Annotated in this window: 217 protein-coding genes, 4 tRNA genes and 5 pseudogenes (2 of these 226 running past the window's edge); 86 read left to right on the plus strand and 140 right to left on the minus strand. The window is 65.4% G+C overall.

Features of this window, described 5'->3' with window-relative positions; genetic code table 11:
• From treY to QFZ33_RS18780, 6 genes are all read right to left on the minus strand, one after another.
• On the minus strand, window positions 1-416 hold the beginning of the coding sequence (treY, locus tag QFZ33_RS18755) for a malto-oligosyltrehalose synthase (RefSeq protein ID WP_307029914.1). The gene continues 1,912 nt to the left of window position 1, outside the view; only the first 416 of its 2,328 coding nucleotides appear in the window; its start codon is at window positions 414-416; its stop codon lies off the left edge, out of view.
• Window positions 413-2,815 carry a glycogen debranching protein GlgX gene (gene glgX / locus QFZ33_RS18760; RefSeq protein WP_307029916.1) on the minus strand — a complete coding sequence of 801 codons (2,403 nt, stop codon included), beginning with the start codon at window positions 2,813-2,815 and terminating at the stop codon, window positions 413-415. The genes treY and glgX overlap by 4 nt, the downstream gene beginning before the upstream one ends.
• A 111-nt stretch (window positions 2,816-2,926) precedes the next feature.
• A complete protein-coding gene (locus tag QFZ33_RS18765) occupies window positions 2,927-4,456 on the minus strand; it encodes an NAD(P)H-hydrate epimerase (RefSeq protein WP_307029918.1) in 1,530 nt (509 codons plus the stop codon).
• 20 nt (window positions 4,457-4,476) lie between these two features.
• A complete protein-coding gene (locus QFZ33_RS18770) occupies window positions 4,477-4,824 on the minus strand; it encodes a holo-ACP synthase (protein ID WP_066277757.1) in 348 nt (115 codons plus the stop codon).
• Between the two features lie 4 nt (window positions 4,825-4,828).
• Entirely contained in the window at window positions 4,829-6,721 is a 1,893-nt protein-coding gene (glmS, locus tag QFZ33_RS18775; RefSeq protein WP_307029920.1) for a glutamine--fructose-6-phosphate transaminase (isomerizing), read from the minus strand.
• Between the two features lie 159 nt (window positions 6,722-6,880).
• Window positions 6,881-7,522 (minus strand): signal peptidase I, encoded by a 642-nt coding sequence (locus QFZ33_RS18780; RefSeq protein ID WP_307029922.1) that lies wholly within the window; start codon window positions 7,520-7,522, stop codon window positions 6,881-6,883.
• 146 nt (window positions 7,523-7,668) lie between these two features.
• On the opposite strand from QFZ33_RS18780, the gene coaA reads away from it, so the two are divergent.
• The 3 genes from coaA (at window position 7,669) to mscL (ending at window position 10,110) form a co-directional block, all read left to right on the plus strand.
• The gene (gene coaA / locus QFZ33_RS18785; protein ID WP_214852239.1) at window positions 7,669-8,634 is read left to right on the plus strand and encodes a type I pantothenate kinase; all 966 of its coding nucleotides are present in this window, start codon (window positions 7,669-7,671) and stop codon (window positions 8,632-8,634) included.
• A 5-nt stretch (window positions 8,635-8,639) separates the two neighbouring features.
• Complete coding sequence (locus QFZ33_RS18790) at window positions 8,640-9,635, plus strand: M15 family metallopeptidase (RefSeq protein WP_307029924.1); 996 nt, start codon at window positions 8,640-8,642, stop codon at window positions 9,633-9,635.
• A 73-nt stretch (window positions 9,636-9,708) separates the two neighbouring features.
• Complete coding sequence (gene mscL / locus QFZ33_RS18795; RefSeq protein ID WP_307029926.1) at window positions 9,709-10,110, plus strand: large conductance mechanosensitive channel protein MscL; 402 nt, start codon at window positions 9,709-9,711, stop codon at window positions 10,108-10,110.
• 92 nt (window positions 10,111-10,202) lie between these two features.
• On the opposite strand, the gene glmM is transcribed toward mscL, so the two are convergent.
• The 3 genes from glmM to rplM form a co-directional block, all read right to left on the minus strand.
• Complete coding sequence (gene glmM / locus QFZ33_RS18800; protein WP_307029928.1) at window positions 10,203-11,564, minus strand: phosphoglucosamine mutase; 1,362 nt, start codon at window positions 11,562-11,564, stop codon at window positions 10,203-10,205.
• Window positions 11,565-11,787: 223 nt separating this feature from the next.
• The gene (rpsI, locus tag QFZ33_RS18805; protein WP_214852247.1) at window positions 11,788-12,294 is read right to left on the minus strand and encodes a 30S ribosomal protein S9; all 507 of its coding nucleotides are present in this window, start codon (window positions 12,292-12,294) and stop codon (window positions 11,788-11,790) included.
• Window positions 12,295-12,332: 38 nt separating this feature from the next.
• Window positions 12,333-12,776, minus strand: a complete 444-nt coding sequence (rplM, locus tag QFZ33_RS18810; protein WP_011692756.1) for a 50S ribosomal protein L13 — start codon at window positions 12,774-12,776, stop codon at window positions 12,333-12,335.
• Between the two features lie 307 nt (window positions 12,777-13,083).
• Between rplM and QFZ33_RS18815 the strand changes: the two genes are divergently transcribed.
• The 18 genes from QFZ33_RS18815 to QFZ33_RS18900 all read left to right on the plus strand — a co-directional run bounded on the left by QFZ33_RS18815 (window position 13,084) and on the right by QFZ33_RS18900 (window position 29,139).
• Entirely contained in the window at window positions 13,084-13,749 is a 666-nt protein-coding gene (locus QFZ33_RS18815; RefSeq protein WP_307029930.1) for a prepilin peptidase, read from the plus strand.
• A gap of 269 nt (window positions 13,750-14,018) precedes the next feature.
• The gene (locus QFZ33_RS18820) at window positions 14,019-14,231 is read left to right on the plus strand and encodes a Flp family type IVb pilin (protein ID WP_307029932.1); all 213 of its coding nucleotides are present in this window, start codon (window positions 14,019-14,021) and stop codon (window positions 14,229-14,231) included.
• An 88-nt stretch (window positions 14,232-14,319) separates the two neighbouring features.
• The gene (locus QFZ33_RS18825; RefSeq protein ID WP_307029934.1) at window positions 14,320-14,709 is read left to right on the plus strand and encodes a TadE family protein; all 390 of its coding nucleotides are present in this window, start codon (window positions 14,320-14,322) and stop codon (window positions 14,707-14,709) included.
• Window positions 14,697-15,713, plus strand: coding sequence for a pilus assembly protein TadG-related protein (locus QFZ33_RS18830; protein WP_307029936.1), 1,017 nt, complete (start codon window positions 14,697-14,699; stop codon window positions 15,711-15,713). The genes QFZ33_RS18825 and QFZ33_RS18830 overlap by 13 nt, the downstream gene beginning before the upstream one ends.
• A gap of 21 nt (window positions 15,714-15,734) precedes the next feature.
• On the plus strand, window positions 15,735-16,502 hold the full coding sequence (cpaB, locus tag QFZ33_RS18835) for a Flp pilus assembly protein CpaB (protein ID WP_307029938.1): 768 nt from the start codon (window positions 15,735-15,737) through the stop codon (window positions 16,500-16,502).
• On the plus strand, window positions 16,499-17,704 hold the full coding sequence (locus tag QFZ33_RS18840) for an AAA family ATPase (RefSeq protein WP_307029940.1): 1,206 nt from the start codon (window positions 16,499-16,501) through the stop codon (window positions 17,702-17,704). The genes cpaB (QFZ33_RS18835) and QFZ33_RS18840 overlap by 4 nt, the downstream gene beginning before the upstream one ends.
• A complete protein-coding gene (locus tag QFZ33_RS18845; RefSeq protein ID WP_307029942.1) occupies window positions 17,701-19,191 on the plus strand; it encodes a CpaF family protein in 1,491 nt (496 codons plus the stop codon). Before QFZ33_RS18840 ends, QFZ33_RS18845 begins: the two co-directional genes overlap by 4 nt.
• On the plus strand, window positions 19,188-20,138 hold the full coding sequence (locus QFZ33_RS18850; RefSeq protein WP_307029944.1) for a type II secretion system F family protein: 951 nt from the start codon (window positions 19,188-19,190) through the stop codon (window positions 20,136-20,138). Before QFZ33_RS18845 ends, QFZ33_RS18850 begins: the two co-directional genes overlap by 4 nt.
• A gap of 16 nt (window positions 20,139-20,154) precedes the next feature.
• The gene (locus tag QFZ33_RS18855) at window positions 20,155-21,033 is read left to right on the plus strand and encodes a type II secretion system F family protein (RefSeq protein ID WP_307029946.1); all 879 of its coding nucleotides are present in this window, start codon (window positions 20,155-20,157) and stop codon (window positions 21,031-21,033) included.
• Between the two features lie 246 nt (window positions 21,034-21,279).
• The gene (locus QFZ33_RS18860; protein WP_307029948.1) at window positions 21,280-21,519 is read left to right on the plus strand and encodes a Flp family type IVb pilin; all 240 of its coding nucleotides are present in this window, start codon (window positions 21,280-21,282) and stop codon (window positions 21,517-21,519) included.
• Window positions 21,520-21,674: 155 nt separating this feature from the next.
• Entirely contained in the window at window positions 21,675-22,028 is a 354-nt protein-coding gene (locus QFZ33_RS18865; protein ID WP_307029950.1) for a TadE/TadG family type IV pilus assembly protein, read from the plus strand.
• A gap of 59 nt (window positions 22,029-22,087) precedes the next feature.
• Window positions 22,088-22,900 (plus strand): Tad domain-containing protein, encoded by an 813-nt coding sequence (locus QFZ33_RS18870; protein ID WP_307029952.1) that lies wholly within the window; start codon window positions 22,088-22,090, stop codon window positions 22,898-22,900.
• A gap of 117 nt (window positions 22,901-23,017) precedes the next feature.
• Complete coding sequence (cpaB, locus tag QFZ33_RS18875; protein WP_307029953.1) at window positions 23,018-23,794, plus strand: Flp pilus assembly protein CpaB; 777 nt, start codon at window positions 23,018-23,020, stop codon at window positions 23,792-23,794.
• Window positions 23,791-24,984: an AAA family ATPase gene (locus QFZ33_RS18880; RefSeq protein ID WP_307029955.1), complete on the plus strand. Its 1,194-nt coding sequence runs from the start codon at window positions 23,791-23,793 to the stop codon at window positions 24,982-24,984. Before cpaB (QFZ33_RS18875) ends, QFZ33_RS18880 begins: the two co-directional genes overlap by 4 nt.
• A 363-nt stretch (window positions 24,985-25,347) precedes the next feature.
• A complete protein-coding gene (locus QFZ33_RS18885) occupies window positions 25,348-26,742 on the plus strand; it encodes a CpaF family protein (RefSeq protein WP_307029957.1) in 1,395 nt (464 codons plus the stop codon).
• 3 nt (window positions 26,743-26,745) lie between these two features.
• Window positions 26,746-27,678: a type II secretion system F family protein gene (locus QFZ33_RS18890; protein ID WP_307029959.1), complete on the plus strand. Its 933-nt coding sequence runs from the start codon at window positions 26,746-26,748 to the stop codon at window positions 27,676-27,678.
• Window positions 27,679-27,685: 7 nt separating this feature from the next.
• On the plus strand, window positions 27,686-28,570 hold the full coding sequence (locus tag QFZ33_RS18895; protein ID WP_307029961.1) for a type II secretion system F family protein: 885 nt from the start codon (window positions 27,686-27,688) through the stop codon (window positions 28,568-28,570).
• A gap of 107 nt (window positions 28,571-28,677) precedes the next feature.
• Entirely contained in the window at window positions 28,678-29,139 is a 462-nt protein-coding gene (locus QFZ33_RS18900) for an Hpt domain-containing protein (RefSeq protein WP_307029963.1), read from the plus strand.
• A 3-nt stretch (window positions 29,140-29,142) separates the two neighbouring features.
• Here QFZ33_RS18900 and QFZ33_RS18905 read toward each other — a convergent pair whose 3' ends face one another.
• On the minus strand, window positions 29,143-29,925 hold the full coding sequence (locus tag QFZ33_RS18905) for a response regulator transcription factor (protein ID WP_307029965.1): 783 nt from the start codon (window positions 29,923-29,925) through the stop codon (window positions 29,143-29,145).
• A 250-nt stretch (window positions 29,926-30,175) separates the two neighbouring features.
• On the opposite strand from QFZ33_RS18905, the gene QFZ33_RS18910 reads away from it, so the two are divergent.
• On the plus strand, window positions 30,176-31,843 hold the full coding sequence (locus tag QFZ33_RS18910; RefSeq protein ID WP_307029968.1) for a sensor histidine kinase: 1,668 nt from the start codon (window positions 30,176-30,178) through the stop codon (window positions 31,841-31,843).
• Window positions 31,844-31,926: 83 nt separating this feature from the next.
• Window positions 31,927-33,726 (plus strand): HNH endonuclease signature motif containing protein, encoded by a 1,800-nt coding sequence (locus QFZ33_RS18915; protein ID WP_307029969.1) that lies wholly within the window; start codon window positions 31,927-31,929, stop codon window positions 33,724-33,726.
• A 42-nt stretch (window positions 33,727-33,768) separates the two neighbouring features.
• Here QFZ33_RS18915 and QFZ33_RS18920 read toward each other — a convergent pair whose 3' ends face one another.
• The 41 genes from QFZ33_RS18920 to rpoB all read right to left on the minus strand — a co-directional run bounded on the left by QFZ33_RS18920 (window position 33,769) and on the right by rpoB (window position 68,296).
• The gene (locus QFZ33_RS18920) at window positions 33,769-34,254 is read right to left on the minus strand and encodes a sensor histidine kinase (protein WP_307029972.1); all 486 of its coding nucleotides are present in this window, start codon (window positions 34,252-34,254) and stop codon (window positions 33,769-33,771) included.
• Window positions 34,255-34,395: 141 nt separating this feature from the next.
• Window positions 34,396-35,256 (minus strand): response regulator transcription factor, encoded by an 861-nt coding sequence (locus tag QFZ33_RS18925; RefSeq protein ID WP_307029975.1) that lies wholly within the window; start codon window positions 35,254-35,256, stop codon window positions 34,396-34,398.
• Window positions 35,257-35,337: 81 nt separating this feature from the next.
• Entirely contained in the window at window positions 35,338-36,228 is an 891-nt protein-coding gene (gene truA, locus QFZ33_RS18930) for a tRNA pseudouridine(38-40) synthase TruA (RefSeq protein ID WP_307029977.1), read from the minus strand.
• 31 nt (window positions 36,229-36,259) lie between these two features.
• On the minus strand, window positions 36,260-36,844 hold the full coding sequence (gene rplQ / locus QFZ33_RS18935; protein ID WP_307029978.1) for a 50S ribosomal protein L17: 585 nt from the start codon (window positions 36,842-36,844) through the stop codon (window positions 36,260-36,262).
• 78 nt (window positions 36,845-36,922) lie between these two features.
• Window positions 36,923-37,933 carry a DNA-directed RNA polymerase subunit alpha gene (locus tag QFZ33_RS18940; RefSeq protein ID WP_190608220.1) on the minus strand — a complete coding sequence of 337 codons (1,011 nt, stop codon included), beginning with the start codon at window positions 37,931-37,933 and terminating at the stop codon, window positions 36,923-36,925.
• A 131-nt stretch (window positions 37,934-38,064) separates the two neighbouring features.
• Window positions 38,065-38,466: a 30S ribosomal protein S11 gene (gene rpsK / locus QFZ33_RS18945; RefSeq protein WP_011692779.1), complete on the minus strand. Its 402-nt coding sequence runs from the start codon at window positions 38,464-38,466 to the stop codon at window positions 38,065-38,067.
• 72 nt (window positions 38,467-38,538) lie between these two features.
• Window positions 38,539-38,913: a 30S ribosomal protein S13 gene (gene rpsM / locus QFZ33_RS18950; protein ID WP_003803743.1), complete on the minus strand. Its 375-nt coding sequence runs from the start codon at window positions 38,911-38,913 to the stop codon at window positions 38,539-38,541.
• Between the two features lie 171 nt (window positions 38,914-39,084).
• Window positions 39,085-39,198 carry a 50S ribosomal protein L36 gene (rpmJ, locus tag QFZ33_RS18955; protein ID WP_009358722.1) on the minus strand — a complete coding sequence of 38 codons (114 nt, stop codon included), beginning with the start codon at window positions 39,196-39,198 and terminating at the stop codon, window positions 39,085-39,087.
• Between the two features lie 68 nt (window positions 39,199-39,266).
• The gene (gene infA, locus QFZ33_RS18960; RefSeq protein ID WP_011775571.1) at window positions 39,267-39,488 is read right to left on the minus strand and encodes a translation initiation factor IF-1; all 222 of its coding nucleotides are present in this window, start codon (window positions 39,486-39,488) and stop codon (window positions 39,267-39,269) included.
• Window positions 39,489-39,659: 171 nt separating this feature from the next.
• The gene (locus QFZ33_RS18965; protein ID WP_307029981.1) at window positions 39,660-40,715 is read right to left on the minus strand and encodes a P1 family peptidase; all 1,056 of its coding nucleotides are present in this window, start codon (window positions 40,713-40,715) and stop codon (window positions 39,660-39,662) included.
• Between the two features lie 121 nt (window positions 40,716-40,836).
• The gene (locus QFZ33_RS18970) at window positions 40,837-41,745 is read right to left on the minus strand and encodes a DDE-type integrase/transposase/recombinase (RefSeq protein ID WP_307029983.1); all 909 of its coding nucleotides are present in this window, start codon (window positions 41,743-41,745) and stop codon (window positions 40,837-40,839) included.
• Between the two features lie 469 nt (window positions 41,746-42,214).
• Window positions 42,215-43,057 carry a type I methionyl aminopeptidase gene (gene map, locus QFZ33_RS18975; RefSeq protein ID WP_307029984.1) on the minus strand — a complete coding sequence of 281 codons (843 nt, stop codon included), beginning with the start codon at window positions 43,055-43,057 and terminating at the stop codon, window positions 42,215-42,217.
• Between the two features lie 126 nt (window positions 43,058-43,183).
• Window positions 43,184-43,753 carry an adenylate kinase gene (locus QFZ33_RS18980; RefSeq protein WP_307031903.1) on the minus strand — a complete coding sequence of 190 codons (570 nt, stop codon included), beginning with the start codon at window positions 43,751-43,753 and terminating at the stop codon, window positions 43,184-43,186.
• 5 nt (window positions 43,754-43,758) lie between these two features.
• On the minus strand, window positions 43,759-45,069 hold the full coding sequence (gene secY / locus QFZ33_RS18985) for a preprotein translocase subunit SecY (RefSeq protein WP_307029986.1): 1,311 nt from the start codon (window positions 45,067-45,069) through the stop codon (window positions 43,759-43,761).
• A 196-nt stretch (window positions 45,070-45,265) separates the two neighbouring features.
• The gene (rplO, locus tag QFZ33_RS18990) at window positions 45,266-45,760 is read right to left on the minus strand and encodes a 50S ribosomal protein L15 (RefSeq protein WP_214852273.1); all 495 of its coding nucleotides are present in this window, start codon (window positions 45,758-45,760) and stop codon (window positions 45,266-45,268) included.
• Window positions 45,760-45,966, minus strand: a complete 207-nt coding sequence (rpmD, locus tag QFZ33_RS18995) for a 50S ribosomal protein L30 (RefSeq protein ID WP_003803757.1) — start codon at window positions 45,964-45,966, stop codon at window positions 45,760-45,762. The genes rplO and rpmD overlap by 1 nt, the downstream gene beginning before the upstream one ends.
• A 3-nt stretch (window positions 45,967-45,969) precedes the next feature.
• Window positions 45,970-46,686, minus strand: a complete 717-nt coding sequence (rpsE, locus tag QFZ33_RS19000) for a 30S ribosomal protein S5 (protein WP_307029989.1) — start codon at window positions 46,684-46,686, stop codon at window positions 45,970-45,972.
• Window positions 46,683-47,066: a 50S ribosomal protein L18 gene (gene rplR / locus QFZ33_RS19005; protein WP_003803763.1), complete on the minus strand. Its 384-nt coding sequence runs from the start codon at window positions 47,064-47,066 to the stop codon at window positions 46,683-46,685. Before rplR ends, rpsE begins: the two co-directional genes overlap by 4 nt.
• Window positions 47,067-47,068: 2 nt before the next feature.
• A complete protein-coding gene (rplF, locus tag QFZ33_RS19010; RefSeq protein WP_214852275.1) occupies window positions 47,069-47,605 on the minus strand; it encodes a 50S ribosomal protein L6 in 537 nt (178 codons plus the stop codon).
• An 18-nt stretch (window positions 47,606-47,623) separates the two neighbouring features.
• Window positions 47,624-48,022 (minus strand): 30S ribosomal protein S8, encoded by a 399-nt coding sequence (gene rpsH, locus QFZ33_RS19015; protein WP_015937843.1) that lies wholly within the window; start codon window positions 48,020-48,022, stop codon window positions 47,624-47,626.
• A gap of 82 nt (window positions 48,023-48,104) precedes the next feature.
• The gene (rplE, locus tag QFZ33_RS19020) at window positions 48,105-48,686 is read right to left on the minus strand and encodes a 50S ribosomal protein L5 (protein ID WP_307029991.1); all 582 of its coding nucleotides are present in this window, start codon (window positions 48,684-48,686) and stop codon (window positions 48,105-48,107) included.
• A complete protein-coding gene (gene rplX / locus QFZ33_RS19025) occupies window positions 48,686-49,045 on the minus strand; it encodes a 50S ribosomal protein L24 (protein WP_102973687.1) in 360 nt (119 codons plus the stop codon). The genes rplE and rplX overlap by 1 nt, the downstream gene beginning before the upstream one ends.
• Before the next feature lie 3 nt (window positions 49,046-49,048).
• Entirely contained in the window at window positions 49,049-49,417 is a 369-nt protein-coding gene (gene rplN, locus QFZ33_RS19030; RefSeq protein ID WP_003803789.1) for a 50S ribosomal protein L14, read from the minus strand.
• A gap of 408 nt (window positions 49,418-49,825) precedes the next feature.
• Window positions 49,826-50,131, minus strand: coding sequence for a 30S ribosomal protein S17 (gene rpsQ / locus QFZ33_RS19035; protein WP_076801234.1), 306 nt, complete (start codon window positions 50,129-50,131; stop codon window positions 49,826-49,828).
• Window positions 50,128-50,457 (minus strand): 50S ribosomal protein L29, encoded by a 330-nt coding sequence (rpmC, locus tag QFZ33_RS19040; protein WP_307029993.1) that lies wholly within the window; start codon window positions 50,455-50,457, stop codon window positions 50,128-50,130. The genes rpsQ and rpmC overlap by 4 nt, the downstream gene beginning before the upstream one ends.
• Before the next feature lie 2 nt (window positions 50,458-50,459).
• Window positions 50,460-50,876, minus strand: a complete 417-nt coding sequence (gene rplP / locus QFZ33_RS19045) for a 50S ribosomal protein L16 (RefSeq protein WP_102973688.1) — start codon at window positions 50,874-50,876, stop codon at window positions 50,460-50,462.
• The gene (gene rpsC, locus QFZ33_RS19050) at window positions 50,877-51,713 is read right to left on the minus strand and encodes a 30S ribosomal protein S3 (protein ID WP_214852276.1); all 837 of its coding nucleotides are present in this window, start codon (window positions 51,711-51,713) and stop codon (window positions 50,877-50,879) included. It lies immediately after the preceding gene.
• Complete coding sequence (gene rplV / locus QFZ33_RS19055; protein WP_003803798.1) at window positions 51,714-52,079, minus strand: 50S ribosomal protein L22; 366 nt, start codon at window positions 52,077-52,079, stop codon at window positions 51,714-51,716.
• Window positions 52,080-52,117: 38 nt separating this feature from the next.
• Complete coding sequence (gene rpsS, locus QFZ33_RS19060; protein ID WP_018773666.1) at window positions 52,118-52,399, minus strand: 30S ribosomal protein S19; 282 nt, start codon at window positions 52,397-52,399, stop codon at window positions 52,118-52,120.
• 12 nt (window positions 52,400-52,411) lie between these two features.
• Window positions 52,412-53,251 (minus strand): 50S ribosomal protein L2, encoded by an 840-nt coding sequence (rplB, locus tag QFZ33_RS19065; protein WP_078027238.1) that lies wholly within the window; start codon window positions 53,249-53,251, stop codon window positions 52,412-52,414.
• A 29-nt stretch (window positions 53,252-53,280) separates the two neighbouring features.
• Complete coding sequence (gene rplW, locus QFZ33_RS19070) at window positions 53,281-53,586, minus strand: 50S ribosomal protein L23 (protein ID WP_011692807.1); 306 nt, start codon at window positions 53,584-53,586, stop codon at window positions 53,281-53,283.
• Window positions 53,583-54,203 (minus strand): 50S ribosomal protein L4, encoded by a 621-nt coding sequence (rplD, locus tag QFZ33_RS19075; protein WP_111905193.1) that lies wholly within the window; start codon window positions 54,201-54,203, stop codon window positions 53,583-53,585. Before rplD ends, rplW begins: the two co-directional genes overlap by 4 nt.
• 4 nt (window positions 54,204-54,207) lie before the next feature.
• Complete coding sequence (rplC, locus tag QFZ33_RS19080; protein WP_102973689.1) at window positions 54,208-54,858, minus strand: 50S ribosomal protein L3; 651 nt, start codon at window positions 54,856-54,858, stop codon at window positions 54,208-54,210.
• A gap of 17 nt (window positions 54,859-54,875) precedes the next feature.
• On the minus strand, window positions 54,876-55,184 hold the full coding sequence (gene rpsJ, locus QFZ33_RS19085) for a 30S ribosomal protein S10 (protein WP_003803825.1): 309 nt from the start codon (window positions 55,182-55,184) through the stop codon (window positions 54,876-54,878).
• 419 nt (window positions 55,185-55,603) lie between these two features.
• The gene (locus QFZ33_RS19090) at window positions 55,604-55,729 is read right to left on the minus strand and encodes a hypothetical protein (RefSeq protein WP_307029998.1); all 126 of its coding nucleotides are present in this window, start codon (window positions 55,727-55,729) and stop codon (window positions 55,604-55,606) included.
• 174 nt (window positions 55,730-55,903) lie between these two features.
• Window positions 55,904-57,094, minus strand: a complete 1,191-nt coding sequence (gene tuf, locus QFZ33_RS19095; protein ID WP_102973690.1) for an elongation factor Tu — start codon at window positions 57,092-57,094, stop codon at window positions 55,904-55,906.
• A gap of 256 nt (window positions 57,095-57,350) precedes the next feature.
• Entirely contained in the window at window positions 57,351-59,465 is a 2,115-nt protein-coding gene (gene fusA / locus QFZ33_RS19100; RefSeq protein WP_307030000.1) for an elongation factor G, read from the minus strand.
• A gap of 69 nt (window positions 59,466-59,534) precedes the next feature.
• Complete coding sequence (rpsG, locus tag QFZ33_RS19105; RefSeq protein WP_003803829.1) at window positions 59,535-60,005, minus strand: 30S ribosomal protein S7; 471 nt, start codon at window positions 60,003-60,005, stop codon at window positions 59,535-59,537.
• 1 nt (window position 60,006) lies between these two features.
• Window positions 60,007-60,381, minus strand: coding sequence for a 30S ribosomal protein S12 (gene rpsL, locus QFZ33_RS19110; protein WP_018773658.1), 375 nt, complete (start codon window positions 60,379-60,381; stop codon window positions 60,007-60,009).
• Between the two features lie 406 nt (window positions 60,382-60,787).
• Entirely contained in the window at window positions 60,788-64,687 is a 3,900-nt protein-coding gene (locus QFZ33_RS19115; protein ID WP_307030002.1) for a DNA-directed RNA polymerase subunit beta', read from the minus strand.
• A gap of 102 nt (window positions 64,688-64,789) precedes the next feature.
• Entirely contained in the window at window positions 64,790-68,296 is a 3,507-nt protein-coding gene (rpoB, locus tag QFZ33_RS19120) for a DNA-directed RNA polymerase subunit beta (protein ID WP_307030003.1), read from the minus strand.
• 390 nt (window positions 68,297-68,686) lie between these two features.
• Here rpoB and QFZ33_RS19125 point away from each other — a divergent pair, with 390 nt between their 5' ends.
• Window positions 68,687-69,886, plus strand: a complete 1,200-nt coding sequence (locus tag QFZ33_RS19125) for an acetyl-CoA C-acetyltransferase (RefSeq protein ID WP_307030005.1) — start codon at window positions 68,687-68,689, stop codon at window positions 69,884-69,886.
• Entirely contained in the window at window positions 69,886-70,449 is a 564-nt protein-coding gene (locus tag QFZ33_RS19130) for an aminoacyl-tRNA deacylase (protein ID WP_307030007.1), read from the plus strand. The genes QFZ33_RS19125 and QFZ33_RS19130 overlap by 1 nt, the downstream gene beginning before the upstream one ends.
• Window positions 70,450-70,562: 113 nt before the next feature.
• Here QFZ33_RS19130 and rplL read toward each other — a convergent pair whose 3' ends face one another.
• The 9 genes from rplL to QFZ33_RS19175 form a co-directional block, all read right to left on the minus strand.
• Window positions 70,563-70,940 (minus strand): 50S ribosomal protein L7/L12, encoded by a 378-nt coding sequence (gene rplL / locus QFZ33_RS19135; RefSeq protein ID WP_307030009.1) that lies wholly within the window; start codon window positions 70,938-70,940, stop codon window positions 70,563-70,565.
• A 76-nt stretch (window positions 70,941-71,016) separates the two neighbouring features.
• A complete protein-coding gene (gene rplJ, locus QFZ33_RS19140; protein ID WP_307030011.1) occupies window positions 71,017-71,610 on the minus strand; it encodes a 50S ribosomal protein L10 in 594 nt (197 codons plus the stop codon).
• A gap of 314 nt (window positions 71,611-71,924) precedes the next feature.
• Window positions 71,925-73,034: a GNAT family N-acetyltransferase gene (locus tag QFZ33_RS19145; RefSeq protein WP_214858582.1), complete on the minus strand. Its 1,110-nt coding sequence runs from the start codon at window positions 73,032-73,034 to the stop codon at window positions 71,925-71,927.
• An 80-nt stretch (window positions 73,035-73,114) separates the two neighbouring features.
• Window positions 73,115-74,206, minus strand: coding sequence for a GNAT family N-acetyltransferase (locus tag QFZ33_RS19150; RefSeq protein WP_307030013.1), 1,092 nt, complete (start codon window positions 74,204-74,206; stop codon window positions 73,115-73,117).
• Window positions 74,207-74,393: 187 nt separating this feature from the next.
• Window positions 74,394-75,101: a 50S ribosomal protein L1 gene (rplA, locus tag QFZ33_RS19155; protein ID WP_111905184.1), complete on the minus strand. Its 708-nt coding sequence runs from the start codon at window positions 75,099-75,101 to the stop codon at window positions 74,394-74,396.
• A gap of 177 nt (window positions 75,102-75,278) precedes the next feature.
• On the minus strand, window positions 75,279-75,710 hold the full coding sequence (rplK, locus tag QFZ33_RS19160) for a 50S ribosomal protein L11 (RefSeq protein WP_018773647.1): 432 nt from the start codon (window positions 75,708-75,710) through the stop codon (window positions 75,279-75,281).
• A gap of 133 nt (window positions 75,711-75,843) precedes the next feature.
• Complete coding sequence (nusG, locus tag QFZ33_RS19165; RefSeq protein WP_307030016.1) at window positions 75,844-76,776, minus strand: transcription termination/antitermination protein NusG; 933 nt, start codon at window positions 76,774-76,776, stop codon at window positions 75,844-75,846.
• Between the two features lie 113 nt (window positions 76,777-76,889).
• Window positions 76,890-77,174 (minus strand): preprotein translocase subunit SecE, encoded by a 285-nt coding sequence (secE, locus tag QFZ33_RS19170; protein ID WP_307030018.1) that lies wholly within the window; start codon window positions 77,172-77,174, stop codon window positions 76,890-76,892.
• Between the two features lie 81 nt (window positions 77,175-77,255).
• Window positions 77,256-77,328 (minus strand) — tRNA-Trp (locus tag QFZ33_RS19175).
• A gap of 273 nt (window positions 77,329-77,601) precedes the next feature.
• Here QFZ33_RS19175 and QFZ33_RS19180 point away from each other — a divergent pair.
• Window positions 77,602-78,819 carry a pyridoxal phosphate-dependent aminotransferase gene (locus tag QFZ33_RS19180; RefSeq protein WP_307030020.1) on the plus strand — a complete coding sequence of 406 codons (1,218 nt, stop codon included), beginning with the start codon at window positions 77,602-77,604 and terminating at the stop codon, window positions 78,817-78,819.
• Between the two features lie 172 nt (window positions 78,820-78,991).
• On the opposite strand, the gene QFZ33_RS19185 is transcribed toward QFZ33_RS19180, so the two are convergent.
• Together QFZ33_RS19185 and QFZ33_RS19190 are read right to left on the minus strand one after the other, a co-directional pair.
• On the minus strand, window positions 78,992-79,669 hold the full coding sequence (locus tag QFZ33_RS19185; protein ID WP_307030023.1) for a LuxR C-terminal-related transcriptional regulator: 678 nt from the start codon (window positions 79,667-79,669) through the stop codon (window positions 78,992-78,994).
• A complete protein-coding gene (locus tag QFZ33_RS19190; protein ID WP_307030025.1) occupies window positions 79,666-81,042 on the minus strand; it encodes an ATP-binding protein in 1,377 nt (458 codons plus the stop codon). Before QFZ33_RS19190 ends, QFZ33_RS19185 begins: the two co-directional genes overlap by 4 nt.
• Before the next feature lie 125 nt (window positions 81,043-81,167).
• On the opposite strand from QFZ33_RS19190, the gene QFZ33_RS19195 reads away from it, so the two are divergent.
• The 5 genes from QFZ33_RS19195 (at window position 81,168) to QFZ33_RS19215 (ending at window position 85,574) form a co-directional block, all read left to right on the plus strand.
• The gene (locus tag QFZ33_RS19195) at window positions 81,168-82,853 is read left to right on the plus strand and encodes a PspC domain-containing protein (RefSeq protein WP_307030027.1); all 1,686 of its coding nucleotides are present in this window, start codon (window positions 81,168-81,170) and stop codon (window positions 82,851-82,853) included.
• Window position 82,854: 1 nt separating this feature from the next.
• Window positions 82,855-83,139 carry a hypothetical protein gene (locus QFZ33_RS19200; protein WP_307030029.1) on the plus strand — a complete coding sequence of 95 codons (285 nt, stop codon included), beginning with the start codon at window positions 82,855-82,857 and terminating at the stop codon, window positions 83,137-83,139.
• 3 nt (window positions 83,140-83,142) lie between these two features.
• The gene (locus QFZ33_RS19205) at window positions 83,143-83,397 is read left to right on the plus strand and encodes a PspC domain-containing protein (RefSeq protein ID WP_214858550.1); all 255 of its coding nucleotides are present in this window, start codon (window positions 83,143-83,145) and stop codon (window positions 83,395-83,397) included.
• A 256-nt stretch (window positions 83,398-83,653) separates the two neighbouring features.
• Entirely contained in the window at window positions 83,654-84,679 is a 1,026-nt protein-coding gene (locus QFZ33_RS19210; protein WP_214858553.1) for a 6-phosphofructokinase, read from the plus strand.
• Window positions 84,680-84,857: 178 nt separating this feature from the next.
• Window positions 84,858-85,574, plus strand: a complete 717-nt coding sequence (locus QFZ33_RS19215) for a GNAT family N-acetyltransferase (RefSeq protein WP_307030033.1) — start codon at window positions 84,858-84,860, stop codon at window positions 85,572-85,574.
• A 14-nt stretch (window positions 85,575-85,588) separates the two neighbouring features.
• On the opposite strand, the gene QFZ33_RS19220 is transcribed toward QFZ33_RS19215, so the two are convergent.
• The 6 genes from QFZ33_RS19220 to QFZ33_RS19245 all read right to left on the minus strand — a co-directional run bounded on the left by QFZ33_RS19220 (window position 85,589) and on the right by QFZ33_RS19245 (window position 91,085).
• The gene (locus QFZ33_RS19220) at window positions 85,589-87,106 is read right to left on the minus strand and encodes a DHA2 family efflux MFS transporter permease subunit (protein ID WP_307030035.1); all 1,518 of its coding nucleotides are present in this window, start codon (window positions 87,104-87,106) and stop codon (window positions 85,589-85,591) included.
• A 4-nt stretch (window positions 87,107-87,110) separates the two neighbouring features.
• Entirely contained in the window at window positions 87,111-87,527 is a 417-nt protein-coding gene (locus tag QFZ33_RS19225; protein ID WP_102973711.1) for an ankyrin repeat domain-containing protein, read from the minus strand.
• A complete protein-coding gene (gene ygfZ / locus QFZ33_RS19230; protein ID WP_307030037.1) occupies window positions 87,524-88,609 on the minus strand; it encodes a CAF17-like 4Fe-4S cluster assembly/insertion protein YgfZ in 1,086 nt (361 codons plus the stop codon). The genes QFZ33_RS19225 and ygfZ overlap by 4 nt, the downstream gene beginning before the upstream one ends.
• A 41-nt stretch (window positions 88,610-88,650) precedes the next feature.
• On the minus strand, window positions 88,651-89,373 hold the full coding sequence (locus tag QFZ33_RS19235; protein ID WP_307030039.1) for a flavodoxin family protein: 723 nt from the start codon (window positions 89,371-89,373) through the stop codon (window positions 88,651-88,653).
• 122 nt (window positions 89,374-89,495) lie between these two features.
• On the minus strand, window positions 89,496-90,128 hold the full coding sequence (locus QFZ33_RS19240) for an FABP family protein (RefSeq protein ID WP_307030041.1): 633 nt from the start codon (window positions 90,126-90,128) through the stop codon (window positions 89,496-89,498).
• A 165-nt stretch (window positions 90,129-90,293) separates the two neighbouring features.
• A complete protein-coding gene (locus tag QFZ33_RS19245) occupies window positions 90,294-91,085 on the minus strand; it encodes a permease (protein WP_307030043.1) in 792 nt (263 codons plus the stop codon).
• A gap of 222 nt (window positions 91,086-91,307) precedes the next feature.
• On the opposite strand from QFZ33_RS19245, the gene QFZ33_RS19250 reads away from it, so the two are divergent.
• From QFZ33_RS19250 to asd, 13 genes are all read left to right on the plus strand, one after another.
• Window positions 91,308-92,006 (plus strand): winged helix-turn-helix transcriptional regulator, encoded by a 699-nt coding sequence (locus QFZ33_RS19250; RefSeq protein ID WP_307030045.1) that lies wholly within the window; start codon window positions 91,308-91,310, stop codon window positions 92,004-92,006.
• A 275-nt stretch (window positions 92,007-92,281) separates the two neighbouring features.
• Window positions 92,282-93,253, plus strand: a complete 972-nt coding sequence (mshD, locus tag QFZ33_RS19255; protein ID WP_307030047.1) for a mycothiol synthase — start codon at window positions 92,282-92,284, stop codon at window positions 93,251-93,253.
• Between the two features lie 104 nt (window positions 93,254-93,357).
• Window positions 93,358-95,607 (plus strand): RNA degradosome polyphosphate kinase, encoded by a 2,250-nt coding sequence (locus QFZ33_RS19260; protein ID WP_307030048.1) that lies wholly within the window; start codon window positions 93,358-93,360, stop codon window positions 95,605-95,607.
• An 11-nt stretch (window positions 95,608-95,618) separates the two neighbouring features.
• Window positions 95,619-96,590 (plus strand): NUDIX hydrolase, encoded by a 972-nt coding sequence (locus tag QFZ33_RS19265; RefSeq protein WP_307030050.1) that lies wholly within the window; start codon window positions 95,619-95,621, stop codon window positions 96,588-96,590.
• A gap of 111 nt (window positions 96,591-96,701) precedes the next feature.
• On the plus strand, window positions 96,702-96,962 hold the full coding sequence (locus QFZ33_RS19270; protein ID WP_307030051.1) for a hypothetical protein: 261 nt from the start codon (window positions 96,702-96,704) through the stop codon (window positions 96,960-96,962).
• The gene (locus QFZ33_RS19275; RefSeq protein ID WP_307030053.1) at window positions 96,959-97,411 is read left to right on the plus strand and encodes a GntR family transcriptional regulator; all 453 of its coding nucleotides are present in this window, start codon (window positions 96,959-96,961) and stop codon (window positions 97,409-97,411) included. The genes QFZ33_RS19270 and QFZ33_RS19275 overlap by 4 nt, the downstream gene beginning before the upstream one ends.
• Before the next feature lie 9 nt (window positions 97,412-97,420).
• Window positions 97,421-98,224 carry a thymidylate synthase gene (locus QFZ33_RS19280; RefSeq protein WP_307030056.1) on the plus strand — a complete coding sequence of 268 codons (804 nt, stop codon included), beginning with the start codon at window positions 97,421-97,423 and terminating at the stop codon, window positions 98,222-98,224.
• Entirely contained in the window at window positions 98,221-98,805 is a 585-nt protein-coding gene (locus tag QFZ33_RS19285; RefSeq protein ID WP_307030058.1) for a dihydrofolate reductase, read from the plus strand. The genes QFZ33_RS19280 and QFZ33_RS19285 overlap by 4 nt, the downstream gene beginning before the upstream one ends.
• A 3-nt stretch (window positions 98,806-98,808) precedes the next feature.
• Window positions 98,809-99,027 (plus strand): NF038396 family protein, encoded by a 219-nt coding sequence (locus tag QFZ33_RS19290; RefSeq protein WP_307030060.1) that lies wholly within the window; start codon window positions 98,809-98,811, stop codon window positions 99,025-99,027.
• A 112-nt stretch (window positions 99,028-99,139) separates the two neighbouring features.
• A complete protein-coding gene (locus QFZ33_RS19295) occupies window positions 99,140-100,222 on the plus strand; it encodes a WXG100 family type VII secretion target (RefSeq protein ID WP_307030062.1) in 1,083 nt (360 codons plus the stop codon).
• A 9-nt stretch (window positions 100,223-100,231) separates the two neighbouring features.
• Window positions 100,232-100,885, plus strand: coding sequence for a hypothetical protein (locus QFZ33_RS19300; protein WP_307030064.1), 654 nt, complete (start codon window positions 100,232-100,234; stop codon window positions 100,883-100,885).
• Window positions 100,872-101,273, plus strand: a complete 402-nt coding sequence (locus tag QFZ33_RS19305; RefSeq protein WP_307030065.1) for a hypothetical protein — start codon at window positions 100,872-100,874, stop codon at window positions 101,271-101,273. Before QFZ33_RS19300 ends, QFZ33_RS19305 begins: the two co-directional genes overlap by 14 nt.
• Window positions 101,274-101,340: 67 nt before the next feature.
• Entirely contained in the window at window positions 101,341-102,471 is a 1,131-nt protein-coding gene (gene asd, locus QFZ33_RS19310; RefSeq protein ID WP_307030067.1) for an aspartate-semialdehyde dehydrogenase, read from the plus strand.
• A gap of 65 nt (window positions 102,472-102,536) precedes the next feature.
• On the opposite strand, the gene QFZ33_RS19315 is transcribed toward asd, so the two are convergent.
• The 8 genes from QFZ33_RS19315 to QFZ33_RS19350 form a co-directional block, all read right to left on the minus strand.
• On the minus strand, window positions 102,537-103,457 hold the full coding sequence (locus tag QFZ33_RS19315) for a type IV toxin-antitoxin system AbiEi family antitoxin domain-containing protein (RefSeq protein ID WP_307030069.1): 921 nt from the start codon (window positions 103,455-103,457) through the stop codon (window positions 102,537-102,539).
• Between the two features lie 277 nt (window positions 103,458-103,734).
• Complete coding sequence (locus tag QFZ33_RS19320; RefSeq protein ID WP_307030071.1) at window positions 103,735-104,841, minus strand: winged helix DNA-binding domain-containing protein; 1,107 nt, start codon at window positions 104,839-104,841, stop codon at window positions 103,735-103,737.
• Between the two features lie 62 nt (window positions 104,842-104,903).
• Window positions 104,904-105,971 (minus strand): UDP-N-acetylmuramate dehydrogenase, encoded by a 1,068-nt coding sequence (locus QFZ33_RS19325; protein WP_307031905.1) that lies wholly within the window; start codon window positions 105,969-105,971, stop codon window positions 104,904-104,906.
• Between the two features lie 7 nt (window positions 105,972-105,978).
• Window positions 105,979-106,416 (minus strand): MaoC family dehydratase, encoded by a 438-nt coding sequence (locus QFZ33_RS19330; protein WP_307030073.1) that lies wholly within the window; start codon window positions 106,414-106,416, stop codon window positions 105,979-105,981.
• Between the two features lie 2 nt (window positions 106,417-106,418).
• Window positions 106,419-106,880, minus strand: coding sequence for an FAS1-like dehydratase domain-containing protein (locus tag QFZ33_RS19335; protein WP_003803911.1), 462 nt, complete (start codon window positions 106,878-106,880; stop codon window positions 106,419-106,421).
• Window positions 106,881-106,915: 35 nt separating this feature from the next.
• Window positions 106,916-107,140: a DUF3188 domain-containing protein gene (locus QFZ33_RS19340; RefSeq protein WP_307030075.1), complete on the minus strand. Its 225-nt coding sequence runs from the start codon at window positions 107,138-107,140 to the stop codon at window positions 106,916-106,918.
• A gap of 67 nt (window positions 107,141-107,207) precedes the next feature.
• Window positions 107,208-108,149, minus strand: a complete 942-nt coding sequence (locus tag QFZ33_RS19345) for a DUF2797 domain-containing protein (RefSeq protein WP_307030077.1) — start codon at window positions 108,147-108,149, stop codon at window positions 107,208-107,210.
• Between the two features lie 27 nt (window positions 108,150-108,176).
• A complete protein-coding gene (locus QFZ33_RS19350) occupies window positions 108,177-109,040 on the minus strand; it encodes an HpcH/HpaI aldolase/citrate lyase family protein (protein ID WP_111905150.1) in 864 nt (287 codons plus the stop codon).
• Window positions 109,041-109,356: 316 nt separating this feature from the next.
• Between QFZ33_RS19350 and QFZ33_RS19355 the strand changes: the two genes are divergently transcribed.
• Both QFZ33_RS19355 and QFZ33_RS19360 read left to right on the plus strand, forming a co-directional pair.
• Window positions 109,357-110,394, plus strand: coding sequence for an ABC transporter substrate-binding protein (locus QFZ33_RS19355; RefSeq protein ID WP_307030079.1), 1,038 nt, complete (start codon window positions 109,357-109,359; stop codon window positions 110,392-110,394).
• Window positions 110,395-110,455: 61 nt separating this feature from the next.
• Window positions 110,456-111,376 (plus strand): TauD/TfdA dioxygenase family protein, encoded by a 921-nt coding sequence (locus QFZ33_RS19360; RefSeq protein ID WP_307030081.1) that lies wholly within the window; start codon window positions 110,456-110,458, stop codon window positions 111,374-111,376.
• A 75-nt stretch (window positions 111,377-111,451) separates the two neighbouring features.
• On the opposite strand, the gene QFZ33_RS19365 is transcribed toward QFZ33_RS19360, so the two are convergent.
• The 5 genes from QFZ33_RS19365 to QFZ33_RS19385 form a co-directional block, all read right to left on the minus strand.
• The gene (locus tag QFZ33_RS19365; RefSeq protein WP_307030083.1) at window positions 111,452-112,417 is read right to left on the minus strand and encodes an aldo/keto reductase; all 966 of its coding nucleotides are present in this window, start codon (window positions 112,415-112,417) and stop codon (window positions 111,452-111,454) included.
• Window positions 112,418-112,579: 162 nt separating this feature from the next.
• Window positions 112,580-114,289: a glycoside hydrolase family 13 protein gene (locus QFZ33_RS19370; protein ID WP_307030085.1), complete on the minus strand. Its 1,710-nt coding sequence runs from the start codon at window positions 114,287-114,289 to the stop codon at window positions 112,580-112,582.
• Between the two features lie 52 nt (window positions 114,290-114,341).
• A complete protein-coding gene (locus tag QFZ33_RS19375; protein ID WP_307030087.1) occupies window positions 114,342-115,238 on the minus strand; it encodes a carbohydrate ABC transporter permease in 897 nt (298 codons plus the stop codon).
• A complete protein-coding gene (locus tag QFZ33_RS19380) occupies window positions 115,238-116,185 on the minus strand; it encodes a carbohydrate ABC transporter permease (protein WP_307030089.1) in 948 nt (315 codons plus the stop codon). The genes QFZ33_RS19375 and QFZ33_RS19380 overlap by 1 nt, the downstream gene beginning before the upstream one ends.
• A 24-nt stretch (window positions 116,186-116,209) precedes the next feature.
• Complete coding sequence (locus QFZ33_RS19385) at window positions 116,210-117,499, minus strand: ABC transporter substrate-binding protein (RefSeq protein WP_307030091.1); 1,290 nt, start codon at window positions 117,497-117,499, stop codon at window positions 116,210-116,212.
• Window positions 117,500-117,728: 229 nt separating this feature from the next.
• Between QFZ33_RS19385 and QFZ33_RS19390 the strand changes: the two genes are divergently transcribed.
• Window positions 117,729-118,931, plus strand: a complete 1,203-nt coding sequence (locus QFZ33_RS19390; protein WP_307030093.1) for an ROK family protein — start codon at window positions 117,729-117,731, stop codon at window positions 118,929-118,931.
• Window positions 118,932-119,025: 94 nt separating this feature from the next.
• Here QFZ33_RS19390 and QFZ33_RS19395 read toward each other — a convergent pair whose 3' ends face one another.
• The 3 genes from QFZ33_RS19395 to QFZ33_RS19405 form a co-directional block, all read right to left on the minus strand.
• Window positions 119,026-120,597 (minus strand): Na+/H+ antiporter, encoded by a 1,572-nt coding sequence (locus QFZ33_RS19395; protein WP_307030095.1) that lies wholly within the window; start codon window positions 120,595-120,597, stop codon window positions 119,026-119,028.
• A gap of 222 nt (window positions 120,598-120,819) precedes the next feature.
• Window positions 120,820-121,479 carry an SDR family oxidoreductase gene (locus tag QFZ33_RS19400; protein WP_307030097.1) on the minus strand — a complete coding sequence of 220 codons (660 nt, stop codon included), beginning with the start codon at window positions 121,477-121,479 and terminating at the stop codon, window positions 120,820-120,822.
• Window positions 121,480-121,548: 69 nt separating this feature from the next.
• Window positions 121,549-122,121 (minus strand): dihydrofolate reductase family protein, encoded by a 573-nt coding sequence (locus QFZ33_RS19405; RefSeq protein ID WP_307030099.1) that lies wholly within the window; start codon window positions 122,119-122,121, stop codon window positions 121,549-121,551.
• A 229-nt stretch (window positions 122,122-122,350) separates the two neighbouring features.
• Between QFZ33_RS19405 and QFZ33_RS19410 the strand changes: the two genes are divergently transcribed.
• The gene (locus QFZ33_RS19410) at window positions 122,351-123,094 is read left to right on the plus strand and encodes an HNH endonuclease family protein (protein ID WP_307030101.1); all 744 of its coding nucleotides are present in this window, start codon (window positions 122,351-122,353) and stop codon (window positions 123,092-123,094) included.
• 256 nt (window positions 123,095-123,350) lie between these two features.
• Here the strand turns inward: QFZ33_RS19410 and QFZ33_RS19415 are convergent.
• The 5 genes from QFZ33_RS19415 to mprA all read right to left on the minus strand — a co-directional run bounded on the left by QFZ33_RS19415 (window position 123,351) and on the right by mprA (window position 127,233).
• Window positions 123,351-123,424 (minus strand) — tRNA-Met (locus QFZ33_RS19415).
• Between the two features lie 61 nt (window positions 123,425-123,485).
• Window positions 123,486-123,557: transfer RNA gene (locus QFZ33_RS19420), tRNA-Thr, on the minus strand.
• Between the two features lie 247 nt (window positions 123,558-123,804).
• A complete protein-coding gene (locus tag QFZ33_RS19425) occupies window positions 123,805-125,943 on the minus strand; it encodes a DEAD/DEAH box helicase (RefSeq protein WP_307030103.1) in 2,139 nt (712 codons plus the stop codon).
• Window positions 125,944-126,401: 458 nt separating this feature from the next.
• Window positions 126,402-127,055, minus strand: a complete 654-nt coding sequence (locus QFZ33_RS19430; RefSeq protein WP_307030104.1) for an MOSC domain-containing protein — start codon at window positions 127,053-127,055, stop codon at window positions 126,402-126,404.
• A gap of 73 nt (window positions 127,056-127,128) precedes the next feature.
• Window positions 127,129-127,233, minus strand: a complete 105-nt coding sequence (mprA, locus tag QFZ33_RS24035) for an MprA protease, GlyGly-CTERM protein-sorting domain-containing form (RefSeq protein WP_373427297.1) — start codon at window positions 127,231-127,233, stop codon at window positions 127,129-127,131.
• Between the two features lie 34 nt (window positions 127,234-127,267).
• On the opposite strand from mprA, the gene QFZ33_RS24040 reads away from it, so the two are divergent.
• From QFZ33_RS24040 to QFZ33_RS19455, 6 genes are all read left to right on the plus strand, one after another.
• The gene (locus tag QFZ33_RS24040; RefSeq protein WP_373427298.1) at window positions 127,268-127,390 is read left to right on the plus strand and encodes a hypothetical protein; all 123 of its coding nucleotides are present in this window, start codon (window positions 127,268-127,270) and stop codon (window positions 127,388-127,390) included.
• Window positions 127,377-127,982, plus strand: coding sequence for a Tat pathway signal protein (locus QFZ33_RS19435; RefSeq protein WP_373427299.1), 606 nt, complete (start codon window positions 127,377-127,379; stop codon window positions 127,980-127,982). The genes QFZ33_RS24040 and QFZ33_RS19435 overlap by 14 nt, the downstream gene beginning before the upstream one ends.
• Before the next feature lie 2 nt (window positions 127,983-127,984).
• Window positions 127,985-129,205 carry a glutathionylspermidine synthase family protein gene (locus QFZ33_RS19440; RefSeq protein WP_307030106.1) on the plus strand — a complete coding sequence of 407 codons (1,221 nt, stop codon included), beginning with the start codon at window positions 127,985-127,987 and terminating at the stop codon, window positions 129,203-129,205.
• A gap of 13 nt (window positions 129,206-129,218) precedes the next feature.
• On the plus strand, window positions 129,219-130,742 hold the full coding sequence (locus QFZ33_RS19445; RefSeq protein WP_307030108.1) for an APC family permease: 1,524 nt from the start codon (window positions 129,219-129,221) through the stop codon (window positions 130,740-130,742).
• 38 nt (window positions 130,743-130,780) lie between these two features.
• Window positions 130,781-132,001, plus strand: a complete 1,221-nt coding sequence (locus tag QFZ33_RS19450) for an acyl-CoA dehydrogenase family protein (RefSeq protein ID WP_307030110.1) — start codon at window positions 130,781-130,783, stop codon at window positions 131,999-132,001.
• A 186-nt stretch (window positions 132,002-132,187) separates the two neighbouring features.
• Window positions 132,188-132,715, plus strand: coding sequence for a methyltransferase family protein (locus tag QFZ33_RS19455; protein WP_307030112.1), 528 nt, complete (start codon window positions 132,188-132,190; stop codon window positions 132,713-132,715).
• Window positions 132,716-132,790: 75 nt separating this feature from the next.
• Here the strand turns inward: QFZ33_RS19455 and QFZ33_RS19460 are convergent, their stop codons facing one another.
• The 4 genes from QFZ33_RS19460 to QFZ33_RS19475 form a co-directional block, all read right to left on the minus strand.
• The gene (locus tag QFZ33_RS19460) at window positions 132,791-133,489 is read right to left on the minus strand and encodes a hypothetical protein (protein ID WP_307030114.1); all 699 of its coding nucleotides are present in this window, start codon (window positions 133,487-133,489) and stop codon (window positions 132,791-132,793) included.
• Between the two features lie 57 nt (window positions 133,490-133,546).
• Entirely contained in the window at window positions 133,547-134,602 is a 1,056-nt protein-coding gene (locus QFZ33_RS19465) for a DUF4386 domain-containing protein (protein ID WP_307030115.1), read from the minus strand.
• A gap of 182 nt (window positions 134,603-134,784) precedes the next feature.
• Window positions 134,785-136,761: a LuxR C-terminal-related transcriptional regulator gene (locus QFZ33_RS19470; protein WP_307030117.1), complete on the minus strand. Its 1,977-nt coding sequence runs from the start codon at window positions 136,759-136,761 to the stop codon at window positions 134,785-134,787.
• Complete coding sequence (locus QFZ33_RS19475; RefSeq protein WP_307030119.1) at window positions 136,682-137,455, minus strand: AAA family ATPase; 774 nt, start codon at window positions 137,453-137,455, stop codon at window positions 136,682-136,684. The genes QFZ33_RS19470 and QFZ33_RS19475 overlap by 80 nt, the downstream gene beginning before the upstream one ends.
• Window positions 137,456-137,594: 139 nt before the next feature.
• Here QFZ33_RS19475 and QFZ33_RS19480 point away from each other — a divergent pair, with 139 nt between their 5' ends.
• Window positions 137,595-138,080 (plus strand): nuclear transport factor 2 family protein, encoded by a 486-nt coding sequence (locus QFZ33_RS19480; protein WP_307030121.1) that lies wholly within the window; start codon window positions 137,595-137,597, stop codon window positions 138,078-138,080.
• Window positions 138,081-138,224: 144 nt separating this feature from the next.
• Here the strand turns inward: QFZ33_RS19480 and QFZ33_RS19485 are convergent, their stop codons facing one another.
• The 7 genes from QFZ33_RS19485 to QFZ33_RS19515 form a co-directional block, all read right to left on the minus strand.
• Window positions 138,225-138,968 (minus strand): SDR family oxidoreductase, encoded by a 744-nt coding sequence (locus QFZ33_RS19485; RefSeq protein WP_307030123.1) that lies wholly within the window; start codon window positions 138,966-138,968, stop codon window positions 138,225-138,227.
• Entirely contained in the window at window positions 138,965-140,269 is a 1,305-nt protein-coding gene (locus QFZ33_RS19490; RefSeq protein ID WP_307030125.1) for a glycosyltransferase 87 family protein, read from the minus strand. Before QFZ33_RS19490 ends, QFZ33_RS19485 begins: the two co-directional genes overlap by 4 nt.
• A 171-nt stretch (window positions 140,270-140,440) precedes the next feature.
• The gene (locus QFZ33_RS19495) at window positions 140,441-141,868 is read right to left on the minus strand and encodes an MFS transporter (RefSeq protein ID WP_307030127.1); all 1,428 of its coding nucleotides are present in this window, start codon (window positions 141,866-141,868) and stop codon (window positions 140,441-140,443) included.
• A complete protein-coding gene (locus tag QFZ33_RS19500; RefSeq protein WP_307030129.1) occupies window positions 141,865-142,413 on the minus strand; it encodes a winged helix-turn-helix transcriptional regulator in 549 nt (182 codons plus the stop codon). The genes QFZ33_RS19495 and QFZ33_RS19500 overlap by 4 nt, the downstream gene beginning before the upstream one ends.
• 125 nt (window positions 142,414-142,538) lie before the next feature.
• Complete coding sequence (locus tag QFZ33_RS19505) at window positions 142,539-143,771, minus strand: glycosyltransferase 87 family protein (RefSeq protein ID WP_307030131.1); 1,233 nt, start codon at window positions 143,769-143,771, stop codon at window positions 142,539-142,541.
• 89 nt (window positions 143,772-143,860) lie between these two features.
• Window positions 143,861-145,024, minus strand: coding sequence for a cystathionine gamma-synthase (locus QFZ33_RS19510; protein WP_307030133.1), 1,164 nt, complete (start codon window positions 145,022-145,024; stop codon window positions 143,861-143,863).
• A 93-nt stretch (window positions 145,025-145,117) separates the two neighbouring features.
• Entirely contained in the window at window positions 145,118-146,503 is a 1,386-nt protein-coding gene (locus QFZ33_RS19515) for a cystathionine beta-synthase (RefSeq protein WP_214846568.1), read from the minus strand.
• A gap of 132 nt (window positions 146,504-146,635) precedes the next feature.
• On the opposite strand from QFZ33_RS19515, the gene QFZ33_RS19520 reads away from it, so the two are divergent.
• The gene (locus tag QFZ33_RS19520; protein WP_307030136.1) at window positions 146,636-147,142 is read left to right on the plus strand and encodes a VOC family protein; all 507 of its coding nucleotides are present in this window, start codon (window positions 146,636-146,638) and stop codon (window positions 147,140-147,142) included.
• Between the two features lies 1 nt (window position 147,143).
• Here QFZ33_RS19520 and QFZ33_RS19525 read toward each other — a convergent pair whose 3' ends face one another.
• Entirely contained in the window at window positions 147,144-147,548 is a 405-nt protein-coding gene (locus QFZ33_RS19525) for a VOC family protein (protein ID WP_102973882.1), read from the minus strand.
• Between the two features lie 152 nt (window positions 147,549-147,700).
• On the opposite strand from QFZ33_RS19525, the gene QFZ33_RS19530 reads away from it, so the two are divergent.
• Window positions 147,701-148,681, plus strand: a complete 981-nt coding sequence (locus QFZ33_RS19530; RefSeq protein WP_307030138.1) for a DNA-3-methyladenine glycosylase family protein — start codon at window positions 147,701-147,703, stop codon at window positions 148,679-148,681.
• Window positions 148,682-148,751: 70 nt separating this feature from the next.
• Here QFZ33_RS19530 and QFZ33_RS19535 read toward each other — a convergent pair whose 3' ends face one another.
• A complete protein-coding gene (locus tag QFZ33_RS19535; protein WP_307030139.1) occupies window positions 148,752-150,425 on the minus strand; it encodes an AMP-binding protein in 1,674 nt (557 codons plus the stop codon).
• Between the two features lie 103 nt (window positions 150,426-150,528).
• Here QFZ33_RS19535 and QFZ33_RS19540 point away from each other — a divergent pair, with 103 nt between their 5' ends.
• Window positions 150,529-150,807: a putative quinol monooxygenase gene (locus QFZ33_RS19540; RefSeq protein WP_111905119.1), complete on the plus strand. Its 279-nt coding sequence runs from the start codon at window positions 150,529-150,531 to the stop codon at window positions 150,805-150,807.
• A 315-nt stretch (window positions 150,808-151,122) separates the two neighbouring features.
• A pseudogene (locus QFZ33_RS19545) lies at window positions 151,123-152,171 on the plus strand (IS110 family transposase); the annotation flags it as partial.
• A gap of 90 nt (window positions 152,172-152,261) precedes the next feature.
• Here QFZ33_RS19545 and QFZ33_RS19550 read toward each other — a convergent pair.
• From QFZ33_RS19550 to QFZ33_RS19560, 3 genes are all read right to left on the minus strand, one after another.
• Window positions 152,262-152,543, minus strand: a complete 282-nt coding sequence (locus QFZ33_RS19550) for a winged helix-turn-helix transcriptional regulator (RefSeq protein WP_055805363.1) — start codon at window positions 152,541-152,543, stop codon at window positions 152,262-152,264.
• Window positions 152,540-152,944: a VOC family protein gene (locus tag QFZ33_RS19555; RefSeq protein ID WP_307030142.1), complete on the minus strand. Its 405-nt coding sequence runs from the start codon at window positions 152,942-152,944 to the stop codon at window positions 152,540-152,542. Before QFZ33_RS19555 ends, QFZ33_RS19550 begins: the two co-directional genes overlap by 4 nt.
• Before the next feature lie 275 nt (window positions 152,945-153,219).
• Window positions 153,220-154,149 (minus strand): helix-turn-helix transcriptional regulator, encoded by a 930-nt coding sequence (locus QFZ33_RS19560; protein ID WP_307030143.1) that lies wholly within the window; start codon window positions 154,147-154,149, stop codon window positions 153,220-153,222.
• Between the two features lie 126 nt (window positions 154,150-154,275).
• Between QFZ33_RS19560 and QFZ33_RS19565 the strand changes: the two genes are divergently transcribed.
• From QFZ33_RS19565 to QFZ33_RS19575, 3 genes are all read left to right on the plus strand, one after another.
• Window positions 154,276-155,133, plus strand: a complete 858-nt coding sequence (locus tag QFZ33_RS19565) for an SDR family NAD(P)-dependent oxidoreductase (protein ID WP_307030145.1) — start codon at window positions 154,276-154,278, stop codon at window positions 155,131-155,133.
• 286 nt (window positions 155,134-155,419) lie between these two features.
• Complete coding sequence (locus tag QFZ33_RS19570) at window positions 155,420-156,181, plus strand: SDR family NAD(P)-dependent oxidoreductase (RefSeq protein WP_307030147.1); 762 nt, start codon at window positions 155,420-155,422, stop codon at window positions 156,179-156,181.
• 223 nt (window positions 156,182-156,404) lie between these two features.
• Window positions 156,405-157,052 (plus strand): recombinase family protein, encoded by a 648-nt coding sequence (locus QFZ33_RS19575; RefSeq protein ID WP_307030149.1) that lies wholly within the window; start codon window positions 156,405-156,407, stop codon window positions 157,050-157,052.
• 337 nt (window positions 157,053-157,389) lie between these two features.
• Here QFZ33_RS19575 and QFZ33_RS19580 read toward each other — a convergent pair whose 3' ends face one another.
• Window positions 157,390-158,337 carry an NAD(P)/FAD-dependent oxidoreductase gene (locus tag QFZ33_RS19580; protein ID WP_307030151.1) on the minus strand — a complete coding sequence of 316 codons (948 nt, stop codon included), beginning with the start codon at window positions 158,335-158,337 and terminating at the stop codon, window positions 157,390-157,392.
• A gap of 94 nt (window positions 158,338-158,431) precedes the next feature.
• Between QFZ33_RS19580 and QFZ33_RS19585 the strand changes: the two genes are divergently transcribed.
• Window positions 158,432-159,112 (plus strand): TetR/AcrR family transcriptional regulator, encoded by a 681-nt coding sequence (locus QFZ33_RS19585; protein ID WP_307030153.1) that lies wholly within the window; start codon window positions 158,432-158,434, stop codon window positions 159,110-159,112.
• Between the two features lie 65 nt (window positions 159,113-159,177).
• The gene (locus QFZ33_RS19590; RefSeq protein ID WP_307030155.1) at window positions 159,178-159,303 is read left to right on the plus strand and encodes a hypothetical protein; all 126 of its coding nucleotides are present in this window, start codon (window positions 159,178-159,180) and stop codon (window positions 159,301-159,303) included.
• 702 nt (window positions 159,304-160,005) lie between these two features.
• Here QFZ33_RS19590 and QFZ33_RS19595 read toward each other — a convergent pair.
• Entirely contained in the window at window positions 160,006-160,443 is a 438-nt protein-coding gene (locus QFZ33_RS19595; protein WP_307030157.1) for a thioredoxin family protein, read from the minus strand.
• A gap of 401 nt (window positions 160,444-160,844) precedes the next feature.
• Between QFZ33_RS19595 and QFZ33_RS19600 the strand changes: the two genes are divergently transcribed.
• Entirely contained in the window at window positions 160,845-161,930 is a 1,086-nt protein-coding gene (locus QFZ33_RS19600; protein WP_307030159.1) for a LysM peptidoglycan-binding domain-containing protein, read from the plus strand.
• Window positions 161,931-162,054: 124 nt separating this feature from the next.
• On the opposite strand, the gene QFZ33_RS19605 is transcribed toward QFZ33_RS19600, so the two are convergent.
• Together QFZ33_RS19605 and QFZ33_RS19610 are read right to left on the minus strand one after the other, a co-directional pair.
• Window positions 162,055-162,136, minus strand: a tRNA-Tyr gene (locus QFZ33_RS19605).
• Window positions 162,137-162,253: 117 nt separating this feature from the next.
• Window positions 162,254-162,508, minus strand: a complete 255-nt coding sequence (locus tag QFZ33_RS19610) for a hypothetical protein (RefSeq protein ID WP_102973875.1) — start codon at window positions 162,506-162,508, stop codon at window positions 162,254-162,256.
• 199 nt (window positions 162,509-162,707) lie between these two features.
• Here QFZ33_RS19610 and QFZ33_RS19615 point away from each other — a divergent pair, with 199 nt between their 5' ends.
• Window positions 162,708-163,199 (plus strand): YajQ family cyclic di-GMP-binding protein, encoded by a 492-nt coding sequence (locus QFZ33_RS19615; protein WP_102973874.1) that lies wholly within the window; start codon window positions 162,708-162,710, stop codon window positions 163,197-163,199.
• Between the two features lie 150 nt (window positions 163,200-163,349).
• Window positions 163,350-163,808, plus strand: a complete 459-nt coding sequence (locus tag QFZ33_RS19620; RefSeq protein ID WP_307030162.1) for a GNAT family N-acetyltransferase — start codon at window positions 163,350-163,352, stop codon at window positions 163,806-163,808.
• A gap of 141 nt (window positions 163,809-163,949) precedes the next feature.
• Here the strand turns inward: QFZ33_RS19620 and htpX are convergent, their stop codons facing one another.
• Both htpX and QFZ33_RS19630 read right to left on the minus strand, forming a co-directional pair.
• A complete protein-coding gene (gene htpX, locus QFZ33_RS19625; protein ID WP_307030164.1) occupies window positions 163,950-164,819 on the minus strand; it encodes a zinc metalloprotease HtpX in 870 nt (289 codons plus the stop codon).
• A gap of 39 nt (window positions 164,820-164,858) precedes the next feature.
• Window positions 164,859-166,110 (minus strand): annotated as a pseudogene (locus QFZ33_RS19630) (MFS transporter).
• Between the two features lie 76 nt (window positions 166,111-166,186).
• Between QFZ33_RS19630 and QFZ33_RS19635 the strand changes: the two are divergent.
• The 4 genes from QFZ33_RS19635 (at window position 166,187) to QFZ33_RS19650 (ending at window position 171,220) form a co-directional block, all read left to right on the plus strand.
• A complete protein-coding gene (locus QFZ33_RS19635; protein ID WP_307030166.1) occupies window positions 166,187-166,660 on the plus strand; it encodes a Fur family transcriptional regulator in 474 nt (157 codons plus the stop codon).
• A gap of 18 nt (window positions 166,661-166,678) precedes the next feature.
• Complete coding sequence (locus tag QFZ33_RS19640) at window positions 166,679-168,178, plus strand: catalase (RefSeq protein WP_307030168.1); 1,500 nt, start codon at window positions 166,679-166,681, stop codon at window positions 168,176-168,178.
• A gap of 196 nt (window positions 168,179-168,374) precedes the next feature.
• Window positions 168,375-170,498: an acyltransferase family protein gene (locus QFZ33_RS19645; RefSeq protein ID WP_307030170.1), complete on the plus strand. Its 2,124-nt coding sequence runs from the start codon at window positions 168,375-168,377 to the stop codon at window positions 170,496-170,498.
• An 86-nt stretch (window positions 170,499-170,584) separates the two neighbouring features.
• Window positions 170,585-171,220, plus strand: a complete 636-nt coding sequence (locus QFZ33_RS19650) for a DUF2461 domain-containing protein (protein WP_307030172.1) — start codon at window positions 170,585-170,587, stop codon at window positions 171,218-171,220.
• 57 nt (window positions 171,221-171,277) lie between these two features.
• Here the strand turns inward: QFZ33_RS19650 and QFZ33_RS19655 are convergent, their stop codons facing one another.
• From QFZ33_RS19655 to QFZ33_RS19675, 5 genes and pseudogenes are all read right to left on the minus strand, one after another.
• Window positions 171,278-172,825 carry an amino acid permease gene (locus QFZ33_RS19655; protein WP_307030174.1) on the minus strand — a complete coding sequence of 516 codons (1,548 nt, stop codon included), beginning with the start codon at window positions 172,823-172,825 and terminating at the stop codon, window positions 171,278-171,280.
• 255 nt (window positions 172,826-173,080) lie between these two features.
• Window positions 173,081-178,696 (minus strand): peroxidase family protein, encoded by a 5,616-nt coding sequence (locus QFZ33_RS19660; protein WP_307030176.1) that lies wholly within the window; start codon window positions 178,694-178,696, stop codon window positions 173,081-173,083.
• Between the two features lie 322 nt (window positions 178,697-179,018).
• Window positions 179,019-179,176 (minus strand): annotated as a pseudogene (locus QFZ33_RS19665) (DUF779 domain-containing protein); the annotation flags it as partial.
• A 148-nt stretch (window positions 179,177-179,324) separates the two neighbouring features.
• Window positions 179,325-180,758 (minus strand): FAD-dependent oxidoreductase, encoded by a 1,434-nt coding sequence (locus QFZ33_RS19670; protein ID WP_307030178.1) that lies wholly within the window; start codon window positions 180,756-180,758, stop codon window positions 179,325-179,327.
• A 213-nt stretch (window positions 180,759-180,971) separates the two neighbouring features.
• Complete coding sequence (locus tag QFZ33_RS19675; protein ID WP_307031906.1) at window positions 180,972-181,970, minus strand: DNA topoisomerase IB; 999 nt, start codon at window positions 181,968-181,970, stop codon at window positions 180,972-180,974.
• Between the two features lie 114 nt (window positions 181,971-182,084).
• Between QFZ33_RS19675 and rarD the strand changes: the two genes are divergently transcribed.
• Entirely contained in the window at window positions 182,085-183,179 is a 1,095-nt protein-coding gene (rarD, locus tag QFZ33_RS19680) for an EamA family transporter RarD (RefSeq protein ID WP_307030181.1), read from the plus strand.
• 53 nt (window positions 183,180-183,232) lie between these two features.
• Here the strand turns inward: rarD and QFZ33_RS19685 are convergent, their stop codons facing one another.
• The 3 genes from QFZ33_RS19685 to QFZ33_RS19695 form a co-directional block, all read right to left on the minus strand.
• Window positions 183,233-184,099, minus strand: coding sequence for a universal stress protein (locus tag QFZ33_RS19685; RefSeq protein ID WP_307030183.1), 867 nt, complete (start codon window positions 184,097-184,099; stop codon window positions 183,233-183,235).
• A 287-nt stretch (window positions 184,100-184,386) separates the two neighbouring features.
• The gene (gene gabT, locus QFZ33_RS19690) at window positions 184,387-185,742 is read right to left on the minus strand and encodes a 4-aminobutyrate--2-oxoglutarate transaminase (RefSeq protein WP_307030186.1); all 1,356 of its coding nucleotides are present in this window, start codon (window positions 185,740-185,742) and stop codon (window positions 184,387-184,389) included.
• Between the two features lie 107 nt (window positions 185,743-185,849).
• The gene (locus QFZ33_RS19695; protein ID WP_307030188.1) at window positions 185,850-187,280 is read right to left on the minus strand and encodes an aminobutyraldehyde dehydrogenase; all 1,431 of its coding nucleotides are present in this window, start codon (window positions 187,278-187,280) and stop codon (window positions 185,850-185,852) included.
• A 142-nt stretch (window positions 187,281-187,422) separates the two neighbouring features.
• Here QFZ33_RS19695 and QFZ33_RS19700 point away from each other — a divergent pair, with 142 nt between their 5' ends.
• On the plus strand, window positions 187,423-188,859 hold the full coding sequence (locus tag QFZ33_RS19700; RefSeq protein ID WP_307030190.1) for a PucR family transcriptional regulator: 1,437 nt from the start codon (window positions 187,423-187,425) through the stop codon (window positions 188,857-188,859).
• A 62-nt stretch (window positions 188,860-188,921) separates the two neighbouring features.
• Here the strand turns inward: QFZ33_RS19700 and QFZ33_RS19705 are convergent, their stop codons facing one another.
• Window positions 188,922-189,605 (minus strand): alpha/beta fold hydrolase, encoded by a 684-nt coding sequence (locus tag QFZ33_RS19705; protein ID WP_307030192.1) that lies wholly within the window; start codon window positions 189,603-189,605, stop codon window positions 188,922-188,924.
• An 82-nt stretch (window positions 189,606-189,687) separates the two neighbouring features.
• Window positions 189,688-191,358, minus strand: coding sequence for a CYTH and CHAD domain-containing protein (locus QFZ33_RS19710; protein ID WP_307030194.1), 1,671 nt, complete (start codon window positions 191,356-191,358; stop codon window positions 189,688-189,690).
• A 142-nt stretch (window positions 191,359-191,500) separates the two neighbouring features.
• Here QFZ33_RS19710 and QFZ33_RS19715 point away from each other — a divergent pair, with 142 nt between their 5' ends.
• The 3 genes from QFZ33_RS19715 to QFZ33_RS19725 all read left to right on the plus strand — a co-directional run bounded on the left by QFZ33_RS19715 (window position 191,501) and on the right by QFZ33_RS19725 (window position 194,729).
• Complete coding sequence (locus tag QFZ33_RS19715; RefSeq protein ID WP_307030196.1) at window positions 191,501-192,769, plus strand: MFS transporter; 1,269 nt, start codon at window positions 191,501-191,503, stop codon at window positions 192,767-192,769.
• A 6-nt stretch (window positions 192,770-192,775) separates the two neighbouring features.
• Window positions 192,776-193,456, plus strand: coding sequence for a FadR/GntR family transcriptional regulator (locus QFZ33_RS19720; RefSeq protein ID WP_307030198.1), 681 nt, complete (start codon window positions 192,776-192,778; stop codon window positions 193,454-193,456).
• An 82-nt stretch (window positions 193,457-193,538) separates the two neighbouring features.
• Entirely contained in the window at window positions 193,539-194,729 is a 1,191-nt protein-coding gene (locus QFZ33_RS19725) for an AI-2E family transporter (RefSeq protein WP_307030200.1), read from the plus strand.
• A gap of 113 nt (window positions 194,730-194,842) precedes the next feature.
• Here the strand turns inward: QFZ33_RS19725 and QFZ33_RS19730 are convergent, their stop codons facing one another.
• A complete protein-coding gene (locus tag QFZ33_RS19730) occupies window positions 194,843-195,376 on the minus strand; it encodes a hypothetical protein (RefSeq protein WP_307030202.1) in 534 nt (177 codons plus the stop codon).
• 167 nt (window positions 195,377-195,543) lie between these two features.
• Here QFZ33_RS19730 and QFZ33_RS19735 point away from each other — a divergent pair, with 167 nt between their 5' ends.
• From QFZ33_RS19735 to QFZ33_RS19745, 3 genes are all read left to right on the plus strand, one after another.
• On the plus strand, window positions 195,544-195,834 hold the full coding sequence (locus QFZ33_RS19735) for a hypothetical protein (protein ID WP_307030205.1): 291 nt from the start codon (window positions 195,544-195,546) through the stop codon (window positions 195,832-195,834).
• A gap of 154 nt (window positions 195,835-195,988) precedes the next feature.
• Window positions 195,989-196,714, plus strand: coding sequence for a DUF1206 domain-containing protein (locus tag QFZ33_RS19740; RefSeq protein WP_307031908.1), 726 nt, complete (start codon window positions 195,989-195,991; stop codon window positions 196,712-196,714).
• A gap of 34 nt (window positions 196,715-196,748) precedes the next feature.
• Window positions 196,749-198,215 (plus strand): SRPBCC family protein, encoded by a 1,467-nt coding sequence (locus QFZ33_RS19745; RefSeq protein WP_307030207.1) that lies wholly within the window; start codon window positions 196,749-196,751, stop codon window positions 198,213-198,215.
• A gap of 99 nt (window positions 198,216-198,314) precedes the next feature.
• On the opposite strand, the gene QFZ33_RS19750 is transcribed toward QFZ33_RS19745, so the two are convergent.
• The 11 genes from QFZ33_RS19750 to QFZ33_RS19800 form a co-directional block, all read right to left on the minus strand.
• Window positions 198,315-199,781 carry an FAD-dependent oxidoreductase gene (locus QFZ33_RS19750; RefSeq protein ID WP_307030209.1) on the minus strand — a complete coding sequence of 489 codons (1,467 nt, stop codon included), beginning with the start codon at window positions 199,779-199,781 and terminating at the stop codon, window positions 198,315-198,317.
• Window positions 199,782-199,882: 101 nt separating this feature from the next.
• Window positions 199,883-201,148, minus strand: a complete 1,266-nt coding sequence (gene cobA / locus QFZ33_RS19755; protein WP_307030210.1) for a uroporphyrinogen-III C-methyltransferase — start codon at window positions 201,146-201,148, stop codon at window positions 199,883-199,885.
• Window positions 201,149-201,442: 294 nt separating this feature from the next.
• Entirely contained in the window at window positions 201,443-202,474 is a 1,032-nt protein-coding gene (locus QFZ33_RS19760; RefSeq protein WP_307030212.1) for an ABC transporter permease, read from the minus strand.
• Window positions 202,464-203,189, minus strand: a complete 726-nt coding sequence (locus QFZ33_RS19765; RefSeq protein ID WP_111905086.1) for an ABC transporter ATP-binding protein — start codon at window positions 203,187-203,189, stop codon at window positions 202,464-202,466. Before QFZ33_RS19765 ends, QFZ33_RS19760 begins: the two co-directional genes overlap by 11 nt.
• 56 nt (window positions 203,190-203,245) lie before the next feature.
• A complete protein-coding gene (locus tag QFZ33_RS19770) occupies window positions 203,246-204,400 on the minus strand; it encodes an ABC transporter substrate-binding protein (RefSeq protein WP_307030215.1) in 1,155 nt (384 codons plus the stop codon).
• 126 nt (window positions 204,401-204,526) lie between these two features.
• Window positions 204,527-205,693 carry an RtcB family protein gene (locus tag QFZ33_RS19775; protein WP_307030217.1) on the minus strand — a complete coding sequence of 389 codons (1,167 nt, stop codon included), beginning with the start codon at window positions 205,691-205,693 and terminating at the stop codon, window positions 204,527-204,529.
• 137 nt (window positions 205,694-205,830) lie between these two features.
• Window positions 205,831-207,252 carry a sulfate adenylyltransferase subunit 1 gene (locus QFZ33_RS19780; protein ID WP_307030219.1) on the minus strand — a complete coding sequence of 474 codons (1,422 nt, stop codon included), beginning with the start codon at window positions 207,250-207,252 and terminating at the stop codon, window positions 205,831-205,833.
• On the minus strand, window positions 207,252-208,199 hold the full coding sequence (gene cysD, locus QFZ33_RS19785; RefSeq protein ID WP_307030220.1) for a sulfate adenylyltransferase subunit CysD: 948 nt from the start codon (window positions 208,197-208,199) through the stop codon (window positions 207,252-207,254). The genes QFZ33_RS19780 and cysD overlap by 1 nt, the downstream gene beginning before the upstream one ends.
• A complete protein-coding gene (locus QFZ33_RS19790; RefSeq protein ID WP_307031909.1) occupies window positions 208,196-208,930 on the minus strand; it encodes a phosphoadenylyl-sulfate reductase in 735 nt (244 codons plus the stop codon). Before QFZ33_RS19790 ends, cysD begins: the two co-directional genes overlap by 4 nt.
• Before the next feature lie 89 nt (window positions 208,931-209,019).
• Entirely contained in the window at window positions 209,020-210,759 is a 1,740-nt protein-coding gene (locus QFZ33_RS19795) for a nitrite/sulfite reductase (protein WP_307030222.1), read from the minus strand.
• 145 nt (window positions 210,760-210,904) lie between these two features.
• A complete protein-coding gene (locus tag QFZ33_RS19800; protein ID WP_307030225.1) occupies window positions 210,905-211,690 on the minus strand; it encodes a sirohydrochlorin chelatase in 786 nt (261 codons plus the stop codon).
• Between the two features lie 60 nt (window positions 211,691-211,750).
• Between QFZ33_RS19800 and QFZ33_RS19805 the strand changes: the two genes are divergently transcribed.
• The gene (locus tag QFZ33_RS19805) at window positions 211,751-212,422 is read left to right on the plus strand and encodes a trimeric intracellular cation channel family protein (protein ID WP_307030226.1); all 672 of its coding nucleotides are present in this window, start codon (window positions 211,751-211,753) and stop codon (window positions 212,420-212,422) included.
• Window positions 212,423-212,436: 14 nt separating this feature from the next.
• The gene (locus tag QFZ33_RS19810; RefSeq protein WP_102971347.1) at window positions 212,437-212,859 is read left to right on the plus strand and encodes a hypothetical protein; all 423 of its coding nucleotides are present in this window, start codon (window positions 212,437-212,439) and stop codon (window positions 212,857-212,859) included.
• 104 nt (window positions 212,860-212,963) lie between these two features.
• On the opposite strand, the gene QFZ33_RS19815 is transcribed toward QFZ33_RS19810, so the two are convergent.
• The 4 genes and pseudogenes from QFZ33_RS19815 to QFZ33_RS19830 all read right to left on the minus strand — a co-directional run bounded on the left by QFZ33_RS19815 (window position 212,964) and on the right by QFZ33_RS19830 (window position 217,442).
• Window positions 212,964-213,491, minus strand: a complete 528-nt coding sequence (locus QFZ33_RS19815; protein ID WP_307030228.1) for an endonuclease domain-containing protein — start codon at window positions 213,489-213,491, stop codon at window positions 212,964-212,966.
• A 720-nt stretch (window positions 213,492-214,211) separates the two neighbouring features.
• Window positions 214,212-215,313: pseudogene (locus tag QFZ33_RS19820) on the minus strand (polyprenyl synthetase family protein).
• Window positions 215,310-216,658: pseudogene (locus QFZ33_RS19825) on the minus strand (geranylgeranyl reductase family protein). Before QFZ33_RS19825 ends, QFZ33_RS19820 begins: the two co-directional pseudogenes overlap by 4 nt.
• A gap of 4 nt (window positions 216,659-216,662) precedes the next feature.
• Window positions 216,663-217,442 (minus strand): demethylmenaquinone methyltransferase, encoded by a 780-nt coding sequence (locus QFZ33_RS19830; protein WP_307031911.1) that lies wholly within the window; start codon window positions 217,440-217,442, stop codon window positions 216,663-216,665.
• Between the two features lie 119 nt (window positions 217,443-217,561).
• Between QFZ33_RS19830 and QFZ33_RS19835 the strand changes: the two genes are divergently transcribed.
• The 4 genes from QFZ33_RS19835 (at window position 217,562) to QFZ33_RS19850 (ending at window position 221,648) form a co-directional block, all read left to right on the plus strand.
• A complete protein-coding gene (locus QFZ33_RS19835; RefSeq protein ID WP_307030230.1) occupies window positions 217,562-218,932 on the plus strand; it encodes an isochorismate synthase in 1,371 nt (456 codons plus the stop codon).
• Window positions 218,933-219,137: 205 nt separating this feature from the next.
• On the plus strand, window positions 219,138-219,944 hold the full coding sequence (locus tag QFZ33_RS19840; protein ID WP_307030232.1) for an ABC transporter substrate-binding protein: 807 nt from the start codon (window positions 219,138-219,140) through the stop codon (window positions 219,942-219,944).
• Window positions 219,945-220,041: 97 nt separating this feature from the next.
• A complete protein-coding gene (locus QFZ33_RS19845; protein ID WP_111905073.1) occupies window positions 220,042-220,833 on the plus strand; it encodes an amino acid ABC transporter permease in 792 nt (263 codons plus the stop codon).
• A gap of 11 nt (window positions 220,834-220,844) precedes the next feature.
• The gene (locus tag QFZ33_RS19850; RefSeq protein ID WP_214846445.1) at window positions 220,845-221,648 is read left to right on the plus strand and encodes an amino acid ABC transporter ATP-binding protein; all 804 of its coding nucleotides are present in this window, start codon (window positions 220,845-220,847) and stop codon (window positions 221,646-221,648) included.
• An 88-nt stretch (window positions 221,649-221,736) separates the two neighbouring features.
• Here the strand turns inward: QFZ33_RS19850 and QFZ33_RS19855 are convergent, their stop codons facing one another.
• A complete protein-coding gene (locus QFZ33_RS19855; protein ID WP_307030236.1) occupies window positions 221,737-222,282 on the minus strand; it encodes a YceI family protein in 546 nt (181 codons plus the stop codon).
• Window positions 222,283-222,399: 117 nt separating this feature from the next.
• Between QFZ33_RS19855 and QFZ33_RS19860 the strand changes: the two genes are divergently transcribed.
• Window positions 222,400-222,867, plus strand: a complete 468-nt coding sequence (locus QFZ33_RS19860; protein ID WP_214846440.1) for a MarR family winged helix-turn-helix transcriptional regulator — start codon at window positions 222,400-222,402, stop codon at window positions 222,865-222,867.
• On the opposite strand, the gene menD is transcribed toward QFZ33_RS19860, so the two are convergent.
• A complete protein-coding gene (menD, locus tag QFZ33_RS19865) occupies window positions 222,864-224,657 on the minus strand; it encodes a 2-succinyl-5-enolpyruvyl-6-hydroxy-3-cyclohexene-1-carboxylic-acid synthase (RefSeq protein ID WP_373427300.1) in 1,794 nt (597 codons plus the stop codon). The genes QFZ33_RS19860 and menD overlap by 4 nt on opposite strands.
• A 305-nt stretch (window positions 224,658-224,962) precedes the next feature.
• A protein-coding gene (locus tag QFZ33_RS19870) for a PhoX family protein (RefSeq protein ID WP_307030238.1) crosses the window boundary here: on the minus strand, window positions 224,963-225,319 show its end. 1,725 nt of this gene lie beyond the right edge of the window; only the last 357 of its 2,082 coding nucleotides appear in the window; the start codon falls outside the window, past its right edge — the gene reads right to left on this strand; it ends in the stop codon at window positions 224,963-224,965.

The following is a 225,319-nucleotide window of genomic DNA, read 5'->3' on the forward strand; positions in this document are numbered from 1 at the left end:
TCGCTGCCGAGGATCGGGAGCCGGATGCGCCCCCCGCCAAGGTTCCAGTCGACGTCGAACGCTTCCGCGTACCGGGACTGGCGCCCCTCTTTGAGCAGCGACCACCACCAGGGGTTCTGCACCGGCGTAGCGACGCCGACGTGGTTGGGCACAATGTCGATCAGCACCCCCATGCCGGCGGCGCGGGCCGCCTTCGAAACGGCGGCCAGGCCCTCCGGGCCGCCCCGTTCGGGGTCGACTGCGGAGGGATCGGTGACGTCGTACCCGTGGTCAGAGCCCTGCTCGGCGGTCAGGACCGGAGAGAGGTAGACCCAGTCGACGCCGAGCGAGTGCAGGTACGGCACGGTTTCGGCGGCGTCGAACAGCGTGAATCCCTGTCTGATCTGAAGCCTGTACGTGGAGACTGGCGTTTTCATGCGCCCTCTCCTGCCGGCTTGCCCGCCTTGGAATTCCCGTTCCGCCGACCGGCAGGCTTTCGTACCGGTTTCTCCGCCGGCTGCTCCTCCGCGGCCTTCGCAGGCTCAGCAGCGGGCTCAGCAGCGGGCTCCGCGGCAGGCTCAGCCGCAGACCCTGCAGGCGGATCAGCCGGCTTCTTCGTCTTTGCCGGCTCGGGAAGAGCGGGTGCGGTGAGCGTCGCGGTCTCAGTGGTGGCCGTCTGGGTCAGCGCCGCCAGCGAGGCAGCAACGGAATGGTCTGGCTCCTCCTCCGGGGCGCTGTGGGCGCGGAGCACCACCAGGGACTTCGCGGCGACGGACAGCAGGCTGCCCGCGGTGGCCGGCTGAGAGTCCGCGCCTTCACCCGCTGTGTCGATGATGACGTCCCAGGCCGGTGCATACTCGTCCGGCGGCAGCGTGAACTCAACGTCGCCGTCGTGCGCGTTGAAGTACAGCAGGAAGTTCACGTCCGTGATCCGGCGGCCACGGCTGTCGTGGCCCTGGATGCCGTCGCCGTTGAGGAACATTCCCACGGAACGGCCGAAGCCGCTGTCCCAGTCCTCCGGCGACATGAGGTTGCCGTCGGGATCCAGCCATACGATGTCCGGCAGCCGCTCGCCTTCTCCCCGCCGTACGGGCCGGCCGTCGAAGAACCGGCTGCGCCGGAAGGTGGGGTGCTTGGCACGGAGTGAGTTGACGGCCGCCGTGAATTCGATGAGCGGCTGGTCCACGCTGTCCCAGTTGACCCAGGTCAGCTCGGAGTCCTGGCAGTACCCGTTGTTGTTGCCCTGCTGCGTCCGGCCCATCTCGTCGCCGTGCAGGATCATGGGCACGCCCTGCGAGAGGAGCATGGTGGCGATAAAGTTACGCTGCTGCCGCGCCCTGAGCCCCAGGACCTTGGGATCGTCCGACGGGCCCTCCGCTCCACAGTTCCAGGAGCGGTTGTGCGACTCGCCGTCCTTATTGTCCTCGCCGTTGGCGTCGTTGTGCTTCTCGTTGTAGGACACCAGGTCACGCAGCGTGAAGCCGTCGTGCGCGGTGACGAAGTTAATGGACGCCACGGGGCGGCGGCCGGAGTGCTCGTAGAGATCCGCCGAGCCGGTGATGCGCGAGGCGAACTCGCCGAGCGTGGCAGGTTCACCGCGCCAGAAGTCGCGCACGGTGTCGCGGTACTTGCCGTTCCATTCCGTCCACTGCGGCGGGAAGTTGCCCACCTGGTAGCCACCGGGCCCGACGTCCCACGGCTCGGCGATGAGCTTGACCTGGGACACCACTGGATCCTGCTGGATGAGTTCGAAGAACGTGGAGAGCCGGTCGACGTCGTAAAACTCGCGGGCCAAAGCGGCGGCGAGGTCAAAGCGGAACCCGTCCACGTGCATCTCGGTGACCCAGTAGCGCAGCGAGTCCATGAGCAGCTGCAGGGAGTGCGGCTGGCGGACGTTCAGGGTGTTGCCGGTGCCCGTGTAGTCCATGTAGTACTGCTTGTCGTCCTCCACCAGGCGGTAGTAGGCCTCGTTGTCGATGCCCTTGAAGCTCAGGGTGGGGCCGAGGTGGTTGCCTTCGGCGGTGTGGTTGTAGACGACGTCGAGGATGACCTCAATGCCGGCCCGGTGCAGCGAACGGACCATCGCCTTGAAGTCCTGGACCTGCTGGCCGGTGTCGCCGGTGGAGCTGTAGGTGTTCTGCGGCGCGAAGAAGCCGATGGTGTTGTAGCCCCAGTAGTTGCTCAGGCCCTTCTCCTGCAGCGTGCCGTCGTTGACGAACTGGTGCACGGGCATGAGCTCGATCGCGGTGACGCCCAGCTTCTGCAGGTGGGAGATCACGGCCGGGTGTGCCACGCCGGCATACGTGCCTCGCTGCTCCTCGGGAATCTCCGGGTGCAGCTCGGTGAGCCCCCTGACGTGCGCCTCGTAGATGACCGACTTGTGGTACGGGATGCGCAGGTTCTGGTCGTTGTCCCAGTCGAAGAACGGGTTGATGACCACGCCCATCATCATGTGCGGCGCGGAATCGGCGTCGTTCTTGGATGAAGGGTCGCCCATGTTGTACGAGAACAGGGCGGGATCCCAGTCAATCTGGCCGGCGACTGCCTTGGCGTACGGGTCAAGGAGCAGCTTGTTGGCGTTGAAGCGCTGCCCGTTGTCGGGGTCGTAAGGACCGTGGACGCGGTAGCCGTACTTCTGCCCTGGCTGGATCTGGGGCAGGTAGCAGTGCCACACATAGCCGTCCACCTCGCGGAGCGTGACCCGGGTTTCGGTCCCCTCGTCGTCGAAGAGGCAGAGTTCCACCTTTTCTGCGTGCTCGCTGAACAATGCAAAGTTGGTTCCGGTACCGTCAAACGTGGCTCCCAGCGGGTAAGCCGATCCGGGCCAGATTTCCATTCGTGCTCCTATACCTCGTCCAACACTCTGTCCAACAGGTCTTCACGCACTACCTGCACGGAACTTGGTCTTACCGTAGCGGGTGGATATGACAATTACGTGACCCACACGCTAATTACTAAGCATGCTGACTTTACCCCATATTTCGGGTAGCGCGTCACAAATCCGCCCCGCTGTCAGCGGGCCGCCGGCTGCAGCCGCCGCTCCGGACAGTCCGTGCAGGCTTGCCCCCATGGCGGCAATGGCCGCCCAGCGTTCGTCTGGATCGATTCCCAGCCCCCGGAAGCGCCCGACGTCGGACCCCACCTGGGCGAGCAACGCACCGATGATTCCGGCCAGCACATCACCGCTTCCGGCGGTGGCCAGCCAGGGCGTTCCTTCGGACTGGCTGTAAAAATCCTGGTACGGCGACGCCACCAGCGTGCTGGCGCCCTTCAGGAGCACGGTGGCCTCAGTCAGGCCGGCGGCGCGGCGCACAGCGGCGAGGGTGGAGGCTTCGACAGCCTCGCGGTCCATGTCGGCGCCGAGGCGCTGCAGCAGGGTGGCCAGCTCACCGGCGTGCGGCGTCAGGACAACCTGCGGGGCCAGCACGTCCGGCAGGACAGGCAAGGCACCGGCGTCGGCCACGGTGGGCAGGCCGGAGTCGACGGCGTCGCGCACGCGCTGCATCTCTTCCTCGTCCTTGCCGTCCATGCCGGAGCCGACCAGCCAGGCCTGGACGTGGGTTTCTGCCACGGTGCCGGTGCTGCAGACCACCTCGGGGCAGCTGTGGCGGATGAGGTCGGAGACCTCCGGCGGCCCGACGTAGCGGACCATTCCGACGCCGGCGGAGAGCGCCCCGCGGCAGGCGAGCACGGCGGCGCCGGGGTAGGCCGGGGAACCCGCCACCACCCCGAGGACGCCGCGCGAATATTTGTGGGCGCGCCGCGCGGGCCCTGGGAGCAAGACGGCCAGGTCGGCGGCTTCCAGGCGGCGCAGGGCGGGCCACGGGAGCGACTCCTCGATCCCGATCTGGACCACCTCTACCCGGCCGGCAAAATCCGCTCCCGGGTCCGCCAGCAGACCCGCTTTGGCCCCGCCGAAGCTAACGGTGATGTCGGCGGGCAGCACGGGGCCGGCGGCCTCGCCCGTGTCCGCATCCACTCCGCTGGGCACGTCGCACGCCACCACGAGGCCGTGGGTGCCACCGGCAAGCTGGGACACGAGCTCCGCCGTTTCTCCCCGGAGTCCGCCCTGGGCGCCGGTTCCGAGCAGGGCGTCAATAACGACGTCGGCCCTGCCGGCCATCGCTGCCAGCTCGCCGGCGTTCGCGTCAGTCAGCGCCAGCACCCGGCCGCCGGCGCGCCGAAAGGCGGCCAGACCGTCGGGATGGGCGGTGGCGGAGGCGAGCACCGCCGTCGTCCGCATTCCCCGTCCGGCAAGGTGCGCGGCGGCGATGAGGCCGTCGCCGCCGTTGTTGCCCTTGCCGGCCAGGACAACAACGCTGGAGCCGTACAGGCGGCGGCCGAGGCTGCGCAGTTCCGCGATGGCGGCGCCGGCCATGCCGCGGGCCGCCCGCTGCATGAGAACAGCGCCCATACCTGAATCCAGCAGGGGCTTTTCAGCCTCCCTGATCTGGGTTCCGGTATAGGCGCTGATCATTTTGGTCAGTCGGTCCGGGATCAGCCCTCGGCCAGGACGGTGGCCGTGGCAATGCCGCCGTCGTGGCTCATGGACAGGTGCCACCGTTTGACGCCCTTGGCTTCGGCCACGGCGAGCACCGTTCCCTTGACCTGGACAGTCGGTCCGTTCTGGTCCAGCCCGATCCAGCAGTCCTGCCAGTTCATGCCGGCCGGCGCGCCCAGGACCTTCGCCACAGCCTCCTTGGCGGCAAACCGCGCCGCCAAGGAGCGGGTGTTCAGCTCCCGTTCGGCCGGCACAAACAGCCGGTCCCGGAGTCCGGGGGTGCGCTCCAGCTGCCGTCCGAAGCGCTCGATGTCCACTACGTCTACGCCGATGCCAACAATCATGGGCTTACTCTACTGTGACGCTCTTGGCCAGGTTGCGCGGCTGGTCCACGTCGTAGCCCTTCGCGGCGGCAAGTTCGCACGCGAAGATCTGCAGCGGCACGGTGGTCAGCAGCGGCATGAGCAGCGTCGGGGTTTCCGGGACGTAGAAGACGTGCTCGGCGTAGTCCCGGACCGCTTCGTCGCCTTCCTCGGCGATCACCAGGGTGCGGGCACCGCGGGCCCGGATCTCCTGGATGTTGGACACCACCTTGGAGTGCAGCGAATCGCGGCCGCGAGGGGACGGGACCACCACGAACACAGGCTGGCCTTCGTCGATCAGCGCGATCGGGCCGTGCTTGAGCTCACCGGCGGCGAAGCCCTCGGCATGGAGGTACGCGATTTCCTTCAGCTTCAGCGCACCCTCGAGCGCCACCGGGTAGCCCACGTGGCGGCCCAGGAACAGCACGGACTTCTCGTCCTTCATGCTGCGGGCCAGCTCGCGCAGTTCCTCGGCGGAGTCCAGGATCTTCTGGATCTTCGCCGGGATCTTGCCCAGGTCGGCCAGCACATCTTTGACCTGCCCGGAGAAGATGTTCCCGCGCAGCTGCGCCAGGTACAGGCCCAGCAGGTACGCCGCGGTGATCTGGGCCAGGAACGCCTTGGTGGAGGCCACCGCGATCTCCGGGCCGGCGTGCGTGTACAGCACGGCGTCGGACTCACGTGGAATGGTGGAACCGTTGGTGTTGCAGATGGACACCGTCTTGGCGCCCTGCTCGCGGGCGTACCGCACAGCCATCAGCGTGTCCATCGTTTCACCGGACTGGCTGATGGACACCACCAGAGTGTTCTCGGTGACGATCGGGTCGCGGTAACGGAACTCGTGCGCGAGCTCCACCTCGGTGGGGATCCGGCACCAGTTCTCGATCGCGTACTTGGCCACCATGCCCGCGTACGCGGCCGTGCCGCAGGCCAGCACTATGATCTTGTCGACCTTCTTCAGCAGCTGCGGATCAATCCGCAGCTCATCCAGGGTCAGCCGGCCGTTCAGGTCCGAGCGCCCCAGCAGGGTCTGCGCCACGGCGTCGGGCTGGTCGTGGATTTCCTTCTCCATGAAGGAGGTGAAGCCGCCCTTCTCGGCCGAGGCCGGGTCCCAGTCAACGTGGTACTCCTTGCCCTGCGCCGGGGCGCCGAAGAAGTCCGTGATCTCCACCGTGTCAGCGGTGATCGTCACGATCTGGTCCTGGCCCAGCTCCACCGCACGGCGGGTGTAGTCAATAAACCCGGACACGTCCGAACCCAGGAAGTTCTCGCCCTCGCCCAGGCCCACCACCAGCGGGGAGTTCCGACGTGCAGCCACGACGACGTCAGGCTGGTCAGCGTGCACCGCGAGGAGCGTGAACGCGCCCTCAAGCCGCTGGCAGGCCAGCTCCATGGCCTTGGTCAGGCCGCCGTCGGAGCCGTCGCCGCCCAGCTTGTTCCGGAAAATGTCGCCCAGCAGCGCCGCAGCCACCTCGGTGTCCGTCTCCGATGCGAAGACAACACCCTTGGCCAGCAGCTCCTGCTTCAGCTCAGCAAAGTTTTCAATGATGCCGTTGTGGATCACAGCGAGCTTCCCACCATCAGACAGATGCGGGTGCGCGTTCTGATCCGTCGGGCCACCATGCGTGGCCCACCGCGTGTGCCCGATGCCGGTCAGCGACTCCGGCAGCGGCCGCTCCTCCAGCTCGGCCAGCAGGTTGCTCAGCTTTCCGGACTTCTTCCGCGAGGAAATCTCCCCGTCAGCCACCACAGCGACACCGGCGGAGTCATAACCCCGGTACTCCAGGCGGCGCAGCCCCTCAAGAACAACATCCAACGCACCGTGCCCGGCATCAGCCCGGCCCGACGAACGGCCTACATAACCCACGATTCCACACATGGGTATAAGCCTAACCGGCTTTGCGGAGAACCGACGTCGGATGACATCTCTCCCGGCCGTCCGGAAAAGGCTGCGGCCACGGAGACTTCCACCCTAACCGCCCCTTCATCAGGCACGTAGGACCGGGCTATTTTCGCTACAGCGGTCGCGAGGGGTGCGTCACGGCGAGGGCCGCGCGGCTCCGGCTGCCCGGCGCCTTCGGGCGCTCAGGAACACGAGCAGCGCACACTGGCCGATGAGGGCGGCGGCCGCCATCGTCATCCAGAAGCCGCGGTCCGCGCTGCCGACCGCCTCGGCCACGTACCCGACGATCGGAACCGCATACCAGAGCTTTCCCTTAATCTGGCGGGCACGGACGGGATCGGCGTCGTTGGCGTCGTTATTGTCGCCCTTAGTGATCAGCGTCCGCTCCCCCTCTTGAACGGCGCCAAAGCCCACAATCCGGTGAGTCCTTACTTCGGGACGGCCCGGAGCGGGCTGGTAGGTGACGACGTCGCCGTACTTCAGTTGGCTGAAGGCCACAGGTTTCACTATGAGGAAGGTGCCCGGCGAAAACTTCGGAGCCATGGATTCGGTGTGCACCGTATAGGTGAAAGATCCGGTGGCCTGGGGAACTGCGACGAGGACCAGCGCCGCCAAGGCGATAACCAGGAGCACGCTGAAGTTTGCCCAGCGTCTCGCCGCGGCGAACCGGCGCCTGCGGCGAATCTGCAGGATACGCGTGGCCGCTCCCCCGCCGCGCCTGCCACCGAAGTCGCGGCCCGTCAGCTGGGGCACCTGCTGTGGAACTACCTTCCCCATGTTGGGACCCTTCAAATATGCGTCGGTTCTCCCTCTTCACTGAACGGTCCCGCGGCCGGCTCAGGAATCGGTAACGCATAGGGTCAAGATTCACTCAAGAAAGGCCGCATTTCGCTCTCGGCGCCGGGCGGGGCAGAATCTCTAGGGTGACTTTGCAACGCAATGAAGCGAACGGGGAGGGTGTTTCTCCGTTCGTGGAGCTGGACCGGCAAACCTGGTCCCGGCTTTCCGCCCAGATGGAGCAGCCCCTTAATGAAGAGGACGTGCTGCGCCTTCGCGGCCTCGGTGACCCCCTGGACATCAGCGAGGTGCGCGAGGTCTACCTCCCGCTGTCCCGGTTGTTGCACCTGTACGTGGAAGCCGCCGGCCAGCTGCATGCGGCCACCACCACATTCCTCGGCGAGCAGACGCAGCGCACCCCCTTCGTGATCGGCGTCGCCGGCTCTGTGGCCGTGGGCAAGTCCACCATTGCCCGTGTTCTCCGCGAGATGCTGCGGCGGTGGCCGGGCACTCCGAACGTGGAGCTCATCACCACCGACGGGTTCCTGTATCCGCTGGCCGAACTCAAGCGCCGGCAACTGCTAGACCGCAAGGGTTTCCCGGAGTCCTACGACCGCCGTGCGCTGCTGCGCTTCGTCAGCGAAATCAAGGGCGGCGCCGAGGAAGTCCGGGCACCCTGGTACTCGCATATCACCTACGACATCGTCCCCGGCAAGGAAGTGGTGGTCCGGCGTCCGGACGTCCTCATCGTCGAAGGCCTAAACGTGCTCGCTCCCGCGCGGCCGCGGCACGACGGCCGCCAGGGGCTGGCGGTCAGCGACTTCTTCGACTTTTCCATCTACGTGGATGCCAAGACGTCACATATCGAGGAATGGTACGTGGACCGGTTCCGCAAGCTCCGTTCCACTGCCTTCGCGCAGCCGGAGTCGTACTTCCACCGCTACGCCACGCTTTCGGACTCCGAGGCCGAAGCGACGGCCCGCGACATCTGGAAACGCATCAACGAACCGAACCTGGAAGAGAACGTGCTGCCCACCCGGGGCCGCGCCCAGCTGGTGCTCACCAAGGAAGCGGACCATTCCGTCCGCAGGATGCTGCTGAGAAAGGTCTAGCACGCATGTGTTACAACTGCCCTTCCGAGCCCTCCGCCGAGGCCCGGCCCGGGGATCGGCCCAGCCGCCGCGCGGTGGCGCGGCTGTTGATGGCGGGTGCCGGCCTGTCTGCCCTGGCGGCCTGCACCCCTGCCTCTGCACCGGAAGCTTCGGGAACCACTTCGGCGGCTTCGGGCACGGCGTCCCCGGGCGCTTCCGGTGAGGCCTCTTCTCCGGTCCCGTCCCGGTCTGGATCCACCTCCACCGGCGCCTCTGCAAGGCCCAGCGGCGCGGCTTCCCCAACAGCCTCCGCTTCCGCTGCGTCGTCGGCCAGCGCGTCCGCCACAGCGCCGTCCACAACCGCACCAACCACGACGGCGGCGGCAGCCCCGCCGTCGGCCGCGTCCCGCCTGCCCAAGCAGTACTCACTCACCGCGCCCGCCAGCCCCTGGGTGATCGTCAACAAGCACCGCCCGCTCAAGCCGGCCAGCTACGTCCCGGCCGATCTGGTCCAGCCCCGCGTTGCCCTCGCCGTCACCGGCGAGGCGGCCCAGCTGAACCGTACGACGGCGGCTGCCGCAGAACGGATGTTCGCCGCCGCGGCGGCGGACGGCGTGACCATGACGCTGGCGAGCGGCTACCGCTCCTATGCCACGCAGACCGTCACGTACAACGGCTACGTGAGCTCGCAGGGCCGGGCGGCGGCGGACACAGCCTCGGCTCGGCCGGGCCACTCCGAACACCAGACGGGCTGGGCGTTCGACATCGGCGACGGCGGCGCAGCGTGCAGCTTCCAGCCGTGCTTCGCCGAGCAGCCGGCCGCCGTCTGGGCCAAGGCCAACGCGCACCGCTTCGGCTTCGTGGTGCGCTACCCGTTTATGCAGCACACCACCACCGGGTACTTCTACGAATCGTGGCACCTGCGGTACGTCGGTGCTGAGGCGGCCACGGACATGCGGAAACGCGGCATCGCCACCCTGGAGCAGTATTTCGGCCTGGAGGCCGCCCCCGGCTACCGCTGACGCGGCTGCACTGTTACCTGCACGCCGGTGGCCGGTCAACGTCCCGTCAATGCGGTGCGGTAGTTTGGTTGGCATGCTTAGTGGATTCAAGAAGTTCATTCTCAAGGGAAACGTCATCGACCTGGCCGTGGCGGTGGTCATCGGATCGGCGTTCAGCGCCGTGGTGGATGCGCTGGTCAAAAGCGTTCTGATGCCGCTGATCTCGTTACTGGTCGGAGAGCCGAACTTTGACAATTTCCTGGCGTTTGGCGACGTGCGGTTCGGCGTGCTGCTCACCGCGGTGGTCAACTTCCTGCTGGTTGCCTCCGCGCTCTACTTCGTCATCGTCGCCCCGATGAACCGGCTGATCGAGCACCGCAACCGCAAACTGGGCATCGGGCAGGACGCGAAGAAGGAAGCAGCCGAGGATCCGCAGATCGCCCTGCTCAAGGAGATCCGCGACGCCCTGCAGGCCGAGAACCAGGCCGTGAAGTAGCGCCGGCCGGCGCGCGCCAAGCGCAGCGAAAAAAGCAGCCCGCCTCCGTCAGGGAGGCGGGCTGCTCTGTGCTTTGCGGGGCGACGCGGAACCTAGTCGCCGACGAGTTGCAGGGCCAGCTGGGTCTTCACAACCTGGGCGAGACGTTCGGCGATGACCTGGGCGGTCTGCTGGTCGCTGGCCTCCACCATGACGCGCACAACGGGCTCCGTGCCGGACGGGCGCAGGAGCACACGTCCGGTGTCGCCGAGTTCGGCCTCGGCTGACTTCACCGCTGCGGCCAGGGTTGCGTCGCCGCCGACCCGGCTACGGTCCACGTCCTTCACGTTGATGAGGACCTGGGGCAGCTTGGTCATGATGGTGGCGAGCTCCTTGAGTGGGCGGCCCGTCAGGGCTACCTGCGCCGCCAGCTGCAGGCCGGTCAGCACGCCGTCACCGGTGGTGGCGTAGTCGGCCAGGATGACGTGGCCGGACTGTTCGCCGCCCAGGTTGTAGCCGCCGTCGCGCATTTGCTCCAGGACGTACCGGTCCCCCACGCCCGTCTCGCGCATGGCGATGCCCGCGTCGCGGAGGGCGATCTTGAGGCCGAGGTTGCTCATAACGGTGGCAACGAGGACGTTGTCGGTGAGCTTGCCGGCTTTCTTGAGGGCCACGGCGAGGATGGCCATGATCTGGTCGCCGTCCACCTCGTTGCCCTCGTGGTCCACGGCCAGGCAGCGGTCGGCGTCGCCGTCGTGGGCAATGCCGAGGTCGGCGCCGTGCTCCACCACGGCCGCCTTGAGCGGGCCGAGGTGCGTGGAGCCCACGCCTTCGTTGATGTTCAGGCCGTCCGGTTCGGCGCCAATGACAACCACATCAGCACCGGCGTCCTTGAAGACCTGGGGGGAACAGCCGCTGGCGGCACCGTGCGCGCAGTCCAGGACCACCTTCAGGCCATGGAGGTTGTGCGGGAGGGTTCCCAGGAGGTGGACGATGTAGCGGTCCTCGGCGTCGGAGAAGCGCTGGATGCGGCCCACTTCGCCGCCCACCGGGCGGACGGGGTCCTTGCCCATTTGGGCCTCGATGGCGTCCTCCACCTCGTCCGGGAGCTTCTGGCCGCCGCGGGCGAAGAACTTGATCCCGTTGTCGGGAGCCGGATTGTGGGAGGCGGAGATCATGACGCCGAAGTCAGCGTTCAGGTCGGCCACAAGGTAGGCGGCGGCGGGAGTGGGCAGGACACCGGCGTCGTAGACGTCGATGCCGGAGCTGGAAAGCCCGGCCTCGACGGCCGCGGCGATGAACTCACCGCTTGCACGGGGATCCCTCGCCACTACGGCGCGCGGCCGTGCACCTTCGCTGGTGCGTTCATGGCCAAGCACGACGGCGGCGGCCTGGGCCAGCTGCATTGCGAGCTCGGCTGTCAGCAGGCCATTCGCCAGGCCCCGGACACCGTCTGTTCCAAATAATGTAGACATCGCGTCCAAGTTTAGACGATCCGGGTCCACCTCCCGGCCCCCAGCAACGGCGACGGCACCGTGCGTCGGCGTTTGTCCTGTTCAGAGCTTCATGGCAGCGCGTCACATGCGGCTGGCCACCCAACCGCTGCTCGACGGCGGACGGGGCTTAACGGCAGAAGCCCGCCCCGCCATATGGCGGAACGGGCTTCTGGAAGCACCTGACGGCGCTTCGCAAGCGGATTTAGCGCTTCGAGTACTGCTGAGCCTTGCGGGCCTTCTTGAGACCGGCCTTCTTACGCTCGATGACGCGGGCGTCACGGCGCAGGTAACCGGCCTTCTTCAGGGTGGCGCGGTTGTTCTCGGTGTCGATCTCGTTCAGTGAACGGGCGATGCCGAGGCGCAGGGCGCCGGCCTGGCCGGAAATGCCGCCACCGTGGATGCGGGCAATGACGTCGTAGGCACCGTCAAGATCGAGGATCTTGAAGGGCTCGTTGACGTCCTGCTGGTGCAGCTTGTTCGGGAAGTAGTTGTCCAGCTCGCGGCCGTTGATGGTCCACTTGCCGGTTCCGGGCACGATGCGAACGCGTGCGACGGCTTCCTTGCGGCGGCCAACTGCTGCGCCGGCGACGGTCAGTGCCGGGCGTTCCTTCTTCGGCGCTTCTGCTTCCGCAGGACCGCTTTCCGAGGTGTAGCTGGTCAGGGTTTCCTCAGCCACGACGGCTTCGGTGGTCTCTTCGTTCTGAGCCACGGTTCTCCTTGTATAAATAAGTTGTTTGGTGGCCAGGACTACTGGGCGACCTGGGAAATTTCGAAAGTCTTGGGCTGCTGGGCGGCGTGCGGGTGCTCTGCACCGCGGTAGACCTTCAGCTTGCCCAGCTGCTGTGCAGCGAGGGAGTTCTTGGGGAGCATGCCCTTGATGGCCTTCTCAACGGCGCGGACCGGGTTGGACTCCAGCAGTTCCGCGTAGTTGACGGAGGTCAGGCCGCCCGGGTAACCGGAGTGGCGGTAGGCGCGCTTCTGCTCGAGCTTGGCGCCGGTGAGGGCAACCTTCTCAGCGTTGATGATGATGACGAAATCGCCCATGTCCATGTGGGGAGCGAAGGTGGCCTTGTGCTTGCCGCGCAGCAGGATTGCGGTCTGGCTGGCGAGACGACCAAGGACAACGTCGGTGGCGTCAATGACGTGCCACTGGCGGTTGATATCGCCGGGCTTCGGAGTGTACGTACGCACGGTGTTTGCCTCGTTCTTGTTCTGGCGTTCTTGTTTAGGTGTCACGTAAGGGTGTGCACCTACTATCTATGCGTTACCGGAACAGAGGTGAGGGCTCTATGAATCCAGTGGTCCTGGAGTCCCGAATGTGCCCGAGGAGTAGTTATCCTGCAACCGGATTCTCAGCGGGCACGCATCATCGAGAAAGGACACGCACAACGACTACCAAGAATAGCGCGAACCGGCCGCCGGGGTCAAAATGGGGTATCCGGTGGCGGGGGTCGTGGAGTCCTGCGCCAGCGCCGGGCCCTTCCACCCAGGAGTCCATGTGCCTTCAGCAGGTATCGCCGGCAGCGCCGGGCCGCTCTTTGCAGTGACCATAGGACTCCTTGGCATTTTACTGAGCCTGCTTGCGGAACGCCTCATCGCCCGCACCCTCCCCCGCCTGGGTGGCTTGCCGCGCGTACGGACAAGAATTACGACGGCGGCACTCACCGGAGTGCTCTGCGCGGCCCTTGCACTGAGGGTCGGAATGGACTGGGCCCTGCCGGCCTATCTGTTGCTGGCCGTCCTCGGCGTGCAGCTGGCCCGCATTGATGTGGCCCACCATTTGCTGCCGAATCCCCTGGTGCTCACACTGCTGGTGGCCGGCCTGGCGCTCCTCCTGCTCAGCAGCACCGCCACGGCAGAGTGGGCCGAACTGCTCCGCGCGGCCACCGGGGCGGCCATCCTGTTCGTCATTTTCCTGATTCTGGCCCTGATCTCGCCAAGCGGCATCGGCATGGGGGATGTCAAGCTTGCCGCCCCAGTGGGCCTTTACCTGGGCTACTTGGGCTGGAGTCAGCTCTTCTACGGCGGGGCGCTTGGGTTCGTATTGGGCGGGATTTTATCCGTCGTTTTGATTAGGCTAAAGCGCGCCAATTTAGGCTCGGAAATCGCCTTTGGCCCCTCGATGCTGGCCGCGGCACTGAGCACTGTTTTATTCGCATCCTAAAGACCGGTATTTGTGGTGAAACGTTGGATTTCCTACAACAACCTTGATGATTTCTTGAGTATTCAAGTGGTCCAGTGCTTGCAGCTTTCGTAGTATGAGTACCGGCTTTAGTGGAATACCTATTTCCGCGGGGGAAGTCGGGTAGAACTACGCATTGTTGGCAGGCCGGTTTTCGGTGGATTCTTTAGCTATCGAAGCACCAGCCCTTTCGCGGTATGGGGGAGGCTGGAATTCGATGCATTTATTCCATCGAACTTAAGGAAAATACAATGACTACTCTCATGGTCTCGGTTCTTACCTTCGTTTCCGGAATCAAGGACCGGCTGGAATCCGAAAAAGGCGCCACCGCAACCGAGTACTCGCTGCTGGTGGCCTTCATTGCGTTTGGCATCATCGTCGCCGTTACCGCTTTCGGCACTGCCCTCAGCGGTTGGTTCACCGAAGTCTCCGGAGTCGTCAACGGTTGGGATGCCACACCGTAGGTCCTCGAACCACCGGGGAGGCGCGCCACGCTTCATAGCAATCGTGGCGCACCTCCCTCCTATCGGGCCTCAGTGAAGGGTACTGGCCATGACACGCAAAGAAGCAGTGAAACAGGAGCATTCCCGTGGTGCAGTAGCTGTTGAGTTCGGCCTCGTTGCGCCGATACTACTGGCCCTCCTTGCCGGCATTGTGGAGTTCTCACACGTCTACAATCTGCAGATTTCCGTCATTCAGGCCGCCCGGGAAGCCGCCAGGGAGATGGCCATCGAGGATGACCAGGACGCAGCAGCCCTTGCCGCAACCGCAGGCGCGCCCGGCCTGAACGGTGCAGATTTTGAGTACGCCTTCTCCCCCGGATCTTGCACGGCCGGCGAGAACATGACCGTCACCATCAGCTACCCCGCTCCAACACTGACGGGCATCTTCGGCAGCACCGTGACGGTCACCGGGACAGGAGCCATGCGATGCGAAGGCTAAAGGCTAAACCCTCGGAGGCCGAACGGGGTGCAGTGGGTGTCCTGGTGGCCGTCATGATGCTCGTCATCATCGGTGCCGGCGCACTCGCCGTGGATGTAGGGCAGATTTATGCGGAACGTGCCCAGCTCCAGAACGGTGCGGACGCCAGCGCATTGGGCGTCGCCCAGGCCTGCCACAAGACAGGCTGCACCCAGGCGGAAGCCCAGGCATTTGCCGACGCACTGGCCTCCGGAAACGCCAACGACGGCGACGCGAACGTCTCCGAAGTTGACCTTTCCGTACCGGACCAGGTGACGGTCCGGACCACCACGAAGAACGGCAGCAGCAGCGTGCTCGCCATGCTTTTCGCCAGCGCCCTAAACGCACCGGCAGTCAGCGTGGGCGCTCATGCCACTGCGTCAATCGAGGTTCCTGGATCAGGAGATGGCTTCCCGCTGGCCCTGTCCGAATGCCAGTACGACCTCACCGACGCAGTGGAAACGGGCGTCCTTCAACAGATCCGTTACAAGCCTGGAATGGCTGACTGCACGTCGACGTCCGGGCATGCAATTCCTGGCGGGTTCGGCTGGCTGGATCAGAACGGCGGTCCGTGCCAGGCCACCACCGATGTTGAAAATAACGCCGCCTACGATCCTGGCGCGGACTACCCGAGCAAGCCGGGCGAAAACTGCGATTCCGTCCTGCAGGGTTGGATCAACACCATCCAGGCCGGCGACGAAGTACTCGGCGTTTTCCCGGTGTTCGACAATGCCGGCAAGGACAAGGGAAAGGGCTGGTTCCACATTCGGGGCTACGCCACGTTTCAAATGGTCGGCTGGAAGTTTGGCGGCGGCTCAAGTGACCCACGGACGTACAACAATTCTCCCACTCCGGCTACTTCCTGCGTGGATCCTTGCCGAGGCATCATCGGCAAATTCAAGAAATTCGAATCCATTGATGCATTCGAAGGAAATTTGGGCAGCGGAGACGACCTCGGAACCGTCTTCATTCGCCTCACCAACTAATCACTCTGCTAGGGGGATAAAATGAAAACTCGCCTACTGGGAGGAATTGCCGCTTTATTGGTGGCGATTATTGGGACCGTCCTGCTGGTCAATTACGTGCAGAATGCGGATAAGCGCGCACTGGCGGACACGGAAACTGAATCCGTATACGTGGTGGAGAAAACCATCTCGGCCGGCACCGGAATCGATAAGGCTGCCGGCGCCGTTGTCCGGAAAGAAGTACCCAAACTGGCTGTGGCCGCCGGAGCCGTGACCGAGCTGAGCCAGGTTGGCCGGAAGGTCGCCGCCGTGGACCTGATGCCAGGCGAGCAGCTCCTCACCACACGCATGGTGGACGCCGATTCCATCCTCGGGCCGTCCCGCGTCCAGGTTCCTGTGGGCATGCAGGAAATCACCCTCAAACTTCCCATCGAGCGCGTGGTGGGCGGCACGCTTGCGGCCGGTGACACGGTGGGCGTGTTCCTCTCCGTGGAGGACTCAGCGGCCAAGTCGGGCGGGACGCAGCTGACATTCCACAAGGTTTTGGTCACGGCGGCCCAGTTCAGCAACGGCAGCACGGCCAAGTCGCAGGAGACTGCAGCCGAGGACGATTCTTCCAAGGGGTCGCTCAACTCGAAGAAGTCTGCTTCGTCGAATGACACCTATCTCATCACCCTGGCCCGCAACTCCGCCGATGCCGAGAGGATCATCTTCGCCACCGAGTTCGGCAGCGTGTACCTCTCCAAGGAGCCGGCGAACGCGGTGGAGAGCACGTCAGGCGTCGTGAATACCGGAAGGTTGTTCCGATGAGCCGCTTTGTCCTCATCACCCCGAACGCCGACTTCGAGCGCCGCATCCAGCTGGCAGTGTCCGGCATGCACGGCTCGCTGCGGGTGTTCCAGGCCGACTACCTGCCCGAAAGCCCGCAGGACTTCCTGCGGCAGCTTGTCGGCGAACCCCCAGAGGTCCTGATCCTCGGACCGGGCCTGCCGGTTGATGACTCCCTGAAACTGGCTTCCGTCATGGATCTTCAGTACCCGGAAATCAGCGTTGTGTTGGTGGTCCCGGAAACCAAGGAGGTCGTGCTCCAGGCCATGCGGTCGGGCGTCCGCGACCTGCTCGATCCGGCCGCGAACCCGGACGCCATCCGCGTCCTGCTGGAACGTGCGAGCCTCGCGGCCGCGGGCCGCCGTCGTGGTTTGGCCCCTGAGGCGTCAGAGCATGCCGACCACGGCGAGGGCGGGCGGGTCATCACCGTCATGTCCCCCAAAGGCGGGGTGGGCAAGACCACCGTGGCAACCAATCTCGCCGTCGGGCTGGGCAAATCCGCCCCCATGAGCGTGGTGATCGTGGATCTGGACCTCCAGTTCGGCGATGTTGCCAGCGGGCTGATGCTTGACCCGGAACACACCATCACCGACGCCGTGGTGGGCGCGGCCAGCCAGGACTCCATGGTCCTCAAGACCTACCTGACCGTCCACCCCGCCGGCATCTACGCCCTGTGTGCGCCCAGAAATCCGATCGAGATGGACAGGATTTCCGGTGAACAGGTCACTCGCCTCCTCAACCAGCTGCGCGAGGAATTCCACTACATCGTGGTGGACACGGCACCGGGGCTGGGCGAGCACGTGCTGGCAACGCTTGAACAGGCCACGGACGCCGTCTGGATCTGCGGAATGGACATTCCCAGCATTCGGGGCCTCAGGACAGGATTCCAAATCCTGTCCGAGCTCGGCCTCGTCCCGGAGAAACGGCACGTGGTGCTGAATATGACGGACCGCAGGGCAGGCCTCACACTGCAGGACATCGAGGCCGCCGTTGGCGCCCCCGTGGATGTTGCCCTCCCCCGTTCCAAGACGCTGCCCTACTCCACCAACAAGGGAGTACCCATCCTGCAGGACGGCAGCCGGGACACAGCAGGCAAGGGGCTCCGCCAACTGGTCGAGCGCTTCAAACCGAACTGGGAAGAAAGACCTCACAAGAAGCTGCACAGAAGGGCGGTAGTCCAGTGAACCTCACAGACCGGTTCCAGAACCTCCGGGGCGAGGCCAAACCCGACCCCGGGAAGCCACAGGCCGCCGACGTCTTCAAGCCCAGGCCCGCTGCCGCAACGCTCGGCAGGAAGCATGAGGAGCAGGCGGCACGCTCGGCGGCGAGCGCCGCCGCAGCTTTGGAGGCACCAGCCGTTGCTTCCGTTGCCAGCGAAGCCCTGAATGCACTGAAGGAACGGGCGACCCAAACGCTCTTTGAACGGCTGGGTTCACGGCTCACGGACTCCGCCCTCGAGGACGAGGAACTGCACCAGTTTGTCCGCGATGAACTGAAAACCGTCGTGGACGAGGAGCAGGTTCCGCTGTCTGGTCCCGAGAGGCAGCGGCTCATCCGTGACATCATCGACGACGTCCTAGGCCACGGCCCCATCCAGCGGTTCCTCGATGACCCGTCCATTACGGAGGTCATGGTGAACCGCTATGACCAGGTCTACGTGGAACGTCAGGGCCGCATTTTCCCCACGGACACGAAGTTCAGTTCGGATGAATCATTGCGCCGGGTGATCGACCGGATAGTGTCCAAGGTGGGCCGCCGCATCGATGAGTCCTCCCCGCTTGTGGACGCGCGACTCGCAGACGGCTCGCGCGTCAATGCCATCATTCCGCCATTGGCCGTCAGCGGGCCGGCTCTGACCATCCGAAAGTTTGGCCGGGACGTGCTGACGGTCCATGACCTCGTTTCCTTGGGCAGCCTCTCCCCCGAGATGGCGGAGCTCCTGAACGCCTGCGTCGTGGCCCGGATGAACATCATCGTTTCCGGCGGCACCGGCACGGGCAAGACCACCCTCCTGAATGTGCTGTCGGGATTCATCCCGCCGGAGGACAGGATCGTGACCATCGAGGACGCCGTGGAACTCCAGCTCCAGCAGGAGCACGTCATCCGGCTGGAAAGCCGCCCGCAGAACATCGAGGGCAAAGGTGAGGTGTCCATTAGGGACCTGGTCCGGAACTCGCTGCGTATGCGGCCTGACAGGATTGTGGTGGGTGAGGTCCGCGGCGGCGAATGCCTCGACATGCTGCAGGCTATGAATACCGGCCACGACGGTTCAATCTCCACCGTGCACGCCAACTCGCCGCGTGACGCTATCGCCCGCCTTGAAACGCTGGTGCTGATGGCCGGCATGGACATTCCGCTCCGGGCAGTGCGCGAACAGCTGGCCTCCGCGGTCAACCTGATCGTCCACATCACCAGGATGCGTGACGGCTCCCGCCGCGTCACCCACGTCACGGAGGTGCAGGGCATGGAGGGCGACATTGTCACCCTCCAGGACGCCTTCGTGTTCGACTACTCGGCGGGCATGGACGCCAACGGCCGCTTCCTCGGGAAGCCCGTGCCGACGGGCGTCCGGCCACGGTTTACGGAGCGTTTCGCCGAGCTCGGCATCGAGATCTCGCCGGCCGTGTTCGGAGCATCCCTCCCCGGCGTTGCGCCGGCAAGGGGGCGGTGACGGTGCCAGCCGACTCCGGCGTTTTCGTGGTGGCGCTGGGGCTGCTGTACCTCGCGATCGTCCTGGTCTTCGGCGTGGCCCTCAGGCCAAATTCGGGCATTCCGCTGTCCCGCCGCCGGCCCGACGTCCCAGCCCAGACCTCATCGCTGACTAGGCTGACCGACCACGCCGTGGGGGTGCTGAACAAGGGCCTCAGGAAGCGCGGGCCTGGCCTGCTCACCCAGGAGCGGCTGGACGAATGCGGCCTCAAGAAGGAACCGGGCGACTACCTGATCATGGCGGCGGTCATCACGCTGACGGCCGCCGTCGTCGGTTTCTTTTTAGGCGGCATTTTCGCCGCTGTCCTCCTGGCTCTGCTTGCCCTGCTGGGGCTGCACCTGCTGCTGAACGCCCTGGCCGGACGCCGCCGTCGGCACTTTGACCAGCAGGTGCCGGATACGCTCCAGATGTTCTCCGGTGGCCTCCGTGCTGGCCACAGTCTGCTTCGGGCCGTGGATGCGGCCGGGCAGGAAAGCCAGCCGCCGATGTCGGAGGAACTGGGCCGGATCGTCAATGAGACAAGGATTGGACGCGACCTCGGCGAATCGCTGGCGGACGTGGCCAGGCGGACCCAGAGCGAGGATTTCCTCTCCATCTCGCAGGCCATTGAGATCCACCGGGAGGTGGGCGGGGACCTGGCGGAAGTGCTGGACCACTTGGGCGACACGGTCCGCGACCGCAACCAGGTGCGCGGCCAGATCCGGGCGCTGAGTGCTGAGGGCCGGATGTCGGCGATCGTCCTCATGGCCCTGCCGGTGGTGATGTTCATCGGGCTGACGCTGTTCAACGAAATGTACTCCCGCACCTTTACCGGCACCCTGCCCGGCTACTTCATGATCGCCGGGGCAGTTGTTCTGCTCACCGTCGGCGGTTTCTGGCTGAGCCGCATCATCAAACCCAAGTTCTAGGAAGAAGGTGGTCATCATGCAGCCTGTGGCTTATGCGGCAATTCTGGCGGTGGTCTTACCCGTGACCGTCATGACGTGGTTCGCCTTCACCGGCGACCGGGCGGGGCTCCGCAACATGCAGGCGAACCTCGGCCGTGTGTCCAAAGCCAAGGGTCCTGCCCTCAGCGTCAACGAGAAACTGATGCTGGCCAGCCAGCGCATCATGCCGAAGGGCTACGCCGCGTGGCTGGACCGGCAACTCGCGGGTGCTGGCCGGCCCAAGGACTGGCCGCTGGCCCGGCTCATCATGGTCAAGCCGCTGCTTGCCTTCGCGGGCGCCGTTCCCGGGTACCTGTTCTTTGCCGGCGGCCCGTCGGCTCAGCGGTTCCTGATCCTGTTGGGTGTGACGGCGCTTTGCTACTTCACTCCCGACCTGTTGGTGCGCAGCCGGGCGCAGAAGCGGCGGGAGGCCATCCGGATGGAGCTGCCGGTCGCTCTGGACCACATGCTGATCTCAGTCCAGGCCGGCCTCGGGTTCGAAGCGGCGATGGGACGCGCCGGCACCAGCGGCAACGGCCCAATGGCCGAAGAGCTGATCCGAACGCTCCAGGACATCCAGGTGGGCAGGTCGCGCAAGGATGCGTACCTCGCCATGGCGGAACGGGTCGACGTGCCGGACGTCCGCAGCTTCATCCGGGCCGTGGTCCAGGCTGACGCGTATGGCGTTGCCATCGCCAGGGTCCTCAAGACCCAGGCCGAGGACATGCGGATCAAGCGGAAACAGCGCGCCGAGGAGCACGCCATGAAGATGCCGGTGAAAATGCTGTTCCCGCTCATCTTCTTCATCCTGCCCACGCTGTTCATCGTGGTCCTTGGTCCGACGGTGATGAGCATTATTTCGATGTTTGCGGGATAGGTTGCATCGGCTGTTTTGCAGGGCCCTTCGGTTTCGTGGAACCGAGGGGCCCTCGTGCTGTCCTCTTGGGGTGACACAAACGGTTCAAGGTTCAAGGTTTGCGCAAGGCAAGCGCAGGAAAAGCGCAGTCCGCTGAAGGTTGGCTCAGGATGTGGCAAAGAACCGACTTGAGGCGAATTTCCGTTGCTAACTTTCTTACAGAGCTGGTGATGGACCAGCTTTCCAACACTCGCTCAGGAGTAAAAAATGCTTGCTTTCTACACAGACCTCTCAGTCCGCCTTCGTCAGAACGAAAAGGGCGCAACGGCCGTTGAATACGGGATCATGGTTGCGCTCATCGCCGTCGTTATCATCATCGCCGTCACCATGCTGGGCGGCTCCTTGAACGCTATGTTCAAAGCGGTAGAGTGCCAGGTTGGCGGCGGCACATGGGCAGCGACCGAGGCAACCGCCACTGCGGCTGCTTCGGGAACCTGCACTCGCTAGCTCATAAGCTCTCAGTCAGGGAAAGCCTGCGAGGGCACCCTGAGGCGCAAGAGTAGCGGCGGCGACCGTGCCGCCGCTACTCCGATTTCCGAGTTGAACCGCCTGTATGGAAGGGCATTAGCATGTACCGGGAATCCGAGCGGGGTGCAGCCGCCGTGGAGTTTGCGCTGCTGGTACCAATCCTCATCGTGTTGGTCTTCGGCATTATGGAGTTCGGCCGCGCTTACAGCGTCCAGATGTCACTGGCAAACGCTGCCCGTGAAGGTGCCCGCAGCATGGCAATCACCAAAAACCAAGACACTGCCCGTACGGCGGCAAAGAATGCAGCATTACACCTCAGCCCGGCCCTTGAGAACGGCAACATCACGTTCAGTCTTACAGCCGGAACTTCGGGCTGTCCCACAAACGCGCAAACCACGGTGAACATCAGCTACAACCTCAGCACGATGACCGGCATCGTCGGACCGTTCACCATGACAGGGAGAGGAACCATGCTGTGCGGCGGCTAGCATCCGGGGCCGACGGGGAACGCGGCGGAATCGCTGTCATTGTTGCCATACTCATGGTAGTGCTGCTTAGCTTCGCCGCAATCTCTATTGACGTCGCAAAGCTCTACTCCGAACGGGCGCAGCTCCAGAACGGTGCTGACGCGGCCGCCCTGATGGTTGCACGCGCTTGCGCCACTGCAGCACCAGATGGCAATTGTTCTTCAAGCCCCTCCGACAATGTTAGAACGCTCGTTAGGGGCAATGCTGTGGATGGCCTCAGTAACGTTCATTCGGTCACGGTAAACGGGGTCGCCCATACAGTCGATGTCACCACAAGTGCGGAGGAAGCAGGCAGTTCACCCAACTCTGTCTCGATGTTCTTCGCCGGGATCTTGGGTGTTACTAGCGCCGAGGTACGGGCCAGTTCGAGCGTGCAGTGGGGCACACCGGTCAGGGGAATCATGGTCTTGCCCTTGGCAGTTGCGGAATGCAAGTTCAATCTCAGCCGGGATTCCCAGGCAGCCACCGAGCAGATATTGGAGTTCGGTTCGGGCTGCGGAAGAGTTCCAGGCGGATTCGGCTGGGTGGACGGTACCGGAAGTCAGTGCGGTCTCACCATCGGCGTTGGTATGGAGAGCGACGCAACGACATGGTTCTCCATTGATCCCGGCGCCAGTCCACCGACGCGATGTTCCGCCACCGACCTAAGCAAGATGAACAACCAGACAGTCCTCCTCCCGCTGTATGACAAGGCCGCCGGCACCGGCACTAACGCCGGCTATTTCATCAAAGGCTTCGCGGCCTTCCATGTCACCGGCTACAAGTTTGCTAATGACGGGTGGCCAACGGGGTCGGGGTTTGCCCAACAAGAGCCTGCGAGGCTACTTCGTTAAATTCGTGTCTATTTCTCAAGCCCTCGAACTCGGAACTGCCCCGGATTATGGCACTTCCGTCGTGAAACTCACCAGCTAGAACATGCCATTCAGTCTTACAAACCCCAGGAGCAGTTCGTGAAGTCTCGATTGTTGGCAGGAGCGGCAGCGGTAGTCCTAGCCATCGTGGGCGCCATGTTGGTCATGTCTTATGCCCAGGGCGCGGACCAGCGGGCCGTAAAGAACCTTGAGCCCGTGGCGGTTTTGGTCGTAAAGACAGCGATTCCTGCAGGAACTCCGGTGGAATCCATGTTGGCCTCGCTGACCACGGAGCAACTCCCGGCCACGGCGGTGACCGACTCTTCCCTTAAGTCCCTTGACGAATCCAAGGGCAAAGTGGCCGCCGTCGACCTGGTTCCCGGAGAACAGTTGGTGGCCGAACGCCTCGTCGCTCCTGAGGAACTCAAGACCCCGGGTTCAGTCGAAGTTCCGGCAGGACTTCAGGAAGTCTCCTTCCAGCTTGAGCCGGACCGCGTCGTCGGTGGCCGGCTTGCCCCTGGCGATCACGTGGGCGTCTTCGTGTCCATGGACGAAGGCGGCCTTGAAGACAGGGCCGCCAAGGAAACCACCAAGTTGACCATCCGTAAGGCGCTTGTGACCGCTGTCCAGCGCGCGCCGGAGGCGGCCCCCACGGCCGCGCCCGCGCCCACCGCGAGCGCCGACCCCAGCCCTGCCGATCCCCGGGACACTACCCTTCCGGAGGGGTCACTCATGATCACCGTCGCCGTTAGCGATGCTGACGCCGCAAAGATTGTCTTCGCTGCCGAATACGCCAAGATGTGGCTGAGCAAAGAACCCACCAACGCCAAGGACAGCGGTCCCCGGATCATTCAGCGGAGTGAGGTGTACAAATGAGCCGCTTCGTCCTGATCACCCCCAGCGCGGACTTTGACAGCCGCTTGCGGCAGGCCGTGGCCGGCGGGCTCCAGGGCGGCGTGCAGACATTTTTCACGACCATCCTGCCTGCCGGCCCGTACGATCTGTTCGCCCAGCTGAACCAGGAGCAGCCCGAAGTCCTCATCCTCGGCCCGGACCTGCCGGTCGAGGAGGCACTGCGTCTGGCAACCGTGCTCGACGTACAGGTACCGCACCTGATGGTGCTCTTGGTCAGCGAACCCGACCCTGCGCTGATCCTGCAGGCCATGCGGGCTGGCGTCCGCGACGTCCTCAGCCCCTCGGCTGATCCAGCTCACCTGCGGGTGCTGCTGGAACGCGCCTGCCAGTCCTCCGCCAACCGGCACCGCGTGGAGCAGCAAGGCCCCGTTGAAAACCAGAAGGGTGCCGTCATCGGCGTCTTCTCGCCCAAGGGCGGCGTGGGCAAGACGACCATCGCCACCAACCTCGCCGTGGGTCTGGGGAAGCTGGCCCCCATGAGCGTGGTGCTTGTGGACCTGGACCTGCAGTTCGGCGACGTGGCCTCCGGCCTGTACCTGAATCCGGAGCACACGGTCACCGACGCCGTCTCCCCCGCCGCCAGCCAGGACACCCTGGTGCTGAAGGCCTTTCTCACGGTACATCCCGCCAGCATCTACGCGCTGTGCGCGCCCGTCAGCCCAGTTGAGGCCGACTACATCACCCCGGACCAGATAGCTCGTCTCCTCGAACAGTTGGCCGAAGAGTTCCAATACGTCGTGATCGATACCGCGCCCGGGCTGCCGGAAATCGGACTGGCAGCCATGGAAGCCTGCTCGGATGTGGTCTGGGTCAGCGCGATGGATATCCCCAGCGTCCGTGGCCTCCGTTCAGGCATGGACATCCTTCGCCAGTTGGAAATCCTGCCTGCAGGGCGTCACGTGGTCCTGAATATGGCGGACTCCAAGTGCGGACTTACTGTGCAGGACATCGAATCCACCATCGGAGCTCCCGTGGACGTCAGCGTCCCCCGGTCCCGGGCCGTGGCCCTGTCCACCAACCGCGGCATGCCGGTGCTGCTGGATGCCAAGAAGGATCCCGCGGCTAAAGGCCTCAGTCAGTTGGTCGACCGGTTCGGTCCGGCCGCGGGCGCCAAAGAGCAGCGGAGCAGCCACCGCCGGGTGGTGGTCTAGATGAAGCTTTCCGAGCGTATCCAGGCCGCGCAGCTCCGATCTGAAGTTCCCAGTGCCCCGCTGCGCATCCCGCCTGCGCCGATGCATGCCCCTTCACGGCACGCGTCCGACCCTGCGCTCATGCGCGCTGCTGCCCCGTTGCAGGTCCAGCCTGCGACCTCGGCGTCGATAAACGCTGCCGCGCGACCAGCTGTGTCCGCCTACCAGACGCGTGCTGCACGGCGTGCAGCCGAGGCCGCTGCCCAGGCGGCGGGTGCTCAGTCGCAAGCTGTCTCGTCCGCTGCCACAGCGCCGGCCGCGGTGACGGCGCCCGCTCGGGGCGCCGCGGAGGAGCGCGCTGACTCGGCTGCTACTGCTCCTAGCATGCAAGCTCGCGGCCGCCGACTCGCTGTGCATGGGGCACCGGCACCCGCGCAGCCGCCCATCGCAGCGCAGACGGAACCGTCCAAGACCAAGGCCCAGCAGCCGGTGGACGTTTTTGCCGCACTCAAACAGCGTGCCGCGACGGCCCTCTTTGAACGCATGGGTGCTCGGTTCAATGACTCAACGCTCACGGAGCAGGAACTCCGCCGAACGGCTCGCGAAGAGCTCATCCGCATCATCGACGCCGAACAGGTGCCGCTGACTGCGGACGAGCGGACGCGTTTGGTGGCAGACGTTGCCGATGACGTGCTGGGCTACGGCCCGCTCCAGCGCTTGCTGGACGATCCTGCCGTCACCGAAATCATGGTGAACCGGATGGACCAGATCTACGTTGAACGAAAAGGAACACTGACGCTGACGGACTCGCGGTTCAGCTCTGAAGAGCACCTGCGGAAAGTCATTGAGCGCATCGTGTCCAAGGTGGGCCGGCGCATCGACGAGTCTTCGCCGCTGGTTGACGCGCGCCTGGAAGACGGCTCGCGTGTCAACGCTGTGATCCCTCCGCTGGCCGTCGGCGGTTCATCATTGACCATTCGTAAGTTCAGCAAGGTGCCACTCACGGTCCAGAATCTCATCGACTTTGGGACACTGACGCCGGAAATGGCAGAGCTGCTCAACGCCTGCGTCAAGGCCAAGCTCAACATCATCGTTTCCGGCGGTACTGGCACCGGTAAGACGACCCTGCTCAACGTCCTGTCTTCCTTCCTTCCTTCCGACGAGCGCATCGTGACCATCGAGGACGCCGTAGAGCTCCAGATCCAGCAGGACCATGTGGTGCGGCTGGAAAGCCGCCCGCCGAACACGGAAGGCAAGGGCGAAGTGACCATCCGCGAACTGCTCCGGAACTCCCTGCGTATGCGCCCGGACCGGATTGTGGTGGGTGAGGTCCGCGGCGGGGAATCCTTGGACATGCTCCAAGCCATGAACACGGGCCACGACGGTTCGCTGTCTACGGTGCACTCCAACTCGCCCCGTGACGCCATCGCCCGTCTGGAGACTTTGGTCCTCATGGCAGGAATGGATCTGCCGCTGCGTGCCATCCGCGAACAGATTGCCTCCGCGGTGAACCTCATTGTCCAGATCTCCCGTCTCCGGGACGGTACCCGCCGCATCACGCATGTGACGGAGGTACAGGGCATGGAGGGTGACATCGTTACGCTTCAGGACGCCTTCGTCTTCGACTACTCGGCCGGAGTGGACCAGCACGGAAGGTTCCTTGGAAAGCCTGTCCCGACCGGCATCCGCCCTCGCTTCATCGACCGCTTTGAGGACCTCGGAATTCACGTATCGGCCGGTGTCTTCGGCGCACCCCCAGTCTCACCCGAAAGGCACTGACTCATGATCGTCACACTGGGCGTCGTCCTTGTTGTTGCCGCTGTGGTGCTGGGCTGCGTGGCGGTGCTGATCCCCCGCACCCCCACTGTGCCGCTGGACCGCCGTCGTCCGTTCCGGTCTGAAGCGCATTCGCAACTGACGCGCTTTGCCGGCTCCGCCGTCCAGGAAATCGAGCGTTTCCTCGCCAAGCGGAACATCCGGTACTTCAACCGGGAAGTCCTTGAAAACGCCGGTCTGCGCCTGAGCCAGGCAGACTTCCTACTCCTTGTATTGATCGGCGCGTTTGTCGGCGGGCTGATTGGCCTCGTGGTGGCGGGGCCTTTGCTGGCCATTCTCCTGGTCATCGCGGCACCGTTCGTTGGCCACCTTCTGCTAGGTGTCCTGGCCAGCAAACGGCGCACCAAATTCGGTGACCAGTTGGGCGACACCCTGCAATTGCTGTCCGGCAGCCTACGCGCGGGGCACAGTATCCTGCGTGCCGTCGATGCTGCCGCCAACGAAGCACAGGCGCCGACCTCCGAGGAAATGCGCCGCATCGTCTCGGAGACGAGCCTCGGCCGGGACCTGCTCGTTTCGCTCAACGACACTGCTGAGCGAATGCAGAACGAGGACTTCGTCTGGATCTCTCAGGCCATCCAGATCAACCGCGAAGTGGGTGGCAACCTGGCTGAAGTCCTGGACCAGGTCAACGAGACCATCCGCGAGCGAAACGAGATCAAGGGCCACATCAAGTCCTTGGCCGCAGAAGGGAAATTCTCCGCCTACATCCTCATGGCGCTCCCCGTCGGCATCGTGGCCATGCTCATGGTGGTCAGTCCGGGTTACATGGACAAGATGGTTTCCACCGTATTGGGCTGGATCATGATCGTTGCCTCGATCATCCTGATGACCATCGGTGGTCTCTGGATGCGCAAGATCATTGACCTGAAGTTCTGAGGCGCTCATGGATCCCCTGATTCTCCTTTCCCTCCTCTTGATCTGCCTGCCGCTCGGCTACCTTGTTTGGTCCTTGCTCTCCACGGATAAGAAAGGCCAGGCGGTTGCCCACGACATTCTGTCCAGGGGGGCCGACCGCGCCGAAGTGGAGAAGAAGACCAGCACGGGTCGGCTTGAAAAGATCGGCCGCCGGCTGACTCCTGCCGGCTATGTGCAGAAGCTTGATCATCTGCTCTCCCTTGCTGGCCGCCCGGCAAACCTTCCGCTGGGCCGCGTGCTCGCGGCCAAGCCAGCGTTGGGTCTCGTGGGCGGCCTCATTGGACTGTGGCTGAGTTCCATCGGAACGACGCCAATCATCAAGCTCATAGGACTGTTCGTCCTGTTCCTGGGGTACTTTATCCCGGACCTGCTGCTCTACAGCAAGGGTCAGGAGCGTCAGAAGGCCATGCAACTGGAGCTTGCCAATACCCTGGACCAGATGCTGATTTCAGTCGAGGCGGGCCTCGGCTTCGAGGGAGCCATGGCCCGCGCGGGCGAGAACGGCAAGGGGCCCCTCGCGGAGGAACTGGTCCGCACGCTGCAGGACATGCAGGTGGGCCGCAGCCGCCGGGAGTCCTATATCGCCTTGGCGGAACGCACCAACATCCCGGAACTGCGCAGCTTCGTGCAGGCAGTGGTGCAGGCGGACACTTACGGCATTGCCATCAGCCGCGTCCTGCGAGTGCAGGCCAAGGTGATGCGGGTGAAGCGCCGGCAGCGTGCCGAGGAGAAGGCGATGAAGCTGCCGGTCATGATCCTGTTTCCGCTGCTGTTCTTCATCTTCCCGGTCCTGTTCATTGCCATCCTGGGCCCTGCCGTCATCAACACCATCGAGACATTCGCCAACCAGTAAAGTGGGGGGCTTCCGCAGGATTTTCCACACCACAAGGTACCCGCAGGGTTTCCACAGGATCCAAGCTCAATCAGGGTTTTCCCAACCTCAGAAAGTAGCCTTAAGTCATGTCCATTTCAGGTTCCGGAGCAGCCGAGAGCAACGCCAACGGCGTCTGTCTTCCGGCGCCTGGCATCCCTGATGGCTTGGCTTACAACGAATCGGAGAGTGCCACCTTGCCCGTCCTCGACTTGGATGTACTTCACGACCTTGAAGAAGACATGGGCAACACCGGGGTGGCACACAACTTCGCCCGGGACTACATCAGGATCTGGGATAAACGCCGGACGTACCTCGAAGCGTCCGTCGAAGATGACGACGCCGAGGCCGCCATGGATGCGGTTCTCAGCCTGAAGAACTCTGCATTGATGGTTGGCGCCACACGGCTGGCGAAGCTGGCCGTGGACCTGGAGCAGCTGGTCAAGCGCGGCGACCTGTCAACAGCACGGCAGCTGCTGCCGTGCGTGGCCCTCACCGGCGCTGAAACCGTCAGTGGGCTGAAGCTCGGCTACTTGCCCCCGGACGCCTAAACACTACTCCGCCCGCTTTGGCGCCAGCCGGTAGCCCACGCCACGCACCGTGACGAGCCAGCGGGGGTCCTGCGGGTCCTCACGGAGCTTGCGGCGCAGGTTGCCGATGTGGACCTCGACGGCCCTTTCGTCGGCTTCGCTGATGTAGGTGTCCTCGCCGTAGTACTCGCCCCGCACCACGCGCACCAGATCTGCCCGGGTGCGCACCGCGCCCGTTCCCTTCAGCAGCTCGTGCAGCAGGTCGAATTCGCTCCGGGTCAGCCCCAGCGGCGTGCCTCCCAGGGCGACGGTCCGGGTTTCGGTATCGAGTGCCAGCCCGTTGTGCTGCAGTACGGCGCCCCGGCGCGAACCGGCGGGAGCGGCGGAGCCAACCGGCCCGGACTCCGCAGAAGACGGAGCATCGGCACCGGAAGCAACGCGGGGCCTGCGCAGCATCGCCGTTATCCGGGCCCGCAGTTCCCGCGGCCGGAAGGGCTTGACGATGTAGTCGTCCGCTCCGCCCTGGAGTGCCGTGATGGTGTCAAGCTCCTCATCCCGGCCGGTCAGCATCACAATGTAGGCGTCACTGAACTGCCGGATGCGCCGAAGGACTTCAAAGCCGTCAATGTCCGGAAGACCGACGTCGAGAGTTATTACGTTCGCCTGGCGCTGCCTGGCCACATCAACCCCGTCACGCCCGGTCCCTGCCGAGTGCACCTCAAAACCAGCCTGCTGCAAAACCGCGTCGAGGAGATTCCGAACGTCCACATCATCCTCGATGACCACGGCAACACCAAGATCACCCACCACTACCTCTATCCAGGTAAAACCACCGCACAGCCCAGCGCAATGCGGTAAGCGTTACCAGATTACCTACGCTACAACGTAGAAGGGCTCGAAGAGCGAAAATTACCCATATCTTTTAGACGTACACCGGACACCAGCGCCGCCCCTCCAAATACTAAAGAATAGGTGTGCATAATGGGCATCATGTCTTCGTATAAACACGAGCGGTCTTGGAATTCGGAAGAGCAGGCCAGTACCGGGCGCAGCCGCATTGGGTGAGCACGTGCTGGTCCGCGACACGGACCGATTCTTCCGCCGGCTGCAGCCCCGCATCCAGGTGGCGCTCTGCCAGCTCCCGGTGACGGTCATTCTCGCCGCGCTGGCGATTGCCGCCCCCGCTGTCTGGCCGACGCTCATCGAGAGCGGCGTGTTTATTGCGGCCATCATCATGATGATGGCGTTGTTTCTTGCCTGCTTTCTGATTCCCTGGGAGCGGCTTCCGGCCAACGCCTATCTGGTAATTCCGGTGCTGGATCTGGTGGTCATCGGACTCGCCCGTAATGGCGCCGTCCCTGCCGTAGCCGGGCTGGGAGTTCTGGCGATATTTCCGGTGATCTGGCTGTCCAGCTCCGGGGCCTTCGCCCGGACCACTATCTTCCTGAGCTTTTTCGGCACCTTGCTCATCTCCTCTCCGACACTGGTGCAAAAGTTTCCCAACATTTCACCTTCGGACATTGCCTCCGCATTTCTGCTTCCGCTAATGATGCTGGCCGTATCGCTGGCAATCAGGTTCGCCAGCGCCAACGTCCGGCTACAGCGCCAGAGGCTGGAGAAAAAGGACGCCGAACTCCGCGAACTGCTCGTGGAAAGCAGAAACCGCGAACGGCTGCTCAAGACCATCCTGGACACCACCGACGTCGGGATTGTGGCCGTGGATGCGGACGGCCAGAAGGTTCTGGTCAACGACCAGCAGAAAACCTTCCGGCAGGCGGCGGCCCCCGCCGGCACGGAGCAGCCGCTGGAAGCACAGCAGCTCATGTTCGGCCAGGACCGGGTGACCCCGCTTCCGCTGGACAAGCGCCCCATCCGACGCGCCGTTGCCGGCGAGACTTTCGCCGATTACCTGGTGTGGCTGGGCGAGGGATCCTCGCAAAAGGCCGTCTCCACGGCCGCGCGGATCATCAAGAACGACGACGGCGGGTTCAGCGGGGCGGTCATCGCCTACACCGACGTCACAGGCTTGGTGGAGGCACTCTCCGCGAAGGAAGAGCTGATCTCCAACATCTCTCACGAATTCCGCAGTCCGCTGATGTCAGTTTTGGGCAATGTTGACCTGGTGCTGGATGAAGCGGATGGCCTGTCCCCCGACTCCGTGCACCGGCTGGAAGTGGTGCAGCGCAATGCCGAACGGCTGCTTTCTCTGGTCTCCGAGCTGCTTGTGTCGGCGTCTGCCGTCCTGGCTGTGCATCCTCGCCGGACCGACCTGGCAGGGCTGATCGAGAACAGCATCGGCTCCGTCCAGGCGCAGGCCGACGCCAGCAACGTCTCCCTGGCCACCGACGTCCCCGCGCCCCTATGGGCGCACGCTGACCCGCTCCGCATCGGCCAGGCTCTGGACAACCTGGTGTCCAATGCCGTCAAATACTCTCCCGACGGCGGCAAAGTCACCGTGAGTGCCCGGCGCAGTGACTCTTGGGTGCAGCTGACGGTCCAGGACACTGGCATGGGCATCAGTGAAGAGGAAACATCGCGCATCTTCACCCGGTTCTTCCGCACCCAGGCGGCGCGCCAGGCCGCCATTCCCGGGGTGGGGCTGGGCCTGTCCATTACCAAGACCATTGTGGAGCGGCATGGCGGTGCCATCTCCTGCGCCAGCAAGCCCGGCGCAGGCACCACCTTCACCCTCACGCTGCCGGCGGAGGGCGCGCCGGAATCCTGACGCTGGGGTCAGGCCCAATCCGGTTTTCCACATAGCCCCGGGGCAGCGTCGTTTTTGTCATAGGCCGATGGCATGCTTTGGGTATGGATAACAGTGCGGCTGCGGATGCGTTGGAGGCTATTAGTGCCTCGGCCGCGGCGGTGGCTGCCAAGTTCCGCAAGGCGGCTGATCCTGGTCCCGCGGACGTGGATTCGCTGCCAGGTGAGGCGGAGCCGCCGCAAGATGAGGCGGATCCGCTGGGTGCTCGGGCGAATGCCTGCCTGGACGGTCTGGCCGACGTGGCCGGGATGGAGGCCCGGCTGGCGGCCGTGAAGGTGCATTTGGCCGCCGCTTTCGCCAAGGCGGAGGAGGGCATGACTCCGCCTGACACGTCTGCGCAAGACCGCACCGTCCGGCAGATGTCCGCGACAGCTGAGATTGCTGGCGCCCTGACTGTGAGCGAAGGCGCGGCGGATCGACTGCTGCTCGAATCCGCCACGCTGACGAGGGACCTTCCGTTGACACTGGCCGCCCTGCAGGCGGGAACTATTTCCTGGCAGCACGCGCGGGTGATGTGCGACGAAACGGACGGGCTGGATCCGGCCGTGGCCGCTGCTTTTGAGGCGCATTTCCTGGACCCGGACGCGCCCAACGCGGCTCGGGGTTGCCCGGCGGGAGAGCTGACACCGGCGAGGTTCCGGGCCAAGGCCCGCTATTGGCGGGAACGGCACCACCCGGTCAGCATCGAAACCCGGCACACCAAGAGTGCGAAGGACCGGCGGCTGGAATACGTTCCGGACCGCGACGGCATGGCCTGGCTCTCGGCGTACCTGCCCGGGGACCAGGCCGCGGGGATCTGGAACCGCACCCCCGCCGCCGCCCGCGCCATGCAGGGCCCCACCGAATCCCGCACCCTGACCCAGCTCCGGGTCGATGCCGCCGCCACGTGGCTGCTGGGCCCAGCTCATCGGGTCGACAGCGTGCCTGATGACCCGACCGCAGAATCCCTTCCCGCAGTTTCCCTGATCGCAGACTCCGTCCTGGCCGATGAGGTGCCAACCGGTGGTGTGCCGTCCCCGGCGGCGCAGGTCCTGGTCACCGTTCCGGTGTACTCACTGCTCGGCCTGACGGAGGAACCGGCCACGCTGGACGGTTATGGTCCCATCCCGCCGTCCATTGCTCGCCGGCTCGTCGCCGACGGCGGGACGTCATTCCTGCGGGTCCTGACCGACCCCCGCGACGGGGCGCCGCTGGAGATCGGACGCACCAGCTACCGGCTGACGAAGCCGATGCGCCAATGGCTGCGGCTCCGCGACGCAAAATGCACGTTCCCGAGCTGCAACAACCACTCCTTGGACAACGACGCCGACCACATCCTCGCTTGGGCCGACGGCGGCGGAACCGGGGTCGCCAACCTTGGCCAGCCCTGCCCCAAGCACCACCGCCTGAAACACACCACGGCGTGGAGACCCGTCGGCGCCACCCGCGACGCCCCTCCCGGCTGGATTTCGCCGTCAGGACGTTCCTACTCGAGCGAACATCAGGAGTGGGAACCACCCCAATGGCCACGACAAATCCAAGCCATGCTCAGTAGTGATGACCGAGCCGGACGCGAACAGCCCGGCAAGCCCGGCCTGCCCGACCCGCCATCCGACCAAGACTGGCGCACGCCCCCGGACTGGCCGGAACCGGCCGGCTGGCCCGATCCGATGGACCAGCCGGCCGGGCCGGAGGAATTCGAAGGGTTCGACGATGACTACGGTCTCGCCGGCTTCGAAGGTCGCGAATGCCAGGAAGCTTATGGCGCCCCGGACGATGTCGACGGCCCCGAGGCCTTCGTCGGCACGGAATCACCACTGCCAATGGATCTCTGGCCCGACTGGGCATCAGGTACAGCCGCGTAGGAAGCGCGCGTCAGTAGGGAGACGTGCCCTCGTCCCTTGCCCTTAATCCAGCGGCAGGGTCACGGTGACGGACGTTCCCGCAGCCGGAGCCGTGACGATCGCCATATTGCCTCCCGCAGAACCGACGGCGAGGCGCATGAGCCTCAGCCCCATGCCCGAGTGCCTGCCGTGGGTGGCAGCCTCAACGTCGAAGCCGCCGCCGTCGTCGGTAACGCGGAGCTGGACCGCATGGTTGTCCCCGGATCGGCAGACACAGCAGAGCCGGACGGTCACCGAGGACGCGTCGGCATATTTATGGATGTTGCTCAGGAGCTCCTGTGCCGCCCGGTAGAGCAGCGTGGCGGACTTCCTGTCCACTTCCATTCCATGATGGGGCGCCTCGAGGTGCACGGCAATCCCACGTTCGCGCAGCGGGAGGGCCAAACGGTCAATCGCCCCCGCGACGCCAAGCACGTAGAAATCGACCGGATGCGTATCGGTAAGAACGCCACGGACTGCGACGACGTCGTCGCTTGCTAGTGATTTCATGTCTTAACGGTGCGCCCGGTGCCTTGTTATTTTCTTGTAACCCTGGCGGCGTGTCCCCCGTTTGCAGGGGCGCATTCTGAGCGTCAGGGAAAGCAACGGAGTAGCTGCGCCCTGACCTGCGGCTACGCCCGGCGCTGGCCACTACGCCAGGGTGTAGCCGGCTCCGCGGACGGTCTTCAGCCAGCGGGGCCGCCTCGCGTCGTCCCCCAGCTTGCGGCGCAGGTTGCCGACGTGGGTTTCGATAATCCGGCCGGGGTCCCGCCCACCGGCATTGCCGCCGACCAACGTGCCTGCTTCCCGCTTCAAAAGACCCAAAAGCTCGACGAGTTCCGCCTTGCTGACCACGCCGCTACCGTGCTGCAGCAGGATGAACAGGAGGTCGAACTCGGTACGGGTCAGCTGCAGGGCACGGCCGCCGAGCGTTGCGTCCCGCGTTGCGTTGTTGATCTCCAACCCGTTGTGCTCGAAGGCCTGGGCTGCTGGAAGGGCTTGGGCTGCTGGAAGGCCCTGCGCTATTGCAAGGCCGTGGGCCGGAGCGGGTGCAGGCATGGTCTTCACCTTGGCCGAGGCCAGCAGCCGGGGTGAAACCAGGGGCGCTGTCCGCGGCGTGACGATCGGGGGGACGGTTAGCTGCCGCGGCCGGCGCAGCATGCCGTCAACACGGGCCCGCAGCTCCCGCGGCCGGATGGGCTTGACCATGTAATCGTCAGCCCCGGCATCGAAGCCCTTCAATGTGGCCCCCAGGCCGCTTCGCGCGGTGATGATCAGGATGTAGGTGTCGCTAAACTCGCGGATGCGCCGCAGCACCTCATAGCCGCCGATATCGGGAAGCACCAGATCCAGTGTGACGGTGTCCGGCTGCTTGGCACGCACCAGCGCAAGCCCGGCTTCGCCGGTGTTAGCGCAGTGCACGTCGAAACCGGCTTCCCCAAGCGTGGTGCGCAAGACCGATCGGACTTCCTCATCCCGATCGATAACGACAACGACGCGATGATCATTCATCCCTTACCCCCTGTAAGGACCGCATGATTAAAGACTGCGACTCAGCCTACTAGCCGCGGGGCGAAAACAGCGGCACAAATCTTACTGACGCACCGCCCGTGTGAGCTCTGCCCGGGCCAGCAGTTCGCCGTCGGAGGGGTAGGCCACTTCCTCGAACACCAGGGGGTGCGGCGCGGCAAGGACGGAGCGGGCATCGCGTTTCCTCGCCAGCAGCCGCTCGTGCAGCCACTCCGGACGTTCCTGCCCCTCCCCCACATACAAGGCCGCGCCCACCAGGGCGCGGACCATGTTGTGGCAGAAGGCGTCGGCCTGGACCGTGACGACGATGACGCCGTCCTGCCCGCGCGAAAACTCGAAGCGCTGCAGCTCCCGGACGGTGGTGGAACCTACACGCGGCTTGCAGAAGGACCGGAAGTTGTGCAGGCCCAGCAGCTGCGCCGAGCCTTCGTTCAGCAGGTCCACGTCCAGGGGCGTCTTGTGCCAGAGCGTGTCGTACCGGCCGAGCGGATCCCACTTCTCCGGTCCGTCCGCGATGCGGTAGCTGTAGCGGCGCCACAGGGCGGAGAATCGGGCGTCGAACCCTTCAGGGGCGACGGCGGCATGGTGCACCATGATGGCGCCGGTCTGGTCCCCCAGCCCGCGGCTGAGCGTGCCCCTCAGGCGGCGCAGAAGGGCGACGGCGGGATCGACGGCCGCACCACGGTTCAGTCCCAGCCACTCGGCTTCGGTGAGGTCCAGGTGGACCACCTGGCCGCGGGCGTGCACGCCGGCGTCGGTGCGCCCGGCCACAGTGACGCGCACCGGCCGGCGAAGCAGCAGCGCCAGCGCGTCCTCCAGAACTCCCTGAACGGTACGCAGCCCCGGCTGCACTGCCCACCCGCTGAACGGGCCGCCGTCGTACGCCAAATCGAGCCGGATACGCAAAAACCCGCCGCCCCCCAAAACGGGGGCAGCGGGTTTTTGGTGGGTCATAGACTCAAGTCTATGCGAAGGATTTAGCGAACTACTTCGCGTCCTTGGCCTCGTCGGCAGCAGCCTCGTCAGCGGCAGCTTCCTCGGCCGGAGCCTCTTCAGCAGCAGCTTCCTCGGCCGGAGCTTCCTCAGCGGCGGGAGCCTCTTCGGTTGCAGCTTCGGTCTCAACGACCTCTGCCTCGGGAGCTTCCTCAGCGGCCGGAGCAGCAGCGGCAGCAGCCTGGGTGGCCTCGGCTACAACAGCCTGCTTGGCGGAAACCGGCTCGAGAACCAGCTCGATGACAGCCATGGGAGCGTTGTCGCCCTTGCGGTTGCCGATCTTGGTGATGCGGGTGTAGCCGCCGTTGCGGTTCTCCACAGACTGCGCGATGTCGGTGAACAGCTCGTGGACGATGCCCTTGTTGCTGATCAGGCCGAGAACGCGGCGGCGGGAAGCGAGGTCGCCACGCTTGGCGAAGGTGACCAGGCGTTCTGCGTACGGCTTCAGGCGCTTGGCCTTGGTGACCGTGGTGGTGATCCGCTTGTGCTCGAACAGTGCGGAAGCCAGGTTCGCGAGCATGAGACGCTCGTGAGCCGGGCCGCCTCCGAGGCGCGGACCCTTAGTGGGGGTAGGCATAATTGTTTCTCCTCATATGGAAGCCGGGAGGCTGCGCACAACTCGGTGCGGACCAGCCCCTCGGCCAAGATCTGCTTGTTAGAGCTCGTCGTCGCTGAACGCGGCGTCGTCCTCTTCGATGGCTGCGGCGCGGGCTGCCAGGTCGAAACCGGGAGGCGAGTCCTTCAGGGACAGACCCAGTTCAACCAGCTTTGCCTTGACCTCATCGATGGACTTCGCACCGAAGTTGCGGATGTCCATCAGGTCAGCCTCGGAGCGGGCAACGAGTTCACCCACGGTGTGGATGCCCTCACGCTTGAGGCAGTTGTAGGAACGGACGGTGAGGTCCAGATCCTCGATCGGCAGAGCCATGTCTGCTGCCAGGGCAGCATCCGTCGGCGACGGGCCAATCTCGATACCCTCAGCTGCGGTGTTCAGCTCGCGGGCCAGACCGAACAGTTCCACCAGGGTCGTGCCAGCGGAAGCAACGGCATCGCGCGGGGCGATGGCCTGCTTGGTCTCGACGTCGACAATGAGCTTGTCGAAGTCGGTGCGCTGCTCAACACGGGTGGCTTCCACGCGGAAAGTAACCTTCAGCACCGGCGAGTAGATGGAGTCAACCGGAATACGGCCGATCTCTGCGTCGCCGGACTTGTTCTGAGCTGCCGAAACGTAGCCGCGGCCGCGCTCGATGGTCAGTTCGAGTTCGAACTTGCCCTTCGAGTTCAGCGTGGCAATGTGCAGATCCGGGTTGTGGAACTCGACGCCGGCCGGCGGAGCGATGTCCGCGGCGGTGACGACTCCGGGGCCCTGCTTGCGCAGGTAAGCAACAACCGGCTCATCGTGCTCGGAGGACACAGACAGGTTCTTGATGTTGAGGATGATCTCGGTGACATCTTCCTTGACACCCGGAACCGTCGTGAACTCATGCAGCACGCCATCGATCCGGAGGCTGGTTACAGCGGCACCGGGGATGGAGGAGAGCAGGGTACGGCGGAGGGAGTTTCCGAGGGTGTAACCGAAGCCCGGCTCCAGCGGTTCAATGATGAACCGGGAGCGGTTTTCGGAGACGACCTCTTCGGAGAGGGTGGGGCGCTGTGCAATGAGCACTTAGGTTTCCTTTCGGCGAGCATCCGCTATATGACGCAACACAGGTGGTGGAAAATCGGTCTGAGGACTTAACGCGGCGGGCTTGCCCGGACCCGAAACGGGTCCGGGCAAGCTCCGGCTGCGGAAAATACTTAGACGCGGCGGCGCTTCGGCGGACGGCAGCCGTTGTGCGCGGCGGGGGTGACGTCCTGAATGGAGCCAACCTCGAGGCCGGCAGCCTGCAGCGAACGGATGGCGGTTTCGCGTCCGGAACCCGGTCCCTTGACGAACACGTCAACCTTCTTCAGGCCGTGCTCCTGTGCACGCTTGGCGGCGGCTTCGGCAGCCATCTGCGCAGCGAACGGGGTGGACTTACGCGAGCCCTTGAATCCAACTTCACCGGCGGAAGCCCAGGAAATCACAGCACCGTTCGGGTCCGTGATGGACACGATGGTGTTGTTGAACGTGCTCTTGATGTGCGCCTGGCCAAGCGCGATATTCTTCTTGTCCTTCTTACGCGGCTTGCGAACCGCGCCACGAGTCTTCGGGGGCATTTCTTCTCCTACAGAAAGTTATTTTGGGGGAAGGCCGTGCTGGTCCCACATTTGCCGTCAGGCAAATGGGGTTTAGCGGGCCTTCTTCTTGCCGGCGACGGTACGCTTCGGGCCCTTGCGGGTACGAGCGTTGGTCTTCGTACGCTGACCGCGTACGGGCAGGCCCTTGCGGTGACGCAGGCCTTCGTAGCTGCCGATTTCAACCTTGCGGCGGATATCTGCTGCTACTTCGCGGCGAAGGTCACCCTCAACCTTGTAGTTGCCTTCAATGTAGTCACGCAGCTCTACCAGCTGCGCGTCCGTCAGGTCCTTGACCCGAACGTCAGCGCTGATGCCGGTGGCAGCCAGGGTTTCGTGTGCACGGGTCTTGCCCACGCCGTAGATGTAAGTAAGCGCAATTTCCAGCCGCTTTTCGCGGGGAATGTCTACGCCAGCGAGACGAGCCATAGTGGCGTACTCCTTGTATAAACCGGAGGTCGTAGGCAGTACACCCGCACTTTCAGTGCGGCCCCAGCCTCCGACCGGGGGTTAACTGTCCGGGCCCATACGTCCCAGTTCAGCTTGTGCTGCCTTTATTTACTTGCGTGGGTTAGCAACCCAGGGATTCCCTGACGGGAATTAGCCCTGGCGCTGCTTGTGGCGCGGGTTCTCGCAGATCACCATGACCCGGCCGTTACGGCGGATCACTTTGCACTTTTCGCAGATCTGCTTGACGCTCGGCTTGACCTTCATGGCGTTCCTTTGCGTGATAGCAGTTGGGCCGATGGAGCGGCCTAGGCATTGCCTTGGCCGCCCAACGTTTACTTGTAGCGGTAGACGATACGACCACGTGTCAGGTCATAAGGGCTCAGCTCCACCACTACGCGGTCCTCAGGGAGAATCCTGATGTAGTGCTGGCGCATCTTCCCAGAGATGTGTGCGAGGACAACGTGCTTGTTGGTGAGCTCAACGCGAAACATCGCGTTGGGCAGCGCCTCAGTCACTACGCCCTCGATCTCAATGACCCCGTCCTTCTTGGCCATATCCTCCGCTAACTGTTGTTTGCCACAGACCTCCGGCTGGCGCCGGGCATGACTGCGGACGTTTTTTGATTTGATTGATCGTCGTCCTCCGGCCCACAAATGGGCGTGGCAGGGCAGACAACCAACATGCAACTCTACGGCATTAGGCCCGGAAAGTTAAATCCAGCCATGCTAGCGCACATTGCCCCCGTATGCACCAAATTCGCGCGCAGGAGTTGTCACCGCTTGGGCACTGCTGACCCCGTCCAGGATGGCCAAACGTACGACGTCGGCTGCCGCGCTCTGTAGCGTAATGAGGCTTACCTGCCGGGCGGCTTCCGTTCTCCTGTCCAGCTCCTGGCCACCGGTGGCGAGGCAGAACACGGTGTCCCCGTCAGCCAGGGTGTGGCTCGGATTCAGCGCACGTGCCAGCCCCGCGTGGGCAGCCGAGGCGGTCCGCTTGCACTCGGCCACGTCGAGCACCGCGTTAGTGGCGACGACGACGAGGGTTGTGTTGAGCGGTAGCTGATTAAGCTTCTCGGCCGAGCCCCGCTGATTGAGCTTGTCTTCCCGCTGATTGAGCCTGTCGAAATCACCGGCCTCGGTTTCGACAAGCTCAACCACCGGACTGGAGGGCTCAACCGGCGGACCCGGCGGCAGCCCCAGGGCATTGACCACTGCCAACGCCCCGACTACCACACCGTTCTCCAGGGTGACCGACGCTGTGCCCACTCCCCCTTTGAACTTCCCGCGCCCGATGACGGCTCCGGTGCCGGCACCCACATTGCCGCGTTCGACGTCGTGCCCTTCCGCCTGCGCGGCCGCGGCGACTGCCGCCGCGTAGCCCATGGCCTCATCCGGTCGGGCGCTGAAGTCGCCGCCGCGGCCGAGGTCAAAGATGGCGGCAGCGGGAACGATGGGAACCACCCCTCCCGTCACGGCGAAGCCTCGGCCCTGCTCCTCGCACCAGCGCTGGACGCCGTGTGCGGTGACCAGGCCGTAGGCGCTGCCGCCGGTGAGCACCACGGCGTCCACCGTCCGCACCAGCGTGGTGGGGTCCAGGGCATCGGTCTCATGGGTGCCTGGTCCTCCCCCGCGAACGTCCACCGAGCCGACTGTCCCCGCAGGGGGCAGCACTACGGTCACCCCCGTCAGCCACCCGCCGTCGGACTTCTGCTGGTGCCCCACACGCACGCCCGGCACATCGGTGATCTTTCCCTGCGCCGCGGCTCCGTCACTCGGTCCCATGGCTCCCATTCTGCCCCACCCAACTAAGTAGCAGTTGTGGGCGTTCCCAGCGCTTGTCATGTCTCAGGACCTCGTGGACACTTCCTGTCTCAGGACTTCGTAGACATTTGATGTCTCATGGCTATGTGGACACTTCGTTCTCTGGCGTTGGCTGGCGGGCTTTGAGCGTCGGGTAGATGCTCCGTTTCTTGCGGGCTCCCCGGGGGTTGGCTGCGACCCCTGAGGGTTTGCCGTTGCCGACGTAGGGAGTGCCTTGGGCCGGCCGGCGGTGGCTGATGATTTCGGTCCCTTGCGCTCCGAAGAACATGATGACGGCATCGTCGTAGAGGATATGGACAGTCGTTCCGATGTGTTCATTGCCCAGTTTGAAATGGGTTCCCAGGATCGTCGCGCACCCGTTCCGGTCCACTGTCCGTTGCGCGCTTCGCCGGCCCGGTCCGGCCACGGCCGGTTCCGGCGGGGCGGGCGGGGGTGTCTTCGGGGTGGCGTCCCAGGCTTCCCGGGGAGTCAGGCCGGGAGGCAGGCCCTGATGTTCACGTTCGTTGTTGTAGTAGAGATCGAAGGCATCGACCTGTAATTGCAGGACGGGCATTGATGGCGCCGGCGGCTGCCGGTGCAGGTATCTGTGCAGGGTCTGATGGAAGCGTTCGTTCTTGCCCTGGGTGGTGGGCTTATAGGGTTTGCCCGTGATCGGCTCGATGCCCCTGGCTTTGAGGAATTCGACCAGCGCGCCGGTGCGTCCGCGGCGGGTGGGGTTCAGGGCCGAGCCGTTGTCGGAGAGGAATTTCTGCGGTGCACCGTGGCATTCGATGGCCAGCGTGACGACGGCGATCGCGGCGGCACTGGTTTCCCCGGTGGCCACCAGGGACGCCAGTGCCAGACGTGAATGGTCATCAATGAGCTGGAAGATCGCCACCTTCCTCCCGTCGGCGAGCTGCCACTCGGTCGAGTCGATCTGCCAGCACGCATTGGGCTGGGGATAGACGAACCTTTTGTAAGCGCTTCGCGGCTTCTTTCTCGGCTCCGGCACCACGACCCCCGGCCCGGGCAAAGATTCTGGCGACCGTGGCCCGGGACGGCGGCCTAAAGCCCTGCCTGGAGAGCTTTGCGATGACAGAGAGCGGGCCGTGGTCCAAGCCCAGCTTCTTGAGCTCCGCCCGGGCACCGAGCAGCAGATCCACCATGCCCGGTGCAGTCGCGGTCGGCATCGCAGAGGGAAGCGTGGGCCTCTTCTCCAGCGCTTTCACCGGCCCGACCTCAGCGGCCGCCGCCCGGACCCGGTAGAACCAGGCCCGGGAAACATTGTGCTTCCTGCAGAATGCGCTCACCGCACCCCTGGGCGAATCCTCGGACCATGTCGCAACACAGCAGCAAACCCGCAGCCCAAGTGTCCACGAGGTCCTGAGACAGAGTGTCTACGAAGTCATGAGACAGAACTGTCCATTAAGTCATGAGACTCCACAGGCGTTCCCAGCGCTGAGAACGCCATGTGCTGCTACCTAGTTGGGCAATCCTTGGGGAATCGGGACCGGCACCACGCCAAGGGGCGCAAGCCTGGCCGCGCCGCCGTCGGGCGCCGACAGTACCCAAATGCCCTTCTCATGCACGGCCACGGAATGCTCCCACTGGCACGAACGCTTGCCGTCGGTGGTGACCACGGTCCAGTCGTCCTCCAGCACTGCCGTCTCGATGCCGCCGCGCACCAGCATCGGTTCGATGGCCAGGCACAGGCCGGGGCGGATCTTTGGACCGCGGTGGCTGGTGCGGTAGTTCAGGACGTCGGGGGCCATGTGCATCTCTGAGCCGATGCCGTGGCCCACATAGTCCTCGAGGATGCCCAGCGGCTTGCCCGGAACCGAGGAGACATAGTCGTCAACTGCCGCGCCGACGTCGCCGACGAACTTGCCCTTGGCCAGGGCGGCGATGCCTTGCCACATGGCCGTCTCGGTGACGTCGGAGAGGCGCTGGTCCTCCGGGTCCGGCGTTCCCACGATCACAGTCCGCGCCGAGTCGGAGTGCCAGCCGTTGACGATCGCGCCACCGTCGATTGAGATGATGTCCCCGTCCTTCAGGACTTTGTCGCCCGGGATGCCGTGGACCACTTCCTCGTTGACCGACGTGCAGATGGTGGCGGGGAACCCGTGGTAGCCGAGGAAGTTGGACTTGGCGCCCGCCTCGAGCAACACGGCAGCGAAGACCGCGTCGAGCTGCCGGGTGGTGACGCCCGGGGCTGCCGCGGCCACGGCCGCGTCGAGGGCGCGGCTCAGGACGAGCCCGGCCTCGTGCATGGTCCGCATCTGGGCGTTGGTCTTATATTCAATCCGTGGCTGGCCGAATGCCATCAGCGGTTTTTCCTTTCAGTGTGCCTCCCCGTTCTGGTTGCCTGATGCGGGCCCAAAAGCGCGGGGCTAAATGCCGGAGGCCCCTCCCGGTGGTGCGGGAGGAGCCTCGTAGCGTTGGAACTAATTTCAGGCGGCCTGAGCTTCCTTGATGGCCTGCATGACGCGGTCGGTGACCTCGTCGATTTGGCCGATGCCGTCAACCTGGGTCAGGATGCCGCGTTCGGCGTACTTGGCCACGACGGCTTCGGTCTGCTCGTGGTAGAGGTCCAGGCGGTGGCGGATGACGGCCTCGTTGTCGTCACTGCGTCCGGTTTCCTTCGCGCGGCCCAGCAGTCGGGCCACGAGTTCCTCATCATCGGCGGTGAGCTGCAGGACGACGTCCAGCTTCTGGTCGCCGTCGGCCAGGATCTGGTCCAGGTAGTCAACCTGTGCGGTGGTGCGGGGGTAGCCGTCCAGGAGGAAGCCGTTCTCGACGTCGCCTTCGCTGAGGCGGTCGCGGACCATCTTATTGGTCACGCTGTCCGGGACGAAGTCGCCCGCGTCCATGTACTTCTTGGCCTCAACGCCAAGCGGGGTCTCACCCTTCACGTTGGCGCGGAAGATGTCACCGGTGGAAATCGCAACGACGCCGAGGCGTTCTGAAATGCGTTCCGCCTGCGTGCCCTTGCCCGAACCCGGTGGTCCGATAATCAACATTCTGGTCATCGCAATAGCCCTTCGTAGTGACGCTGCTGTAGCTGCGCGTCAATTTGCTTGACGGTTTCCAGGCCAACGCCCACCATGATCAGGATCGAGGTGCCACCGAACGGGAAGTTCTGGTTTGCGTTGATCAGCACGAGCGCCACCAGCGGGATCAGTGCCACGAAGCCAAGGTAGAAGGCGCCGGGCAGCGTGATCCGCGACAGGACGTACTGCAGGTAATCCGCGGTCGGCTTGCCGGCACGGATACCCGGAATGAAGCCGCCGTATTTCTTCATGTTGTCGGAGACCTCTTCAGGGTTGAAGGTGATCGCCACATAGAAGTAGGTAAAGAAAACGATCATGGCGAAGTACATCACCATGTAAATGGGGTGGTCACCGCGGGTCAGGTTGTTGTTGATCCACTCAACCCACGGCTGGATGGACTCCCCCGGCTTCGGCTGGTTGAACTGGGAGATCAACGCCGGCAGATACAGCATCGAGGAGGCGAAGATGACGGGAATGACGCCGGCCATGTTCACCTTGATGGGAATGTAGGTGCTGGTGCCGCCCACTGTGCGGCGGCCGATCATCCGCTTGGCGTACTGCACCGGGATGCGGCGCTGGGACTGCTCAACGAAGACCACCAGGGCAACGGTCAGCAGGCCGATGGCCAGCACGATGAAGAACGTGCCCGGGCCCTGGGCGGACCAGATGGCGCCCAGCGAAGTGGGGAAGCCTGCAGCGATGGCCGTGAAGATCAGCAGCGACATGCCGTTGCCGACGCCCTTCTCGGTCACGAGCTCACCCATCCACATGATGAGGCCGGTGCCGGCCGTCAGCGTGATGACGATGAGGATCGTGGTGATGACGCTCTGGTCAGGGATGATCGGCAGGTTGCAGCCGGGCAGCAACTGGCCGGATCGCGCCAGCGACACCAGCGTCGTGGCGTTCAGCAGGCCAAGGGCGATCGTCAGGTACCGCGTGTACTGCGTCAGCTTGGACTGCCCGGAGGCGCCCTCTTCGTACAGCTGCTGGAAACGCGGGATGACCACACGCAGAAGCTGCACAATGATGCTCGCCGTGATGTACGGCATGATTCCCAGGGCGAAGATGGAGACCTGCAGCAATGCACCGCCGCTGAAAAGATTGACGAGCTGGTAGATCCCGCCCTGGGTCTGCCCGTTCGACAAGCATTGCTGGACATTCTGGTAGCTCACACCAGGCGAGGGGATGAAGGCTCCCAAGCGGAAGATTGTGATGATTCCCAGCGTGAACAACAACTTGCGTCGCAGATCAGGCGTCCGAAACGCCCGGCCGAATGCGCTTAGCAAGCGTCCTCCTCAGTTGTTAATAAGTCTCGTGATGCAGGTCTATAAACCCAACAACCGAGTCTAACCGGTGTTTGCGGCATGCGAACAATCCGGAAGACCCAATAGGTATGAAAAAACTCCCGGCACAGGGGCCTCGGCCCCCGTGCCGGGAGTTTGCGCAGCAGGCTGTTGCCCGCCGGCTCCGGGACAGAATCCCTTAGAGCGCGGTGGTGCTTCCGCCGGCTGCAGCGATCTTTTCAGCGGCGCTGGCCGAGAATGCGTGAACGGTGACGTCAACCTTGACGGTGATGTCGCCGGTGCCAAGCACCTTCACGGGCTGGTTCTTGCGAACGGCACCCTTTTCGACCAGGTTCTCCACGGTGACAGCGCCACCTTCCGGGAACAGCTCGTTGAGCTTGTCCAGGTTTACAACCTGGAACTCAACCCGGAACGGGTTCTTGAAGCCGCGCAGCTTCGGCAGGCGCATGTGCAGCGGCAGCTGGCCGCCGGCAAAGCCAGCCTTGATCTGGTAGCGGGCCTTCGTACCCTTGGTACCGCGACCGGCGGTCTTACCCTTGGAACCTTCACCACGACCAACACGGGTCTTGGCGGTCTTGGAACCCGGGGCGGGACGCAGGTGGTGAACCTTCAGAGCGCTCTGCTTCTCAGCAGCGGCGGTCTCGGCCTTCTCGGCCGTGTTCTTCTCTGCCATTACTTCGCCTCCTCAACATTCACGAGGTGCGGAACCGTGTTGAGCATTCCAACGGTCACGGCGTCAGCAGTGCGGACAACGGTGTGTCCGATCCGCTTGAGGCCGAGCGACCGAAGGGTGTCGCGCTGGTTCTGCTTGGCGCCAATGACGCCCTTAATCTGGGTGATCTCCAACTTGGCGTCGGAGGGAGTCAGGTTCTTAGCCATAACCTAGACACCTGCCTTCTGGTTCATCAGAGCCTTCACCAGTGCCGGCGGAGCGATCTCGTCGAGGGGCAGGCCGCGGCGTGCTGCCACGGCTGCCGGCTCTTCGAGGCGCTTCAGGGCATCAACGGTCGCGTGAACGATGTTGATGGCGTTGGAGGAACCGAGCGACTTGGAGAGGATGTCGTGGATGCCCACGCACTCCAGTACTGCACGGACCGGACCACCGGCAATAACACCGGTACCGGCGGAAGCCGGACGCAGCATTACGACACCAGCAGCGGCTTCACCCTGAACGCGGTGAGGAATGGTGTTGCCAACGCGGGGAACGCGGAAGAAGGACTTCTTGGCCTCTTCAACGCCCTTGGCGATAGCAGCGGGAACTTCCTTGGCCTTGCCGTAGCCGACGCCGACCATACCGTTACCGTCACCAACGACGACGAGTGCGGTGAAGCTGAAGCGACGACCACCCTTGACGACCTTGGAAACGCGGTTGATGGTGACAACGCGCTCTACGAACTGGTTCTTCTCGGCTTCACGTCCGCCATCGCGGCCGCCACGGCCACCGCGGTCGCCGCGGCCCTGGCCACGGTCGCCACGCTCGCCGCGACGGGCGCCACCACGGCGGTCATCGGCAGCGGGGGCAGTGGTCTCAGCAGCTGCGGCTTCGGGGGCCTTTTCTTCTGCAGACACAGTGTCCTTTTCCTTGTTTGCTTCGGTCACAGTGACAGCCCACCTTCGCGTGCGCCGTCAGCGACGGCGGCGATCCGGCCGTGGTACTTGTTACCACCACGGTCGAAGACAACAGCTTCGACGCCGGCAGCCTTGGCGCGCTCGGCGACGAGTTCGCCAACGCGCTTGGCCTTGGCGGTCTTGTCACCGTCGAATGCACGAAGGTCAGCTTCCAGAGTGGACGCGCTCGCTACGGTCTGGCCAATGGTGTCGTCGACAACCTGGACAAATACGTGGCGTGCGGAGCGGTTGACGACCAGACGAGGACGTACAGCCGTTCCGGAGATGCGCTTGCGGATACGAAGCTGGCGGCGGCTGCGTGAAGCAGACTTGCTCTTGTTCGTACGCTTCTTGTTAATGGCGATGGCCATGGTTACTTACCAGCCTTTCCGACCTTGCGGCGGATGACTTCGCCCGCGTAGCGAATGCCCTTGCCCTTGTACGGGTCAGGCTTACGCAGCTTGCGAATGTTGGCAGCAACCTCGCCGACCTGCTGCTTATTGATGCCTGAGACAGAGAGCTTGGTCGGTCCCTCTACTGCAAAGGTGATGCCAGCCGGAGCCGAAACGTTGACCGGGTGGCTGTAGCCGAGAGCGAACTCAAGGTCAGATCCCTTGGCCTGAACGCGGTAACCGGTACCGACGATTTCGAGCTTCTTCTCGTAGCCTGCGGTGACGCCCTGGATCATGTTGGAGATCAGGGTGCGGGTCAGGCCGTGGAGCGAACGGGAGGCCCGCTCGTCGTTCGGGCGGGTGACGGTCAGGGTGCTGTCTTCCAGCGCAACCTCGATCGGGCTGGCCACAGTGTGGCTCAGCTCGCCCTTGGAACCCTTGACGCTGACGACAGAGCCGTCAACCTTGACCTCAACGCCGGCAGGAACGGTGATGGGGAGACGTCCAATACGTGACATTATTCTCTTCCTTTCCCGTTACCAGACGTAAGCGAGGACTTCGCCGCCCACGCCCTTCTTGCCGGCCTGCTTGTCAGTCAGGAGGCCGGAAGAGGTGGACAGGATAGCGATACCCAGGCCACCCAGCACGTGCGGCAGGTTGGTGGACTTCGCGTAAACGCGGAGACCCGGCTTGGAAATACGACGGACACCCGCGATTGAACGCTCGCGGTTCGGACCGAACTTGAGATCAAGGGTCAGCTTCTTGCCAACTTCAGCGTCCTCTTCCTTCCAGCCGGCGATAAAACCTTCGGCCTTCAGGATGTCAGCAACGCGAGCCTTGAGCTTGCTGTAAGGCATAGACACGGAATCGTGGTATGCCGAGTTTGCGTTACGCAGGCGCGTAAGCATATCTGCGACAGGATCTGTCATAGTCATTTGGGCACTTGCCCTTCCTCATAACGGTTTCCGCCGTTCTGTCCCTGTGGGATCAGAGCGGCCGGACCTTTTACGTAGTTAATTAAGCTTCGGTTTTGAACGGGAAACCAAGCGCCTTGAGCAGCGCGCGGCCTTCGTCATCGGTCTTGGCAGTGGTAACAACCGTGATGTCCATACCGCGGGTGCGGTCGATGGAGTCCTGGTCGATCTCGTGGAACATAACCTGCTCGGTCAGACCGAAGGTGTAGTTGCCGTTGCCATCAAACTGCTTGCCGCTGAGGCCGCGGAAGTCGCGGATACGGGGCAGGGCCAGCGTGACCAGACGGTCCACGAATTCCCACATGCGGTCGCCACGCAGGGTTGCGTGTGCACCAATGGGCATGCCTTCGCGCAGCTTGAACTGGGCGATCGACTTGCGGGCCTTGGTGACCTGCGGCTTCTGGCCGGTGATCAGGGTGAGGTCGCGGACAGCGCCGTCGATCAGCTTGGAGTCCTTGGCGGCATCTCCAACACCCATGTTCACTACAACCTTGACCAGACGGGGAACCTGGTTCACGTTCTCGTACTTGAATTCCTCAAGAAGCGTGCTCTTGATGGAATCGGCGTACTTGGTCTTCAGACGAGGAACGATCTTCGTTGCCGGAGTCTCGAGAGTCTCAGTCATTAGATGTCCTTCCCGGAGCTCTTGGCCACGCGGATGCGGACGGTCTTCTTGACGCCGTCCTTCTCTACGGTGTCGAGGCGGAAACCAACGCGGGTCGGCTTCTTGGTGGACGGGTCAACCAGAGCCACGTTGGAAACGTGGATGGAAGCCTCGACAACCTCGATGCCGCCGGTCTTGGTGCCGCGCTGCGACTGGCCGACCTTGGTGTGCTTGGTTACGCGGTTGATACCCTCAACCAGCACGCGGTTGGTTTCCGGGAACACGCGCAGGACCTTGCCCTGCTTGCCACGGTCGCCGCCGCGCTCAGCCTTGGCGCCAGTGATGACCTGTACCAGGTCACCCTTCTTGATCTTAGCCATGGACTAGAGCACCTCCGGAGCCAGAGAAACGATCTTCATGAACTTCTTGTCACGGAGTTCACGACCAACCGGTCCGAAGATACGGGTACCGCGGGGGTCACCGTCGTTCTTCAGGATTACAGCTGCGTTCTCGTCAAACTTGATGTAGGAACCATCCGCACGGCGGCGTTCCTTCTTGGTACGGACGATGACAGCCTTGACGACATCGCCCTTCTTTACGTTGCCGCCCGGGATTGCATCCTTGACGGTGGCGACGATGACGTCGCCGATGCCTGCGTAGCGACGACCGGATCCACCGAGAACGCGAATGGTAAGGATTTCCTTAGCACCCGTGTTGTCGGCGACCTTGAGTCGCGACTCCTGCTGAATCACTATTTACTCCTTGCGTCGCGCCGGTTCTCAGACCGAAAATCTTCCTACGGAATGAGCCTTGCGGAACGGTTGATCGGGGTGTCTCTTGACCTGACTGGATTTTGCCAGACCAGGCCTAAACGCCCGTGCCACAAACAGTTGCTTCCCAAGCCCGTGGAGGCGCAAGGAGGCACTATGCCGTGGCACGATTGTTTACGAGGTTTGCTGTCGGCGCACAGAAGGCGCCATACAAACTCAATATCCTAGCACGTTTCCCCGGCATCCCCATATCACAACCGGCAGGGGCCGATCCACTCCCCCACGGACCCGGCCCAACGCCGTCGAACGTTCCCGGCTTAACGCGGAAACCCCCGGTCCCAAAGGGAACGGGGGTTTCCGTTACAGCCGCCAGGGGCGATGCTGCGGGTGTTACTTAGCCTTCTCGAGGATCTCCACGAGCCGCCAGTTCTTGGTGGCGGACAGCGGGCGGGTCTCGGCGATGACAACCAGGTCGCCGATGCCGGCGGTGTTCTGCTCGTCGTGTGCCTTGACCTTGGAGGTGCGGCGGATAACCTTGCCGTACAGGGCGTGCTTCACGCGGTCTTCAACCTGAACAACGATGGTCTTGTCCATCTTGTCAGAGACCACGTAGCCGCGACGCGTCTTACGGTAACCGCGCTGCTCAGCCGTAGCTGCCGTAGCAGTTTCCGTCACGTTCTCGTCCTTTTCACTCACTTGGCGTCCTCCTCGGTCTCAGCCTCGGCGGGCTTTTCAGCCTTCTTAGCTGCAGACTTCTTGGACTTCTTTTCTTCCTTGGCTTCCACAACCGGTGCGGCAACCTCGGCACGAATGCCCAGCTCACGCTCACGGAGAACGGTGTAGATGCGTGCGATGTCCTTCTTTACCGCGCGCAGACGACCGTGGTTCTCCAGCTGTCCGGTGGCGGACTGGAAACGCAGGTTGAACAGCTCTTCCTTGGACTTGCGGAGTTCTTCAACGAGACGCTCGTTGTCGAAACCATCCAGCTGTGCGGGTGCAAGATCCTTTGACCCAACTGACATTTCTATTCACCACCTTCGCGACGCACAATGCGTGCCTTCAACGGGAGCTTGTGGATCGCCAGGCGCAGTGCCTCGCGAGCTACCTCATCACTGACACCGGAGAGTTCAAAGAGAACCCGGCCCGGCTTGACGTTGGCGACCCACCATTCCGGCGAACCCTTACCGGAACCCATGCGGGTTTCGGCAGGCTTCTTGGTCAGCGGACGGTCCGGGTAGATGTTGATCCAGACCTTACCGCCACGCTTGATGTGGCGGGTCATCGCGATACGGGCAGATTCGATCTGACGGTTCGTGACGTATGCCGGGCTCAGGGCCTGGATGCCGTACTCACCGAAGGAGACCTTGGTACCGCCCGTGGCAGCGCCGGAACGACCCGGGTGGTGCTGCTTACGGTGCTTGACTCGACGTGGGATAAGCATTTAAGCCTGTCCTCCTTCTGCTGCCTGTGCCGGTGCTGCTGCCTCGGCTGCCGGAGCTGCAGCAGCAGGTGCTGCGTCGGCTGCCGGACGGTCGGTACGACGACGGCGGTCACCACGGTCAGCGCCACCCGGGCGGCCCGGACGGTCGCCGGAGCGGCCACGGGACGGAGCAGCAGCTGCCTGCTGAGCCAGTTCCTTGGAGGTGACGTCGCCCTTGTAGATCCAGACCTTCACGCCGATGCGGCCGAAGGTGGTCTTGGCTTCGTAGAAGCCGTAGTCGATGTTCGCGCGGAGGGTGTGCAGGGGCACACGGCCTTCGCGGTAGAACTCCGAGCGGGACATTTCTGCGCCACCCAGACGGCCCGAGCAAGCGATACGGATACCCTTGGCACCGGCACGCTGCGCGGACTGCATGGCCTTCTTCATCGCACGGCGGAATGCCACGCGGGAAGTCAGCTGCTCTGCAACACCCTGGGCAACAAGCTGGGCTTCCATCTCGGGGTTCTTGACCTCGAGGATGTTCAGCTGGACCTGCTTGCCGGTGAGCTTTTCGAGCTCGCCGCGGATGCGGTCTGCCTCGGCGCCGCGGCGGCCGATGACGATGCCCGGACGTGCCGTGTGGATGTCCACGCGGACACGGTCGCGGGTGCGCTCAATCTCGACCTTGGCGATACCGGCGCGCTCCATGCCCGTGGACATGAGCTGGCGGATACGGATGTCTTCGCGAACGAAGTCCTTGTACCGCTGGCCGGCCTTGGTGCTGTCAGCGAACCAGTGCGATACGTGATCGGTGGTGATGCCGAGTCGGAACCCGTGCGGGTTTACTTTCTGTCCCACTTAGCGAGCCTCCTCTTTCTCCGGGGTAGCGACTACCACGGTGATGTGGCTGGTGCGCTTCTTGATCTGAAATGCACGACCCTGAGCACGCGGCTGGAACCGCTTCATGGTCGGGCCTTCATCAACAAACGCTTCGCTGATGATGAGGTCACCTTCGTCGAACGCAACACCGTCGCGGTCCGCGAGGACCCGGGCGTTGGAGATTGCCGACTGAACTACCTTGAATACCGGCTCCGAAGCTGCCTGGGGGGCAAACTTCAGAATTGCCAGAGCCTCGTTCGCTTGCTTACCACGAACAAGGTTGACGACGCGCCGGGCCTTCATAGGCGTTACGCGGATGTGGCGCGCAATTGCCTTGGCTTCCATTGCTTTCCTTCTCTCGTCTTTGACGTAAGTGCAGGCGCCTAGCGGCGCTTGCCCTTACGGTCGTCCTTGACATGGCCGCGGAATGTCCGCGTGGGAGCGAATTCGCCGAGCTTGTGCCCGACCATCGACTCGGTGACAAACACCGGGATGTGCTTGCGTCCGTCGTGCACGGCGATCGTGTGCCCGAGCATGTCCGGGACGATCATCGAGCGGCGGGACCAGGTCTTGATGACGTTCTTGGTGCCCTTTTCGTTTTCCCTTGCGACCTTCACAAAGAGGTGCTGGTCAACGAAAGGACCTTTTTTCAGGCTGCGTGGCATGTGTCCAGGCTCCTATCGCTTGTTCTTGCCAGTACGACGGCGACGAACAATAAGCTTGTCGCTCTCTTTGTTGGGACGGCGGGTGCGGCCTTCGCGCTTACCGTTCGGGTTGACAGGGTGACGTCCACCGGACGTCTTACCCTCGCCACCACCGTGCGGGTGGTCAACCGGGTTCATGGCGACACCACGGACGGTCGGGCGAACGCCCTTCCAGCGCATACGGCCAGCCTTGCCCCAGTTGATGTTCGACTGCTCGGCGTTGCCGACCTCGCCGATCGTGGCGCGGCAGCGGACGTCAACGTTGCGGATTTCGCCGGAGGGCAGTCGCAGCTGGGCGAAGCGGCCTTCCTTGGCGACGAGCTGAACAGAAGCACCGGCGGAACGGGCCATCTTGGCACCGCCGCCCGGACGCAGCTCAACCGCGTGGATAACAGTACCCACGGGGATGTTGCGCAGGGGCAGGTTGTTGCCAGGCTTGATGTCAGCGTCGGCGCCGGCTTCCACGAAGTCGCCCTGGGAGAGCTTGTTCGGGGCGATGATGTAGCGCTTGGTGCCATCAACGTAGTGCAGGAGGGCGATGCGAGCCGTACGGTTCGGATCGTACTCGATTTCGGCAACGCGGGCGTTGACGCCGTCCTTGTCGTGGCGACGGAAGTCGATCAGACGGTACTGGCGCTTGTGTCCACCGCCCTTGTGACGGGTGGTGATCTTACCGGAGTTGTTACGGCCGCCCTTTTTGGGCAGCGGACGTACCAACGACTTTTCCGGCGTCGACCGCGTGATTTCGGTGAAGTCAGCTACGCTCGAGCCGCGACGGCCCGGCGTAGTCGGCTTGTATTTACGGATTCCCATAATTTATTTCCTCGTTAAAGTGGTCTCCGCTACGCGAGCGGACCGCCGAAGATGTCGATAGTGCCTTCTTTGAGGGTCACAATGGCACGCTTGGTGTTCTTGCGGGTACCCCATCCAAATTTGGTGCGCTTGCGCTTACCGGCACGGTTGATGGTGTTGATCGATTCGACCTTGACGGAGAAAATCTTCTCCACGGCCAGCTTGATCTCGGTCTTGTTCGAGCGGGGGTCCACCAGGAAGGTGTACTTGCCCTCGTCGATCAGGCCGTAGCTCTTTTCCGAAACGACGGGTGCAAGCACGACGTCGCGCGGGTCTTTGATGGTGGCTGCGCTCACTTGGCATCCTCCTCGTTCTTTGCAGCCTTGTCAGCAACGAATGCTTCGTAGGCAGCCTTGGTGAAGACTACGTCGTCAGAAACGAGAACGTCGTAGGTGTTCAGCTGGTCTGCGTACAGAACGTGAACTTCCTCGAGGTTGCGCACGGACAGTGCAGCAACATCGTTGGCGCGCTCAATGACAACGAGCAGGTTCTTGCGCTCGGAGACGCCGCGCAGCGTTGCCAGTGCTTCCTTGGAGGACGGCTTGTCGCCGGCAACCACATCAGCAATAACGTGGATGCGTCCGTTACGGGCGCGGTCAGACAGTGCGCCGCGCAGTGCAGCAGCAATCATCTTCTTGGGGGTGCGCTGGCTGTAGTCACGCGGGGTGGGACCGTGGACAACGCCACCACCGGTCATGTGAGGAGCACGGATCGAGCCCTGACGGGCGCGGCCGGTACCCTTCTGCTTGAACGGCTTGCGGCCTGCACCGGAAACTTCGGCGCGGGTCTTGGTCTTGTGGGTACCCTGGCGAGCAGCAGCGAGCTGTGCAACGACGACCTGGTGCAGCAGCGGCACGTTGGTCTGAACGTCGAAGATCTCTGCAGGCAGGTCAACCTTGACAGTGCTAGTCATTTAACTAGGCTCCCTTCACGGCGGTGCGTACGAGTACGACCTGGCCGCGGGCGCCGGGGACGGCACCCTTGATCAGGAGCAGCGACTTCTCGACGTCAACCGCGTGAACAGTGAGGTTCAGCGTGGTGTGACGAACGGCGCCCATGCGGCCGGCCATTTTCATGCCCTTGAAGACGCGGCTCGGGGTGGATGCGCCACCGATAGAACCGGGCTTACGGTGGTTCTTGTGGGCACCGTGGGAAGCTCCAACGCCGTGGAAGCCGTGACGCTTCATAACACCGGCGAAGCCCTTACCCTTGGTGGTGCCTACGACGTCGATCTTCTGGCCGGCTTCGAAGACCTCTACAGAGAGCTCCTGGCCCAGCTCGTACTCAGCAGCATCTGCGGTACGGAGTTCGACGACGTGACGGCGAGGCGTGACGCCTGCCTTTTCAAAGTGACCAGCCAGCGGCTTGGTGACCTTGCGGGGATCGATCTGGCCGTAGCCGATCTGAACGGCGACGTAGCCATCAACTTCTGCGTTGCGCAGCTGGGTGATGACGTTCGAGTCAGCCTGGACAACAGTGACGGGGATGAGCTTGTTGTTCTCGTCCCAGACCTGGGTCATGCCGAGCTTCGTGCCCAGCAGGCCCTTTACGTTACGGGTTGCGGTCATAGTCTCTCAGCACCTCCCTACAGCTTGATTTCGATGTTCACGTCGGCCGGCAGGTCGAGACGCATGAGCGAGTCAACAGCCTTGGGCGTGGGGTCGATGATGTCGATCAGACGCTTGTGCGTGCGCATTTCAAAGTGCTCGCGGCTGTCCTTGTACTTGTGGGGAGAGCGGATAACGCAGTACACGTTCTTCTCCGTGGGCAGCGGCACGGGGCCGACTACCGTTGCGCCTGCGCGCGTGACCGTCTCAACGATCTTCCGTGCTGAAACGTCAATGACCTCGTGGTCGTATGACTTCAGCCGGATGCGGATTTTTTGTCCCGCCATGTCGCCTGACTCTCTTTCAGTAAGTGCTGCTCTGTTTACTTGCGTGTTGCATGTGGCTGCCGAAGCATTTGAAGTCGTAACTACCACCCGCCGCACAAGCTGAATCCGGATGAATCCGGGTTCCTCAACCTGCCGACGTAACCGACCCCCGCGGTCGGGCGTGTCGCGCTGTGCATGACGCACGAGCCCGCATTTCCTTGGGGGGTGGGTTATGTTTGGGCTTCAACCTGGACCCTGGCACCCGGCATTATCCGGATCGGGACACGAAGAAGCGCTTGAACAACTCAACTAGTATGCCGGAATTTGTCCGAGGAAGCGAATCGGGCCCTGAGTTGTATCCTCTGCCGACCGCGGCACCCGTTGCCGAGCGCTATTGTGAGCGTCCAGGCGCCCCAAGGGCTACTGCTTTCTGCCCGGGGCTACTGGTTCTTGTTGGCCCGGTTGATCCGCTTGGCGCGTTCAATCTCGTTGCGGAAGTGCTTCTTCGTCCAAACGATGCCCACCACCACGGCGGCAACCACCAGCAGGAAAATAAGCCAACCCATGATGCTCCCTCTTTGCCACGAATCTGTCGCGAGCACTAACCCTATCAGGCCGGCCCGCTGCCCAGCGGAGGGAACTGCAGATACAAAAACAGCCCCGCTGCGAGTAGCAGCGGGGCTGTTTTCGAACATCACGTCAGACCGTTAGCCGGCCCTTCGATCCGCAATCAGCAAGAATTACTTGTTGATCTTGGTGACACGTCCCGAACCAACGGTGCGGCCGCCTTCACGGATAGCGAAGCCGAGGCCCTCTTCCATAGCGATCGGCTGGATGAGCGCAACGGTCATCTCAGTGTTGTCGCCAGGCATAACCATTTCCGTGCCTTCCGGCAGGGTGATAACGCCGGTTACGTCCGTGGTACGGAAGTAGAACTGCGGGCGGTAGTTCGAGTAGAACGGGTTGTGACGTCCGCCTTCGTCCTTGGAGAGGATGTAGACGTTGGCCTCGAAGTCGGTGTGCGGGGTGATGGAACCCGGCTTGACGACAACCTGGCCACGCTCGACGTCGTCGCGCTTCAGACCGCGGAGCAGGAGGCCACAGTTCTCGCCGGCCCATGCTTCGTCGAGCTGCTTGTGGAACATCTCGATACCGGTAACCGTGGTCTTCTGGACCGGGCGGATACCGACGATCTCGACCTCAGAGTTGATGGCGAGGGTACCGCGCTCGGCGCGGCCCGTCACAACGGTGCCACGACCGGTGATGGTGAAGACGTCCTCGATCGGCATCAGGAACGGCTTGTCACGGTCACGTACGGGGTCCGGAACGGACTCGTCGACAGCAGCCATCAGGTCCTCAACGGACTTGACCCACTCCGGGTCGCCTTCCAGGGCCTTCAGGCCGGAAACGCGGACGACCGGTGCTTCGTCGCCATCGAAGCCCTGCGAGCTCAGGAGCTCACGAACTTCCATTTCAACGAGGTCGAGGAGTTCCTCGTCGTCAACCATGTCTGCCTTGTTCAGCGCGACCAGCAGGTAGGGAACACCAACCTGGCGGGCGAGCAGAACGTGCTCGCGGGTCTGAGCCATCGGGCCGTCAGTAGCGGCAACCACGAGGATCGCGCCGTCCATCTGAGCAGCACCGGTGATCATGTTCTTGATGTAGTCAGCGTGACCCGGAGCGTCTACGTGTGCGTAGTGGCGCTTCTCGGTCTGGTACTCAACGTGGGAGATGTTGATGGTAATGCCGCGCTGACGCTCTTCCGGAGCAGAGTCGATCGACGCGAAGTCACGCTTCTCGTTGAGAGTCGGGTACTTGTCGTACAGCACCTTGGAAATGGCGGCCGTCAACGTCGTCTTACCGTGGTCAACGTGACCAATGGTACCGATGTTAACGTGCGGCTTAGTCCGCTCGAACTTTGCCTTTGCCACAGGTTCCTCCTAGAACGTTTTTCAAATGGCTTACCTTCAACCGCGCTTATCGCGGCAGAAACTCCAGTAAGTCTACTTGGGGGGCTTTGGATTGGTGAAATTTCAGATTCAGGAACTAATACTAGTGCCTGAAGCCTGTTCGTGCTGTTGGCCGGAACCAGGACGGAACCAGTGTTCCGGCCATCCGCACTAGGTGTGTTCCGCAGAGGAAACGCACCCGGTTTTTCGCAGCTTGTCGCGTGGACAGTCCTAAGGACTACTCGCCGCGGGACTTCTGGATGATCTCGTCGGCAACTGCCTTCGGAACCTCGGCGTAGCTGTTGAACGTCATGGAGTACACAGCGCGGCCCTGGGTCTTTGAACGCAGGTCACCGATGTAGCCGAACATGCCGGACAGCGGTACGTGTGCGCGGACAACCTTGACGCCCTGGGCATCCTCCATGGACTGCATCTGGCCACGGCGGGAGTTGAGGTCACCGATAACTTCACCCATGTATTCCTCAGGGGTGCGGACCTCGACATCCATCAGCGGTTCGAGCAGAACAGGGTTCGCCTTGCGTGCGGCTTCCTTGAAAGCCATACGGCCGGCGATCTTGAACGCCATTTCCGAGGAGTCAACATCGTGGTAGGCGCCGTCAATCAGCGTGGCCTTGATGCCGACAACCGGGTAACCGGCCAGGACGCCGTCGTTCAGTGCATCCTGGATACCGGCGTCAACCGAGGGGATGTACTCGCGGGGAACGCGGCCACCAGTGACCTTGTTCTCGAACTCGTACAGCTCGCCTTCGGAGGTGTCCATCGGCTCGATCGCAATCTGGATCTTTGCGAACTGGCCGGAACCACCGGTCTGCTTCTTGTGGGTGTAGTCGTGACGCTCTACAGCACGCTTGATGGTTTCGCGGTAAGCAACCTGCGGCTTGCCAACGTTAGCCTCGACCTTGAATTCGCGGCGCATGCGGTCCACCAGGATGTCCAGGTGAAGTTCGCCCATGCCGGCGATGATGGTCTGGCCGGTGTCTTCGTTGAGGGAGACCTGGAAGGTCGGGTCCTCAGCGGAGAGCTTCTGGATGGCCGTGGAGAGCTTCTCCTGGTCACCCTTGGTGTTCGGCTCGATGGCAACCGAGATCACGGGCTCCGGGAAGCTCATGGACTCCAGGACGATCTGGTTGCTGGAGTCGCACAGGGTGTCGCCCGTGGTGGTGTCCTTCAGACCGATGGCTGCGTAGATGTGGCCCGCGGTAGCGCCGTCGACCGGCATTTCCTTGTTGGCGTGCATCTGGAACAGCTTGCCGATGCGCTCCTTCTTGCCCTTGGTGGAGTTAACCACCTGCGCGCCTGCTTCCACGTGACCGGAGTACACGCGGATGAAGGTGAGCTGGCCGAAGAACGGGTGCGCGGCGATCTTGAACGCCAGTGCAGAGAACGGCTCTTCGGAAGAAGGCTTGCGGGTCAGTTCCTTCTCTTCGTCGCGGGGATCGTGACCGATCATCGGCGGGACGTCGAGCGGGTTCGGCAGGTAGTCGACAACAGCATCGAGCATCGGCTGAACGCCACGATTCTTGAACGCGGAACCACAGAACACCGGGTAGATCTCGGAGTTGATCGTCATCTTGCGGATGCCGGCCTTGAGCTCATCGATGGTGATTTCTTCACCTTCGAGGTACTTCTCCATGAGTTCCTCGGAGGCCTCTGCGACGGCTTCCACGAGGTTTGCGCGGTATTCCTCGGCCTTGGCCTTGAGGTCTTCCGGGATCTCGCGGATTTCGTACTTGGCGCCCATGGTGACGTCGCCCTTGGCATCGCCAGGCCATACGAGCGCACGCATGTACAGCAGGTCGACGACGCCGATGAAGTCGTTCTCGGCACCGATCGGCAGCTGCATAACCAGCGGCTTGGCACCGAGGCGGCTGATGATGGTGTCCACGGTGAAGTAGAAGTCAGCGCCCAGCTTGTCCATCTTGTTGACGAAGCAGATGCGCGGAACGTTGTACTTGTCAGCCTGGCGCCAAACGGTTTCAGACTGCGGCTCAACGCCTTCCTTGCCATCGAAGACGGCGACTGCACCGTCGAGGACGCGCAGGGAGCGCTCAACCTCAACCGTGAAGTCCACGTGGCCCGGGGTGTCAATGATGTTGATCTGGTTGTTTTCCCAGAAGCAGGTCACGGCGGCAGACGTGATGGTGATGCCGCGTTCCTTTTCCTGTTCCATCCAGTCGGTGGTCGAAGCGCCGTCGTGCGTTTCGCCAATCTTGTGGTTCACACCTGTGTAGAACAGAATGCGCTCGGTGGTGGTGGTCTTGCCGGCATCGATGTGGGCCATGATGCCGATGTTGCGGACCTTACTAAGGTCTGTAAGCACGTCCTGTGCCACGGTGTCTCCCTTTCGGATGGACTACGCGTTCGCCGCCGGCTCGTCTGAGCCGGCGGCGTACGGGAAGTTTTACCAGCGGTAGTGGGCGAAGGCCTTGTTGGACTCGGCCATCTTGTGGGTGTCTTCGCGACGCTTCACAGCGGCACCGAGACCGTTGGAGGCATCCAGGATTTCGTTCTGGAGGCGCTCGGTCATCGTCTTTTCCCGGCGGGCCTTGGAGTAGCCGACCAGCCAACGCAGCGCGAGAGCGGTGGAGCGGCCCGGCTTAACCTCAACCGGAACCTGGTAGGTGGCGCCACCGACACGGCGGGAGCGGACCTCGAGGGAAGGCTTGACGTTGTCCATGGCCTTCTTGAGGGCTGCAACGGGGTCGCCGCCGGACTTCGCGCGGGCACCTTCGAGGGCACCGTAAACAATGCGCTCGGCGGTGGACTTCTTGCCGTCAACCAGCACCTTGTTGATCAGCTGGGTAACCAGCGGGGAGCCGTAGACGGGATCTGATACGAGCGGCCGCTTGGGGGCCGGACCCTTGCGAGGCATATTACTTCTTCTCCATCTTTGCGCCGTAGCGGCTGCGCGCCTGCTTACGGTTCTTCACACCCTGGGTATCGAGGGCACCACGGACGATCTTGTAGCGGACACCGGGAAGGTCCTTCACACGACCACCACGAACGAGCACAATGGAGTGCTCCTGGAGGTTGTGGCCAACACCGGGGATGTACGCGGTAACTTCGATACCACCGTTGAGGCGCACACGTGCAACCTTACGCAGAGCCGAGTTCGGCTTCTTCGGGGTGGTGGTGTAAACGCGGGTGCAAACACCGCGGCGCATCGGGCTGCCGTTCAGCGCGGGTGCCTTGGTCTTTTTGACCTTCGGCGTGCGGCCCTTGCGGACCAGCTGGTTAATCGTAGGCACTTTCGTGTTCTCCGTTGGTTGATCTCTGCCCCGCGCCAGGCGAGAGCCTGTGTTGCGTGAGAGCTTTGGCGTTGTCCCTGCGGCTTCGGATCCCAAAGGGCCCGTGGGCGTGCAAAAGCGCGGCATTCGTTGCGCACGTAGCCCGCAACCCGGAAACAGGCTCCACCCAGCATCATGAGAACAAAACCGAAATGATGCTGCGGCGGCCTTCATCCACTGCCACACAGAACAATTACACAAAGTCTAGCATGGCTTGATCTTGAGCCTTAATCGGGTGTAGGGCGCAAAAGGGGAAGGACCCCGCACTGAGTGAGTGCAGGGTCCTTCGTTTGCCTGGCGACTAAGGGCAGGGCGGCTGGGTCCCTACATGGCGCGGAACGCGACACGAAAGGGCCCGCCGTGCCCGTTAGCGGAAGTCGTTTCCGAGGTCGTAGTCATCCAGCGGGATGGCGTGGAACTCAGGAGCTCCGTCGCCGCCCAGCGTGTCGTAGGAGAAATCGCTGAACGCGCTGGGGCCGGTGAACAGGTTGGCCTTTGCTTCTTCAGTCGGTTCCACCGTGATCTCGGTGTAGCGCGGGAGGCCCGTGCCGGCCGGGATCAGCTTACCGATGATGACGTTCTCCTTGAGGCCGAGCAGCGGATCGCTCTTGCCTTCCATGGCCGCCTGCGTCAGGACGCGGGTGGTCTCCTGGAAGGAAGCTGCGGACAGCCAGGACTCGGTGGCCAGCGACGCCTTGGTGATACCCATGAGCTCGGGACGTCCGGAAGCCGGAGTCTTGCCCTCGGATACAACACGGCGGTTGGCGTCCTCGAACCGGCTGCGCTCTGCCAGCTCGCCGGGGAGCAGGTCGGAGTCGCCGGATTCGATGACCGTGACGCGGCGCAGCATCTGGCGGACGATGACCTCCACGTGCTTGTCGTGGATGCCAATGCCCTGGCTGCGGTACACGCCCTGCACTTCGTCCACGAGGAACTTCTGTGCGGCACGCGGGCCCATGATGCGCAGGACCTGCTTCGGGTCGACCGGACCGTTGATGAGCTTCTGGCCCACCGTTACGTGCTGGCCGTCTTCGATCAGGAGGCGCGACCGGCGCAGGACCGGGTAGGCGATCTCTTCGGAACCGTCGTCCGGAGTGATCACCAGACGCATCTGGCGCTCGGATTCCTCGATGGTGATGCGGCCGGCTGCTTCCGCAATCGGCGCCACACCCTTCGGGGTACGCGCTTCGAAGAGCTCCTGGATACGGGGCAGACCCTGGGTGATGTCGTCGCCACCGCTGGCGGACACAGCACCACCGGTGTGGAACGTACGCATGGTCAGCTGGGTACCGGGCTCACCGATGGACTGAGCGGCGATGATGCCCACAGCCTCACCGATGTCCACGGTCTTGCCGGTTGCCAGCGAACGGCCGTAACACAGGGCACAGGTGCCGACACTGGACTCACAGGTGAGCACGGAGCGTACCTTGACCTCGGTGATGCCGGCTGCGAACAGCTCAGCGATCACGACGTCGCCGCAGTCGGTACCGCCGGCAGCCAGGACGTTGCCCTTGGAGTCAACGACGTCCACGGCCAGCGTACGGGCGTAGGCGCTGTTCTCGACGTTCTCGTCCAGTGCCAGCTCGCCGTTGGCGTCAGCCACGGCGATCGGCGTGACAAGGCCGCGCTCAGTGCCGCAGTCCTCTTCACGGACAATGACGTCCTGCGAGACGTCCACCAGACGACGGGTCAGGTAACCCGAGTTGGCGGTACGCAGCGCGGTGTCGGCAAGACCCTTACGTGCACCGTGCGTCGCGATGAAGTATTCCAGCACCGACAGGCCCTCACGGTAGGAGGACTTGATCGGACGCGGGATGATTTCACCCTTCGGGTTGGCCACGAGGCCACGGATACCCGCGATCTGGCGGACCTGCATCCAGTTACCACGTGCACCCGAGGACACCATGCGGTTGATGGTGTTCATCGGCGACAGGCTGTCACGCATGACCTGGGCGATTTCGTTGGTCGCCTTGTTCCAGATCTCGATCAGTTCCTGGCGACGCTCGTCGTCGTCAATCAGGCCCTTGTCGTACTGGCCCTGGATCTTGGCAGCGCGCTCCTCGTAACCGGCAAGGATGACCGGCTTCTCGGCCGGAACCTCGATGTCGGAGATAGCAACGGTGACACCTGATCGGGTGGCCCAGTAGAAACCGGCATCCTTCAGGTTGTCCAGCGTTGCCGCGGTAACAACCTTCGGGTAGCGCTCGGCGAGGTCGTTGACGATGCGGGACAGTTCGCCCTTGTCGGCAACTGCCTCAACCCACGGGTAGTCCTCGGGCAGTGTCTGGTTGAAGAGAACCTGGCCCAGGGAGGTGTCCACGAGAGCGGTCTGACCCGGCTCCCAGCCTTCCGGAGCTTCCCAGCCGGCGTAAGGGACAAAGCCCTCAAGACGGATCTTGACCTGGGAGTTCAGGTGCAGCTCGTGCAGATCGAACGCCATGATGGCTTCCGAGACCGAGGAGAAGATGCGGCCTTCGCCAGCTGAACCGACACGCTTGGTGGTCAGGTGGTAGAGGCCGATGATCATATCCTGCGAAGGCAGGGTCACCGGGCGGCCGTCGGACGGCTTCAGGATGTTGTTGGACGACAGCATCAGGATGCGGGCTTCGGCCTGGGCTTCGGGGCTCAGCGGCAGGTGGACTGCCATCTGGTCGCCGTCGAAGTCGGCGTTGAAGGCGCCACAAACCAGCGGGTGGAGCTGGATGGCCTTGCCTTCAACAAGCTGCGGCTCGAATGCCTGGATGCCGAGGCGGTGCAGGGTAGGTGCACGGTTGAGCAGCACCGGGTGTTCGGTGATGATCTCTTCCAGCACGTCCCAGACCTGCGGGCGGTAACGCTCAACCATGCGCTTGGCCGACTTGATGTTCTGGGCGTGGTTGAGGTCAACCAGGCGCTTCATCACGAACGGCTTGAAGAGCTCCAGCGCCATCTGCTTGGGCAGGCCACACTGGTGCAGCTTCAGCTGCGGGCCGACGACGATGACCGAACGGCCGGAGTAGTCGACGCGCTTGCCGAGCAGGTTCTGGCGGAAGCGGCCCTGCTTGCCCTTGAGCATGTCGCTTAGGGACTTCAGCGGACGGTTGCCCGGTCCGGTGACCGGACGGCCGCGGCGGCCGTTGTCGAAGAGGCTGTCAACAGCTTCCTGAAGCATGCGCTTCTCGTTGTTGACGATGATCTCCGGAGCACCCAGGTCAAGCAGTCGCTTAAGACGGTTGTTGCGGTTGATCACGCGGCGGTAGAGGTCGTTGAGGTCGGAGGTCGCGAAGCGGCCACCGTCCAGCTGGACCATCGGGCGCAGTTCCGGCGGGATGACCGGGACAGCGTCAAGCACCATGCCGAGCGGGCTGTTGTTGGTGGTCAGGAACGCGTTGACCACCTTCAGCCGCTTCAGGGCACGGGTCTTGCGCTGGCCCTTGCCGTTGGCGATGATGTCGCGCAGGTTGTCGGACTCGGCCTGCATGTCGAAGTTCTCAAGACGCTTCTTGATGGCTTCGGCACCCATGGAGCCTTCGAAGTACATGCCGTAGCGGTCACGCAGTTCGCGGTAGAGGCCTTCGTCACCTTCGAGGTCAGCGACCTTCAGGTTCTTGAAGCGGTCCCAGACCTGCTCGAGGCGCTCGATCTCGGCGTCGGCGCGCTTGCGGACGTTCGCCATCTGGCGGTCCGCGGAGTCGCGTGCCTTCTTCTTGTCGGCAGCCTTGGCACCCTCGCCCTCGAGACGGGCAAGCTCGTTCTCAAGGTCGCGGGCGATCGTCGCGATGTCGGAGTCGCGGTTGTCGATCAGCTGCTTCTTCTCGACGTCATGCTCAACCTGCAGGTTGGGCAGTTCCGCGTGGCGGTTTTCTTCGTCGACGCTGGTGATCATGTAGGCAGCGAAGTAGATGACCTTTTCGAGGTCCTTCGGAGCCAGGTCAAGGAGGTAGCCCAGACGGGACGGAACACCCTTGAAGTACCAGATGTGGGTTACGGGAGCAGCCAGTTCGATGTGGCCCATGCGCTCACGGCGCACCTTGGCACGGGTGACCTCGACGCCACACCGCTCACAGATGATGCCCTTGAAGCGCACGCGCTTGTACTTGCCGCAGTAGCATTCCCAGTCACGGGACGGGCCGAAGATCTTCTCGCAGAAGAGGCCGTCCTTCTCGGGCTTGAGCGTGCGGTAGTTGATGGTTTCCGGCTTCTTAACCTCGCCGTACGACCAGCCGCGGATGTCTTCCGCGGTGGCGAGGCCGATCTGCATGAGGCCGAAGGAGGATTCGCTGGACATATGGTCCCTGTTCTCTCTTGTTCTCTAAATTCTGAAGTCTTGGTTGCGGGAAGAGTCGCGGGGCCGACTGCGGGTGGTCACCACCCGCCGTCGGGACCCCTGCTAGACCTCTTCTACGGAGCTGGGCTCTGCACGAGACAGATCGATGCCCAGTTCTTCCGCAGCCGTGAAGACTGCGTCATCAGAGTCACGCATTTCAATTGTGGTTCCGTCGGTGGAAAGCACTTCCACGTTCAGGCACAGCGACTGCATTTCCTTGATCAACACCTTGAAGGATTCGGGAACACCCGGCTCAGGGATGTTCTCGCCCTTGACGATCGCCTCGTAGACCTTCACGCGGCCGTGAATGTCATCGGACTTGATCGTGAGCAGTTCCTGGAGCGTGTAGGCGGCGCCATAAGCTTCGAGCGCCCACACTTCCATTTCACCGAAGCGCTGGCCACCGAACTGTGCCTTACCACCCAGCGGCTGCTGCGTGATCATGGAGTACGGGCCGGTGGAGCGGGCGTGGATCTTGTCGTCCACCAGGTGGTGGAGCTTCAGGATGTACATGTAGCCGACCGAGATCGGATCCGGGAACGGCTCGCCGGAGCGGCCGTCGAACAGGCGGGTCTTGCCCGAGGAGTCGATCAGGCGGTCACCATCACGGGTCAGGTTGGTGGAGTCGAGCAGGCCCGTGATTTCCTCTTCGCGGGCGCCGTCGAAGACCGGCGTTGCAACAGTGGTCTGGCCACTCTCGCGCGGCAGGTTCGGCAGCTGCTTGGCCCACTCCGGCTCGCCTTCGATCTTCCAGCCCGTCTTCGCGACCCAGCCGAGGTGCGTTTCCAGCACCTGGCCGACGTTCATACGGCCCGGAACACCCAGCGGGTTCAGGACGATATCAACGGGGGTACCGTCGGCAAGGAAGGGCATGTCCTCGATCGGGAGGATCTTGGAGATAACACCCTTGTTGCCGTGACGGCCGGCGAGCTTGTCGCCGTCGGTGATTTTGCGCTTGGCAGCCACGTAGACGCGGACCAGCTGGTTGACGCCCGGGGGCAGTTCGTCGTCGTTGTCGCGGTCGAAGACGCGGACGCCGATGACGGTGCCGGACTCGCCGTGCGGAACCTTCAGGGACGTGTCGCGCACTTCACGGGACTTCTCGCCGAAGATGGCACGGAGCAGGCGCTCTTCCGGGGTCAGCTCGGTTTCACCCTTCGGGGTGACCTTTCCGACCAGGATGTCGCCCGCTTCAACCTCGGCACCGATGTGGATGATGCCGCGCTCGTCCAGGCCTGCCAGGACTTCCTCGGACACGTTGGGGATGTCACGGGTGATTTCCTCGGCACCAAGCTTGGTGTCGCGGGCATCGATCTCGTGCTCCTCGATGTGGATGGAGGAAAGGACGTCCTCGGCAACGATGCGCTGCGAGAGGATGATGGCGTCCTCGAAGTTGTGGCCTTCCCATGACATGAATGCCACGAGGAGGTTCTTACCGAGGGCGAGCTCGCCCTGGTCCGTTGCCGGGCCGTCGGCGATGATGCCGCCAACTTCCAGGCGCTGGCCTTCGTTCACCAGGACACGGTTGTTGTAGCAGTTGCCCTGGTTGGAGCGGGCGAACTTGTTGATGCGGTAGTTGGTTTCCGTGCCGTCGTCGTTGAGCATGATGACGAGCTCGGCGGAGACCTCGGTAACCACACCGGCCTTCTTGGCGATGGTGACGTCACCGGCGTCGACGGCTGCGGCGCGCTCCATGCCGGTGCCCACGAACGGGGCCTCGGAACGGACCAGCGGCACAGCCTGGCGCTGCATGTTGGCACCCATGAGTGCGCGGTTGGCGTCGTCGTGCTCGAGGAACGGGATCAGGGCGGTTGCCACGGACACCATCTGGCGCGGGGAAACGTCCATGAACTGCACTTCGCCGGCGGGAACGAGCACGGGCTCGCCTCCGCCACCGCGGGCACGGACCAAGACGGTCTCTTCAGCGAAGCTCTTGTTCTCGTCGAGCGGAGCGTTGGCCTGTGCGATCAGGACCTCTGCCTCGTCGTCGGCCGTCAGGTACTGGACGTCGTCGGAAACGACGCCGTCCTTGACCAGGCGGTACGGCGTTTCGATGAAACCGAACGGGTTGATGCGGCCGTAGGACGCCAGCGAACCGATCAGACCAATGTTCGGGCCTTCAGGGGTTTCGATGGGGCACATACGTCCGTAGTGGGACGGGTGAACGTCTCGGACTTCCATGCCTGCACGGTCACGGGACAGACCGCCCGGGCCCAGCGCCGACAGGCGGCGCTTGTGGGTCAGGCCCGAGAGCGGGTTGTTCTGGTCCATGAACTGGGACAGCTGGGAGGTTCCGAAGAACTCCTTGATGGCTGCCACGACGGGACGGATGTTGATCAGGGTCTGCGGCGTGATGGCCTCGACGTCCTGCGTGGTCATGCGTTCGCGAACGACGCGCTCCATGCGGGACAGGCCGGTGCGGACCTGGTTCTCGATGAGCTCGCCGACGGCGCGGATGCGGCGGTTGCCGAAGTGGTCGATGTCATCGATCTCGACGCGCAGCTCGTGGTCTTCGCCATCGCGCTTGCCCATGAGGGTCTTCTCGCCGGCGTGCAGCGCGACGAGGAACTTGATCATGGCGACGATGTCTTCAACGTGCAGGACCGAAGCTTCCTTGTCACCAAGGGAGCGGTCGATGCCAAGCTTGCGGTTGATCTTGTAACGGCCAACCTTGGCCAGATCGTAGCGCTTGGAGTTGAAGTACAGGTTGTCCAGCAGGGACTGGGCAGCCTCGACTGTGGGCGGCTCGCCCGGACGCAGCTTGCGGTAGATGTCCAGCAGGGCATCTTCGCGGGTTTCGGTGGCGTCCTTCTCCAGCGTGGCACGCATGGAGTCGTACTGGCCGAACTCCTCGAGGATCTGGCCTTCGGTCCAGCCGAGGGCCTTCAGCAGCACCGTGACCGACTGCTTGCGCTTGCGGTCGAGGCGCACGCCGACCTGGTCGCGCTTGTCGATCTCGAGCTCGAACCAGGCGCCGCGGGACGGGATGATCTTTGCGGTAAAGATGTCCTTGTCGCTGGTCTTGTCAGCGGCGCGCTCGAAGTAGGCGCCCGGGGAACGGACCAGCTGGGAAACGACGACACGCTCGGTGCCGTTGACGACGAAGGTGCCCTTCTCGGTCATCAGCGGGAAGTCACCCATGAACACGGTCTGCTGCTTGATTTCGCCCGTGTTGTTGTTCATGAATTCGGCCTTGACGTACAGCGGTGCCGAGTACGTAGCGTCCCGGTCCTTGCATTCAGCCATGGTGTACTTCGGATCAGCGAACTCCGGATCGGAGAAGCTCAGGGACATGGTGCCCTGGAAGTCCTCAATCGGGGAGATCTCTTCGAAGATGTCGGAAAGACCGGAGGTGGTGGCGACGCTTAGGTCGCCTTCTTCGACGGCCTTCGCAACGCGGGCCTGCCAGCGTTCATTTCCGACCAGCCAGTCGAAGCTGTCCGTCTGCAGGGCAAGCAGATTCGGAACGTCAAGAGGTTCGTGAATCTTTGCGAATGAGAGCCGGCGAGTCGCACCATCGGTGCTTGCCGTATTAGCGGTTTCGTTATTAGAGGTGCTCGAGGCGACCAAGAGGGATCCTTCCACAGACCTTCAGGCGTTTTCAGATCTCCCCCGCTTTCACCCTGCGAACTGACTCCGCAGTGCTACCATCCGGTTCCGCTATATGACCCGGGACCTGGTTCTGCCCATGCTGGTGACGTTGTTCACGGCACATTGATGGAGCAGCTAACAGGCTAAGCCCACCGCTATATGAAGGCTGAAGGTAAACAGGGAAGACGCAAATATCTACGATACGGCAAAACCCCACGCGTGTCTACCCCACTTGCCAGCAGAATGCAAGCACCGTTGCCACGGGCACCTAACCGGAATGCGCCCCGCCTCCCCAGCGTTTGTATGGATAGGTGACCGGGCTCACGATACCCTTAGGCCAACCATCGGCAAAGATCGGAAGAGAAAACCATGAGCAATCCCGCGGACAACAGCGACGTTGTCATCCTGTCCGGCGCGCGCACCCCGCAGGGCCGGCTGAACGGCCAGCTCGCGAGCTTCACCGCCGTCGAGCTCGGGGCGCACGCCATCAAGGCGGCCATCGCGGCCAGCGGGCTGGAAGCCGACCGGGTGGACGCGGTCATCATGGGCCAGGTCCTGCAGGCCGGGGCCGGCCAGAACCCGGCACGCCAGAGCGCCATCGGCGCGGGCATCGGCTGGAACGTCCCCACGGTGACCATCAACAAGGTCTGCCTCTCCGGGCTTACCGCCGTGATCGACGCGGCGCGGATGATCCGTGCCGGCGACGCCACCGTCGTCGTCGCCGGCGGCCAGGAATCAATGACGCGGGCGCCCCATGTCCTCCCCGGCTCCCGCCAGGGCTGGAACTACGGCACCGTCCAGGCGCTTGACGTTGCGGCACACGACGGCCTGACCGATGCGTTCGACGGCCAGTCGATGGGCCTTTCCACTGAATCCAAGAACCTTACGCTGGGCATTGACCGGACCGCGCAGGACAACGTGGCCGCCAATTCACACCAGCGCGCAGCGATCGCCTCGAAGAACGGCGTGTTCGACGACGAGATCTCACCGATCAGCGTCAAGCAGCGCAAGGGTGATCCCCTGGTGGTCTCCACCGATGAGGGCGTCCGGCCGGACACCACGGTTGAGTCCCTGGCCGGCCTGCGGGCCGCCTTCGTCACTGACGGCACCATCACGGCCGGCAACTCCTCTCCCCTGTCCGACGGCGCCTCCGCCCTGGTCCTGACCTCGCGCAAGTTCGCGGAGGAGAACGGCCTGGAGTACCTGGCTGTTGTGGGCAAGCCCGGGCAGGTGGCCGGGCCGGACAACTCCCTGCACTCCCAGCCCTCCAACGCCATCGGGCAAGCTTTGGACCGTGCCGGCTGGAGTACTTCCGATCTGGACTTCATCGAAATCAACGAAGCATTCGGTTCGGTGGCCGTGCAGTCCCTCAAGGATCTGGACTACCCGCTGGAGCAGTGCAACATCCATGGCGGTGCCATCGCGCTGGGACACCCGATCGGCGCCTCCGGTGCGCGGCTGGCGCTCCACGCGGCGCATGAGCTGAAGCGGCGCGGCCAGGGCAAGGCGGCAGTCTCGCTCTGCGGAGGCGGCGGCCAGGGCGAGGCCCTCCTGCTGTTCCGCGACTGATGAACGCCGCTCCGGCGTCGGGCGCCGTTCCGGCGTCGGGCGCCGTTCCGGCGTCGGGCGCTAACGGGACGGACGACGGCGGCCGGCCCGGCGGCGGCGCGGGCAGGGAGCGCTTCCTTGCCGACGCCGCCGCGCGCGGCCTGGACGTCCAGCTCGTCGAACGGCTGGCCGCCCACAGCCTCGAGGAGGCGGCCGTGATCCTTGGCATCAGCCCGGCGGACATTGTGAAGTCCCTCGTGGTGAAGCACAAGGATGGCAGCTTCCTCTTCGCCCTTATCCCGGGCGACCGCCAGATCTCCTGGCCCAAGCTGCGCGGCCTGGTGGGCGTCAACAAGCTCTCGCTGCCGGCGGCGGATGTGGCCCTGGAGGCCACCGGCTATGAGCGCGGCACCATCACGCCATTGGGCAGCACCACGGCATGGCCGGTCTATGCGGACCTGACCATCGCCGGCAAGCGGATTTCCATGGGCGCGGGCCAGCACGGCTACAGCGCCTTCGTCGACGCCGACGCCCTGGTTTCCGCCCTCGGCGCCGTGCTCGCGGACATCAGCGAACCCAACTAGGTAGCACTTGAGGGGGTTCCCAGCGCTGGGAACCCCCTCAACTGCTACTTACTTGGGTTAAACGCAGGAATCCCCGCCCACCGGAGTGGACGGGGATTCCTGAACAAGCAGTGTTACTTGACGGTAACGCGGGCGCCAGCTTCTTCGAGCTGAGCCTGTGCCTTCTCGGCAGCTTCCTTGGTGGCGCCTTCGAGAACAGCCTTGGGAGCGCTGTCAACCAGGTCCTTGGCTTCCTTGAGGCCCAGGGAGGTGATGGCGCGAACTTCCTTGATCACTGCGATCTTCTTGTCGCCAGCAGCTTCGAGGATGACGTCGAATTCAGTCTTCTCTTCGGCTTCCTCAGCGGCAGCGCCACCGGCGGGGCCGGCAACGGCCACAGCAGCAGCGGTAACTTCGAAGGTCTCTTCGAAGAGCTTGACGAACTCGGAGAGCTCGATGATGGTCAGTTCCTTGAAAGCTTCAATGAGCTCTTCGTTGCTGAGCTTCGCCATGGTGTGGCGTCCTTCCTGTAAAGGTGGCCGGGGGCTTGATGCCGTTCCGATCCACCGGAGTCTTTTTGGGAGAGAGTTAGTTCTCTTCGGCTGCGGCTTCGGCCGGAGCCTCAGCTGCTTCTGCGTCCGCCTCTGCGGCAGGAGCTTCTTCAGCGGCGGGGGCTTCGGCTTCAGCCGGAGCACCGTTCTCTTCTTCAAGCTTGAGGCGCAGTGCGTCAATGATGCGTGCAGCAGCGGCAGCAGGTGCCTTGAGGATGCCTGCAACCTTGGCGAGCTGCAGCTCGCGGGACTCGAGTGCTGCCAGGGCAGCAACTTCGCTGGCGTTCAGTGCCTTGCCCTCGAAGTAACCGGTCTTGATGACCAGCTGCTTGTTGGCCTTGGCAAAATCCGTCAGGCTCTTGGCAGCTGCAACTGCGTCACCCTTGATGAACGCAATTGCAGTGGGGCCGGCGAGCTGGCCGTCGAATGCTTCGACACCAGCTTCCTTGGCTGCAATGGCGGTCAGGGTGTTCTTGACGACCGCGAACTTGGTGTCCTGGCCGAGAGAAACACGCAGCTGCTTGAGCTGTGCAACGGTGAGCCCACGGTATTCGGTCAGGACAGCGGCGTTCGATTCCTTGAAATCGTTAGTGATCTCAGCTACTGCTGAAACCTTGGTAGGCGTTGCCATAACCCTCCTTCCGGGGATAGTGCCGGTATTCCGGGTCCCCGCTCAGGTGAGCTAAAACTAAAAACGCCCCGCGCAGATGCACGGGGCTTGGCTCAACGCTGTTCAAAACAGCGGAACTTTGCTTCGTTCACCTGCGCCGGCCGCCCTATGTTCAGGGTCCTTCGTCCGGAAACCCACTGGCTCTTTCGCACACAACTGCAGAGTTGAGCTGAGCTCGAAAGAGTGGGAATCCAACAACCGACGGTCTTTGGTAGTTCAAGCTTAGGGGACGGTCCTGTGCATTACCAAATCGGCCGCTCCTCCGCCACCACGACCTAACTCCTCCTCGGTCCAAGGTCCGGCAGTTCCTTTTGCCAGATTCCAGTGACTCCCGCCGTCGTGAACCCAAGCTGGCGGTTGACCGTGAGGAGGTACCGGTTTTCCGGCGCGTTCCAGGTGTAGATCACCCGCGCAGCGGGGAACTGCTCGGTAAGGCGCTCCATATTGGCAACCTTGATGAGCAGGCCGAGCTTGTTGCCACGGTGCGCCTGCAGCACCACCGTGTCATCCTGGAAGACTACGTCCTGCCGCTGCGCCAGGACGCTGATGGTCGTCAGCCCCACGAGCGTCTCGGTAGCAATGTGTTCGACGGCGGTCACCACCGTGCGCCGCCCCTGGGAGATCATGACTTCCTCGGCTTCCCTCAGGATCCGGGCATCGAAGACTATGTCGTCGGTCCCCTCCACGGGTCCGGCGTCGCCGCCGGCCTGGTTTTCGAGGGCTGCCACCGATTCCAGCCAGCGCTCCGGGCAGCGGTCGGTCCAGTGGTGCAGGCGGTAGCGGCCGTTGTTGGCTTCCTGCGCCTCAGCCTCGAGCTCCGCTACCAGCTTGCTGTCCAGCGGCAGCGCGCACGAGCTGAACTGTTCGATGTGCTGCAGCGTGTAACCGGTGCGCTGGGCGAAGTCCACCTCGCGGCTCCCCAAGGGCACATAGCCTTGGCCCGATCCAGGCACCAGCTGCTCGGGCGCGAATTCGTGCAGGGACGCACCGGGATGGTTGGTGTCCACCAGGATCATGGTGCGGCCCTCGTTCCGGGCGAAGTGCTCCGCGGCTTCCAGCAACTGCCTGCCCACGCCTTGGCGCTGATACTCGGGGAGGATGTCCAGGGTGAATTCGGCGAGGTCCAGGTTGTCGGCGAGGGGCAGGGCGATGTCCACAGTGCCCACGATGTCGTCGCCGACCTTTGCCACCAGGATTACCTGGCGCTCGTACGGGTCTTCCAGTTCGAGGAGCTTTTCCAGCGGCGTGTAGGCGAGGTCGTCACTCCCCCAGGTATCCATCCGGACCTTGCGCCCCACCTCCACCGCGGCGAGGAAGTCCGCTGCGTCGGCAGCATCCACTGAGTCCGGAATCCACAACCGCTCAATCCGCACCTCTATTGCCATCATCCCCAGCCGTTCCGCCGCTTGCCATGAAGGCTGCGGGCTTGAGTCCACGCGGTGTATCCGTCGCCAGCATATGCCGGTTAACGCCGGCGCTGCCACTCACCGTCGTACCCTGCCGGACGGAAGCCCAGCGCTACATTGATAGCCAGCATGTGGTCATTCTCTGCGGCGTTGAATGTCAGGACCCGTTCCACTTCTGGATGGTCCTGCTGCAGGCGCCGCAGATTGCGCACCTTAACCAGCATCCCCAGCCGGTGCCCGCGGTGCGCCTTGGCCACGAGCGTGTCGTCCTGCTCAGCCAGCCATGGTTTTTCGTCCGAGTGCTGCAGTACCGAGTAGGCGGCCAGCTCGCCGCTCGCCTTATGCCGGGCCACTGCCACCAGCGACTCCAGGCCCGTCCGCTTCCACTCGTCCTCGACGTGCCGGACGCGTTGCGCGTCCCACATCTCGGCGTCGTAGTGCAGCGCACCTGCCGGGGAGTCCGTGCTCATCCTGGACATGAGCAAGGCCATCTGTTCCACGTACTCATCCGGGCAGCGGTCCGTCCAGCTGAGGCTTTCGTACTGGTCCCCGGCAATGCCGGCGGCCTCGCGTTCCAATGCGTCCAGGACACCGCCCGACGGCGGCATGTCCAGTGCGCTGAAACGCGTCACCTGCTCGAGGGTGTAACCGGCCGCCACGGCGAACCGGACGCCGCGCGCCGCGGCCGGGACCCCGCCCGTCCCCGTTCCGGGCCTCAGGATCCCCGGGCCGTCCAGGTCGAACCCGGGCGCGTGTTCGGTGAAGGACTGCAGGGTGCTGCGCCGGTCCTCCCCCGCGAGTGCCTCTGCGTGCCGCAAGAGGGCCCGTCCGATGCCCCGGCCGCTGAACCCGTTGAGGACGTCCACCCTGAGGAACGCATCCTGGAGGTTTTCCTTTTGCGTAAGCCTGACCCAGGACCTTGCCACCATGCGGCCGTCCAGCCGTACGAAGAAGAGCCGCAGCTTCGCGTAGTCGTCGTCGCGCCACGCTTCCAGCCTGGCCTTGCGGGGCGATGCCCGGTCCAGGTTGCCCCAAAGCTCCAGCACCACAGCGTCGCTGAGGTCGCTGAACTCGTGGAAGTCCGCGGCGTCGGGAGCGTCAAGCGACGCAGGCAACAATAGCGGCTCGATCCGGTAGGAGGGCGTCGTCACCGGATCAGCCTAGCCGCATCGCCCTGAGTCCGACAGAGCCCCGTCGAGAGCGAGCCGGCGAGCCCGCTGGAGTCCCGCCGTCGCACTTCCGGCAGCGAAAGGACCACCGTAAAGCAGAAGGACCGCCCGGCAAACGCCGGACGGTCCTTCTGCTTTTGGCCGGATATCCGGCCGAGATTCGCGAGACTTATGCCTCGATGAGAACCTTGGTGACGTTGGGGTCAACGGAGATGCCGGGACCGAACGTGGTGGCAACCGTTGCCTTCTGGATGTAGCGGCCCTTGGAAGCGGACGGCTTCAGGCGGAGCACCTCTTCGAGGGCAGCGGCGTAGTTCTCGGCCAGCTTGACGGAGTCGAACGAAACCTTGCCGATGATGAAGTGCAGGTTGGAGTGCTTGTCGACGCGGAAGTCGATCTTGCCGCCCTTGATGTCGTTGACAGCCTTGGTGACATCGGGGGTGACGGTGCCGGTCTTCGGGTTCGGCATCAGGTTACGCGGACCCAAGACCTTACCGAGGCGGCCAACCTTGCCCATGAGGTCAGGGGTGGCAACGGCTGCGTCGAAGTCGGTCCAGCCGCCGGCGATCTTTTCGATCAGGTCATCGGAACCAACGAAGTCGGCGCCGGCAGCGATTGCTGCTTCGGCCTTCTCGCCCGTGGCGAACACGAGGACGCGGGCGGTCTTACCGGTGCCGTGCGGCAGGTTGACGGTACCGCGGACCATCTGGTCAGCCTTACGGGGGTCAACACCCAGGCGGAAGGCAACCTCAACGGTGGCGTCGAACTTGGACGGGTTGGTGTCCTTGGCCAGCGTCACTGCCTCGAACGGCGCGTAGAACTTCTCCGCGTCGATCTTGGCTGCGGCTGCCTCGTATGCTTTGCTGCGCTTTGCCATGCTGCTTATTTCTCCTTGTGCAGTTGTGGTCTGCGGACCGCGCTGGGCCCTGCCACAGCCGCTAGTCCGGCGTGGACTGGCGGCATTTCAATGTTTCAGTGGTGCCGGTTTCCCGGCGGTGCTGTCCGGCGTCGTCCCCGGTATCCCGGACCCGGCGCCGCATCAGCGGTAAGGGAATTAACCCTCGACGGTGATACCCATGGAGCGGGCGGTGCCGGCGATGATCTTCGCTGCGCCTTCGAGGCTGGTGGCGTTGAGGTCTTCCATCTTGGTGGTGGCGATCTCGTTGACCTGTGCCTGGGTCAGCTTGGCAACCTTGACGGTGTGCGGGGTAGCCGAACCCTTGGCGACGCCTGCAGCCTTCTTGATGAGCTCTGCAGCCGGCGGGGTCTTGGTGATGAACGTGAACGAGCGGTCTTCGTAGACCGTGATTTCAACAGGAATAACGTTGCCGCGCTGGGCTTCCGTCGCAGCGTTGTACGCCTTGCAGAATTCCATGATGTTGACACCGTGCTGGCCAAGCGCGGGACCGATCGGCGGGGCCGGGTTAGCGGCACCTGCCTGGATCTGCAGCTTGATGAGGCCGGTGACCTTCTTCTTGGGAGCCAATGTAGGGTCCTTCTCTCAAATGCGTCCTGGGACACAGGAGCGTGCCTCAGGTGGTTGACCGCCATGGCGAGGCGGTCGGCCGTTCCGGAACTGCTAAAGCGGGCTGTTCCGGAGCGAAATCTGTGGTGATCAGTTAGATCTTGGTGACCTGGTTGAAGGCCAGCGTGACCGGGGTCTCGCGCTCGAAGATGGACACCAGCACCACGAGGGTCTGGGAATCCACCTTGATCTCGGAGATCGTGGCGGGAAGGGTCTCGAACGGGCCTTCCTTGACGATGACAGACTCGCCGACCTCGAAGTCGACGTCGACCTGGGCGGCAGCCTGCTTGGTGGGCTTGCCCTTTTCCGCCTGCTCTTCTTCGAAGACCGGGGCCAGCATGGAGAAGACCTCATCGAGGCGCAGCGGCACGGGGTTGTGGGCGTTGCCTACGAAGCCGGTGACGCCCGGGGTGTGGCGAACGGCGCCCCAGGAGGCGTCGGTCAGGTCCATGCGGACCAGCACGTAGCCGGGGATGCGGACGCGGTTGATGACCTTGCGCTGAGCGTTCTTGATCTCAACGACTTCTTCCATCGGAACCTGGATTTCGAAGATGTAATCTTCCATGTCCAGGGTCTGGATGCGGGTCTCAAGGTTGGCCTTGACGCGGTTTTCGTAGCCGGCGTAGGAGTGGATGACGTACCAGTCACCCTCCTGGCGGCGCAGCTTGGACTTGAACTCTTCGGCGGGATCGGTGGCCTGCGCGGCAGCGGTGGCCAGGACGTCGGTCCCTTCGGCGCCTTCCTCGGCGTCCTCTCCGGTCACGTCGTCAGCGTCGGCGTCGGTCTCGGCGTCAGCGACGTCGGTCTCGTCGTCGGCGTCAGTATCGGCCTCGGCGTCAGCGTCATCGACGTCAGTATCGGCCTCGGCGTCAGTATCGATCTCGGCGTCAGCGTCGCCTTCGTACTCGGCGTCGCCTTTGGAATCGGGCGCAGCAGACTCAACCTCAGAGCCCTCAGCGGACTCAGCCGCGGGGTTCTGGGTTTCATCCAGCTCAGTCTCAGTTACCTCGAGCTCCTGCTCAGACACTTGGTCTCCTGCTTCCTCATTGCTAATTGCCTATTTAAATGGCTCAATTCCGCACACCCCGCAGCTCCAGCCGATTCCGGCCGGGAGTCCACGCAGTCTGCGGACCGATCGCGTTAGCGGCCCGTGGCGCCTGTACCGCCGAAGACCCAGCCCACCGCGGTGCCGAACCCCAGGTCCAGCAGAGTGACGATCACCATCATGATGACCACAAACACGAGCACCACTAGCGTGTAATTGATCAGTTCCTTGCGGGTGGGGGCGACGACCTTCTTCAGTTCGCCAATGACCTGGCGGATGAAGAGTGCTATGCGAGCGAAGAAGCCGGCCTTGGCGGCCTTCTTTGCGGGGCGGCCCTTGGAGCTGCTTGCAGCTGTTTCGGTCACCTGTTCCTCACTCATCCTCGCAAGTCGGATTACCCGGCTCTGAACTGAACCTTTGTTTGCTGCGCTTGCTCCGGCTTTTCGCCGGAACAGCCTGCGCAGGGCAGACAGGACTCGAACCTGCAACCTGCGGTTTTGGAGACCGCTGCGCTACCAATTGCGCCACTACCCTATGCATCAAAAACCGATGAAAGCCGCACTTCCCCAAGACGATCTGGGGCGCAAGTCATCATCCGTGTTTTCAACACCGGAGAACCAGTCTACGCAACAACTGCGCTTACGTCGAACCAGCCTCATTTCGGACCGTTTTTCAGCTTCAGAATCCGCGCCGCACCGCAGTCACAAATCCGCGTTCCACCTCGAACGATCCGGTGAACAGCATAGAGTAGATTCCGTCGAATTCCACCATTCAGCTCTCCAGCTGCAAGCGAAGAACGGACCCGCCATGTCTGCCGCCCGCGTTTCCCAACGCATTTCCGCCATTGCCGAATCCGCCACCCTGGCTGTCGACGCCAAGGCCAAGGCGCTGAAGGCGGCGGGCCGGCCGGTGATTGGCTTCGGCGCTGGCGAGCCCGACTTCCCCACTCCGGGCTACATTGTCCAGGCCGCCATTGACGCCGCCAGCCAGCCGAAGTACCACCGCTACTCCCCCGCCGGCGGCCTGCCCGAGCTGAAGAAGGCAATCGCCGAGAAGACGTTCCGGGACTCAGGCTACAAGGCGGACCCGTCCCAGGTGCTGGTCACCAACGGCGGCAAGCAGGCTGTCTACAACACGTTCGCCACCCTCGTGGATCCGGGCGACGAAGTGATCGTGCCTACCCCGTTCTGGACCACCTACCCCGAGGCCATCCGCCTCGCCGGCGGCGTCCCGGTGGAGGTCTTTGCCGGCCCGGAGCAGGACTACCTGGTGACCGTGGAGCAGCTCGAAGCAGCCGTCACGGACCGCACCAAGATCCTGCTGTTCGTGTCGCCATCGAACCCCACGGGGTCCGTCTACTCGCCCGAGCAGGTCGCCGAAATCGGGAAGTGGGCCGCCGCCAAAGGCCTGTGGGTGGTCACGGACGAGATCTACGAGCACCTGACGTACGACGGCGTGCCCTTCACCTCCATTGCCACAGCCGCCCCTGAACTGGGCGACAAGGTTGTGATCCTGAACGGAGTGGCCAAGACCTACGCGATGACCGGCTGGCGCGTGGGCTGGATGATCGGGCCCGCCGACGTCATCAAGGCCGCCACCAACCTGCAGTCGCACGCCACCTCCAACGTGTCCAACATCCCGCAGATGGCCGCCCTGGCAGCTGTCTCCGGCCCGCTCACCGCGGTGGACGAGATGAAGGTCGCCTTTGACCGCCGCCGGAAGGCCATCGTGGCCGGGCTGAACGCCATCGAGGGCGTTGAATGCCCGACGCCGAAGGGCGCCTTTTACGTGTACGCGGACGTCCGCGCGCTGCTTGGTAAGGAATTCCCGACGGCGAACGGCACGGCCCGGCCCGAAACCTCGGCGGCGCTTGCGGCGCTGATCCTGGATGAGGTGGAGGTCGCCGTGGTTCCTGGCGAGGCCTTCGGCCCGTCCGGCTTCCTTCGCCTCTCCTACGCCCTGGGCGACGAGGACCTCGCCACTGGCGTCGGCCGCCTGCAGGACTTCCTCGGCAAGGCGCAGTAACCCCCAACCCTCCCTCACTTATTGCAGGAAAAACACGGATCCTCCCTCAGATCCTGCAGAGAATTCTTAAACGCTCCCGCACCAAAAAATGGTGCGGGAGCGTTTGCCTTTGGGCGGCAGGACGTGAGGACGCGTCTAGGGAAAGGCGGCAGGACGTGAGGAAGCGTCTGGGCTAGAGGAGGCGGCGCTCGGCGGCCCACTTGGTCAGTTCGTGGCGGCTGGACAGCTGCAGCTTCCGGAGCACGGCCGAGACGTGGGTTTCCACGGTTTTGATCGAGATGAAGAGCTCCTTGGCCACCTCCTTGTAGCTGTAGCCGCGGGCGATCAGCCGCATCACCTCGAGTTCCCGGGCGGAGAGCTTGTCCAGTTCGTCGTCGGCAATGTCGGCCGGGGCGGTGCCGAACGCGTCCAGGACAAAGCCCGCCAGGCGCGGGGAGAACACCGCGTCGCCGCCGGCAACCCGGAACACGGCGTCGGTGATCTCCGCGCCGGAAATGGTCTTCGTGACATAGCCGCGGGCGCCGGCGCGGATGACGGCCACAACGTCCTCGGCCGCATCGGAGACGCTCAGGGCAAGGAAGCGGGTAGTTCCCAGGAACGCCGCGGAACCGGTGATGACTTCCCGCCCTCCCCCGCCGCGGCCGCCGGGCAGGTGCACGTCCAGCAGCACGACGTCGGGCCGTGCTGCGGCAATGACTTCGACGGCCTGTTCCACGGTGCCGGCCTCGCCGACCACCACCACGCTCGGATCCAGGTCAGCCTTGAGGCCGGACCGGAATATCGCGTGGTCGTCCACGATCACCACCCGCACGGTTCTTCCCGCCGTGCCTGCCCCTGCTGGTGTAATCATGACTTCCCTTCTCCGCTGTCCGCGACGTCCGCAGGCAGCCTGAGGCGCACCTCCGTGCCGTCTGGACCGCTGTTGATTGCGGCGTTGCCGCCGTGCCGTTTCATCCGGCCAATGATCGATTCGCGCACGCCCAGCCGGTCGTGCGGGACCGAGTTCAGTTTGAAGCCCGGGCCGCGGTCCTTGACGAAGACTTCCGCGCCGCCGTCGGACACCTCCAGGTACACAGAGACGGGACCGCCGCCGTGGCGGGCAGCGTTCAGCATGGCCTCACGGCTGGCCTGGACCAGCGCTTCGTGGCGCTCTGTCACCCCCGTGTCGCCCACGGTCACGACGTCGACGGCGTTTCCGAGGCCGTCCTCAACCTCCGCGGCGGCGGCCTTGATCCGGTCCGAGAGCTGGCCGGCGTCGCGGGCGGGATCCTTGAAGAGCCAGCCCCGCAGCTCGCGCTCCTGCGCCCTGGCCAGGCGGACGACGTCGTGCTCGTTGCTGGCACGGCGCTGAATGAGGGCAAGGGTCTGCAGCACGGAGTCGTGCAGGTGGGCGGCGATCTCGGCCCGTTCGGTCGCCCGCACGCGGCCGGCCCGTTCGGTCTCCAAGTCACGCCAGAACTTTAGGCCCCAGGGCAGCAGCACCAGCGCCACGCCGCCCAGCACGGCCACGGACGCGAGCAGCGCCAGCCAGGTCTGTTGCCATGAGCCGGACCCGGAGACCATAACCAGAACCCCCGCCACCACGAGCGCCAGGCCCGCCGCCAGCCGCGCCCAGCCGCCGGCCTGGTCCGCCTTGGTCTTGTCCACCAGTCCGGCCCGGCGGGTTTCATCCAGCTGCATCCATGCAATTGCGGCGCCGCCGAGGATCGCAGCCGCCGGGATCAGCGTGCCGAGGGGCACCTCCACGCCCAGCAGCCTGGCGATCAGGATCGCGGCGACGAGCAGGAGCCCGGCGCCCAGCAGGATCTCCTTGCCATAGCGCATGCTCCGGATCCGGAACCAGGTGCCAGCGGCAGGTGCCGCTGGCTGGGAGGCGGTGCCGGCGTCGTACTCCCCCGCCGACGGAGAGACGGTGGGAGGGAAAAGAACGACGGCGGGGGCCGGGCCGGACTGCACGCTCACTGGCGGCAGGCTCACGGCGGGGGCAATGGGCGACGCCGGACGCCTGGCATTGCGTTTGGCGTTCTCGTCCGCGGTGGGAACCATGATCCACAGCCATCCGTAGAATGCGAGCCCTGCACCCCCGGCGAAGGCGGCCACCACCATGCCGATCCGGACCATGCGCACCGGCCAGCCAAGATGGACCGCCAGGCCGGAGCACACGCCGGCGATCACGCGGTCGCTGCTGCGGACCAGAGGAGGGCGGACAGGGGCTGTGGTCATGAATCAATCCAAACACGGATCAGGGTTCACGAGTCCCGTTCTGAGGGTGAACCCGGGGTAAGTCAGGGACGGCTCAGGGTGTTCCCCAATAGAGGACTGAACAGCACAAACGGCAGTATCGAAGTATGAACTCGCAGACCCCCAACCCCAATGAAGGCCAGCAGCCGGGCACCCCGTCCGAGGGCAGCACCGGCCAGGAACCGGAACAGCCCACAGTGCGGGAAAACACGGAACCGGAAAACACAGAGCCGGAAAGCAGCACAGCCCCGGAAAGCAGCACAGCCCCGGAAAATCCCACGGAGCCGCTGTTCCCGCCTCCGGCCGCGGATGAACCGCCGCACACTTCCGCTGGAGCCACCCCTCCTTCCGGAACGCACGCCGGGTCCAATTCCGGAACCCACGCCCGGCCCGCTTACGGCGCTCCCGTCTACGGCACTTCCGGCTACGGCCGTGCCGCACAGCCGTTGAACTTCTTCGACTGGATCCGAAGCCACGGAATACACCGGGGACGCGACCGGTGGATCGGCGGCGTCTCGAGCGGCATCGCGGAAAGGATGGGCATCGACCCGCTGATCGTGCGCGGCATCTTCATCGTGCTGACGCTGCTCGCAGGCATCGGCGTCCTCCTGTACGGCCTCGGCTGGGCTCTGCTGCCCGAGCCCGACGGCCGGATCCACACGCAGGAGGCGGGCGCCGGCCGGTGGAGCACAGGCATGACGGGCGCGCTCATCACCTCGGTCATCGGCCTCACCGGCATGGGCGGCGGCTTCTGGGGCTGGGGCCACGACGGCTTCGGCTTCTTCTGGGCGTTGTTCTGGATCGGCGGCGTCATCTACCTCATTTACTTCCTGACCCAGCGCAACAAGAACCGCAGCGCAACACCAATGGACTCCACCACCGGCGGCCGGGCGGCCTACGGCTACGCCGGCACCGGCAACGCACCGGCGGCAACCGCGGCCGGATCCTCCGCATCTCCGTCCTCGACAACACAGTTCCAGGCGTCCACCTTCGCTGCCGGCAGCCATACGCCTACCCAGCCCTACACGGTACCGCCGACTCCGGACGCCATCCCGTCGTACAGCCCTGCAACCCCGTACGGCTCCGCAGCACCCACGGCCCCTTACGCCGGCGGCCTTCCGCCACGCCGGCCCGCTCCGGTCCCGACGCCGGCACCCAAGCCGCGGCCGAGCGGCCCCGGAGTTCCCGCCGTGGCCATCACCGCCGGACTGGCGCTGCTGGCGGGCGGCACGCTCAAGGCGCTCGACGCCGGCAACCTGATTGATCTCGGCGACTCGGCCAACGCCGTGGTCTGGGCAGCCGGCGCGGCGGTCCTTGGCCTTGGCATCCTGCTGGCCGGAATGCGCGGCAGGACCTCGGGTGTTCTCGGGTTCTTCGCGGTGGTGGCGCTCATCGTCGGCGGCATTTTCAGTGCAGTGCCCAACGGTGACCGGTTCCGCTTCCAGAATGCGGACTGGAACCCGATCAGCATCGAACAGGCCCGCCAGGGCTTCCAGATCACCGGAGGCCGCGGAACTGTGGACCTCACGGGTTTGAACCTGAACCCGCCCCTGGGCACCGACGTCGTAATCCCCCTCGACGCCACAGCCAGCAACGTGACGGTCGTCATTCCGCGCACCGTGCCGGTGGATGTCCGGGCCGACATGACCCTGGGCAACCTGAACGAGGGTGCGGACAGCCGAAGCGGCATCACCTCCCGGCAAAGCAGCTACAACTCGGACAAGCCCGGGGCCCGGCTGATCCTCCAGATCGACGGCACCGTGAGCAACGTCACCATCCAGGAAGGAAACTGACATGAGCAGTCTTGATCCGTCACCGGACACAAACCCCGCGCCCAAACCGCCCACCGCGGTTACGGACGAACCCGCCGAAGCGCCCGCCCGGGTGGGCACCATCGTCTGGGGACTCGTGGTCCTCGCCCTGGCCGTCCTGATCACCATCTCCCAGCTGGGGATCGTGGTCCTGAACGGTACATACGTGCTGATCGGCCTGATGCTCGGGGCCGGGGCCGCGCTGGTGATCGGCGGGCTGCTCTCAGCACGAAAACGTGACAACAGCACAACAAACGGGAAGTCTTAAACCATGGAAAAGTTCTACAGCATTGTCAGGGGCCTTGGCCTGAAGCGCGGACCTCAGCGCTGGCTGGGTGGCGTATGCGGCGGAATAGCCGAGAAGCTGAACGTGGACGTGGCATTCGTCCGGATTGGTTTCCTCATCTTTTGCCTGCTGCCGGGCCCGGCCATCGTCTTCTACCTGGCGGCATGGCTGATCCTGCCGGACCAGAACAACTCGATCGCGCTCGAGTCCTTCCTCGAAAAGCGCGGCACAGGCCGGTAGTACACCGGCGGGCCGGCAATACCGCCCCGCAGGCAGCCGCCGTCGTCCGTTTCACACAGTGCCCCCGTTCCCGCCGGAACGGGGGCACGCTGCCGTCCCGGCCCTTACCTGTCCCGGTGTCCGGGCCCCGGCGTCCGGACCCCCCCGGGGCTGTAACCGTTTGTGTCCTACCCCACACTCCCCACTAGAATCTCTAATTGAGCTCAGCGTGGCGCTCTGCCCGTAACACCTTCGAACCAGGATTTGAGCCAAGAAAATGAAAATCGGAATCCTCACCAGCGGCGGCGACTGCCCCGGACTTAACGCGGTTATCCGCGGCGCCGTCCTCAAAGGCATTGCCATCCACGGCCACGAATTCGTGGGGTTCCTCGACGGCTGGCGCGGAGTGGTTGAGGGTGACATCATCCCCATTCCCCGTACTCTTGTCCGCGGTATTGCCAAGCAGGGCGGCACCATACTGGGCACGTCCCGGACCAACCCGTTCGAGAACGGCGGCGGACCGGACGTCATCAAAGCCCACATGGACCGCCTGGGCATCGACGCCATCATCGCCATCGGCGGCGAAGGAACCCTCGCGGCCGCCAAGCGCCTCACCGACGCCGGCCTGAAGATCGTCGGCGTTCCCAAGACCGTTGACAATGACCTCGACGCCACGGACTACACCTTCGGCTTCGACACCGCCGTGCAGATTGCCACCGAGGCAATCGACCGGCTGCGGACCACCGGCGAATCCCACCACCGCTGCATGATCGCCGAGGTCATGGGCCGCCACGTCGGCTGGATCGCCCTGCACGCAGGCATGGCCTCGGGTGCTCACGCCATCCTTATTCCGGAGCAGAAGACCAGCATCGAGCAGATCACCAAATGGGTGACCGAGGCCCATGACCGTGGCCGTGCGCCGCTGGTGGTCGTGGCCGAGGGATTCGTCCCGTCGCACATGGAATCACCGCACTCCGAACGCGGGCTGGACACCTTCGGCCGGCCGCGGCTGGGCGGGATCGCCGACCAGTTGGCCCCGGAAATCGAAGCCAGGACCGGCATCGAGACCCGCGCCACCATCCTGGGGCACATCCAGCGCGGCGGTGTCCCGTCCGCTTTCGACCGCGTCCTGGCCACCCGGCTGGGAATGGCCGCCGTCGACTCCGTGGTCGAAGGCCGCTGGGGCACCATGGTGTCGCTGAGCGGCACCGACATTGACCACGTGGCCTTCGAAGCCGCGCTTGGCAAACTCAAGACGGTCCCGCAGCACCGCTACGACGAGGCCGCGGTCCTCTTCGGCTAAGCCCCGCTCCGCGCCCGTCCGGCTTCCTGGAGCGCGAAATGGCAGATAATGCCCTGTTTTTCGGTTTTTGAGGGCATTATCTGCCATTTCGCGCTTGGCTTGAGGGCCGCAACTGTCCGTTCGCGCGGGGAAGAGGGGGCTGGGCACGTGGGACGGCCGGGATCGGTAGGCTGGGATCATGAGTCTTGACCCCGGATCCGCCGCCATCATCCAGCTGGCCTGGGCGCGCCGCCTGGGGCTCGACGACGGCGCTTTCGCCCGTGCGCTGGAAACCAACGAGCGGATCACCAGGGTCGACGACTCCGCACACTCGGTCGAGTTCGTGCGACTGTTCGGCAGCTCGGCCCTGGTGGGTCCGCAGTGGGCGCTGGACGCCGCGGCCGGCATTTCGGACGAAGAGATGGCCCAGCACGTTACCCTGCTGACCATCACCCGCCGGCACGGCGGACACGGCCAGGGCTCCGCCGCGCTCTTCTTCGCCGACGACCTGCCGCTGCTGCAGCCGGCAGAGGAGCTGACGGTGTCGCACGGCAACCCCGAGGCTATCGAGCTTGAAGGCCTGTGCCCGCCGGATGACGTGAACGAGGTGGGCCTGTCCGACCTCGAGAACCGGTACACCATCATTCACGACGACGAGGGGCAGCGCGCGCCGGTGGCCTGCGGTGCCTACTCCGAATGGGAAGGCATTCTGGCCAACATGGGGGTTCTCGTGGCCCCCGAGTGGCGCCGCCGCGGAATGGGATCACTCGCGGCCTCGGTGGCCGCCCACGAGGCGCTGGTCTCCGGGCTGACGCTGCAGTGGCGCACCGACGTCAGCAACAAGGGCTCGCTGGCCACGGCACGCAGCCTGGGCTTTTCCACGGGCGGCATCCAAACCAGTGTGCGACTCGGCTAGCCGCCGTTAAGCTGCTAGCGCGTTGTCGCCTCCGCGTCCTGGCCGGCGGCGGGCCGCTGGCCGCCCCAGCCCTGGACGGCTTTGGGCCGGGCGAAGAACAGTGCCACCGCGGCGCCGAGTACGATCACAGCCGCAGGCAGCATGATCGACTGGCCCATCGCCGTCGAAAAGCCTTCGTGGAGGACCTCCGGCAACTGGCCGCCGAAGCTAGCCGACTCGCTGCCGCCTGATCCGCCAGGCGCCCCCGCAGCGGGGAGTTCCGCCGCGAGCCGGGCCTGCATGAGCACGGCAATGGCGGCGCTGCCGAGGACGGCACCGATCTGCCGCGTGGTGTTGTAGACGCCCGCGCCGGCCCCCGCCTGCCGCATGGGCAGGTTGCGGGTGGCGGTGGAACTCAGAGGTGCCCAGATGCCTGCGTTGGCGAAGCCGAGCACTGCGCTGGGTAGCAGGAACAGCCACACCGGGGTGTCCGGGTGCATGAGGGCTGAGTTCCAGAACAACGCCACCGCCATCAGCAGCAGGCCGGTGGACGTGATGTATCTGGTGTTCACCCGGTCGATGATCCTGCCCACCAAGGGCGCCAGCCCGCCGGAGATCAGTGCCATGGGCGCCATCATCAGGGCAGACTGCGTGGGCGTCATGTCCCGCACGATCTGGTAGTAAAAAATAAGCGGCAGTCCAAAAGCGGTGACGGCGAACCCCACGGTGGTGATCCCGATGTTCGCCAGCGAGAAGTTGCGGTCCCGGAAGAGGCCCAGCGGTAGCAGGGGCTCACCCTTGTTGGCCGCCTGCCAGCCGACAAAAAGCGCCAGCACCACGATGCCGCTGATGATCAATCCCCACACGGTCACCGGACCCGTGATGGTGCCCCAGTCGTACGTCTCGCCTTCCTGGATGCCGAACACCAGCAGGAAAAGCCCGACAGCGCTGAGCACCACGCCGGGGATGTCGAACCTGTGCGGGTGGGTGGTGAGGGACGGAACGAAGCGCCAGGCAAGGATGAAACCCACGATTCCGATGGGCACATTGATGAAGAAGATCCACTCCCAGCCAAGGCCGTCCACGAGCACGCCGCCCAGGATGGGTCCGACGAGCGTGGCCACGCCGGCGGTGGCACCCCACAGTCCCATGGCGGCGCCGCGCCCGTCCGGCGGGAAGATTCTGGTGATCACGGCCATGGTCTGCGGGGCCATCAAGGCAGCGCCGAGGCCCTGCAGGACGCGTGCGGCGATAAGCATTCCGACGGTGCCGGACAGACCGCACCACAGCGACGCAAGGGTGAAGACCACGAGGCCGGCCAGGTACAGCCGCTTCGGCCCGAACCTGTCACCGAGCCTGCCGGTAATCAGCAACGGCACCGCATAGGCCAGCAGATAGGCACTGGTGACCCAGATGACGGCGTTGATGTCCGTGTCCAGCCCCTCCATGATGCGCGGGTTGGCGACCGAAACAATCGTGGTGTCGATCAGGATCATGAAGAACCCGATGACAAGGGACCAGAGTGCGGGCCAAGGCCTGCTTACGTTCTCCAAGTGCTCAGCCCAGCAATTCCAGGATGTCGGCCCGGGCGAACATCTGGGCGGCGGCGCGCGCAGAGGGGGTGCCGGCGTCAGGATCTGCTCCCGCGTCAAGCAGCACCCGGGCGACGTCCGAGTAGCCCTTGAAAACGGCGCCGGCCAGCGGGGTCTGGCCGCGGTCGTTGGCAGCGTTGGCGTCACCGCCGTGGTGAAGGATCAGTTGCACGGTCTCGGCAAAGCCGTGGTAGGCGGCGAGCATGAGCAGCGAGTCGCCTGCGGAGTTGGTCAGCGTGGCCGGGGCGCCGGCGTTGAGGTAGCTGCGCAGCAGCTCGGTCTCGCCGTTGCGGGCGGCGTCGAAGAGGGTATGCGCCAGGGCGAGGGTTTCCTCATCCGGCTGCTGCGGAGCCTGGTCCCCGGGCGCGGTGGAGTCTGTCATTTGTGGGTCCCCCTCAGGAATCCTGTCTGCCTTCCGACCACCTGGCCGGCGTCGGGCGCCACGATTATTTCCTGCGCGGCTGTGTACGGTTCGTCCCCGTCCATAACCGTCAGTATTTCATCCGCGGCGACGGAACGCTTGATGACTGCCAATGCGATGGCGCCCATCTCGTAGTGCTGCGCCACGGACGTCACGGTGCCCACCTTGCGCTCCCCCACCCGGACCTCGCTGCCGGCGGCCGGCATGGTGTGCTGGGAACCGTCGAGCTGCAGGAACACCAGGCGCCGCGGCGGGTGGCCAAGGTTGTGCACGCGCGCGATCGTCTCCTGGCCTTTGTAGCAGCCCTTGGCCAGGTGCACGGCGGTGCGCAGCAGGTCCAGTTCATGCGGAATGGTCTTGTCGTCCGTTTCGGCGCCGAGCCGCGGACGCCAGGCGGCAACGCGCAGGGCTTCGGCGGAGAGGACGCCTGCGAGCTTGCGGTCCCCCACCGTCTGCTCAAGCTCTGGCGCGGGTACGAGATATTCGAACCACGGGCGTTCGGCCCCGGGGTGGGTGTCCTCGGGAACCACGGAGTAGGCGTACCCGCCCGCTCCGACGTGCGGCCAGGGGTCCTGCCACACCTGCAGGCCAGCCCATTCGGGCACGGCCTTGGTGGATCCCACCACTGCCCAGTCGGATGAGACGTCCGCCACCTCGACGCGGAGCATGAACTTCATCCTGGTCAGCCACTCGGCCAAGGGACCCGCCTCGGCCGCCTCGACGATCAGCCAGGTGGTCCCGCCGTCGTCCACCACGCGCGCATCGAATTCGATGCGGCCCTGCACACTCAGGAGCAGCAGTTCGCTGGACTCACCGGGCTGAAGATTGGTGACCTGCTGGGAGGACAGCGTGTTAAGCCAGCTCAGGCGGTCGGGTCCGGTGACCGTCACCACACCGCGGTGGGAAAGATCGACGACGGCGGTCCCGGCCGCGAGGGCGCGCTGCTCCCGCAGCGGTTCGCCGTAGTGGGACGCGACGCCGGCGTCGGCGCCGCCCGCTTCAACGGCGCCAGGGCGCGACAACAGAGGGCTCTTGGTAGTCATATGAAAGGGAACGTCCTTGGCTGGGAGGGTATTCCGGCCACCTAGCGGTACTCCGGGTTTTCGAAACCAAATTTGGTTCCGGCCTTCCATTCTTCCGGAAGGTTGCCATAGGCGGGAATTCCGCCGGCGTCCTTGAGCGTCCGGGCCAGATGCAGGAGGTTCCACGTCATGAACGTGGTGTTCCGGTTCGTAAAGTCGCTCTCCGGGCCGCCCGAACCCTCATCCAGGTAGCTGGGTCCCGGCCCGACGGGGCCGATCCAGCCGGCGTCAGCCTGCGGTGGGATGGTGAAGCCGATGTGCTGCAGGCTGTAGAGGACGTTCATGGAACAGTGCTTGATGCCGTCCTCGTTGCCGGTGATCAGGCAGCCGCCCGCCTTCGGGTAAAAGGCCCACTGGCCCTTCTCGTTGAGCTGGCCCGAATGGGCGTAGAGCCGCTCGATGAGCTTCTTGGTCTGCGAGGAGTTGTCCCCCAGCCAGATGGGCCCGGCCACCACCACGATGTCCGCGTCCTTGACGGCCGGGTACAGCTCGGGCCATTCGTCGGTTGCCCAGCCGTGCTCGCGCATGTCCGGGTAAACGCCGCTGGCGATGTCGTGGTCGACAGTCCGGATGACCCGGGTGGCCACGCCCTGCTTCTCCATGATCAGCCGGCTCACCGTGATCAGGCCCTCGGTGTTGCTCGTCTCCGGCGAACGCTTGAGCGTGCCGTTGAAGTACAGGGCTTTGAGGTCGCTGTAGTCAGCCGGGGGCTGGGACTCATCCATCGGACACTCCATCGGGTTGCTGCGGTCTCAGGCATGGAGACCTGAGGCCAAAGTAGCCGAAAGGAGCGCCGCCGAACAGGGTTTCGGAACAGCGGGCGTGCGCAGCAGCGGGGTGGATGCGGTCAGGCGACCTTATTAAGGAACGCCGAGGCGTGGGCCTCCAGGCCATTGCCCGGTTCAGCAGCCGCGGAGCTTGCCGAGGGGCTGCCGGTGGCCACGTCCCACCGCCAGAGCAGGTTGCCGTCGACCAGCCCGAAGATCCGGGTGGCCGCACTGTAGTCCTTGGAGTGGCTGCCACGCATCACCATGTCGGTGCTGAGCTGGATCTGCGGGCCCTTGATCTGCCCGTAGTACAGCTCCGAGATGCCGCCCGGGTGGCTGATCGACACTGAGATGTCGAAGCCGCCATCCTTGTTGCGGAGCGCCTCAACCTCGTCGGCGCTTTTCAGCACCGGCACGATGTCCCCGGGAACGAGGCCGGGGCCGCTGTCAGCCTCCAGCTGTTTGCGCTCCAAGGCCCAAAAACCGGTCTCAACAGTGAGCGGCCGGAGCCTGGTGCCGTCCTCGTCGGTAAGCCAGCTTTCCGCACGGTACTGCAGGTACGGCAGACCGTTGTGGGTGAAGGAAACATGCTGCAGGAAGTGCTCTGAACCTTCATCACCGGCCCCGAGCCGGCCACGGCCCTCCCACTCGCCGATGAGCCAGGACAGGGGAACCAGTTCGGGAGTCAGGTCCGTAGGAATTTCAATAGGCACAGCCGCTACCTCTCGAAACTGCTAAGCAGGGGTTTTACCGCTGTCCCTTGAACAGTCGGTAGACAACAAAACCGGCAAACCAGGCCATGGACAGGCTGGCAACGCCGAGCAGGACAAGGAAGAAGATTTCAAATGCAAGTACGGACATGATGCCATCCTAACCCGTCAGGAGATGAGTAGTTTGTCTATGAAGTAGGCGAGCGAACCGACCGCCGAAATAGGCGCCAGGCCCATGCCCAAGGCAGCCGGAAAGTTCAGCGGAGCGCCCCGGAGGGTCACCAGTCGGCGGAAACTGACCAGGACCGCCCCGACCACCACACCGAACACGGCCGCGGGCAAAACGGTGATGTCGGAGAACACCAGGCCGGCGAGCGGCCCGGCCAGTCCGGCCAGGGTGATGCCCAGGGGCGCAATGATCCGGTCCGGCCAGCGGATGAGGCCGGCGAACAGTGCGACGGCGGCGCTGATGCCGGCCACCAGCACCATCTCCTTGACACCGTTGAACCTGGCGCTGGCGATCCAGCCGGAGCCCAGGCAGGAGAGGAGGACGCCCACGCTGCAGCCGAGTGTCGACTCGAGGCGCTGCGCCTGGCCGGTGCCGCGCACCAGCTGGACAAGGAAGACGGCGGTGACACCCAGGGCAATGAAGCCGGGCGTCCAGTTGAGGTAGCCGGGGGCGGCCGCGAAAGTGGCCGCAACGGCCGAGCCGGCCCCTGACAGTCCGATCACGGCCGCGAGGGTTTTCTTGGCGGGGATTCCCAGGTAGTGGGGCCAGCCGACGCCGATCCCCAGGGCAAAAAGCACGGCAACCGCCAGGAGGACGTCCGGAGTCCGGAAGACGCTGGCCACCAGCGTGGCCAAGCCCGCCAGGCCAACGACTCCGATGCTCCATGACTGGAGCGTCCGGCCGGCAGCGACAGGAGTGCTCACCTCGGGGGCAGGCCGTGGCGTACTCATCTCGGACTCTGCACTCAAATCTGCTGCGACCTCATCCTGGCTGTGCCGTTGACGGGCAGGGGCTCGGCCCCCTGACGGTTTCAATCCTGCCCTATGTGACCGCCATATGTCGTAAACAAGGCGCGCGGGTATGGCCCATCAGTGTCTGTCAGGGAGCCGTTGGGTATACTCAGACATCAGCTCAGTCGCCCGACGATGCGCGGACAGCCCCTTGGAGGAATAATGTCGCACATCCTGTTACTGACCAACAGCACCGGGTCATCGGTGGACATTTTGCCTGCCCTGGAGCTTCTGAACCACCGGGTGCACATCCTTCCCGCCGAGCCCACCGCCCTGCTCGAGACTGACCCCTGCGACATCGTCCTCCTGGACGCGCGCAAAGACCTCGTGGGCGCCCGCTCCCTGACCCAACTCCTGAAGGCCACCGGCCTCAGCGCACCACTGGTGCTGATCCTCACCGAGGGCGGCATGGCGGCCGTTTCCTCAGCCTGGGCCGTCGATGACATCGTGCTCGACTCGGCTGGCCCCGCCGAGGTGGAGGCACGGATCCGCCTCTCTATCGCCCGGGCTGTACCGGAGCAGGAGGAGGCTCCCTCCGAGATCCGGGCCGCCGGCGTCGTTATTGACGAGGCGAGCTACACGGCGCGCGTCAACGGTGCGGCACTGAACCTGACCTTCAAGGAATTCGAACTCCTGAAGTACCTGGCGCAGCACCCCGGCCGGGTATTCACCCGGCAGCAGCTCCTCACCGAAGTCTGGGGCTATGACTACTACGGCGGCACCCGGACGGTGGACGTCCACGTCCGGCGGCTGCGCGCCAAGCTGGGCGCCGACCACGAGAACCTGATCAGCACAGTGCGCAACGTGGGCTACCGGCTCACCCTGATCCGCCAGCAGGAGGACGAACTCACCGAGGCGTAGGCCTCAGGCCGGACCCCACGGGGCCCGCCGCCGAGTGCCTGCACCCCGGCACCACCTGCAGTAGAAACACAGAACGGCCCGGCTCACCAGAGCCGGGCCGTTCTGTACTTCTACTTATAAGTGGAGGACATACGGTTCGAACGTATCGAGGCCACCCCAGTGGTGGATCCCCCTCGCAACCTGCCATGAATGCCGGCTGAGGTAACGACTATACGGGGCGCCACGGCCTGTTCCAAATCGGGCGTGCCCGGGTGGCGTCCGTATAGCCTTACAGCATGAGTCCTGCGCACCCGGAGAAATGGCCCGTCCTTGTCATCAAGGGCGGCGTGGATGAAGAGCTGCTGCGGGATGTCCGCACCCTGCTGGCCGCCGCCGAGGAATCGGACGGCAATCCGCCCATTTCCGAACAGACCCTCGTGACCATGCGCGCGGCGGACTCGGGCCCGCACACGCTGCTGACCCTTGCCCTCTACGCCCCGGATGAGGAGTCGGACCCCGCCACGGCACAGGACCTGGCCGGTTTCGCCGTGGTCGTCGAGGAGCCGGACGGGACAGGCGTGGTGGAAATCGCAGTGCACCCCAGCTATCGGAACCAGGGCGTGGCAGACCGGCTCGTTAGCACGCTCAAGTCCTCGCGCGGCCTGGACGGGCTCAAGGCCTGGTCGCACGGCAACCATGAGGCCGCTGCGGACCTGGCGGCCCGGTACGGCTATGGCCCGGTTCGGGAACTGTGGAAGATGCGGCTCACCACCGCCGCCGCTGACCTGCCCGACTTCGGCCTTCCGGACGGCGTCTCGATCCGCGCGTTCGTGCCGGGCAAAGACGAAGAGGCCTGGCTCGTAGCCAACCGTGAGGCTTTCGCGCACCACCCGGAGCAAGGTTCCCTGACCAGGGCCGACCTGCAGGCCCGGATGGACGAGCCCTGGTTCGACCCCGCCGGCTTCCTGCTGGCGGAGGGCCGGGACGGGCGGCTCCTGGGCTACCACTGGACCAAAGTGCATCCGCGGCACGGGACACACCCTGCCATTGGCGAGGTGTACGTGGTGGGCGTAACGCCCGCCGCCCAGGGCATGGGCCTGGGCAAGGCGCTGACCATCGCCGGGATCCGGCACCTCCAGCAGCAGGGCCTGCACGCCGTCATGCTGTACACGGATGCGGACAACACTCCGGCCGTCTCTCTGTACCGGCGGCTGGGCTTTACGCGCTGGGATATGGACGTGATGTACGGGCCGGTTGAGGGGCGTTAACCGGCTCTTTGACGCCTGATTTAGCCGCCCCGAAATCTTCGGGTCCCGGACCCGTGAATGCTTGTAAGGTTGAAACCAAACCCGCCAGTACTCAAGGAGAGCGCATGCAACCGGAATCCGCCGGAACAGCCACCACCGAAATCAAGGTTGCCCCTGTGCGCGCCCGGTTCGGCTCCTCCGAAGTGCCGGCCTCCCGCGCCACGCAGGACCGGATCGACATCCCTGAGTTCGCCGCCATCCTGGAGCCGGATGGCGAGATCAGCCCGGACCGGTTCCTGGACCGCGAGCTGAGCTGGCTCGCGTTCAACTCCCGGGTTCTCGAACTGGCAGAAGACCCCAACCTGTACCTGCTGGAGCGCGTCAACTTCCTTTCGATCTTCGCGTCCAACCTCGATGAATTCTTCATGGTCCGCGTGGCCGGCCTGAAGCGCCGCATCGCCACCGGACTCGCCGTCCCGTCCCCGGCCGGCCTGAGCCCCGTGCAGGTCCTGGAACAGATCGGCGAGGCCGCCCACCGCCTGCAGCAGCGGCACGCCCAGGTCTACGCGGAACAGATCCGGCCGGCCCTGGCCTATGAGCACATCCACCTCATGCACTGGGACGAGCTCGACGACGAAGCCCGGCACCGGCTCAGCGCCATGTTCGCGGAGAAGGTCTTCCCCATCCTCACTCCGCTGGCCGTGGACCCCGCCCACCCCTTCCCCTACATCTCGGGCCTTTCCCTGAACCTGGCCGTGGTGGTCCGGAACCCCGTCAGTGACAAGGAGCTGTTCGCCCGCGTCAAGGTGCCGGACCAGCTGCCCCGCCTGATCTCCATCGACGGTCCCCGGGCCGGGACGGTGCCCGGCCGCGTGGCACGGTTCATCGCCCTCGAGGAAGTCATCGCAGTCCACCTGGACCAGCTCTTCGCCGGCATGGAAGTACTGGAGCACCACACCTTCCGTGTGACCCGCAACGAGGACGTTGAGGTGGAAGAGGACGACGCCGAGAACCTCCTGCAGGCGCTCGAGAAGGAACTGCTGCGCCGCCGGTTCGGTCCGCCCGTCAGGCTCGAGGTCACCAACGACATCAACCCGAACATCCGCGCCCTGCTGATCCGTGAGCTTGGTGTGGACGAGTCGGAGGTCTACTCCGTTCCGGCGCCCCTGGACCTGCGCGGTTTGTCCGTGATCGGCAACATCGACCGCGCGGACCTGCGCTATCCCAAGCACGTGCCCCACACCTCGCGGTACCTGAACGAGTCCGAGACGTCCAAGGCCGCGAACGTCTTCGCCGCGATGCGCCGCCGGGACATCCTGCTGCACCACCCGTATGATTCGTTCTCCACGTCCGTCCAGGCGTTCCTGGAACAGGCGGCGGCGGACCCCAAGGTGCAGGCCATCAAGCAGACCCTGTACCGCACCTCGGGCGACTCCCCCATTGTCGACGCCCTGATCGACGCTGCCGAGGCGGGCAAGCAGGTGCTGGCCCTCGTGGAGATCAAGGCCCGCTTCGACGAGCAGGCGAACATCTCTTGGGCCCGCAAGCTGGAGCAGGCTGGCGTCCATGTGGTCTACGGCATCGTGGGCCTGAAGACCCACTGCAAGCTCTCCCTCGTGGTCCGCCAGGAGGTGGACGGGCTGCGCCGCTACTGCCACATCGGAACCGGCAACTACCACCCGCGCACCGCGCGCTACTACGAGGACCTCGGGCTCCTGACCGCGAACGACCAGGTGGGCGAGGACCTGTCCAAGCTGTTCAACCAGCTGTCCGGGTACGCCCCCAAATCGACCTTCAAGCGGCTCCTGGTGGCCCCCCGGTCCGTGCGTTCGGGACTGATCGACAGGATCGAAGCCGAAATCAGCAATGCCCGCGCAGGCATCCCCGCGCGCGTGCAGATCAAGGTCAACTCCATGGTGGATGAGTCCATCATCGATTCCCTGTACCGCGCGTCCCAGGCCGGCGTGAAGGTGGACGTCATTGTCCGCGGCATCTGCTCCCTGCGCCCCGGCATCCCCGGGCTGAGCGAGAACATCACGGTCCGCTCCGTCCTTGGCCGCTTCCTTGAACACTCCCGCGTATTCGCCTTCAGCAACGGAGGCGACCCCGTGGCGTACATTGGCTCCGCCGATATGATGCACCGCAACCTGGACCGCCGGGTGGAGGCGCTGGTGCAGCTGTCCGGCGGCGAGGACACCGCCTACGTCCTGGACCTGATGCGCCGGTACATGGACCCCGAGACGTCCAGCTGGCACCTTGACAACGACGGCGAGTGGACCCGCCACCACATCGGCGACGACGGCAGCAAGCTGGACGATGTCCAGTCCTGGCTCCTGGCATCACGCTCCCGGCAGCGTGCCGTCGTCCGGCGGTAGGAACCCGGCCTTTGAAGAGCAGCGACTCACCCATAGCGGATCAGACCGATCACCCGGGCGAGCCGGTCGCCGTCACGGCCGCCGGCGCCCTGCCTTGGCGCGTCAAGAAGGACCAGCTGGAGGTCCTCCTGATTCACCGGCCACGGTACGACGACTGGTCCTGGCCCAAGGGCAAGCTTGACCGCGGCGAAACTGTGCCCGAGTGCGCAGTCCGCGAGGTGGAGGAGGAGATCGGCCTCGTGGCGCCGCTGGGCATCCCGCTCCCGCCCATCCATTACCATGTCTCCGCCGGGCTGAAGGTTGTGCACTACTGGGCCGTTGAGGTCACCGGCAATTCCCTGCGGCCTGACGGCAAGGAAGTGGACAGCGTCATGTGGTGCGCACCGGAGCGTGCGGCCGCGCTGTTGTCCAACCCGTCCGACCGGGCGCCGCTGGAATACCTGGCGGCGGCCCACGCCCGCAAGGAACTGCAGACCTGGCCGCTCGTCGTCATGCGCCATGCCAAGGCCAAACCTCGATCGTCGTGGACCAAGGCGGAAGGCGAACGGCCCCTGGCCGCCACCGGTATACGCCAGGCCCAGGCCGTGCACCGGCTGCTGAAGGCGTGGAAGCCGCGGCGCGTGGTCAGCAGCCCGTGGCTGCGCTGCGTGGCGACCATCGCCCCCTACGTCAAGTCTTCGGACGCCAAGGTGAAACTGGTGGATGCGCTTACGGAGCACCGGCATGCCCGCAACCCCAAAAAGACTGCTGCCGTCGTGGACGCATTGTTCGACAAGCAGCGTGCAGTGGTGCTGTGCACGCACCGGCCGGCCCTCCCCACCGTGCTGGGCCAGCTCGCCGGTTACATGACCCCGCGGCTCAAGGGCCTGCTGCCGGTAGCGGATCCATATCTCGCCCCCGGGGAAATGATCATCTGCCACGTGGCGCACGGCAGCAACAGCAGGATTGTCTCGGTGGAGCAGTTCAAGCCCTTCGACGACTGAGTCTCCACCGCCGTCCAGCCATCCGCCTTGACCCCGCCATCTTTGTATCAAATACTTGATACAAAAATGGCGCTTCGGGATCAGGCGCTTTGGGGATCATTGGGGGATCTGGTGCCAATACAGTTTGAGTTGCCGCCCATGGCGCTGCTGGGACCGCTGCTAGCCGCAGTGGGCATTTACGGGTTATTGCGCTGGGTTGTCTGGCTGCTGGGAACGCAGACGGTCCCGGCGGAAATGTGGGAGGCGACGGCAGCCGCCGTCGGGTACGTGCTGGTGGCAGCCGCCGTGCTGCTCTCCTTGATCCGTGTGAGCGCTTTCGGCCCGAGGAGCTCGCCGGCCGCTCGGCGCGCACCGGTGGAACCTGCGCGATGACAGTCGGCATTTCGGTGGACCTCGGTTCCCCCACTCCCCCGTATGAGCAAATTCGGCTGCAGATCAGCGCGCTGATCGCCGCGGGCGGGCTCACAGCCGGAACGCGGCTGCCGGCAGTCCGCAGCCTCGCAGCAGACCTGGGGCTTGCCGCTGGGACCGTCGCCCGGGCGTACAAGGAACTCGAACAGTCCGGGCTCATCGAGACCCGGCGCAGAAACGGAACCGTCGTCCTCGGGCTTCCGGCCGACGGTTCCCCGGGCGCCGGGGCGCCCGGCTCCGGTGCGTCCGGCTCCGGCGCGGTCGGAGCGGAACTGGGCGCCGCCGTCGAACGTCTCATCCAGGCCGGGGCCAAGGCGGGACTGCCCGATGAGGAGCTTCTTGCGCTGGTCCGTGTTGGTCTGCAGCGGCGTCGCGGCCTGCCTTCGGGCCCGCCGTCGAGCTCCGACTAGACTGGACGGGTGAGCACCCCAACGCCCTATGAAGACCTTCTGCGCGACGTCATGGCCAACGGCACGCACAAATCAGACCGCACCGGCACCGGAACCAGCAGCGTTTTCGGCCGCCAAATTCGCTTTGATCTGGGCGAAAGCTTTCCGCTGATCACCACCAAGCGGGTGCACTTCAAGTCCGTTGCCGTCGAACTGCTCTGGTTCCTCCGCGGCGACTCCAATGTGAAGTGGATGCAGGACCAGGGCGTGACCATCTGGAACGAGTGGGCCGATGCCGAGGGTGAACTCGGACCGGTCTACGGCGTGCAGTGGCGGAGCTGGCCCACGCCGGACGGCGGTCACATCGACCAGATCGCTGAGCTCGTGGAGAGCCTGAAGTCGAACCCGGACTCGCGCCGGCACATCGTCTCGGCCTGGAACGTGAGCGAGCTCAGGGACATGGCACTGCCGCCCTGCCATGCGTTTTTCCAGTTTTACGTGGCGGACGGCAAGCTGTCCTGCCAGCTGTACCAGCGGTCCGCGGACATGTTCCTGGGCGTGCCGTTCAACATCGCTTCCTACTCGCTGCTAACCTGCATGCTGGCGCAGCAGACCGGCCTCAAGCCCGGCGAATTCGTCTGGACCGGGGGGGACGTGCATATCTACGAGAACCATATGGACCAGGTCCTGAAGCAGCTGGAGCGGGAACCGTACGAGTACCCGCAGCTGAAGATCACCCGCAAGCCGGAATCGATCTTCGACTACACCCTGGACGACTTCGAAGTGGTGGGCTACCGGCACCACCCCACCATCAAGGCGCCGATCGCCGTATGAGCACGGAGGGCACTATGGATGCGCAGGCTTTCAGCGAGGACATCGCCGCGGGGATGTCCGGGATCGGACTCGTGTGGGCACAGACGCCTGCCGGCGTCATCGGCAAGGACGGCGACATGCCGTGGAACCTGCCCGAGGACCTGTTGCACTTCACCAGGGTCACCACCGGCCATCCCGTCATCATGGGCCGCAAGACCTGGCTGTCCTTCCCGGCGAAGTACCGTCCGCTGCCCAACCGGACCAACATCGTCATCACCCGGCAGGAGAACTGGGGCAGCTCGCCCGAGGCGGAGGGCGCCGTCGTCGTCAAATCCCTCGATGACGCCCTGCTGGAATCACAGTTCGCCCCAGGATGCGAAGCAGTCTGGATCCTCGGCGGCGGCGAAATTTTCAAGGAGTCCACGGGCCTGGCCAACGTCGCGGTGGTCACCACCATCGATGTTGATGCCGACGGCGACACGTACGCCCCGGAGCTCGGCGACGGTTGGGTGGCCGGGACGTCCGTGCCGGCCGACGGCTGGCTGACGGGGGCCAACGGCACGCGCTACCGGTTCACCAAGTGGAACCGCTCGGAAGGTTAGAACATGCTGCGTAAACCGGAAACCCTCTTCGTGCTCGGCTACATGCTGCTGCCACTGTTTGCCCTGCTGTCCGCGATTGTCGGGCTCACGATGATCCTGGGAGGCAACAAAATTGCCGGCATCATCGTGCTGGTGGTCGTGACGCAGGTGTTCACCTTCGGCGCCTTCTTTGCGCTGCGAGCCCGCAAGACCGCACTGCTGGAGGAGCCCGACCGCCAGTAGCGTCCGGATGGGGAGTGCTGCCCATCGCGGCGGCCCGGGGCGCGAACTAGAGTGATGGCTGGACTTAGCAGCAAGCCGTGCCGTGCGGAACGGTCAGATTTTGGGGGACGATGTGTCAGGTAATTTGTGGGGCGCCGATGTCGCGCAGCTTCGCACACTCGCGCAGCAGTTCGGAAAGGTTTCCGACGACCTGATGCAGACGTCGTTGCATCTGACCAACCAGATCAACAGCAACCCTTCTTGGAAGGGCAACGACGCCACCCAGTTCCGTTCGGACTGGAACGGCAACCACAGGGCTCTTATCCAGCGGACGGTGCGCGCCCTCAACGACGAAACCCGCAGGCTGCTGGACAACGCCAACGAGCAGGAGAAGGCCAGCGACGCCGCACCGGGCTCCGGCGGCGGGCCCGTCACCCTACGCGATCCCGGCGGGGCGCTTGCAGGCGTTCTGGGCGGGGGAATTGCGGCGCTCAGGGCCGGCATGAACGTCCAGAAATACATCAAGGCCCCGCTCACCCTGGCCAAGCACGTTGGGCAGTACAGCTGGGTTCTGAAGAACCGCGGGAGCGACGTCATCAAGCCGTTCCTGACGAAGGGCCGGCACCGGCTTGGCGGTCCGGTCTTTGAAGGCCGTCACCTATGGCAGAGCACCGCAGGCAATGCCGCCCTCGAGAAACTCCTGAAAAGCTCCGGGGAGTCGAGCCGCGCCCTCCGACTCATCGACAACGCTTCCGACATCGCGTCACTCAAGAACCTGCACGAGTACATTCCCCCGTTGGAAAGGTTCGAAGGGTTCTTCGCGGAGAAGTCTAAGTTCGGCGTGGGAAAAAGTTGGGAGTGGCTAGGCAAGTCCGGCCTAGCACGCGGCCTGGGCTGGGCTGGCGTCGGTTTCAGCGCTTACGACTCCGTGAACAGCTTCGCTAACGGTGATGTCAAGGGCGGGCTTGAGGGGATCGGCAAGACCGCGCTCGGCATTGGAAGCTTCATGCCGCCTCCCGTGGGGACCGTCTGCCAGGTAGCCAGCGTCGGCATACTTGTGTACGAAAACTGGGACACCATCAGCAGCGTGGGAAAGAACATCGGCGAAGGCATAGTCAACGCTGTGAAGGACCCCGGAAAGTTCGTCAGCGACACGAAAGATACGCTGGTTGACGCAGGTAAGTCTGTGGGCAAGTTCTTGGGATTAGGCGATTAGGAGACAAGCATGACTGTTCAGGACCCAACCCAGCAGGAGCCGCGCCTCGGCGTCGACGTCATCGGTTTCGGGGTCGGAGAGTTTGCTTACCTGCTCAACGTTTTCGAAGGCCCGGCCCGCGACCGTTCGGTCAGCATCTTCCGTGCCGAAGAGATGGTCGACGATGTAACGCTGTCGACTGCCGGCGCTTCCTCTTTGCTGGCACGGGATCTGGCTACTATTGACGACGACGGCGATTTGGGTGTGAAAGGCGTGGCCGCTGCCGTCGCCACCGCCCTGGGCCAGGCGACCCGGTGGACGGAAATCTCGCTCCTGACCGGCGAAGCAATGGACAATGTGGCAATGCTGGAAGCACCTGGAGTTTCGCTGATGCTCCAGCCTCGGTTCCTGGGCACTTGGTTCGTCTTTGCCCAGGATCCCGAAATCAGCTCGACAGAAGCCACTTTGCGCGTAGTACGCCAGCACGTCGAACAAAACCATGGTGGCTCCGCATATCTGGTTTTCAAGACCCTGGCTTCCGAGGAACACCTACTGATCCGACGTGAGGAGACCTCTTGGACCACCGGCGTTCCCGATTTCGACAAGGACGAGGTGGCGGAAACAGCTGGCCTGGATGACGCCGGGCTGCTGGCGGCGATCGAGGATGCCCGTGGCGAGGCGTAGTGAAGGTGTCCCCCAGGAGCCGGGGTACGTTCCGCGCCAAACCCCCGAGGACAAGCTGATCTTTCGCAAGGCTGAAAACGGTGAAATGGTGGGCTACACGTCGGCTGAATACGGAGTCCGAAAGGACGACGGCGGAGGCCTGGTTCAGCCCATGAACAAATCCGGCGGGCTGCTCTTCCTCGCCATCCTCCTCACCGCCTGCCTGGGAGGCCTTATCTACGGCGTGGTGCAAGCGGCCATCACCGACCAGTGGCACATTCTTGGCGAAGTTTGGTGGGTCTTCCCGGCTACTCTGTATCCCTTCTCGGCCGCTTGGGCGGGCTATTTCAAGGAGCGCCGGGCCGAGAAGCTCCGCCAGGCCCGCAACCTTCCGCGGCCCGTCGACTGAGGTCCCTGCCGCCGCGGCAGTGACGTAACGGACTGCGGCCCGCCAATTCCAAAGATAAACTGGCTCAATGACTACAGCAGCTACTCCGTCCGTTGGACTGGTCGGTTGGCGTGGCATGGTCGGCTCCGTCCTGATGCAGCGCATGCAGGAAGAGGGCGACTTCGCCAACATCAACCCCGTATTTTTCTCCACCTCGAACGCAGGAGGTGCCGCCCCTGCCTTTGCTGAGGGCGCAGGCAAGCTCGAGGACGCGTTCGACATCGACACGCTGGCGAAGCTGCCCATTATTGTCACCGCCCAGGGCGGGGATTACACCAAGCAGGTCCACGGCGAACTGCGCAGCCGCGGCTGGGACGGCCTCTGGATCGACGCCGCCTCCACCCTGCGCATGAACGACGACTCCATCATCGTCCTGGACCCGATCAACCGGGACGTCATTGACAAGGGGCTCGCCAACGGCACCAAGGACTTCGTCGGCGGCAACTGCACCGTGTCCTGCATGCTGATGGGCCTCGGCGGCCTCTTCAAGAACGGCCTCGTCGAGTGGGGCACGTCCATGACGTACCAGGCGGCTTCCGGCGGCGGCGCACGGCACATGCGCGAGCTGCTCAGCCAGTTCGGCACGCTCAACGCCGAGGTCAGCACGGAACTGGATGACCCGGCCTCGGCCATCCTGGACATCGACCGCAAGGTGCTGGCCCACCAGCGGAGCGACATCGACGCCACCCAGTTCGGTGTCCCGCTGGCCGGCTCGCTTATCCCCTGGATCGATGCGGACCTCGGCAACGGCCAGTCCAAGGAGGAGTGGAAGGCCGGCGTCGAGACGAACAAGATCCTCGGCACCTCGGATGAGAACCGCGTCATCATGGATGGCCTCTGCGTGCGGATCGGGGCTATGCGCTCGCACTCGCAGGCGCTCACTTTGAAGCTGCGCGAGGACCTTTCCGTTGCCGAGATCGAGAAGTTACTCGACGAGGACAACGAATGGGCCAAGGTGGTGCCCAACTCCAAGGAAGCCTCCATGGCCGACCTGACCCCCGTGGCGGCATCGGGCACCCTGACCATCCCGGTGGGGCGCATCCGCAAGCTCGAGATGGGCCCGCAGTACATCAGCGCCTTCACCGTCGGCGACCAGCTCCTCTGGGGTGCCGCCGAACCGCTGCGCCGCATGCTCACCATCGCCACCGGCACGCTGTAACCGGGCTTCGCGCCACTCAACCGGCCCTGCCCCGCACGACCCGGCCCCGCTCCCCTGCGGGCCGCTCATGCGGAGCGGGGCCGGTTTTGTGCCTGCGCCCGGGCGGTCGCGGCCAGGACACGCCGCCTGACGTCAGCGGGAGAAGCCAGATGCTGCCACTCAAGCCTCAGGACGACCCACCCTTCCTCGGTCAGAGCGTTCTCGCGGGCACGCTCAGCTAGCAGCACCTCTTCGGTGGGCTTGAAGTCGCTGTATTTGCCCTTGCCGTCGAACTCGATAATGACCCGTCGTCCCGGATCGGCGAAGTCCGCACGGAATAGTCCGGCTCGGGTGGGCAACTCGTACTGCGGTTCGAAGCCCTGGATGCCAATCGCATGCAGGAGGAGCCGGGTTCGCGTTTCTCCGGCGGATTCCGATCGGGCATCGAGGGAGGGCAGCAGCGTCATGGCACGGCGGCTTCCACGCTTGACTTCACTTTGCTCCAGCATCTGCCGCATCCTGGGCAGATCCGCGCCTTTCCGCAGCGCATGGTCGCCGATCACGGCTGCTTCATTGAGCGGCAGCAGGCGTGCGCAGTCGAGAACGGTGCGTTCCAGGCTGGTTGCGTAGATTTCCCTTCCGTCCGCGACCTGCAGGGTGACGACCTCGGAGTCGTCAAGCGCGAAAAGGTGGGTCTTCACGTCCGGGCCAGTGCTCGTTCCAGAGTTCGAATAGCCGGTTGTCACATGTACCAGCGGCCCGCAGTTCCAGACACTGCAGGCATGGAGCCGGGCCGCGCTGACGTGGCTATAGCGCGCTGTTCCGCCCGTAGCCTCATAGTGGGCCCGGATTCTGAGGTCGTCACGCTCCCACGGCTTGATCTGGCTCCAGTATGAGCTGCGCACATAGGCGCCGCGGCGGAGCCTGAGCAGGACGCCGTTTCTGACCGCTTCGGTAAGGAGCCTGTCGTCTATGCCCGCCTCCACCAACTGCCGGGTTGAAGCCACAGGTCGATTCGGCCATCGCGCTTCGATGGCCACATGGAGTTCCTCGCGCCGCATGCTCCAACGTTCTGTCCGTTGATACATCTGCGAACAGGCTGCCATTGCCCCATGTGGACAAGCCGCCGAGGACAGGACGGGCCCACACCTCGACCGGCCGTTAGCCGCACAACCGGCCGTGCCCAGGGCCGGTCATGCGGGGCAGGACCGGTTGTGCGAGGGAACCCCGTGCGTCATGCGGGGCAGGACCGGTTGTGCTGGCTACGGCCACCGTGCCTGGGCGTCAGGACGCGAGGAAGCTCTCGTACCTTTCGGCTGCCCGGCGCAAGCCCGCCAAGGTCGCCGGGCCCAAGGGCTTCGAGTCATCGAAGGGAACGGGTACGACGGCGGCCGCCCGCCCGCTCCCCTGCCTCGCCCAGGTGCCGGTCACCTCGCCGCCGGCCACGACGGCCTTCTTGAACACGCCGTTGCCGCCAGGAACAATCTTCTGCGCATGCTCGGGCGGCAGCACGATGCTCCGGTCCGTGTAGCCGAGGACAAACTCATCGAACCCCGGAAGAGCAAGTACCGAGCGTTGTCCCGGCACGCCCTCGTCCAGCAGTTTTGCGGCCTCCGGTGACATCCAGAACTGGGTCCCGTTGTACTCAAGCTCCACCAGCTCGCCGCTCACTTCCGGCAGGGCCCGCCGCACCTCGGTCAGCGGAATGCTGGACCACCACGCGAAGTCGCGCAGCGTGGCGGGTCCGTGGCCGCGCAGGTACCTCAGAAGCAGCTCGGCGATCCCCTCCTCACGGCCCAGGTCACGGGACGTCGTGATCCAGTGGTCGAACGCTACGAACTTCTGCTGGTTGCGGTCCAGCGGCCCGGGCACCAGTGAGGCGCTCTGGCACAGCATCCAGAGCAGGTGAATCCCGCGCTGCGCCTTGGTGGGCTGCCCGGCCGCCTCGAAGGCCGCGAACAGTTCCTCCCGGCTGGCGGCCCGTCCGCCGTCGACCAGGCCGAGGGCAATATTCCGGCACGCTTCGACGTCGCTGCCGGTGATTTCCAATTGCCGGTGCCGGCCGGCCGTTCCCTGGATCATCCGGGCCGTGGTGATGTTCAGGATCCAGCGCAGATCCTCGGGAGCCAGCAGGTGCAGCGTGCCCCGCATGGGCCATGAGCGGACCACGGACCCGTCATCCAGGGCCCCGCGGACGTCGCTCAAGCCTGCGTCGGGTACGCGGACACCCACGGCCCACAGCGCCGACTGGAGATCCTGGGCCTGCATCGCGGTCATCGAGCGGACTGCCTCCGGCACCCGGGTGAATCCGGTCCCCAGCAGGCCCTGCGACGCCAGCCTCAGCCGGCCCATAACCTTGGGCGTAACCCGGATCCTCACCGCTGCTGCCATGGACCCATCCTAGGGCTCCCCCGTAACGGAGCAGCCGGTTACCGGAGCAGGCTCCGCCAGACCTAGAGCGAGAGGCCGATCAGGAGCGGTTCGGGGTGCAGTTCGATGCCAAAACGCCCGACGACGCCGGCACGCACCTCGCGTGCGATCGCCACCATGTCGGCGGCGCTGGCCGAACCGCGGTTGGTGATGGCCAGGGTGTGCTTCGTGGACAGCGAGGCCCGGCCGCCGGAGACGCTCCCGTCCTCCAGCCCGAAACCCTTGCCGAATCCGGCGTTGTCGATCAGCCACGCCGCGGACAGCTTGACCGCGCCATCGGAGCCGCCCGGGTACCGGGGAGCGTTTTCGGGCAGTCCGTCCGCCACGGAAGACGGCACGATCGGGTTGGTGAAGAAGGAGCCCGTGGAGTAGGTATCGCGGTCCTCCGGGTCCAGCACCATGCCCTTGGACGCGCGCAGCCGCAGGACCTCCCGGCGCACGTCGTTCGAGTAGGCACGCTTGCCCTGTTCTACGCCCAGGACCCTCGCCAGCTCGGCATAGCGGATAGGTGCGCTCATGCGGCCCAGCGGCAGCTGGAATTCGACGGTCAGCACGACGTAGCGCGGAGAGCCGTTGACGGTGGTTTGCTTGAGGATCGAATCCCGGTACCCGAATTTCAGCTCCGAGTTGGTGAAGGTCTTCACTGCGTTGCGCTCCCGGTCCCAGGTGCGGACCGCGGCGATGGTCTGCGACACGTCCGAGCCGTAGGCACCGACGTTCTGCACCGGTGTGGCGCCGGTGGCGCCGGGGATCCCGGACAGCGCTTCAATGCCGGACCAGGCGTGGAGCACGGCGTGCTTTACCAGCGCGTCCCAGTTGTGGCCGGCCTGGACCACCACGGATACGCCGCCGCAGGAGTCCTCGGCGTTGACGGTGAACCCCTCCGAGGCGATCTTCAGGACGGTTCCGGGGAACCCGTCGTCGGAAATCAGGAGGTTGGAACCGCCGCCGATGATCAGCAGCTGCTCACCGGCGGCGTCCGCGGCACGCACCGCCTCGATGATCTCGGCCTCGGTGCGGGCCTCGACGTATTTGCCGGCGGGACCGCCAACGGCGGCCGTGGTCAGATCGGAAAGCCTTGGAGGGGTCACCATCACGTCACGCCAACCGGACGAGGGCCTGGGCTTTCATGAGGACCTTCTGACCGTCGAACACCACAGTGAGGTCCACGCGCGCGGTGCGCGCATCGGCATCCAGCGCGCCGACCGCGCCGCTGACGTCGATTACGGCACCGGCGTCGCCGGATCCCGTGGTGTCGGAGACCAGCACCGGCTTGGTGAAGCGGGTCTGGTAGTCGACGACGGCGGCCGGGTCACCGGCCCAGTCGCTGACCAGCTGCACGGCGGCGCCCATGGTGAACATGCCGTGGGCGATGACGCCGGGAAGCTCGACGCCCGTGGCGAAGGCTTCGTTCCAGTGGATGGGGTTGAAGTCGCCCGATGCGCCGGCGTACTTGACCAGGTCCTGCCGGGTCACCTCGATGCTGCGGCCGCCAATGTCCTGGCCGACGCTAAGTTCTTCGAATGTGGGGCTCATGGCTACTGTCCCTCTCCGCGGACCAGGATGGATGACTTGGTGGTGGATACCGGCTCGCGCCCGTCCCCGTCCGTCAGGGCAAAAATCTCGCTGCGCGTGGTGATCATGGCGCCGCCGCCCATCGCGCGCACGCCGTCGACGTGCAGTTCCGCCACGAGCCGGTCGCCGGCAAAGATGGGGCGGTGGTGGGTGAAGCGCTGGTCCGCGTGGACGACGCGGGAGAAGTCGATGCCGGCTTCCGGATCCTCGATCAGCTGGGCGTCGGCGCGCTGCGCGATAATGATCGCGAACGTGGGCGGGGCCACGAGGTCGGGGTGGCCCAGGCCCTGCGCGGCGTCAACATCGAAGTGGGCGGGGTGGGTGGCCTTGACGGCGCGGGCGAACTCGCGGATTTTCTCACGGCCAACGTCATACACCTCAGCGGCAGGGTAGCTTCGTCCCTGCAGGTCCGGATTGATAGTCATGGGTTCAAGCCTATCGGGGCGGGCGTGCAGGTCCCCTATTTCGGGATGTTCTTGCGGACCCGTTGGCCGCGGACCACCAGACCGACCATGTGCAGCACCAGGCCCAGGCCAATCACCGGCAGGGACGCAACCATGAGCCCCTGGTTGGCGGCGACATGGCCCGCGATGTTGAGGATCAGGCCGACGGCGATGAGGCCCATCGCGGCGAAGACCAGGGTTTTGTAGGACTTGGGCGCGGCGGCCCAGAATTGATGCAGCACCGTGCCAGTTTACCCAGTCATGACGGCGCGCCCTGAGAAACGTTGCGCCTTGAGAAACGGGGCGCCCTCAGAATAGGGCTTCCTGCACCGCCGGCACCTCCGAGCTGTACTCCCCCGGTTCCACCAGGCGGCCCTTCAGCAGCCCGAGGTTCACCACGAAGTCCAGCTCCGAGCCGTCCAGCCCGGCCAGGCCGTGGCTGCCGCACAGGGCCCTGAGGGTGAAGCCGTGGCTTCCGCCGTGCATCCCGTGCGGGTAGGCGTGCCGGGAAGCAGCCGCGCACAATGCCGCGGCCTGCGCCGGGCGGACCCACTGGTCATCCACAACGGCAAAACCCCCGACGGCGGTGCCCGCCAACAGGGTCCGCACGTCCTCCGCCCGGCGCCGGTTGAGGAGGTCAAGCTCATCGGCGGGGAGCGGGTCCGTCAGGGCGGCAGCCTTCGCCGTGCCGCGAACCTGCTGGGCAAGGCCCGCTTCGCTCGTGGCCAAGTCCTCCAGGACGCGCACCAGCCTCCCGTCCTCCGCCAGGGCTACGTAACGGGCAACCACGGCACCCTGCTCGGCCAGCCGGTTCCATTTGCGCGGCTGTGAGGCGGTGCCGATCTTGCTGGCACCGTTGGCGAAGGTGGCCACGTAGAGCCAGTGCGGCTGCATGAGATAGTCCCGGAGGCCGGCCGGAACCCGTCCGCCACGGTGGAAGTCGTGGATCAGCCGGGTGTCGTCTGCCAGCTGGCAGGGCTCACACTGGCTGCCCCGGACCGCCTGGGCACTGTCCGGGCAGGTGACGTGCCGGCGCTCGGCGGCGGAGAAAACCCTGGTGTGGCCGAGGCAGCACTTGACTCCGTCCGCAACGCGGAACCCCAGACGGGTGCCGGCGTCGAGCGTCATCTCACTGAACCCGCCGGAATGGTGCTGGAGGCGCAAAACAGGCCTGCCGCCGTCGGCCGCTGCGGAAACGGCCGGCGGCCCATCCCAAAAGACCCCGTGCACCAGATAACGGGTATCGGTCACGGGGCCTCCTGGTAATGCTGATGGCGCTTACAGCGCGGGCTGCACACCAAACGCTACCGCGAGCTTCATGATCTTCTCTGCGCGGCCGAGGCGGGGCAGGTCCGAGCCATCACGGATGACGCGGCCGTTGGCCTCGAAGTCGGCCATGAAGTCGGTGGCCCAGGCGACGTCCGACGGCGTGGGGCTGATGACCTCGTTGATGACGCTGGTCTGGTCGATGGCCAGGCAGAGCTTTCCGGTCATGCCCATCATCACCGTGACACCGGTCTGCTCGCGCAGGATCGGGTGGTTGGTGCCCACCGTGGGTCCGTCGATGGGGCCCGGCAGGTTGCCCACCCGGCTGGCCACGACGAGCTTGGCGCGCGGGTAGGCCATGGCCTCCTGGGTGTTCGCCATGCCGGTGTCGCGGCGGAAGTCGCCTGATCCGAAGGCCAGGCGGAATGCACCCTGGGCCTTGGCGATGTGGTTGGCCTCTTCGATGCCGAGCGCGGATTCCACGAGGGGGATGACCGGGGTCTTGCCGTCCATGCGGTGGAAGCTTTCGGTGACCTGGTCTGCCGACTCCGTCTTGGCCAGCATGACGCCGAGCAGCCCCGGCGTGCCGCGCAGGCCCGCGAGGTCGTCGGCCCAGAACTTGCTGGTGGCGTCGTTGATCCGCACCCAGGCCTGGCCGCCTCCGGAGAGCCAGTTCACGACGTTCTCGCGAGCGGCGTCCTTCTGCGAGGGGTCCACGGCGTCTTCGATGTCCAAGATGATCGAGTCCGCGCGGGACACGGCGGACTGGTCGAAAAGCTCGGTTTTCATTGCGTTGACAAGCAGCCACGAGCGGGCGATCTCGGCGGGGATATTGCGTTCTTGCCGGGTGATCTCGGCTGTGGAGGAAGACGTCATGGTTCTACCGTATCGGGCGCGCGCCCGTGTGCGCGACGCAGATCGGCCCCGCAGGGCAGACCAATACGAACAAAAGCCACAGTGTACCGCCCGTCGCTGGGATCTTTGCTGCCGTCTGTCACGGACACTCATGGACCGCAACGGGGCGCCGCATGTCCCGCTGTTGCGCCGTGTTTCCGCCGATTTCTAACGGTTTCCCGCCGTGACCCGGGCACTTTTCTGCTTCGTCCGAGTGCGCTTACATCAATCCATCGGCCGTTGCAGCGGCCGGAGCGAATGTGGCGTACCAGCCGACCAAACCCCTGAAGGAACCCCCATGAAACGACACCTGACCATACTGAGTGCTGCGGCCGCCGTCGTCATCGCCCTGACGGTGTCCGGCTGCGGCGGGAGCGCCGCCGGCGATGACACAGGCGGCACCGGAACGCCCGGCGCCAACGAAGTGAAGGAGCTCCGCTACCAGGGCTGGGCCAACAGCGTGACCCTTCCCGAGCTGGCGGAGGACCTCGGCTACCTGGGCGACGTCAAGCTGAACTGGGTGGGCAACACCATCAGCGGCCCGCAGGACATCCAGTCCGCAGCGACGGGCCAGACCGACTTCGGCGGCGCGTTCGCCGGCGCCGTGGTGAAGCTCGTGGAGGCCGGGGCTCCGGTGAAGGCCGTCATCAACTATTACGGTGAGGACAGCAAGACCTTCAACGGCTTTTACGTGAAGGAAGACAGCACGATCAAGACGGCCCGGGACTTCATCGGCAAGAAGATCGCCGTGAACACCCTGGGCGCCCATTCCGAGGCGGTCATCAACACCTACCTCCGCAAGAACGGCCTGAGCGCGGACGAGATCAAGCAGGTCCAGCTCGTGGTGGTTCCGCCGAACGACACGGAGGAAGCCATCCGCCGCGGCCAGGTGGATGCCGGCTCCCTCGGCAGCATTCTGCAGGACAAGGCCGTCGCCAACGGCGGGCTGCGGTCCGTCTTCAGCGACTTCGACCTGTTCGGCACGTTTGCCGGCGGACCCTACGTCTTCCGGGAAGACTTCATCGCGCAGAACCCCAACACGGTCCGGACCTTCACCACGGGCGTGGCGAAGGCCATCGAGTGGGAGCGGGCCACGCCCCGCAAGGACGTCATTGCCCGGCTCACCAAGATCCTGAAGGAACGCGGCCGCAACGAGAACCCCGCCGCCCTGCAGTACTGGAAGAGCGTCGGCGTCCCCGCCAAGGGCGAGATCAAGGACGAGGACTTCACCCGCTGGGAGGAGTACCTGAAGTCCGCCGGCATCATCAAGTCCGGTTTGGACGCCAAGAAGCTGTACACCAACGAGTTCAACGGTCTCCTGACCGCTTCAAAGTAACGCCCGATCCAAACAACCGCCCGATTCAGAAGTATCCGCAGCACAAAGTGAGGAAAGAACGATGACTGTCATTACCGAAACCAAGCTCGAATTCTCCAAGCTGGGCTCCCGCATCGGCGCCGAGATCCGCGGCCTGGATCTCAGCGGCGATCTGCCGGCAGAGACCGTTGCACAGATCCGTGCGGCCCTCAACGAGCACAAGGCCCTCGTGTTCCGTGAAGCCAGCATCCTCTCCGACGAGGCGCAGGTGAAGTTCGCCAGCCTCTTCGGACCGCTCACCAAGGCGCACCCCACCGTTGCGTCGGTTGAGGGCGAGGAGAACGTCCTGCCCGTGGACAGCGAGAACGGTTCAGCCAACAACTGGCACACCGATGTTACGTTCGTGGTCAACCCGCCGCAGGCGTCCACCCTGCGCAGCATCGACCTGCCGGTCTACGGCGGCGAGACGCTGATCGCTTCCTCCGCCGGCGCCTACGCCGACCTTCCGGATGAGCTGCGGAACTTTGCCGACACGCTGTGGGCCATCCACACCAACGACTACGACTACTCGGTGCCCAAGAACCTGGAGCACGCCAACGCCGAGGATCGCCGCAAGGAGTTCACCCGGCTCAAGTTCGAGACCGCCCATCCTGTGGTGCGCGTGCACCCGCTGACCGGCGAGCGCGGATTGTTCATCGGGGGCTTCGCGCAGCGCCTGCGGATCGTGGGTCTGTCCAACACCGAATCCAAGGACATCATCCGGCTGCTCCAGGCCTACGTGACCCGTCCCGAAAACGTGGTCCGCGTGAACTGGGAGCCGAACCAGCTGGTGCTCTTCGACAACCGGATCACGCAGCACTACGCCCCGGACAACTACGACGGCCAGCCGCGCAAGCTCAACCGCGTCACCATCGCCGGAGACATCCCGGTGGGCGTGGACGGCAAGCCGAGCCAGGCCCTGAAGGGTGATGCCTCCACGTACTCGGAGATCGCCCCGCTCTAGGGTTGTTACCCAAGCAGGTCGCAGCAGATGGTGTTCTGAGCCCTCAAAACGCCGTCAGCTGCGACCTACTTGGGTTTAAGGGATGTTGCTCCCGCGGGCCGTGACCCACAGCCGGTACCACTCGGCCCGGGTCATGCTCTGGGCCACGCGCGAGGCCCCCGCGCAGGCACGGATGCGGTCCGGGTTGGCTGTGCCGATGACCGGCGCGATCCCGGCCGGGTGCTTCATCAGCCACCCCAGCAGCACAGCCTCGACCGTCGTGGCGTTCTCCCGGGCCATCTCGGCCAGCAGCGAGGCCGTGGCGCTCTCGGCTGGCGTGGGCCGTTCGGGCGGGTTGCCGGTGTAGTGGCCGCGGGCCAGTGCACCGTAGGCCTGCAGGGTGATCCCCTGGCGTGCGCAGTACTCCAGCGTCCCGTGCGGAAAGCTGTAGCTGTGGGCATCGGGATGGTTCACCAGCACCGTGCTCTCCAGCCAGTCGCGCTTGAGCAGGCTGAGCTCCAGCTGGTTGGCCACCACCGGGGTTTCCAGGCTGTCCTGCAGGAACTCGATCTGCGCGGCGGACATGTTGGACACCCCCAGCGCCCGCACCTTCCCTTCCGCCATCAGCTTCCCGACGGCGGCCGCCACCTCCGCAGGGTCCATCAGGGGATCCGGGCGGTGCAGCAGGAGGATATCCACGTAGTCGGTGCGCAGGCGCTCGAGGCTGCCATTCACGCGCTCGATGATGGCGTCCGGGCTCAGGTCGTAGTGGGTCTCCAGCCCCCGCTCGTTCAACCGGATCCCGCACTTGGTCTGCAGCTGGATGCGCTCCCGCAGCCCGCTGCTGCCGGCAAGCACCTCGCCGAAGACGGCCTCTGCCTTTCCGTGGCGGTAGATGTCGGCGTGGTCGAAGAGCGTGACGCCGATGTCCAGTGCTGCCTCGATGGCCTCAGCCGCGGCTTCGACGTCGGTTATTTCGTGGGGGTCAGTCGACCAGTCCCCGCCCAGGCCCATACAGCCGTAAAGCAGCCGGCCGTTCGGGACTGCAGTCTGTTCAGTCATGGCATCACTCTTTCACTAGTTCCCTGCCCCGCCCAGAGGCAGGCCCTGCTCCAGCTGCTAGGGAGGGTGGCTAAACGGAGCGGCCGGCGGACCCCGGTCAGTCAAGACGGGGGTCCGCCGGCGGCGTGCTATTCAGTCAGCGGCCAGCGTAGCCAGACAGGATCAGCGCAGCCAGGCCGTGGTGTTGGCCGGCAGCTTGCCACCTTCCAGCGGTGCGCTGCTCACCAGCACCGTGCCCGCGGGAAGGTCGACGGCGGTGTCCCCGAAATTGGTCACGGACTGCCAGCCGCCGGGACGGCTGAAGTGCAGGACGTCCGGGTTTCCGGTTTCGATCCATTCCAGCTCTTCGGCGGCCTGCAGCTCGCGGCGGAGCTTCAGCGCCGTGCGGTAGAGCTCGAGCGTGGAGCCCTGGGTGCCGTCCTGCGCCTCAACGGCGTAGCTGCTGAACGAGTCGGGCTGCGGCAGGTGCGCGCCGCCGTCGCCGAACCCGAAGGACGTGCCCTCCACGGACCACGGCAGCGGCACGCGGCAGCCGTCGCGGCCCACTTCCACTCCCCTGTTGCGGAAGAACGACGGGTCCTGGCGTTCGGCCTCCGGGATGTCCGCCACTTCCTGCAGGCCCAGTTCCTCGCCCTGGTAGAGGTAGGCGGACCCGGGAAGCGCGAGCATGAGCAGCGTGGCGGCGCGGGCGCGGCGCTGGCCGAGTTCGACGTCGAGTTCCTCCTCGGGTCCGCCGGCCAGCAGCCAGGCCTTGCCGTCCTGGCCCTTGGCGTGCTTGCCCTTGGAGCCCTTGGGCAGGCCGTAGCGGGTGGCGTGCCGGACGACGTCGTGGTTGGAGAAGACCCAGGTGGAGGAGGCGCCGGTGGCGGCCGCCTCTGCCAGGTTGCGGGTGATGATCTCGTGGAACTCCTCGGCGTCGAAGTCAGCCTGGAGGAGGTCGAAGTTGAACGCCTGGCCCAGGCCCTCGGGGCTGGCGTAGCGGGCACGGCGGGTGGCATGCACCCAGGCCTCGGCGACGGCGGTGCGCGGCGGGTTGTACTCGTTGAAGACCTCGCGCCACTCGGCGTAGACCTCGTGCACCTCGTCGCGGTCCCAGAACGGGTGCGACCCGTCGTCGAATCCGTCCGTACCGGAATTTGCGGCGCTCAGCTCAAGCTTGGACAGCAGCGGTTCGGTGAGGTCCTTGGTCAGGGCGTGCGCCACGTCAACGCGGAAGCCATCCACGCCCCGGTCCGACCAAAAGCGCAAAGTCTTGAGGAAGTCATCGCGGATTTCCCGGTTGGCCCAGTTCAGGTCCGGCTGCTCCTTGGCGAAGATGTGCATGTACCACTGGCCGGGGGTGCCGTCCGGTTCGGTGATGCGCTCCCAGGCAGGGCCGCCGAAGACGGAATCCCAGTCCGACGGCGGGAACTCGCCGTTGGGGCCCTTGCCGTCCCGGAAGATGTAGCGGTCGCGCGCCGGGGAACCCTTCGGGGAGGCGAGGGCTTCCCTGAACCATTCGTGCCGGTCGGACGAGTGGTTCGGGACAATGTCCGCGATCAGCCTGATGCCGGCGGCATGGAGGGCGTTGGCCATCTCGTCGAAGTCCTCGAGGGTGCCGAGCTTCGGGTCCACGTTGCGGTAGTCATCCACATCGTAGCCGCCATCGGCGAGCGCCGAGGGGTAGAACGGGCTGAGCCAGACGGCGTCGATTCCCAGCGTCTTCAGGTACGGGACCTTGGCCGTTATGCCCTTGATGTCGCCCAGGCCGTCACCGTTGGAGTCGGAAAAGCTGCGCGGGTAGATCTGGTAGACGGACGCCTGGCGCCACCAGTTCGGATCGGCCATGTGGTCGGAATCGGACAGGGTTGCCAGCGTGGCGGTGGTGGACAAGGGGTGATCCTTTTCTTGTGGTTGGGGTTGTTGCTGGACTGGTTTGATGGGTCTACTTGACGGCCCCGCGCATGACTCCGGACAGTACCCAACGCTGGGCCAGGATGTAAACCACCAATGTGGGGGCCATGGCCATCAGGTAGGACGCGAACGCGAGGCTGTAATTGGTGTTGAACTCTCCCTGGAAGAGCATCTGCACCACGGGAAGGGTCTGCAGGGCGGGGTCGGCGATCATCATCTGCGGCAGCAGGAAGTCGTTCCAAGAGCCGAGGAACGCGAAGATGCCCACGGTGGCGTTCATGGGGGCGAGCAGCGGGAAGATGATCTTGCGGAACACCTGCCAGGTGGTGGCACCGTCCATGCGGGCCGATTCCTCCAGCTCCGCCGGGATGGAGCGGACGAAGGCGATGTACAGCAGCGTGTTGAAGGAGATGCCGCCGAGCACGTGCAGGAACACGACGCCGCCCGGGTTGTCCAGGCCGAGGAGTGCCGTCTGCTTGATCAGCGGCAGGATGATCACCGGAAACGGAATGAACATGGCCGAGAGCAGGTACACGAAGGAACCCCGGAAGAAATTCCGGTTCCAGTTACGAGCAATGGCGTAGGCCACGAGGGAGCTGCAGACCAGGGATCCCAGGACGCTAAAGACCGTGACAAAGGCGGTGGACAGAAACGCCCGCGGGAAATTCGTTGCCACATAGGCGGCGGCGAAGTTCTCCCAGTTCATCGGGTTCGGCCAGGCCAAGCCTGTGCCCGTTCCGATCTGCTCCGGGGACTTCAGCGCCATGGCCACCGTGAAGTACAGCGGCAGCAGGACGGTCAGGGACGCCACCAGCATCAGCGCGGTAAGCCACCAGTTGATCTTGTAGCCTTCACGGCCGGACCTGCGGGACCTGCCGGCTGCCGGGGCCGTGCGGTTCACCGGCTTGGAGAGTGTGGATGCGGTCATTAGAGAGAAACCCCCCGGCGCTGGATTAGGCGCAGCTGGATAACGGAGATCAGCAAGGTGATCAGGAAGTAGATGACGGCGTTGGCCATCTGGTAGGAGTAGTCCCCGCCCGTGAAGCCGGAGAAGATGCGCATGGCCACCGACTGCGTCGCCATGCCGGGACCGCCGCCGGTGAGGCCCACGATGATTTCGTAGGTTCCCAGGAAACCCTTGAAACCGAGGATCACGTTGATGACGAGGTAGCCGAGGATGAGCGGCAGCGTGAGGCTCAGGAACTGCCGGAAGCTGCCGGCGCCGTCCAGGTCTGCGGCTTCATACACCTCGGAGGGCACGCTCTGCAGGCCCGCCAGGTAAATGATGGTGGCACCGGGGGCCGCCTGCCACACCGTGACCAGCACAATGGCGATCCAGGCGAGGTTCTCATTGGCCAGGATGCTCGTGGCCAGTGGTGTGTAACCGAGCCGCTCCATCAGCACCGGCAGGGTGTTGGAGAAAAGGTAGTTGAAGACGAAGGACACTACCAGGGCGGAGAGCACCATGGGAATGAAGAACACGGTGCGGATCCCAGTACGCCATTTGATCTTGGCGTTCAGGCCCAGCGCGATGGCCAGCGCCACGACGTTCACCACCACCGTGGTGGCCAGGGCGAAGACGAACGTGAAGATATAGGACTGCAGTACTGCCGGGTCTTTGAAGATGTTGACGTAGTTGGACAGTCCAATGAACTTCCAGTCACCGTAGCCGGCGTAGTTCGTGAGGCTGAAGAACACGCCCACGAGCGCCGGCAGGGTGATGAAAAAGGCGAACAGTGCCAGGACCGGCACCACCATCCAGTAGTACGTGGGGTCGATGCGGCCCTGGGCGCGGGCGGTGCTCAGTGGGGCCTTCGGGGGAACGGTCGACGCGGCGGCCGGGGTTGCCTGCGCCGTCTCTGCGGTTGTAGTCATTGGGGGCTCCTGGATTTTGGCGGGTCAGACCGCGGTGCGCTCGGCGACCCGGCGCCATTCGTCGTCGAGGGCGGAAAGGAACTGCTCGCCGTTCTTGCCGTACACAAAGGACTGGATGTAGTTGTACAGAGGTACCGACGGCGGGAAGTAGGTGGTGGCTCCCTGGTAGTACCGCCCCTCCCGCACAGAGGCGGCGAGGCCGGTGATCTGGGGATTTTCGACGGCGGGTGCGTTCTTGAGCGGCGAGAACGCCGCGTTCTTCTCGTTGTACGTGTTCACCACCGAGGGGTCCAGCAGGTAGCTGACGAACCGCCGCGCTGCCGCCATGTTCGGGGTGTTGCGCGTGATGCACAGGGCCATGTCCACGTTCACCCGAACCTTGGTGTCCGCGGGGTTGGTCGTGACGGGCAGCGGGAAGCTGCCGAGCCTGACGTTCTTGTTGGCGGCCACAAGCTGGGAAAGCGCCCACGGGCCCTGCAAGTACATCGCCGCTTGGCCCTTGGCGAACGCAGCATTGCCATCCGCATAGTTCTTGCTGGTGGCCCCCTTCTGCGAGAAGGAAGCCAGCTCCAGCATCTTGGGCAGGACCGGGCCGAAGTTGCTGGTGAACGACTCCGCGGCGTCCGCGCTGATGGCGGCGCCCTTGGCCGTGAGCCTGGCGAAGAAGTCCGCTATGTCCAGGCCGCCACCGGCCACGTAATCGAACATGCCCTGCCCGAGGGTCCAGTTGTCCTTGAACGTGCCGTAGATGGGGGTGATGCCTGCTGCCTTGAACTTCTCGCAGGCCGCGACGAACTCGTCCCACGTCGTGGGGACGGACACGCCCTGGGCTTCGAAGATGTCCCGGTGGTAGATGACCCCGGCAGCGGCCAGGGAGAACGGAAGGGCGCTGGTTTCGTGCCCGTTGTACTGTCCCCACGAGCTGACCAGGTCCTGGACCTTGGGGTCGATCGTGGCCGCGGCGGGCAGGTCGGAGAGGTCCGCGAACACGCCCTTGCGGACGAAGTCGGCGGTGGCCTGGGCGAAGCCGCGGGTCACGACGTCAGGCGGGTCGTTGCGGACCAGACCCGGAACGAAGTTGCCCTCGTTGAAGTCCTGGATGACGCGGATGTCCGGGTTGAGCGCCTCGAACTCCTTGATCACCTGGTTGAAGTAGGCCACCACCTCGGGCTTGTTCTGCATGAAGCGCAGGGTGGTGACGCCGTTCTGGCTGCTGGGCACAGAACCGCAGCCTGCCAGCGGAAGGACGGCGGCCGCGCCGGCGAGCCCGGCCGCCTTGAAGAGCGCGCGGCGGCTGAGCGGGGTTGCGCTCACAGTGCGGAGGCCGGTGCGGCGTGCTGGCAGGTGGCGCGCGGTTGCGGATTCCGGAATTGGGAGTACTTCAAAGGGCTGTTCACAGTTGCTCCTTTGCAAAAGGCTGAGGCAAAAGCTGGAAGGAAATCCACTGGGCCGGCGGCCGTCCGGCCCAGGTGGTCTATTTATATGGAGTCTAAATTTAGTTCCTCAAGTATTATGAGGGGCAGAGCACAAGGAGGTCAACACCATGTCCGAAATGACGGCGGCCACACCCCAGCTGCTGCGGCGCGTGAGCGCCGGGGCGGTTCTGGACTTCATGCGTGCCTCGGGGGCGGTGACAGTTACCGAGGTCATCCAGGCCACCGGACTGACCCGGGCCACGGCCATCTCTGTGTGCGAGGACCTCATGCAGCGGGGGTGGATCACCGAGCTGGAGAACCAGCGCGCCTTTGGCGGCTACCAGAAGGGGCGGCCTGCCCGGCGGTTCGAACTCAACGAGCGGGCAGGCTACGTCCTGGGAATGGACGTGGGTTTCTCGAAGGCGACGGTGGTGGTGTCCGATCTCCGCGGAAAGGCGCTGGGACGGGCCAGCCAGCCGTTTGAGATTGAGGACATTTCCGCCGAGGAACGGGTGGCGGTCATTGACCGGGCCGCCATGATGGCGCTGAACGGCGTCGGGGCCTCCCCCGACGCCGTGCTGGCCGTCAGTGCCGGCATCGCCGCCCCGGTGGACCGGAAAGGCAACGTCCTCGCATCCCAGCACTTCTGGGGGCTGTTCGACGTCGGCCTTGGGTCCGCGCTTCACAAACTCCGGGGATGGACGGTGCTGCTGGAGAACGACGCCAACCTGGCCGCCCTGGGCGACCGGTGGCGGGGCGCGGCGGCGGGTGTGGACGACGTCGTCGTGATCCTGGCGAGTGAGCGCTTCGGTTCCGGCGTTATCGAAGGCGGCCGCCTGCTCCATGGCAGCGGCGGCGGCGCGGGTGAACTCGCGTACCTGGACCTGGTGGAGGGCGTGGGCGACACGTTCGGCATAGCGACGCTGGCGCGGACCTGGGCCGCGGAGGCGCTGGAGAGCACCGCAGAGACGTCCCTCCGCGACCATGCGGCCACGGGGGCCGAGGCGGAGCACGTCTTTGCCGCGGCGGCTGACGGCGACTCGGAGGCTCTGAAAATCCTGGACCGGCTGGCCGACAGGATGGCCCGGGTAATCGGCTCGGTGGCCACCATGATCAACCCCGAACTCGTGGTGATCGGCGGGGCCGTGGCCAACTCTGCGGGGGTCCTGCTCGAGCCCATTGCCGCCCGGCTGCCGGAGTTCACGGCCACCCCGCCGCGGGTGGCGGTCTCGCCGCTGGGCGATGCAATCGTGACAGTGGGCGCGGTCCGGCGGGCCCTGGACTACGTGGAGACGAACACTCTGGACCTGGAGCTCAACCTCCCGGCGTAAACCAAGACAAGCGCGAACGTACACTTGGGGCCCCAAAGCCACGCACGTTGGGGGCCCCACTGTACGTTCGCGCTGTTCTACTCCGGCATGATCCCTACTCCGGCATAATCATGGTCCGCAGGTCGAGCTGGCGCAGCACCCTGTCAGCCACCTCGGGGTCCATGTCCGGCTCGCTACGGGCCGCAACCACTTCCTGCCGGGCGGCGTCCAGTGCGATGGTCTGGACCGTGATGGCCAGCTCCCTGCCCCGCTCACGCTTCTCGGCAAGGCTCTCGTTGCGGAGGCTGCCGTCCAGCAGTTCGGCATGGAGCCGGGTCATTTTCTCCTTCACCAGCGCCACCTTCTCCGGCGGCAGCTCTTTCATGAGCTCGTTGTCCTTCAGTGCGGCCACGGCGGCCGCCTGGGCACGACGGGCCAGGAGCCGGGCGGCGTCGCGCTCCTCCGTGCCGTCCTGGGACGCGTCCAGGACCTTCATTAGCCACGGCAGGGTCAGCCCCGGCAGCACAAGCGTGGCCAGCAGCACCGCACAGGCCGTGACGAGGATTTGGTCACGCGCCGGGAACGGCGTGCCGTCGGCGAGCGCAACCGGGAGGGCCAGCGCCAGGGCCAGGGTGGCCAGCCCGCGCATGCCGCACCAGGTTAGTATCAGGACCTCCTTCGCGGAGGTCGGCTGCAGCAGGTTCTTCCGTTTGCGGGCGGAGACGGCCAGCAGCCCCAGCCAGCCGAACCGCACTGCGAACACCAGGACGCAGACCACGACGGCGGTCCCAGCCATTCCGAAGATCGCGGAACCTTCCGCCCGGACCACATCCTGGATCTCGAGCCCCACGAGCCCGAAGGCAAGCCCCGTGACGAGCAGCTCCACCACGTCCCAGAAGGCCGTCCGGGTCACCCTCTCCGCGGCGTCCTGCGGGCGGGCGTGCCGCTGCATCTCCAGGGCGGTGACCACAACGGCGATGACGCCGGAGGCGTGGAATTCCTCCGCCAGGATGTAGGCGGCAAAGGGCACCACCAGGGTCACAGCACTGCGGGCTACCATCGAGGCAACGAGCCGCGTGATCAGCGACGTCAGCCAGCCCATGGCGATGCCGACCAAAACGGCAAGCGCAGCTCCCACGACGAACTTGAGGACGACGTCGGGCCCTATCCGTGTACCGCCGACGGCGGCGGCAACAGCTGCCTGGAAAATGACGATGGCGGCGGCGTCGTTGAAGAGCCCTTCGCTCTGCAGCACCGTGATCAGCCGCCGGGGCATGTGCACCCGGCCGGCAACGGACTCCACCGCGACAGGGTCAGGTGGGGCCACCATGGCTCCGAGCGCGATGGCGGCCGGGATGCCGATCCCCGGGATCATGAGCCAGGCGGCGCCGGCGACCACCGCGGTGGAGATGACCACCAGGGCCACGGCGAGCATGATGAGCGTGCGCCACCGGACCCGGAATACGGCCCAGGAGCTCCGCTGCGCCGTCGCGAACAGCAGAGGCGGGAGGAAGATCGGCAGGATCAGCTCGGGCGGGATCTCGATGTCCGGGAAGCCCGGGATGAAAGTCAGCGCCACGGCCAGGAGCAGCATCAGGACCGGATAGGGCAGCCGCAGCCGGTCCCCGAGGCCCACGGCCACCACGGTGGCGAGCAGGAGCCCGATGATGAGTGCCAACTGGTCCATGTGCCCACTTTCCCCGGAGTGCACCGCCCCTCGGACGGAAGGCGGCCGCACCTTCAACCCTACCGGGAACACTCCGGCCCAACGTCTGGCCAATTCTGCTGCGCCCGGAACGGCGCGAACGTACACTTGCGGCCCCCAGCCGACCCTCTCTGGGGGCCGCAACTGTACGTTCGCGGTGTGCCCTGGCGCTGGCCCGCGTCAGCTGCGCTGCTCCCTGCCGGGCTACTCCAGCGCGCCGAGCGCGGCCGCGACCGGCTCCGTGCCGTCGCGGAATTCGATGGTCCGGCCGGCGGTTCCCGGCAGGTCCAGCACCGAGGCTGCAACGATAGCGACGTTGGCGCGGGAGGTCTGCGTGCCGGCGCCGGCGTCTTCGGGGTTCACGTCGATCAGCCCGTTACCCGGCCCCTCGGTCAGGGAGCCCGGCCCCAGAATGGTCCAGGCGAGTTTGGTGCCGCGGAGGTACTCGTCGGCGTCGGCCTTGGCCTCGGCGTACGCGTGGAAGCTGTGCCCCTCGGGAACCCCGTGGTCCGGGCCAGCACCAAAGTAGGACACCATCACGTACCGCCCGACGCCGGCCTCTGCGGCCGCGTCCATGGAACGGATGGCGGCGTCCCGGTCCACGGCATACGTGCGGGCCGGGTTCCCTCCCCCGGCGCCGGCTGACCAGACCACGGCGTCGTGGTTCCGGAGCACGGCAGCGATTTCCGCCGTCGTTGAGTTTTCAACGTCAAGGACCGACGGCGATGCACCGGTGGCGGCGACGTCTGCCGCATGGTCCGGGTTGCGGATAAAGGACGTGACGCTGTGCCCCTGTTCCGTGAGGAGGGCGGACAGCTGCAGGGCCACCTTGCCGTGGCCGCCGATGATTGCGATATGGGTCATGTCCCCATTGTGTCCCAACCCTGTGTCACAGGCGCTGCACCCGCCGCAGGCCATCAGCCCGCCCGCGGGTCATTCCGTCCGGTCGGCGTAGCGGAGGAACACCGTGCCGTTGCCGAACCGCCGCTCCTCGAGCAGCTCAAGCCGTAGGCGGACGTCGTCCGGGAGGAAGCGCTTGCCGCCGCCCACTGCCACGGGCGAGAGGAACATCTGGAACTCGTCCACCAGCCCGGCCCGAATGGCCGCCGCGGCGAGCTCCGCGCCGCCCACTGCCAGGTCCCGGCTGGCGTCTGCCTTCAGCCGTCCGACGGCGTCGGCGCTGAACTCCGGCTCGATCCTGGTCCGGGCGGTGGTCACGTCCTGCAGGGTGCGGGAGAAAACCACCTTGTCCGCAGCCTTCCAGAGGTCGGCGAAGTCGCGGATGTAGGCGGGCAGGTCGGCGATCTCGCCGGAGTCCTCCGGATGCTCCCAGGCGGCCATCACCTCGTACATCCGGCGGCCCAGCAGGTGAGTTCCCGCCGGCCGCATCAGCGCGTTGACGAAGGAATGCACCTCGGCGTCCGGCTCGGCCCAGTCGAAGTTGCCGTCCCGGTCCGCGATGTACCCGTCGAGAGACATGAGTCCGGAGTAGATCAGTCTGGCCATGCCGGTTCCTGTCGTCCGCCTGCCTGCGTGTTTGCCTCCTGCAGCAGTCCGACCTTAGGTTCATGTCGCCCGAAAGACAACGGTTGCGCTGTTTCCGGCGGCAGTCGCAGCGTTCCCACAGGATTGCCTCAAGACCTGATCAAGGATCCGGTTCTCCCGTATTCAGGCTGCCATGCTGGTTGATGCATCAAGCAATTCATACCGTTCCAAGAATCATCATGGGGGAATCATGCCGCTCGGCACGTTCAATCACACAGGCCCGTTCAAACAGGCCCGACGCCGGGCGGTTGCCATCACGGCGTCCATCACGTCCGGCCTTTGGGTCTGGTCGCTGTCCGCTACCGCCGTGGCCGCCGGCCTGCTGCTCACCGGGCTGGCTATCCCCGCCGAGGCTGCCACGTACTATTCCGCGCCGCTGCGCACCGCCGCCCGTGCCCTCGCGGTGGGCGCGGAGAACAACGTCGGCTACGACCGGACCCGCTACTTCGGCACCTGGCTGGACACCAACCGTGACTGCCAGAACACCCGCGCGGAGGTCCTGCTGCAGGAGGCAAAAGTCGCCGCGACGTACACCACCACGCGCCACTGCACCGTGCGCAGTGCCCGCTGGGTCACCAGGTGGGACAACCGCACGCACACCGTGGCGTCGGCCGTGGAGATCGACCACACCGTTCCCGTTCACGAGGCGTGGGGCTCAGGTGCCCGCTACTGGTCGCAGGCGCGCCGGGTGGCGTTCTACAACGACCTCGGCGACGGACGGTCGCTGAACGCGCAGACGGCTGCGCTGAACTCCGCCAAGCAGGCGAAGGGGCCTGAAGCCTGGATGCCGCCAGCCAACCGCTGCGAGTACGTCGGCAACTGGATCGCGGTGAAGATCCGGTGGGGCCTGCGCGTGGACAGCGCCGAGAAGGCAGCCCTGATCCGCTACGCCGACTCCTGCCCGAACGTACGCATCAGCGTCACCAAGGCTTAGGCCTGCGCGGGAGCCCCGCACCGCCAAACTGAGCAGTTCAGAATGGCGGTGCGGGGCTTTTTTCGTGCTTTGGGCGTGGGGCCGGTCCAAGACGGGGCACTTCGACTCGGGACACCCCGGCCGCCGTCGTTATCTACGACGCCGGTTCCCCCAAACTGCCCCACGACGGCTCAGGGTGGGCGCCGGGCCCAAAACCAGAACATGCCCAAAAACAAAAGCAGGCCAGGGGCTGAATGCCTCTGGCCTGCAGTCTCTGTAGCGGTGGGGAGGCTCGATCTCCCGACCTCACGATTATGAGTCGTGCGCTCTAACCAACTGAGCTACACCGCCATGAATGAGAAAAACCCGCGCCAAGCCGGTCAAGACCGCCTTGACACAGGCCCTCATTCAGAGCCCCCCACCGGAATCGATCCGGTGACCTCGTTCTTACCAAGAACGCGCTCTACCACTGAGCTAGGGGGGCAACGAGTAAATACTCTACCGGAAGATTTCACACTCAACAAATCGGCGGCAGAACAGGGTCCGCAGGGCCGAAAATCCACGTAAATACCGGCCCGGAAGGGGCTGTGGGCGACCTCCGGGCACTCCTCCAGGACCGTTCAGGACGCGGATGTGACGAAGCAAACACAGCGGCGGACTTAAATAGAAACGGGCCGGCTGTTCAGCCGGCCCGTTTCTATTCGGATGCGTTGTTCACGCCGATGGCGTGGTTACCACTTGCCCTTGCGGTTGAAGTCGCGGTGACCACCCTCGTTGCCGTGGCGGGGCTTGCGTGCACCATCACCGTGGCCACCGAAGCGGGAATCGCTGGACTGGCCGCGGTTGGCACCGGAGTCACCGCTTACACTGCGCTCCGAACGGTCGCTGTAGGAGCGTCCACCACGGTCCGCGGAGGAACGCTCGCCGTCGTTCTTGCGGAATTCCCTCTTGAACCCGCCGTTGCCCTTGAAGTTGCCGCCACGGTCTCCGCCGCCGGAGTAACCGCCGCGGTCGCCGCCACGGTTGCCCTGGTAGCTGCCGCGGTCACCGGACGGCTTGCGGCCGTTGTCCAGCTCGAGGTGGATCAGCTCGCCGCCGATCCGCGTGCGGGACAGGGCCTTCAGCTGATCGGGGCTGAGGTCGGCCGGGAGCTCCACGAGCGAGTGGTCCGAGCGGATGTCAATGCCGCCGATCTGCGACGACGAAATGCCGCCTTCGTTGGCGATGGCGCCCACGATGGAACCCGGCATGACGCGCTGGCGGCGTCCGACGGCGATCCGGTACGTGGCGTTGCCCTCGGTCAGCGTGCGGGTCGGGCCGCGGGAGCCGAAGCCGTCCTTGGACCGTTCGCGCTTCTGGTACTCCGGAGCAGCAGGCAGTTCCTTGACCAGCAGCGGCTGGCCGCCCTGCGCCATGACCGCAAGTGCCGCAGCGATTTCTGCTGCCGGCACGTTGTGCTCTTCCTCGTAGGACGCGATCAGGTCACGGAATGCCGCCACGTCTTCGGACTCGAGCGTCTCGGTGATGCGCTCGGCGAACTTGCCCAGACGCAGCGTGTTGACGGTCTCAGCGGTGGGCAGGTGCATCTGCTCCACAGGCTGGCGCGTGGCCTTCTCAATGGAACGCAGCAGGTACTTCTCGCGCGGAGTCATGAACAGGATCGCGTCGCCGGATCGGCCGGCACGGCCGGTGCGGCCGATGCGGTGCACGTAAGACTCGGTGTCGTGCGGGATGTCGTAGTTGACCACGTGGCTGATGCGCTCGACGTCCAGGCCGCGGGCGGCGACATCGGTGGCAACCAGGATGTCGATGCGGCCTTCCTTGAGCGCTTCCACGGTGCGTTCGCGCTGCTGCTGCGGGATGTCGCCGTTGATGGCGGCAGCCTGGAAGCCGCGGGCGCGCAGCTTGTCGGCGAGGTCCTCGGTGGCCATCTTGGTGCGGACGAACGCGATGACGCCGTCAAACTCTTCGACCTCGAGGATGCGGGTCATGGCATCGAGCTTGTGCGGGCCCATGACCTGCAGGTAGCGCTGACGGGTGTTCGCGCCCGTGGTGGTCTTGGACTTCACCGAGATCTCGGCCGGGTTGTTCAGGTACTGCTTGGACATCCGGCGGATCTGGCTCGGCATGGTGGCGGAGAACAGTGCCACCTGGCGGTCCGACGGGGTCTGCTGGAAGATCTGCTCCACGTCTTCGGCGAAGCCCATGCGGAGCATTTCGTCGGCCTCGTCCAGCACCAGGTACTGGAGTTCGGACAGGTCCAGGGAGCCCTTGGCAATGTGGTCGATCACTCGGCCGGGAGTACCGACGACAACCTGTGCACCGCGGCGCAGGCCGGCGAGCTGGGGGCCGTAGGCGGAGCCGCCGTAGACGGGGAGGACCGTGAAGTCATCGATGTGTTTGGCGTACGAGGTGAAGGCCTCGGCAACCTGGAGCGCGAGCTCGCGGGTCGGGGCGAGTACCAGGGCCTGCGTCTTGCGGGACGGGCCGTTGAGGTCGTGGAGCTCGGCCAGGCGGGACAGTGCCGGTACTGCGAATGCTGCAGTCTTACCGGTGCCGGTCTGGGCGAGGCCCACGACGTCGCGGCCTTCAAGCAGCAGCGGGATGGTTGCTGCCTGGATCGGGGAAGGCTTTTCGTAGCCGACGTCCCGCAGGGCGGCCAGCACGCGGCCGTCGATGCCGAGATCGGCGAACTTCACGCCTTCTTCATCGTCCTCATCGGCCTTGGCAGCGGGGGCCTCAGCGGCAGGGGCTGCGGCCTCGACGGGCTCGGCTGCGGGGACAGCAGCCTCGGTGAATTCAACGTTGGCGGTTTCGGCGGTCGCCTCTGTGGCTTCGGTGATCTGGGCGTCGTCGTGATTTTCGGGCATAGGGAAATATTCCTCATCCATAGGGGGCCAGGCGGCACAACCCGAGGTGAGCGGAGCCGCAGTTCATGTGCCGTGGGCGCCGGGCATACATTGACCGGCCGGTCACGTAGAAGTCCGGCGCTTTCGCAATCCCGTGGCAGGACTTCACACTGCATCTCTTGGCTGCTATCCCAGCAGTCTGTACAGCGTTTTCTTCAGCCGGCTCTCCCTATGAAACTGCCCGCATCACATTTGCGGGCCCCAACACTTGCCAGTCCTGCCTCAAAAATTGGGCAGGAATAAGGGATTTCCGGAGTGGGGGATATTTCAAGTGTAGGGCATGACCCCGCATACGGACGAACCGAGGGGCCGGCAGGGGCGGTGAGCTTGCGCACACGCGGCGTTTCTGCACCGCTTTCGGCGGCAACCGTACCCCGCGCCCACGCCAGTTCAGAGGCACTTCGGGCCAGCCCTGCGTGCTAGCGGCCCACGCGGCGGAGCATCTTCTCGAACCGGTCGTGGTACTCGGGCTGCAGCCGGATTTCACCGTCGGCCTCGGCGTCGCGCAGGGCCTCGATGGCATCGACGTCGGGCTCGCTGAACCAGCGGCCGACGGTCACGCCATGCTTCGGAACGAAGAGACGGTGAACGTGGTCGCCTGCCTGCACAGAGCCGGTCTTGGTGACGCGCAGGTAGGCGCCCACCCGGCCTGCCTGCGTGAAGCGCTTGACCCACTGGGCCTCGTCCATGCGCCGCTGGAAGGTCGCGCATGGAACGCGCGGCGAGGTGACCTCAACTTCAACATCCAGCCCGATCCGCCAACGTTCACCGATGACGGCGCCCGTGGTTTCAATTCCCGCGACGCGCAGGTTCTCACCGAAGATCCCCGGCGGCAGCTCGCGCTGCAGCTCTCCTATCCAGTAGTCCGCGTCAGCCTGGGAATAGGCGTAGAGCGCCTGGTCCTCTCCCCCGTGGTCGATGCGGCTGGCCTGGATGTCACCGTGCAAACCAAGCTTGTGCACCTTCACCGGCCCGTCCACGGGCCGCTTGTCGATGGCGGTGACGCCCACGCTTCCCTCGTCCGGAAGGAGCTGGTGGACCCGGCAAACGGCAAGAAGAGTGGCTGTGTGCATGGCATTAGTCTAGGTTCTCGGGCTGACCAGCGCTTTTGGTGGTTCCAAGGGACCGCTGTGCGAGGAAATTTATTCACTGCAGCACCTTCCAGCCACTAGGCTTGCTGCAGTGTGAACCGGCTGGACGAACAGCCGGTTTCCGCCGGCCGTAGCCAAGCGTTCCGGCCGCCAACAGCACCCGCGTTCAGCAGCGTGGAGCAGCAGGGGGAACCATGGACCCGGAAAAGGACCCGAGCAAGGACGCTCACGGGGGCCGGAGCGACCACGTGTCCGGCGGGGACGGCCCGTCTGGCGGCACGGCCAAGGCCGCCGCCATGGCAGGTGCCAAAGCCTGAGCTCCACCCCGAGCTGCTGACCCCCGGCACGCCTGGACAGGAAGGCCCGGGACAGGAAAGCCCTGGAAAGCCAGGCACGGGCAAGGCCCGCAAGGGAACCGCGGGCGCACAAAAGCAGGGCGAAGGAAACCAGAAGCAAACCGGCTTCCCCCAGCCCAGCCCCGTCTTCGACCCGTTCGCCCGTGACCGCGAGCGCGACGCCGCGGCGCGGAAGAAGCGGTCCCAGCGCCGCACGGTGGTGGTGGGCCTCGGCGTCACGGCGCTCCTGGCCGGCACCATCACGGCGATCGTGGCCAGCAACGAGCAGGACCCCGACTACGCCCAGGTCTGCTTCAACGACGAAACGGGTGAGCGCGTCGAGGACACCCAGTGCAACAGCTCGGCCGGACGCGGCGGGGCCCTCTATGCCTGGTACTTCTATGCGCGCGGCGCCAGCGTCCCGGGCCTTGGCCAGAACAGGACGGCCTATCCCAACTTCACCAGGACGGTGCCGCAGGGGGCCAAGACGTCCACGGGCTACAGCAGCAAGGGCGGCACAGTCAGCCGGGGCGGCTTCGGCAGCAGCTCCAAGGGCGGAAGCACGGGAGGCTAGGAGTGAAGCGGTTACTTTCGGAGCCCCGGCCGGACTGGAAGCAGAAGATTGAAGAGCAGGGCCTGGTGTTTTCCACCACCACCCTGCCCGGCGGCAAGAAGATCGAGTACTGGAATGAGGCCGCCTACTACGAATTCACCATGGACGAGGTGGAGGCGCTCGAGGTCACAGCCGAGGACATGCACAGGATGTGCCTGGAAGCCGCAAAGTTCCTGGCCACGGGCGCCATGGGCCCGATCGGCATCGGTCCGCAGGCGCTGGAACTGGCCGCCGAGTCGCTGCAGGCCGGGGACGTGGACATCTACGGCCGCTTCGATTTCATCTATGACGGCCAGGGCGGCGCCGCCAAGATGCTCGAGTACAACGCGGACACTCCCACCGGCCTCATCGAGGCGGCCGTGGCACAGTGGTTCTGGCTGCAGGACGTCTTCCCGGAGAAGGACCAGTGGAACGGGATCCACGAGGCACTGATCCGGCAGTGGAAGAAGCTGCAGTACCGCACGGGGATGAGCACGCTGCACGTGGCCCACTCCGAGGCCGAAGAATCTGGCGAGGACTGGATGACGGCCGCCTACATGCGGGACGTCGCCGGCCAGGCCGGGTGGACCACCATCGGCATCAACATGTCGGACATCGGCTGGGACCCGAACCTCAAGCGCTTCGTGGACATGGACAACTTCATGATCAGCACGATCTTTAAGCTCTACCCCTGGGAGCTGATGATGAAGGAGCCCTTCGGCCACCGCCTGCTGCAGCGCTCGCACAATCCCCGCTGGGTGGAACCGGCCTGGAAAATGCTGCTGTCCAACAAAGCCCTCCTGGCCGCCCTCTGGCACCTCTACCCGGACCACCCGAATCTGCTGCCCGCGTACCTCAATGATCCGGGCCCGCTGCGGGAATGGGTGGCCAAGCCGCTGCACGGCCGCGAAGGCGACAACATCCGGATCCATGCGGAGGGCATCAGCCTGGAGAAGCCGGGCGGATACGGCCGCGAAGGCTGGTGCTACCAGCAGTACCACTCCCTCCCCGACTTCGACGGCAACCACCCGGTCCTGGGCCTGTGGGTGGTGGACGGTGAATCGGTGGGTTGCGGCATCCGCGAGTCCGACGGGCCGGTCACCGATTATTTCTGCCGCTTCGTCCCGAACACCATTGACGCGCCGGCGCCGCTGAGCGCCCAGGCGGCACAGGCCAACGCGAACAAGGCAGGTATTGCGCTATGAAAACAGGTGCCAAATGAGAACCCGAACGACAACGACGGCCGGCGGCGCCGGGGGCCAGCCTGGCGGTGCCGTCCCCGGCAAGGGGCTCCGCGCCGGGATCCTGGACCTCGGTGACTCCGTGATGCTGGGCCTCGCCTCCACCGCCCCGGTGTACTCGCTGGCCGCGACGCTGGGGCTGATCGTGGCCGTCAACGGTAATTACACGCCACTGATCCTGGTCCTGGGATTCATTCCCGTGCTGTTCATCGCCTACGCCTTCCGCGAGCTCAACAGTGCCATGCCGGACTGCGGCACCACCTTCATCTGGGCCCGCCGCGCTTTCGGCCCCTGGGCCGGGTGGCTGGGCGGCTGGGGCGTGGCCCTGGCCGGCGTCGTGGTCCTGGCCAACCTGGCCCAGGTGGCGGGCCAGTACCTTTGGCTCCTCATCGGCGACGGGTCGCTGGCGGGAAACAAGGCGGTGGTGACGGCCACCGGCGTCGTTTTCATCGCTTTCATGTCCATGGTCAACTACCGCGGGATCCGGCTGGGTGAGCACGTCCAGCGCACCCTGACGTACGTGCAGTACATTGCGCTGGGCATCTTTGCCGTGGCCATAATCCTTCGCATCGCCGGCCTGACCGGCGGGGCGCCGGCGGGCCAGCCGTTCGACATCGAATGGTTTAACCCGGCCGGGGCGTTCGCCGATCCCGGCGCAGTGGTCCACGGCATCCTGCTGGCCCTCTTCATCTACTGGGGCTGGGACACCTGCCTGGCGGTGAACGAGGAAACCGAAAACCCTGCCACCACACCGGGCCGCGGGGCGGTGATCTCGGCTTTCGTGCTGGTGGCCATCTACGTCTCGGTGGCGTTGCTGGTAATGATGTACGCGTCCGTGGGAACAGAGGGAATCGGGCTTGCCAACGCTGAAAACCAGGACGACGTGTTCCTTGCGATGAAGGACGTGGTGCTGGGTCCTTGGGGCTGGCTGATTGTGGTGGCAGTGCTCGCGTCCGTGCTGTCCTCCACCCAGACAACCATTCTGCCCACCGCCCGCGGCACCCTGTCCATGGGTGTACACCGGGCCCTGCCGCCGAAGTTCGGGGAGGTCCACGAGCGGAACCAAACCCCCGGCTTCTCCACTCAGGTGATGGGCGCGGCCGCGGTCGTGTATTACGTGGCCATGAGTTTCCTCAGCGAGAACCTGCTGTCCGATTCCATCAGCTCCATCAGCTTGTTCATCGCTTTCTACTACGCCCTCACCGGCTTTGCCTGCGCCTGGTACTTCCGGGACACTCTCCGGGCATCGGGCCGCAACCTGTGGTTCCGCGGCATCCTTCCGCTGCTCGGGGCCCTGCTGCTGACCGCGGCGTTCTTTATCTCTGCGGCGCAGATGTGGGATCCGGCCTACGGGAACACGCAGATATTCGGCGTGGGCGGGGCCTTTGTCAGCGGCGTGGTGCTGCTGGCCTTGGGCTTGGTGCTGGCCGCGGTCTGCCGGTTCCTGCCGTCAACCCGCGGATACTTCATGGGCGGGACGCGGGTTCCTGCGGACCGGTAGACCGCGGCACGGGATCCTGCGACACGTAGGATGCTGCAATGAGCAATGACGCCCTTGATCCTGTGGAAGCCCCGGCCGAGTACGGGCTCCCGGACCCTTCGGATGTGCTGGCGCTGGACTCCCTGCTGTCCTCCGATGAACTGGCCCTCCGGCAGCGGATCAGGGACTTCACCGACCAGCAGATCCGGCCCGACATCGCGGACTGGTACGAGCAGGGTGTCTTCCCCCTGCACCTGCCCGCTCAACTGGGCGAGCTGGGCCTCCTGGGCATGCATCTGGAGGGCTACGGCTGCCCCGGCCGGTCCGCCGTCGAGTACGGCCTGGCCGCCATGGAGCTGGAGGCCGGCGATTCCGGAATCCGGACGTTCGTCTCGGTCCAGGGGTCGCTGGCGATGAGCGCCATCCACAAATGGGGCTCGGAGGACCAGAAACAGGAGTGGCTCCCCCGGATGGCCGCCGGCGAGGTGATCGGCTGTTTCGCACTGACCGAGCCGACGGCGGGCTCGGACCCGTCGTCGATGACCACTACTGCGCGGCGGGACGGGTCCGGCGAGGACGCCGGCTGGGTCCTGGACGGCGCCAAGCGGTGGATCGGGCTTGCCTCCGTGGCCGACATACTGGTGGTCTGGGCGAAAACCGACGACGGCGTCCGCGGCTTCCTCGTGCCCGCCGGCACGGCCGGCGTCACGGCCACGCCAATCGGGCGGAAACTGTCCATGCGCGCCTCGATCCAGTGCGATGTGGCGTTCGACGGCGTCCGGCTGGGTCCGGAGGCGCAGTTGCCGGGCGCCCTGGGACTGAGTGGCCCGTTCAGCTGCCTCAACGAGGCCCGATACGGCATCGCCTGGGGTGCCATGGGCGCAGCCAGGGACTCCTATGAGGCGGCGCTGCGGTATTCGATGGAGCGCCTGCAGTTCGGCAAGCCGCTGGCCGGCTACCAGCTGACGCAGGAGAAGCTCGTGAACATGCTCCTCGAGATCCAGAAGGGCACCATGCTAGCCCTGCACCTGGGCCGGCTCAAGGATTCCGGGCGGCTCCGGCCCGAACAGATCTCGCTGGCCAAGCTGAACAACGTCCGCGAGGCCATCAAGGTGGCGCGGGAAGCCCGGACCATCCTGGGCGGCAACGGCATCACGCTCGACTATTCGCCTCTGCGGCACGCCGCCAACCTCGAATCGGTGCGCACTTACGAAGGAACGGACGAGGTGCACACACTCATTCTGGGCCAGCACATCACGGGGCTCCCGGCGTTCCGCTGAGAGACTGGCTGAGACTGTTGTGACCGCTGGTTGAGCTTGTCGAAACCCGGCTAGTCGAGCGCCGAAACCCGGTTTCGACAAGCTCAACCAGCGGGAGTGCCCAAGCTCAACCAGCGGGAGTGCCCAAGCTCAACCAGCGGCGGCCGCCCCTTGCCGTCGCCCAAATCGCGGTCCAGAGTAGGGAACATGACGCACCCGCCAGACACGAGCCGTGAGAGGAAACGGGCGGCCGTTGGCACAGCGGTGTTCGCTTTGGCTCCGGGGGCGGTCGCCGGCCTGGTCCCGTGGCTGCTGACCCGTTGGGAGGTGCAGCATCCGGTACCCGGCGGTGCCGTGGCCCAGGTGGCCGGCACCCTCCTAGTGGGCGCGGGCGCGTCTGTGATTGCAAACTCGTTCGTGCGGTTCGCCACCGAGGGCGTCGGAACGCCGGCCCCGTTCGCGCCGCCGAAGCATCTGGTGGTCAGCGGGCTGTACCGCCATGTCCGGAATCCCATGTACGTGTCCATTGCCGCTGCCGTGGTTGGCCAGGGCCTGCTGCTGGGCCAGCCGAAACTGTTCGGCTACGCCGCGCTGGCGGCGGTGCCGGTCGCGGCCTTCGTCAGGTTCTACGAGGAGCCCGCGCTCGCGCGCAAGTTCGGGGCTGAGTATGAGGAGTACCGAAAGAACGTTCCGCGCTGGCTGCCTCGGCTGACGCCGTGGCGGCCGGACCACTGACTACGTGCCGGGCGTGCCGGCGGACCAAGGCCTACGTGAACAAACGCACCGGCGAAGGCGCGCATGCTTCCGAACTCACCACCGTGGTTCTTCCTTTAAGTCATCGCGGTTTCCGGGGTCGCGAGCTGGTCCCTCATGTGGGCGCCCGATCGTCCGGGAAGCTGCCTCTGCTGGGCGGCTCCTGAGCATCCAGAGGGCGAGCCAGATGACTGAGGCGCCCAATAGCGCGAGGGCTGTATCGAGTGCGAGCTCCGGGACGAGGTTGCGCAGCGCGATTGGAACGGCAGCGATGGCGTAGGCGATTGTTGGGATCCGGGGTGCGTTGCCGTCCCGCAGCAGCGCCAAACAGTACAGGATTGATCCGAGCAGGAAGATCATGGAGGCTGCCACAAAGGCTGTTCCGAGCGGACCACCCCGCAACGCAGCGATCTGGGAGGGATCGAGTCGGACAAACACCAGGTTGATCACCCATTCCGCGCCGGTCGCGGCGCTGAGCCCAATGACATTCAGCGCGAGGGCGACCGAGGAAAACTTTGATGATCGGCGCAGGGCAACCCGGGCGAGGCCGACGACCAGGATGATCGCGAGTGCCTGTGCCAGGGGCGCAGCTAGCTGCGTCGCTGAGCTGACCGGAATCAGTTCGGCACGCTTGGCCGCATTGACGAACAAGACGGCGGCTGCGGCCAGGCCCGTAACTGCTGCGAGGCGGGCCGGAAACAAGGTAGGGGATTGGTTGTCCAGGGATGGGCTGGCGAGCGTGAGCATGGCGTTCATCTTTCGCGAGGGTGCAGTGGGTGTGTTTGGAATTTCAGGATGCCGGTGTGCGGTGATTTAGGCGCGGATGTCTCTAGGGGTGGGTGCTGAGACGGCAGCCGTCATTCCTTTCGTGATGGGACTGGGGCTGAAGCCTTTGGTGACCAGCCAAACGCCCAGCGAAAACTCCCAAAGCGCGATCGGGGCAGTTGCGAGCACCGACCATACGGAGAGCGTGTCGTTGATGCCGAAATAGGTTGCCGTGGTGGAAGCGAGGAGCAACGGGGCGCCGATGAGTCCCAGCAGCGGAAAAACCCGGGGCACCAGACGGGACCTGTACAAAAGGGAACCCAGAAGCAGGGCGTTCACGGCCGGCATGAGGGTTTGTCCGAGGAGGAACGTCCAGCCATACATGGCAGCTAGCGCCTGGCCCGTGGGCAAAGCGTCTGCTCCGGCTCCGGCCTGCCGCAGGGTCACGACCGATAGAAGGCAAACGACGCCGGTGACAATGGCGGCGGCTTCTAGGACACGTGCGCCGACGAAGCCGAGCGCGACCGCTTCGTTTTGCCTCTTAACGACCGGGTACAGTGCGACCGCGGTTCCGATGCAGGCAAGGGCTACGACCATTTCCAGGGCTCCGCCCCAGAGCGTGGCGGTGTCCGGGCCGGGGCCGGTGATGTAGTTTGGGTCCGTTCGCACCGGACCATAGAGGGCGAGTGTCGGGATTGAGCTAAAGGTGATCAGGTAGAGCACGCCCGCGGCCAGCGCGGTCTTCCTTGGAGAGTCCATCGGGACTCGTTTCGTTGCTGCTTCTGGTCGGATGCTGGTCATGGCGTGGTTCTCCTTCGTGGACGCCGGTGGAGTATGAGGTTTGGGGTTCTGTGGTGGAGTGGGGCTTGTCGGTTCAACCTGAGTTACAGATAGCAGGGGCAGGCCGATGTCGCGGACTTTCTGGAGCAGACCATGCAGCGCGGCCTGGTCTGCCACCTGACTCTGGATGACTGTGGTGCCGTCGCTCGCGTTCGTCAGGCTCGGCGCATCGAACCAGGCAGCCCACCGGGAATCCAGGTGGCCTTCGAGGCGGATCTCGTACCATCCGGAGTCGTGGTGATGGCCGACCGGTACGTCGCTCACGTGCCCTCCTGTTGCTTTATCCGGCCGGATGGACCTCGGCTGGCGCTGCGTCTGTTCGTTGTCCTGATCGAACAGTAGAAGGAGACCTAATGACCGCGCCTCATCACATGTGGTGATTAGCGTGGTGATTAATTCACAGGCCTTTGGCGGCGTTTCCCGGCCGTCCGCGGCATCGGCTTGGGCTAGTAGCGGTCGCTGGCTCGGGAGAACAGGTCGAGTTCCTGGGCCTGACGGACTGCTGCCCGACGGTTGTTCACGCCGAGCTTGGCGTAGATGTGACTGGTGTGCGTGCGCACCGTGTTCAAGGACACCATGAGCACGCGAGCGATGTCTGGGCCGTCGAGGTCCGTTACTAGCAGCCGGAGAACGTCTAGCTCGCGTTCACTCAGGGGCGCGATCAGACCCTGCCTGACGGGCGCGGTGTCCTCGGTGTTGTTCATGGCCGCCACGAGCCGGCGGAGGTGGCCCGGGGCCATCCGTTGTTTCACAGCCGCTCTCAGCAGGGAACCCATCGGTGCGCCCTCATCAGCGAAGATGCGAACGTAGCCCTCCGGCTCCGCCAGCGCCACTGCTCGATGCAGTGAGGCAAGCGCCGCGGGGATGTCACCCCGCGTCTGGTCGGCGAGCGCCTGAAGCACGAGGATCTCGATGACGCTTCCCGTTCTTCCGCCATCCTCTGCCGCTCGCAGCAGGCGACCCAGCAGCCGGATGGCCTCCTGGAGGGAGGAGGCTGAGCGCTCGTTCGCGGACCTGGCCAGGAGCACCCTGGCAAGAGTGATGTGCTCGAACTCCCGAAAGTAGCTCAGGTCATCTTCAGCCGACAGAGCTCGCTCCCGCACCCAGCCGAGCGCTTCACCCAACCTCCCTTGCGCCACCAGGATCCGGGCCTTCAAAGCCGGCACCGGACGTATGTTGGGGAAGTAATCGCCCGTATAGAGCCGCTCCGCCTCAGCCAGGAGGTCGAGTGCACCGGCTAAATCGCCTTCTGCCTCAAGGATCCGCGCCATGGCAACCCGCCAGCGATACAGGTTTTGAGGCAGCTCACCAACGGGACCCAACTCCTGGCTGCGCAGCAGGAGCCGGGTGGCTTCCTGCAGGTCGCCGCGCTCCCGGCAGACCCCACTCATCCCCACATGCATGTCCGCTGTCCCCCGCAGAACCGATCCGCGCTTCCCGGAAGCACGCTCCAGGGCCTGTTCGTAGGTGCGCATGGCATCGCTGAGACGCCCCTGCGCAAGGCGTATGTCCGCCAAGGCGATCGCGCACCCGAAGGTGTCCGCGAGGTGCCCGGCACGGTGCAGGCCGGACATGCATTGGGCATAGGCCCGATGGGCTGCCTCGAGCTCCCCGTCCCCCCAATAGGCGAGTCCCAGCAGACCACACGCCGCGGCACGGCCGAGATGGTCGTCCTCAGGTGCAAGATCAAGTGCACGCTGGGCGTGACTCACCGTACCGGATCCATCGCCCCGGCCAAGAGCCAGCGCGGCCCGATAGACTTCAATCGTTTCGGGAAGGCGGCGAAATTCTTCATCGTCGGCTACGACCATTTCCGTTGATCGGCCGTGGATTGCCTTACTCATACCCGTCGGTGGATCCAGCCACCGTTCCACGTCCCGCAGCCGGGCCTCGACTCCCTCCACGTCGCCAGTCACAACCAACGCGCCGACCAGCCCCACCCCGAGCACCGGCCTCACACGGACCACATCGTCGGGGAGAACTTTCAACCAGGCGCGCAGCACGGCCTCCTGCCGGTTCCGCCGAATGTCGGGAACCGCCAGCTCGACAAGGTCCGCCGCCCGTTCGAAATCCTCCCCAGCCAAGGCATGGCGGATGGCATCGAACGCCTCACCGTTCTGTTCGTACCAAATGCTCGCCCGCCGATGCAGATCCGGGACCTCGTCGCCGCGCTCCTCCACCAAGCGCGCCTGCAGAACATCCGCAAAAAGCTGGTGATAGCGATACCACTCACGGCGGTCATCCAAGGGAACCAGAAACAAGTTCGCCCGCTCCAACGCCGCCAGCCTGAGCTTGCCATTGTCCTGTCCCGTAACGGCATCGCACAGAGGGCCGGTAAGCCGGTCAAGGACGGAAGTCTGGAGCAGGAAGTGTTGAACATCCTCCGGTTGACGCTGCAGAACCTCCTCGACCAAATAGTCCACGATGTATCGGTCGTTCCCGGCAAAGCCCGCGATGAACGCGGCGATGTCTTCCCGGCCCTGCATTGAAAGCACAGCGAGCTGGAGCGCCGCGATCCACCCCCTCGGTGCGCCCCTCCAGCACTGCCACATCCCGGGCCGGCAACGCTGTACCCAGGATGCCGTTGAGATACTCCGCCGCCTCGTCCGTAGTGAATCGCAGATCAGCGGCACGAATCTCGACGAGCTCTCCCCGGGCCCGCAACCGCGCCAGCGGCAACACCGGGTCAGCCCGGCCGGCAATCACCAGGTGCACCTGCGGCGGCAGATGCTCCAGCAGGAAAGCGATCCCGTCCTGTATGTCACGCGCGTCAATGACGTGATAGTCATCGAGAACCAGGACGACATTGTTCGAAACAGCATGGAGGTCATTGAGAAGAGTGGCGAGGAGCGCTTCGATTGGAGGCTGCACCGACTGCAGGAGCGAGAGCGCAGCCGCACCGGCGCCGTTGGTCACCCTCTCCAGCGCCGTGACGAAGTACGTCCAAAACAGCGCGGAATCGTTGTCACGCTTGTCGAGCGAGAGCCACGCCGCCGACCGCCCATCAGCAGAAACAGTTGCCAGCCACTCAGTCAGCAGCGTCGTCTTACCGAACCCGGCCGGAGCCGACACGAGCGTCAGCGCGGAATCGGCTCCACGGTTCAGGCCCTCGAGCAACCTCGGACGCGTGGTCAGGCCGGGTCGCCGCCTAGGGACGTGGAACTTGGTCTCGAGAAGTGGGCCCACCATGACCGCCTCCCCTCACAGACAGTGTACGGCTGCCGTGACTGAGGTCTCCACCAACAGGCGTTGTCGCATGGAGTTCGACCCGCCACCCATTGCCAGTGCAAGGAACCCGAAGTTAACATTGGTTTCCGGCCCGAGGAGGTTAGCGATGCTCGATGAGGCGGACCTCCTGCAGGCGTTGCGGCGTCACTGGGAGTACTCCAGCAAGGAGGAGGACGTCTCCCACGAGATCTACCACGACGACGCTGTGCTTGAGTTCCCTCTGTCGGGCGAACGGTTCGAAGGCGTCGAGAACTTCCGCGAATGGCGACGGCAGTACCCGGCGAGGCTCAAGTTCCACACTCGACGAATAACTCATCGTGCCAACTTGGTGGTTGTAGAGAACCTGATCAGCTACGACGGCGCACCATGGATGTATACCGTCAGTCTGATGGAGTTCAGGGGCGACCGGGTTGCTCACGAGCGGCTCTACATCATGGATGGCTGGGAAGCTGCAGAATGGCGCATCCCATGGCGTGCCGAGCGTTCTGCAGACCCGCCCCCACCACCTCCCTAGCTCGGCAGTTGTAGTCGCTCCCCGCACCCACACCGCTGACGAGGCCGACGGCGTCCGTGACCCTCACTCACCTCGACCAAGGTGTGCCCTAGCCATGTTCGATTTGGCGCCTACAGGAACATCGTCGAAGGAGGGCCGACAGCGTCAGGCCGAGAACCCTCCGTCGGCCTTAATGAGCTGACCGGAAACCCAGCGGCCTGCCGGGGACAGCAGGAAAGCCGCGGTTCCCGCCACGTCGGCGGGGGTGCCCAGGCGGCCGCCCGGCTGGTGCCGGACCAGCGCTTCGCGGGTCTGGTCATCCATCCAGCCGGTGTCCACGGGCCCGGGATTGAGCACATTGGCGCTGATGCCGAGCGGCCCAAGTTCACGCGCGGAGGCGATCACGATCCGGTCCAGCGCACCTTTAGACGCACCGTACGGCAGATTGAACGCTGTGTGGTCGCTGGTCAGCGCGACGATCGCGCCGCCGTCGTCCGCTGCCTGCTGCGCGAAGGCGCGAATCAGCTGCCAGCTGGCCCTGGTGTTCACGGCAAAGTGCCGTTCGAAGCTTTCGAGGGTGGTGTCCAGGATGCCCGAGTCGACGGATTCGGCGTGACTGAGGACCATTCCGTGCAGGGTTCCTGCCTGCGCGGCCACGTCCGCCATCAGCCGGTCGACGGCGCCCGGGTCCTGAAAGTTGGCGGGCAGGGCTACCACCTTGGAGCCGATGGCCGCCAGTTCGGCGGCGAGCCGGCCGACGTCGTCCGGCTGGATGCCCCAGGGCATGCGGGCGTCGTAGTCCTGCCAGTAGGTCAGCACCAGGTCCCAGCCGTCGGCGGCCAGCTGGCGGGCAATCCCTGCGCCGATTCCGGCGAGCCGACCGACGCCGGTCACCAGTGCGGTGCTCATTCCGGCAGCTCCGCCACGGCGTCTCGCCGAAGGACCACGAGCCAGCACGCCATGATGGCCAGCGCGCAGAAAACTCCGGTGCTGGATGCCATGATCCACAGGACCGGCGTCTGGAGGTCAAGGTTTTCGGCGCCGAGGGCCGTGCCGATGGTTTTCGGCGAGAACAGGAACACAATGGTGGACACGCCCAGGACGGCGCCCATCACCCCGCGCTGCAGCCGGTACCGCTGGGGAGTTTGGCGCAGGGTCCAGGCGAACGCCGGAAGCACCGCGGCCATCCAGACCCAGTGGTGCGACCACGAGACGGGGCTGATCAGGAGCATGGTGAGAGCCGTGGCGGAAATGGCCACCACCCTGGCGCCCTGGCTGCTGGCGGTCCTGATGAGTGCGGCGCCCAGACCCACCACGAGCAGGCTCAGGAGCAGCCACGGCACGTTCACTGCGTTCGCCGGAACCCCGAAGTGGAGCAGCGCACCCTTGATGGAGAGGTTGTCCACGTAGCCTGCGCCGCCGATCCGGGACGTGTCGGGAAGGATCTCCAGCCAGAAGCTGAGGGATTCGGCCGGGCGGAGCAGCCAGCCCAGCAGCACGGTGAAGGCGAAGCCGGCGCACATGTTCAGCAGTCCGCGCCAGTCCTTGCGCACCAGGAAATACAGGCCGAAGACCAGGGGTGTCAGCTTGATCCCGGCGGCAACGCCCACCAGGAAACCGCTGCCGGGCAGACCATTCCGCCAGCGCGGGCTGCGGGCCAACAGGTCCGCCGTCATCAGCCCCAGCAGCAGGATGTTGATCTGGCCGAAGGCCAGGGTTTCGCGCCACGGCCCCAGACTCAGGACGGCCAGGAACAGCACCACCGCGCCGAGCCGGTTGAGTGCGGACCGGACGGTCGGCGAGGAAAAGGTGCTGCGCCAGCTGGGCTTGCTGTTCCAGTAGCGGACGCCTAGCGCCGCCACCCAGCCGGCCACCGCCACGCCGGCGGCGTTGAACAGCAGCAGCGCGGTGGCCTGTGGCAGTTTCGCGAGCAGGCTGAAGAGCAGCGCCGCGAACGGCGGATAAGTGAAGGGCAGTTCCGGGCCGCCGGCCCAATTGACCGTGGGCAGGTAGAGGCCCGACGGCGCCACGCCGGCGTCGTTGAGGATCTTGCCGCCGTACCAGTAGACGCTGAAGTCCAGGCCCTTCTCGCCCCACACGTCCAGCCTGGAGGTCACAAAGAAGGCTGCGGCGAGCACCGTCAAAAGGACCACCAGTTCGACGGCGGCCAGTGCGGGCCAGCGCCGGCGGAGCCCCGGTTCGGAGGACATCCGGAGATCCGCGGTCTGATCGGGTCCCCCGGGCCCGCCAGGTCTGTCGTTCTTCGTTCGGGCAGTAAGCAGTGCCATTCAGTGTCCCCCAGCTGTAGTCCGGCAGTGTGCGCCTCCGGGACGCGTAGCGCGTTCAGCCGCAAGAGCGGGGCGCCGCTACGGGCGCCCCGCTTAGTCTACTGAAGCCGTGGCCACCGCTGCGGGCTTCCGTCGCCCGGCGTCTTTGCGGATGGTGGCGCTGATGACTGCGGCGATGGTGCACATCGCGGCGGCACCGAACCACGCGTAGTTGTAGTGGCCGGTGGCGTCCCGGATGGCTCCGGCGGCCAGGGCGGCCGCGGCGGCACCCAGCTGGTGCGCCGCGAACACCCAGCCGAACACCACGCTGCCGTCCGCACCGAACACCTGGCGGCAGATCGCGGCAGTCGGCGGAACCGTGGCCACCCAGTCCAGGCCGTAGATCACAACGAACACGATCATGCTGGGCTGGACCGAGGAGCCCAGCAGCAGCGGGAGCACCAGGAGTCCAATCCCGCGGAACTGGTAGTACACGGCCAGCAGGATCCGCGGGTTGAACCGGTCGGTCAGCCAGCCGGAGGCGATAGTGCCCAGGATGTCGAAGATCCCGACGACGGCGAGCAGGCCGGCCGCCGTCGTCTCCGGCATGCCGTGGTCATGCGCGGACGGGATGAAGTGCGTGCCGATCAGCCCGTTCGTCGTGGCGCCACAGATGGCGAACCCGGCAGCGAGCGCCCAGAACGTGCGGTTCCTGCTGGCGCTCCGCAGCACCAGCAGTGCCCGGACGGCTGCGTTGCGGCGGGGTTCCGCAGACTCCGGGGCAGCAGTCGCAACTGAAGGGGCGCCCGACGGTTCCTCGGCACCATAAGGCAACGCCCCGACGTCGGCCGGTGAGTTTTTCAGGAACTTCAGCACCAGCGGAACCACGGCCAGGGCACCGGCGGCGATGAGCAGCGAGGCCTGGCGCCAGCCCGGGTCCTGGGCGAGCATCGCGATGAACGGCAGGAAGACCAGCTGCCCGGCGGCGCTGCCGGCGGTCAGGATGCCGATCACCAGGCCCCGGCTCCTGGCGAACCAGGTGTTGGCGATGGTCGCCGCGAACACCAGCGCCATGGATCCGGTGCCCAGGCCGATCAGCAGGCCCCAGGTGAGGAGGATCTGCCAGGACTGGTTGACCAGCACGGTCAGGGCGCTGCCAGCGCCAATCAGTCCGAGGGCGACGGCGGTAACGGCGCGGATGCCGAACCGTTCCATGAGGGCCGCGGCGAAGGGGGCCGTGAGTCCGAACAGCACCAGGTTGATGCTGACCGCGGCCGATAGCACGGTGGTGGACCAGCCGAACTCCTGCTGCAGCGGCACCATGAGAACGCCGGGCGCGGCACGGAAGCCGGCGGCCCCGACGAGCGCCAGGAACGCCACTGCAGCCACGGTCCACGCCGGATGCAGGCGGCGCCGTTTCTTCGGCCCCTCCTCTGAATTCTTCAACCCCTCCTCTGGAGTTTTTGTACAGATATTGTCCTCTAATGGGCCTTCAGGTCGCGATATCTGTACAAAAACTCCGGGGTCCACAGAGTTGCTCATGCGGCTGTTCCTTCTTCTCCGCGGCCTTGTGTGCGGTTGGTCGGTGTGTCTGTTGGCTGGGGCGCCGTCGCCAGCGGGAGCGGTTCTTCGCTTCGGGTCAGGCTGTGCCAGCTGGTGTTTTCCGCGGTGAGCCGTTGCCCGCATTCGGTGCAGGTGTCAGCAGAGCCCGTGCGCTGCCCGCAGGTTGCGTGGACCACGTACATGTGGGCCTGCTCCGACGGTGCCTGCAGATGCTTTTCGGACCAGATGACGACGGCGTTGAGCACCGGCAGGGCGTCCTCGCCTTTAGTGGTGAGGACGTATTCCTGGCGGGTGCGACCGCCGTCGTCGTAGGGCTGTTTTGCCAGCAGACCGGACTCCACGAGGGAGGCGAGCCGCCGGGTGAGGACCGAGTCAGCCACCTGGAGGCGCGTTTTCATCGCGTCGAAGCGGCCGTTGCCGAAGAAGACCTCGCGGAGGACCAGCATGCCCCAGGGGTCGCCGAAAATGTCCAGGCCGCGGGCCATGCTGCAGTTGCGCTGGGACCAGTCGGAGCGGAGAGCCATGCTGCGACCCTAGCTGACTTTCTTGAAGAAAGCTAGCACTGGGGCGGTGGCCTAAATCGAAGTGACAGAACACGGCAATGTTTCTCGGAAACACTGCCGTGAACTGCCATCTCGAGGAGACCTGGCTAGGGTTGCCGGCCGATCCCTTTCCGCGAGGGCCGGTATGCGGCGGCCCAGTACAACAAAAGCGCCACGCCGCACAGCACGCCCAGGCTGGAGACCATGAGCGGCCATTGCGCCTGCGGGTTTACGCCCCACAGTTCTGCGCCGGCCATCATGGCGAGGTCCTTCGGAGTGAGGTAAAACGCCGCTCCGGCCGCTGCCACGAGGATCCAGCCGGCCACCCGCATCCGGCCTTGCCTGGAGGGGACGCGGTGCATCGCAAACGCCATGGAAGGCAGCGCCACAGCCATCCATACCCAGTGGTGCGACCACGAGATCGGGCTAATGAGAAGCATGAGAACCGCCGTCGCAGACACGGCCACGAAGTTTTCGTCAGCGGCAACGGTCCATTTGATCACCAGCGAGGCCACCACCACGAGCGCGAGGGAGAGCACCAGCCACAGCAGGCTGGTAACCCCTGAGTCCGGCAGTCCGAGGTGCAGCAGCAGCCCCTTGACGGAAAGGTTGTCCACGTAGCCGGGATCGCCGATGCGGCCGGTGTCGGGAAGGACTTTGGTCCAGAACGTGACAGAGGCGTTGGGCAGCGCGGCCCAGGCCACGGCGATGGATCCGAAGAATCCGGCGGCCATCCATCCCAGCGCCTTGAAGTCGCGGCGCATCAGGAAGTACAGCCCGAACACCAGGGGCGTGAGCTTGATCCCTGCCGCGATCCCGATCAGCAGCCCGGCCGGCCAGCGGATCTCACCCGCGCGGGATTTCCCGTGCAGCGCGAAGTCGGCGAGGATCAGGCCCATCAGGATGATGTTGACCTGCCCGAACACGAAGGTGTCCCGCCACGGCCCCAGCAGCACGATGGCTCCGGTTCCGGCCAGGGCCACGGTGCGGAACCGCCAGTCCGCAAAGGCGTCCCGCCAGCGGGTTATGCCGAAGTAGTGCCGGGCGAGCCAGGCGGATACCACCGCGGCTCCAGACAGCGCAGCGCCAATGAAGAGCACGCTGCTCTGGCCGAGGCTCAGGGTGGCGAGGCCGGCGAACAGCAGCGCGGCGAACGGCGGATACGTGAAGGGCAGGCCGTCCCGGACCGCGTAAAGTTCGCTGACGCCGCTTTCACCGGTCTGCAGCACCTTGGTTCCGCCGTAGTAGTAGACCTCGAAGTCGTTCATCATCGGGGCGTAGTGGGAGTACAGCACCGCGAGGGAGGCGGCGACGGCGAGCGCACCCGCCGCCGTCGTCAACCATCCGCGCGCGGTCGGCCGCCCTGTGGCCGGCGCTGGTGCCGACGGCGCCGGCGCCTGTGTCCGGTCGGGGGTCTCCGGAGCCGCCGTCACTGGATGAACGTGAAGGCTTGCTCGAGGTCCGCGATGAGGTCCTCGACGTCCTCGATGCCGCAGGAAAGCCGGATGAGGTTGACGGGGACGGCAAGTTCCGTGCCCTTCACGGAGGCGTGGGTCATCTCAGACGGGTAGTTCATGAGCGACTCAATGCCGCCAAGCGACTCGGCCAGGGTGAAGACCGACGTGGATTCAGCCACCTTCCGCGCGGCTGCTTCGCCGCCCTTGAACTGGACGGAGATCATGCCGCCGAACTTCTTCATCTGCTTCTTGGCGAGGTCATGACCGGGGTGCGAGGGCAGGCCGGGGTACAGCACCGCCTCCACCTCCGGGCGCTCCAGGAGCCATTCGGCCACGGCCTGGGCGTTGTCGCTGTGCCGGTCCATGCGCACGCCCAAGGTCTTGAGCCCGCGCGTGGTGAGGAACGCGTCCATCGGGCCGGAGACTGCGCCCACGGCGAACTGTACGAAGCCGATCTTCTCGGCCAGCTCAGCGTCCTTGACCACGATCGCGCCGCCCACCACGTCGGAGTGGCCGCCGATGTACTTGGTGGTGGAGTGAACCACCACGTCGGCACCGAGGTCGAGCGGGGTCTGCAGGTAGGGCGATGCGAAGGTGTTGTCGACGATCAGGAGGGCGCCGGCGTCGTGCGCCAGCTTGGCGAGCGCCTCGATGTCGGTGATCTTCATCAGCGGATTGGAGGGGGTTTCCACCCACACGAAGCGCGTCTTGTTGGCGGCGACGGCGGCCGCCACGGCGCCGAGATCCGCCATGTCCACGGGGGTGTTGCCGATTCCCCAGTCGCCGAGGACGCGGCTGATCAGGCGGTACGTGCCGCCGTAGGCGTCATTGCCCAGCACGATGTGGTCGCCCGGACGGCTCAGGGCACGGATGAGCGAGTCCTCGGCGGCCAGGCCGGAGCTGAAGGAATAGGCGTGGGTGCCGCCCTCGAGCGCCGCGAGCTGCTCCTGCAGGGCGTCGCGGGTGGGGTTGCCGCCGCGGCCGTATTCGTAGCCGTCCCGCAGATTTCCGATGCCGTCCTGGGCATATGTCGAGCTGAAGTGCAGGGGCGGAACGACGGCGCCGGTGCGCGGCTCGAAGGCTTGGCCGGCGTGCACGGCGCGGGTGTTGAATCCTTGGTTCTCAGAGACAGACATGGGGATTTCCTTTCGGCTTGTTACCGCTGAGCGAGCCTGAAACCGCTGATCGAGCTTGTCGAGATCCGGGTTTCGACAAGCTCAGCCAGCGGGTCAGTTGCTGAGGTAGGCGAGGAGGTCGTGGCGGGTCAGGATGCCTATGGGCGCGCCGACGAATGTCACCATCACGGTGTCGACGTCGGAGAGCAGTTCGCGGGCGGCGGAGATGGTTTCGAGCGAGCCGATCACCGGCAGCTTCTCCCCCATGTGCTCGGCGATCTTGTCCGTCAGCTTGGCCTCGCCGCGGAACAGCTTGGCGGTCAGGGTACGTTCATCCACGGCCCCGAGGACTTCGCCCATCACCACGGGCGGCTCCGCTGAGAGGACCGGGATGTGGCTGACGCCGAACTCGTTCATGATGTTGATGACGTCGCGGACGGTTTCGTTGGGGTGGATGTGCACCAGGTCCGGCAGTTCGCCCGTCTTGAATTTGATGACCTCGCCAACGGATGCCTCCTCGCCGCCGGATAGGAAGCCGTAGGAGCGCATCCACTGGTCGTTGAAGATCTTGGCGAGGTAGCCGCGGCCGGAGTCGGGCAGGATCACCACCACCACCGCGTCCTCGGGGAGGTCCCGGGCGGTGCGCAGGGCGGCCACGACGGCCATGCCGGAGGAGCCGCCCACCAGCAGGCCCTCCTCGCGGGCAAGGCGCCGGGTCATCTCGAAGGAGTCGGCGTCGCTGACCGCTAGGACCTCGTCCGGGACCGACTTGTCGTAGTTGCCGGGCCACATGTCCTCGCCCACGCCCTCGACGAAGTACGGGCGACCGGTGCCGCCCGAGTAGACAGAACCTTCGGGATCGGCCCCGATGATCCTGACCCGGCCGCCGTCGGACTCCGGACGGTCCGCCGACACCTCCTTGAGGTAGCGGCCGGTGCCGGTGATGGTTCCGCCGGTGCCGGCGCCGATGATGCAGTGCGTCACCTTGCCGTCGGTGTCCCGCCAGATCTCGGGGCCAGTGGTCTCGTAGTGGCTCAGCGGCGCCGCGGGGTTGGAGAACTGGTCCGGCTTGTACGCTCCGGGGATCTCGGTGACCAGGCGGTCGGACACGCCGTAGTAGCTCTGCGGGCTGTCAGGCTCGACGGCGGTGGGCGTCACCACCACTTCGGCGCCGTAGGCCTGAAGGACCGCGCGCTTGTCCTCGCCCACCTTGTCCGGAACCACGAAGATGCACTTGTAGCCCTTTTGCTGCGCCACCAGAGCCAGGCCGACGCCGGTGTTCCCGGAGGTGGGCTCGATGATGGTGCCGCCTGGCTTGAGCTTGCCGTCACGCTCGGCTTCCTCGACCATCTTCGCCGCGATGCGGTCCTTGATGGAGCCGCCGGGGTTCACGTATTCCAGCTTCACGAGGACGGTGGCCTTGATGCCCTCGGTGACGTGGTTGAGCTTGATGAGCGGGGTGTTGCCGATGAGGTCCAGGACAGACTGGGCGTACTTCATGGGTACCAACTTACCGTCTTGGACTGCGGGACCCGCGCCGGCCCGGGCGGCGGGCCGCGCGGGCCCGGGCGGCGGGGCCCGATGGCCATGCGTAGCCGCCATGCCTAACCACGCTATGCCTAGCCAAGGAGCGTGCCGGCAGGGCAAGCTGGCTACGGCACCCGCGGCCGGGTGCCACTCATCAGTGCCGTCGAAAGGAACCGTGCCGTGGACTGGACCCTCGAAGTGGTTGTGCTGCCCGTGAGCGATATCGGCCGGGCCGTGGAGTTCTACCGGGACAAGGTCGGCTTCCACCTGGACCACGACACGCAGAATGAGCACATGCACGTGGTCCAGCTGACGCCTCCCGGTTCGGGGTGCTCGATCGTGATCGGCGACCTGCCGTCGCAGAACGAGATGGCGCCGGGCTCCATGCGGGGCCTGCAGCTGGTGGTCGCGGATGCCCGGGCGGCGCGCGACGAACTGCTCAGCCGCGGCGTGGAGGCGAGCGAAATCACCGTCTTCGATGAGCGCGACGGCGGAACGTTCTTCGGGTTCAGCGACCCGGACGGGAACACCTGGGCGGTGCAGGAGCTCCGGATCCGCGCCCAGCAGCCGCTGATCCCGGTGGAGGCCCGCGGCCGCTTCGGCGAGGAGTAGGTCAGCCGGAAGCACCGCCGGCATCGGCCGGGAGGTTCTCCCAGAGCCCTAGGATGTTGCCCTCGGTGTCCTTGAAGTAGGCGTAATGGCCCATCCCCGGGATGGTCTCCTTGGGCTTCACCACGGAACCGCCCAGCTGCTCAACCGTGCGCAGCGTCGCGTCAATATCCTCAACGTCCACGGTGATGACCGGTGTGGTCAGTTCCCCCTCCCGGGCCATCATGCCGCCGTTGATGGCGCCCGGCTCGGTGGGCCTGCCGGTCTTCTCGTCCATCGGCGTGGTGATCACCACGTTGTAGTCCATCTCCGGCATGGGGTCGATCCGCCAGCCGAGGGCCTGATTGTAGAAGTTTCTCGCCCGGTCCTGGTCGTCCGCGGGGATTTCGAAATGCACCACGCCACCCATTGCCATCACCTACAAGTTGAAGGAAGGGACACGGCCGACCCGCGCCACACAGGGGATTGTAGTCCTGGCACCGTCTATGGTTAAGGGCCTGGAAAAACCCGGCCGGCGGCCCCGGCCGGAAGTTTGTCGGTCCGGCGTGGGACGATGTTTGCATGACCATTGCTGACGTTCCCGCCCGGCTGGCAGCCGCGGCGGATGCGTCCCTCAGGTGGCATCCGGGTGCCCCGTATGACTTACACCGCACCTTGGGCATCCTGATGCGCGGTAACGGTGATCCCTCCTTCGCCTCGCGGCCGGACGGGCTGTGGATGGCGTTCACGACGCCGGATGGTCCGGTGACGCTGCGGCTCACCGTGGCTGGCACGGGCCCGGAGCCGTACATCGATGCCCAAACCTGGGGTCCCGGTTCCGGCGCTGCCCTCGCCGGCGTTCCCCGGCTCCTCGGCGCCGGTGACGACTGGACTGCTTTCGACGAGCCTTCATTCACCGCGACACTCCCCCACATGGTGCGTGATGCCCGACGCCGGAATCCCGACGTCCGCCTCCCGTCTACCGGGCGGATGGTTGACTCGCTCGTGCCCACCATTCTGGAGCAGAAGGTCACGGTAATTGAGGCGCGGCGGGGTTTCCGCTACCTCATGTACCGGCACGGCACGCCCGCGCCCGGCGCCGGTACCGTTGCGCCGGTCGGGTTGCTGGTGCGGCCCACCGCCGAGGGATGGCTCCGCATTCCGTCCTGGGAGTGGCACAAGGCGGGAGTCGGCCCGCAGCGGTCGGCGACCGTCATGCGCGCCCTGCGATCCGCCGTCGCCCTTGAACGTCTGGCGTCCCTCCCGGCGGCGGAGGCAGCCGCCAGGATGCAGACCATCCCGGGAATCGGCGTGTGGACAGCAGCCGAGGTGGTGCAGCGGACGCACGGCTGCCCAGACTCCATCGCGGTGGGCGATTACCACCTCGCCGCGTATGTCGGCGCGGCGCTGACCGGACAGCGGACTGACGACGCCGGCATGCTGGCCCTGCTGGAACCGTGGACGGGACACCGGCAGCGGGTGGTCCGCATGCTCGGCCTGAGTGGCTTCCGGAAACCCACCTTCGGCCCGCGGATGACCATCCAGGACCACCGCAGCCACTGACCCGCCCCCACAGACCAGCGCGAACAGACACTTAAGCCCCCGTTCCAGGGCCACAAGTGTCCGTTCGCGCTCAGAGGCCAAGCCGGGCGACGGCTTCCTCGCGCATCTCCACCTTGCGGACCTTCCCGGACACCGTCATGGGGAAGCTGTCGCGCACATCGACGTAGCGGGGCACCTTGTAGTGCGCCAGCTTCCCGCGGCAGAACTCGGCCACCGCCGCCGCGTCCAATGGTGCCGCCCCGGGCTTGAGGATGATGCAGGCCATGAGCTCCTCGCCGTACCTGGCATCCGGCACCCCGATCACCTGTACGTCCTGGATGGACGGATGGGTGTAGAGAAACTCCTCGATCTCGCGCGGGTAGATGTTCTCGCCGCCGCGGATCACCATGTCCTTCTTCCGGCCCTCGATCACCACGTACCCGTCGTCGTCCATGCGTGCCAAGTCGCCGGTGTGCATCCAGCCGTCACCGTCGATGGCCTCCGCTGTCTTGTCGGGCTGGTTCCAGTACCCCTGCATGACGGCGTAACCGCGGGTGCACAGTTCGCCGATTTCGCCGCGCTCCACCACCTCTCCGAGCGCGTCCACGATCTTGCTTTCAAGCCGCGGCATGGTCCGCCCCACGGTTTCCGTCCGCTGCTTGAGCGTGTCACCGTCGCGGGTCATAGTGGACACCGGCGATGTCTCGGTCATGCCGTAGCAGATGGCCACGTCCAACATGTTCATCTCGGACATCACGCGGTTCATCACCTCGATGGGGCACAGCGAGCCGGCCATCACCCCGGTGCGGAGCGCGGAGAGGTCGTACGAGGCGAAGTCGGGCAGCGCGAGTTCGGCGATGAACATGGTGGGAACCCCGTACAGGGACGTGCCGCCGAAATCCTGCACGGCCTCCAACGCGGCGGCCGGCGTGAACCCGCGTCCCGGGATGATCGTCGCGGCGCCGTGGCTCAGCGCGTTCAGGTTGCCGATCACCATCCCGAAGCAGTGGTAGAACGGCACCGGAATCACCACCCGGTCGTGCTCGGTGTAGTTGAGCAGCTCGCCGATGGAATACCCGTTGTTGAGGATGTTGTGGTGCGTCAGCGTGGCGCCCTTGGGGAAGCCCGTGGTTCCGGACGTGTACTGCAGGTTGATGGGATCGTGCGGATTGAGGCCCGCCATGCGGGCCAACAGCACCGAATGCCCGACGGCGTCCGCCCGCTTGAGCAGCTCGGCGTACGTGAGCTCCTGCTCACCCAGGGGGACACCGGCGTCGAGCCCTTCTAATTCGAAGTCCGGCAGGAACACGAGCTCCCGGAGGTCCGGGCATCCCGTGAGCGCGTGGCGCGCCATCCCCACGTAGTCGCTGGTCCGGTCCGACGGCGCCGTGACCAGCATCCGCATGCCGTTCTGCTTCACCACGAACTCCAGCTCGTGGCTGCGGTAGGAAGGATTCACGTTGACCAGGACCGCCCCGATCTTCGCCGTCGCGTACTGCAGGATGGTCCATTCCGCGCAGTTCGGGCTCCAGATGCCGATCCGCTCCCCCTTGGCGACGCCAAGGGCGAGGAGCGCACGGGCCAGCCGGTCGACGTCGTCGTTCAGTTTGGTGTAACTCCAGCGGCGGGCGTCCGCCCCGGGCACCGCAGCGGCCTCGATCAGCGCGTCGTGCAGGGGGAACTGCCCCACCACGCGCTCAAAGTTCTCGCCGATGGTTTCCTCGAGCAGGGGGACGTCCGCGTCCCCGGCGGTGTAAGCGCGCATGATGGCACGCTATCAAGCAGCCCGGTGCTAGAGAAGCAGTACGGGCCGCCCGTTCTGTGTAACAGGTCCGGGCGCACCGGTGAGGGCCGGTATTGTGAAATCCATGAGTGCACCCATCGACCTGCAGGCCACCTTCATCCCCAACGACGGCGAGTTCTTCCGCGTTAAGCTCGCCCTGGAAATCGCCATTGACGAGGTAGTCAACGAACCTGGCTGCATCCGCTACGAGCTCACGGAGGCGACGGAGGAGAAGCTGGTCCTGACCGAACGCTGGGAGTCGGAAGAGGCCCTCGACGCGCACTCCAAGGGCATTGCCCTGCAGGACCTGAACGAATCCCTCAGCGCCCTCCTGGCCGAACCTGCCCAGGTGGAACGCCTCTAACTTCTTTAACAAAAAACAACTGTGAGTCTTTACGTGGCTGGTCTGGGACTAGCTGGCAGTGTTGATGCCGGTCGTTCTGCTTGGTGCGTGACTCGAAAAAACAATTGCCCCTCGAGGGTGCGTTTCCCCCGATTTGTCCACGCTGGGTGGAGCGGCCGGCGCTGACCTGTCCCACGTCGGTGGCTTGATTAGAAGCTTGTCCAGCCTCTGAGGTTGTGGCTCATCACAGTTTTGCCTCGGGGTGACTCTTCCCAGGTCCGGCGCCGGTCGTGCTGCGGCCATTCTTGCCCGTTCGAAAGGAAGGAGGGTCGTGCGTTGACTATCGTTTCGCAGACCCGCCCGTTCGTCATCGGCGTGGACTGTCACGCCCGCACCCACACATACGCCATCATCGAGGCCAGCGCTAAGCAACAGGTCGCGTGCGAGCAGTTCCCGACCACCTCGGCAGGGATTTCACGCGCACTCGCCTGGGTAGGCCGAAGGACAGACGGCGATATGGGGTGTCTGTGGGCTGTAGAGGGTATCGGCTCATATGGGGCCCGTCTGGCCAAGGCAGTAACGGACGCCGGTTACGACGTCGCCGAAGCTCCACGGATGAACGCCCGAGGCCGTCGGGGGCTGGGCAAATCGGACCCGTTGGACGCCACCGCCATCGGAGCCGCTGTCCTGGGCTTGGAGGAGTCCCAACTCCGGGTTCCGCGACGGGATGAAGGAACCCGTGCCGGGCTCAGGATCCTGAGTGCGGCACGGGATCAGCTGACTCGGGAACGAACAATGAACGTAAATGCACTCATCGCCCTCCTCCGGGCACATGACCTTGGAGTCGACGCCCGTAAGCCTCTTGTTCCCGCGCAGATCGCTGCGATCACTAGATGGCGGGAACGGCAGGAGCAGATGGAATTAGCGATTGCGCGGGAGGAAGCGGTTCGCTTGGCGCGCCGCGCTCTCGAAGTGACCACTCAACTGGCGGCTAATCAGAAGCGCATGACTGAGCTAATTCAGCAAAGTCCCGCCGCCCCGCCCCGCTGCTGGAGATGGTGGGCGCTGGCGCCGTTTCAGTCGCTGCCGTCCTGACTGCTTGGTCGCATCCAGGAAGGGTTCGCAGCGAAGCTGCTTTCGCGTCACTGGCAGGGGTAAATCCCTTACCGGCCTCAAGCGGTAATACTGTCCGTCACCGGCTCAACAGGGGCGGTGATAGGCGCCTCAATCGTGCCTTGCACACCATCACCATGACCTGGATGATTCACCATCCCGGAACGCGGGAGTACGTCGCCAAACGCACCCAAGAAGGCCGCAGCTACCGCGAAATCCGAAGATCCCTCAAGCGCTACCTTGCCCGAACCCTCTACCGTCAGCTCAACACCCTTTACGCCTCTATGGATCCAGCCCGCCCAAGTGTTGCAGGGGCAGAGCCCAGCCAACTCGTCGGAGCGCGTCGCGATTCCGCGCCACGCCTAGGCCTCATCGCTGCCCCAGCGTCCTAGTGCGATGATCGCCTCACGCAAGGCAAGCCCGCGATCGGTCAGCGCATAGGCCCGGGTGTTGTGCCGGAGGGGCAGACGGGACAGTATCCCGGCCGCTTCGAGCTCGCGCAGGCGGGTCGCGAGAATGTTCGTCGGCACTCCGAGGTCGCGCTGCAGATCGCCGTAGCGCTGCGGCCCGTCGAGCAGCCGCTCCACGATGAGCAAGGCCCACCGTGCTCCAACGATATCGAGGGCCGCGGCGAGGTCGCTCACTCGGTCGGATCGGCGTCCGGTTTCATCCAAAACGGCGAGTAGTGGTAGCCGTCAGGGTCGTCGAACTGGCGCTGGTACATGAAGGGGTAGTCGTCGATATCACCGATCCGGCCGCCGGCGGCACCGGCGCGCTCGACGAGCTCATCGACTGCCTGACGGCTGCCGAGGTCGAAAGAGACCGTGACCTTCGAGGGTGTATCGGGTCCGCCGACCAGCTCCTCGGCGCCGCCGACGCTCGCATACATCTCGCGGCTGCCGAGCATGACGTACTGCTCGGGCGCGATCGCGAAGCATGACACGTTGTGATCGGATATTTCTGGGTTGAGGGTCCAGCCCAGGGCGGTGTAGAAGGCGGTCGCGCGCTCGACGCTCTCGACCGGGCAAGTGATGAAGAGGCTCATGCGCCCCATACTTGCAAAATGCAAGTATGACGTCAAGATCACGGCCGCGCAGTCCGCAACTTGCAGGCGTGTAGGAGCACGTTCAGAGGTACGGCCGAGAATAGGGACCAGACCGTGCGTTGGGCATTGGAGCAGAGATTTGTCGCGCTCCCATGGGTCAGCTAAAAATTTTCTCGAAACCTTAGCGTTTTGAGACGGGAAGGTTTCGAGTGGGGAACCCATGTATACATGACCGTTCGCGCGATAGCTGGCATACGGGGGAGTCAGCGGCACGTTCAGCTTCGTTCGGTGTTCTCGGCGGCTGAAGTTGTTGGGTTTGCCTCGGGTGTTTGGTGCTGGGTTGTTTGATTGTTGGTTGCAGCCCAGTGAGCGAGTAGTTGGAGGCTGTCGTGGGAGGTGGAGCCGGGCTCGGCCGTGTAGGCGAGGATGGACAGTCCTTTGTCAGTGGCGACTTCCAGTCCTTCGAAGGTCAGGTCCAGGTCCCCGACAATGGGGTGATGAACTTGTTTTGATCCGGAGTGATGGAGCCGTACGTCGTGGGCTGCCCAAAGGGTGCGGAAGTCGTCGCTGCGGGTGGCCAGTTCTCCGATGAGGTCGCTGAGGTCCCGGTCGTAGGGTGCCCGTCCTGCGGCGCTGCGCAGGAGCGCCACCGTCTGCCGGGCCGCGTCGCCCCAGTTCCGGTAAAAATCCCTGGAGCGGGGGTCCAGGAAGAGGAAACGGCCGAAGTTCGCCGGTCTCTGCGGCTGGACGTACATCTCTGAGTAGAACGCCCTCCCGAGCTGGTTCGAGGCGACGATGTCCAGCCGTTCGTTCTGCACGACGGTGGGCAGAGCGGTCATCGCGTCGATCATCCTTTGCACCCCCGGACGTACCTGCTGTGCCCGGGCTGGACCGCGCCGGCGTGCCGGGTGCGTGCCTTCGTTGGCGGCGCGCACCAGGTCGTAAAGGTGGACCCGCTCGGCGTCATCAAGCTTCAACGCCTGGCTGATGCCCTCCAGGACCGATTCCGAGACGCCCTTGGCGTTCCCCCGCTCGAGCCGGATGTAGTACTCGGTACTCATCCCCGCCAGCAGGGCAACCTCTTCGCGGCGCAAGCCATTGACGCGGCGCCGGCGGTAACCGAAGACGGGGAGGCCCGCCTGTTCCGGGGTGATCCTGGCCCGCCGGGTCATCAGGAACTCACGAATCTCGTTGGCGCTGTCCATCCTTCGACGCTACGCCCCAAACCCGGCGTTAGGGGGTTACTGCCATTAACCGGGTAGGCAGGGACTCCCTAGCCCGTTGCAGGCGATATTGACTGAAGACAGTCACCTACACGAAAAGGAAACACCATGACTGATCAGGAAGTTTGGTTCATCACCGGCGCCGCCCGCGGAATGGGCATCGATATCGCCCGCGCGGCACTCAACGCCGGCCACGCAGTGGTCGGCACCGCACGCGACGCACACCGCGTCACCGAGGCTCTGGGTGAGCACGAGAACCTGCTCGCCGTGTCACTGGACATCACCGACGAAACCGAGGCCAGCACCGCGGTCAAAGCGGCCGTGGAACGGTTCGGCCGTATCGACAGGCTCGTGAACAACGCCGGGAACTTCTACGCCGGGTTCTTCGAAGTCATCAGCCCGGCCCAGTTCCGCCAGCAGATGGAAACGAACTTCTTCGGGCCCCTGAACGTCACCCGGGCTGTGCTGCCGGTCATGCGCGCCCAGCGCAGCGGCCACGTCATCACCTTCAGCTCCACCGCCGGGCTCACCGGCCAGGAGTTCGTCGCCGCGTACTGCGCCTCGAAGTTCGCGACCGAGGGCTGGATGGAATCCCTCCGCTTCGATCTGGAGCCCTACGGCATCAACACCACCATCGTCGAACCGGGCTTCTTCCGCACCGAACTGCTCGTCGAAGGTGCCTCCACGATCTGGCCCGAACTCTCCATCGATGACTACGACCAGCGCACCCAAGGCACCATCGAGGCCTGGAAGGGCATGAACGGCAAGCAGGGCGGAGACCCGGCCAAACTCGCCACCGCCCTCATCACGATCACCGCCCAGGACCAGCCACCGCTGCGCTTCCTCGCCGGTGCCGACGCCGTCCAGACCGCAGAAGACAAGGCACACCTGCTCCTCGAGCAGGCCAACGCCTACCGCGAACTGTCTTCCTCCCTCGCCCACGACGACGTCCTGACCGGCCAGTAGTAACTGCCTGCCCGGGCAGCACGCCACCGGGACAGGGGCTTAGAACCTCGCAAAAGCACTACGAGGAAAGACACACGACAACGCCCCTTGGATACGCGCGGCACCGAACCGTGCCGCGCGTATCCACTGCTGGGCTGGCCGACAGCATGTCCTGGCCTGCGAGGGCGGGACAGGCTCGGGTCGTTCAACAGCTACTCCTCGAATCAAACTCCCGCGTCACCCCTGCTGAATTCGTTCTGAACCAGCTCCAGGCCGGTATCGGCCTTTGTATGAAAAGGACACTGCTATGACTTCCAGACTTACCGGAACTGTCGCGATCATTACCGGTGCCAGCAGCGGCATCGGCCACGCCACTGCCCTTGAACTCGCTGGCCGGGGCGCTTCCGTCGCTCTTGTCGCCCGCCGTCAGGACCGCCTCGATGAACTCGTCGAAGAAATCGAAAAGGCCGGCGGGACAGCGCTGGCGGTACCAACAGACATCTCCAACCGCGCCCAGGCAGAAGCCGCCGTCACCAAGACCATCGAGGCATTCGGCCGGCTGGACATTCTTGTCAATAATGCCGGGCTGATGATCCTCGGGCCCTTCGCCGAAGCCGACGTGAATGACTTCGAACGGATGATCGCCATCAACCAGCAAGGGCTGCTGTACATGACGAAGGCGGCCCTGCCCTACCTGCAAAAAGCAGCGGGCGATGACCTTCGCCAAGTGGCCGACATCATCAACATCTCCTCGGTTGCGGGGCGCACCGCTTACCCCATCATGGGCGTCTACAACATGACGAAATTCGGGGTCAACGGCTTCAGTGAAGCCCTCCGTCAGGAACTGGCCCAAACCCACGTCCGCGTCGGTGTCCTCGAACCGGGCAAGGTCGCAACCGAACTCGACTCCCACAACACGGACGAAGTACGCGCCGACATCGAAGCCAACTTCGGCGGGTTCCGCATCCTGGACCCACAGGACATCGCCGACGGCATCGCCTACATGGTCACCCGCCCCTGGCACACCGCGATCGGTGAACTCTGGATCATGCCCACCGAACAGGGCTGACACCCATCCCGCCCTCCGGGCAGGCTATTGCTCCGATGGCGCCGGCAGACGTCTCGTAACCCTTGGGATACGAGACGTCTTATGCTTCTGTTCGGAAAAATCACGATTCCCGTGAAATGACGCAACTTTCTCAGCGTCCAGAGATTCTCATAACTATGTCCCGAAACTTGCCGGTGGAATCGGCATAGTGATCTTTAGTTATGCGACACATCGGAGGCAGGCCATGACGAAACTTATCGGCTACGCACGAGTTTCGACACGGCAGCAGTCAACCGACCGGCAGCGGGCAGATCTACTGGCCGCCGGCGTTCGACGCGATGACCTCTACATCGACCATGGGGTCTCCGGAGCACGCGCGTCACGACCACAGTTTGATCGAGCACTCGACGCACTGATCGAGGGGGACACCCTCGTCATCACGACTTTGGACAGGCTCGGGCGATCCACCCAGAACATGCTGACCTTCGCCGATGAACTCCGTAGCAGGCGCGCCGGCCTGCGCGTACTGAACCTGGGCGGGGGCGACGTCGACACAGCAACACCGATGGGGTCAATGTTGTTCACGATCATGGCCGCCCTTGCCCAGATGGAACACGAGATCAAGCGCGAACGCGTCACGGATTCCATCAACAAACGAAGAGAAGCTGGCCGGGACCTTGGCGGCCGGCCGCGCCGGGTTACCGATAGCCAGATCCGAAGCGCCGTTCAACTGGTCAAAGGCGGCGAGCCCGCAGCGCAGGTTGCCCGGGACCTGGGAATGTCCCGAGCAACCTTTACAGGCGGTCACGAGCGCTTGCCGACCAGAAGGCTGCCATTTAGCGCCCACACCCTCCCTGCTACACGCCGGTCCGTCCTGCCGGTTCCGGCGTGAACCCTTGTGCGTGGTGGGGTGCTGGGGAAGCGGCTCGCTGGGGCGAACCGGGAGTCGGGCGTCCACTCCGCTTCGCGCCGTGGCCGGCTGTTGGGTGCTGCCGGTCATCACCAGGTGTGTCTACGACGTTTTGGCTGCTGTCCTGACGGATTGTACGTGCCCGCTCCGGCCCGTCTAGCCCCTCCGTAAACTCCGGGGCCTGCGGACCAGGAAATGCCCTGCGACGCTCCTTCGTCGCTGATTTCCTCCGGGAATTTCAGGTCTTGGGGGATGGAGGGGTCTTCGGCCCGACGTGCTGCTGCGGCAAGACGATGGACAAGATCGAGTGATCCGAGGATCAGTTGGCTGGTACTGGCTCGGTGTGGCCGTTGAGAGCCTTCTCGACGTCGGCGGCGACCAGATAGTGGTTGTTGAGCGCGATGGCGGCGGCGGACCCGGCGGCCGCGGCGTTGATCAGCTGGGCGGTGGGGTCCACGACGTTGCCGGGTGCCCACACGCCGTCGATGCTGGTGCGACCGGTGCGATCGGTGGCGACCCAGCCCTCGTCATTGACTTCGCAGCCCAGGGCGGTCAGGATTTCGTCGGACGGTACGAAGCGTGGGCCGACGAACAGCCCCGTGCGTCTGACCATCGGACCCTCGGCGAGTTCGACACCGCGGACGCCGGTCTCGTCGGACACGATCCGCGTCACTTCGCCATCGACGATCCGCACGCCGCGAGCGGCCAACAGCTCCCGCTCGTGGGCCTCCAGTTCGATCCGGTGGGGAAAGAACACCATATCGTCGGACCACTGCCGGATCAGCTGCGCCTGGCGCAGGCTGAACGCACGGTCCTCCCCTCCGATCACCCCGAGCGCGCTGTCCCGTACCTCGTAGCCGTGGCAGTACGGGCAAAAATGCACATCCTGGCCCCACCGCTGGCGCAGGCCCGGGATCTCGGGGAGCTCATCGCGGAGCCCCGTGGCTACCACCACCGCGCGTGTGTCCAGCCGCCCGCCCCCGGCCAGGCGCACGGCGAACCGCTCCCCTTCGAGGCGGTCGATGCCGACCGCTCGGCCCGACAGCAGCTCCCCGCCGTAGCTGGCGACCTCTCGCCTGCCCGTGGACAACAGCTCGGCCGGGTCCATGCCGTCGCGGGACAAGAAGCCGTGCAGGTGCGACGCCGGGGCATTGCGCGGTTCGCCGGCATCGACCACCACCACCCGGCGTCGGGACCGACCCAACATCAACGCCGCGGACAACCCAGCCACCCCGCCACCGACCACAACCACGTCGTACTCCGCCATAACACTCACCCTTCCGGACCATCAGATAAAACCTCTAGAGGAAAGTTCTAGCATAGATACCGAGGATTGTTCTACTCCGGGGTAGGATGGACCAATGACCAGGACCCCCACTCCCAGCACGGGCCACCGGGCCAGGCCCGGCTCGCGCCGGGAGGACATCGCGGCCGCCGCGATCGAGCTGTTCCTCTCTCGGGGTGTCGCGGCGACCCGGGTGGACGACATCCTGGCCGCGGCCGGCGGCGTGAGCGTGGGAAGCTTCTACCACCACTTCCGCGACAAGCTCAGCCTGGCCGCCACGGTCTATCTGGAACACCTGCAGCGCTTCCAGCGCGACCTGCTCGTCGAGCTTGACCGCCACGCTCGCACCGAGGACGCCGTCCGCGGGGTGGTGGTGGCCTACCTACGGTGGGCCGGGGCTGATCCGCGGGCTATGGGCTACCTGCATCAGTGCCGCGAGCCCAACGTCGTCGAGATCTCCGAAGGCGAAGAAGCCCGGCTCAAGCAAGGCTTTTACGATCGGCTCGCCGGCTGGCTCGGCGAACGCGCCGCGACCGGGGAGCTACGAGCGCTGCCGCACGAGCACAGCCTTGCGCTATGGCTCGGGCCCGCCGAACAGCTCGTTCGGGCCGCCATCGAACCCTCCGGGCATTCCACCGCACCGGAGCCCGACGCCCTGGCCGCACACCTCGCCCACGCCGAACGAGTCCTCGCCGACGCCGCCTGGCAAGCCCTTCGACGCCCCGCCCCGGGCGACACTGCCGACCAAGCGCGCTAGTAACGGCCAGCGGCAGCGCCGCAGCAACCACAATCGCCACTCACATCCGAGGCATGGCCGACGTCGTGAGCACCGAAGCACACGTGAACCCTGGAGTGCTGGAGAACACCCGGCAGTACGCCGCACTGGACTGGCACAATGAAATCGTGGCCGTCCTGTTCGCGCGCGAGCATCGGGCGGCAATGAATTAGCCAGCATGGGTGCCCATTTCGTCAATTACTCAAATGAGTAAATGGGCACCCGCCTGATCGCCCAATCTGCGCCAGAGTGCGCGGGTGGTCCGACGCATGTGGCAGCCGGCGCCTGTGGTCACCAGCGACGGACCGCCGTTCCCGGTTGGTTCCAGTGTGCCCACCAGGTGCGCCGGCCCCGCCCAAGATCCGAGAACCCACGAGCGGTTCCGGTGGAAGCCTGGGAAAAGGAATCATGCTCGCAGGGCTCACACCCTTTGGGCGTCCGCTGGCGCAGCCGGCTGTTGGGTGCTGCCGGTCCGTCGCAGGGCTCCTGCCCGTCATCACCAGATGTGTCTACGACGTTTTGGCTGCTGTCCTGACGGATTGTACGTGCCCGCTCCGGCCCGTCTAGCCCCTCCGTAAACTCCGAGGCCTGCGGACCAGGAAATGCCCTGCGGCGCTCCTTCGTCGCTGATTTCCTCCGGGATTTCCTGCCCCTTGCCCTGCGGGTAGACAGGCCTCCGTCGGGCACAGCTCCGCAAGCTTCGCCAGCAGCCAAAACAACGGGGGAGAGGGGAAGCTGACCGCTCACCACGAGCGCCCCACCCACCGCTTGACAGACATAGAAGCATCGGGGTCACCCCGCACCCAAACCGAAAGGTTACTGGGCGCGGGGTGACCCCGTTGCTGTTTTAACGAGCGCTTAGGGCCCGGGATCCTTTAGAATTCGGGGATCTGCGAGCCATCCTGGGGCCCGGCGCTCTTGCCGGCGCTGTTGCCCGCGGCTGCAGCTGCCTCGGCCTGGGAGCGGGCCACATGGGCGTGGACTTCCTCCATGTCGAGCGCCTTGACGGCGTCAATGACCTGCTCGAGCTGCGGGGCGGCCAGCGCACCGGGCTGTGAGAAGACCAGCACCTTCTCGCGGAATGCCATCAGCGTGGGGATCGAGGAAATGCCCGCCTCCGCTGCCAGCTGCTGCTCGGCTTCGGTGTCCACTTTCGCGAAAACGACGTCCGGGTGCTTTTCCGAAACCGCGGAGTACGTGGGGGCGAACTGGCGGCAGGGGCCACACCATTCAGCCCAGAAGTCCACCAGGACAATGTCGTTGCCCTCGATGGTCGATGCGAACTGTTCACCTGTGATGTCAACGGTAGCCATGGTTCAACCGTACGCGAGCCGTGTCCGTAAGTCCCGCGGCCCGGTGGCTTGTTCGCTCCCCGCGTCACCGGGAATATTCTGCGCCCGCCATTTGCCGCTCAGCCCCCCCGGCACGCGTGGGCGGCCTCGGCGCACGGGCAACGGCGGATACTGCGGGAAACAAGTGCCCGGGTCCCGGAAAAACAAGTATTCCCTACTCGTGCGGTGCCTGTGCGCTGGTTCCTACACTCGAATCAGGCTGGGGCCGGCACGTTAGCGAGCAGCGTGCACCACTCATGAATAGCGGTCATGCGCCCCATATGCCGTGCTTCCGCCCCATGGGCCCGAGCGCCTCCTGTGTCTGCGCGTCACCGTCCGCCGCGCACCCGGACATCCGCCTGCGCACGAGGCAAAGGCCCGCCATGAACAAGCAGGAGACGCCAGATCCCCAGAGCACGCCCGGCCACGAGAACGATCCGCAGCGCCTGACATCCGCGCCCCCGAGCTTCGTCAGGCCAGCCCCGGTGCGGCATGTACCGCTGGCGGGCAGGCCCGGGGCCCGGGTGCTGCTCATCTCGGCAGCGGTGGCCGCTGCCCTGCTGGCGGCGTCGGCGGGCGTCAACGCGCTTGTGGCATCCGACGCCGGGAGCCCGGCTGCCGCCGTCGGCCAACCGGCCGCGGTCGAACAGTCGCCCGCCCCCACTCCGCCGGCAGCAGAGGCAGCAGCGGCGGCACCTGCCACCAGCACGCCAGCCGCGGCGCCCGCCGCGGCGCCTGCCGTGGCGCCAGTTGCCAAAGCACCCGCGAAAGTACCCGTCAAGGCGACGGTCAAGGCACCGACCGGCGCCAAGGCTCCGGCACAGAAACCCGCAACGGCACCGAAAACCACAACGGTCCGCAAGGTTGCGCCGGCCCCTGCGCCCAAGCCCACCACGTACCGGGTGGTTGCCGGCGACACGGTCAGTTCCATTGCGGCGCGCTTCAGTGTCAGCACCGGCGGTGTGCTCACAGCCAACGGCCTTGCACCCAGCTCCGTCATTTTCCCAGGCCAGAGGCTCAAGCTCAGCGGACCCGCGGTGGCCATAGCGGCACCGGCAGCGGCTCCCGCTCCGGCCCCAGCGCCCGCACCGGCACCGGCACCAGATCCCGCTCCGGCACCTGCACCGGCTCCGGCTCCTGCGGTGCGGACCATCTACGTGGCTGGCGCCGGTGGCCAGGCGATGGTGGACAGCTGCATCGGTCCCATCCACTTCACGCCCACCGACGGATACTCGCTCTTCATCACGGAGCACGACTTCTGCGGCGGCTGGGCGCGGTTCTCAGGAATCAGCGTCGGCGAACGCGTTGACATCCCGGGGTACGGCTCGTACCGTGTCTCGGCGCGTAGCCAGGTGCCGAACCCCGGCACCACCAACGACGTCGCCGCGGTGTTCGGCGGATTCCCCCGCGCGGTCCTGCAGACGTGCATTCCGGGCACCACCCAGATGCTCGTCATCGCGCTGAACTGACCGGTCGGCCGAAACGGGGCCCTAGTTAGTCGTAGCCCAGTAACCCGGCGCTCCTCAGCCCCGATCCCAGAACCGGAAAGCAAAAGACCCCCGGAACCAGTAGGTTCCGGGGGTCTTTCCAATGTGGCAGATGAGGGATTCGAACCCCCGTAGGCGTTGCCAGCTGATTTACAGTCAGCCCCCTTTGGCCGCTCGGGTAATCTGCCGAACTTCGAAAGAAGATCACCCCGGCCGGTGTTTCCATCAACCGCGGGCAAGACAACCTTACAGAACTTCTGCCGAAGAATAAAATCGGGGATCAGCGGGCCGAATATCCCCTGAAATCAGGCTTCGCCGAGGATCCGCCCGGCCAGCTTTGCCTCGAACCGCAGGGCCTGCTCCTCGGTGATCTGGTTGAGCTGCACCGCCCGCTGGAGATCCGCCTGCACTCCCTCCAGCCGGGTTGAGGCATCGGCCACGGGGCTGAGGATGATGGATGCGGCCACGGCAGCGGCGGCCACGGAGGAGGCGGCGGTGGCGATGGTTCCGGCGGCTGCGGCCGTGGACCTGGTGACGTAGCGGACGGCCTTATGGGACATTGCTTTCCTTCCGAGCGGCTTCCAACTGCTACAACTCTGGGCTCCTAAACTTCGTTCCCGCCATGACTTGGCTTTGAGTGAACTGTGAATTCCGCCCACCTTCACTTCCCCGCCATCCGTACTACGCTGGAAGCCAGATATCCGCACCCTGCCCGGAGCCTCACCGCCCGGGCGACGCAGGCACCAGCAAAGGAGAGTCATGGCAGGCGAGTCCACGTTCGACGTCGTAAGCAAGGTAGACAAGCAGGAGGTGGCCAACGCGCTGAACCAGGCGCAGAAGGAACTCGCCCAGCGGTATGACTTCAAGGGCGTCGGCGCCGAGGTCGATTTCAGCGGCGAGAAGATCCTGATGAAGGCGAACTCCGAGGAGCGCGTCCTGGCCGTGCTGGACGTGCTGCAGTCCAAGCTCATCCGCCGCGGCATCTCGCTCAAGTCCCTGGACACCGGCGAACCATACGCGTCCGGCAAGGAATACCGGCTGGAGTCCTCCATCAAGGAAGGCATCGCGCAGGACCTCGCCAAGAAGATCAACAAGCTCATCCGCGATGAGGCCCCGAAGTCCGTCAAGTCCCAGATCCAGGGCGATGAGCTCCGTGTCACCTCCAAGTCCCGGGACGACCTCCAGGCCACTATGGCCCTCCTGAAGGACTTCGACGAGGCCGACCTTCAGTTCGTGAACTTCCGCAGCTAAGGAACTTCCGCAGCCGGACCCGCCAACGGCCCCGGACCCCTGAAGGGCCCGGACGCGGAACCGGGCCGGGGACACGCCCATCCGGATGCCCCCGGCCCGTTTGCGCATCCTGTGACAACGGACGTGGGCCGAGCCCCGAAAGGACAGGACATGAATTTCGCGGTCAATCCCGAGCCGTGGGACGCCGAGGACGGGGTCAGGCTCCGCGGCATGCAGCGGGCCGAACTGGATGCCCGCTACGGCAGCGACGACCACGAGCCGGGTTCCGCGCCCGGCGCCGGGAACATCACCCTGTTCCTGGTGGCCAGGAACCACGAGGGGACGGCCGTTGCCTGCGGCGCACTGCGCCGGCTTGACGCCGGGTCCGCGGAGATCAAGAGGATGTTCGTCCTGCCCAACCATCGAGGAAGCGGCGCCGCCACAGCGGTTTTGCGAAGCCTGGAGGCCGAGGCCGCCCGCCTGGGCCTGACGGAGCTCAAGCTGGAAACCGGCACAGCCCAGCCCGATGCCATCCGCTTCTATGAGCGTGAGGGCTACCGCCTGATCGACAACTTCGGGCCGTACGCGGGCGAGCCGCTGTCCGTCTGCTACGCCCGCCCGCTGGCCTGACGACGCGCACATATCAGGCGACGCGCAAATTTCCGCTCGCTACAGGTATTCCGCCCGCGCCAGGCATTGTGCGCGTTGCGGGTCCGGTGCGCGTCGCAGGGTGGGGTGCGTGTCGCGGAGCAGGGCTTACGACGGCGGCCCTCAGCTGAGCGGCCGGCTTGCCATCCGCTCCAGGCGGCTGATGCGGTCCTGCATCGGCGGGTGCGTAGCGAAAAGCTTGCTGAGCCCGCCGCCGCGGAACGGGTTGGCGATCATCAGGTGCGAGGCGTTGACCAGCCGCTGGTCCTGCGGCAGCGGTGCGGCCTGGACGCCCTGGTGGATCTTGCGCAGGGCGGAGGCGAGCGCCAGCGGGTCGCCGGTGAGCTGCGAGCCGTCCTCGTCGGCGTCGTACTCCCTGGTCCGGGAGATGGCAACCTGGATCAGCGACGCGGCCAGCGGCGCCAGTAGCGCCATCGCGATGAGGGCCAGCGGGTTCGAATTGCGCCTGTCCCCGCCGCCGAAGAACAGCAGCATCTGCCCCACCGAGGTGATGACGCCGGCCACCGCCGCCGCCACGGACGAGGTCAGGATGTCGCGGTTGTAGACGTGCATGAGCTCGTGTCCAAGGACGCCGCGCAGTTCCCGCGGCGTGAGGAGCTGCAGGATCCCCTCCGTGCAGCAGACCGCCGCGTTTTGCGGGTTCCGCCCCGTGGCGAAGGCGTTGGGCGCCATGGTGGGCGAGACGTAGATCCGAGGCACAGGCTGGTTGGCGCGGGCGGAGAGCTCCCGGACCATCTGGTACAGCTGCGGCGCCTCGGCTTCGGAGACGGGGTAGGCCTGCATGGACCGTAGCGCGATCTTGTCGCTGTTCCAGTAGCCGTAGGCCGTGGTCCCGACGCCGATCAGCGCCATGATCAGGATCGGGGCGGAGCTGCGGGTGTTGGCGGCAATGAGGGCGCCCAATCCCAGCAGGATCGCCCACAGCACGCCAAACAGTGCCGCGGTTTTCAGCCCGTTGTTGTGATTGTGCACTTTGCCTCCACAGCTCGGAAGTCGGAACCGGCTTCGCCGTTACGGAACGGGATTCCGCGCGTCGTACTTGAGGAAGCCGGATTGCCACCGCGCCACCATCCACGCCACCACCCAGTAGAACCCAGCCCTCACTAAGAATTTTAGTGCCGCCGCCAGCCAGCATGTCGCCCAACCGCGGACCGCCGGCGACCACCACAATGAAGACGCCCTGCAGCCGGCCGCGAAGGTGGTCCGGGGTCGCCGCCTGCAGGATGGTGGTGCGGAAGACGGCACTCACCGAGTCGGCAATTCCCGCGAGGGCGCAGCATATCGCCGCCGGAACCAGCCAGAAGGTCACGCCGCCGGAACCGGACCGCCCGGCCAGCACCACCACGACGCCGAACGCCGCAATAGAAGCGCCCCAGCCCATGACCGACCACACCACAGCACTCCCCTGCCGCTGTACCGCGCCGAGCGGCCCGGAAAAGAGGCCGGCGAGGAAGGCGCCCACTGCGACGGACGCCAGCAGGATGCCCACCGTGGTTTCCCCGCCGCCGATCATGAGGGCGCCGATGGCCGGCAGCAGTGCACGCGGCTGGGCGAGGATCATCGCGATGAGGTCGAGGATGAACGTCATCCGCAGGTTGGGCCGCGTGCCCAGGAACCGGAAGCCCTCCACGACGGACCGCATCCCGGCCCGGCCCGCCTCCTCGCCGGGCGGCATGGGCGGAAGTTTCAGCAGGGCCCAGAAAGCAAAGACGAAGCTGACAACGTCCAGCGTGTACGTCCAGCCAAAGCCGACGCTGGCCACCAGGACACCGGCGAGCAGCGGCCCCGCCGTCATGGACAGTCCGAAAGTCACCATGTTCAGTGCGTTGGCGGCCGGCAGGAGCTCTCTCCGCAACAGCGCGGGAATGATGGCGCTGCGGGCGGGCTGGTTGATCGCCTGGGCACCGCTTTGCACCGCCACCAGAGCGTACAGCAGCCACACATTACCCACATGCAGCCATGCCTGGAGCGCGAGCCCGCCGGTTGTCAGCCACAGCACCGCGGACGACAGAAGTGCCACCGCGCGTCGGTCGTGGGAGTCGGCGATGGATCCGCCCAGCAGGCCGCCCAGCACCAACGGGACCAGGGCAAAGATGCTCAGCAGCCCCACGTAAAGGCTGTCCTGGGTCAGCCGGTACACCTCAAGGCCCACCGCCACCAGGGTGAGCTGGCTGCCCACATTGGAGACGGCCGACCCCAGCCAAAGCCGCCGGAAATCAGCGCTCTCGCGCAGCGGAGTGATATCGGCCAGAAGCTTTCCCACCCGGCAACTCTAGCCTCAGCAGAAACTTAGCCTCGCCTTATTGTGATCTAGTCAGAATAAGTGTTTCAATGGAGTCATGACCGATCACCCGGAAAGCCACGAAGCATGGGCCGGAGCCCTGCGCGCCCACGGCCGCCGGGTGACCAAGCAGCGGCTGGCGGTCCTGGCCGCCGTCGAGCATCACCCGCACTCCCCGGCGGAAAACATCCTGGCGGCCGCCCGCGAGGAACTGCCGGATCTGACGGCGCAGTCCGTGTACGTGGTGCTGGGTGATCTGACGGACCTGCAGATGCTACGCAGGTTCGAGCCTCCGCATTCCCCGGCGCTGTATGAGACGCGGGTGGGCGACAACCACCACCACGCGATCTGCATCAGCTGCGGACGGGTGGAGGACGTCGACTGCGCTGTCGGCCATGCCCCGTGCCTGACACCGCACTGGAGCGAGGATTCCCACCCCATGACCATCCAGATTGCGGATGTCATGTACCAGGGGATCTGCGGAGAGTGCCAGCGGGCCCAAAAACTTCCTTCAAACGTAACTGACAAGTAATCAAGAAATAGGAGAAAGATGACTTCGAACATCTCTGCGCCTGCCGTGTCCACCACGCAGTCCGGCGCCCCGGTAACGTCCGATGCCCATTCCAAGGCTGTCGGCGCTGACGGCGCAATCATCCTCACGGACCACTACCTGGTAGAAAAGCTCGCCCAGTTCAACCGCGAGCGCGTCCCGGAGCGTGTGGTGCACGCCAAGGGCGGCGGCGCGTTCGGCACGTTCAAGACCACCGAGGACATCTCCAAGTACACCAAGGCCGCGTTCCTGCAGCCGGGTGTGGAGACCGAGATGCTGATCCGTTTCTCCTCCGTCGCCGGCGAGAACGGCTCCCCGGACACCTGGCGCGACCCCCGCGGCTTTGCGGTGAAGTTCTACACCTCCGAGGGCAACTACGACCTCGTGGGCAACAACACCCCGGTGTTCTTCATCCGCGACGGCATCAAGTTCCCGGACTTCATCCACTCCCAGAAGCGCCTGCCCGGCTCACACCTGCGCGACGCCGACATGCAGTGGGACTTCTGGACCCTCTCCCCCGAGTCCGCACACCAGGTCACCTGGCTGATGGGTGACCGCGGCCTGCCCGCCTCCTGGCGCGAAATGCAGGGCTACGGTTCGCACACCTACCAGTGGATCAACGCCGAGGGTGAGCGGTTCTGGGTCAAGTACCACTTCAAGTCCAACCAGGGCGTCAACTCCATCACGGGGGAGGAAGCCGAAGCCCTCGCCGGCTCCGATGCGGACTTCTACATTCGCGACCTGCACGAGAACATCGAAGCCGGCAACCTGCCCTCCTGGGACCTGCACGTGCAGGTCATGCCGTACGAGGACGCCAAGACCTACCGCTTCAACCCGTTCGACCTGACCAAGGTCTGGCCGCACGCGGACTACCCGCTGATCAAGGTCGGCACCATGGAGCTGAACCGGAACCCGGAGAACTACTTCGCGCAGATCGAGCAGGCTACCTTCGCGCCGTCGAACTTCGTGCCCGGCATCGCCGCGTCCCCGGACAAGATGCTCCAGGCCCGGATCTTCTCCTACGCGGACGCACACCGCTACCGCGTGGGCACCAACCACGCCCAGATCCCGGTGAACCAGCCCAAGAGCCAGGTCAACAACTACAGCCAGGACGGCGCGGGACGCTTCCTGTTCAACGCTCCTTCGGTTCCGGTCTACGCACCGAACACGTTCGGCGGCCCGGCCGCCGTTGAGCCGCAGAGCCCTGCCGGCGGCTGGGAGAACGACGGCGAGCTGACGCACGCTGCGCACTCCCTGCACGCCGAGGACAGCGACTTCGTCCAGGCCGGCGCGCTGTACCGCGAGGTTTACAACGAGGCCGAAAAGGCCCGCTTCCTGGACACCATCACCGGTGCCGTGGGCGGCGTGAAGAGCCCCGGCATCAAGGAACGCGCCATTCAGTACTGGACCAACGTTGACGCCGAACTCGGCGCCAAGCTCCGCGCCAACCTCGGCGCAGCACCCCTCTCCGATGCCGAAGCCGCCAACAAGATCGGCTAACAGCACCAGATAGCAACAGGAACCCCGCCCGGCACAGTGACCCGTTCACAGCCGCGGCGGGGTTCCCTGCGTCCGGAGATGTTCCCCGAGGCATGCCCTCCGTTACGCCGTGTCGCTGCCGGAACTTCGGCAGAACCGGACGGCATGGCAAAATCGGCAAGGCATCTTCCGCCTCACCGTCGTCCAAAAGGAACTCATGAGCATCGTCCAGCAGGCGCCGGGTGGGGCTGCGGCCGGGACAAACGCGGGCGCAGGACTCCGGCGCAGACCGTCGTTCCGGCCCGACATCCAGGCGCTGCGCGCCCTGGCAGTGTCCCTGGTCGTCCTGAACCACCTGTGGCCAAAGGAACTGACCGGAGGCTACGTCGGGGTTGACATCTTCTTCGTGATCTCCGGGTTCCTGATCACCTCGCATCTGCTGAAGGAACTCCTGGGAACTGGGCGGATCCGCCTGGCTTCGTTTTATGCCCGCAGGATCCGGCGACTGCTTCCGGCGGCCTTCCTGGTCCTGACCGTGTCGCTCATCGCCGCTATGGTGTGGCTACCTTTTTCGCGCTGGGAAGACACAGCACACGAAACCCTCGCCAGCGCCCTTTACGCGGAAAACTGGGTGCTGGCGGCCAAGTCCGTCGATTACTCGGCGTCAACGTCATCGGCAACGGTGGCCCAGCACTTCTGGTCGCTCTCCGTCGAGGAGCAGTTCTACCTCATCTGGCCGCTTCTGCTCATTGCGCTGTTCTGGTGGGCCGGCCGCCGCAACAGGCCTGGAATCCCCGTAGTGTTCGCCGGGGTAGCCGCCGTGACGGCACTCGGGCTCGTGGCCTCTGTGCTCACGACGGAGTTCTCGCCGAACCAGGCGTATTTCGTGACCCCGGTCCGGGCCTGGGAGTTCGGCGCGGGTGCGTTAACCGCCCTGGCGCTCGGGCGGCACGGGCTGCCGTCGCCGGCCTTGAAGGGGGTCGGCCCCGCCGGGTTCATACTGATCGTGGGCTCTGCCCTTGCCTTCAACGACGGGACCGCCTTCCCCGGCTTCCTCGCTCTTGTCCCAGTCCTGGGCACTGTGATGGTCATCTATGCAGGGAACGATAACCGCCGGCCTGCCTTCAAGCCACTGATCAGCATGCTTCCGCTGCAGTACCTCGGCAACATCTCGTACTCCCTGTACCTCTGGCACTGGCCGCTCATCGTCATTGCCCCGTTCGCCTTGGGGCGCGCCCTGGGCCACTTCGACAGGATCGGGATAATCCTGCTCGCCGTTGTCCTGGCAGGCCTCACGAAGGCGTATGTCGAGGACCGCGGCCAGTCATCCCTGTATCTCACCGCGTCAGCGCGGCGGACGTTCGCGGCGATGGCCGTCGGCATGGCCCTTGTTGCCGGGCTTGCCGGCCTTCAGCTGCAGGTCAAGGAGATCCGTCAGGAGGCAGCGGAACAGGCGGCGGCAGCGGCCGCCCGGCAGCCTTGCCACGGTCCGCTGGCCCTGCTCCCCGGCGCCGACTGCACCGATCCGTTCGGACCGTCCGCTGCCCCCGTGATGTCGGCTGCCAATGAGTACTGGAAAACGCCTCCTTCATGCGACCGCCCTGACGACGAGCTGAAGGCCGCGGAGACCAGGACGCACCAGCGCTGTGACTTCTCGGGCGGGAGGCCGGAAGCCAAAACTGTGTGGCTGGTGGGCGACTCCCACGCACAGCAGTGGCAGGCGGCGGTCTTCGCGGCGGCCAAGCAACGAGGCTGGATCGTCAGGACGGCCGTACTGGGAGGCTGTCCTGTGGCGGACGTCAAATTCACGGGCTACGCAGACAGCGCCGACCAGAACTCCACCCGGACCTGCATGGACTGGGCGAACAGGGTGACCGACGCCGTGGCGGCAGACCGACCCGCGGCGGTTTTCACGTCCATGTTCGCGCGGAGGCAGTCCGTTGACGACGGCTCCGGCCGTCCGGTCTCCGAACAGTTCTCCACGGGCCTGCAGAAGACCTGGCAGCGGTGGACCGACGCAGGGTCAAAGGTGTATGTCCTGGCCGATCCGCCGCTCAACCAGGCGGTGCGGCAGCCTGACTGTACCAATCTGCATATCCAGGATCCGGCGTCCTGCGCTGTGGACCGCGCCCTTGCGCAGCCAGAAGACCCGCTCATCACGGCAGCCAAGTCTACGTACAACCGCGACGTCCAGCTGGTCGACCTGACCGATTACTTCTGCGATCCGCGCAAGTGCTACACGGTTGTTGGCGGAGTCAATGTCTACTTCGACGCCAACCACCTCAACCGGGAGTATAGCGAGCTCCTGGCACCGCTGCTGCTGGGCAGATTGGCGAAGTGAGCCAGGTGGTGCCGGTCCGCGCGCATGTTTTCCACATGGGCGAGGTGCCCGTGGCCTAGCGGGGTCAGCGTCCCTAGGCTTCATTCATGAGCACATTCGAGGGCATTCCCGCAGCAGCAACGGAGTTCTATGCTGAGCTGGAAGAAAACAACAGCCGGGAGTGGTGGCAGACCCACTCAGGGGTGTACCGCGAGTCCGTGAAAGGGCCCCTGGCCGCACTGCTCGCCACTCTTGAGCCCCGCTTTGGACCGGGGAAAATCTTCCGGCCCAACCGTGACGTCCGCTTCTCGCAGGATAGATCCCCGTACAAGACGGCCCAGGGCGCTTTCGCCTCGTACCAGGAAGGCGTGGGGTTCTACCTTCAGATCAGCGCGGACGGCCTGCTGGTCGGCGGCGGTTACCACTCACATTCTCCCGCGCAACTGGTCCGCTACCGGAACTCCGTGGACGCAGCAGGCAGCGGCGGACAGCTGCAGCGCATCGTGGACGCCGTCGCAGCAGCAGGCTTCGCCATTGAAGGCGAAAAGCTAAAGACGGTGCCGCGCGGCTTCCCGAAGGACCACCCGCGCGCCGAGTTGCTCAAGCACAAGTCGCTGTCCGCGGCTGTTACCCTGGGCGAGCCAGACTGGCTCAGGTCGTCGGAAGCGGAACGGGAGATCGCCGCCCGGTGGGAACAGCTCCGGCCTCTAGTGGACTGGGTGGGGCGGCACGCCGCCCCCTGACGGCATGAGGGGGCGGCGGTTCAGCGGAACCCGGGACGGCCCGGGCCCGGGGTCGCGCTAAACCTTGCTCAGCTCGTCGCCGTCCCGGTCGCCGAGCTCGCTTGCAGGGCCGTCCACGGCTGCTTTGGCGCCGGCGAACTTCTCGTTGAGCCGGGAGTGACGCTGGCCGTAGGCGAAGTAGATGGCAATGCCCACCACCAGCCAGATTCCGAAGAAGATCCAGGTCTCCACGGCGAGGTTGGTCATCAGATACAGGCACAGCACCGCGGATACGACAGGAAGCACCTTGCCGAACGGGACCCGGAAAGCCGGCTTCAGGTCGGGGCGCTTCTTGCGAAGCACCAGGATGCCCAGGCTGACCATCACGAACGCGGACAGCGTGCCGATGTTGATCATTTCCTCGAGCAGGTCCACGTTGGTGAGCCCGGCGACCAGGGCAACGGCGGCGCCGCAGATGATCTGCAGGCGGGCCGGCGTCGAACGTTTTTCGCTGGTCTTGGACAGGGAGCGCGGCAGCAGGCCGTCCCGGCTCATGGCCAGCACCACGCGGGCCAGGCCCATAAGCAGCACCATGATCACAGTGGTCAGGCCCACGAGGGAACCGAAGGCGATCACCTTCGCGGCGTCGGTGTTGCCGACCGCCTCGAAGGCCGTGGTGAGTGTGGGGCTTTCCGCCTCGGCGAGCTGCGTGTAGGAGACCATGCCGGTCAGGGCAAGGGATACGAGGATGTACAGCAGCGTCACCAGTGCCAGGCCGCCGAAGATGCCGCGGGGCAGCGTCTTCTGCGGGTTCTTGACCTCTTCTGCGGAGGTGGCCACCACATCGAAGCCGATGAAGGCGAAGAACACCAGCGCGGCACCGGCGAAGATGCCCATGGTGCCGTACTGCGCGGGGGCGGCTCCGGTGAGGAAGCCGAAGAACGACTGCTTTAGAACGTCGGCCGCGCCGGCGTTAGCCGTCGGCTCAGAGGCCGGGACGAAGGGGGTGTAGTTGGAGAACTTCAGGTAGCTGAAGCCCACGATGATCACGAACACCACCACGGCGATCTTGATCAGCGTGAAGATGTTGCCCACGCGGGCGGACAGCTTGGTTCCGAGCACCAGCAGCACGGTGAAGACTGCCACGATGAGGAATGCGCCCCAGTACAGGTCAACGCCCCCGAGCGAGATGGCAGCCGGTATTTCGACGCCCATGAGGGCGAAGACCTTGCTGAGATAGATGCCCCAGTACTTGGCGATCACCGCAGCCGCCGTGAAGAGCTCCAGGATGAGGTTCCAGCCGATGATCCAGGCCAGCACTTCGCCCATGGTGGCGTAGGTGAAAACGTAGGCGGAGCCTGCCACCGGGATGGCGGTGGCGAACTCGGCGTAGCACATGATCGCCAGGGCACAGGTGATGGCGGCGACCAGGAAGGAGACGGTGACAGCGGGGCCGGCGAAGTTTGCAGCGGCCTTGGCCCCCACAGAGAAGATGCCGGCGCCGACGGCAACGGCGACGCCCATGATCATGAGGTCCCAGCTGCTCAGGGAGCGCTTCAGCTTGCGTCCGGGCTCATCGGCGTCGGCTATTGACTGCTCGATGGATTTGGTCCGGAAAAGGTTCATTGGAAGTCCACAGTCCTGATAGGGGATGGAAACAGACCTATCAAGTGTAGTGTCCATCCAGTGGACGGCCATATTTGTCCCGAATGTTGAGACGGCTGGCACGCAAAACCACGCCCGGCCCTCCTCCGCGCTGCGGCTGCGCGGTGTGGTGGAGGGCCGGGCGTGGGTCCTTGGCGGCCGCACCCTGAGTCGAAGGTGCGGAACGACGGGCACCGCCCGCGGTGCTGAACCATACGGGAGGTGACCGTTAGTGGACTAGCTGATAACTCGCATCACGTTCCAGCCACTGCCTGCACTGGTCCGAGTGGGGAACAGGCCGGCACCGTTGCCCTGGTAGGACCACAGAACGCCGCTGTTGTCCCGTGCTACCAGGTCATTCCTGCCGTCGCCGTTCAGGTCGCCAGGGGTGCTGATGGCGGTCATGGCGTTCCAGCCGCCGCCAGCCCTCACACGGGTCGGGAACAGGCCGGCACCGTTGCCCTGGTAGGACCACAGAACGCCGCTGTTGTCCCGCGCCACCAGGTCATTCCTGCCGTCACCGTTCAGGTCAGCAGAGGCGCTGATGGCGGTCATGCCGTTCCAGCCGCCGCCGACCCTGATGCGGTTCGCGAAGATTCCGGCACCGTTGCCCCGGTAGGACCACAGCACACCGCTGTTGTCCCTCGCGAGCAGGTCGGCCCTGCCGTCACCGTTCAGGTCACCGGAGGCGCTGATGACGTTCATACCATTCCAGCCGCCGCCAACCCTCACACGGGTCGGGAACAGGCCGGCACCGTTGCCCTGGTAGGACCACAGAACGCCGCTGTTGTCCCGCGCCACCAGATCACCTCTGCCGTCGCCGTTCAGGTCTCCCGCGGCGCTGATGGCGGTCATAACATTCCAGCCGCCACCAACCCGCACACGAGTCGGGAAGGAACCCGCGCCGTCCCCTCGGTAGGTCCACAGCACTCCAGTGGAGTCCCGCGTCACCAGGTCAGTGCGCCCGTCACCGGTGAAGTCACGCAGTGCGTTGGCAGCGACCACAGGGTTGGTTGCCGTGACTGCCGCCGAGGTGCGGGATTCGCTGACGAACCCGTCCTTCGAGCCGGTCACCTGTACGGTGATCGCCTTGCCGACGTCTGAAGCCTTGACTGTGTAGGTTGAGCCGTTGCCACCGACAATGGCGACGCCTGCGCTGAACCACTGGTAGGCGAACGTCACCGGCTGGGGGCCCCAGGTTCCGGTGTTGGTTGTCAGAATCGAACCAACAGCCGTGGAACCCGTAATGCTGGGCACTGCCACGCTCAGCCGTGGGACGGCCGGAGTAACGGCATTCGATGCAAGTGATGGTGCACTGGTTCCGATGGCGTTGCTGGCAATCACTTGGAATGTGACGGCCGTGTCGTTTGTGAGGCCCGTGATAACTACGCTGGTGGCGCCGTCCGGGACGTCGATAAGACCTCCTTGCTGGACACCGCCGGAAAGCACGCGGACCTGGAAGCCGGTTGCGACGCCGCCGGTAGTGGCCGGAGTGAACGAGACGGTAGCCTGGCCGTTTCCGCCGAGGGCGACCACGTTCACGGGTGCCGCCGGAGCAACGCTGTCGGAGAACAGCAGTTGTTCGATGTTCCGCAGGGTGTCGGTACCGTCCGTGCCGACGTTGTCCGTCACCGTGGTGGTTGACCCAGGTGTGCCAAGGTCAGTTGGGTTGCCGTCGGCGTCGGTGGTGGTGACGGTGTAGTTGGCCCGCGGACCGGAGAACCGTGCCGAGTCCGTGCCGCCGGAGGCCGTGAGGATCTCGCGGACCGCCACGATGTTGCCGGGGTTCACGGTTCCCGCGAAGACAGCTTCCTGAAGCGTCGGGCCCGTCAGGTTGCCATTGGCATCCTTCAGGTAGCGGCTGGTCATGGCGCTCTGCCCTGCTCCGTCGGCAGCGGCGCTGCCGATCTCGGTGGCCGGATCATTGGGGTTAGTGCGGACACTGAGCCGGACGCTGAGGTAGGCGTCTCCGTCGATGACGTCGTCGGCTCCGCGGCCTTCGATTTCGTCGCTTCCGCCGCCGCCCAGGAGCACGTTGCCAGCACCCCAAACCAGGGATCCGGAGGTAAGGAGCGGGCAATCCTTGGAAGCGGACGCTGCGATGACCGTATCCGCGGACGTATCGAGATCGGGAACCAAAGCGTCAAGACCCGTTATGCGGTTGAGTCCTTCCTGGTCCAGCACGTTGCAGCCGATAAAGCCGCCACCGCCCACGCCACTGGGAATAACGTCGTCGCCGCGGATCTTGTCATCGAATTTCCAGCCAGAGGCGGCCTCAACTTCGTTGAACTTGTCGCGGACATCGGCCGTCAGGATGTCGAGCGGGACAAGCGGAAGATCAAGGTCCAGGTTCTGCGGTTGAGGGTCACCAAGGCCGATCTCCCAGTCGTAGCCGGAGGCTCCTGCAACCTTTTCGATGCCAGGGCCGCCGAGGCCGATATCGTCGCCGCCCTCCATGTCGTAGTCGTCGTCACCGCCCTGGCCGATCAGGATGTCGTGTCCGGGCTTCTGGGAGTCATCCAGGAAGAACAGGTTGCCGCTGTCCCCCTGCATGAGGTCGGGCTGATCGCCGCCTTCTTCCCAGTCATCACCGCTATCGCCGAATGCGGCGTCAAGGCTCTGACCAAGCATGACGAAGTCGTCGCCGGCTCCGGCAAACGTCTCGTTGGCATTGGCTCCGCCGTTCGTGAAGTCCTTGCCATCGCCACCCATAACGATGTCCAGGCCGGGGCCGGCGTCGATCGCGTCATTGCCGGGGCCGCCCTTCGGGACGTCGTCACCGGCGAGGTCGGTGATGATGTCGTCACCGTTACCGCCGAGCGCGACGTCGGCGCCGTCACCACCTTCGATGACGTCATTGCCTGCACCGCCCCAGAAGGTGTCGCTGTCGTTGCCGCCGTAGATTCGGTCAACACCGTCAGTGCCGTTGTAGACGGACTGGCCGTTGATCCCGGAGGGGTCGACGGTGTTCCTTGCACGGTACTTGATCGTGCCGTCAGGCATGCGGATCAGCAGATCTGGCTCACTGCACTCTGAGTCCGGGTCATCGAGCACGGTGTTGCCGTCGGCCGCAAAGCCAGCGGTGGTGCCTGCCAGCTTCTTCAGTTCGAACTTGCAGTCCGATGTGGCGAACACATCGGCCTTCAGGCTGTGCACGTTGGTGTTGCGCATCATCAGTTCGGCGAAGGAGTTGCCTTCCAGCTGCGCCCTCAGGTTCATGCCCGGCGTGCGGGCCAGATAGTACAGGCGGTCGCCGTTCTGCAGGTCCGTCAGCTGGTTCTCAAACACGTAGTTGAACGTGCTGCCCAGCAGGCCGCCAAACACCACCGTCGTCTCCGCAAGACCGCCGACCCAGAGGTCGACGTTGTCGAGGCCGGTCTTGGAGTTGGTGCCGTCGTTGGACCAAGCTGTGCCCGTACTGTTCATGAACTCCGCGGCGTCGGTCGGAGCGACTTCCCCTGCGGCGGGGCTGACGATGAGCCGTGCGGCCTCCCGCTTGCCTGCCAGCGTTGTGGCGCCCGTGATGGACGGGTGCTGGCCGTAGGCTGCGACGAAGTTGACGAGGGACTCCGGGTGCTTGAGATTCTCGCCGAAATCGACCCAGCTGATGTAGGGCTTCAACTGGCCGTCATTCGTTTTGTTGAAGAGCTCACGGCGAAGGACGTTCAGCCGCGGGATTCCTTCAGAGCGGGCCCGTGTCATGTTGATCGTGGGAAGGTCCAAAGGCAGGCCCAGGAGGTTGTTGCGGAGCGTGTCGGTCACGAACTCATCCAGTTCGTTGCCGGCCTGGTCCGCCATTCCCATGATGATGCTTCCGGCGGCCTCTTCGGAGGTCAGCGGCCCGGCAGCGCCGCCGTTGGTGTACTCGGGCGGGTTGAGGAAGCCGTCGAGCAGCGAGATATCGTTCTGGCTGCCCTTGGTGTCGTCAGAATCACCGAATGTTCCGTTGAGGCCGGCGCCGTCCTCGTTCCTGCGCGAGATCGTTTCGGTCAGCATGGAGTGGCCGAAGCGGTACACCGCGTGGGCGAATTCAGCCTTGACCGCGGGGTTGAGCTCCGTCTGGGTAAACGCGAACGGCTCGAACGGGTTGATTGCTGGCTGCACCTTGCGGGCGAACTCCTCGAAGACCAGGTGCTGGTACTCCATCTCGGTGATGAACCGCGCAGCCTGGAAGAGCCGCTCACCGTTCCAGCCTGCGGCACCTGCAGCCAGCTTCCACTCGGCCAGGGCCTTGACGCCACTGGCAGACGTATCGGTCGTCAGGACGTTCTCAATGTCGTCGACGAGCCGGTCGTGCTCGGAGTGGAAGATCTGGTGGATGGCCGTCAGACCAATGTTCTCGTTGACGCGGCCGTCACCGGCGATAAAGTGCGCGTTGAGCATCTCGTCGTCATAGGTGCCGGGGGCCTGGCTGGCAAAATCGGCCGTGGCCGTAGTATTCGTGTCGGGCGTCGGTGCCACCTTCGGGGTAGCAGGGTTGTGGTCCGTGTCCTGAGGGGACGGGTCAGCGTTGTGGGCGATGTCTGTCAGGAACGGGGTGTCAAAGTACAGCACATCCGCCGGAACCGGTACGGTCTCGTCTACCGTTGTCGTCGACGGGTCGTCGAGATGTCCCTCGACCATGCCGGTCTTGGTCACGTACTGCGGCAGTCCGTTGGGCCCGGGGATGAACTTGCCGTAAGGGTCCGCGGCGATCATCGGGACGTTCAGGACGTCCTTGTCTTCGAGCCTGAGGCCAAGCTTGGTCGCGGCCTGGGCCTTGGTCGTGGCCCAGGTGGCCATTCCACCGGCCGTCGGGCCGGTAGGACCGCCGAGCAGCTTGCCGGTGGGGACGGGCTTGCCGTCGGCGTTGTCGACGTACTCCCGCACGAACACCTGGTGTGAAGCGTGCGACGTGTAGGTCTGGCTCTGGTCGACCCACGGTGAGTCCGTGTTGTTCGCATCCTGGACATCATCCTCGGTACCCATGACACCGTCCGTACCGGGCTGGTTCTGGCCGCGGGTCAGCACCATGAAAGCCTGGCTGGCGGGGACCTCATCGCCGGTGTTGGCCTTGCCGTCGGGACCAACGGTGCGGAGCGGGTCGTCATCCTTGAGCGGAACGAAGACGGTTCCGCCGCTCTTGACTGTCTGGTCGACGCCATGGTCGAAGAACTGACCGAACAGCGTGAACATTGAGTTGTAGGGCGGGGAAAGGCCGACGTCGGTGGTCACGTTTTCGATGAACAGCGTGCTGTGGGACGGCACGCAATCTGCGGGGGCGCCGACGACGGGCGGAGTGGCCAGGGGATCGGGGTCTGTTGTGCAGGGAACGACACCCGTGTTGCCCTGTGTCCTGACAGGGTTACCGGCGGCGGCGACGGCTGCCGGGTTGGTGGAAGTCTGGTCCACGATCAGGTTGCTGATCACGCGAGGCTCGGAGTCCACCACCGTCCCCGACTTTTGAGCGTACGACGAGGTGGCCGGACCACCGAAGGCCGATGCATTCTCGGCACTCGTGAACTTCGGCGTTGTGAGGCGTGGGAATTTCTGGTCAGCTGCGCCGAACGTCTCCTGGCCCGGCTGCAGGTTGTTGCATGACCCGTCGACGGTCCGCAGGCCCGCCGAGACCAGGGGACTGGGGATCTGATCGGGCCCTGTGCCGATCAGGGTGTCACACGGGTGTTCGGGTGAGTACGTTGCTGCGTGGCGCTCAGAGATCTTTATCTGCTTCAGAATGAATGCTAGGTCCGAGGCTGTGATCGTAAAGCCTTCCCCCACCGGTGCCTGAACCGCGTTGGCCGCAACTACTGGCAGCCCCATCGCTGCCGGCATCGCCAAGGTGGTGGCCGCCGCTATCAGGCGGAAGGACATGGACTGTTTGCTGCGCTTCTTGCGTCGTTGACGCCGGTTTGATGGTGGATCTGTGGGAACTGCAGATCGGCTTTGATCTGCACTCCCGTCTGACTTCCAGGCTGAATGGTTCATGGCACACCTGCCGCTAGGAGGAATGTAACGGTGCCATCGTCCGGTGGAGTGCCCGTGAAAACCTTGGGGGTGTGGCTGGCAGGCCCGCTGAGCCACCCAAATTGGGGGTTCCCAATCGCGGTTAATACGTGCAACGCCCGGACGGAGCCCCTTATTTGGGGTCCCCGTCCGGGCGTAACATCATGGAGTTTTGCTGGGCAAAGCCGGTCTACACTGGCCAGTCCATGAGCGTGGAGCGGATCAAGAAGCGTTTGCCTTCCGGTGCCTCGACGGAAAATCCGCTCCCCCGGCCCTCCACCACGTCCACCGTCAGGGGGTGTGGCTCCAGTAGCCGAACTGTTCCCGGGACATCCAGAACTCCAGCGGATGTCCGCCGTCGTCCATGCCCGTGAGCCGCAGTCGTCCGCGGGACCGGACCCTCCGCCGTCGTCCGCGGTAGGGGCCTTCCGGTTGGAGTTTTTGTACAGATCATGCGCCTCGAATCGTGCCAAACGGCCCCTATCTGTACAAAAACTCAGGCGCGGGAAATCTCGATCATCTCCTCGCGCGGCACCACCTTAATGCGTTCACGCAGGACGCCGTCGGACGCGGCAGATTCCGTCCACGATGCGCCGAGGGCTGCCTCGTGGGCGTTCAGCTTGTTCCAGCCCTCCCACGTGGTGTACTCGATGCCGCGCTCCTCGAGCAGGTCGATGATGGCCTGCGGGTCAGGGTTCTGGGCCGGCGGCAGGGTGAGCCGGTCCTCGAGGAGGAAACCGATGGTCTCCAGGGCATCGCCCTTTGTGTGCCCGATGAGGCCTACCGGCCCCCGCTTGATCCAGCCGGTGGTGTAGATCCCGGGGACGGGGTTGCCGCCGGCGTCGAGGACCCGGCCACCTTCGTTGGGGATGACCCCGCGCTTGGCGTCGTATTCGATTTCGTCCAGCGCGGAGCCGTGGTAGCCGATGGCACGGTAGACGGCCTGCACCGGATAGTCGATGAACTCCCCCGTGCCCTTGACGTTGCCGGTGCCGTCCAGCTGCATGCGCTCGAACTTGATGCCGGCAACCTTGCCTGACCCGCCGTCGTCGTAAATCTCCACCGGGCTGTGCAGGAAATGCAGGTGCAGGCGGCGGGAGGACGGCTGTTCAGCCTCGGCGTGCTCCTCGACGAGCCAGTTGGTCATGGTGTTCACCATGGTCTTGGTCTGGTTGTTGCTTCGGATCGCGTCGTCGGAGGCCTCGTCGAATTCGAAGTCCTCCGGGTACAGCACGATGTCGACGTCGCGGGCGTGGCTGAGTTCGCGCAGCTCCAGCGGGGTGAACTTCACCTGGGCGGGGCCGCGGCGGCCAAAGACGTGGACGTCGGTGACCGGCGAGTTCTTCAGGCCCTGGTAGACGTTGTCCGGGATCTCGGTGACGAGGAGCTCGTCGGCGTGCTTCACGAGCATCCGGGCCACGTCCAGGGCCACGTTGCCATTGCCGATGACCGCGATTTCCTTGGCGTCCAGCGGCCATTCGCGCGGAACGTCCGGGTGGCCGTCGTACCAGGACACGAAGTCGGCCGCACCATAGGAGCCGTCGAGGTCGATACCGGGAACGTCCAGCTCGGCGTCCTTGATGGCACCGGTGGAGAAGATGACGGCATCGTAGAAGGCGCGGAAGTCGTGCAGCGTGAGGTCTCGGCCATACGTGACGTTGCCCAGGAACCGGATGTCGCCGCGGTCCAGGACCTTATGCAAGGCGTTGACGATGCCCTTGATGCGCGGGTGGTCCGGGGCCACACCGTAGCGGATCAGGCCGTACGGCGCCGGGTAGGCCTCGAAGAGGTCGATGCTGACCTCAAAATCGCCGTCCTTGACCTCGTTGGACTTGGTCAGGATATCCGCGGCATAGACACCTGCAGGTCCTGCGCCGACGATCGCGACGCGGAGCGGGCGCTTGGCCGTGGATTCAGCTGTGTTGGACACCGTAAGCCCTTCCGGAACGGGAGACCGCGCCCCACCGGCGCGCAGTTTTCAATTCTAATTGTCCGCCCGGCCGGGCGTCCCACCCGTGACAGCGCACGGCGGTGCGTGACGGCTGGCGCCCCCGGTACGGGCGTGCCTACGGACGGCGCTGTGCACCTGCCTACGGGGCCGCACACCTCCGGGGCGCCCACTTCAGGGCCCGCCCCGCCCGCCTCAGCCGCTCTTGCGAAGGGCCACCACATCGCCCTCGCGGTACAGCAGTGCCCGCAGCTCCGACTCCGCCGAGTCCAGGCGCTTGGGGTCTATGGTCTCCCCGGCTGCGAAGTGGTCCAGCAACCGGGGGTCCACGTAGCTCTTGCGAGCGATCGACGGTGTATTGCCCAGCACTGCTGCCGCCTCCATCATGGCGACGCTGATGGCACGCTTCCGCTTTGCCTCGGTTTTCTGCGGCCCGCTCCGGGCCAGGCTGACGGCGGCTGCGACGGTGCCGCGCAGGGTCCGGAAGTCCTTCGCGGTGAAGTCGTCGCCCGTGCGTTCCTTGACGTAGCCGTTGATGTCGGCGCTGGTTACCGGGTGCCACGACCTGCCGTTCTTGTAAGCCAGCAGCCGCGCGTTGCTGCCGCGCCGTTTGAGGGCCTGAGCCAGAGGAGCCAGGTCCGGGTCATCGATGCGGGACTCCCAGGTTTTGCCGCTCTTGGCCGGGAAACTGAGGTGCAGGCATTCCTTGCGGACACGGACGTGGGCGCAAAGCAGGGTGGCGAGCCCGTGGCTGCCGTTTTCGTTCGTGTACCGCTCTGACCCCACCCGCAGGGAGCCGCTGTCCAGCAGCCTGAAGGCCGCGGCCAAAACGCGCTCGCGGGTGAGGCCATCGGACCGCAGATCCATGGTGACCAGCCGGCGGGCGGTGGGCAGCGACTCGGCGAGCTGGAGCGCGCGGTTGAATTTCACGCGGTCTTTCCGTTCGCGCCACTCCGGATGGTAGATGTACTGCCGACGGCCCACCGCGTCCAGCCCCGTGGCCTGGATATGCCCGTTCTCGAAGGGCGCTATCCACACGTCGGTCCAGGCGGGCGGAATGCCGATGCTTTCCAGCCGGTCCCGGACCGGACCGGGCGGCAGCGTGGAGCCGTCCAGGTCCCTGTAACTGAACCCGGCGCCGGCTCGCACCCTCCGGTAGCCGTGACCGGAGGCGTTGCTGTGGCGGAGCCTCATGGAGCCGCCGTCCCGCGCTGTGTCATACACACATGGTAAGCATACTGACCAATCCGGTCGCGCAGGCAACTTTTGCTTCGTTACAGGCGGAATACCACTCCTTAGGATGGTGTTATGGCTCTTGTGCCTAAACCCGACGGATCCGTCTCCTCCGCTGTTCCGACTGTCCCTCCGCACGGCGCCGCGCCCTCGGGCGTGACCAGCTCCGGCCAACTCGGGGGCGCCCCGCGGGCCGGCAGCGCGCGGGCACCCAGTTCGCCCGGCGCACCCAAGGCGGTGGACAAGGAGACGACGGCGGGAATCCTGTTCGGCATCGGCGCTTACGGCCTGTGGGGGCTTCTTCCGCTGTACTTCTTCGTTCTGCTGCCGGCCGGTGCCGTGGAAATCGTGGCCAACCGGGTGGTGTGGTCCCTGATCTTCTGTGCCCTCCTGATCACGGTGACCAGGGCGTGGCGCGTTTTGGGCGCCGCCCTGCGGAACCGCGCCGTCCTTGGGACCTTGGCGCTTGCCGCCGGCCTCATCGCGGTGAACTGGCTGACGTACACCTATGGCGTCACCACCGGGCAGGCGGTCGAGGCTTCGCTTGGCTACTTCATCAACCCGCTGGTGTCCGTCCTCCTCGGCGTGTTCGTCCTCAAGGAGACGCTGCGGCCGCTGCAGTGGGCCGCCGTCGGAATCGGTTTCGTCGCCGTGGGGGTGCTGACCGTGTCCTACGGGAAACTGCCCTGGATCGCCCTGACCCTGGCCGTCAGCTTCGGTCTGTACGGCTTCGTGAAGAAGCGGGTGGGGCCCCGTGTCGACGCCGTCACCAGCCTCACGGTGGAGACGATTGTCCTCACTCCCCTGGCCGCGGCCACGATGATTTTCCTCGCCGCGAGCGGCACTGCCACGCTGACCGCGCACGGCCCCGGGCACTTCTGGCTGCTCCTGGCGTCCGGCGTCATCACGGCCGTGCCGCTGGTGTTCTTCGGCGCCTCCGCCCGCCGGCTGCCCATGACCACCATCGGGCTGCTGCAGTACTTTGCACCGGTGCTGCAGTTCATCGTTGCCCTGGTGGTCTTCCGGGAAGCCATGACGCTGGAGAGGTGGATCGGCTTTGGTGTCGTGTGGCTCGCCCTGCTGGTGCTCACCGTGGACATGCTGGCCGCGACGCGGAAGAGTTCAGCCGCCAAGCGGCTCGCCCGCAGGGAAGCGCGAACGGACACTTGAGCCCCCGCCGCGGGGCCACAACTGTCCGTTCGAGCTCAGAAGGGCAAGAGCGATCAGGGGGCCGAGTCCTCGCGGTCGTAGTCGCGCGGCACAACCACCATGGGAACCGGCAGCGCGCGCAGCACCTTGTTGGCCGTGCTGCCCAGGAACATGCGGTTCTTCTCAGCCAGGCGCGAGGAGCCCACGATGAGGATCTCGCCGTCGTCCCATTCGAGTCCGTCGATGGCCTCTTCAATGGTGCGGCCATGGGCCACGGCGACGCCGACCTCGTGACCGGCGGGTACCTTCCCCGATGCGGCCGTCAGGACGGTGTTCGCGTGGATGTGCGCGGCATTGATGGCCTCCCCGGCGTCACCGGCGGCGTCGAGCTCCACCAGCGATACCAGCCGTAGCGGCACACCCCGCCTCTTTGCTGCTCTGATGGCGGTTTCGATTGCGGCCTCGGCGCCGGCACGCTGCCCCACGGCCAGCGTCAGGCGGGTGACAGGTGCCGTCCGCTGGTAGCCGCGCGGCGCGAGTGCCACCGGAACGGGTGAGGCGTGCAGCAGCGCGTTGGCCACGGACCCGACGGCGTAACGCTTGAACAGGCCGGCGCTGGCGGCGCCCACGGCGATGAGTCCCGCCTCGAACTCCACCGCCGCATCGATGAGCCCCCCTGCGAAGGAATCGGCCTCCCGCACATGGAATTTCGCGGGCAACCCCTGCGGAACGAGGGCCAGGCCCTCCCGTTCTGCCGTCAGCACCTCCTGCTCCGCGGCGCTGACCCGGCTGCCCTCCGGGTTTAGGGCCACGTACGGCGTGCCCGGCTTCACCACGTAGACCAGATCCAGTTCGGCGCCCTGGGCAAGTGCCAGTGACGTGGCCAGGGCGACGGCGTCTGCCCCCCGCTCTGTGGGTGTGTAACCGACTACGTATCGCATGCTTGACCCCTCTTTGGGTAGTGCAGACCGGCGCCCGGATCGCGGCGGCGCTCACCGGCCTGCGGCGTGAAGTGCAGTGGTGAGGATGACTCTACAGCGGTGCTCGCGGCGGTGGGCGGGAACGCAACGGGAGTACGACGGCGGCGAGAACGACGGCGGGCCGGGCACCTTTTGGTACCCGGCCCGCCGTCGTCGTACGTCCCCCGCGCGAACGGACAGTTAAAGCCCCGTTTGCGCCCTGGCGAGGGGCCTTAACTGTACGTTCGCGCTGAAAGCGGCTGGGGAACTTAGGCGTTGGCTTTGATGGCCGCGGCGAGCACCTCGAGGCCGTCCAGCAGCAGCTCGTCGCTGATCACCAGCGGCGGCAGCAGGCGGATGACGTTGCCGTAGGTTCCGCAGGTCAGGATGATGACGCCTTCCTTGAGGCAGGCGGCTGCAACGGCCTTGGTGAGCTCCGGGTTGGGTTCCTTCGAGCCGGCCTGGACCAGCTCGATCGCGAGCATCGCACCGCGGCCACGGATATCGCCGATCACCGAAACCTGGGTTGCGAGTTCGCGCAGCTTGCCGAGGGACAGTTCCTCGATGTGCTTGGCGCGGGCGTTGAGGTCGTACTCCTGCATGGAGCCGATGGAGGCAAGCGCGGCGGCGCAGGCCACCGGGTTGCCGCCGTAGGTGCCGCCGAGGCCGCCCGGGTGGACGGCGTCGAGCAGGTCCGCGCGGCCGGTGATGGCGGACAGTGGCATGCCACCGGCGATGCCCTTGGCCATGGTGATGATGTCCGGAACGATGCCCTCGTGGTCCACGGCGAACCATTCGCCGGTGCGGCAGAAGCCGGACTGGACCTCATCGGCGATGAAGACGATGCCCTTTTCCTTGGCCCAGGCGGACAGCGCCGGCAGGAAGCCCTCGGCCGGGACGATGAAGCCGCCCTCGCCCTGGATCGGCTCGATGATGATGGCGGCCACCTGGTCCCCGCCGATCTGCTTTTCGATCGCGGTGATGGCGCGCTTTGCGGCCTCGGCACCGGTAATTTCCGGGTTTTCTTCACGGAAAGGGTAGCTCATGGGCATGCGGTAGACCTCGGGCGCGAACGGGCCGAAGTTGGTCTTGTACGGCATGGCCTTGGCGGTCAGCGCCATGGTCAGGTTGGTGCGGCCGTGGTAGGCGTGATCAAAGGCGACGACGGCGTCCCGGCCGGTGGCCAGGCGGGCCACCTTGATGGCGTTTTCCACGGCTTCCGCGCCGGAGTTGAAGAGGACCGTGCGCTTCTCGTGGCTGCCCGGGGTGAGCTTGTTCAGCTGCTCGGCGACCGCGACGTAGCCCTCGTAGGGGGTGACCATGAAGCAGGTGTGGGTGAAGTGCTCCACGGCCTCCTTGACGGCACCGACGACGGCGGGATCGGACGCGCCGACGCTCGTCACCGCGATGCCCGAGCCGAGGTCGATGAACGAGTTGCCGTCGACGTCATGGATGATGCCGCCGTCGGCGTCTGCGACGTAAACGGGGACGCTTGAGGCGACGCCGGCGGCGACCACTGCCTTGCGGCGTTCGGTCAGGGCCACGGACTTGGGGCCCGGGAAGTCGGCCTGGACGCGGCGCTTCTGCTCGAGGCGGTAGGTGATTTCTGATGCTGTAGCGGTCATCGTGTTTCTTTCTTTACTGAACGTGGGTGGGCCCACGCCGGCAGGGTTCCCTGGCCGAGCGGAGCGAGGTTGGGGCGCCGGTGGGGAGAGCTCAACCAACGGGCTGGTCAGGCATCAAGGGCGGACATGACGTGCTTGATGCGCGTGTAGTCCTCGACGCCGTACATGGAGAGGTCCTTGCCGTAGCCGGACTGTTTGAAGCCGCCGTGGGGCATTTCGGCGGTGAGGAGAATGTGCGTGTTGATCCAGACCGCACCGAAGTCAAGATCGCGGCTGACCCGCATGGCCGTGCCGTGGTCGCTGGTCCAGACGCTGGAGGCCAGGGCAAACTCGACGTCGTTGGCCAGGTCCACGGCTTCCTGTTCCGTGCTGAACTTCTGCACGGTGATGACCGGGCCGAACGTTTCCTTCTGCACGATGTCGTCCGTCTGCTTGGCACCGGTAATGATGGTGGGCTCGAAGAAGAACCCCTTCTCGCCAACGCGGTGGCCGCCGGTTTCGATCCGGCAGTGCACCGGCAGCGAGTCCACCACAGAACTGACCGCCTTGAAGTGGTTGACGTTGTTCAGCGGACCGAAGTAGTTGTCCTCGTCGTTCTGGGAGCCAGTGTGGAGGGTCTTGGTGTGTTCCACCATGGCGGCCACGACGTCGTCGTGCACGGAGTCCTCCACCAGCACACGGGTGATCGCCGTGCAGTCCTGGCCGGCGTTGAAGAAGGCGAACTCGGCGATGGCGGCCGCGCTCTTCTTGATGTCGGCGTCCTTGAAGACGATGGCCGGGGCCTTGCCGCCGAGTTCCAGGTGGGCGCGCTTGAGGCCCTTCGCGGCACCCGCGGCGACGGCGATGCCCGCGCGGACGGACCCGGTGATGGACACCAGGCCAGGGACCTTGTGCTCCACCATCAGCGCGCCGGTCTCGCCGGTGCCGAGGATCACGTTCAGAACACCGGCCGGCAGGATGTCCCCGGCCAGTCGCGCCAGCACCAGGGTGGATTCTGGCGTCGTGTCGGAGGGCTTCAGGACCACGGTGTTGCCCGCTGCGAGCGCGGGTCCGATCTTCCAGATGGCCATCAGGAACGGGTAGTTCCAAGGCGCCACCTGGGCCACGACACCGATCGGCTCGCGGCGGACGAAGGAGGTGTGGCCCTCAAAGTATTCGCCGGCGGACTTGCCTTCGAGGATGCGGGCGGCACCGGCGAAGAAGCGCAACTGGTCGGCGCCGGCCGCCACTTCCTCGGACGCGATCAGGGAACGGACCTGCCCGGTGTTGCGGTGCTGGGCATCGACGAGTTCGTCGCGGTTGGCCTCGATGGCGTCGGCGAGCTTGAGCAGCATGAGCTGCCGCTGCCCGGGGGTCACGTGCTTCCAGGTCTTGAAGGCGTCTTTGGCGGCGGTCATGGCGGCGTCGACGTCAGCCTCCACGGATACGGGCGACTTGGCCACGACGTCACCGGTCACGGGGTTCACGATGTCCAGCAGGCCAGTGCCGGCAGGCGTGACAAACTCGCCGTTGATGAAGTTCTGCAAGGTTTGAACCACGGTGTACAACCTCTTTCGTCCTGAATAGTGTGATGCGGCTGACTCGAGCCTATGCCAGCCCGACACCGCGGGGAATAGCCACCTGCACACCCGTGAAGCGGGGCTTTAGTGCGATCGGCCAGCCTCCCGCTACCCTTGATCCATGGCAATTTCCCTCGCGGCGCTGCTGGCCGTGCAGTCTCTAGGGCTCAAGAAATCCAGCCTCGCGGAGACCACTTCGCACCAGGACATCCGCTGGGTGGCGGTCACCGAACTGGAGGACCCGCAGCGCTTCCTCAACGGCGGCGAACTGGTGCTGACCACCGGACTGCGGATGAAAAGTGCGCCCGAACAGCGCCGCTTTGTCCGCCAGGTCCAGCGCGCCGGCGCCGTGGGGATCGGGTTCGGCGTGGGACTCTCGCACGACGCCGTTCCCCCGGCTTTGGTCGCGGAAGCCAACCGCTGGGGGCTACCGGTGGTCGAGGTGCCATACGGCACTCCGTTCATTGCGATCAGCAAGCTCGTGGCCGACGCACAGTCCGCGGACCACTACTCGAAGCTTGAGCGTCTCATTGCCGGGCACCAGATCTTGGCCCGCGCACTGCTGACGGGTGGCGGACTGGCTGAGCTCCTGCGGCACCTGGGCGGCATGCTCCGCACCGAGATCGCGCTCACACAGTTCACCGCCCAGCTGTACAACAGCGGCAGCGAGCCGCCATCCGCGGACTCCTGGACCACGTACCCCATCCCCACCGGGCGCCGCGATGCCTGCACGCTCTGGGTGAAGCAGCCGTTCGAGGATTCCGGCATCATCGGCTACGCGCAGAACCTCATCAGCGTGGAGCTCAACAACATGGTTAAGCAGCGCCAGGCCGAGAGGGCTCTGTGCGGGCAGGTGCTCGAGGACGTGATCCACGGGACCCTGGATCCCAGCGAGGCACAGCGCCGTCTCGCCGGGACGGGCATCAACAGCACGCGCAAGAATGTGGTGATTCTGGCCGGCTCCGAGGCGCACCACAAGCAGCTGGTCAGTTCCTCACTGCCGCAGGCGTTGGAGAACGCGGTGACCGCCGTCGTCGGAAAAGATCTGGTCACCGTGGTGCCCGACGACGGACGCGGCGCCACAGTCATGGCCAGGAGCCTCAGCGACCACCTCGCCGAGGCCGGGATCCACGCCACCATCGGGATCGGCGGTGCGTACACCAAGCCGAACGGCCTGCGCTGGAGCTACTTCGAGGCGCGCGATGCAGCCAGCCACGGGTTGCCGGTGAATGAACCCGAGCGGCTCAGCCTGACCTCCCTGCTCCTGGCGAGCGAGGACGTGCCGCTGGCGGACATGGCCAACGAGTCACTGGACCCGCTCCGTAGCTTCGATGCCGCCCATGGGGCCGAGCTGATGGCCACGCTGGAGAGCTACCTGAACAGCAATGGCTCGGTTGCCGCCGTCGCCGAGGCCCTCACCCTTCACCGCAACACGGTCCGCTACCGGCTGGCGCAGATCACCGAACTCACCGGGTACGACCCCTCCGTCACCGCGGACCGGGTGCAGCTGTGGCTGGCCCTGGCGGTCGCCCGGCTCGGGGCGCGGCACTCCGGCTGAGTCAGGTCACTGCGCGGCACACAGGCTGAGCCGGCCTGCCGCCCTGTCCTAGGGACCGCCCTTCAAGCGGATTCGCGGGCAAAGGCATCCAGCCGGGTTGCAAGTCCAGCCGGGTTGCTCAGGGCGACCAGGTGCCCGCCCGGGATTTCGTCAATCCCCAGGCCAAGCCGGGTCCGGACCACGCGGCGCTGAAAGTCCACGGGGAAAAAGCGGTCATCGTGGCCGATCAGGACCCTCGTGGGCACGTCGGGCCAGCGGTCGATCTCGCAGGGCTGCCCGAAGGGCGTGTCGGATGGCCCACGTTGCTCGCCGGCGCCTGCAGCGATTACTTCGGCGGGAACGTCGTGCAGGAAGTGCACGCGTTCATCGAAATCGCCGCTGCGTCCGTTCAGCCTGTCATTGAGCTCGCGTGCCTGTGGCTGGCCGGTGGCCTCCCACCACTCACCGGGTGTCTCGCCCGGGAGCGGCACCATCGGATTAAGCAGGACGATCAGCTCCACGGGCACGCGCCCTGCAACAACCGGTGCCGTGAAGGCGCCCATCGACTGGCCCACGAGAACCACATCGCGCTGATCATCAATATTCGCGACGACGGTGTCGGCGTAGTCGCGCAGGCCCAGGCGGGGGTCGTCCTCGCGGATGTCGACCGCAATGGCCCGGTGCCCCAGCCGTTCCAGCTCCGGAACCAGCCGGTGCCAATACCAACCCACTCCCCCGGCGCCCGGGACAAGAACGAAAGTGCTCACGCGTCCTCCTGCCATGTGTCGCTTAGGTGGAGTTTCCGCCCCAGGCCCCGCTCAGCCAGGACTGCTCAGCCACCGGCCGCCGCTATCCCACTCCGCGCCGGACCAGCTTCCGGGACTTCCGGTGCGCCTTGCGGTACTTGGTTTGGGCTTTGGCGGCGTTCTTCTGCTCCCGCTTCAGCAGCGAGCCGTAGGCGGCAGCTACCGGTTCCGGCAGGTCCGGGCCGCCGGCCAGCTTACCCAGGAAGATCCGCGCCATCACACTGTCGTGGTGGTCGCCGAGGATCTTCTGCTGCTTGTGCGCGGCCTTGGCGAGCCTCGTGGCACGCTTTCCGAAAACGGGATCGACGGTCTCGGCGGCGTGGCGCAGCCGTTTGGCGTCCTTCCGCACCTGGTGCAGCGCGGTTTCGTGCGCCGTAGCGTCTTTCAGCTCCATGCCGGGCCTTTCGCCGGCGCCGTCCTTGGCCCGCAGAGCCGCCGCCTTGTGGGCACGGCGCAGCCGTTTGACCGGCTTGCCCACCAGCTTGCGGGCGGCCTTGCGTGCGGGCGCCGAAGCTGCCGGCCGGACCGGTGGGTGATCACGGAAGTCTTCGAGGTCGTCGAGGAGGCGGAAGTAGCGGTCAGTCAGGAGCACCTCCTGCGTCTTGCGGTAACCGGCGTCCAGCCTGGTGCCCAGCTCCCGCTCGATCCGCCGCTTCACGTCGTCGGCCGGCTCCCCCGGCGGAAGCTTGCCGGTATGCGTCCGCAGCCGCTCCAGCATGACTTCGGCGTCGCGGGGCGTACCAAGGATCCGGCCCAGCCACTTGAGTTCGTCGCGTAGCCTGCCCACGGCGCCCCGGCCGTAGAGCTTCCGGTAAACCGCCAGGACCGACCTCACGCGACGCGTGGCCGAACGCATCGCATGGACCGCATCCGGCTCCTCCAGCCGCACCCGCGCGTCATTGGCCAGGATTTCGCTGATCTGCCCGTCCAGGTACGCGCTGACGACGGCGGACGCCGGCCACTTCTTGCCCGGTTTCCTACCGCCGGGCTGCTTTACGCCGCCTTCAGTTGCTGCCGTGCCATCAGGTTCGGCCGGGCCGGGAGCTTTCGGCGCGGCCTCGCCCAGTGCGCGGCGCAGCTTGGACTCGTGCGCCGACGGCCGGGCACCTGCGGCGGACAAGACTTCCGCGGCCGCTGCGAACACCTCCGGCTGGCCGTGAACCAGCTCGAGTTCCCATTCGCGCCACTGCTGCTCCCGGCCGGCGGACTCAGCTGCCGGTTTCTGGCCCGCGCCCTGAAGAAGTTCGGCGTCCACGGTGTCATCGGCAAAGTCGGCGAGGTGCACGCCATCATCCCCGTACAGGGCATGGGTGGTGCGCCGCGTGTTCAGGCGGGCCACGGGCACGGGATCCGATCCGCGGAGGTAGGCGTGCAGGTGGGCCAGCAGTTTCCCGGGAACGACGTCGGCCTGGCCCAGCGGGGCGTGGATCTCCCGGCGGGCTCCCGGCGCCTCTTCCGATGCGCGTCCGGCGCCCGCCGCGGGCTCCGGTGCCAGCTTTACATGCCAGCCGGCGTCAGCACCGCCGCTCCTGCGCCGCAGCGTGATGCGGCGGGAGGCGAGAACCAGATCCTCCGTGTCGAAGTAGACGGCTTCCAGTTCAGCATCCTGCGGCTCGCCCACGCGGCCCACGCCTGGGATGGCGGCGAGGTCGGGCAGCGCCGCATCGGCGCCGACGTCGTACTTCTTCTCTGTTTCAAGGCCTTCGGCAGTCATGGCCGGACGGCGTCCTTTCCCCTTGCCGGGTCCCTGCGCGTGCTGCGCCTGCTGGCCTGAGTCTATGCCCGGGCCGGAAGGGCCCGCGAGAGGTTCCCCACAAAAGTCTAGACATCAAACGTCAAACGTCTAACGTTAAGGGATGGCGACCACTTCCTCAGCACCTCCCACCACGGCCACGTACCCCGCCAAGCCGCGCACCGCCGTCGTGGCCGCCGTTATTGCCCTGGTCCTCATCGGCCTGAACCTGAGGGCCGGTATCACCGGCGCCTCAGCGCTGCTGCACGACTTGCAGCAGGTGCTGGGCTACGGGCCGCTGGTCGCCTCGCTGATTCCCTCTATTCCCACGCTGTGCTTCGCCCTGGCCGGTGCCGCGACATCATGGCTGACCGGGAAGCTCGGCGCCGAGAAGGCCATTCTGCTTTCTCTCGGCATGCTGGCAGGCGGGCTGCTGCTCCGGGGCATTCCCACCACCGGAATGCTGGTGGTGGGCACGGTGGTTGGGATGTCCGGCCTTGCTGTCTGCAACGTGTCCATGCCGTCCTTCATCCGGGAGCACTTTGCCGCGCGCACTTCGCTTATGACTGCCGTCTACACGGTAACCATGACCAGCGGCGCCACCGTCATGGCTGTAGTCGTGGTTCCGCTGTCGCAGTTGCTCGGGTCGCCGTCGGCTGGACTGGGCACCATCGGGATCCTCGCCCTGTCCGCGTTTCTGGGTTTCCTGCCCGTGACGCTGCACGCCCACCGCAACACTGCCCGGAAAACAGCCGGACACATCTCCCCGTGGCCGCTGCTGCGCACCAAGACCGGGCGGCTGCTCACCGGCATCTTCACCCTGCAGGCGCTGCTGGCCTACGCGCTGCTCAGCTGGTTCCCGTACATGCTCACCACCATGGGCCTCAGCGCGGCGGACAGCGCCCTCATGTTCGGCGTCATGCAGCTGGTCTCGGTACCTGCCGGAATGGTGCTGATCGCCATCGGGTCCCGGCCGCGAATGCTGCGCCCCGCCGTCTACCTGGCTACCCTCACAATGACGGCCGGTATCGCCGCGCTCCTCTTCCTTCCCGTGTCGCTGGCCATCCTCCCGGCGGTGCTGCTGGGCTTCGGGCTGGGCATCTTCCCCCTGGTGATGGTGATGATCAGCCGCAGCGGCCGGAGCACAGCCGAGACCACCGCGCTGTCCACGCTGGCCCAGTCCACCGGCTATCTCCTGGCCACCGTCGGGCCGTTCGGCATGGGCCTGCTGCACAGCGCGACGGGGAGCTGGACACTGCCGCTGGCGTTGCTCCTGGTCATCGCCGTGGTGCAGATCGTCGTGGCACACCTGCTCAGCAGCCGCCGGGCTTCCGGAGTCAGCGCCACTGGCACCGGCGCTGCCGGAGCCAACGCTGCCGGAATGAAAGAATAGGACGCCATGACCCTGAGCACGTCGCACCGCCCGCCGCTGGCGGAGGAAGTCACCGCCAAACTCCGCGAAATGATCCAGACGGGCGAGTGGCCGCTGCAGCAGCGCATCCCGTCCGAAACGGAGCTCATGACCGGACTGGGCGTGTCCCGCGGGACGCTCCGGGAGGCGGTCAAGGCGCTGGCCCACAGCGGGATGCTCGAGGTCCGCCGCGGCGACGGAACCTACGTCCGTGCCACCAGCGAAATCTCGGGGGCCGCGCGCCGGCTGTACAGGGAGCACACGGACGAACACGTCCTGGAAGTCCGCGTGGGGCTCGACACGCAGGCGGCCCGCCTTGCCGCCCGGCATGCAACGGCCGACGACGTCGCCGCCATGCGCGTGCTGCTCGCGGAGGGTGAGGATGCCTGGCGGGCCGAGGACTTCGCGCGCTGGGCCCGCGCGGACTGGGGCTTCCACGAGCGGGTGGCACAGGCCTCCGGCAATCCGCTCCTGCACGAGCTTTATGTCAGCTTCGGCGACGTGTTTCATGCCGACCTGCTGAAGCAGCACCGGCGCCCCGGCTTCAACGGACTGCCGCAGGCGGGCCACGGAGAGCTCGTGGATGCCATCGAAGCACACGACGGCGAGGCGGCCGTGGCCAGCGTGCACCGGAACCTCAACTCCTGCGCGGAGTGGCTGCGGGAGTAACGGGCTTTCGCCCGAACAGGGAACATCAGTAGGTTTACTAATCAAGGCAGTTGACTGATTGCCCTGATGAGTAGGAGTTCCCATGGCCCGAACAGCCCGACTGTCCGAGCAAGATCCACCCCAAGAGCTCGCGTCCGGTCCGCTCCTGCGCCGCAAGGCACCCGGGCAGCCGGACCACAAACCGCCCCGGGAGCTGTGGTCCGACAACCTGGGCAGGGTGGGGATCCGGTGCGCCCAGGTCCTGCTGGTCCTTGCCGTGGCAGCCGTGTCCGTGTACGGACTCCTGCAGGTCCGGCTGCTGGTCATTCCCGTGCTGATCGCACTGATCCTTGCCGCCGCCATCGGGCCGTTCGTCAACCTGCTGCGGCGCCGGGGACTGCCCGGCGGGGCCGCCACGGCCGTGGCATTCGCGGCCCTGCTGCTCCTGCTGGCCGGCGTCGGCACCGTAATCTACTTTTCTGTCCGCAGCCAGTGGGGCGAGCTGGTCCAGCAGGCCTCCGAGGGGCTCGACGAACTTGAAAGCTTCCTCCTCTCCGGCCCGGTCCCCATTGACCGCGAGCAGCTGAACCAGGCCCGGGAAGGCGCCGTCCAGTTCGCCACGAGCAGCCAGGTCCGGTCCGGCGCCATCACCGGCCTGTCGGTGGTGACGGAGTTCCTGGCCGGCGCGAGCCTCATGGTGGTGATCCTCTTCTTCTTCCTCAAGGACGGCTCGAAGATCTGGAACTTTCTCCTGCGGCCCTTCTCCGGGGAACGGGAAGCCAGGATGCGGCGTGTGGGCAAGCGGACCCTCGAGGTGCTGGGCGGCTACGTCCGAGGCACAGCCATTGTGGCACTGGTGGATACCGTGGCCATTGGCGCAGCGCTGCTCATCATGCAGGTGCCGCTAGCCATTCCCCTGGCCATCATCGTCTTCATCGGCGCCTTTGTTCCGCTCGTGGGAGCCACCGTGGCCGGAATCCTGGCAGCCTTGGTGGCCCTCGTCGCCAACGGTCCGGTGGTGGCGCTGATCGTGCTGGCAGTGGTCATCGCGGTCAACCAGCTCGAAGGCGACCTGCTGCAGCCGATCGTCATGGGCAAGTCATTGCAGCTCCACGCCCTCGTCATCCTCATGGCGCTGACGGCGGGCACCATCCTGGCTGGCATCATCGGGGCCGTCCTGTCCGTGCCGCTGGCGGCCGTGACGTGGGCGATTATCCAGGTGTGGACGGCCGAGGACCCCCACCTCCAGGACATGAACCCCGACCTGCCGCCGGCGGACAGCCAGCCCACGTAAGCACCCCGCTTCAGTGGAGCTGATCCGCGCACGACGGCGGCCGGGCACTTTAGGTGCCCGGCCGCCGTCGTGCGTTACTGCCTAGAGTCCGTTATCGTCCTAGGCGGACGCCGTCAGCGCAGCCCCTTGACGACATTCTTGGGCCGCTGCATCTCTCCGTGCTTGGCGCCAAGGACGATGACAGAAGCGGCGAAGGCGGGGATGGTCCACTGCAGCACCTTCAGCTGCTTCTGCGCCGACTGCAGTTTCGTGGAAGAGCCGGGCCGTGGCTCGGTGGCACCTTCGGCACCCTCTTCGGCCAGCTTGTCCACCTTCTTCCCCAGCGAACCCGCATACAGGGTGACCGCTGCCCCCGCTACGGTGACGGCCGTCTTGTAGAGGGTGTCCCGGGCCACGCCCTCCTGGCTAGCGATCCTGTCCTTGTTTTCCAACGCGATGAACAGGTCTGCCAGCAGGTGGGTAGCGAAGGCGGCCGTCTGGACCGGCGCCCACTTCATCCAGCCGCGGCTCGAGAGGCGCGTGCGCTCGGCAGGGTCCTTCGCCTCCGCGGTTGCCCCATTGAGGCCGACCGCCCCCATCAGCGAGCCGCCAAACCAGGCCGCTGCCGTGAGGTCATGAACAGACCGAGCAAAAAGATTTCCAGCCATGATGTCCTTCCTAATACGAGAGGTTCAATCCGGAACAGTGGCTGCCGGGGGCCCTGGGTCCAGGTGCCCGCCAGCCGTACCAACGACATGGTCCCCATATGGTAAGCACACTTACTAACGTTACGGTAGCCCGTAATATCAATAGTTCTGTGCGTAAAATCAAGGCCATGGGATCAACAGGAACACTGTTTGGCTGGGCATTCGGCGACTCCGAACGCGAGGACGACCAGGTGTACGTGGACGGGCTGAAGGGCGAGGCGCTGGCGAACGCGACGCAGGCCGCGAAAAGCAAGGGCTTCGATGTCGAGGCGGGCTCGGAAGTATTCACCGTCCTCAGCGCCGGCGACGCCCTCGTCGACATCGACACGGCGCCCGACGACCTCGTAGTGCGCTGCACGGTGAAACTCGTGGGTGAGGGCGCCGAGCGCCTTCACGCGGAAGGGCCGATGAACGGCTGAACGCCGTACGGCAAAACGCAGGACGGCTAAGCGGGAACGGCTACCGGAGGGCACTACGGACAACGACTCGACCATCAGCGAGGCGGCCGACGCCGCGGAGGCTGCATCGAACCACAAGGCGCTCGACGTCGTCGCGCGTTCGGGTTTCGCTGTGATGGCCCTGCTGCACATCATTCTCGGCGCGATAGCGATTGCCCTGGCCCTCGGCCATCCAGGGGAAGCCGAGCCCACCGGCGCCATTGAGCAGCTGGCCGCCAACCCCTGGGGCCCGGTAGTCATGTGGGCCTGCCTGATCGGGTGCGCGGGGCTTTCCCTCTGGCAGCTGAGCGAGGCCACACTCCGGGCCCGCCGCCTGCCGCGCAAGGAACGGATCGGGAAGCTGATCTCCTCCGGTTTCCTCGCGATCGCCTATGGAAGCGTCGGGCTCAGTTTCGGCGGCTTTGCGGTGGGGCTGCGCGGCGACTCCGGCGAATCAACACGGGACGTGAGCGCGGCCCTGCTCAGCAACCCCTTCGGCGGCGTGATCCTCAGCGCCCTCGGCCTGACCGTCATCGGCGTGGGCATCTACTTTGTGGTGAAGGGCCTCCGGCGTGGCTTCAAGGAGGAGCTCTTCCACTTTGACGGTACCCGCCGGGGCAAACTCATCGACTCCCTGGGCGTGACCGGACACGTCGCCAAAGGCATCGCTCTGTTCCTTGCCGGGCTGCTCTTCGCCATCGCGGCTGCGAAGCACACCCCCGAAGAATCCACCGGCCTCGACGGCAGCCTGAAGGCACTGCGCGACCATGCGTACGGGCCCTACCTGCTGTTGGCCATCGGCGCAGGCTTCATTTGCTACGGAATCTTCGCCCTGGTGCGGTCAAAGTTCGGCAGGATGTAGCCATCGGAAGGGTCCAGTCATGGGAAGGCGACATATGAAAAGACGATTCAGTGGCGATCCGGGCGGGGCGCCACAACGGACGTCCAGCCGGGCGGCCAACCGGGCGGCCGACCTCGCCGGGCGCGGATTCGCGGCGGCATTCCGTGCGATCAAGGCAGTGCGCCCCGTCCGCCCCATCCATCCGCGGGGCATCAGCCTGGTGGGGGAACTGAACCTCACGGGCGCCGCGGGCCGAGCAGCGGCAGGTCTTCCGGCGGCCAGCGGAATCGCCTGGCTCGACGACGCCGGGACCTGCCAAGTACGCGGGCGGTTTTCCCGCTCGGTCGGCCTTCCCGAGTCGCTGCCGGACATCCTCGGCCTGGCGCTGCGGACTTCGGGCCCATCCGGTGCTGCCGGCGCCAGCGGCCCATCCGGTGCTGCCGGCGCCGGTGACATCCCCGACGTCGGCGACAGTGCCGACGTCGGGGATGTCCTGTTTGCTTCGACCGGCTGGGGCGTGCCGGGCCGGTGCATGCTGCTGCCGAAGCTGGACGTTGGCACCGCCAGGTTCACCACGCTGATGCCCTATAAGGGCGCCAACGGCCCCGTCCTCTTGGGGCTGCGCACCCTGTCATTACCCGGGCGTGCGACCGGCAGGGCGGACACCCGAGGCAACTTCAAGGAGTCGCTGGCCACCGGAGACTGGACCTTGGCGCTGCACTACGCCACCCCGGCTGGCAGGTGGGTGCAGGCCGGTGTGCTGCACCTGAGGGCCGCTGCTCACGACGCCGGGCACACCGACAGTGCGGAAACGGACAGTGCGGAAAGGGACAGCGCGGACACGGACAGTGCGGACACGGCCATCCGGTTCGATCCGCTGGAGCATCCCCTGCCCGGTGCCGGGACCTATCTCTGGGCCCGCCAGCTCCGGGAGCGGTCGTACCGGGCCGCCCGGCGCCCCTCTCCCCACATTATTGGCGCCCCGGATCCCGCCGGGTTCACAGCTGCAGACCGGAACTCCGCCACCAGGCGCCAGGGTTCGGCCGACGAAAGGAACACCATGTCAACCGTCACGCAGGTCTTCAATTCGCCGGCATCGGCAGTCTGGAAAGTAATCGCGGATGGCTGGCTCTATTCCGGCTGGGTGGTGGGCGCCTCGAGAATCCGCTCGGTGGACGCGCGCTGGCCGGAAGTCGGTGCCCTGCTCCACCACTCCGTGGGCGCTTGGCCGCTGCTCATCAATGATTCAACCAAGGTGACGGCGGCCAGCCCGGGGCGGCAGCTGGAACTGATCGCACGCGGGTGGCCGCTCGGTGAGGCCAAGGTGATCATCACCCTCGAGGACCTGGACACACAGTGCCGCGTCACGATAGCTGAGGACGCGGTCCGCGGCCCCGGCCTGGCGGTTCCCAAGGCGCTGCGCGACCCAATGATCACGGTGCGCAACCGGGAAACGCTGCAGCGCCTCGAGCTCATGGCCGCCGGCGGCGCGGGAGCCCCAGGACCCAAAACGGGAGCTTGAGCGCGGGGGCTTAAAGCAACGCGAGGTCACTTAGCGCCCAATATTCCTTATGGAATGGGCGCTAAGCGACCTCGCGTTGTTAGGGAGAGCTGCCAAAAGCTAGACGCTGGCGGCAATCCCGTCGCGGGAGATGGAGACCATGTCCTCGCGCGGCACAACCTTGATGCGCTCACGCACAACCTCAACGCCGTGCGAGCCGCCGGCTGCGGTGGCCTCGGCGCCCAGGGCGAGTTCGTGGGCGTCCAGTGCGAGCCAGCCTTCCCAGGTGGTGTATTCCACGCCGCGGCTTTCGAGCAGGTCGACGACGGCGCTGGCAGCAGGTGCCTCGGCAACCGGCAGGTTTTCGCGGTCTTCCAGCAGGAAGGTCACGGTCTCGAGGGCATCGCCCTTGGTGTGGCCGATCAGGCCGACCGGTCCGCGCTTGATCCAGCCGGTGGCGTAGATGCCCGGGACGTGCTCGCCGGAGGCGTCCAGGACGCGGCCGCCGGCGTTCGGGACAATGCCCTTCTTGTGGTCGAACTCGATCTCCGGCAGGGCGGAACCGAAGTAGCCGATGGCGCGGTAGACAGCCTGGACCGGGTAATCGATGAATTCGCCGGTGCCACGGGCGTTGCCAGTGCCGTCCAGTTCCGTGCGTTCAAACTTCATGCCGCTGACGCGCCCGGGGTTCTCGGCGTCGTCGTAAATTTCCACCGGGCTGTGCAGGAAGTGCAGGTGCAGGCGGCGGGAGGCCTTGAGCTCGGAGACGTCCTCGGGCTGCTCGGCGATCCAGTTGGTGAGCGTTCCAACCATGGTCTTGATCTGGTTGTTGGTCTGGATCTGGCGGTCCGATTCCTCGTCGAACTCGAAGTCCTCCGGGTACAGGATGATGTCCACGTCCTTGGAGTGGGACAGCTCGCGCAGCTCCAGCGGGGTGAACTTGACCTGGGCCGGGCCCCGGCGGCCAAAGACGTGGACGTCCGTGACCGGAGAAGCCTTCAGACCGGCGTAGACGTTGTCCGGGATTTCGGAGACCAGCAGGTCGTCTGCGTGCTTGGAGAGGACGCGGGCCACGTCGAGGGCAACGTTGCCGTTGCCGATCACGGCGATTTCCTTGGCATCCAGCGGCCATTCGCGGGAAACGTCCGGGTGGCCATCGTACCAGGACACGAAGTCGGCGCCGCCGAAGGAGCCCTCGAGTTCGATCCCCGGGATGTTCAGGTCGGCGTCCTTGATGGCGCCGGTGGCGAAGATGACGGCGTCGTAGTGCGCCTTCAGGTCCTCGATCGAGAGGTCAGTGCCGTAGTCCACGTTGCCGAAGAAGCGGATGTCGCCGCGGTCCAGGACCTTGTGCAGCGCGTTGACGATGCCCTTGATGCGCGGGTGGTCCGGGGCCACTCCGTAGCGGATCAGGCCGTAGGGTGCCGGGTAGCGGTCAAAAAGGTCGATGCTCACGGTCAGCTCGCCGCTCTTGACGGCCTCGCTCTTGGTGAGGATGTCCGCTGCGTAGACGCCGGCCGGGCCGGATCCGATGACGGCCACGCGCAACGGGCGGGCGGCGGTTCCTACGGGGGTGCTGGTTGACACGGCTGTGTTCCTTTTCTTCGGTCCCACCCAACTGACTCGCACTTGTTGTCGTTTTGAGGGCTCATAACGGCAACAACTGCTAGTCAGTTGGGATTCGGGGGCTAGGGGGTGAGAACGCGGTTGGTGCGGGGCTTGTTGGGGCTGGTGGTGCTGTAGTCAGCGGTTTTGAAGTGCGACGGCGCGAAGGGGCTGACGCGGACAACGTCACCGATGACGATCACTGCAGGATTGGCGACCCCGGCGGCCTCGGCCTGGTCGGCGATGGTGCCGAGGGTGCCGATGGTGACGCGCTGGTCCGGCAGGTAGCCGTTTTCCACAATACCAACTGGTGTGTCACCGGGCAGACCGGCTTTGCCGAGGGCGGACGCGGATTCGCGCAGCTGGCCCACGCCCATGAGGAGCACCACTGTGTGGTCGGCGCGGGCCGGAACCTCGGACAGTTCCTCGTGGCCTGTGACAACGCTGAAGCCCTTCGCCAGGCCGCGGTGCGTGACCGGGATGCCGGCGGCCGCGGGGACGGAGATCGCGGAGGTCACACCGGATACCACTTCGACCTCGACGCCGTGCCGGCGGCAAAATTCTGCTTCCTCGCCGCCGCGGCCCAGGACGTAGGGGTCGCCGCCCTTGAGGCGCACCACGCGGTGGCCTTGAAGGGCTTCGTCGACGAGGATCCGGTTGATCTCGGCCTGCGGCACGGGGTGGTGGCCGGGGGTCTTGCCCACCTCAATGACGCGGACGTCCGGGGCAAGTTCGTTGAGCAGCTCACGAGGGCCGAGGCGGTCGGCAACTACGACGTCGGCCTGGCCGAGCAGCCGGCGGCCGCGGACGGTGATGAGGCCGGTGTCGCCGGGGCCGCCGCCCACGAGGGCCACCGATCCCCGGTGCGCGCGGCGGCGGCGCAGCGGCAGGTCGCCGGATTCCAGGGCCGTGGCGACGGCATCGCGCAGGGCCATGGCACGGCGCGGGTCTCCCCCGGCATTGACGGCGATCTTGACGTCGTCCACTTCGGCGACGGCGGGTGTCCAGGCGGCTGAGGATTCGTGGTCGGAGGCGTTGACGCACCAGACGCGCTGCGCCTCGGCGTCGGAAGCTACCCCGGTGTCCACGGCGGGATCGCCGGTGGCGGTCTGAACGAACCAGACGCCGTCCACGTCCTCGGACCGGTAGGCGCGGGGCTCCCAGGTGAGAAGGCCGGCGTCGGCGAGTTCGCGGAGCGCGGCGGTAGCGTCGGGGGCAACCACGGTGACGCGGGCACCGGCGTCGAGCAGGCCCTTCGCGCGGCGCGCAGCAACGCGTCCGCCGCCCACCACCAGCACGGGGCGGCCGAGGAGGCGCAGCGCCGTGGGGTAAATGTCCTGAATTGCCATGAATCAACGGTAGGGCTGTGTTACGGGCCCGGCCAACGGCACGGAAACACCAGTTCACGCAAGGTAACGCTGCGTCACATTGCCACCGGGTCTTGTATCCGACTGCTCCCGGTTTCAGGGCTGCCGTCGCGGGGCACTTTGGCGAGCATTTGAGCCTGTGGGTGCCCAACTCCCGGCGCGTCCAGTGTCAATCTGCCCAGTTTGGTCGCGGAGAAGGCATCTGAGCGAAAACAGGCAGCAGAAAGCCCGACGGCGGGAGTCGCCGTCGGGCTTTCGGGTTCAGTGCGGAGATGCTTAGCGGGTGCTGCCTGCCAGGAGGCCACGGCGCTGGAGCAGGCGCTTCTCGATCGGCGCGAACACCAGCAGCTCGATCAGGATGCCCACGGCCAGGATCAGGAGGATCGCGGACATCACGATGGTCATGTCGGCGAGGTCGCGGCCCTGGTTCAGCATGGAGCCGAGGCCGAAGCCGATCGTGCCGCCCACCGCGATGATTTCCGCGGCCATGAGTGAACGCCAGGAGAATGCCCAGCCCTGCTTGAGGCCGCTGAGGTAGCCCGGAAGTGCCGCGGGGAGGATGATCTGCACGGCCATCTGCAGCCTCGACGCGCCCAGGACGGTGCCCACGCTGCGGTACTGCGGCGGGATTTGGTCAACACCGGAGATCAGGCCGTTGATGATGGACGGGATGGCGCCCATGAACACCACGAAGTACACCGTGGCGTCGGTGAGGCCGAACCAGATGATGGCGGCCGGCACCCAGGCCACCGACGGCAGAACCTGCAGGCCGGAAATCAGCGGCCCGAACGCCCTGCGCAGCGGCGCCACCTGGGCCAGGAGCAGCCCAACCGGTGTGGCGATCACAACGCTGATCAGGAACCCCAGAAGCCCGCGCTGCAGCGACGTCCAGACGGCCTCCTGGAGCGACCCCTCAGCCCACAGCGTGCCGAACTGCTCCAGCACATCCATGGGGCCCGGCACCTGGTCGCGGCGCTTGAGGCCCAGCGAGACGTAGAACTGCCAGATGATGATCAGCACCACGACGGCGGCGATCGGCAGCAGGATCCGGCTCCAGTCGACGCGAACCTTGCGGACCGCATCCGATTGAAGCGAGTCCAGCCCGGATTCCAGCTCGCGCAGGTCCGCCGAGCCGGTTGAGGACCGGGTCAGCGCGGCGTGCACCTTCTCAGCTGCGCCGGGTGAGCTTGCCGAAACCGTGGTCTCGGCAGGCTCGACCAGCGGGGTTTCGGACTCGACGGGGACGGTGGCGGCATTCGGCGCGGTCGTCTCGGGCGACTCAGCCACGGGAGATGAGTTACTTGGCATGGCGGCGGATCTCCTCTCGCAGCCGGGCGGTGATGACCCCGGTCAGCTGTCCGGCAAGACCGGCGTCGGTACGGTGTTCTTCGGTGACTTCCCATTCCTGCACAACGCGGCCGGGCCGGGAGGACAGCAGCAGGACGCGCTGGCCCAGCCGGACCGCCTCGCGGACGTTGTGGGTCACGAAGACGATGGTGCGTCCGGTTTCCTTCCAGATGCGCTCAAGTTCGTCATGCAGCAGGTCGCGGGTGATGGCGTCGAGCGCCGCGAACGGCTCATCCATGAGCAGCAGCTGGCGGTCCTGTGCGAGTGAGCGGGCCAGGGCCACACGCTGACGCATGCCGCCGGACAGCTCATGCGGACGCCGGTCGGCTGCCTCGGCAAGATGGACCAGGTCCAGCAGTTCGGCAGCTTTCACGCGCCGCTCGGCCTTTCCGACACCGCGCAGCTTCAGCGCCAGCTCCACGTTTTCGCGGGCGGTGAGCCAGGGGAACAGGGCAGAGTCCTGGAACATGAAGGCGGCACCGTCGCTGGGCACCTCAAGGGCGCCCGACGTCGGGAGCTCCAGTCCCGCCATGATGTTCAGCAAGGTGGACTTGCCACAGCCGGATGCACCGAGGAGAGCGACGAACTCGCCCCTGCCGATGGTGGCGTTGACGTCGTCCAGCACCGGGGCACCTTCGCCGAAGCGCTTGCCCAGGTTCTCCAGTACGACTGGCATGGTCCCGTCCTTTGTTCGTGATGCGTTAAATACAGCGGCGCAGATGCGGGGCCGGGCTAATCCTGGCCCAGCCCTGCAGCTGTGGTTTTTTCCGTGGCCACTGAATTCAGCGCCCGGAGATCGAAGAGGCCGTTGAGGTCGGCCTGCTTGGTGGTGCCGGCATCGACGCCGTCCTGCAGCAGCTTCTTGTACGTTCCCGCCAGCGGGTCCACCGTAAACACGATGTTCTTCAGCGAGCGGTCAATGACGTTCTGCGCCAGTGCCTTGCCGGCGTCCTGTTTGAGGGCGGCGTTGACGACGGCGGACTTCTCGGCGGACGGGGTGTCATGGAGCCACTTCACGGCTTCAACATGGCCCCTGAGTAAGGCTTTCACGGTCTGCGGGTGCTCCGCGGCGAACTTCCTGTTCACGATCAGGATGGTGGTGGGGAACTCGCCCGGCTTGCCGGTCAGCGACCCGTCCCACAGGTCCTTCTCGTCCACCAGGACCTTCGCCCCGGCTTGCAGCACCAGACGGGAGGCCCAGGGCTCAGGCACCCACGCGCCGTCGAGCTTGCCGTCCTGGAACAGCTTCAGCGTCTGGGCGTTCTCGGTCGGGTTGATCGCGACATCCCCGTCGCCGTCGGGAGTGGTCTTGTAGCCCTGCTTGCCCAGCCAGGCGCGCAGCGCCACGTCCTGGGTGCCGCCGAGCTGCGGGGAGGCCAGGGTCTTGCCCTTGAGGTCCGCCGCGGTCTTGATTTCCGGCTTCACCACCAGCTGCGCGCCGCCGGAGGCCGCCCCGGCGATGACGCTGACGGACTCGCCCTTGCTTTTCACGAACGAATTGATGGCCGGATTCGGGCCGATGTACGTGGCATCGATCGCGCCCGCGTTGAGCGCCTCAATAGCGGCCGGGCCGGCGTTAAACACCTGGGTGCTGAGCTTGGTGTCGCCCAGATTCTTGGCAATGAGACCTTGCTTCACGCCTACGAGCGCCGGGGCGTGAGTGATGTTTCCGAAGTAGCCCAGCTTCAGCTCGGCAGCCGGGGTACCCGCCGCGTCTGGAGCCGCCGAGGCATTGGAATCCCGGGCCACAGCCGACGCGACAACCGCTCCGACACTGATCAGCAGGACCAGTCCGACGGCCAGCGCGACTTCCAGGGCGCGGCGGCGCTTGGGCGTCTGGCTTTCGCCTGCCACAATGCGGGTCATGCCCGGCCTGGAAGTACTCATGGATTCACCATAGGGACTGGCGTAAACACGGTTCAACGGAGCGGAAACCCGGGGTCACGCACGTTCATGCAACGTCATATTCGGCCACAAAAATCCGCCTGCCTGCGGGCCCCTGGAATTCCCGCGCTAATCCCCCTTGACATTGACCAGTTGGCGCAGCCGGTGCCGTACCTTCACGAGGTCCGCGGCGTCCTGCATGACCTGGTCGATGGGCTTGTAGGCGGCCGGGATCTCGTCGATGAACGCCTCGGTGGCCCGGAACTCAATGCCGTGCATGGCCTCCTTGAGCTGGGCCAGCGAGAAAGCTTTGCGCGCCGCATTACGCGAATACTCCCGGCCTGCACCGTGCGGTGATGAGTTCAGGGAGGCAGTGTTTCCGAGTCCCTCCACAACGTAGGAAGCCGTTCCCATGGATCCCGGAATCAGGCCGGGATCGCCGGCTTCGGCCTTGATGGCGCCCTTGCGCGACACCCAGACCGATTTTCCGTAATGCGTTTCCTGCTGGGTGAAGTTGTGGTGGCAGTTGATCCGCTCCGTCTCCCTGACCGTTCCGCCTACCCATTCACTGAACTGCCGGATCACGCGGTCCATCATTTCCTCGCGGTTCAGCAGGGCGAAGTGCTGGGCCCAGCGCAGCTCCTTGATGTACCGCGTGAACTCCGGTGTACCCTCCTCCAGGTACGCGAGGTCCGGGTCCTCCAGGGTGATGCGCTTGTCGCGGGCCACGCCCTGCGCCACCCTGATGTGATGCTGGGCTATTTTGTTGCCGATGCCTCGTGAGCCGGAGTGCAGGAACAGCCAGACGGCGTCGGTCTCGTCGGTACACACCTCAATGAAGTGGTTGCCGGAGCCGAGTGAGCCAAGCTGCAGGTCCCATTTCGCCACGTACTGCGCCGGGTTGAATCCCGCCTTTTCGGCACGCCTGTGCAGTTCGGCGATGCGCGGCTCCGCAGTGGCCGTCACTTTGCGGTTGTTGTGGCCCGCGGACAGCGGAACGGCGCGCTCGATGTTCTCCCGCAGCGGCTTCCGGTCCCGCGGCAGGTCTTTGAGGGTGTACTGGGTCCGCACCGCGATCATGCCGCACCCGATGTCCACCCCCACGGCGGCCGGAATGATGGCGCCCAGCGTCGGGATGACGGATCCCACCGTTGCGCCCTTGCCCAGGTGCGCGTCCGGCATCAGCGCCAGGTGCGGGTAGATGAAGGGCAGGCGGGAGGTCGTCAGGGCCTGCTCGCGGGTCTTGTCGTCCAGGATCGATGCCCAGTTGATGAGCCGGCTGGTGATGGATTCCATGCTTCGCCTCCCACTGACGATCATGGTGGGGCGGGAGGCGGGTGGCAAGGGCAGCCGGCACGCCGAAGTCGCGGGAACGCAGCGAGGCCGCCGTATCGATACGGCGACCTCGTGCGTTTCCGGCGTACTCGGCGGAATCAGATGCTGTAGCGCTCGTCCTCGTGGTCGCCCGGGTGGTCCTTGACCAGGCCGGCGGCGAGGGTGTTGCCGTCGAGCGGGTCGATCACCAGGAACGCGCCCGTGCGGCGGTGGTGCAGGTAGTTCTCGAGAGGCAGCGGGGCGGCGAGCCGGAGCTGCGCGTGGCCGATGTCGTTGAGCTCCAGGCTGGAGGCACCCTCGAGGTTGAAAGTGGCCAGGTCCAGCTTGCCGTTGACGCTGCGGACCAGGGCCTGCACGGTGCGGGTGCCGTGCTTGACCAGCACCTTGGCGCCCTCGCGGAGCGGCTTCGGGGACAGCCAGCACAGCTGGGCGTACAGGTCGGCCGAGCTTTCGCGGACGGTGCCGGCGGCGGCGATGGTGTCACCGCGGGCGACGTCGAACTCGTCGGCCAGGCGGATCGCCACCGACTGCGGGGCGGAGGCTTCGTCCAACGAGGCACCGGCGAAGTCGATGCCGATGACGGTGGTGGTGCGCGGGTCCTGCCCGGGCGTCAGCACGCTGACCTTGTCCCCCACCTTCACGGAGCCTTCGGTGATCTGTCCGGCGTAGGCGCGGTAATCGCGGTACTCCTCGACGTCCAGCCCGCCGGCAACCGCGTCCGGTGCCAGCGCACCCTGCGGCCGGATCACCAGCTGCACGGGGAAGCGGAAGCTCTCCAAGTGGCTTTCGAGCTCGTCGGCGGCGGGCAGCGTCTCGAGCACCTCGAGCAGGGCGGGGCCCGTGTACCAGGGGGTGCGCTCCGAACGCTCCACCACGTTGTCGCCGTCGAGCGCGGAAACGGGAACCACCAGCAGGTCGGTGATGCCGTCCGAACCCAGGCCAAGTTCACGGCCAACCTTTTGAACGTCGGCCTCGATCTCGCGGAACACGGTCTCGCTGAAGTCCACGAGGTCGATCTTGTTCACGGCCACGATCACGTGGGCCACGCGCAGCAGCTGCAGCACGGACAGGTGCCGGCGGGTCTGCTCCAGGACACCCTTGCGGGCGTCAATGAGCACGACGACGGCATCCGCGGTGGACGCGCCGGTCACCGTGTTCTTGGTGTACTGCACGTGCCCGGGGCAATCCGCGAGGATGAAGCTGCGGCGGTCCGTGGCGAAGTAGCGGTAGGCGACGTCGATGGTGATGCCCTGCTCGCGCTCGGCACGCAGGCCGTCGGTCAGCAGCGCCAGGTCGATGCCGCCAGCGGCACCGCCGAATCCGCGGTCCGCGGAGGTGCGGGCAACGGCGTCGAGTTGGTCGGCAAGGATGGCCTTGGAGTCGTGCAGGAGGCGGCCCACCAAAGTGGACTTCCCGTCGTCGACCGATCCTGCGGTGGCGAAGCGGAACAGCGAGGCCGACGCGAGCGGGGCCTCGTCCAGGAGCGCCGCGGCGCGGGCGGTGTCAATGTCGGTAGTCATTAGAAGTAGCCGTCCTTCTTGCGGTCTTCCATGGCAGCCTCGGAGATGCGGTCATCCGCACGGGTGGCGCCACGTTCGGTGATGGTGGAGGCGGCAACTTCGATCACGACGTCGCGCACGGTGGCGGCGGCCGATTGGACGGCGCCGGTGCAGGACATGTCACCGACGGTCCGGTAGCGGACCGTCTTGGTGATGACTTCCTCATGCGGCAGCGGCTGGGAGACCTCGCCCACGGCGCGCCACATGCCGTCGCGGGCAAAGACCTCGCGGTCGTGGGCGTAGTACAGGCCCGGAAGTTCGATGTTTTCGCGCTCGATGTACCGCCACACGTCCAGCTCGGTCCAGTTGCTGATGGGGAATGCACGGACGTGCTGGCCCACGGTGTGCCGGCCGTTGTAGAGGTTCCACAGCTCGGGGCGCTGGTTGCGCGGGTCCCACTGGCCGAACTCGTCACGGAGGCTCAGGATGCGCTCCTTGGCGCGGGCCTTGTCCTCGTCGCGGCGGCCGCCACCGAACACGGCGTCGAACTTGTTGGACTGGATGGCGTCCAGCAACGGGACGGTCTGCAGCGGGTTGCGGGTGCCGTCGGCACGCTCGGCCAGCTCACCCCGGTCAATGAACTCCTGCACGGAGCCGACGACGAGCTTCAGTCCCAGCCGCTCAACAGTGCGGTCGCGGAAGTCGATGACCTCGGGGAAGTTGTGGCCGGTGTCGACGTGCAGCACGGGGAAGGGAACCTTGCCAGGCCAGAACGCCTTGGTGGCCAGGTGCAGCATGACCACGGAATCCTTGCCGCCGGAGAACAGCAGCGCAGGCTTCTCGAACTCGGCCACGACCTCGCGGATGATGTGGATCGCTTCGGATTCGAGGGTGTCCAGGCTGGAGAGGCGCGTTGATGCAGCTGCGTCGGTCACCAGGGTGGGCTCCTCAGTTAGGAAAGTGCTCATACGTGTAGTCCGCATTCTGTCTTGTCGGATCCTGCCCAGCGGCCGGCGCGGGGGTCATCGCCGGGCGCCACCTTGCGGGTGCAGGGCTGGCAGCCAATGGACGGGTAGCCCTGTGAAAGCAGCGGGTTGACGGGAAGGAGGTTGTCGTCCGAGTACTGCACCAGCTGGTCGAACGTCCAGGCGGCCATGGGGTTGACCTTGACCAGGCCGTTGGCTTCGTCCCATGTGATGAGCGGGGTGTTGGTGCGGGTGGGTGCCTCGTCGCGGCGGACGCCGGTGAACCACAGTTCGTAGCCGGCGAGCGTGCGGCGGAGCGGGGCCACCTTGCGGAGGGCGCAGCACTGGGCAGCGTCGCGTGCGAAGAGGTCCTTGCCCAGGAGCCGGTCCTGCTGTTCAACGGTGTTCTCCGGGAGCACGTCCACCACGTTGACGCGGAGGTTTGCGGCCACCTCGTCGCGCGTGGCATAGGTTTCCGGGAAGTGGTAGCCGGTCTCCAGGAACAGGACGTCGACGCCGGGAAGCTGGTCAGCGACCAGAGCCGGCAGGACGGCGTCGGCCATGGAGCAGGCGACGGCGACGGCGGGCATGTCGAAGTTGCGCTCGACCCAGGCGATGACGTCGCGTGCCGGGGCGTCCCAGCCGAGCTCGGCTGCGCCGGCCTCGGCGAGGGCCTTCAGCTCCTCGGCGGAGCGCTTGGCGGGGCTTGTCGAGACGGGGGTTTCGCTCCCCATCCGCTCCCCAACCTCGCTAGCTCGGCCGGGGAACCCTGCGGCCGTGGGCCCAGGCTCAACCACCGGGTCGATTCCCAATGCGTGCTTGCTCACTGGAGTGCCTCCTCGTCAGCTGCGTGGGCCCACTCGGCGAAGGTCTGGCCCTCGGCACGGTCGGCGACGAACTTGCGGACAACCCGCTCGACGTAATCCGGCAGGTCGGCCACATAGACCTTCAGGCCGCGGACGGTGCGTCCCAGGCCAGCCTCGTCGCGTTCAACGGAAGCCAGCCCGCCGCCCAGGTGGACCTGGAAACCCGGGGTGGGGTCGCCGTCGGGCGTGGGCAGCATCATGCCCTTGAGTCCGATGTCCGCGGTCTGGATGCGGGCGCAGGAGTTGGGGCAGCCGTTGATGTGCAGCGACAGGGCCTGCGGGAGCTGGCCGCTGTCCGCGAGGTCGGCGAGGCGGCGTTCCAGCTCTGCGACGGCCGTGGCCGCGGTTACCTTGGTTTCGACGATGGCCAGCTTGCAGTATTCGATGCCGGTGCAGGCGATGGTGCCGCGGCGGAACACGGACGGGCGGGCGGACAGGCCCAAGGCGTCGAGTTCGGCCACGAGCGGCTCCACCTCGTCCTTGGGCACGTCCAGCACCACCAGCTTCTGGTGCGGGGTGGTGCGCAGGCGGTAGGAGCCACGGGCCTCGAGGGTGTCCGCGAGCTTCACCAGCTGCGCGCCGGAGAGGCGGCCGGCAATGGGGGTGGCGCCGATGAAGAACTTGCCGTCCTTCTGCTCGTGCACGCCCACGTGGTCGCCCGGGGTGGACGGCTTGGGCGCGGCGGGTCCGTCAGCCAGCTTGTAGCCGAGGTATTCGTCCTCGAGGATCTGGCGGAACTTCTCCGGACCCCAGTCGGCCATGAGGAACTTCAGGCGCGCCTTGGTGCGCATGCGGCGGTAGCCGTAGTCACGGAAGATGCTGGTGACGCCGAGCCACACATCCGCTGCCTGGTCCGGCTTCACGAAGGCGCCGAGGCGCTTCCCGAGCATCGGGTTGGTGGAGAGGGCGCCGCCCGCCCAGAGGTCGTAGCCGATGCCGAGTTCGGGGTGCTTGACGCCAACGAGGGCGAAGTCGTTGATCTCGTGCACCACGTCCTGGCTGGGGTGGCCCGTGATGGCGGTCTTGTACTTGCGCGGCAGGTTGGACAGCAGCGGGTTGCCGATGAACCGTTCGCCCAGCTCTTCGATGAGCGGGGTGGGGTCGATGATCTCGTCCTTGGCGATGCCGGCCACGGGCGAGCCGAGGATGACGCGCGGAACGTCGCCGCAGGCTTCGGTGGTGGACAGGCCGTTGGTCTCGAGGCGGCGCCAGATCTCCGGGATGTCCTCCACGCGGATCCAGTGCAGCTGGATGTTCTGGCGGTCCGTAAGGTCCGCGGAATCGCGTGCGAAGTCCACGGAAATCTGGCCGATGACGCGCAGCTGCTCGGTGGTCAGCGCACCGCCGTCGATCCGGACGCGGAGCATGAAGTACTTGTCCTCAAGCTCGTGCGGCTCCAGCGTTGCTGTCTTGCCGCCGTCGATCCCGGGCTTGCGCTGCGTGTACAGCCCCCACCAGCGGAAGCGGCCGTGCAGGTCCTGGCCGGGAATGGCGTCGAACCCTTCCTTGGCATAGATGGACTCGATACGCTCGCGGACGTTGAGGCCGTCGTCTTCCTGCTTCCAGGTTTCGTTGGCGTTCAGCGGGGTGGTTCCGTCCACCTTCCACTGGCCGTGAGGCTTGGCGGCGGGGCGGGAGGCACGGGCCGGGCGCGCGGGCTTGTCCGTGGCCGCTCCGGCTAGAGCTGTATCAGTCATGCATCGACTGTAAAGCCGCCCGGAAACACGTCACAAAGGCCCGGAAATGCTAAGTCACCTAAGGAAACATTTCGTCATGACTCGCCGGGAGGCCTTGAACGGCACCGCTGGCTGTGCTTCGGACGACTGTGCTTCCCGGCGCTTTTCAGGACCTGACGGCATGGGCCGCCAGCGCGGCGTCGTAGCGTTCCAGCGCGATCTCCGCGAGCACCGGCGAGGGCAGCAGCGGCTCGGTCACCAGGTCCGCCCCGGCCTTGGCCAGCTGGTCGTGGAAGAAGCCCGGCGCCAGGAGGTACGAGGCCACCACAACGCGCCCGCCAACGCTTACGCCCCCGGCAGACTCCCCCGCCCCGGCGCCGCCCGCGGCTTCCTCGCGGAGCATGGCGACTGCTTCGGGCACGGAAGGCTTTGCCGAGGCACCGTAGGCGGGGACAACCCGGTTGGAGCGCAGAGCCCGCAGCTGGTCGGCCAGTTCCTCGACGCTGACCGCCGCGTTCGGGTTGGACGAGCCCGCGGCGGCGAGGACGATCGAGTCGTTGTCCGTGACGCCGGCTTCCCGCAGCCGCTGGTCCAGCAGGGCGGCGAGGCGGGGGTCGGGTCCCAGCGGCGCCGCGGCCGCCGTGCCCGGCCGGCTCTTGACGGCCTTCGCGATGTCCACCTTCACGTGGTAGCCCACACTGAGCAGCAAGGGCACGACGACGGCGGAGGCACCGGCGGTGCCGTCGGCCGTTACTACGGACGCTGCTGCGGGGTCCTCTGGGAGCCCGGCCACCACGTCCACCAGATCGGGCTGCTGGACGTCCACATACGCTTCGCGGACGTCGAGCCCCGGACGCAGCGCGGCGATGGCGTCACGGAGGGCATTGACCTCGGCGGCTCCCTGCGCGTTGGAGGTCCCGTGGGCACAGGCGATCAGGATCGGGCTATTCATAGGGGCTAGCGTAACGTTGGAGCTGCACTGTCCGCCCCTTGAATTTTGCCGGGACGCTCCATGACCTTTTCTTTTGACACCGCCCTGGCATGGCTGGACCTGACCGGCATCTTCTTTTTTGCGGTGTCCGGATCGCTGCTCGCCGCGCGCAAACAGTTCGACCTCCTAGGGTCCCTGCTGCTGGCCTCCCTGGTCTCGCTGGGCGGCGGCGTGATCCGCGACATCATCCTCAATTCAGGCCCACCCGCCGCGTTCAGCAACCCGGCCTATCTGGTGCCGCCCCTCCTGGCCACTGGGCTGGTCTACTTCCTGTTCTCCAGCGTGCAGCGCTTCACGTCACTGCTCATCCTGTTCGATGCCGCTGGCCTGGCCCTGTTCTGCATCACCGGTACACTCAAGGCGCTGTCCCTCGGGATGAACCCCGTCGCCGCCGTGCTGCTCGGGGTCACGACGGCGGTGGGCGGCGGACTGCTGCGCGACATCACCGCCAACGAGGTGCCCCAGCTGTTCGATGCCCGGGACCTTTACGCGCTGCCTGCCTTCACGGGCGCCGCACTGACCACAGTCCTGTGGCTGCTGGGTGCCTTCAACGCCCTCTCGGCGTGCGCCGTGGCGGCCCTGGTCTTCGCGTTCCGGGTGGTGGCCTGGCGCCGGTCATGGCGCATTCCGCTGGCCGTCCGCGGATGGCACCGGCTGGGGCTCGAACCCGGGAATTCGAGGGGCCGGGATTAGCTAGGATAAGAGCCATGACTGACATGTTCCTCGAGAAGTTCCGTGCGCTTGTTCCAAAGTATCTCGAAGACGAATGGCAGGAAGAGGACGGGCTGTCCGCCGAGGAACTGGACGCGGAACTCTCCGATCACAAATTCACCATCCCCCTGGTGCTGCGCGAGTTCTACCTGGCACTCGGCGGGTGCGAGGACCTCATGGAGGCCTACCACTACTTCTGGGACCCCGAGGAACTCGAGGTGGACGATGAAGGCTTCCTCATGTTCCTTGAGGACGAGGAAGAAAACTTCACTTGGGGCTTCCGCACCGGCGACCTGAGCGTCCCCGACCCCATCGTCTACCGCCGGAACAACGCCCGCGGCCAGTGGAAGAGCGAGGAAGGCACCTTCTCGGAGTTCGTCTTCGACATGTTCGACTGGGCCTTCAACGACGAGGACTAGTTTTTGCTGCCGTCCTGACCCTGTTTGCCCGCGGACGTGCTGCGGCTCGCCGCTTTCCTCGGCGTGTCGCAGTACCCGCGGCCGCAAAGTAGGTCACGACGGCGTCACTCAGGGGCGAATCTGCCAAGTGTTCGCAGACGGAGCACCGCCAGGACCTCGTCCACCATGGCCTCGGGGTGATAGACGACGTCGTCATAGTAATAGCGCAGCGTGAGAAACCCTCCGCGCATGCCGGCGTTGTTTCTCCGCTGGTCTTTCTTGACCTGCCGGGGTTCAAAGTGCGTGGACCCGTCCAGCTCCACCACGACGCATTCCTCAACCAGGCAGTCAACCTCGCCCACCCCCGGCAGGGGAACATGCATGCGGACAGTGAGTCCGGCCCGGACAAAGTGGGTATGGGCCAGGACCTCCAGCACGGAATCTGCCCGCGGTATCAGCAGACCCAGCACCGCGCGGGCACGGCCATTCCTGTTCCCGATGAGTTTGTCCCTCAGAAATTGGGCGGATATCTGGCCCCGACCGGTGGCTGACTGTACCAGCGCGAGCGCTTCAAGCTCCGGCAGGCACTTAAGTGCGTGCAGGAGCACGTCGGCCAAGCCCGCCACCGGATAGCCCGGTTCGGATGCCTGCATACATGGAGCGTGGTCAATCACCCCGACCTTTGGCACCCCATTGCCGCAACTCAGGTGCACTTCCCGTGGAGGATAAAGGGCCCACAGACTGTAGAAGCGGGCCGCCGACACGCAGGTGAGCCGGCCGTTCGCCCTGAAGGCGGCCAGGACGCCGTCGTCCGCCGCGTGCAGTGCGTAAAACCCCCCGCAGCGGCCGGTACAGTCGGCCGGAATGCACCGCAGCCTCAACGGCGGGACGGCGGAACCCGGCGCGAAATAGGTCTCCCCTTTTAGCCGCTCCCCCGCGGCGAACCAGATATGTCTCAAGGTCCATCACTCCACGGTCCACGCGCCCAGAGGTGTTGGGGAGCCGCCGGTTTGCCTATGTGCACAAAAGAGACCCGGTCCGTCAGGACCCCGTTTCACGGCCGGCTCCTCAGGACGCGCCATGCCAACGGCGTGTCTTTCAATGCGGGTGACCAAACAGGGTCAGGACGGCGGCGTTGAAAGTGTGTGACACGCCGATTAACAATCGATTTTGCGGATGTGACAAATCTGTCATAGAGTGTTCACGGATCCACTGAATGCCTCCGGTGGATCTGATGCGAACGGAGAGACGGTCCCGGTTCCGCGCAGCGTTTGACTCGTAACGCTGCAAGGAACCGGGGCCGTTCCGTTTAAGCCGGCTAAAGCCAGAAGGGCCAGCACCCCCTGGGAAGCCGGGCCCTACCTTGAGCCGTCCTAGCTGGCGCGGTCCACCACGGCGTGCGCGAAGCTGGACAGCGAGGCCTTCACAACGCCCTCGGGCAGCGGGTCCAATGCGGCGATGGCGTCGGCCGCCCAGGCACGGGCCACCACCCAGGATTCCGCCGCGACGGGGTGCTCGCGCAGGCCCGGCGACGGCTTCGGCGAGGGCCTCATCCGAGGAGAGGTCGCCGTCGATCAGCTTGAGAAGTTCGACGGCGGACTGGTCACCGTCCGCCGCGGCCTTACGGAGCAGCAGCACAGGCAAGGTGGGAACGCCTTCACGCAGGTCCGTGCCCGGGGATTTGCCGGATTTGACCTTGACACCCGTGACGTCGATGACGTCGTCGGCAAGCTGGAAGGCGACGCCCACCTTTTCGCCGTACTGCACCAGAACGTCCTCGTAGGCCTCGTCGGCGCCGGAGAAGATGGCACCGAACTGGCCGGAGGCCGCCACCAGCGAACCGGTCTTGTCGGCAATCACGGACAGGTAGTGCTCCACCGGGTCCTCATCCGGGCGCGGCCCGACGGTTTCGTGCAGCTGGCCCAGGCACAGCCGCTCGAAGGTCCGGGCCTGGATGCCGAGCGCGCGGCCGCCCAGCTCGGACACGAGGATGGAGGCGCGGGCGAAGATCAGGTCACCGGTGAGAACGGCCACTGAGTTGCCCCAGACCTCGTGGGCCGTGGGTGCGCCGCGGCGGAAGGGCGCGGAGTCCATGACGTCGTCGTGATACAGCGTGGCCAGGTGCGTCAGCTCAACCACGACGGCGGCCTGCACCACGGCGGGCAGCGACGCGTCACCCAGGTGGGCACAGAGCAGGGTCAGCAGGGGGCGGATGCGCTTGCCGCCGGCTTCCACGAGGTGACGCGACGTTGCGTCAGCCAGGGGGTCGGAGTTGGCGATGGCTTCGCGGAGTTTCTTCTCCACCCGGGCCAGGTTGGTGGTGAGGGCAGGACCCAGGTCGGGGTCTTCCGCGATGGCCGCAAAGCCGGCCGGCAGCTGCAGTCCGGTGGCGATGGCAGTGGTGTTGAGGCTGGGTTCGGAGTCCGGCAGGCCATGCCCGGCGTGCGTCCAGCTGTGGTTCGCGGAGTTGGTCACGGGTTAACCCTAACTTTTTGTTGCGGAAACCGCTGATTTGGAGCCGGAGGGGGGCAAGGGCGGAAGAGTTGGAAGTGGCCGGGACCAGCAGTTCGAGCACACGGATCACGCGGTCCTCGAAGCCCTTGGCCGATGGGTCGGTCAGGTTGGCCAGCAGCCGGACCACGAAGCGCATCAGCACGGGAATGGGCATCCCGGTCCGCAGAGCCAGCTTCATAACAGCGGGCTTCCCGATCAGCGCTGCGAAGGCACGCCCCAGCGTGAAGTGGGATCCCCACTGTTCACGCACATAGTCGGCGTACCCCGCGAGCCGGGAATCGGCGTCGGACGCGTTCCAGCCGCCTGAAGCGGAACGGGAACTGGCGTCAATGATGAACTCGGCGGCGAAGCGGGCGGACTCCATGGCATAGGAGATGCCCTCTCCGTTGAACGGGGACACCATGCCGCCGGCGTCGCCGAGGAGCAGAAGGCCGGGCGAGTAGTGCGGGGTGCGGTTGAAGCCCATGGGCAGGGCGGCGCCGCGGATCTCCCCCACCTGGTTCTCCGGGGTGAAGCCCCACTCGGCGGGCATGCCGGCGGTCCACTCGCGGAGCACCTGCTTGTAGTCCAGCTTGCCGAACTCCTTGGAGGAGTTGAGGATGCCCAGGCCCACGTTGGACGTGCCGTCGCCAACGCCGAACACCCAGCCGTAGCCGGGCAGGAGCTTGCCGTCGCGGCCGGGAAGTTCCAGCCAGCCTTCCATCCAGTCGTCGTCATGCCGCGGCGAGGTGAAGTAGGTGCGGACGGCGACTCCCAGGGGCCGGTCGTCGCGCTTCTGGATGCCGAGGGAGACGGCGGTGCGGGTGGAGTTGCCGTCGGCAGCAAGCACGACGTCGGCGCTGAAGTCGAGCGTCTCCCCCGTCTTCCGTCCGGACTCGTCCAGGATCGCTGCGCGCACGCCCGTCACTCGGCCGTCACCGTTGCGGAGCGCCTCGGTCACGCTGTGGCGTTCCAGCACGGTGGCGCCTGCGGCCTGCGCATGCCGGGCAAGTTCCTCGTCGAAGCCCAGGCGGGTGCGGATCAGGCCGTACTGCGGAAAATCGGACACCTCAGGCCACGGCAGTTCAATGCTGCGGCCGCCGGCGAGCAGGCGCAGCCCCTTGTTCCGGCGCCAGCCGTCCTGTTCGGGGTGCGGCAGGCCGAGCTTCTGGATCTCGCGGACAGCCCGCGGAGTGAGGCCGTCGCCGCACACTTTTTCGCGCGGGAAGCTGGTCTTTTCCAGGACCGTGACGTCAATGCCGGCTTTGGCGAGGTAATACGCGGCGGTGGATCCGGCGGGACCCGCGCCAACAATCAGTACTTTCACAGTGTCAGCGGGCGGTCCGCGGGATGTTGCGGCGCAGTTTGGCCACCGGGCCGGTATGGGCGGCGATGGCTTCCACCGAGCCGTCGCCCGTGAGGGGTTTGTGGGCGCGGTGGACGGCCACGATGCCGCCGCTCAGGTTGCGGTAGGTGACATCTTCCCAGCCGGCGTCCTTCAGCCACGCGGCGAGGTGGTCCTGGTCCGGCCAGGCCCGGATGGACTCGGCCAGGTAGACATATGCATCCGGGTTGGAGGAGACCTTGGTGGCGATGGCCGGCAGGGCGCGCATGAGGTACTCGGTGTACATGGTGCGCCACAGCGGAACCACGGGCTGGGAGAACTCGGCGATGACCAGCTTGCCACCCGGCTTGGTCACCCGGAGCATCTCGGCCAGGGCCTTCTTGGGCTCGTTGACGTTGCGCAGGCCGAAGGAGATGGTACTGGCATCGAAGGTGTTGTCGGCAAAGGGCAGGTGGGTGGCGTCACCGGCGATAAAGTCGATGTCCGGGCGGCGGCGCTTTCCGACCTTGAGCATGCCGAGGGAGAAGTCGCAGGCCACCACGTTTATGCCGGCATCGGCATATGGCTCGCTGGAGGTTCCCGTTCCGGCGGCCAGGTCCAGGACCCGCTGGCCGGCGCTTACGTCCATGGCTTCGACCACAACCTTGCGCCACCGGCGCGTCTGCCCCATCGAGAGGACATCGTTGACGACGTCGTATTTGGGTGCGACGTCGTCAAACATCGTGGCTACTTCGTCCGGACGCTTATCCAAGAATGCTCGGTTCACCATGACATTGTCTCAAAAGTTCCGCAGGGTCCGTGACACAGCCGCCGTCGGGCGTGGTGGCCCGGCTGATCCGCCGCGAAACGCCCCCAACCTGCTGCGCGGAGTACTGTTGACCCATCATGACCAGCACGCTCCGCACCCTGACAGTCCCTTTGGATGGAGAATCGGCTCCCGAGGGGCTGCCGCCATATCTGGTCCGGGATGACGTTCTGTGCTGGACCCGGCGCGAGGCCGGCCTGGTGGGCTTCGGCGAGGCGGCGCGCTTCACCGCCACGGGCCCCGAGCGGTTCCTCGAGGCGGACATCTGGTGGCGCCACCTGGTCATTGAGGCAGACATCACCGATCTTGTGGAGCGCCCGGGCACCGGCCCCGTGGCGTTCGGTTCCTTCGCGTTCTCCAAGGCTTCCACCCACGAATCCCGCCTGATCGTGCCGGAGATCGTCGTGGGCGTCCGGGACGGCCGTGCCTGGCTAACCCAAATAACGGCCGACGACGGCGAACTCACCGAGGCGGGCGCGATCGCGGCCCTGAAGGGGTGGCTGGAGTCGGACCCGGCTGCCGCCGTCGGCTCCCCCGCAGACGGCGGGCCGACCGCGGGCCCGGCCGCCGCCGTCGTACATCCGGACCCGGCCACGCTCCCAGACCAGCCCACGCTGAAAACCGGATCCCTCAGCGAAGAGGACTGGATGGACGCCGTCACCGCCGGCGTCGCCCAGATCCGCACCGGGAAACTGGAGAAGCTGGTGCTGGCCCGGGATATCGTCGCGACCGTTCCCGAGGGCGTGAACGCCGCCGAGGTGCTGCGGCAGCTGGCCGGCCGGTACCGGGAATGCTGGACCTATGGGGTCGACGGCCTCGTCGGGGCGACCCCGGAAATGCTCATCCAGGTGGAGGGCCGCACCGCGCAGGCCCGGGTGCTCGCCGGGACACTGGACCGCCGGGACGCCCTCGGCGAGGCCGGGCTGCCGCTGGACTATGCCGAGCGGGTCCTTGCCGGATCAGAGAAGCAGCGGCACGAGCACGAGATCGCCATCCAGTCGCTGACCACCCAACTGGCACCTTTCTCCGAGGCCATGAATGCGCACGACGAACCGTTCATCCTGGAGCTGCCCAACGTGTGGCACCTCGCGTCCGACGTCAAGGCCGAGCTCACCGAGGTGGAGGGCCACGTCCCCACCTGCCTGGCGCTGATCAACGCGCTGCACCCCACCGCCGCCGTGTGCGGGACCCCCACGCAGGTGGCGGGGGCACTGATCCGGAAACTTGAACACCTGGACCGGGGCCCGTATGCCGGTCCGGTGGGCTGGCTGGACGCCGCGGGCAACGGCGAGTGGGGCATCGCGTTGCGTGGCGCCGTCATCGAGTCCCCCACTACCGTTCGGCTATATGCCGGGTGCGGAATTGTCGAGGGCTCCCAGCCCGAGGCGGAGCTCGCGGAGACGTGGGCCAAGTTCCGGCCGATGCTGGAGTCGCTGAAGATCAGCAGCTGATCTGATCCGGCGGGCATCTCGCCCAGCCTAATGTCCAGGCAGAGCGTCCGGGATACCGGACAGTCCTACGGTTAAACCCCTTGAAAAGCGCTGTGGTTTAGTTATCAAATAGTAAAACTTAGTTTTCTGTGATGTACATCTCCTCTTCGGCGATACACTATGAACCGATTTAGTTCCGCATACCCCTGCAACAAAAGGTAAAGAAATGCAGCTCAAGTCCCGTGCCACGGCCAAATTCAGCGCCAAGGCAGCCGCAATCCTCGCCGTCGGGGCCATCAGCCTCACCGCTTGCGGCGGCGGCGGCTCCACGCCGGCTGCCACGAGCAGCAGCGGCGTGCAGCTCATCAATGCCGGAAAGCTCACCATCTGCTCCGACGTCCCCTATGAGCCCTTCGAATTCCAGAAGGATGGCAAGATCGTGGGCTTCGACATGGATATCGCCGGCGAACTGGCCAAGGACATGAAGGCCGAAGTCAACGTAGTGGACAGCTCCTTCGAGGCCATCGAGACCGGCACCGCACTCACCGGCTGCGACGTCTCCATCTCCTCCGTGTCCATCACGGATACCCGCAAGGCCCTCATGGACTTCTCCGATCCCTATCTGAACGACGACCTGACGCTCGTTGCATCCGAGGCCTCCGGCATCACGAACGTCGAGGGCGCCAAGGGCAAGAAGGTTGGCGTCCAGCAGGCCACCACGGGTGCCAAGTACGCGAAGGACAAGGGCCTCGACGCACAGCAGTTTGAGGACACCGGCCTCCTGGTCCAGGCGCTCAAGGCCGGCACCATCGACGCCGCCCTGGGCAACCAGTCGGTCCTCGGCTACGCCATCAAGGATGACTCCAAGTTCAAGCGTGTCGAGAACTACGCCACTGGGGAAAAGCTCGGCATCGCGGTCAAGAAGGGCAACACCGCCATGCTCGACCAGGTCAACACGACGCTGAAGCGCCTGACCGACGACGGAAGCCTCAAGAAGTTCGAGACCAGCTGGTTCGGCGAAGCCGCCAAGTAACCGGCGCGCCTGACACCTACACGGCAGGGGCCCCGTCCGGGATCTGTTCAGCAGTCCGTACGGGGCCTCAACTGCGCAAAACGAATGTGAGTACACCATGGCAATGACCGCGCGACAGCGGGCCAGAGTAAGTCTGTACGTCCAGGCAGGGATTTTCGTTGTGGCCGTGGCCGCACTGATCCTGGCCACCGACTGGAAGACCCTCACCACCAATGTCTTCAACTTCGGCAAGATCGGCCCGATGTTCCCGGACATCTTCTTCTCGGGCCTGAAAAACACCCTGATCTACACGTTCCTGGGGTTCATCGTGGGCCTGTCCGGGGGCCTGCTGCTGGCCCTCATGAAGCTCTCCAGCTTCCCGTTGTACCGCTGGATCGCCACTGGCTATATCGAATTCTTCCGAGGCATCCCGGCGCTGCTGGTCTTCATCGCCTTCGGCTACGGCGTTCCGCTGGCGTTCGGTGTCCAGTGGAACGTGGCCGTCGTGGTGATGGTTTCACTGGGCATGGTGGCGGCCGCCTACATCGCCGAGACGCTTCGTGCCGGGCTGCAGGCCGTGCCCAAGGGCCAGACGGAAGCCGCGAGGTCGCTCGGCATGCCGCAGTGGCGGGCGATGGTCACGATCGTCATCCCACAGGCCTTCAGGATTGTCCTCCCGCCGCTGACCAACGAGGTCATCCTGCTGACCAAGGACTCCTCGCTGATCTACGTGCTGGGCCTGACGGCGGCGCAGTACGAACTCACCAAGTTTGGCCGCGACGGCATCTCCAGCCTCGGTGCGGGACTCACTCCGCTCCTCGTGGCGGGTGCGTTCTACCTCGTGGTCACCATCCCGCTGAGCCTCCTGGCCCGGAAGTTCGAAAGCCGCTCCGCGCGGACCAAGCGTTAGGCAGGGAAGTCATGAACGACGTCGAAATTCACTCCCGCACCCAAAGCGGGCGCGTCCACGCCGCCGGTGTGGCCATCAAGGACCTGCGCAAATCATACGGCTCCAACGAGGTCCTCAAGGGCATCAGCCTGGACGTCGCACCGGGAGAAGTGGTGTGCCTGATCGGCCCGTCCGGTTCCGGCAAGTCCACCCTGCTGCGGTGCGTCAACCTGTTGGAGCAGCCTAATGAAGGCAGCATCCACGTGGGCGGCTTTGACGCCACGGATGCAGATGTGGACATCGACAAGATGCGCCGCAAGGTAGGCATGGTGTTCCAGCAGTTCAACCTGTTTCCGCACCTGAACGCGCTGCGCAACTGCACGATCGCCCAGACCAAGGTGCTGAAGCGCCCGCAGGCCGAAGCGGACAAGATCGCCCGCGCCAACCTTGAGCGCGTGGGGCTTGGCCACCTCGCCGACCGGTTCCCGGACCAGCTCTCCGGCGGCCAGCAGCAGCGTGTGGCGATCGCCCGCGCGCTGAGCATGGACCCCGAGCTGATGCTCTTCGACGAGCCCACGTCGGCCCTCGACCCGGAGACCGTGGGCGACGTCCTCTCGGTCATGCGGAACCTGGCCAAGGAAGGCATGACCATGCTCGTGGTCACGCACGAGATGGGCTTCGCCCGCGAAGTCGCGGACCGCGTGGTGTTCATGGACGGCGGCGTGGTGGTCGAGGAAGGGTCCGCCGAGCAGGTCGTCGGCTCCCCCACCCAGGGCCGCACCAAGGAATTCCTCCGCCGCGTGCTGGACCCCACCCACATCGAGATCGCCGAGTAGGTTCGGTTCCGGCGGGCAACTGCCCTGGCGCTGCAGGATTCCCGCAGCTCCAGGGCATTTGCGCGTCAGGACTCAGGCCCCCGGCGCGTCAGTTCGCCGCGGCTCGCACGACCACCACGTCAAAGTCCAGGTCAAAGTAGCGGCCCACCCATCCTTTGGCCCCCGTGATGCCGAACGCACAGCGGTCCAGGTGGTCCGCCCTGGCTAGCACTTGGATGCGGTCGGGATTTTGGGCTTCCCAGGACGAGACGGGCAATTGCACGGGAACGACAACCCCATGCATGGCCACCGTCCCGACGAGCACCATCCCGCGTTCGTCCTCCCGCACCCCGGTGGAAGCGAACTCGATGTGCGGAAAACTGGCCACGTCCAGCAGTCCCGGACCCTTGACATCGCCATCCCGCTTCGCATTGCCGGACGTGAAGCTCGCCGCGGCGATGGTTGCGGTGACGTGGCAGTCCGCGAGCGTTTCGCCAATCTCCAGCTGCCCGGATGCAATGCTGAATTTGGCTCGCACCGTGCCCAGGCCGAACATGTGCCGGCCTGTGTAGGTGATGGCCGAGCGGACACCGTCGATGCGGTAGGTTCCGGCGCTGGGGATGGCAAGGACTGTTGTCTCTGGCTGGCTGGTCATGGCCGTATTCCTTTGAATTTTTGCCGGGCTCCCCCATACCTGGCAATTGCTGATGTATCATCAATTTTGCCGTGTATCATGCTGATACGTCAACAACTTTTTATGAAAGGAACCCCGTTGCCAAAGCCCCGCTGGTTGAGCAAGGACGAGGAGGAAGCGTGGCTCGCCTACATCCTCTTCAGCCGTCAACTGGCCGCAGGGATGGAGCGCCAGCTGGCCGGAAGCGGCGTCTCCGGCGCTGATTACCAGATGCTCGCTCCGCTCGCCGAAGCCGGGGCCGCCGGCATGCGCCCCCGGGACCTGGGATACAGTGCGGGCTGGGACCGCAGCCGGCTGGCGCACCAGCTGGGACGCATGGAAAAGCGGGGCCTTGTCACCCGCGAGCCGGCCGCAGACGATGGCCGCGGCACGGTGGTCCGACTCACCGAAGCCGGGCGGGCTGCCTTGAGAGCGGCATCACCGGGCCACATCGAGTGGGTCCGGGAAAACTTTCTCTCGCTGATGACTCCCGAGGACCGTCGGATGCTCGTGGCCCTTTCCGAACGGGTGATGGCCAAACTCGAGCCTGAGTCACACGCGCGCTAACCCGCGAGGACTCCCGCCGCCGCTTCCGCCACTGCCGCCTTGATTTGACGGTGCAGGGCGCGGAGTTCATGCCGGTCCGTGCGCACCTCGATGATGGTGCGAGCCGTAAACGGTGCGGCCAGCGCCTCGGCGAGTCCCGCCGTCGTACTCACCGAACAATGCCCGACGCCGTATGCCGAGGCAAGTGCCGCAATGTCCACTGAGTGCGGGGTGCCGAAGAGGCGTTCGACGGCGTCTCCGTAGCCGCCGGACTCGGCGACCGCGCCGTGTTCCAGGAGGCTGAAGATGGCGCCGCCGGAGTCGTTGAGGACCACGATGCGCAGCTGCGGCTGTTCCTCGCCGGCGCCGAGGAAGAGGCCGCCGGCATCGTGCAGGAAGGTGACGTCCCCGAGCAGCAAGGTGGTTTCCTGGTGTCCGCCGAGGGCGATGCCGGTGGCGGTGGAAATGGTGCCGTCGATGCCGGCCAGGCCCCGGCTGGCGAAGACCGTGGCGGCCGGCTCCGGTGCAGGCTGGCCGGCGAGGTCGACGTCGCGGATGCCGTTGGATGAGCCGAGGACCAGCTGACCGCGGGCGTGCTGCCACACGAGCGAGCCGACGGCGGGACCGGTTGCCGCGTCTGCCGCGGCGAGTATACCGTCGACGGCATGCTGGGCGGCAGCGCCTGCGAGCAGCCAGGCGTCGAGCCAGGCGGACGAGCCCCGGCCGGCGAACTCCGCCAGTTCGGGCAGCCCGGCGATCGGCGTTTCCCGGCGCCGCCCCGGCTCGTACCAAGCGACCGGCACCGGCTCATAGAGTGCTGCGGGGATGTCCGTCCGGGCCAGCAGCGCGGAGACCGGCCGGGAGAGCGTGGGGCGCCCGAACACCACGGCGCGCTCGATGGGCAGCGCCGAGTCCGGGCCGAAGTGCTCCAGCAGCAGGCGGTACGGTCCCACGGCGTTGGGCCCAAAACGGGAGTTGGACGACGGCTCGGCCAGCAGCGGCAGGCCATGGGCGCGGGCGAAGGCCTCGGCGACCGGACCGGCGTCGTGCCCTGCGAGGACCACGGTGCGCCTCTCCGGGAGGCCGGCCGGGGCAGGGTCAAGGGTCATGGTGAGCGGGTCGGTGCCGATCCGGAACGTTCCGTGGCCGCGCTGATCCGGCAGCCGCTCCCCCGCCTCGGGCACCAGCGGATCACGGAAGGCGAGGTTGAGCTGGACGGGTCCCGGCGGTGTGTCCTCGAAGGCACCCGTCGCGGCGGCGAGCGATGTTTCCACCGCACGCTGCGGGCTCTCGCCGGCGGGAACGTCGACGGCGAAGCGGACGTGCTCGCCGAAGAGGTCCAGCTGGACGGTGGTCTGGTTCGCGCCCGTGCCGCGCAACTCTTCCGGCCGGTCGGCTGAGAGCACCACCAGCGGTACGGCGGCGTGGTTGGCCTCCATCACCGCAGGGAGGAGATTCCCGACGGCGGTCCCTGACGTCGTCAGCACAGCTACCGGCGCGCCGGTGGCCAGGGCCAGGCCGAGCGCGGTAAACCCCGCCGAACGCTCGTCAATCCGCACCAGCAGTTCAACTTTCCCCGCCGCCGAGGCCTCGGCCAGCGCATAGGCCATGGGAGCCGACCGCGAGCCCGGGGCTACAACGACGTACCGGACCCCGCCGTCGAGCAGCGTAGCGACGGCAATCCGTGCGGAAGCCACGGACGTAAGCCTGGTCTCGGCGCCGGGGCGAGGGGCTGGGCCGGCCGCCACGGGGTCAGCCGCTGAAGCATCGGATACGGCGGCGGACGGCTCAGTGGGTTCGTGCGAAGTCACCGAACCAGTCTGCCACCAACCGACGCTCCATCCGATCCTGCCGCCAAACTCCAAACGCTTCTTCACGTCCTGCCGGTAAAGGGCCAACGCTTCCTCACGTCCTGCCGCCAGACTCCAAACGCTTCCTCACATCCTGCCGCCAGACTCCAAACGCTTCCTCACGTCCTGCCGGTAAAGAGCCAACGCTTCCTCACTTTCCCAAGGAAAGTGAGGAAGCGTTGGCCGAGAACCTGCAATATCTGATGGAGCGTCGGGAAAAACCCGACCAGACGTGAGGAAGCGCTTGGTACAGAACGAGGCGGAGCCTAGGAGCGGAACACCTGGATCACGGCCGGGCGGGGAGCCCGGACCTGACCACGGCGGGGAGTCGCGCCGGCGGCAACGTAGTCCGGGAAGTACGAGTGCGGCGCCTCGAAGGTGCCCTCCTCGCCCGGGTGCTGCACGGAGACGAACACGGTGCGCTCGGTGTCGTGGACGATCGGCCCGCAGGTTTCGGCGTCGCGGGGCACGGCCAGGAACTGCTCCACGCGGCCGCGCTCGGGGCCATCCAGGGTGACCTTGAACAGGCCGTCAGCCTTGCCGATGCCGGAGGGGGCGCCGTCGGTGGAGATCCAGAGATTGCCCACGGAATCGAAGGCCAGGTTGTCCGGGCAGGAAATCGG

Origin of the sequence: Arthrobacter globiformis (assembly GCF_030815865.1) — a bacterium.
GTDB lineage: Bacteria > Actinomycetota > Actinomycetes > Actinomycetales > Micrococcaceae > Arthrobacter > Arthrobacter globiformis_B.

What these genes read in the sequence shown, in the direction of transcription:
- glgX (WP_307029916.1), bottom strand. Translation starts at nt 2,815, where the DNA reads ATGGAAATCTGGCCCGGATCGGCTTACCCGCTGGGAGCCACGTTTGAC.
- QFZ33_RS18765 (WP_307029918.1), bottom strand. Translation starts at nt 4,456, where the DNA reads ATGATCAGCGCCTATACCGGAACCCAGATCAGGGAGGCTGAAAAGCCC.
- QFZ33_RS18770 (WP_066277757.1), bottom strand. Translation starts at nt 4,824, where the DNA reads ATGATTGTTGGCATCGGCGTAGACGTAGTGGACATCGAGCGCTTCGGA.
- glmS (WP_307029920.1), bottom strand. Translation starts at nt 6,721, where the DNA reads ATGTGTGGAATCGTGGGTTATGTAGGCCGTTCGTCGGGCCGGGCTGAT.
- QFZ33_RS18780 (WP_307029922.1), bottom strand. Translation starts at nt 7,522, where the DNA reads ATGGGGAAGGTAGTTCCACAGCAGGTGCCCCAGCTGACGGGCCGCGAC.
- QFZ33_RS18790 (WP_307029924.1), top strand. Translation starts at nt 8,640, where the DNA reads ATGTGTTACAACTGCCCTTCCGAGCCCTCCGCCGAGGCCCGGCCCGGG.
- mscL (WP_307029926.1), top strand. Translation starts at nt 9,709, where the DNA reads ATGCTTAGTGGATTCAAGAAGTTCATTCTCAAGGGAAACGTCATCGAC.
- glmM (WP_307029928.1), bottom strand. Translation starts at nt 11,564, where the DNA reads ATGTCTACATTATTTGGAACAGACGGTGTCCGGGGCCTGGCGAATGGC.
- QFZ33_RS18820 (WP_307029932.1), top strand. Translation starts at nt 14,019, where the DNA reads ATGACTACTCTCATGGTCTCGGTTCTTACCTTCGTTTCCGGAATCAAG.
- QFZ33_RS18825 (WP_307029934.1), top strand. Translation starts at nt 14,320, where the DNA reads ATGACACGCAAAGAAGCAGTGAAACAGGAGCATTCCCGTGGTGCAGTA.
- QFZ33_RS18830 (WP_307029936.1), top strand. Translation starts at nt 14,697, where the DNA reads ATGCGAAGGCTAAAGGCTAAACCCTCGGAGGCCGAACGGGGTGCAGTG.
- cpaB (WP_307029938.1), top strand. Translation starts at nt 15,735, where the DNA reads ATGAAAACTCGCCTACTGGGAGGAATTGCCGCTTTATTGGTGGCGATT.
- QFZ33_RS18840 (WP_307029940.1), top strand. Translation starts at nt 16,499, where the DNA reads ATGAGCCGCTTTGTCCTCATCACCCCGAACGCCGACTTCGAGCGCCGC.
- QFZ33_RS18855 (WP_307029946.1), top strand. Translation starts at nt 20,155, where the DNA reads ATGCAGCCTGTGGCTTATGCGGCAATTCTGGCGGTGGTCTTACCCGTG.
- QFZ33_RS18860 (WP_307029948.1), top strand. Translation starts at nt 21,280, where the DNA reads ATGCTTGCTTTCTACACAGACCTCTCAGTCCGCCTTCGTCAGAACGAA.
- QFZ33_RS18880 (WP_307029955.1), top strand. Translation starts at nt 23,791, where the DNA reads ATGAGCCGCTTCGTCCTGATCACCCCCAGCGCGGACTTTGACAGCCGC.
- QFZ33_RS18885 (WP_307029957.1), top strand. Translation starts at nt 25,348, where the DNA reads ATGCAAGCTCGCGGCCGCCGACTCGCTGTGCATGGGGCACCGGCACCC.
- QFZ33_RS18890 (WP_307029959.1), top strand. Translation starts at nt 26,746, where the DNA reads ATGATCGTCACACTGGGCGTCGTCCTTGTTGTTGCCGCTGTGGTGCTG.
- QFZ33_RS18895 (WP_307029961.1), top strand. Translation starts at nt 27,686, where the DNA reads ATGGATCCCCTGATTCTCCTTTCCCTCCTCTTGATCTGCCTGCCGCTC.
- QFZ33_RS18900 (WP_307029963.1), top strand. Translation starts at nt 28,678, where the DNA reads ATGTCCATTTCAGGTTCCGGAGCAGCCGAGAGCAACGCCAACGGCGTC.
- QFZ33_RS18915 (WP_307029969.1), top strand. Translation starts at nt 31,927, where the DNA reads ATGGATAACAGTGCGGCTGCGGATGCGTTGGAGGCTATTAGTGCCTCG.
- QFZ33_RS18920 (WP_307029972.1), bottom strand. Translation starts at nt 34,254, where the DNA reads ATGAAATCACTAGCAAGCGACGACGTCGTCGCAGTCCGTGGCGTTCTT.
- QFZ33_RS18925 (WP_307029975.1), bottom strand. Translation starts at nt 35,256, where the DNA reads ATGAATGATCATCGCGTCGTTGTCGTTATCGATCGGGATGAGGAAGTC.
- truA (WP_307029977.1), bottom strand. Translation starts at nt 36,228, where the DNA reads ATGACCCACCAAAAACCCGCTGCCCCCGTTTTGGGGGGCGGCGGGTTT.
- rplQ (WP_307029978.1), bottom strand. Translation starts at nt 36,844, where the DNA reads ATGCCTACCCCCACTAAGGGTCCGCGCCTCGGAGGCGGCCCGGCTCAC.
- rpsK (WP_011692779.1), bottom strand. Translation starts at nt 38,466, where the DNA reads ATGCCCCCGAAGACTCGTGGCGCGGTTCGCAAGCCGCGTAAGAAGGAC.
- rpsM (WP_003803743.1), bottom strand. Translation starts at nt 38,913, where the DNA reads ATGGCTCGTCTCGCTGGCGTAGACATTCCCCGCGAAAAGCGGCTGGAA.
- rpmJ (WP_009358722.1), bottom strand. Translation starts at nt 39,198, where the DNA reads ATGAAGGTCAAGCCGAGCGTCAAGCAGATCTGCGAAAAGTGCAAAGTG.
- infA (WP_011775571.1), bottom strand. Translation starts at nt 39,488, where the DNA reads ATGGCCAAGAAGGACGGGGTCATTGAGATCGAGGGCGTAGTGACTGAG.
- QFZ33_RS18965 (WP_307029981.1), bottom strand. Translation starts at nt 40,715, where the DNA reads ATGGGACCGAGTGACGGAGCCGCGGCGCAGGGAAAGATCACCGATGTG.
- map (WP_307029984.1), bottom strand. Translation starts at nt 43,057, where the DNA reads ATGGCATTCGGCCAGCCACGGATTGAATATAAGACCAACGCCCAGATG.
- QFZ33_RS18980 (WP_307031903.1), bottom strand. Translation starts at nt 43,753, where the DNA reads ATGTTGATTATCGGACCACCGGGTTCGGGCAAGGGCACGCAGGCGGAA.
- rplO (WP_214852273.1), bottom strand. Translation starts at nt 45,760, where the DNA reads ATGGCAGAGAAGAACACGGCCGAGAAGGCCGAGACCGCCGCTGCTGAG.
- rpmD (WP_003803757.1), bottom strand. Translation starts at nt 45,966, where the DNA reads ATGGCTAAGAACCTGACTCCCTCCGACGCCAAGTTGGAGATCACCCAG.
- rplR (WP_003803763.1), bottom strand. Translation starts at nt 47,066, where the DNA reads ATGGCCATCGCCATTAACAAGAAGCGTACGAACAAGAGCAAGTCTGCT.
- rplF (WP_214852275.1), bottom strand. Translation starts at nt 47,605, where the DNA reads ATGTCACGTATTGGACGTCTCCCCATCACCGTTCCTGCCGGCGTTGAG.
- rpsH (WP_015937843.1), bottom strand. Translation starts at nt 48,022, where the DNA reads ATGACTATGACAGATCCTGTCGCAGATATGCTTACGCGCCTGCGTAAC.
- rplE (WP_307029991.1), bottom strand. Translation starts at nt 48,686, where the DNA reads ATGACTGAGACTCTCGAGACTCCGGCAACGAAGATCGTTCCTCGTCTG.
- rplX (WP_102973687.1), bottom strand. Translation starts at nt 49,045, where the DNA reads ATGGCTAAGATCAAGAAGGGTGACCTGGTACAGGTCATCACTGGCGCC.
- rpmC (WP_307029993.1), bottom strand. Translation starts at nt 50,457, where the DNA reads ATGTCAGTTGGGTCAAAGGATCTTGCACCCGCACAGCTGGATGGTTTC.
- rplP (WP_102973688.1), bottom strand. Translation starts at nt 50,876, where the DNA reads ATGCTTATCCCACGTCGAGTCAAGCACCGTAAGCAGCACCACCCGGGT.
- rplV (WP_003803798.1), bottom strand. Translation starts at nt 52,079, where the DNA reads ATGGAAGCCAAGGCAATTGCGCGCCACATCCGCGTAACGCCTATGAAG.
- rpsS (WP_018773666.1), bottom strand. Translation starts at nt 52,399, where the DNA reads ATGCCACGCAGCCTGAAAAAAGGTCCTTTCGTTGACCAGCACCTCTTT.
- rplB (WP_078027238.1), bottom strand. Translation starts at nt 53,251, where the DNA reads ATGGGAATCCGTAAATACAAGCCGACTACGCCGGGCCGTCGCGGCTCG.
- rplD (WP_111905193.1), bottom strand. Translation starts at nt 54,203, where the DNA reads ATGACTAGCACTGTCAAGGTTGACCTGCCTGCAGAGATCTTCGACGTT.
- rplC (WP_102973689.1), bottom strand. Translation starts at nt 54,858, where the DNA reads ATGACCGCAACCCGTAACGTAAAGGGCCTGCTGGGCACGAAGCTCGGC.
- rpsJ (WP_003803825.1), bottom strand. Translation starts at nt 55,184, where the DNA reads ATGGCGGGACAAAAAATCCGCATCCGGCTGAAGTCATACGACCACGAG.
- QFZ33_RS19090 (WP_307029998.1), bottom strand. Translation starts at nt 55,729, where the DNA reads ATGGGTTGGCTTATTTTCCTGCTGGTGGTTGCCGCCGTGGTGGTGGGC.
- rpsG (WP_003803829.1), bottom strand. Translation starts at nt 60,005, where the DNA reads ATGCCTCGCAAGGGTCCGGCCCCCAAGCGGCCGCTCGTATCAGATCCC.
- QFZ33_RS19115 (WP_307030002.1), bottom strand. Translation starts at nt 64,687, where the DNA reads ATGTCCAGCGAATCCTCCTTCGGCCTCATGCAGATCGGCCTCGCCACC.
- QFZ33_RS19125 (WP_307030005.1), top strand. Translation starts at nt 68,687, where the DNA reads ATGAGCAATCCCGCGGACAACAGCGACGTTGTCATCCTGTCCGGCGCG.
- QFZ33_RS19130 (WP_307030007.1), top strand. Translation starts at nt 69,886, where the DNA reads ATGAACGCCGCTCCGGCGTCGGGCGCCGTTCCGGCGTCGGGCGCCGTT.
- rplL (WP_307030009.1), bottom strand. Translation starts at nt 70,940, where the DNA reads ATGGCGAAGCTCAGCAACGAAGAGCTCATTGAAGCTTTCAAGGAACTG.
- rplJ (WP_307030011.1), bottom strand. Translation starts at nt 71,610, where the DNA reads ATGGCAACGCCTACCAAGGTTTCAGCAGTAGCTGAGATCACTAACGAT.
- QFZ33_RS19145 (WP_214858582.1), bottom strand. Translation starts at nt 73,034, where the DNA reads ATGGCAATAGAGGTGCGGATTGAGCGGTTGTGGATTCCGGACTCAGTG.
- rplA (WP_111905184.1), bottom strand. Translation starts at nt 75,101, where the DNA reads ATGGCAAAGCGCAGCAAAGCATACGAGGCAGCCGCAGCCAAGATCGAC.
- secE (WP_307030018.1), bottom strand. Translation starts at nt 77,174, where the DNA reads ATGAGTGAGGAACAGGTGACCGAAACAGCTGCAAGCAGCTCCAAGGGC.
- QFZ33_RS19180 (WP_307030020.1), top strand. Translation starts at nt 77,602, where the DNA reads ATGTCTGCCGCCCGCGTTTCCCAACGCATTTCCGCCATTGCCGAATCC.
- QFZ33_RS19185 (WP_307030023.1), bottom strand. Translation starts at nt 79,669, where the DNA reads ATGATTACACCAGCAGGGGCAGGCACGGCGGGAAGAACCGTGCGGGTG.
- QFZ33_RS19190 (WP_307030025.1), bottom strand. Translation starts at nt 81,042, where the DNA reads ATGACCACAGCCCCTGTCCGCCCTCCTCTGGTCCGCAGCAGCGACCGC.
- QFZ33_RS19195 (WP_307030027.1), top strand. Translation starts at nt 81,168, where the DNA reads ATGAACTCGCAGACCCCCAACCCCAATGAAGGCCAGCAGCCGGGCACC.
- QFZ33_RS19200 (WP_307030029.1), top strand. Translation starts at nt 82,855, where the DNA reads ATGAGCAGTCTTGATCCGTCACCGGACACAAACCCCGCGCCCAAACCG.
- QFZ33_RS19205 (WP_214858550.1), top strand. Translation starts at nt 83,143, where the DNA reads ATGGAAAAGTTCTACAGCATTGTCAGGGGCCTTGGCCTGAAGCGCGGA.
- QFZ33_RS19210 (WP_214858553.1), top strand. Translation starts at nt 83,654, where the DNA reads ATGAAAATCGGAATCCTCACCAGCGGCGGCGACTGCCCCGGACTTAAC.
- QFZ33_RS19215 (WP_307030033.1), top strand. Translation starts at nt 84,858, where the DNA reads ATGAGTCTTGACCCCGGATCCGCCGCCATCATCCAGCTGGCCTGGGCG.
- QFZ33_RS19225 (WP_102973711.1), bottom strand. Translation starts at nt 87,527, where the DNA reads ATGACAGACTCCACCGCGCCCGGGGACCAGGCTCCGCAGCAGCCGGAT.
- ygfZ (WP_307030037.1), bottom strand. Translation starts at nt 88,609, where the DNA reads ATGACTACCAAGAGCCCTCTGTTGTCGCGCCCTGGCGCCGTTGAAGCG.
- QFZ33_RS19235 (WP_307030039.1), bottom strand. Translation starts at nt 89,373, where the DNA reads ATGGATGAGTCCCAGCCCCCGGCTGACTACAGCGACCTCAAAGCCCTG.
- QFZ33_RS19245 (WP_307030043.1), bottom strand. Translation starts at nt 91,085, where the DNA reads ATGAGTACGCCACGGCCTGCCCCCGAGGTGAGCACTCCTGTCGCTGCC.
- QFZ33_RS19250 (WP_307030045.1), top strand. Translation starts at nt 91,308, where the DNA reads ATGTCGCACATCCTGTTACTGACCAACAGCACCGGGTCATCGGTGGAC.
- mshD (WP_307030047.1), top strand. Translation starts at nt 92,282, where the DNA reads ATGAGTCCTGCGCACCCGGAGAAATGGCCCGTCCTTGTCATCAAGGGC.
- QFZ33_RS19260 (WP_307030048.1), top strand. Translation starts at nt 93,358, where the DNA reads ATGCAACCGGAATCCGCCGGAACAGCCACCACCGAAATCAAGGTTGCC.
- QFZ33_RS19275 (WP_307030053.1), top strand. Translation starts at nt 96,959, where the DNA reads ATGACAGTCGGCATTTCGGTGGACCTCGGTTCCCCCACTCCCCCGTAT.
- QFZ33_RS19285 (WP_307030058.1), top strand. Translation starts at nt 98,221, where the DNA reads ATGAGCACGGAGGGCACTATGGATGCGCAGGCTTTCAGCGAGGACATC.
- QFZ33_RS19290 (WP_307030060.1), top strand. Translation starts at nt 98,809, where the DNA reads ATGCTGCGTAAACCGGAAACCCTCTTCGTGCTCGGCTACATGCTGCTG.
- QFZ33_RS19300 (WP_307030064.1), top strand. Translation starts at nt 100,232, where the DNA reads ATGACTGTTCAGGACCCAACCCAGCAGGAGCCGCGCCTCGGCGTCGAC.
- asd (WP_307030067.1), top strand. Translation starts at nt 101,341, where the DNA reads ATGACTACAGCAGCTACTCCGTCCGTTGGACTGGTCGGTTGGCGTGGC.
- QFZ33_RS19320 (WP_307030071.1), bottom strand. Translation starts at nt 104,841, where the DNA reads ATGGCAGCAGCGGTGAGGATCCGGGTTACGCCCAAGGTTATGGGCCGG.
- QFZ33_RS19330 (WP_307030073.1), bottom strand. Translation starts at nt 106,416, where the DNA reads ATGAGCCCCACATTCGAAGAACTTAGCGTCGGCCAGGACATTGGCGGC.
- QFZ33_RS19335 (WP_003803911.1), bottom strand. Translation starts at nt 106,880, where the DNA reads ATGACTATCAATCCGGACCTGCAGGGACGAAGCTACCCTGCCGCTGAG.
- QFZ33_RS19350 (WP_111905150.1), bottom strand. Translation starts at nt 109,040, where the DNA reads ATGACGTCTTCCTCCACAGCCGAGATCACCCGGCAAGAACGCAATATC.
- QFZ33_RS19355 (WP_307030079.1), top strand. Translation starts at nt 109,357, where the DNA reads ATGAAACGACACCTGACCATACTGAGTGCTGCGGCCGCCGTCGTCATC.
- QFZ33_RS19360 (WP_307030081.1), top strand. Translation starts at nt 110,456, where the DNA reads ATGACTGTCATTACCGAAACCAAGCTCGAATTCTCCAAGCTGGGCTCC.
- QFZ33_RS19365 (WP_307030083.1), bottom strand. Translation starts at nt 112,417, where the DNA reads ATGACTGAACAGACTGCAGTCCCGAACGGCCGGCTGCTTTACGGCTGT.
- QFZ33_RS19375 (WP_307030087.1), bottom strand. Translation starts at nt 115,238, where the DNA reads ATGACCGCATCCACACTCTCCAAGCCGGTGAACCGCACGGCCCCGGCA.
- QFZ33_RS19380 (WP_307030089.1), bottom strand. Translation starts at nt 116,185, where the DNA reads ATGACTACAACCGCAGAGACGGCGCAGGCAACCCCGGCCGCCGCGTCG.
- QFZ33_RS19390 (WP_307030093.1), top strand. Translation starts at nt 117,729, where the DNA reads ATGTCCGAAATGACGGCGGCCACACCCCAGCTGCTGCGGCGCGTGAGC.
- QFZ33_RS19395 (WP_307030095.1), bottom strand. Translation starts at nt 120,597, where the DNA reads ATGGACCAGTTGGCACTCATCATCGGGCTCCTGCTCGCCACCGTGGTG.
- QFZ33_RS19400 (WP_307030097.1), bottom strand. Translation starts at nt 121,479, where the DNA reads ATGACCCATATCGCAATCATCGGCGGCCACGGCAAGGTGGCCCTGCAG.
- QFZ33_RS19405 (WP_307030099.1), bottom strand. Translation starts at nt 122,121, where the DNA reads ATGGCCAGACTGATCTACTCCGGACTCATGTCTCTCGACGGGTACATC.
- QFZ33_RS19410 (WP_307030101.1), top strand. Translation starts at nt 122,351, where the DNA reads ATGCCGCTCGGCACGTTCAATCACACAGGCCCGTTCAAACAGGCCCGA.
- QFZ33_RS19425 (WP_307030103.1), bottom strand. Translation starts at nt 125,943, where the DNA reads ATGCCCGAAAATCACGACGACGCCCAGATCACCGAAGCCACAGAGGCG.
- QFZ33_RS19430 (WP_307030104.1), bottom strand. Translation starts at nt 127,055, where the DNA reads ATGCACACAGCCACTCTTCTTGCCGTTTGCCGGGTCCACCAGCTCCTT.
- QFZ33_RS24040 (WP_373427298.1), top strand. Translation starts at nt 127,268, where the DNA reads ATGGACCCGGAAAAGGACCCGAGCAAGGACGCTCACGGGGGCCGGAGC.
- QFZ33_RS19445 (WP_307030108.1), top strand. Translation starts at nt 129,219, where the DNA reads ATGAGAACCCGAACGACAACGACGGCCGGCGGCGCCGGGGGCCAGCCT.
- QFZ33_RS19450 (WP_307030110.1), top strand. Translation starts at nt 130,781, where the DNA reads ATGAGCAATGACGCCCTTGATCCTGTGGAAGCCCCGGCCGAGTACGGG.
- QFZ33_RS19455 (WP_307030112.1), top strand. Translation starts at nt 132,188, where the DNA reads ATGACGCACCCGCCAGACACGAGCCGTGAGAGGAAACGGGCGGCCGTT.
- QFZ33_RS19460 (WP_307030114.1), bottom strand. Translation starts at nt 133,489, where the DNA reads ATGAACGCCATGCTCACGCTCGCCAGCCCATCCCTGGACAACCAATCC.
- QFZ33_RS19480 (WP_307030121.1), top strand. Translation starts at nt 137,595, where the DNA reads ATGGAGTTCGACCCGCCACCCATTGCCAGTGCAAGGAACCCGAAGTTA.
- QFZ33_RS19485 (WP_307030123.1), bottom strand. Translation starts at nt 138,968, where the DNA reads ATGAGCACCGCACTGGTGACCGGCGTCGGTCGGCTCGCCGGAATCGGC.
- QFZ33_RS19490 (WP_307030125.1), bottom strand. Translation starts at nt 140,269, where the DNA reads ATGTCCTCCGAACCGGGGCTCCGCCGGCGCTGGCCCGCACTGGCCGCC.
- QFZ33_RS19495 (WP_307030127.1), bottom strand. Translation starts at nt 141,868, where the DNA reads ATGAGCAACTCTGTGGACCCCGGAGTTTTTGTACAGATATCGCGACCT.
- QFZ33_RS19500 (WP_307030129.1), bottom strand. Translation starts at nt 142,413, where the DNA reads ATGGCTCTCCGCTCCGACTGGTCCCAGCGCAACTGCAGCATGGCCCGC.
- QFZ33_RS19510 (WP_307030133.1), bottom strand. Translation starts at nt 145,024, where the DNA reads ATGTCTGTCTCTGAGAACCAAGGATTCAACACCCGCGCCGTGCACGCC.
- QFZ33_RS19515 (WP_214846568.1), bottom strand. Translation starts at nt 146,503, where the DNA reads ATGAAGTACGCCCAGTCTGTCCTGGACCTCATCGGCAACACCCCGCTC.
- QFZ33_RS19525 (WP_102973882.1), bottom strand. Translation starts at nt 147,548, where the DNA reads ATGGGTGGCGTGGTGCATTTCGAAATCCCCGCGGACGACCAGGACCGG.
- QFZ33_RS19530 (WP_307030138.1), top strand. Translation starts at nt 147,701, where the DNA reads ATGACCATTGCTGACGTTCCCGCCCGGCTGGCAGCCGCGGCGGATGCG.
- QFZ33_RS19535 (WP_307030139.1), bottom strand. Translation starts at nt 150,425, where the DNA reads ATGCGCGCTTACACCGCCGGGGACGCGGACGTCCCCCTGCTCGAGGAA.
- QFZ33_RS19540 (WP_111905119.1), top strand. Translation starts at nt 150,529, where the DNA reads ATGAGTGCACCCATCGACCTGCAGGCCACCTTCATCCCCAACGACGGC.
- QFZ33_RS19555 (WP_307030142.1), bottom strand. Translation starts at nt 152,944, where the DNA reads ATGAGCCTCTTCATCACTTGCCCGGTCGAGAGCGTCGAGCGCGCGACC.
- QFZ33_RS19560 (WP_307030143.1), bottom strand. Translation starts at nt 154,149, where the DNA reads ATGGACAGCGCCAACGAGATTCGTGAGTTCCTGATGACCCGGCGGGCC.
- QFZ33_RS19565 (WP_307030145.1), top strand. Translation starts at nt 154,276, where the DNA reads ATGACTGATCAGGAAGTTTGGTTCATCACCGGCGCCGCCCGCGGAATG.
- QFZ33_RS19570 (WP_307030147.1), top strand. Translation starts at nt 155,420, where the DNA reads ATGACTTCCAGACTTACCGGAACTGTCGCGATCATTACCGGTGCCAGC.
- QFZ33_RS19575 (WP_307030149.1), top strand. Translation starts at nt 156,405, where the DNA reads ATGACGAAACTTATCGGCTACGCACGAGTTTCGACACGGCAGCAGTCA.
- QFZ33_RS19580 (WP_307030151.1), bottom strand. Translation starts at nt 158,337, where the DNA reads ATGGCGGAGTACGACGTGGTTGTGGTCGGTGGCGGGGTGGCTGGGTTG.
- QFZ33_RS19585 (WP_307030153.1), top strand. Translation starts at nt 158,432, where the DNA reads ATGACCAGGACCCCCACTCCCAGCACGGGCCACCGGGCCAGGCCCGGC.
- QFZ33_RS19595 (WP_307030157.1), bottom strand. Translation starts at nt 160,443, where the DNA reads ATGGCTACCGTTGACATCACAGGTGAACAGTTCGCATCGACCATCGAG.
- QFZ33_RS19600 (WP_307030159.1), top strand. Translation starts at nt 160,845, where the DNA reads ATGAACAAGCAGGAGACGCCAGATCCCCAGAGCACGCCCGGCCACGAG.
- QFZ33_RS19610 (WP_102973875.1), bottom strand. Translation starts at nt 162,508, where the DNA reads ATGTCCCATAAGGCCGTCCGCTACGTCACCAGGTCCACGGCCGCAGCC.
- QFZ33_RS19615 (WP_102973874.1), top strand. Translation starts at nt 162,708, where the DNA reads ATGGCAGGCGAGTCCACGTTCGACGTCGTAAGCAAGGTAGACAAGCAG.
- QFZ33_RS19620 (WP_307030162.1), top strand. Translation starts at nt 163,350, where the DNA reads ATGAATTTCGCGGTCAATCCCGAGCCGTGGGACGCCGAGGACGGGGTC.
- QFZ33_RS19635 (WP_307030166.1), top strand. Translation starts at nt 166,187, where the DNA reads ATGACCGATCACCCGGAAAGCCACGAAGCATGGGCCGGAGCCCTGCGC.
- QFZ33_RS19640 (WP_307030168.1), top strand. Translation starts at nt 166,679, where the DNA reads ATGACTTCGAACATCTCTGCGCCTGCCGTGTCCACCACGCAGTCCGGC.
- QFZ33_RS19645 (WP_307030170.1), top strand. Translation starts at nt 168,375, where the DNA reads ATGAGCATCGTCCAGCAGGCGCCGGGTGGGGCTGCGGCCGGGACAAAC.
- QFZ33_RS19650 (WP_307030172.1), top strand. Translation starts at nt 170,585, where the DNA reads ATGAGCACATTCGAGGGCATTCCCGCAGCAGCAACGGAGTTCTATGCT.
- QFZ33_RS19655 (WP_307030174.1), bottom strand. Translation starts at nt 172,825, where the DNA reads ATGAACCTTTTCCGGACCAAATCCATCGAGCAGTCAATAGCCGACGCC.
- QFZ33_RS19660 (WP_307030176.1), bottom strand. Translation starts at nt 178,696, where the DNA reads ATGTCCTTCCGCCTGATAGCGGCGGCCACCACCTTGGCGATGCCGGCA.
- QFZ33_RS19675 (WP_307031906.1), bottom strand. Translation starts at nt 181,970, where the DNA reads ATGAGGCTCCGCCACAGCAACGCCTCCGGTCACGGCTACCGGAGGGTG.
- rarD (WP_307030181.1), top strand. Translation starts at nt 182,085, where the DNA reads ATGGCTCTTGTGCCTAAACCCGACGGATCCGTCTCCTCCGCTGTTCCG.
- QFZ33_RS19685 (WP_307030183.1), bottom strand. Translation starts at nt 184,099, where the DNA reads ATGCGATACGTAGTCGGTTACACACCCACAGAGCGGGGGGCAGACGCC.
- gabT (WP_307030186.1), bottom strand. Translation starts at nt 185,742, where the DNA reads ATGACCGCTACAGCATCAGAAATCACCTACCGCCTCGAGCAGAAGCGC.
- QFZ33_RS19700 (WP_307030190.1), top strand. Translation starts at nt 187,423, where the DNA reads ATGGCAATTTCCCTCGCGGCGCTGCTGGCCGTGCAGTCTCTAGGGCTC.
- QFZ33_RS19710 (WP_307030194.1), bottom strand. Translation starts at nt 191,358, where the DNA reads ATGACTGCCGAAGGCCTTGAAACAGAGAAGAAGTACGACGTCGGCGCC.
- QFZ33_RS19715 (WP_307030196.1), top strand. Translation starts at nt 191,501, where the DNA reads ATGGCGACCACTTCCTCAGCACCTCCCACCACGGCCACGTACCCCGCC.
- QFZ33_RS19720 (WP_307030198.1), top strand. Translation starts at nt 192,776, where the DNA reads ATGACCCTGAGCACGTCGCACCGCCCGCCGCTGGCGGAGGAAGTCACC.
- QFZ33_RS19725 (WP_307030200.1), top strand. Translation starts at nt 193,539, where the DNA reads ATGGCCCGAACAGCCCGACTGTCCGAGCAAGATCCACCCCAAGAGCTC.
- QFZ33_RS19730 (WP_307030202.1), bottom strand. Translation starts at nt 195,376, where the DNA reads ATGGCTGGAAATCTTTTTGCTCGGTCTGTTCATGACCTCACGGCAGCG.
- QFZ33_RS19735 (WP_307030205.1), top strand. Translation starts at nt 195,544, where the DNA reads ATGGGATCAACAGGAACACTGTTTGGCTGGGCATTCGGCGACTCCGAA.
- QFZ33_RS19740 (WP_307031908.1), top strand. Translation starts at nt 195,989, where the DNA reads ATGGCCCTGCTGCACATCATTCTCGGCGCGATAGCGATTGCCCTGGCC.
- QFZ33_RS19745 (WP_307030207.1), top strand. Translation starts at nt 196,749, where the DNA reads ATGAAAAGACGATTCAGTGGCGATCCGGGCGGGGCGCCACAACGGACG.
- cobA (WP_307030210.1), bottom strand. Translation starts at nt 201,148, where the DNA reads ATGGCAATTCAGGACATTTACCCCACGGCGCTGCGCCTCCTCGGCCGC.
- QFZ33_RS19760 (WP_307030212.1), bottom strand. Translation starts at nt 202,474, where the DNA reads ATGCCAAGTAACTCATCTCCCGTGGCTGAGTCGCCCGAGACGACCGCG.
- QFZ33_RS19765 (WP_111905086.1), bottom strand. Translation starts at nt 203,189, where the DNA reads ATGCCAGTCGTACTGGAGAACCTGGGCAAGCGCTTCGGCGAAGGTGCC.
- QFZ33_RS19770 (WP_307030215.1), bottom strand. Translation starts at nt 204,400, where the DNA reads ATGAGTACTTCCAGGCCGGGCATGACCCGCATTGTGGCAGGCGAAAGC.
- QFZ33_RS19775 (WP_307030217.1), bottom strand. Translation starts at nt 205,693, where the DNA reads ATGGAATCCATCACCAGCCGGCTCATCAACTGGGCATCGATCCTGGAC.
- QFZ33_RS19780 (WP_307030219.1), bottom strand. Translation starts at nt 207,252, where the DNA reads ATGACTACCGACATTGACACCGCCCGCGCCGCGGCGCTCCTGGACGAG.
- cysD (WP_307030220.1), bottom strand. Translation starts at nt 208,199, where the DNA reads ATGAGCACTTTCCTAACTGAGGAGCCCACCCTGGTGACCGACGCAGCT.
- QFZ33_RS19790 (WP_307031909.1), bottom strand. Translation starts at nt 208,930, where the DNA reads ATGGGGAGCGAAACCCCCGTCTCGACAAGCCCCGCCAAGCGCTCCGCC.
- QFZ33_RS19795 (WP_307030222.1), bottom strand. Translation starts at nt 210,759, where the DNA reads ATGACTGATACAGCTCTAGCCGGAGCGGCCACGGACAAGCCCGCGCGC.
- QFZ33_RS19800 (WP_307030225.1), bottom strand. Translation starts at nt 211,690, where the DNA reads ATGAATAGCCCGATCCTGATCGCCTGTGCCCACGGGACCTCCAACGCG.
- QFZ33_RS19805 (WP_307030226.1), top strand. Translation starts at nt 211,751, where the DNA reads ATGACCTTTTCTTTTGACACCGCCCTGGCATGGCTGGACCTGACCGGC.
- QFZ33_RS19810 (WP_102971347.1), top strand. Translation starts at nt 212,437, where the DNA reads ATGACTGACATGTTCCTCGAGAAGTTCCGTGCGCTTGTTCCAAAGTAT.
- QFZ33_RS19815 (WP_307030228.1), bottom strand. Translation starts at nt 213,491, where the DNA reads ATGCAGGCATCCGAACCGGGCTATCCGGTGGCGGGCTTGGCCGACGTG.
- QFZ33_RS19835 (WP_307030230.1), top strand. Translation starts at nt 217,562, where the DNA reads ATGACCAGCACGCTCCGCACCCTGACAGTCCCTTTGGATGGAGAATCG.
- QFZ33_RS19840 (WP_307030232.1), top strand. Translation starts at nt 219,138, where the DNA reads ATGCAGCTCAAGTCCCGTGCCACGGCCAAATTCAGCGCCAAGGCAGCC.
- QFZ33_RS19845 (WP_111905073.1), top strand. Translation starts at nt 220,042, where the DNA reads ATGGCAATGACCGCGCGACAGCGGGCCAGAGTAAGTCTGTACGTCCAG.
- QFZ33_RS19850 (WP_214846445.1), top strand. Translation starts at nt 220,845, where the DNA reads ATGAACGACGTCGAAATTCACTCCCGCACCCAAAGCGGGCGCGTCCAC.
- QFZ33_RS19855 (WP_307030236.1), bottom strand. Translation starts at nt 222,282, where the DNA reads ATGACCAGCCAGCCAGAGACAACAGTCCTTGCCATCCCCAGCGCCGGA.